This is a genomic window from Mycobacterium simiae, assembly GCF_010727605.1.
In the GTDB taxonomy this organism is placed as follows: Bacteria; Actinomycetota; Actinomycetes; order Mycobacteriales; family Mycobacteriaceae; genus Mycobacterium; species Mycobacterium simiae.
Genome location: NZ_AP022568.1, coordinates 1,088,109 through 1,316,558, shown reverse-complemented (window position 1 = coordinate 1,316,558; position 228,450 = coordinate 1,088,109). Strand labels below are relative to the sequence as shown.

216 protein-coding genes, 1 tRNA gene, 1 other RNA gene and 9 pseudogenes (2 of these 227 running past the window's edge) are annotated in these 228,450 nt (G+C 65.2%); 123 read left to right on the top strand and 104 right to left on the bottom strand.

Annotation, left to right across the window (positions count from 1 at the left end; translation table 11 throughout):
• On the top strand, positions 1-587 hold the 3' portion of the coding sequence (locus tag G6N33_RS05990) for a TIGR02569 family protein (protein WP_044510127.1). It extends 268 nt beyond the left edge of the window; only the last 587 of its 855 coding nucleotides appear in the window; its start codon lies off the left edge, out of view; it ends in the stop codon at positions 585-587.
• On the opposite strand, the gene G6N33_RS05985 is transcribed toward G6N33_RS05990, so the two are convergent.
• Both G6N33_RS05985 and G6N33_RS05980 read right to left on the bottom strand, forming a co-directional pair.
• Complete coding sequence (locus G6N33_RS05985) at positions 584-889, bottom strand: MGMT family protein (RefSeq protein WP_044510128.1); 306 nt, start codon at positions 887-889, stop codon at positions 584-586. The two genes, G6N33_RS05990 and G6N33_RS05985, sit on opposite strands and share 4 nt — an antisense overlap.
• 2 nt (positions 890-891) lie before the next feature.
• A complete protein-coding gene (locus tag G6N33_RS05980; RefSeq protein ID WP_044510129.1) occupies positions 892-1,677 on the bottom strand; it encodes an alpha/beta hydrolase in 786 nt (261 codons plus the stop codon).
• An 80-nt stretch (positions 1,678-1,757) separates the two neighbouring features.
• On the opposite strand from G6N33_RS05980, the gene G6N33_RS05975 reads away from it, so the two are divergent.
• The 4 genes from G6N33_RS05975 to nudC all read left to right on the top strand — a co-directional run bounded on the left by G6N33_RS05975 (position 1,758) and on the right by nudC (position 10,265).
• Positions 1,758-4,880, top strand: a complete 3,123-nt coding sequence (locus G6N33_RS05975; RefSeq protein ID WP_101528665.1) for an ATP-dependent DNA helicase — start codon at positions 1,758-1,760, stop codon at positions 4,878-4,880.
• Positions 4,880-8,182 carry an ATP-dependent helicase gene (locus tag G6N33_RS05970; protein WP_163771477.1) on the top strand — a complete coding sequence of 1,101 codons (3,303 nt, stop codon included), beginning with the start codon at positions 4,880-4,882 and terminating at the stop codon, positions 8,180-8,182. The genes G6N33_RS05975 and G6N33_RS05970 overlap by 1 nt, the downstream gene beginning before the upstream one ends.
• 89 nt (positions 8,183-8,271) lie before the next feature.
• Positions 8,272-9,342, top strand: a complete 1,071-nt coding sequence (locus G6N33_RS05965; RefSeq protein ID WP_044510130.1) for a potassium channel family protein — start codon at positions 8,272-8,274, stop codon at positions 9,340-9,342.
• A complete protein-coding gene (nudC, locus tag G6N33_RS05960) occupies positions 9,342-10,265 on the top strand; it encodes an NAD(+) diphosphatase (RefSeq protein ID WP_044510131.1) in 924 nt (307 codons plus the stop codon). The genes G6N33_RS05965 and nudC overlap by 1 nt, the downstream gene beginning before the upstream one ends.
• A 36-nt stretch (positions 10,266-10,301) precedes the next feature.
• Here nudC and mrx1 read toward each other — a convergent pair whose 3' ends face one another.
• Positions 10,302-10,556 (bottom strand): mycoredoxin Mrx1, encoded by a 255-nt coding sequence (gene mrx1 / locus G6N33_RS05955; RefSeq protein WP_044510132.1) that lies wholly within the window; start codon positions 10,554-10,556, stop codon positions 10,302-10,304.
• Positions 10,557-10,722: 166 nt separating this feature from the next.
• Between mrx1 and G6N33_RS05950 the strand changes: the two genes are divergently transcribed.
• Together G6N33_RS05950 and G6N33_RS05945 are read left to right on the top strand one after the other, a co-directional pair.
• Complete coding sequence (locus G6N33_RS05950; RefSeq protein ID WP_163771760.1) at positions 10,723-12,831, top strand: ATP-dependent DNA helicase UvrD2; 2,109 nt, start codon at positions 10,723-10,725, stop codon at positions 12,829-12,831.
• A 395-nt stretch (positions 12,832-13,226) separates the two neighbouring features.
• The gene (locus G6N33_RS05945) at positions 13,227-13,496 is read left to right on the top strand and encodes a WhiB family transcriptional regulator (protein ID WP_044510133.1); all 270 of its coding nucleotides are present in this window, start codon (positions 13,227-13,229) and stop codon (positions 13,494-13,496) included.
• Here the strand turns inward: G6N33_RS05945 and G6N33_RS05940 are convergent.
• From G6N33_RS05940 to G6N33_RS05925, 4 genes and pseudogenes are all read right to left on the bottom strand, one after another.
• Positions 13,493-14,837, bottom strand: a pseudogene (locus G6N33_RS05940) (macrolide-binding ATPase MABP-1). The gene G6N33_RS05945 and the pseudogene G6N33_RS05940 overlap by 4 nt on opposite strands.
• Before the next feature lie 81 nt (positions 14,838-14,918).
• Complete coding sequence (locus G6N33_RS05935) at positions 14,919-15,773, bottom strand: cyclodehydratase (RefSeq protein WP_044510134.1); 855 nt, start codon at positions 15,771-15,773, stop codon at positions 14,919-14,921.
• Positions 15,774-15,838: 65 nt separating this feature from the next.
• Positions 15,839-16,576, bottom strand: a complete 738-nt coding sequence (locus G6N33_RS05930) for a C39 family peptidase (RefSeq protein ID WP_231382568.1) — start codon at positions 16,574-16,576, stop codon at positions 15,839-15,841.
• Positions 16,577-16,682: 106 nt separating this feature from the next.
• Positions 16,683-18,065, bottom strand: a complete 1,383-nt coding sequence (locus G6N33_RS05925) for a zinc-dependent metalloprotease (protein ID WP_101528666.1) — start codon at positions 18,063-18,065, stop codon at positions 16,683-16,685.
• A gap of 78 nt (positions 18,066-18,143) precedes the next feature.
• On the opposite strand from G6N33_RS05925, the gene G6N33_RS05920 reads away from it, so the two are divergent.
• Complete coding sequence (locus tag G6N33_RS05920) at positions 18,144-19,166, top strand: YlbL family protein (RefSeq protein ID WP_044510136.1); 1,023 nt, start codon at positions 18,144-18,146, stop codon at positions 19,164-19,166.
• Between the two features lie 71 nt (positions 19,167-19,237).
• Entirely contained in the window at positions 19,238-22,219 is a 2,982-nt protein-coding gene (locus G6N33_RS05915) for a UPF0182 family protein (RefSeq protein ID WP_044510137.1), read from the top strand.
• Positions 22,220-22,259: 40 nt separating this feature from the next.
• Here G6N33_RS05915 and G6N33_RS05910 read toward each other — a convergent pair whose 3' ends face one another.
• Entirely contained in the window at positions 22,260-23,231 is a 972-nt protein-coding gene (locus G6N33_RS05910) for a GlxA family transcriptional regulator (RefSeq protein WP_231382569.1), read from the bottom strand.
• Positions 23,232-23,336: 105 nt separating this feature from the next.
• Here G6N33_RS05910 and G6N33_RS05905 point away from each other — a divergent pair, with 105 nt between their 5' ends.
• From G6N33_RS05905 to G6N33_RS05880, 6 genes are all read left to right on the top strand, one after another.
• A complete protein-coding gene (locus G6N33_RS05905) occupies positions 23,337-23,987 on the top strand; it encodes an HD domain-containing protein (RefSeq protein WP_044510139.1) in 651 nt (216 codons plus the stop codon).
• A gap of 21 nt (positions 23,988-24,008) precedes the next feature.
• The gene (locus tag G6N33_RS05900) at positions 24,009-24,659 is read left to right on the top strand and encodes an HD domain-containing protein (RefSeq protein WP_044510140.1); all 651 of its coding nucleotides are present in this window, start codon (positions 24,009-24,011) and stop codon (positions 24,657-24,659) included.
• A gap of 32 nt (positions 24,660-24,691) precedes the next feature.
• Positions 24,692-25,375, top strand: coding sequence for a nitroreductase family protein (locus G6N33_RS05895; protein WP_044510141.1), 684 nt, complete (start codon positions 24,692-24,694; stop codon positions 25,373-25,375).
• Positions 25,376-25,383: 8 nt separating this feature from the next.
• On the top strand, positions 25,384-25,920 hold the full coding sequence (locus tag G6N33_RS05890; protein ID WP_044512943.1) for a cupin domain-containing protein: 537 nt from the start codon (positions 25,384-25,386) through the stop codon (positions 25,918-25,920).
• 72 nt (positions 25,921-25,992) lie between these two features.
• Positions 25,993-26,069, top strand: a tRNA-Met gene (locus G6N33_RS05885).
• A gap of 207 nt (positions 26,070-26,276) precedes the next feature.
• On the top strand, positions 26,277-26,738 hold the full coding sequence (locus tag G6N33_RS05880) for a DUF2834 domain-containing protein (protein ID WP_044510142.1): 462 nt from the start codon (positions 26,277-26,279) through the stop codon (positions 26,736-26,738).
• A 22-nt stretch (positions 26,739-26,760) separates the two neighbouring features.
• On the opposite strand, the pseudogene G6N33_RS27230 reads toward G6N33_RS05880, so the two are convergent.
• Positions 26,761-26,895, bottom strand: a pseudogene (locus G6N33_RS27230) (transcriptional regulator); the annotation flags it as partial.
• Between the two features lie 340 nt (positions 26,896-27,235).
• On the opposite strand from G6N33_RS27230, the gene G6N33_RS05875 reads away from it, so the two are divergent.
• The 3 genes from G6N33_RS05875 (at position 27,236) to G6N33_RS05865 (ending at position 29,674) form a co-directional block, all read left to right on the top strand.
• A complete protein-coding gene (locus G6N33_RS05875; protein WP_044510143.1) occupies positions 27,236-27,529 on the top strand; it encodes a hypothetical protein in 294 nt (97 codons plus the stop codon).
• A gap of 53 nt (positions 27,530-27,582) precedes the next feature.
• On the top strand, positions 27,583-27,801 hold the full coding sequence (locus G6N33_RS05870) for a hypothetical protein (protein WP_155945940.1): 219 nt from the start codon (positions 27,583-27,585) through the stop codon (positions 27,799-27,801).
• Between the two features lie 277 nt (positions 27,802-28,078).
• Positions 28,079-29,674 (top strand): PPE family protein, encoded by a 1,596-nt coding sequence (locus G6N33_RS05865; protein ID WP_101528662.1) that lies wholly within the window; start codon positions 28,079-28,081, stop codon positions 29,672-29,674.
• Between the two features lie 52 nt (positions 29,675-29,726).
• Here the strand turns inward: G6N33_RS05865 and G6N33_RS05860 are convergent, their stop codons facing one another.
• The 3 genes from G6N33_RS05860 to G6N33_RS05850 form a co-directional block, all read right to left on the bottom strand.
• Positions 29,727-29,966 carry a hypothetical protein gene (locus tag G6N33_RS05860; protein WP_044510146.1) on the bottom strand — a complete coding sequence of 80 codons (240 nt, stop codon included), beginning with the start codon at positions 29,964-29,966 and terminating at the stop codon, positions 29,727-29,729.
• Between the two features lie 9 nt (positions 29,967-29,975).
• Entirely contained in the window at positions 29,976-30,260 is a 285-nt protein-coding gene (locus G6N33_RS05855; RefSeq protein WP_044510147.1) for a hypothetical protein, read from the bottom strand.
• A 140-nt stretch (positions 30,261-30,400) separates the two neighbouring features.
• Positions 30,401-30,889 (bottom strand): glutathione peroxidase, encoded by a 489-nt coding sequence (locus G6N33_RS05850; RefSeq protein WP_044510148.1) that lies wholly within the window; start codon positions 30,887-30,889, stop codon positions 30,401-30,403.
• A gap of 119 nt (positions 30,890-31,008) precedes the next feature.
• Here G6N33_RS05850 and G6N33_RS05845 point away from each other — a divergent pair, with 119 nt between their 5' ends.
• The 11 genes from G6N33_RS05845 to G6N33_RS05800 all read left to right on the top strand — a co-directional run bounded on the left by G6N33_RS05845 (position 31,009) and on the right by G6N33_RS05800 (position 47,690).
• On the top strand, positions 31,009-31,287 hold the full coding sequence (locus tag G6N33_RS05845; protein WP_044510150.1) for a hypothetical protein: 279 nt from the start codon (positions 31,009-31,011) through the stop codon (positions 31,285-31,287).
• Positions 31,288-31,403: 116 nt separating this feature from the next.
• A complete protein-coding gene (locus tag G6N33_RS05840; RefSeq protein WP_044510151.1) occupies positions 31,404-32,891 on the top strand; it encodes a DHA2 family efflux MFS transporter permease subunit in 1,488 nt (495 codons plus the stop codon).
• Between the two features lie 113 nt (positions 32,892-33,004).
• Positions 33,005-33,943 (top strand): methionyl-tRNA formyltransferase, encoded by a 939-nt coding sequence (locus tag G6N33_RS05835; RefSeq protein WP_044510153.1) that lies wholly within the window; start codon positions 33,005-33,007, stop codon positions 33,941-33,943.
• A gap of 68 nt (positions 33,944-34,011) precedes the next feature.
• Positions 34,012-42,927 carry an amino acid adenylation domain-containing protein gene (locus G6N33_RS05830; protein WP_163771475.1) on the top strand — a complete coding sequence of 2,972 codons (8,916 nt, stop codon included), beginning with the start codon at positions 34,012-34,014 and terminating at the stop codon, positions 42,925-42,927.
• Between the two features lie 10 nt (positions 42,928-42,937).
• Positions 42,938-43,339 carry a DUF3060 domain-containing protein gene (locus G6N33_RS05825; protein ID WP_049919194.1) on the top strand — a complete coding sequence of 134 codons (402 nt, stop codon included), beginning with the start codon at positions 42,938-42,940 and terminating at the stop codon, positions 43,337-43,339.
• A gap of 67 nt (positions 43,340-43,406) precedes the next feature.
• Positions 43,407-44,450 (top strand): alpha/beta fold hydrolase, encoded by a 1,044-nt coding sequence (locus G6N33_RS05820; RefSeq protein WP_044510157.1) that lies wholly within the window; start codon positions 43,407-43,409, stop codon positions 44,448-44,450.
• 80 nt (positions 44,451-44,530) lie between these two features.
• On the top strand, positions 44,531-45,196 hold the full coding sequence (locus G6N33_RS05815; RefSeq protein ID WP_044510159.1) for a class I SAM-dependent methyltransferase: 666 nt from the start codon (positions 44,531-44,533) through the stop codon (positions 45,194-45,196).
• Between the two features lie 185 nt (positions 45,197-45,381).
• On the top strand, positions 45,382-46,764 hold the full coding sequence (locus G6N33_RS05810; protein WP_044510161.1) for an OFA family MFS transporter: 1,383 nt from the start codon (positions 45,382-45,384) through the stop codon (positions 46,762-46,764).
• Complete coding sequence (locus tag G6N33_RS28100) at positions 46,761-46,862, top strand: MFS transporter small subunit (RefSeq protein WP_414538519.1); 102 nt, start codon at positions 46,761-46,763, stop codon at positions 46,860-46,862. The genes G6N33_RS05810 and G6N33_RS28100 overlap by 4 nt, the downstream gene beginning before the upstream one ends.
• A 59-nt stretch (positions 46,863-46,921) precedes the next feature.
• Complete coding sequence (locus G6N33_RS05805) at positions 46,922-47,350, top strand: pyridoxamine 5'-phosphate oxidase family protein (RefSeq protein WP_044510162.1); 429 nt, start codon at positions 46,922-46,924, stop codon at positions 47,348-47,350.
• 115 nt (positions 47,351-47,465) lie between these two features.
• Positions 47,466-47,690 carry a hypothetical protein gene (locus G6N33_RS05800; RefSeq protein WP_044510164.1) on the top strand — a complete coding sequence of 75 codons (225 nt, stop codon included), beginning with the start codon at positions 47,466-47,468 and terminating at the stop codon, positions 47,688-47,690.
• Between the two features lie 64 nt (positions 47,691-47,754).
• On the opposite strand, the gene G6N33_RS05795 is transcribed toward G6N33_RS05800, so the two are convergent.
• Both G6N33_RS05795 and G6N33_RS05790 read right to left on the bottom strand, forming a co-directional pair.
• Positions 47,755-48,450: a PAS and ANTAR domain-containing protein gene (locus G6N33_RS05795; protein WP_044510165.1), complete on the bottom strand. Its 696-nt coding sequence runs from the start codon at positions 48,448-48,450 to the stop codon at positions 47,755-47,757.
• Positions 48,451-48,690: 240 nt separating this feature from the next.
• Positions 48,691-49,152 (bottom strand): Hsp20/alpha crystallin family protein, encoded by a 462-nt coding sequence (locus G6N33_RS05790; protein WP_044510166.1) that lies wholly within the window; start codon positions 49,150-49,152, stop codon positions 48,691-48,693.
• Positions 49,153-49,294: 142 nt separating this feature from the next.
• Here G6N33_RS05790 and G6N33_RS05785 point away from each other — a divergent pair, with 142 nt between their 5' ends.
• On the top strand, positions 49,295-49,651 hold the full coding sequence (locus G6N33_RS05785) for a MerR family transcriptional regulator (RefSeq protein ID WP_044510167.1): 357 nt from the start codon (positions 49,295-49,297) through the stop codon (positions 49,649-49,651).
• A gap of 12 nt (positions 49,652-49,663) precedes the next feature.
• On the opposite strand, the gene G6N33_RS05780 is transcribed toward G6N33_RS05785, so the two are convergent.
• Complete coding sequence (locus G6N33_RS05780) at positions 49,664-51,124, bottom strand: aminotransferase class I/II-fold pyridoxal phosphate-dependent enzyme (protein WP_044510169.1); 1,461 nt, start codon at positions 51,122-51,124, stop codon at positions 49,664-49,666.
• A 118-nt stretch (positions 51,125-51,242) separates the two neighbouring features.
• On the opposite strand from G6N33_RS05780, the gene G6N33_RS05775 reads away from it, so the two are divergent.
• Positions 51,243-51,779 (top strand): DUF1360 domain-containing protein, encoded by a 537-nt coding sequence (locus G6N33_RS05775; RefSeq protein ID WP_044512948.1) that lies wholly within the window; start codon positions 51,243-51,245, stop codon positions 51,777-51,779.
• A gap of 21 nt (positions 51,780-51,800) precedes the next feature.
• Here the strand turns inward: G6N33_RS05775 and G6N33_RS05770 are convergent, their stop codons facing one another.
• Positions 51,801-52,157, bottom strand: coding sequence for a hypothetical protein (locus tag G6N33_RS05770; RefSeq protein WP_044510171.1), 357 nt, complete (start codon positions 52,155-52,157; stop codon positions 51,801-51,803).
• 41 nt (positions 52,158-52,198) lie between these two features.
• Positions 52,199-53,510: pseudogene (locus tag G6N33_RS05765) on the bottom strand (NAD(P)/FAD-dependent oxidoreductase).
• Between the two features lie 250 nt (positions 53,511-53,760).
• On the opposite strand from G6N33_RS05765, the gene G6N33_RS05760 reads away from it, so the two are divergent.
• From G6N33_RS05760 to G6N33_RS05740, 5 genes are all read left to right on the top strand, one after another.
• Positions 53,761-54,465, top strand: coding sequence for a GAF and ANTAR domain-containing protein (locus G6N33_RS05760; protein WP_044512950.1), 705 nt, complete (start codon positions 53,761-53,763; stop codon positions 54,463-54,465).
• A 129-nt stretch (positions 54,466-54,594) separates the two neighbouring features.
• Positions 54,595-55,776 carry a zinc-dependent alcohol dehydrogenase gene (locus tag G6N33_RS05755; protein WP_044510173.1) on the top strand — a complete coding sequence of 394 codons (1,182 nt, stop codon included), beginning with the start codon at positions 54,595-54,597 and terminating at the stop codon, positions 55,774-55,776.
• A 73-nt stretch (positions 55,777-55,849) separates the two neighbouring features.
• On the top strand, positions 55,850-58,009 hold the full coding sequence (glgX, locus tag G6N33_RS05750) for a glycogen debranching protein GlgX (RefSeq protein ID WP_044510176.1): 2,160 nt from the start codon (positions 55,850-55,852) through the stop codon (positions 58,007-58,009).
• Between the two features lie 108 nt (positions 58,010-58,117).
• Positions 58,118-59,911, top strand: coding sequence for a diguanylate cyclase domain-containing protein (locus G6N33_RS05745; protein WP_044510178.1), 1,794 nt, complete (start codon positions 58,118-58,120; stop codon positions 59,909-59,911).
• Between the two features lie 77 nt (positions 59,912-59,988).
• Complete coding sequence (locus G6N33_RS05740) at positions 59,989-60,762, top strand: SDR family oxidoreductase (protein ID WP_044510179.1); 774 nt, start codon at positions 59,989-59,991, stop codon at positions 60,760-60,762.
• Here the strand turns inward: G6N33_RS05740 and G6N33_RS05735 are convergent.
• A complete protein-coding gene (locus G6N33_RS05735) occupies positions 60,756-61,727 on the bottom strand; it encodes an aldo/keto reductase (protein WP_044510181.1) in 972 nt (323 codons plus the stop codon). The two genes, G6N33_RS05740 and G6N33_RS05735, sit on opposite strands and share 7 nt — an antisense overlap.
• A 36-nt stretch (positions 61,728-61,763) precedes the next feature.
• The gene (locus G6N33_RS05730) at positions 61,764-62,684 is read right to left on the bottom strand and encodes a sensor domain-containing protein (protein WP_231382570.1); all 921 of its coding nucleotides are present in this window, start codon (positions 62,682-62,684) and stop codon (positions 61,764-61,766) included.
• Between the two features lie 497 nt (positions 62,685-63,181).
• Between G6N33_RS05730 and G6N33_RS05725 the strand changes: the two genes are divergently transcribed.
• From G6N33_RS05725 to G6N33_RS05710, 4 genes are all read left to right on the top strand, one after another.
• Entirely contained in the window at positions 63,182-64,015 is an 834-nt protein-coding gene (locus G6N33_RS05725; RefSeq protein WP_081662201.1) for an enoyl-CoA hydratase/isomerase family protein, read from the top strand.
• Between the two features lie 2 nt (positions 64,016-64,017).
• The gene (locus G6N33_RS05720; protein WP_044510185.1) at positions 64,018-65,241 is read left to right on the top strand and encodes a CaiB/BaiF CoA transferase family protein; all 1,224 of its coding nucleotides are present in this window, start codon (positions 64,018-64,020) and stop codon (positions 65,239-65,241) included.
• Positions 65,242-65,347: 106 nt separating this feature from the next.
• Complete coding sequence (locus G6N33_RS05715) at positions 65,348-65,908, top strand: hemerythrin domain-containing protein (RefSeq protein ID WP_044510187.1); 561 nt, start codon at positions 65,348-65,350, stop codon at positions 65,906-65,908.
• A 73-nt stretch (positions 65,909-65,981) separates the two neighbouring features.
• Entirely contained in the window at positions 65,982-66,635 is a 654-nt protein-coding gene (locus tag G6N33_RS05710; RefSeq protein WP_044510188.1) for a UdgX family uracil-DNA binding protein, read from the top strand.
• 9 nt (positions 66,636-66,644) lie between these two features.
• Here G6N33_RS05710 and G6N33_RS05705 read toward each other — a convergent pair whose 3' ends face one another.
• Positions 66,645-68,438 (bottom strand): thiamine pyrophosphate-requiring protein, encoded by a 1,794-nt coding sequence (locus G6N33_RS05705; protein WP_044510190.1) that lies wholly within the window; start codon positions 68,436-68,438, stop codon positions 66,645-66,647.
• A 216-nt stretch (positions 68,439-68,654) separates the two neighbouring features.
• Here G6N33_RS05705 and G6N33_RS05700 point away from each other — a divergent pair, with 216 nt between their 5' ends.
• Together G6N33_RS05700 and G6N33_RS05695 are read left to right on the top strand one after the other, a co-directional pair.
• Positions 68,655-69,290 (top strand): flavodoxin family protein, encoded by a 636-nt coding sequence (locus G6N33_RS05700; RefSeq protein ID WP_044510192.1) that lies wholly within the window; start codon positions 68,655-68,657, stop codon positions 69,288-69,290.
• Between the two features lie 13 nt (positions 69,291-69,303).
• Positions 69,304-69,486, top strand: coding sequence for a hypothetical protein (locus tag G6N33_RS05695; RefSeq protein WP_044510193.1), 183 nt, complete (start codon positions 69,304-69,306; stop codon positions 69,484-69,486).
• Positions 69,487-69,493: 7 nt separating this feature from the next.
• Here the strand turns inward: G6N33_RS05695 and G6N33_RS05690 are convergent, their stop codons facing one another.
• The 9 genes from G6N33_RS05690 to G6N33_RS05650 are packed head-to-tail and all read right to left on the bottom strand — an operon-like array spanning position 69,494 to position 79,684.
• Positions 69,494-70,798, bottom strand: a complete 1,305-nt coding sequence (locus G6N33_RS05690) for a UDP-glucose dehydrogenase family protein (RefSeq protein WP_044510195.1) — start codon at positions 70,796-70,798, stop codon at positions 69,494-69,496.
• Positions 70,795-71,751: a glycosyltransferase family 9 protein gene (locus tag G6N33_RS05685; RefSeq protein WP_231382571.1), complete on the bottom strand. Its 957-nt coding sequence runs from the start codon at positions 71,749-71,751 to the stop codon at positions 70,795-70,797. Before G6N33_RS05685 ends, G6N33_RS05690 begins: the two co-directional genes overlap by 4 nt.
• On the bottom strand, positions 71,742-72,461 hold the full coding sequence (locus G6N33_RS05680; RefSeq protein ID WP_044510197.1) for an SDR family oxidoreductase: 720 nt from the start codon (positions 72,459-72,461) through the stop codon (positions 71,742-71,744). The genes G6N33_RS05685 and G6N33_RS05680 overlap by 10 nt, the downstream gene beginning before the upstream one ends.
• 1 nt (position 72,462) lies before the next feature.
• Positions 72,463-73,875 carry a PfkB family carbohydrate kinase gene (locus G6N33_RS05675; protein WP_044510198.1) on the bottom strand — a complete coding sequence of 471 codons (1,413 nt, stop codon included), beginning with the start codon at positions 73,873-73,875 and terminating at the stop codon, positions 72,463-72,465.
• Complete coding sequence (locus tag G6N33_RS05670; protein ID WP_044510200.1) at positions 73,872-74,441, bottom strand: D-sedoheptulose-7-phosphate isomerase; 570 nt, start codon at positions 74,439-74,441, stop codon at positions 73,872-73,874. Before G6N33_RS05670 ends, G6N33_RS05675 begins: the two co-directional genes overlap by 4 nt.
• Positions 74,438-75,457: a glycosyltransferase family 9 protein gene (locus tag G6N33_RS05665; RefSeq protein ID WP_044512957.1), complete on the bottom strand. Its 1,020-nt coding sequence runs from the start codon at positions 75,455-75,457 to the stop codon at positions 74,438-74,440. The genes G6N33_RS05670 and G6N33_RS05665 overlap by 4 nt, the downstream gene beginning before the upstream one ends.
• Entirely contained in the window at positions 75,454-76,947 is a 1,494-nt protein-coding gene (locus G6N33_RS05660; protein WP_044510201.1) for an HAD-IIIA family hydrolase, read from the bottom strand. The genes G6N33_RS05665 and G6N33_RS05660 overlap by 4 nt, the downstream gene beginning before the upstream one ends.
• Positions 76,944-78,584, bottom strand: coding sequence for a carbamoyltransferase family protein (locus G6N33_RS05655; protein WP_044510202.1), 1,641 nt, complete (start codon positions 78,582-78,584; stop codon positions 76,944-76,946). Before G6N33_RS05655 ends, G6N33_RS05660 begins: the two co-directional genes overlap by 4 nt.
• Positions 78,585-78,592: 8 nt before the next feature.
• The gene (locus tag G6N33_RS05650; protein ID WP_044510204.1) at positions 78,593-79,684 is read right to left on the bottom strand and encodes an NAD-dependent epimerase/dehydratase family protein; all 1,092 of its coding nucleotides are present in this window, start codon (positions 79,682-79,684) and stop codon (positions 78,593-78,595) included.
• Here G6N33_RS05650 and G6N33_RS05645 point away from each other — a divergent pair.
• Positions 79,653-80,531 (top strand): glycosyltransferase family 2 protein, encoded by an 879-nt coding sequence (locus G6N33_RS05645; protein WP_044510206.1) that lies wholly within the window; start codon positions 79,653-79,655, stop codon positions 80,529-80,531. The two genes, G6N33_RS05650 and G6N33_RS05645, sit on opposite strands and share 32 nt — an antisense overlap.
• A 42-nt stretch (positions 80,532-80,573) precedes the next feature.
• On the opposite strand, the gene G6N33_RS05640 is transcribed toward G6N33_RS05645, so the two are convergent.
• The 3 genes from G6N33_RS05640 to G6N33_RS05630 form a co-directional block, all read right to left on the bottom strand.
• On the bottom strand, positions 80,574-81,794 hold the full coding sequence (locus G6N33_RS05640) for a glycosyltransferase (protein ID WP_044510208.1): 1,221 nt from the start codon (positions 81,792-81,794) through the stop codon (positions 80,574-80,576).
• A gap of 15 nt (positions 81,795-81,809) precedes the next feature.
• On the bottom strand, positions 81,810-82,793 hold the full coding sequence (locus G6N33_RS05635; RefSeq protein ID WP_044510209.1) for a glycosyltransferase: 984 nt from the start codon (positions 82,791-82,793) through the stop codon (positions 81,810-81,812).
• 246 nt (positions 82,794-83,039) lie between these two features.
• On the bottom strand, positions 83,040-83,819 hold the full coding sequence (locus G6N33_RS05630) for an SDR family oxidoreductase (protein ID WP_231382573.1): 780 nt from the start codon (positions 83,817-83,819) through the stop codon (positions 83,040-83,042).
• Positions 83,820-84,050: 231 nt separating this feature from the next.
• On the opposite strand from G6N33_RS05630, the gene mbp1 reads away from it, so the two are divergent.
• Together mbp1 and G6N33_RS05620 are read left to right on the top strand one after the other, a co-directional pair.
• Positions 84,051-84,287, top strand: coding sequence for a microaggregate-binding protein 1 (mbp1, locus tag G6N33_RS05625; protein WP_044510212.1), 237 nt, complete (start codon positions 84,051-84,053; stop codon positions 84,285-84,287).
• Positions 84,288-84,447: 160 nt separating this feature from the next.
• Positions 84,448-84,723, top strand: coding sequence for a DUF3349 domain-containing protein (locus tag G6N33_RS05620; RefSeq protein ID WP_101528824.1), 276 nt, complete (start codon positions 84,448-84,450; stop codon positions 84,721-84,723).
• 20 nt (positions 84,724-84,743) lie between these two features.
• Here G6N33_RS05620 and G6N33_RS05615 read toward each other — a convergent pair whose 3' ends face one another.
• Genes G6N33_RS05615 through G6N33_RS05600 form a run of 4 tightly spaced genes read right to left on the bottom strand, consistent with a single transcriptional unit; the run spans position 84,744 to position 87,911 of the window.
• Positions 84,744-85,508 (bottom strand): endonuclease/exonuclease/phosphatase family protein, encoded by a 765-nt coding sequence (locus G6N33_RS05615; RefSeq protein WP_044510215.1) that lies wholly within the window; start codon positions 85,506-85,508, stop codon positions 84,744-84,746.
• Between the two features lie 50 nt (positions 85,509-85,558).
• Positions 85,559-86,329 (bottom strand): PIG-L deacetylase family protein, encoded by a 771-nt coding sequence (locus G6N33_RS05610; protein ID WP_044510217.1) that lies wholly within the window; start codon positions 86,327-86,329, stop codon positions 85,559-85,561.
• A gap of 8 nt (positions 86,330-86,337) precedes the next feature.
• Positions 86,338-87,279 carry an acyl-CoA dehydrogenase family protein gene (locus G6N33_RS05605; protein WP_044510219.1) on the bottom strand — a complete coding sequence of 314 codons (942 nt, stop codon included), beginning with the start codon at positions 87,277-87,279 and terminating at the stop codon, positions 86,338-86,340.
• On the bottom strand, positions 87,276-87,911 hold the full coding sequence (locus G6N33_RS05600) for a glycosyltransferase (RefSeq protein ID WP_044510220.1): 636 nt from the start codon (positions 87,909-87,911) through the stop codon (positions 87,276-87,278). The genes G6N33_RS05605 and G6N33_RS05600 overlap by 4 nt, the downstream gene beginning before the upstream one ends.
• 145 nt (positions 87,912-88,056) lie before the next feature.
• Between G6N33_RS05600 and G6N33_RS05595 the strand changes: the two genes are divergently transcribed.
• A complete protein-coding gene (locus tag G6N33_RS05595; protein WP_044510223.1) occupies positions 88,057-88,635 on the top strand; it encodes a nucleotidyltransferase in 579 nt (192 codons plus the stop codon).
• On the opposite strand, the gene G6N33_RS05590 is transcribed toward G6N33_RS05595, so the two are convergent.
• Positions 88,629-88,886: a DUF7218 family protein gene (locus tag G6N33_RS05590; RefSeq protein WP_044510224.1), complete on the bottom strand. Its 258-nt coding sequence runs from the start codon at positions 88,884-88,886 to the stop codon at positions 88,629-88,631. The genes G6N33_RS05595 and G6N33_RS05590 overlap by 7 nt on opposite strands.
• A gap of 153 nt (positions 88,887-89,039) precedes the next feature.
• Between G6N33_RS05590 and G6N33_RS05585 the strand changes: the two genes are divergently transcribed.
• From G6N33_RS05585 to G6N33_RS05575, 3 genes are read left to right on the top strand one after another with little or no spacing between them, the layout of a single operon-like run.
• The gene (locus tag G6N33_RS05585; protein ID WP_101528825.1) at positions 89,040-90,071 is read left to right on the top strand and encodes a chemotaxis protein CheB; all 1,032 of its coding nucleotides are present in this window, start codon (positions 89,040-89,042) and stop codon (positions 90,069-90,071) included.
• On the top strand, positions 90,064-90,813 hold the full coding sequence (locus G6N33_RS05580) for an STAS domain-containing protein (RefSeq protein WP_101528826.1): 750 nt from the start codon (positions 90,064-90,066) through the stop codon (positions 90,811-90,813). Before G6N33_RS05585 ends, G6N33_RS05580 begins: the two co-directional genes overlap by 8 nt.
• Positions 90,814-90,873: 60 nt before the next feature.
• Positions 90,874-92,715 (top strand): CheR family methyltransferase, encoded by a 1,842-nt coding sequence (locus G6N33_RS05575; RefSeq protein ID WP_044510226.1) that lies wholly within the window; start codon positions 90,874-90,876, stop codon positions 92,713-92,715.
• Here G6N33_RS05575 and G6N33_RS05570 read toward each other — a convergent pair.
• Complete coding sequence (locus tag G6N33_RS05570; RefSeq protein ID WP_044510227.1) at positions 92,712-93,599, bottom strand: chemotaxis protein CheB; 888 nt, start codon at positions 93,597-93,599, stop codon at positions 92,712-92,714. The genes G6N33_RS05575 and G6N33_RS05570 overlap by 4 nt on opposite strands.
• Positions 93,600-93,802: 203 nt before the next feature.
• On the opposite strand from G6N33_RS05570, the gene G6N33_RS05565 reads away from it, so the two are divergent.
• The 3 genes from G6N33_RS05565 to G6N33_RS05555 all read left to right on the top strand — a co-directional run bounded on the left by G6N33_RS05565 (position 93,803) and on the right by G6N33_RS05555 (position 96,852).
• On the top strand, positions 93,803-94,978 hold the full coding sequence (locus G6N33_RS05565; RefSeq protein WP_101528827.1) for a glycosyltransferase: 1,176 nt from the start codon (positions 93,803-93,805) through the stop codon (positions 94,976-94,978).
• A gap of 13 nt (positions 94,979-94,991) precedes the next feature.
• Entirely contained in the window at positions 94,992-96,050 is a 1,059-nt protein-coding gene (locus G6N33_RS05560) for a helix-turn-helix domain-containing protein (RefSeq protein ID WP_044510230.1), read from the top strand.
• A 382-nt stretch (positions 96,051-96,432) separates the two neighbouring features.
• A complete protein-coding gene (locus tag G6N33_RS05555; protein ID WP_049919196.1) occupies positions 96,433-96,852 on the top strand; it encodes an STAS domain-containing protein in 420 nt (139 codons plus the stop codon).
• 4 nt (positions 96,853-96,856) lie between these two features.
• On the opposite strand, the gene G6N33_RS05550 is transcribed toward G6N33_RS05555, so the two are convergent.
• Positions 96,857-97,912: a DNA topoisomerase IB gene (locus G6N33_RS05550; RefSeq protein WP_044510232.1), complete on the bottom strand. Its 1,056-nt coding sequence runs from the start codon at positions 97,910-97,912 to the stop codon at positions 96,857-96,859.
• A gap of 132 nt (positions 97,913-98,044) precedes the next feature.
• Positions 98,045-98,443 carry a heme-binding protein gene (locus tag G6N33_RS05545; RefSeq protein WP_044510234.1) on the bottom strand — a complete coding sequence of 133 codons (399 nt, stop codon included), beginning with the start codon at positions 98,441-98,443 and terminating at the stop codon, positions 98,045-98,047.
• Positions 98,444-98,814: 371 nt separating this feature from the next.
• On the opposite strand from G6N33_RS05545, the gene G6N33_RS05540 reads away from it, so the two are divergent.
• Positions 98,815-99,249: an SRPBCC family protein gene (locus G6N33_RS05540; protein WP_044510235.1), complete on the top strand. Its 435-nt coding sequence runs from the start codon at positions 98,815-98,817 to the stop codon at positions 99,247-99,249.
• A 37-nt stretch (positions 99,250-99,286) separates the two neighbouring features.
• On the opposite strand, the gene G6N33_RS05535 is transcribed toward G6N33_RS05540, so the two are convergent.
• Positions 99,287-99,646 (bottom strand): hypothetical protein, encoded by a 360-nt coding sequence (locus tag G6N33_RS05535; protein ID WP_044510237.1) that lies wholly within the window; start codon positions 99,644-99,646, stop codon positions 99,287-99,289.
• Positions 99,647-99,718: 72 nt separating this feature from the next.
• Here G6N33_RS05535 and G6N33_RS05530 point away from each other — a divergent pair, with 72 nt between their 5' ends.
• Positions 99,719-100,603: a helix-turn-helix domain-containing protein gene (locus G6N33_RS05530; protein ID WP_044512962.1), complete on the top strand. Its 885-nt coding sequence runs from the start codon at positions 99,719-99,721 to the stop codon at positions 100,601-100,603.
• A gap of 41 nt (positions 100,604-100,644) precedes the next feature.
• Here the strand turns inward: G6N33_RS05530 and G6N33_RS05525 are convergent, their stop codons facing one another.
• Entirely contained in the window at positions 100,645-102,027 is a 1,383-nt protein-coding gene (locus G6N33_RS05525; RefSeq protein WP_101528828.1) for a flavin monoamine oxidase family protein, read from the bottom strand.
• Positions 102,028-102,207: 180 nt separating this feature from the next.
• On the opposite strand from G6N33_RS05525, the gene G6N33_RS05520 reads away from it, so the two are divergent.
• Complete coding sequence (locus G6N33_RS05520) at positions 102,208-103,167, top strand: alpha/beta fold hydrolase (RefSeq protein WP_044510240.1); 960 nt, start codon at positions 102,208-102,210, stop codon at positions 103,165-103,167.
• On the opposite strand, the gene G6N33_RS05515 is transcribed toward G6N33_RS05520, so the two are convergent.
• Positions 103,162-104,508 carry a flavin monoamine oxidase family protein gene (locus tag G6N33_RS05515; RefSeq protein ID WP_101528829.1) on the bottom strand — a complete coding sequence of 449 codons (1,347 nt, stop codon included), beginning with the start codon at positions 104,506-104,508 and terminating at the stop codon, positions 103,162-103,164. The two genes, G6N33_RS05520 and G6N33_RS05515, sit on opposite strands and share 6 nt — an antisense overlap.
• A gap of 62 nt (positions 104,509-104,570) precedes the next feature.
• On the opposite strand from G6N33_RS05515, the pseudogene G6N33_RS05510 reads away from it, so the two are divergent.
• Together G6N33_RS05510 and G6N33_RS05505 are read left to right on the top strand one after the other, a co-directional pair.
• Positions 104,571-104,759, top strand: a pseudogene (locus tag G6N33_RS05510) (MFS transporter); the annotation flags it as partial.
• A 53-nt stretch (positions 104,760-104,812) separates the two neighbouring features.
• Positions 104,813-106,165 (top strand): LLM class flavin-dependent oxidoreductase, encoded by a 1,353-nt coding sequence (locus G6N33_RS05505; RefSeq protein WP_101528830.1) that lies wholly within the window; start codon positions 104,813-104,815, stop codon positions 106,163-106,165.
• A 28-nt stretch (positions 106,166-106,193) separates the two neighbouring features.
• Here the strand turns inward: G6N33_RS05505 and G6N33_RS05500 are convergent, their stop codons facing one another.
• Entirely contained in the window at positions 106,194-107,309 is a 1,116-nt protein-coding gene (locus G6N33_RS05500; RefSeq protein ID WP_044510246.1) for a hypothetical protein, read from the bottom strand.
• On the bottom strand, positions 107,309-108,442 hold the full coding sequence (locus G6N33_RS05495) for a phosphotransferase family protein (protein ID WP_044510247.1): 1,134 nt from the start codon (positions 108,440-108,442) through the stop codon (positions 107,309-107,311). The genes G6N33_RS05500 and G6N33_RS05495 overlap by 1 nt, the downstream gene beginning before the upstream one ends.
• 57 nt (positions 108,443-108,499) lie before the next feature.
• Here G6N33_RS05495 and G6N33_RS05490 point away from each other — a divergent pair, with 57 nt between their 5' ends.
• From G6N33_RS05490 to G6N33_RS05460, 7 genes are all read left to right on the top strand, one after another.
• Positions 108,500-109,102: a TetR/AcrR family transcriptional regulator gene (locus G6N33_RS05490; RefSeq protein WP_044510249.1), complete on the top strand. Its 603-nt coding sequence runs from the start codon at positions 108,500-108,502 to the stop codon at positions 109,100-109,102.
• Positions 109,099-109,968, top strand: coding sequence for an SDR family NAD(P)-dependent oxidoreductase (locus G6N33_RS05485; RefSeq protein WP_044510250.1), 870 nt, complete (start codon positions 109,099-109,101; stop codon positions 109,966-109,968). The genes G6N33_RS05490 and G6N33_RS05485 overlap by 4 nt, the downstream gene beginning before the upstream one ends.
• Positions 109,969-110,078: 110 nt before the next feature.
• A complete protein-coding gene (locus tag G6N33_RS05480) occupies positions 110,079-111,017 on the top strand; it encodes a DUF4129 domain-containing protein (RefSeq protein ID WP_044510252.1) in 939 nt (312 codons plus the stop codon).
• Positions 111,014-111,496 (top strand): hypothetical protein, encoded by a 483-nt coding sequence (locus G6N33_RS05475; protein WP_044510253.1) that lies wholly within the window; start codon positions 111,014-111,016, stop codon positions 111,494-111,496. The genes G6N33_RS05480 and G6N33_RS05475 overlap by 4 nt, the downstream gene beginning before the upstream one ends.
• 14 nt (positions 111,497-111,510) lie before the next feature.
• Entirely contained in the window at positions 111,511-112,485 is a 975-nt protein-coding gene (locus G6N33_RS05470; RefSeq protein ID WP_101528842.1) for an AAA family ATPase, read from the top strand.
• Positions 112,482-113,747, top strand: coding sequence for a DUF58 domain-containing protein (locus tag G6N33_RS05465; RefSeq protein ID WP_044510257.1), 1,266 nt, complete (start codon positions 112,482-112,484; stop codon positions 113,745-113,747). Before G6N33_RS05470 ends, G6N33_RS05465 begins: the two co-directional genes overlap by 4 nt.
• A gap of 2 nt (positions 113,748-113,749) precedes the next feature.
• Positions 113,750-114,199, top strand: coding sequence for a hypothetical protein (locus G6N33_RS05460; protein WP_044510259.1), 450 nt, complete (start codon positions 113,750-113,752; stop codon positions 114,197-114,199).
• Positions 114,200-114,212: 13 nt separating this feature from the next.
• On the opposite strand, the gene nuoN is transcribed toward G6N33_RS05460, so the two are convergent.
• The 25 genes and pseudogenes from nuoN to G6N33_RS05340 all read right to left on the bottom strand — a co-directional run bounded on the left by nuoN (position 114,213) and on the right by G6N33_RS05340 (position 140,726).
• Entirely contained in the window at positions 114,213-115,808 is a 1,596-nt protein-coding gene (gene nuoN / locus G6N33_RS05455; protein ID WP_044510261.1) for an NADH-quinone oxidoreductase subunit NuoN, read from the bottom strand.
• The gene (locus tag G6N33_RS05450; protein ID WP_044510263.1) at positions 115,808-117,388 is read right to left on the bottom strand and encodes an NADH-quinone oxidoreductase subunit M; all 1,581 of its coding nucleotides are present in this window, start codon (positions 117,386-117,388) and stop codon (positions 115,808-115,810) included. Before G6N33_RS05450 ends, nuoN begins: the two co-directional genes overlap by 1 nt.
• Positions 117,382-119,289: an NADH-quinone oxidoreductase subunit L gene (gene nuoL, locus G6N33_RS05445; RefSeq protein WP_044510265.1), complete on the bottom strand. Its 1,908-nt coding sequence runs from the start codon at positions 119,287-119,289 to the stop codon at positions 117,382-117,384. Before nuoL ends, G6N33_RS05450 begins: the two co-directional genes overlap by 7 nt.
• Positions 119,290-119,299: 10 nt before the next feature.
• Positions 119,300-119,599 carry an NADH-quinone oxidoreductase subunit NuoK gene (nuoK, locus tag G6N33_RS05440; protein ID WP_044510267.1) on the bottom strand — a complete coding sequence of 100 codons (300 nt, stop codon included), beginning with the start codon at positions 119,597-119,599 and terminating at the stop codon, positions 119,300-119,302.
• Positions 119,596-120,381, bottom strand: coding sequence for an NADH-quinone oxidoreductase subunit J (locus tag G6N33_RS05435; RefSeq protein WP_044512963.1), 786 nt, complete (start codon positions 120,379-120,381; stop codon positions 119,596-119,598). The genes nuoK and G6N33_RS05435 overlap by 4 nt, the downstream gene beginning before the upstream one ends.
• Before the next feature lie 5 nt (positions 120,382-120,386).
• Positions 120,387-120,953, bottom strand: a pseudogene (nuoI, locus tag G6N33_RS05430) (NADH-quinone oxidoreductase subunit NuoI); the annotation flags it as partial.
• The gene (gene nuoH / locus G6N33_RS05425) at positions 120,937-122,196 is read right to left on the bottom strand and encodes an NADH-quinone oxidoreductase subunit NuoH (RefSeq protein WP_163771758.1); all 1,260 of its coding nucleotides are present in this window, start codon (positions 122,194-122,196) and stop codon (positions 120,937-120,939) included. The pseudogene nuoI and the gene nuoH, both read right to left, overlap by 17 nt.
• A gap of 8 nt (positions 122,197-122,204) precedes the next feature.
• Complete coding sequence (locus tag G6N33_RS05420) at positions 122,205-124,625, bottom strand: NADH-quinone oxidoreductase subunit G (protein WP_101528831.1); 2,421 nt, start codon at positions 124,623-124,625, stop codon at positions 122,205-122,207.
• Between the two features lie 114 nt (positions 124,626-124,739).
• Positions 124,740-126,083 (bottom strand): NADH-quinone oxidoreductase subunit NuoF, encoded by a 1,344-nt coding sequence (gene nuoF, locus G6N33_RS05415; protein WP_101528832.1) that lies wholly within the window; start codon positions 126,081-126,083, stop codon positions 124,740-124,742.
• The gene (gene nuoE / locus G6N33_RS05410; protein WP_101528833.1) at positions 126,083-126,865 is read right to left on the bottom strand and encodes an NADH-quinone oxidoreductase subunit NuoE; all 783 of its coding nucleotides are present in this window, start codon (positions 126,863-126,865) and stop codon (positions 126,083-126,085) included. Before nuoE ends, nuoF begins: the two co-directional genes overlap by 1 nt.
• Complete coding sequence (gene nuoD, locus G6N33_RS05405; RefSeq protein ID WP_044510278.1) at positions 126,862-128,199, bottom strand: NADH dehydrogenase (quinone) subunit D; 1,338 nt, start codon at positions 128,197-128,199, stop codon at positions 126,862-126,864. The genes nuoE and nuoD overlap by 4 nt, the downstream gene beginning before the upstream one ends.
• Positions 128,199-128,927, bottom strand: a complete 729-nt coding sequence (locus G6N33_RS05400; protein WP_044510280.1) for an NADH-quinone oxidoreductase subunit C — start codon at positions 128,925-128,927, stop codon at positions 128,199-128,201. The genes nuoD and G6N33_RS05400 overlap by 1 nt, the downstream gene beginning before the upstream one ends.
• Positions 128,924-129,478 carry a NuoB/complex I 20 kDa subunit family protein gene (locus tag G6N33_RS05395; protein WP_044510282.1) on the bottom strand — a complete coding sequence of 185 codons (555 nt, stop codon included), beginning with the start codon at positions 129,476-129,478 and terminating at the stop codon, positions 128,924-128,926. The genes G6N33_RS05400 and G6N33_RS05395 overlap by 4 nt, the downstream gene beginning before the upstream one ends.
• A 7-nt stretch (positions 129,479-129,485) precedes the next feature.
• The gene (locus tag G6N33_RS05390) at positions 129,486-129,863 is read right to left on the bottom strand and encodes an NADH-quinone oxidoreductase subunit A (protein WP_044510284.1); all 378 of its coding nucleotides are present in this window, start codon (positions 129,861-129,863) and stop codon (positions 129,486-129,488) included.
• 232 nt (positions 129,864-130,095) lie between these two features.
• Positions 130,096-130,497, bottom strand: coding sequence for an Rv3143 family two-component system response regulator (locus G6N33_RS05385; RefSeq protein ID WP_044510286.1), 402 nt, complete (start codon positions 130,495-130,497; stop codon positions 130,096-130,098).
• 30 nt (positions 130,498-130,527) lie between these two features.
• Positions 130,528-130,869: pseudogene (locus tag G6N33_RS27380) on the bottom strand (hypothetical protein); the annotation flags it as partial.
• Positions 130,863-132,245, bottom strand: a complete 1,383-nt coding sequence (locus G6N33_RS05380; protein ID WP_044510287.1) for a phosphotransferase family protein — start codon at positions 132,243-132,245, stop codon at positions 130,863-130,865. The pseudogene G6N33_RS27380 and the gene G6N33_RS05380, both read right to left, overlap by 7 nt.
• Positions 132,242-133,480, bottom strand: a complete 1,239-nt coding sequence (locus G6N33_RS05375) for an acyl-CoA dehydrogenase family protein (protein WP_044510290.1) — start codon at positions 133,478-133,480, stop codon at positions 132,242-132,244. Before G6N33_RS05375 ends, G6N33_RS05380 begins: the two co-directional genes overlap by 4 nt.
• 24 nt (positions 133,481-133,504) lie before the next feature.
• A complete protein-coding gene (locus tag G6N33_RS05370) occupies positions 133,505-134,134 on the bottom strand; it encodes a TetR/AcrR family transcriptional regulator (RefSeq protein ID WP_044510291.1) in 630 nt (209 codons plus the stop codon).
• Positions 134,134-135,051 (bottom strand): hydroxymethylglutaryl-CoA lyase, encoded by a 918-nt coding sequence (locus G6N33_RS05365; RefSeq protein ID WP_044510293.1) that lies wholly within the window; start codon positions 135,049-135,051, stop codon positions 134,134-134,136. The genes G6N33_RS05370 and G6N33_RS05365 overlap by 1 nt, the downstream gene beginning before the upstream one ends.
• Positions 135,048-136,301, bottom strand: coding sequence for a CaiB/BaiF CoA transferase family protein (locus G6N33_RS05360; RefSeq protein ID WP_044510294.1), 1,254 nt, complete (start codon positions 136,299-136,301; stop codon positions 135,048-135,050). The genes G6N33_RS05365 and G6N33_RS05360 overlap by 4 nt, the downstream gene beginning before the upstream one ends.
• Positions 136,298-137,485: an alpha/beta hydrolase gene (locus G6N33_RS05355; protein WP_044510296.1), complete on the bottom strand. Its 1,188-nt coding sequence runs from the start codon at positions 137,483-137,485 to the stop codon at positions 136,298-136,300. Before G6N33_RS05355 ends, G6N33_RS05360 begins: the two co-directional genes overlap by 4 nt.
• Entirely contained in the window at positions 137,482-138,576 is a 1,095-nt protein-coding gene (locus tag G6N33_RS05350) for a homogentisate 1,2-dioxygenase (RefSeq protein ID WP_044510298.1), read from the bottom strand. The genes G6N33_RS05355 and G6N33_RS05350 overlap by 4 nt, the downstream gene beginning before the upstream one ends.
• 160 nt (positions 138,577-138,736) lie before the next feature.
• Positions 138,737-139,705: an NADPH:quinone oxidoreductase family protein gene (locus tag G6N33_RS05345; protein WP_044510299.1), complete on the bottom strand. Its 969-nt coding sequence runs from the start codon at positions 139,703-139,705 to the stop codon at positions 138,737-138,739.
• A gap of 22 nt (positions 139,706-139,727) precedes the next feature.
• Entirely contained in the window at positions 139,728-140,726 is a 999-nt protein-coding gene (locus G6N33_RS05340; protein ID WP_044510301.1) for an acrylyl-CoA reductase family protein, read from the bottom strand.
• 22 nt (positions 140,727-140,748) lie between these two features.
• Between G6N33_RS05340 and G6N33_RS05335 the strand changes: the two genes are divergently transcribed.
• On the top strand, positions 140,749-141,606 hold the full coding sequence (locus G6N33_RS05335) for an oxidoreductase (RefSeq protein WP_044510303.1): 858 nt from the start codon (positions 140,749-140,751) through the stop codon (positions 141,604-141,606).
• Between the two features lie 44 nt (positions 141,607-141,650).
• On the opposite strand, the gene G6N33_RS05330 is transcribed toward G6N33_RS05335, so the two are convergent.
• From G6N33_RS05330 to G6N33_RS05315, 4 genes are all read right to left on the bottom strand, one after another.
• A complete protein-coding gene (locus G6N33_RS05330; protein WP_044510305.1) occupies positions 141,651-142,859 on the bottom strand; it encodes an acyl-CoA dehydrogenase family protein in 1,209 nt (402 codons plus the stop codon).
• 24 nt (positions 142,860-142,883) lie between these two features.
• On the bottom strand, positions 142,884-144,281 hold the full coding sequence (locus G6N33_RS05325; protein WP_044510306.1) for an acyl-CoA dehydrogenase family protein: 1,398 nt from the start codon (positions 144,279-144,281) through the stop codon (positions 142,884-142,886).
• Between the two features lie 77 nt (positions 144,282-144,358).
• Complete coding sequence (gene hisN / locus G6N33_RS05320) at positions 144,359-145,141, bottom strand: histidinol-phosphatase (protein ID WP_044510308.1); 783 nt, start codon at positions 145,139-145,141, stop codon at positions 144,359-144,361.
• A gap of 178 nt (positions 145,142-145,319) precedes the next feature.
• The gene (locus G6N33_RS05315; protein WP_044510309.1) at positions 145,320-145,748 is read right to left on the bottom strand and encodes a pyridoxamine 5'-phosphate oxidase family protein; all 429 of its coding nucleotides are present in this window, start codon (positions 145,746-145,748) and stop codon (positions 145,320-145,322) included.
• A 117-nt stretch (positions 145,749-145,865) separates the two neighbouring features.
• On the opposite strand from G6N33_RS05315, the gene G6N33_RS05310 reads away from it, so the two are divergent.
• On the top strand, positions 145,866-146,204 hold the full coding sequence (locus G6N33_RS05310) for a hypothetical protein (RefSeq protein WP_044510311.1): 339 nt from the start codon (positions 145,866-145,868) through the stop codon (positions 146,202-146,204).
• A 50-nt stretch (positions 146,205-146,254) separates the two neighbouring features.
• Positions 146,255-146,458 (top strand): hypothetical protein, encoded by a 204-nt coding sequence (locus tag G6N33_RS05305; RefSeq protein ID WP_044510313.1) that lies wholly within the window; start codon positions 146,255-146,257, stop codon positions 146,456-146,458.
• 28 nt (positions 146,459-146,486) lie between these two features.
• Here the strand turns inward: G6N33_RS05305 and G6N33_RS05300 are convergent, their stop codons facing one another.
• Positions 146,487-147,848: an FAD-dependent oxidoreductase gene (locus G6N33_RS05300; RefSeq protein WP_044510315.1), complete on the bottom strand. Its 1,362-nt coding sequence runs from the start codon at positions 147,846-147,848 to the stop codon at positions 146,487-146,489.
• A gap of 185 nt (positions 147,849-148,033) precedes the next feature.
• Between G6N33_RS05300 and prfB the strand changes: the two genes are divergently transcribed.
• The 16 genes from prfB to G6N33_RS05225 all read left to right on the top strand — a co-directional run bounded on the left by prfB (position 148,034) and on the right by G6N33_RS05225 (position 162,949).
• On the top strand, positions 148,034-149,152 hold the full coding sequence (gene prfB / locus G6N33_RS05295; RefSeq protein WP_044510317.1) for a peptide chain release factor 2: 1,119 nt from the start codon (positions 148,034-148,036) through the stop codon (positions 149,150-149,152).
• Positions 149,142-150,128, top strand: coding sequence for a mechanosensitive ion channel family protein (locus G6N33_RS05290; RefSeq protein WP_044510319.1), 987 nt, complete (start codon positions 149,142-149,144; stop codon positions 150,126-150,128). Before prfB ends, G6N33_RS05290 begins: the two co-directional genes overlap by 11 nt.
• The gene (locus tag G6N33_RS05285) at positions 150,125-150,601 is read left to right on the top strand and encodes a hypothetical protein (RefSeq protein WP_101528834.1); all 477 of its coding nucleotides are present in this window, start codon (positions 150,125-150,127) and stop codon (positions 150,599-150,601) included. Before G6N33_RS05290 ends, G6N33_RS05285 begins: the two co-directional genes overlap by 4 nt.
• 44 nt (positions 150,602-150,645) lie before the next feature.
• A complete protein-coding gene (gene ftsE, locus G6N33_RS05280) occupies positions 150,646-151,335 on the top strand; it encodes a cell division ATP-binding protein FtsE (RefSeq protein WP_044512967.1) in 690 nt (229 codons plus the stop codon).
• The gene (ftsX, locus tag G6N33_RS05275) at positions 151,335-152,228 is read left to right on the top strand and encodes a permease-like cell division protein FtsX (protein WP_061558688.1); all 894 of its coding nucleotides are present in this window, start codon (positions 151,335-151,337) and stop codon (positions 152,226-152,228) included. The genes ftsE and ftsX overlap by 1 nt, the downstream gene beginning before the upstream one ends.
• Positions 152,229-152,287: 59 nt before the next feature.
• A complete protein-coding gene (gene smpB / locus G6N33_RS05270) occupies positions 152,288-152,740 on the top strand; it encodes an SsrA-binding protein SmpB (RefSeq protein WP_456299195.1) in 453 nt (150 codons plus the stop codon).
• A 92-nt stretch (positions 152,741-152,832) separates the two neighbouring features.
• A complete protein-coding gene (locus G6N33_RS05265; RefSeq protein WP_231382574.1) occupies positions 152,833-153,582 on the top strand; it encodes an EamA family transporter in 750 nt (249 codons plus the stop codon).
• Between the two features lie 69 nt (positions 153,583-153,651).
• Positions 153,652-154,497, top strand: a complete 846-nt coding sequence (locus G6N33_RS05260) for a maleylpyruvate isomerase family mycothiol-dependent enzyme (RefSeq protein ID WP_044510323.1) — start codon at positions 153,652-153,654, stop codon at positions 154,495-154,497.
• A 141-nt stretch (positions 154,498-154,638) separates the two neighbouring features.
• Complete coding sequence (locus tag G6N33_RS05255) at positions 154,639-155,601, top strand: hypothetical protein (RefSeq protein WP_044510324.1); 963 nt, start codon at positions 154,639-154,641, stop codon at positions 155,599-155,601.
• A 218-nt stretch (positions 155,602-155,819) separates the two neighbouring features.
• Positions 155,820-156,187: a transfer-messenger RNA gene (gene ssrA, locus G6N33_RS05250) on the top strand.
• An 87-nt stretch (positions 156,188-156,274) separates the two neighbouring features.
• Positions 156,275-157,387: a tyrosine-type recombinase/integrase gene (locus tag G6N33_RS05245; RefSeq protein ID WP_044510326.1), complete on the top strand. Its 1,113-nt coding sequence runs from the start codon at positions 156,275-156,277 to the stop codon at positions 157,385-157,387.
• 263 nt (positions 157,388-157,650) lie between these two features.
• Complete coding sequence (locus G6N33_RS27975) at positions 157,651-157,899, top strand: helix-turn-helix domain-containing protein (RefSeq protein WP_044510328.1); 249 nt, start codon at positions 157,651-157,653, stop codon at positions 157,897-157,899.
• Positions 157,803-158,120 carry a hypothetical protein gene (locus G6N33_RS05240; protein ID WP_049919200.1) on the top strand — a complete coding sequence of 106 codons (318 nt, stop codon included), beginning with the start codon at positions 157,803-157,805 and terminating at the stop codon, positions 158,118-158,120. Before G6N33_RS27975 ends, G6N33_RS05240 begins: the two co-directional genes overlap by 97 nt.
• 44 nt (positions 158,121-158,164) lie before the next feature.
• Positions 158,165-160,531, top strand: a complete 2,367-nt coding sequence (locus tag G6N33_RS27375) for a helix-turn-helix domain-containing protein (RefSeq protein WP_231382575.1) — start codon at positions 158,165-158,167, stop codon at positions 160,529-160,531.
• Positions 160,531-161,109, top strand: coding sequence for a hypothetical protein (locus G6N33_RS05230; RefSeq protein ID WP_155945941.1), 579 nt, complete (start codon positions 160,531-160,533; stop codon positions 161,107-161,109). Before G6N33_RS27375 ends, G6N33_RS05230 begins: the two co-directional genes overlap by 1 nt.
• Before the next feature lie 1,168 nt (positions 161,110-162,277).
• Entirely contained in the window at positions 162,278-162,949 is a 672-nt protein-coding gene (locus G6N33_RS05225) for a hypothetical protein (protein ID WP_155945942.1), read from the top strand.
• 56 nt (positions 162,950-163,005) lie between these two features.
• Here G6N33_RS05225 and G6N33_RS05220 read toward each other — a convergent pair whose 3' ends face one another.
• From G6N33_RS05220 to G6N33_RS05210, 3 genes are read right to left on the bottom strand one after another with little or no spacing between them, the layout of a single operon-like run.
• Positions 163,006-163,485 carry a hypothetical protein gene (locus G6N33_RS05220; protein WP_155945943.1) on the bottom strand — a complete coding sequence of 160 codons (480 nt, stop codon included), beginning with the start codon at positions 163,483-163,485 and terminating at the stop codon, positions 163,006-163,008.
• Between the two features lie 9 nt (positions 163,486-163,494).
• Positions 163,495-164,559 (bottom strand): hypothetical protein, encoded by a 1,065-nt coding sequence (locus G6N33_RS05215; protein WP_155945944.1) that lies wholly within the window; start codon positions 164,557-164,559, stop codon positions 163,495-163,497.
• 15 nt (positions 164,560-164,574) lie between these two features.
• The gene (locus tag G6N33_RS05210; RefSeq protein ID WP_155945945.1) at positions 164,575-164,913 is read right to left on the bottom strand and encodes a WXG100 family type VII secretion target; all 339 of its coding nucleotides are present in this window, start codon (positions 164,911-164,913) and stop codon (positions 164,575-164,577) included.
• 170 nt (positions 164,914-165,083) lie between these two features.
• On the opposite strand from G6N33_RS05210, the gene G6N33_RS05205 reads away from it, so the two are divergent.
• Positions 165,084-165,266, top strand: coding sequence for a hypothetical protein (locus G6N33_RS05205; protein ID WP_044510338.1), 183 nt, complete (start codon positions 165,084-165,086; stop codon positions 165,264-165,266).
• Positions 165,267-165,453: 187 nt separating this feature from the next.
• Here the strand turns inward: G6N33_RS05205 and G6N33_RS05200 are convergent, their stop codons facing one another.
• Positions 165,454-165,714, bottom strand: a complete 261-nt coding sequence (locus G6N33_RS05200) for a helix-turn-helix domain-containing protein (RefSeq protein ID WP_044510340.1) — start codon at positions 165,712-165,714, stop codon at positions 165,454-165,456.
• 285 nt (positions 165,715-165,999) lie between these two features.
• On the opposite strand from G6N33_RS05200, the gene G6N33_RS05195 reads away from it, so the two are divergent.
• From G6N33_RS05195 to G6N33_RS05170, 7 genes and pseudogenes are all read left to right on the top strand, one after another.
• Positions 166,000-166,287 (top strand): DUF732 domain-containing protein, encoded by a 288-nt coding sequence (locus G6N33_RS05195; protein WP_231382704.1) that lies wholly within the window; start codon positions 166,000-166,002, stop codon positions 166,285-166,287.
• Between the two features lie 38 nt (positions 166,288-166,325).
• Positions 166,326-166,697, top strand: coding sequence for a DUF732 domain-containing protein (locus G6N33_RS05190; protein WP_044510344.1), 372 nt, complete (start codon positions 166,326-166,328; stop codon positions 166,695-166,697).
• A gap of 991 nt (positions 166,698-167,688) precedes the next feature.
• Positions 167,689-168,753, top strand: a pseudogene (locus G6N33_RS27840) (serine/threonine-protein kinase); the annotation flags it as partial.
• Between the two features lie 21 nt (positions 168,754-168,774).
• The gene (locus tag G6N33_RS27835) at positions 168,775-169,788 is read left to right on the top strand and encodes a sensor domain-containing protein (protein ID WP_081662400.1); all 1,014 of its coding nucleotides are present in this window, start codon (positions 168,775-168,777) and stop codon (positions 169,786-169,788) included.
• 278 nt (positions 169,789-170,066) lie between these two features.
• A complete protein-coding gene (locus G6N33_RS05180) occupies positions 170,067-170,582 on the top strand; it encodes a hypothetical protein (protein ID WP_044510345.1) in 516 nt (171 codons plus the stop codon).
• A gap of 5 nt (positions 170,583-170,587) precedes the next feature.
• On the top strand, positions 170,588-171,430 hold the full coding sequence (locus G6N33_RS05175) for a zeta toxin family protein (RefSeq protein WP_049919205.1): 843 nt from the start codon (positions 170,588-170,590) through the stop codon (positions 171,428-171,430).
• Positions 171,431-171,578: 148 nt separating this feature from the next.
• Positions 171,579-172,181: a recombinase family protein gene (locus G6N33_RS05170; protein WP_044510346.1), complete on the top strand. Its 603-nt coding sequence runs from the start codon at positions 171,579-171,581 to the stop codon at positions 172,179-172,181.
• A gap of 26 nt (positions 172,182-172,207) precedes the next feature.
• Here G6N33_RS05170 and G6N33_RS05165 read toward each other — a convergent pair whose 3' ends face one another.
• Positions 172,208-174,586 carry an SIR2 family protein gene (locus G6N33_RS05165; RefSeq protein WP_081662206.1) on the bottom strand — a complete coding sequence of 793 codons (2,379 nt, stop codon included), beginning with the start codon at positions 174,584-174,586 and terminating at the stop codon, positions 172,208-172,210.
• A 1,192-nt stretch (positions 174,587-175,778) separates the two neighbouring features.
• Here G6N33_RS05165 and G6N33_RS05160 point away from each other — a divergent pair.
• Together G6N33_RS05160 and G6N33_RS05155 are read left to right on the top strand one after the other, a co-directional pair.
• A pseudogene (locus G6N33_RS05160) lies at positions 175,779-175,898 on the top strand (excalibur calcium-binding domain-containing protein); the annotation flags it as partial.
• Positions 175,899-175,930: 32 nt separating this feature from the next.
• Positions 175,931-176,221, top strand: coding sequence for a DUF732 domain-containing protein (locus G6N33_RS05155; RefSeq protein ID WP_155945947.1), 291 nt, complete (start codon positions 175,931-175,933; stop codon positions 176,219-176,221).
• A 750-nt stretch (positions 176,222-176,971) separates the two neighbouring features.
• On the opposite strand, the gene G6N33_RS05150 is transcribed toward G6N33_RS05155, so the two are convergent.
• The gene (locus G6N33_RS05150) at positions 176,972-177,655 is read right to left on the bottom strand and encodes a TetR/AcrR family transcriptional regulator (RefSeq protein ID WP_044510351.1); all 684 of its coding nucleotides are present in this window, start codon (positions 177,653-177,655) and stop codon (positions 176,972-176,974) included.
• Positions 177,656-177,790: 135 nt separating this feature from the next.
• Here G6N33_RS05150 and G6N33_RS05145 point away from each other — a divergent pair, with 135 nt between their 5' ends.
• Positions 177,791-178,912, top strand: coding sequence for an NDMA-dependent alcohol dehydrogenase (locus tag G6N33_RS05145; protein ID WP_044510353.1), 1,122 nt, complete (start codon positions 177,791-177,793; stop codon positions 178,910-178,912).
• An 18-nt stretch (positions 178,913-178,930) separates the two neighbouring features.
• On the opposite strand, the gene G6N33_RS05140 is transcribed toward G6N33_RS05145, so the two are convergent.
• Positions 178,931-180,202 carry a cytochrome P450 gene (locus tag G6N33_RS05140; protein ID WP_044512983.1) on the bottom strand — a complete coding sequence of 424 codons (1,272 nt, stop codon included), beginning with the start codon at positions 180,200-180,202 and terminating at the stop codon, positions 178,931-178,933.
• A 264-nt stretch (positions 180,203-180,466) separates the two neighbouring features.
• Between G6N33_RS05140 and G6N33_RS05135 the strand changes: the two genes are divergently transcribed.
• The 5 genes from G6N33_RS05135 to G6N33_RS05115 all read left to right on the top strand — a co-directional run bounded on the left by G6N33_RS05135 (position 180,467) and on the right by G6N33_RS05115 (position 187,038).
• On the top strand, positions 180,467-181,669 hold the full coding sequence (locus G6N33_RS05135; protein WP_044510355.1) for an amidohydrolase family protein: 1,203 nt from the start codon (positions 180,467-180,469) through the stop codon (positions 181,667-181,669).
• Between the two features lie 18 nt (positions 181,670-181,687).
• On the top strand, positions 181,688-183,220 hold the full coding sequence (locus tag G6N33_RS05130; protein ID WP_044510357.1) for an aldehyde dehydrogenase family protein: 1,533 nt from the start codon (positions 181,688-181,690) through the stop codon (positions 183,218-183,220).
• 62 nt (positions 183,221-183,282) lie between these two features.
• Complete coding sequence (locus G6N33_RS05125; protein WP_231382579.1) at positions 183,283-184,431, top strand: CaiB/BaiF CoA transferase family protein; 1,149 nt, start codon at positions 183,283-183,285, stop codon at positions 184,429-184,431.
• Positions 184,432-186,795: a CaiB/BaiF CoA transferase family protein gene (locus G6N33_RS05120; protein WP_044510360.1), complete on the top strand. Its 2,364-nt coding sequence runs from the start codon at positions 184,432-184,434 to the stop codon at positions 186,793-186,795. It abuts the gene before it with no gap.
• Between the two features lie 102 nt (positions 186,796-186,897).
• Complete coding sequence (locus tag G6N33_RS05115) at positions 186,898-187,038, top strand: ferredoxin (RefSeq protein ID WP_231382580.1); 141 nt, start codon at positions 186,898-186,900, stop codon at positions 187,036-187,038.
• Between the two features lie 124 nt (positions 187,039-187,162).
• Here the strand turns inward: G6N33_RS05115 and G6N33_RS05110 are convergent, their stop codons facing one another.
• On the bottom strand, positions 187,163-187,915 hold the full coding sequence (locus G6N33_RS05110; protein WP_044510362.1) for a membrane protein: 753 nt from the start codon (positions 187,913-187,915) through the stop codon (positions 187,163-187,165).
• A gap of 127 nt (positions 187,916-188,042) precedes the next feature.
• On the opposite strand from G6N33_RS05110, the pseudogene G6N33_RS27365 reads away from it, so the two are divergent.
• Positions 188,043-188,201 (top strand): annotated as a pseudogene (locus G6N33_RS27365) (TetR/AcrR family transcriptional regulator); the annotation flags it as partial.
• A gap of 48 nt (positions 188,202-188,249) precedes the next feature.
• A complete protein-coding gene (locus tag G6N33_RS05105) occupies positions 188,250-188,645 on the top strand; it encodes a hypothetical protein (protein ID WP_231382732.1) in 396 nt (131 codons plus the stop codon).
• A gap of 126 nt (positions 188,646-188,771) precedes the next feature.
• Here the strand turns inward: G6N33_RS05105 and G6N33_RS05100 are convergent, their stop codons facing one another.
• A complete protein-coding gene (locus tag G6N33_RS05100; protein ID WP_044512986.1) occupies positions 188,772-189,122 on the bottom strand; it encodes a metal-sensitive transcriptional regulator in 351 nt (116 codons plus the stop codon).
• Between the two features lie 128 nt (positions 189,123-189,250).
• On the opposite strand from G6N33_RS05100, the gene G6N33_RS27225 reads away from it, so the two are divergent.
• From G6N33_RS27225 to G6N33_RS05080, 4 genes are all read left to right on the top strand, one after another.
• Positions 189,251-189,598 (top strand): hypothetical protein, encoded by a 348-nt coding sequence (locus G6N33_RS27225; protein WP_197912994.1) that lies wholly within the window; start codon positions 189,251-189,253, stop codon positions 189,596-189,598.
• Between the two features lie 662 nt (positions 189,599-190,260).
• On the top strand, positions 190,261-190,512 hold the full coding sequence (locus G6N33_RS05090) for a hypothetical protein (RefSeq protein ID WP_044510368.1): 252 nt from the start codon (positions 190,261-190,263) through the stop codon (positions 190,510-190,512).
• A gap of 53 nt (positions 190,513-190,565) precedes the next feature.
• Positions 190,566-190,907: a hypothetical protein gene (locus tag G6N33_RS05085; RefSeq protein WP_044510369.1), complete on the top strand. Its 342-nt coding sequence runs from the start codon at positions 190,566-190,568 to the stop codon at positions 190,905-190,907.
• A 906-nt stretch (positions 190,908-191,813) separates the two neighbouring features.
• Complete coding sequence (locus G6N33_RS05080) at positions 191,814-192,449, top strand: hypothetical protein (protein WP_142278763.1); 636 nt, start codon at positions 191,814-191,816, stop codon at positions 192,447-192,449.
• A gap of 85 nt (positions 192,450-192,534) precedes the next feature.
• On the opposite strand, the gene G6N33_RS05075 is transcribed toward G6N33_RS05080, so the two are convergent.
• Positions 192,535-193,977, bottom strand: coding sequence for an MFS transporter (locus G6N33_RS05075; protein WP_044510372.1), 1,443 nt, complete (start codon positions 193,975-193,977; stop codon positions 192,535-192,537).
• 249 nt (positions 193,978-194,226) lie between these two features.
• Between G6N33_RS05075 and G6N33_RS05070 the strand changes: the two genes are divergently transcribed.
• Complete coding sequence (locus G6N33_RS05070; protein ID WP_049919208.1) at positions 194,227-195,090, top strand: YmdB family metallophosphoesterase; 864 nt, start codon at positions 194,227-194,229, stop codon at positions 195,088-195,090.
• 9 nt (positions 195,091-195,099) lie between these two features.
• Here the strand turns inward: G6N33_RS05070 and G6N33_RS05065 are convergent, their stop codons facing one another.
• Positions 195,100-195,831, bottom strand: coding sequence for an N-acetylmuramoyl-L-alanine amidase (locus G6N33_RS05065; protein ID WP_232069464.1), 732 nt, complete (start codon positions 195,829-195,831; stop codon positions 195,100-195,102).
• Positions 195,828-196,205 carry a DUF4345 domain-containing protein gene (locus G6N33_RS05060; RefSeq protein ID WP_179962664.1) on the bottom strand — a complete coding sequence of 126 codons (378 nt, stop codon included), beginning with the start codon at positions 196,203-196,205 and terminating at the stop codon, positions 195,828-195,830. The genes G6N33_RS05065 and G6N33_RS05060 overlap by 4 nt, the downstream gene beginning before the upstream one ends.
• A gap of 178 nt (positions 196,206-196,383) precedes the next feature.
• Between G6N33_RS05060 and G6N33_RS05055 the strand changes: the two genes are divergently transcribed.
• Positions 196,384-197,040: a TetR/AcrR family transcriptional regulator gene (locus tag G6N33_RS05055; RefSeq protein ID WP_049919411.1), complete on the top strand. Its 657-nt coding sequence runs from the start codon at positions 196,384-196,386 to the stop codon at positions 197,038-197,040.
• 31 nt (positions 197,041-197,071) lie between these two features.
• On the opposite strand, the gene G6N33_RS05050 is transcribed toward G6N33_RS05055, so the two are convergent.
• Positions 197,072-197,818: an SDR family NAD(P)-dependent oxidoreductase gene (locus tag G6N33_RS05050; protein WP_081662209.1), complete on the bottom strand. Its 747-nt coding sequence runs from the start codon at positions 197,816-197,818 to the stop codon at positions 197,072-197,074.
• A 43-nt stretch (positions 197,819-197,861) separates the two neighbouring features.
• Complete coding sequence (locus G6N33_RS05045) at positions 197,862-198,539, bottom strand: peroxiredoxin-like family protein (RefSeq protein ID WP_044510375.1); 678 nt, start codon at positions 198,537-198,539, stop codon at positions 197,862-197,864.
• 161 nt (positions 198,540-198,700) lie between these two features.
• Here G6N33_RS05045 and G6N33_RS05040 point away from each other — a divergent pair, with 161 nt between their 5' ends.
• Positions 198,701-199,318, top strand: a complete 618-nt coding sequence (locus G6N33_RS05040; protein WP_101528836.1) for a TetR/AcrR family transcriptional regulator — start codon at positions 198,701-198,703, stop codon at positions 199,316-199,318.
• A 10-nt stretch (positions 199,319-199,328) separates the two neighbouring features.
• On the opposite strand, the gene G6N33_RS05035 is transcribed toward G6N33_RS05040, so the two are convergent.
• Together G6N33_RS05035 and G6N33_RS05030 are read right to left on the bottom strand one after the other, a co-directional pair.
• Entirely contained in the window at positions 199,329-199,862 is a 534-nt protein-coding gene (locus tag G6N33_RS05035) for a restriction endonuclease (protein ID WP_081662402.1), read from the bottom strand.
• 87 nt (positions 199,863-199,949) lie between these two features.
• The gene (locus G6N33_RS05030; RefSeq protein WP_049919210.1) at positions 199,950-200,765 is read right to left on the bottom strand and encodes an SDR family NAD(P)-dependent oxidoreductase; all 816 of its coding nucleotides are present in this window, start codon (positions 200,763-200,765) and stop codon (positions 199,950-199,952) included.
• 104 nt (positions 200,766-200,869) lie between these two features.
• Here G6N33_RS05030 and G6N33_RS05025 point away from each other — a divergent pair, with 104 nt between their 5' ends.
• The 7 genes from G6N33_RS05025 (at position 200,870) to mtf2 (ending at position 206,497) form a co-directional block, all read left to right on the top strand.
• Positions 200,870-201,178, top strand: a complete 309-nt coding sequence (locus G6N33_RS05025) for an RNA 2'-phosphotransferase (RefSeq protein WP_231382581.1) — start codon at positions 200,870-200,872, stop codon at positions 201,176-201,178.
• Positions 201,179-201,280: 102 nt separating this feature from the next.
• A complete protein-coding gene (locus tag G6N33_RS05020; RefSeq protein WP_155945949.1) occupies positions 201,281-203,110 on the top strand; it encodes a hypothetical protein in 1,830 nt (609 codons plus the stop codon).
• Positions 203,110-203,550: a hypothetical protein gene (locus G6N33_RS05015; RefSeq protein ID WP_049919214.1), complete on the top strand. Its 441-nt coding sequence runs from the start codon at positions 203,110-203,112 to the stop codon at positions 203,548-203,550. Before G6N33_RS05020 ends, G6N33_RS05015 begins: the two co-directional genes overlap by 1 nt.
• Before the next feature lie 49 nt (positions 203,551-203,599).
• Positions 203,600-204,028 (top strand): hypothetical protein, encoded by a 429-nt coding sequence (locus G6N33_RS05010; RefSeq protein WP_155945950.1) that lies wholly within the window; start codon positions 203,600-203,602, stop codon positions 204,026-204,028.
• 74 nt (positions 204,029-204,102) lie between these two features.
• On the top strand, positions 204,103-204,441 hold the full coding sequence (locus tag G6N33_RS05005; RefSeq protein ID WP_044513007.1) for a hypothetical protein: 339 nt from the start codon (positions 204,103-204,105) through the stop codon (positions 204,439-204,441).
• 303 nt (positions 204,442-204,744) lie between these two features.
• Entirely contained in the window at positions 204,745-205,575 is an 831-nt protein-coding gene (locus G6N33_RS05000) for an LLM class F420-dependent oxidoreductase (protein WP_044510379.1), read from the top strand.
• Positions 205,576-205,711: 136 nt separating this feature from the next.
• Positions 205,712-206,497, top strand: coding sequence for a fatty-acid O-methyltransferase Mtf2 (gene mtf2 / locus G6N33_RS04995; RefSeq protein WP_408632787.1), 786 nt, complete (start codon positions 205,712-205,714; stop codon positions 206,495-206,497).
• Positions 206,498-206,528: 31 nt separating this feature from the next.
• On the opposite strand, the gene G6N33_RS04990 is transcribed toward mtf2, so the two are convergent.
• Genes G6N33_RS04990 through G6N33_RS04975 form a run of 4 tightly spaced genes read right to left on the bottom strand, consistent with a single transcriptional unit; the run spans position 206,529 to position 210,570 of the window.
• On the bottom strand, positions 206,529-208,238 hold the full coding sequence (locus G6N33_RS04990; RefSeq protein ID WP_231382582.1) for an ABC transporter ATP-binding protein/permease: 1,710 nt from the start codon (positions 208,236-208,238) through the stop codon (positions 206,529-206,531).
• Between the two features lie 8 nt (positions 208,239-208,246).
• On the bottom strand, positions 208,247-209,155 hold the full coding sequence (locus G6N33_RS04985; protein WP_044510382.1) for a phosphatidate cytidylyltransferase: 909 nt from the start codon (positions 209,153-209,155) through the stop codon (positions 208,247-208,249).
• Positions 209,156-209,170: 15 nt separating this feature from the next.
• A complete protein-coding gene (locus G6N33_RS04980) occupies positions 209,171-209,806 on the bottom strand; it encodes a lysophospholipid acyltransferase family protein (RefSeq protein WP_044510383.1) in 636 nt (211 codons plus the stop codon).
• A complete protein-coding gene (locus G6N33_RS04975; RefSeq protein WP_231382583.1) occupies positions 209,803-210,570 on the bottom strand; it encodes a CDP-alcohol phosphatidyltransferase family protein in 768 nt (255 codons plus the stop codon). Before G6N33_RS04975 ends, G6N33_RS04980 begins: the two co-directional genes overlap by 4 nt.
• Positions 210,571-210,769: 199 nt before the next feature.
• On the opposite strand from G6N33_RS04975, the gene G6N33_RS04970 reads away from it, so the two are divergent.
• Positions 210,770-211,108, top strand: coding sequence for a DUF732 domain-containing protein (locus G6N33_RS04970; RefSeq protein ID WP_044513013.1), 339 nt, complete (start codon positions 210,770-210,772; stop codon positions 211,106-211,108).
• 12 nt (positions 211,109-211,120) lie between these two features.
• Here G6N33_RS04970 and G6N33_RS04965 read toward each other — a convergent pair whose 3' ends face one another.
• A complete protein-coding gene (locus G6N33_RS04965) occupies positions 211,121-212,416 on the bottom strand; it encodes a cytochrome P450 (protein WP_179962663.1) in 1,296 nt (431 codons plus the stop codon).
• 327 nt (positions 212,417-212,743) lie between these two features.
• Positions 212,744-212,905 carry a hypothetical protein gene (locus tag G6N33_RS04960; protein ID WP_155945951.1) on the bottom strand — a complete coding sequence of 54 codons (162 nt, stop codon included), beginning with the start codon at positions 212,903-212,905 and terminating at the stop codon, positions 212,744-212,746.
• A 12-nt stretch (positions 212,906-212,917) separates the two neighbouring features.
• Between G6N33_RS04960 and G6N33_RS04955 the strand changes: the two genes are divergently transcribed.
• Complete coding sequence (locus G6N33_RS04955) at positions 212,918-213,811, top strand: DUF808 domain-containing protein (RefSeq protein WP_044510386.1); 894 nt, start codon at positions 212,918-212,920, stop codon at positions 213,809-213,811.
• On the opposite strand, the gene G6N33_RS04950 is transcribed toward G6N33_RS04955, so the two are convergent.
• Entirely contained in the window at positions 213,808-214,437 is a 630-nt protein-coding gene (locus G6N33_RS04950) for a DUF732 domain-containing protein (RefSeq protein WP_231382584.1), read from the bottom strand. The genes G6N33_RS04955 and G6N33_RS04950 overlap by 4 nt on opposite strands.
• A 31-nt stretch (positions 214,438-214,468) precedes the next feature.
• Positions 214,469-217,354, bottom strand: coding sequence for an MMPL/RND family transporter (locus G6N33_RS04945; protein ID WP_101528845.1), 2,886 nt, complete (start codon positions 217,352-217,354; stop codon positions 214,469-214,471).
• 374 nt (positions 217,355-217,728) lie between these two features.
• Between G6N33_RS04945 and G6N33_RS04940 the strand changes: the two genes are divergently transcribed.
• On the top strand, positions 217,729-220,023 hold the full coding sequence (locus G6N33_RS04940; RefSeq protein ID WP_049919220.1) for an SDR family oxidoreductase: 2,295 nt from the start codon (positions 217,729-217,731) through the stop codon (positions 220,021-220,023).
• Between the two features lie 21 nt (positions 220,024-220,044).
• Positions 220,045-220,440, top strand: a complete 396-nt coding sequence (locus G6N33_RS04935) for a DUF4267 domain-containing protein (protein WP_044510390.1) — start codon at positions 220,045-220,047, stop codon at positions 220,438-220,440.
• A gap of 75 nt (positions 220,441-220,515) precedes the next feature.
• Here the strand turns inward: G6N33_RS04935 and G6N33_RS04930 are convergent, their stop codons facing one another.
• On the bottom strand, positions 220,516-222,003 hold the full coding sequence (locus G6N33_RS04930) for a protein adenylyltransferase SelO (protein ID WP_196806417.1): 1,488 nt from the start codon (positions 222,001-222,003) through the stop codon (positions 220,516-220,518).
• A gap of 5 nt (positions 222,004-222,008) precedes the next feature.
• Positions 222,009-222,581 carry a hemerythrin domain-containing protein gene (locus G6N33_RS04925; protein WP_408632786.1) on the bottom strand — a complete coding sequence of 191 codons (573 nt, stop codon included), beginning with the start codon at positions 222,579-222,581 and terminating at the stop codon, positions 222,009-222,011.
• Between the two features lie 136 nt (positions 222,582-222,717).
• Between G6N33_RS04925 and G6N33_RS04920 the strand changes: the two genes are divergently transcribed.
• The 3 genes from G6N33_RS04920 (at position 222,718) to G6N33_RS04910 (ending at position 224,889) form a co-directional block, all read left to right on the top strand.
• Complete coding sequence (locus G6N33_RS04920) at positions 222,718-223,074, top strand: DUF488 domain-containing protein (protein ID WP_044513027.1); 357 nt, start codon at positions 222,718-222,720, stop codon at positions 223,072-223,074.
• A 107-nt stretch (positions 223,075-223,181) separates the two neighbouring features.
• A complete protein-coding gene (locus tag G6N33_RS04915) occupies positions 223,182-223,808 on the top strand; it encodes a GNAT family N-acetyltransferase (RefSeq protein WP_044510392.1) in 627 nt (208 codons plus the stop codon).
• Between the two features lie 22 nt (positions 223,809-223,830).
• Complete coding sequence (locus G6N33_RS04910) at positions 223,831-224,889, top strand: hypothetical protein (protein WP_049919222.1); 1,059 nt, start codon at positions 223,831-223,833, stop codon at positions 224,887-224,889.
• 35 nt (positions 224,890-224,924) lie between these two features.
• Here the strand turns inward: G6N33_RS04910 and G6N33_RS04905 are convergent, their stop codons facing one another.
• The 3 genes from G6N33_RS04905 to crcB (G6N33_RS04895) are packed head-to-tail and all read right to left on the bottom strand — an operon-like array spanning position 224,925 to position 226,788.
• Positions 224,925-226,022 (bottom strand): DUF190 domain-containing protein, encoded by a 1,098-nt coding sequence (locus G6N33_RS04905; protein ID WP_044510394.1) that lies wholly within the window; start codon positions 226,020-226,022, stop codon positions 224,925-224,927.
• Positions 226,019-226,393 carry a fluoride efflux transporter CrcB gene (gene crcB, locus G6N33_RS04900; RefSeq protein ID WP_044510395.1) on the bottom strand — a complete coding sequence of 125 codons (375 nt, stop codon included), beginning with the start codon at positions 226,391-226,393 and terminating at the stop codon, positions 226,019-226,021. The genes G6N33_RS04905 and crcB (G6N33_RS04900) overlap by 4 nt, the downstream gene beginning before the upstream one ends.
• A complete protein-coding gene (gene crcB / locus G6N33_RS04895) occupies positions 226,390-226,788 on the bottom strand; it encodes a fluoride efflux transporter CrcB (protein WP_044510397.1) in 399 nt (132 codons plus the stop codon). The genes crcB (G6N33_RS04900) and crcB (G6N33_RS04895) overlap by 4 nt, the downstream gene beginning before the upstream one ends.
• A gap of 81 nt (positions 226,789-226,869) precedes the next feature.
• Here crcB (G6N33_RS04895) and pgm point away from each other — a divergent pair, with 81 nt between their 5' ends.
• Positions 226,870-228,450: the 5' portion of a phosphoglucomutase (alpha-D-glucose-1,6-bisphosphate-dependent) gene (gene pgm / locus G6N33_RS04890; protein WP_101528839.1), read on the top strand. It continues 51 nt past the right edge of the window; 1,581 of the gene's 1,632 nt are visible here — the first part of the coding sequence; it begins with the start codon at positions 226,870-226,872; the stop codon falls past the right edge of the window.

Below are 228,450 nucleotides of genomic sequence, written 5' to 3'. Positions count from 1 at the left end.
CGCCCGAGCCCCGGCACGACGAGGTCGTCTCCGCCGCGGTGCGACTGCACGAGGCCACCGGCAAACTGGAACGCCCCCGATTCCTGACGCAGGGGCCGACCGCTCCGTGGTCAGACGTCGACGTGTTCATCGCCGCTGACCGTGCCGCATGGGAAGAGCGTCCGCTGCAGTCGATTCCACCGGGTGCGCGCACCGCCCCGCCGACCGCGGACGGGCAGCGCTCGGTCGAGCTGATCAACCAGCTCGCGACGCTGCGTAAGCCGACCAAAAGCCCCAACCAGCTGGTGCACGGAGACCTTTACGGGACAGTACTTTTCATCGGCACCGCAGCACCCGGCATCACCGACATCACTCCGTACTGGCGGCCGGCCTCGTGGGCGGCCGGCGTCGTCGTCGTCGACGCGCTGTCCTGGGGTGAGGCCGACGACGGGCTCATCGAACGCTGGAACGCGCTGCCGGAGTGGCCGCAGATGTTGTTGCGCGCGTTGATGTTTCGCCTTGCAGTGCATGCGCTGCATCCTCGTTCGACGGCGGAGGCCTTCCCCGGTCTGGCGCGCACGGCCGCCCTAATTCGGTTGGTGCTCTAGTCCGAGGGAAACTCGTAGCGAACTTCGCCGAGCGCAATTCTGCCGTCAACGGCGAGAACCCCCTCGGCGCGCAGCATTTCGAGTTGCCGGGTAGTCAGGTGCCGGGCCGGGCGCCCCGACGCCGTGATCACTCGGTGCCAGGGCAGATCCGACGAGTCGGTGCGCATGATCCAGCCGACGATCCGCGGGCTGGAAAGGCCCGCGACAGCGGCGATGTCGCCGTAGGTGGAGACCCGACCCGAAGGGATGGCCGCCACTAGGGCGCGCACCCGCTCGACTTGCTGGTCGGTCACCGGCGGCACGGTCAGCGCGCCTGCAACAGCTTGCGGATCAGCGCGGCTACTTCGGTCGGCTTCGCGCCAGCCACCATGTGGTTGCACTCGAAGGTCAGCGCCTCGAAGTCAGAGCCTAAGCGGTCCTGCAGCCCCGCAACAAGCTGGTCGCTGACGTAGGGCGGGGTCGTCCACGCAGCGCGCACCAGCACGGTCGGCGTTCCCGCCGGCGGATACACCACCGGACGGGCCATCTGGCTCCAGTACGACAGCACCGCCGGCACGCTGATCCGCCAGCGGTAGCGCCCACTCGGCAGCTGGATCAGGTGCTCGTCGAGTTCGGCGTCGAGCGCGGCGGGGTCCACGTCCGCCCAAGAACCCGTGGCCTTTTCCGCGCGCGCCTCGGCGGGATCGGGATAGTCGGGCGAGGCAAACATGCGCTCGGCGATGTCACGCATCCAGGCGCCGTCCAAACCAACCGCCGGGTCGAGCAGCAACAGCGCCGACACCAGGTCCGGCCGGGCGGCCGCCAGGTGCATGGCCAAACCCCCGCCGAAGGAGTGCCCGACGACCAGCACCGGGGCCTCGGCCACGTCGTCGAGCAACGTGCTCAGTGCGGCGACGTTGGCGTCGATGGTCCACGGCGCGTCCCAGGACGATCTGCCGTGGCCGATCAAATCCGGCGCGGCGAAGGAGATCTCGGGCAGGTATTCACTCAAGTGCTTCCAGCGCTCGCCGTGGCCGGTCAGCCCGTGGAGGGCGAGAAACTGAATCGGGGCGGCGGGTCCGAATTGGTGCACGTGCAGATCGGTGGTCACGCCTCGATGATGCCAGGGTCGGCCGACACCCCTGGTCGTAACCGGGCCGGCTTGTCAGACCCTCGTGATGTTATGCCGGTATGTCGTTGACCTGGGGTGCCGAGGCGGGCGCGGTGCTGGTGCCGCGCACCCGCGGCTTGATCCGCATTCTCGGCGGTCCGGGCACCGGGAAGAGCAGCCTGCTCGTCGATGCCGCGATTGCTCAGGTTGCCGCGGGTGTAGACCCGGAATCGGTTCTGCTGCTTACCGGCTCGGGCCGGATTGGGACGCGGGAGCGCAGCGCGTTGACGCTGGCGGTGCTGCGCGCCACCGGCGTGAGCCGATCGGCGGTCCGCGAGCCGCTGGTCCGCAGCGTGCACAGCTACGCCTACGCGGTCTTGCGTCGCGCCGCGGAGCGGGCCGGTGACCCGCCGCCGCGGCTGGTCACCAGCGCCGAACAGGATGCGATCATCCGGGAGTTGCTGGCCGGGGACCTCGAAGACGGTGCCACCGGGTGGCCGCCACAGCTGCGGCCCGCGTTGAGCACCGCGGCGTTCGCCAGCGAACTGCGAAACATGTTGGCGCGCTGTGCCGAACGCGGGGTAGACCCGCAGGAGTTGCAACGCCTCGGCCGGTTCGCCCGCCGGCCGGAATGGACCGCGGCGGGTCGATTCGCGCAACAGTACGAGCAGGTGATGCTGCTGCGCTCGGCGGTCGGAACCGCGGCGCCGCAGGCGACGACGCCGGCGATGGGTGCCGCCGAACTCGTCGGTGCTGCCCTGGAGGCCTTCGCGGTCGACACCGAGTTGCTGACCGCCGAGCGCGCCCGGATCCGGGTCCTGTTGGTCGACGACGCGCAGCAACTCGACCCGCAGGCGGCCCGCCTGGTCCGGGCGCTGGCCGCCGGAAGCGAATTGGCGCTGCTGGCCGGGGATCCCAATCAAGCGGTGTTCGGCTTCCGGGGTGGCGAGCCGGCCGGCCTGCTCGATGGCGACACGCCCGCGGTGACACTGACCGAATCGCATCGGTGTGCGCCCGCGGTGGCGCGTGCCGTCAGCGGCGTGGCGCAACGGCTGCCGGGCAGCAGTGCGGGCAGACAGATCACCGGCACCGGCGCCGAGGAGGGATCGCTCACCGTGCGCGTAGCGGCGTCGGCGCATGCGGAGGCCGCGTTGATCGCCGACACGCTGCGGCGCGCCCACCTCGTCGACGACGTGCCTTGGTCGCAGATGGCGGTGATCGTGCGGTCGGTGCCACGTGCCGGCGCCCGGCTGCCAAGGGCGCTGGCCGCGGCCGGGGTACCGGTGGCCGCGCCGGCGGTCAGCGGGTCGTTGGCCGAAGAGCCCGCCGTACGGGCGATGCTCACCGTGCTGGCCGCGACCGCCGATGGACTCGACGGCGACCAGGCGCTGGAACTGCTGAGCGGGCCCATCGGTCGTGTCGACCCGGTTTCGCTGCGGCAACTGCGCCGGGCGTTGCTGCGTGACCAATCCGCGGGCGCGTCAGCAACTCTCGGCGACATGGTGGTGGCCGTGCTGCGCGCCGAGACGCTCCCCACCGCGGGCTCCCGCGCCCTCAAGCGGGTGCGTGCGGTCCTGCAGGCGGCCGCGCGCTGCCACGCCGACGGTCAAGATCCGCGCTACACACTGTGGGCGGCGTGGCAGCAGTCCGGTCTGCAGCGTCGTTGGTTGGCGGCTAGCGACCGTGGCGGCGCCGCGGGCACCCAAGCCACCAGGGACCTCGATGCGGTGACCGCGTTGTTCGATGTCACCGACCAATACGTGTCCCGGACGCCCGGCGCGTCGTTGCGGGGTCTGATCGAGCACGTCGCGGCGCTGCAGGTCCCGGGCGGCACGACCGAGCCCGCGGCGACGCCGGAGCAGGTTCGAGTACTCAGCGCACACGCCGCGCTGGGGCACGAATGGGACCTGGTCGTGATCGCCGGATTGCAGGATGGCTTGTGGCCCAACACTATTCCGCGCGGTGGTGTGTTGGGCACCCAGCGACTGCTCGACGTCGTGGACGGGGTGTCGGCGGACGCCTCGGTCCGGGCGCCGCTGCTGGCCGAGGAACGCAGGTTGCTGCTCGCTGCGATGGGGCGGGCTCGGCGCCGATTGCTGATCACCGCCGTCGACAGTGATGCCGGCGGTGCCGACAACGGGGCCGCGCTGCCATCGCCGTTCTTCTTCGAGGTCGCCCAGTGGGCCGATGATGACGCAGCTGCGCGTTCTTGTCAGCCTGTTTCGGCACCGCGAGTGCTGTCGTCGCCGGCGCTTGTCGGTAGGTTGCGCGGTGTCGTCTGCGCCCCGCCCGATGCCGTGGACGACGACGCTCGACGTTGTGCGGCTACGCAATTGGCCCGGCTGGCGCAGGCCGGCGTGCCCGGCGCCGACCCGTCCGGCTGGCACGGGCTGACCGCGGTCAGCACCAGCGATCCGCTCGCCGATGCCGGCGCTGCCGTCACCTTGACACCGTCGACGCTGCAGACGCTCGGCGACTGCCCGCTGCGCTGGCTGGTCGAACGACACGGCGGAACCAACCCGCGCGAGCTGCGATCCACGCTCGGGTCGCTGTTGCACGCCGTGATCGCCGAACCGGGCCGAACCGAGGCCGAGATGGTCGCGGAGTTGGAACGGGCCTGGCAGCACCTGCCGTTCCAGGCCCGTTGGCACTCGCAGAACGAGCTGACCCGACACCGTGCCATGATCGCGGCGTTCGTCGAGTGGCGTGCCCGGACGCGAGGCGAGCTGACGGAGGTCGGCGTCGAGGTCGATGTCGACGGCGCCCTGAAGACGCCGCGCCAGGGCGGTGGCGAAGTCCGGTTGCGCGGGCGGGTCGACCGGCTGGAACGCGACGGGGCCGGGCGGTTGGTCATCGTCGACGTCAAGACCGGCAAATCGCCCGTCAGCAAGGACGACGCGCAACAACACGCGCAGCTGGCGATGTACCAGTTGGCCGTGGCTGAAGGCTTGATGCCGGAAAGCTCACTCGACGCCGAGCCCGGCGGCGCACGGCTGGTCTACATCGGCAAGACGGGTCCGGCCGGTGCGACCGTCCGCGAGCAGGACCCGTTGACGCCGGCCGCCCACGACGAATGGCGTGAGTTGGTCAAGCAGGCGGCCGACGCCACCACTGGCCCGCAGTTCGTCGCCCGGCGCAACGACGGCTGCTCACACTGCCCGCTGCGGCCATGCTGCCCCGCCCATCTCGAAGGGAGTCCCTGATGACCCCGCAGCCGCGCTACAGTCCGCACGAATTGGCTTCTGCGCTAGGTCTTTTCCCGCCTACCGAAGAGCAGGCCGCCGTGATCGCCGCGCCGCCGGGTCCGGTGGTCGTGATAGCGGGGGCGGGTGCCGGAAAAACCGAGACGATGGCCGCGCGGGTGGTATGGCTGATCGCCAACGGTTACGCCGATCCCGGCCAGGTGCTGGGGTTGACGTTCACCCGCAAGGCCGCCGGTCAACTGTTGCGCCGGGTCCGGTCCCGGCTGGCCAGGCTGTCCGGCATCGGCCTGGGCATTATCGGATCCCCCGACACCTGCGCACCCACCGTCAGCACCTATCACGCGTTCGCCGGGTCGCTACTGCGTGAGTACGGCCTCTTGCTGCCGGTCGAGCCAGACACCCGGCTGCTCAGCGAAACCGAGCTCTGGCAGCTGGCCTTCGACGTGGTCAACGGGTACGACGGGCAGCTGAGCACCGACAAGACACCGGCCGCGGTCACCGCGATGGTGCTGCGGCTGTGGGGACAGCTCACCGAGCACCTGGTGGACACCGATCAGCTTCGCGACACGCACCTGGAGTTGGAGCGGTTGGTGCACGCCCTACCCGCCGGCCCCTACCAGCGTGACCGCGGGCCCAGCCAATGGCTGCTTCGGCTGCTGGCCGCCCAGACCGAACGCACCGAACTGGTGCCGCTGCTCGACGCATTGCAGGAACGAATGCGCGAGGCGAAGGCGATGGACTTCGGTGGACAAATGGCGGCGGCTGCCCGGCTTGCGGTGAACTGCCCGCAGGTCGGAGCGGACCTGCGCAGCCGCTACCGGGTGGTGCTGCTGGACGAATACCAGGACACCGGCCACGCCCAGCGGATCGCGCTGTCGGCGCTATTCGGCGGCGGTGTCGACGACGGACTCGCGCTCACCGCTGTCGGCGATCCCATTCAGTCGATCTACGGCTGGCGCGGTGCCTCGGCGACCAACTTGCCGCGGTTCACCACCGACTTCCCCCGCTCCGACGGGACGCCGGCGCCGGTCCTGGAACTGCGCACCAGCTGGCGTAACCCGCCTAGCGCCCTGCACATCGCCAACGCCATCTCGGCGGATGCGCGTCGCCGATCCGTCGCAGTGCACGCGCTGCGACCGCGGCCCGATGCCGCACCCGGCACGGTCCGCGTCGCGTTGCTGGCCGACGCGCAGGCCGAACGCGACTGGATCGCCGATCACCTGCACGAGCGTTACCAGCGGGTAGCGGCCGACGGCGTCAGCCCACCGACCGCGGCGGTGCTGGTGCGCCGCAACGCCGATGCCGCGCCGATCGCCAAGGCACTGCGCGCGCGGGGCATCCCGGTCGAGGTGGTCGGTTTGGCCGGACTGCTGTCGGTTCCCGAGGTCGCCGACCTGGTGGCCATGCTGCGGCTGGTCGCGGATCCCACTGCCGGCGCCGCGGCCATGCGGGTGCTGACCGGTCCGCGCTGGCGACTGGGCGGGCGAGACGTCGCCGCGTTGTGGCGGCGGGCGCGGGCGTTGTACGCGGCACACCCGGCCGCCGAGTCCTCCGCCCAGGCAATCGCGCTGGCGGCCAGCCCGTCCCGCATCGACGACACTGCATGTTTGGCCGACGCGATCGACGATCCCGGACCCGCCAGCGCGTATTCAGTCGCGGGATATCAACGCATTTCGGCATTGGCCGGCGAGCTGACCGCCTTGCGTGGCCATTTGGGGCATTCGCTGCCCGACCTGGTCGCCGAGGTGCGACGCACGCTGGGGCTGGATTGCGAAGTCCGCGCCGCCGCGGGTCACCGCGCTTGGGCCGGGGCCGAACATCTCGACGCCTTCGCCGACGTGGTCGCCGGTTATGCCGAGCGCAACAGCACGCCGGAGCGCCACAGCGCGGCGGCCGCTTCGGTGATGGGTTTGCTTGCCTACCTGGACGTGGCCGAGACCGTCGAAAACGGTTTGGCGCCTGCGCCGTTGGCGGCGGCCCGGGACCGGGTTCAGGTGCTCACCGTGCATTCGGCGAAGGGCCTGGAGTGGGAGGTGGTCGCGGTGGCCCACTTGTCCGGCGGAACGTTTCCGTCGACCGCGTCGCGCAGTAGTTGGCTCACCGATGCGGCCGAGCTGCCGCCGCTGTTGCGCGGTGATCGCGCCTCGGCCGGCTCGTTGGGCATCCCGGTGCTCGACCTGTCGGACGTCACCAACCGTAAGCAGCTGTCGGACAAGATCTCCGAGCATCGCCGCAGTTTGGAGCAGCGGCGCATCGACGAAGAGCGCCGGCTGTTGTACGTCGGCATCACCCGGTCCGAGGACACGCTGCTGGTCTCCGGCCATCACTGGGGTCCCACCGGGATCAAACCCCGCGGGCCGTCGGAATTCCTCTGTGAGCTCAAAGACATCATCGACCGGTCGGCTGGGGTCGGCGATCAATGCCCAGTGGTCGAGCAGTGGGCGCCGGCGCCCTCCGATGGAGAACGAAACCCGTTGCGCAACAACGTTATCGAAGCGGTATGGCCCGTCGATCCGCTGGCCGACTGCCGCGCTGACGTCGAGCACGGGGCGGCGCTGGTGGCGGCGGCGATGGCTGTGGGCGCGCCGCAACACTGCGTCGACATCGAAGGCTGGGCCACTGATGTCGACGCGTTGCTGGCCGAGCGTGCGCGTTCCGAGCGGCGGACCGCCCGCGTGCTGCCCAGCCAGCTGTCGGTCAGCGGCCTGGTGGATTTGGCCCGCGACCCCGACGGCGCGGTGCAGCGGCTGGTGCATCGGCTGCCGACCCGGCCCGATCCGCATGCATTGTTGGGCAATGCCTTTCATTCCTGGGTGCAGCAGTTCTACGGGACGGAGGCGCTGTTCGATTTGGGCGATCTGCCCGGCGCGGCGGACTCGGAGTTCGGCCACACCGACGAGCTGGCCGCACTCCAGGCGGCGTTCACCCGATCGCCGTGGGCAGCGCGCACACCGATTGCCGTCGAGGTGCCCTTCGAGATGGCCATCGGGGACACGGTGGTGCGCGGGCGTATCGACGCCGTCTTCGCCGAACCCGACGGCGGGGCCACCGTGGTGGACTGGAAGACGGGGGAACCTCCGCGGGGACCGGAAGCAATGCGGCAGGCCGCCGTCCAGCTCGCGGTCTACCGCTTGGCGTGGGCCGCGCTGTCCGGATGTGCGGAGTCCTCGGTGCGGACCGCGTTCCACTACGTGCGTACCGGCGTCACGATCAGCCCGGCCGAACTTCCCGACGCGAGCGAGCTCGCCGGGCTCGCCCCGGCTGGCAGGGTGACGACGCAGGTGAGCGATGGCGGGGTCTGAGCCGATCGAGTGTCTGCCGACCGCGGATCGTGGTTACATTTGATTCGTGGGTGTTCCATGCGGTGCGATCAAACCGATGACGGACCAGCGTGGCCAAAGGTAGCTGGCGGCGGCTGCGGCGCCTCGATGAGAGGTTGACCGTCCAGCCCAGTTACGCCCTCGTCGGCGTGCTGCGCATTCCGCAGGGGCATGCCAGTCCCGCCCGCATCATTTCGCGCCGGGTGGCGATCGCTATCGCCGCATTGTTCCTCGGCGCCATTACCGTCTACCTGGATCGCGACGGCTACCACGACGCGCAGGGCGACCGCCTGACGTTTCTGGATTGCTTGTACTACTCCGCGGTGACGCTGTCGACGACCGGCTACGGCGACATCACGCCGATCTCGGAATTCGCGCGCGCAACCAACGTCTTGATCGTCACGCCGCTGCGTATCGCGTTCCTGATCTTGTTGGTCGGTACCACGCTCGAAGTCGTCACCGAAACATCGCGCCAGGCGTGGAAGATTCAGCGTTGGAGGAGCAGAGTGCGTAACCACACGATCGTGATCGGCTACGGCACCAAGGGCAAGACCGCCGTCGCGGCAATGCTTGCGGACGACGTGCCTCCGGGAGAAATCGTCGTCGTTGACACCGACCAGCCGGCACTGGACCGCGCCGCGTCCGCCGGCCTGGTCACCGTCCACGGCGATGCGACGAAATCCGATGTGCTGCGGTTGGCCGGCGCCCAGCATGCGGCCTCGATCATCGTCGCGTCCAGCCGCGACGACACCGCGGTGCTGGTCACGCTGACCGCCCGCGAGATCGCGCCCAAGGCCAAGATCGTGGCCTCCATCCGCGAGTCCGAAAATCAGCACCTGCTCGAGCAATCGGGGGCGGACTCGGTGGTGGTCTCTTCCGAGACGGCGGGCCGATTGCTGGGGCTGGCCACCACGACCCCGAGCGTCGTGGCGATGATCGAGGATCTGCTCACTCCGCAGGAGGGTTTGGCCATCGCCGAGCGGGAGGTGGAAAAGAACGAGATCGGCGGATCGCCGCGCCATTTGCGGGACATCGTCCTCGGTGTGGTGCGAGACGGGCGTCTGCTGCGCATCGGCGCGCCCGAGGTGGACGCCATCGAGGCGAGCGACCGGCTGCTCTACGTCCGAAACGCGGAAAGCTAGTGGATTTTCAGCTGCGGAGTGTTCCGCTGCTCTCGCGCGTCGGCGCGGACCGGGCTGATCAACTGCGCACCGACGTCGACGCGGCCACCGCCGGATGGGCAACCGCCGCGCTGCTGCGGGTGGATTCGCGCAACCAGGTGCTGGTGGCCGACGGCCGGGTGGTGCTCGGCGCGGCGGCTGAACTGGGCGACAAGCCACCCACGGACGCGGTTTTCCTGGGCCGCATCGACGACGGTCGGCATGTGTGGGCGATCCGGGGAGCCCTGCAGGCGCCCGAAGACCCCAATGTGAAAGCGGAGGTAGTGAACCTGCGCAGTCTCGGCCCGATCTTCGACGACACCAGCAGCCAACTGGTGTCGTCGGCCGTTGCGTTGCTGAATTGGCATGAAAGAGCACGCTTCAGCTCGATCGACGGCTCGCCCACCAAGCCGGCTAGGGCGGGCTGGTCCCGCGTCAACCCGGTTACTGGGCATGAGGAATTTCCGCGCATCGACCCGGCCATCATCTGCCTGGTGCATGACGGGCGTGACCGCGCGGTGCTGGCCCGCCAGGCGGTGTGGCCGGAGCGGATGTTTTCGCTGCTCGCCGGATTCGTCGAAGCCGGCGAGTCTTTCGAGGTCTGCGTGGCCCGCGAGATCCGTGAAGAGATCGGTCTGAATGTGCGTGACGTCCACTACTTAGGTAGCCAGCCGTGGCCGTTTCCGCGGTCGCTGATGGTCGGGTTTCATGCGCTGGCTGACCCCGACGAGGGGTTCTCGTTCAATGACGGCGAAATCGCCGAGGCGGCGTGGTTCACCCGCGACGAGGTGCGCGCCGCCCTGGCAGCCGGTGACTGGGGTAGTTCGTCGGAGTCGAATCTGCTTTTGCCCGGGTCGATTTCGATCGCACGAGTGATCATCGAATCTTGGGCGGCACTGGACTAGGTGGCCAAGCGCCTCAGCATCAGGTCGGGAAGCGCCTCAGCCGGACACGGCGGCCAGCTTTGCCTTGACCTCGGCAGCGCTGGGATTGGTCAGGGTCGACCCGTCGGCGAACTTCACTGTTGGCACCGTCCGGTTGCCGCCGTTGACCGAACTGACAAATTCCGCGGCCGCTGGGTCGTGTTCGATGTCGACTGCCTCATAGGCGATGTTGTTGGACTTGAGCACGGTCATGAGCCGGTGGCAGTAGCCACACCATGACGTCGTGTAAACGGTGATCGGAGCGCTGCTCATAAGTCGATAACGTAGCCGGGCGGCCATGCGTTCCATACCCAGGGCTCCGAGACTGAGTACACCTGCAGCGGTTTTGGGGCCGGCCGTGGCCAGTCCGAGGACACCCGCGGCGGGTCGGCGTGGCGACACGCCCGATTTGTCGGCCACCGCTGCCAAGATGGACGGCATGCCGGCGGTGGCCGACCCGTTGATCGCGGGACTGGATGACGAGCAGCGTGAGGCCGTGCTCGCGCCGCGCGGGCCGGTGTGTGTCCTGGCGGGGGCCGGAACGGGCAAGACCCGCACGATCACCCACCGCATCGCCCAGCTGGTGGCCAACGGACACGTTGCGGCCGCGCAAGTACTTGCGGTCACGTTCACCCAGCGCGCGGCGGGGGAGATGCGGTCCCGGCTGCGGTCGCTGGACGCAGCCACACACAACGGGGCGGGCGTCGGTGGGGTGCAGGCGTTGACCTTTCACTCGGCCGCCCACCGCCAGCTCCGTTACTTCTGGCCTCGGGTGGTCGGTGACACCGGCTGGCAACTGCTGGATACCAAATTCGCCGTCGTGGCCAGGGCGGCCAGCCGCAGCAGGCTGAATGTCAGCACCGACGACGTGCGTGATTTGGCCGGCGAGATCGAGTGGGCCAAAGCGTCGCTGATCACGCCCGAGGCGTATCCGGCCGCGGTGGCCGCTGCCGCCCGGGACATTCCACTCGACGCCAACAAGATCGCCGAGATCTACGCCGCCTACGAGGCACTCAAGACGCGCGACGAATCGGTGACGCTGCTCGACTTCGACGACCTGTTGTTGCACACCGCGGCGGCGATCGAGAACGACGTCGCGGTCGCCGAGGAGTTCCGCGACCGTTACCGCTGCTTCGTCGTCGACGAGTACCAGGACGTCACGCCGCTGCAGCAGCGAGTGCTGTCGGCCTGGCTGGGCGATCGGGACGACCTGACGGTGGTCGGCGACGCCAATCAGACCATCTATTCGTTCACCGGTGCCTCGCCGCGATTCCTGCTCGACTTCTCGCGGCAGTTTCCCGATGCCACGGTGGTGCGCCTGGAACGTGACTATCGCTCCACCCCGCAGGTCGTCTCGCTGGCCAACCAGGTGATCGCCGCCGCACGAGGGCGCGTCGCGGGCAGCAAACTACAACTGTCCGGTCAGCGTCCGCCGGGCCCGGTGCCGTCGTTTCACGAGCACCCCGACGAAGCCGCCGAAGCTGCCGCGGTGGCCAAGACGATCGGCGGGCTGATCGAATCCGGCACTCCGCCATCAGAGATCGCGGTGCTCTACCGTGTCAACGCCCAATCCGAGATCTACGAGGAAGCGCTGACCGAGGCCAATATCGCCTACCAGGTTCGCGGCGGCGAAGGGTTTTTCACCCGCCAGGAAATCAAGCAGGCGCTGGCGGCTCTGCACCGCGCCGCCGAGCGCGCGGACGGCAGCCCCGCGACGACGCCGCTGCCCGACGTCGTCCGCGCGATTCTCGAACCGCTCGGGCTCACCGTCAAGGAACCGGTCGGCACCCGGGCCCGCGAGCGCTGGGAGGCGCTCAGCGCGCTGGCGGAACTGGTCGACGACGAGGTGGTGCAACGGCCCGAGCTGGATTTGCGCGGCCTGGTGGCCGAGCTGCGGATCCGGGCCGACGCGCGGCACCCACCGGTGGTACAGGGGGTCACTCTGGCGTCGCTGCACGCCGCCAAGGGGCTGGAGTGGGACGCGGTATTTCTGGTCGGATTGGCCGACGGCACCGTGCCCATCTCGCACGCTTTGGCGCACGGGCCGGAGAGCGAACCGGTCGAGGAGGAGCGCCGTCTCCTCTACGTCGGAATCACTAGGGCCCGAGTGCATTTGGCGCTCAGTTGGGCGTTGTCGCGCAGTCCGGGCGGAAGGCAGAGCCGAAAGCCGTCGAGGTTCCTCAACGGCATCGCGCCGCAAGCCAGCGTGGCGGCGGGAGCAGGCAAACCCCGGCGCAAACCGGGCGCTTCGCGATGCCGGATCTGCAACAGCAACCTGACCACCCCGGCGGCCGTCATGCTGCGGCGTTGCGAGACATGCAGCGCCGACATCGACGAAAAGCTGTTGTTGCGGCTCAAGGAGTGGCGGCTGGACGTCGCCAAGGAACAGAAGGTGCCCGCGTACGTCGTGTTCACCGACAACACCCTGATCGCGATCGCTGAACTGCTGCCCGACGACGAGACCGCCCTGATCGCGATTCCGGGCATCGGCGCGCGCAAGCTCGAGCAGTACGGGGCCGATGTGCTGCAATTGGTACGCGACCGATAGGCCCGAACGCGCAGGTCAGAAAATCGGTTGTCAGTTTCGGCTGCTAACATCTACCCTCGGAATCGCGTTTACGCTGTCGAGTGCTCAAGAGGAGGTGACCGCGATGATCAACGACACGTTCGGACTCGCCGTGGCTGACGCCGCGCTGACTGCGGGCACCCTCCACACCGCCAACGCCGCCGCCGTACCGGCGGCCGGTGCTAAGCATCGCGCCGCCGCGACTGACGCGTCCGTGGATCGGAGACATACGTAGCCGCTACGTAACCGCCCACTAATGGCCACGGACCCGAAGTCAAGGATCCGTGGCCGTCGTTTTTGGGACTGAGTAATCGAGCCCGCAACCTGGTCCGGATCACCGAAGAGGACACCCCAACCAGGAAGCAGGTGAGCAGGACATGTCGACACTGACAGTCCCTAGACAACCGCAGCCGGTGTTGCCATGTCACGCCGGCGATCCCGATCTCTGGTTTGCCGAGACCCCGGCCGACCTGGAGCGCGCCAAGACGCTGTGCGCGGATTGCCCGGTGCGGCGGCAATGCCTGACGGCGGCGCTGGACCGCGCCGAGCCGTGGGGGGTGTGGGGCGGCGAGATTTTCGACCGCGGCGCGGTCGTGAGCTATAAGCGCCCACGCGGGCGTCCGCGCAAGGCCACCGTCGCGGCCTAGAGGGCGGCGGCGTCGGGCTCGGCGAAGCCAGGAACCAGCTCTTCGGACAGCTTCTTGATCGGCACGCGAGCGTCCAGCTGGCACAGAATGGCCGCCACCGACATGATCACCCGCATCGGGATCACCAGCTTGGGGGGTAGGTCCATCTGGCGGGCCGTCTTGATCTGCGACACCGACCGATCGATCTCGATGGTGGACATCTTCTGCAGCCACTTGCGGTTGTAGTGGAACACCTCCACCTCGACCGGCTCGACGTACTGGCGGAGCATGTCGTCGATGTCGCGCACCGAAACCTGCTGGCCCTTTTGGATGAAGCCGGCCTTTTCCATTGTCGGCAGGAGCAGGTCGTAGTTCTTTTCGCGGGCCAGCCGAATGGTCATCCCGAGCTCGACCGGAAAACCGCCCGGCATGGGCGCGACGGCACCGAAGTCGATGACCGCCATCCGGCCGTCGGGTAGCAGCATGAAGTTGCCCGGGTGCGCGTCGCCGTGCAGCATTTCCAGCCGGCGCGGCGCGTCGAAGGTGAGCTCGAGTAGCCGCGTGCCGATCAGGTCCCGTTGCTCGCGGGTTCCGTCGCGGATGATCTCGGCCATCGGCACGCCCTGGATCCACTCTTGGACGACGACTTTGGGCGCACTGGCCACTACCCGGGGCACCGCGAAGTGCGGGTGGTCGCGGTAGGCCTTGGCGAACGCGCGCTGGTTGTCGGCTTCCAGTCGGTAGTCGAGTTCCATTTCGGTGCGTTCGATCAGTTCGTCGACCACGCCTTGCACGTCGGCGCCCGGGGCCAGCTGCTTGGCCACCCCGACCAACCGCTGCATCGTCTTGAGGTCAGCCCGCAGCGCCTCGTCCGCGCCCGGGTACTGAATCTTGACGGCCACCTCGCGACCGTCCGACCACACCGCCTTGTGCACCTGTCCGATGCTGGCCGAGGCCACCGGGGTGTCGTCGAACTCGCTGAATCGGTCCCGCCACTTGGTGCCCAGCTGCGCGTCGAGCACTCGGTGCACGCGGTCGGCCGGCAGCGGTGGGGCGTCCTTTTGCAGCTTGGTCAACGCTTCGCGATACGGCTCCCCGTATTCCTCGGGGATCGCGGCTTCCAATACAGATAGGGCCTGGCCGACCTTCATTGCCCCGCCCTTGAGCTCACCGAGCACGGTGAACAATTGATGGGCGGCCTTTTCCAGCAACTCGGCCTGGACTTCGTCTTTCGACTTGCCGGTCAGCCGCTTGCCGAAGCCGAGCGCGGACCGCGCCGCAAAGCCGACCGGAATGCTGGCCAACTTGGCGTTCCGCGCCGCCCTGCCCCGTTTGATGTCTGCCACAACCTCCATCATCCACGACCGCCCAGCCCTCTCGAGGTTGATCTAGACAACAGTGCGACGCCGGTGCGACCGGTGGTCACCCGCGTCCGGCCCCCAATCAGCAGGAACACAACGGGTGGCGGGTCCACTGCCGCGCGACGATCGCCCCGGCGTTGAGGTCGAACTCCAGGGTCGCGTTGAGCACCTGCGGCGGGTCGGCGTCCGGTCCGGCATCGTCCCCGCGCACCGCGGCGATCACCCGATTCACCTGGCTGAGCGCCAGCGCGGCGGTGGCCAGCAACGTGGCCCGATCGGCCACGCCGACGGTCTCGCGGAGCTGTGCCGCGACGGCGGGCCAGGCGGCGTCGCGGTCGCTGCGGTGCAAGTCGGCGCACCCCAGGCAGCTGGTCACGCCGGGGATGACCAGCGGCCCTACCAGACCGGTGCCGTCGCGGACTCGCACCGCCAAGTGCGGTACGCCCTGGCTGTGCAGGTCGCGCACTAGGTGCGGGTCAGCGACCAGATAGTCGGCCAGCACCACCAGATCTACGGCGGCGCGAGTGACCGCGGCGTGCGGCTGGCTGCTGTGCGCGATCCGGGCGCCGGAACACCGCAGCGCCTCCATCAGCAAGTCCGACAGCGGGCCGCGACCGTGGACCCGGATTGAGGCCGCCCGCCCGCCGGTCTGCCGGAACCCCCGCGTCACCACCCCGGCGCGCACCAACTGGGCCACCAGGTCGGTCAGGCCGTCACCGTCGGACAGTCCGTGCTCGACGGCTTGGCGGTGCAGCTCGGTGATCGGCAGGGGAGAACGCATCGCGCGCAGCAGCGCGGCAAGCGTCGCGGCGGCCAGGCCGCGGGGTGGGCGGACCAGGACCGCCCGGCGAGGATCCCAGCCGACCTGAACCGCGCCGTCGGGGCGCAATAGCACGGGCATGGCCGGGTCGAGCGCATACAGCGCGGCACGCGGCATGAGTCGGACTGTGCCATGGATCGGGCTACTGTCCGTTCAGCTATCCACAGGGCCGTCGGTGGTGCTCAGCCGGGCGGCGCGGTGACGATGATCGTGTGCTGACCGGCTTGCCACGCGGTCATGAAACTGGCGATGCTCACCGTCGTGTTGCCGTGGTCGGCATAGGGGTCGTTGAGATGCACGGCGTCACGGTTGGTGTCGATCCCGGTGACGACGAGCAAGTGATCGGCAGTCTTACGCTGGTCGTTGCTATTGAGGATGGTTCCACCGTTGACCCAGGCGATGACTTTGCGGTTGGCGCCGAGGTCCTGCTCGAGGGCGGCGAGCGTTACCTCGTCGGGGTACTTGTCCCAGGTCATTCGCGATTTGATGCCGTAGTGCTCGAGCAGCACGACGGTGTCGGCCGCATCGATGCCACCTTTTTCGGTGTCGTGGCCCGGGTCGCCGGTGGGCAGGTAAACCGGGCCGTCGCGAATCGACGACGGCGTGTTCTGCGCCAGCGCGATGACCTCTTCCTCGGTCACGGCCATGCCGGTGACCTCACCGACCACGTCGGCCACGGAAGCCAGCCCGCACGTGTCCTCGGTCGACTGCTGCACCCAGTACTTGGCGGCCGCGTCCGGGTCGCCGTATACGCCGCTTGTCGCCGTGACCGCTGCCGTTGACGCCGCTGCCGTCGAGGACGGGGCCGCATGGCATCCCGATGCCAGCGACACGGTGGCCCCTGCGAGACCGGCGCAGATGAGCACGGTCGCGCGTCGGGCGTGGAAAATTCGGGCGCCGAACATTCGGGCGTTGAACATGTGCCGCCAAGGCCGTCGGGGAGTCGATGCGCCGACAACGTAACACCCTCAGCAAACGGTTACGTCCTTATTGAACGCAATTCAGTAGGCCTGCGCACCGCCCCGGTCAGCGGTCGGCAGAACCGCCGTCCGCCCCGGGGTCTTGTTCTTCCAGGCGAGCGATCGCCTCGTCGATTCCGGTGGTGTCCCCGCCGATGACCCGGTCGATGAAGCCGGCCGGATCATCGAGATCGTCGGCGCCGGGCAGCAGATCGGGGTGTTGCCAGACGGCGTCGCGGGCGTCGGCGCCGACGGCCTCGGTCAGGCGCTGCCACAGCGCCGCGGCCTCGCGCAGCTTTCGCGGCCGCAGCTCCAGGCCGACCAGGGTGGCGAACGTCTGCTCGGCGGGGCCGCCGCTGGCCCTGCGCCGGCGCAGGGTCTCGCTCAGCGCGGCGGTACCGGGGATCCGATCGCCCAGCGCCGCGGTAACGACGAGCTGGACCCAGCCCTCGATAAGGGCGAGCAGGGTCTCGAGTCGTTCCAACGCCTGGGTCTGCGCCGGGGTGGCCTTGGGCTCGAATACACCCTGGCCGAGCAGGTTCTCGATGGCCGCCGGATCCGCCAGTGAGGCGGGGTTGAAGTCGCGGGCCAGCTCTTCGATCCCGCTCATGTCGATCTGCATGCCCTTGGCGTAGGCCTCGACGGCGCCCAGCAGCTGGCTGGCCAACCAGGGCACGTGACTGAATAGCCGGTGATGAGCGGCCTCCCGCGCGGCCAGAAACGTCATGATTTCACTGCGCGGCTGCTCGAGCCCGGCGGCGAATTCTTCCACGGCGTCGGGCATGATCGCCGCCACGCCTTTGGGACCAAGTGGCAGGCCGATGTCGGTCGATGTCAGCACTTCGCGGGACAACCGGCCCAAGGCCTGGCCCAGCTGCGAGCCGAACGCCATGCCGCCCATCTGCGACATCATCGCCATCAGCGGGCCGGCCATGCTTTTAGCTTCTTCCGGCAGCGACTGCGCCCACACCGACGAAATCTGTTGGGCCATCGGGTCGCACAGTCGCTTCCAGATCGGCAGGGTGTTGTCCACCCAATCGCTGGGGCTCCAGCCAACCGCCTTGGTCGCGCCGGAGGGCAGCGGGGTGACACCGTCGAGCCAGGTGTCGGCCAGGCGTACCGCGTCGCCGATCGCCGAGGTTGTCGAGGCCGGAATCGGAGCCACGAAGCCGATCGAGCTGGACGCGACCTGGCGGGCGAGCTCGTAGTTGACGGGTCCCGACTGCCCGCCGGCCGTCGCCGTGCCGGCGTTGCTGAACATCTGACCCAGTTGGGTGAAGATTTGCCCCAGATCGCCCATGCTGAAGTCCCCGCTCATACCGAAAGCGCCGAGCGGGTTTGACGCACCCGAGCCGGACTCGGGATCGTTCTTCCCGTGCTTGTCGCGCTCGGGGTCTTCTCCTGAGGAGAAGCCGAAAGGCAGGTCAGCCATAACCCCAACGGTACTCACCGCCGGATTGGCTGGCGCCATCAGTTGTCACGCTTGTAGCTGAACCGGCGACCAACGGGCCCGGTTAGGGTTAGCGGCGTGAACAGGCGGATTCTGACCTTGATGGTCGCGCTGGTGCCGATCCTGGTCTTCGGCGTGTTGCTCGCGGTGGTGACGGTGCCGTTTGTCTCCCTGGGTCCCGGCCCCACCTTCGACACCCTGGGCGAGGTCGACGGCAAGCAGGTGGTCGCCATCGAGGGCACCCAAACCCATCCGACGACCGGCCACCTCAACATGACCACGGTGTCCCAGCGTGACGAGCTGAGCCTGGGCGAGGCGCTGACCCTGTGGTTCTCCGGACAGGAGCAGCTGGTGCCGCGCGACCTGATCTACCCGCCCGGAAAGTCGCGCGAAGAGGTCGACAAGGCCAACAACGCCGATTTCAAGGACTCCGAGGACAGCGCAGAGTACGCCGCTTTGGGCTACCTGAAATACGCGCCCGCGATCACCGTCGCGACCGTCACCGACCCCGGACCGTCGGTGGGCAAGCTGAAGGTCGGTGATGCCATCGACGCGGTCAACGGCACGCCGGTCGCCAACGTCGAGCAGTTCACCGGCATGCTGAAGAGCACCAAGCCCGGGCAGGCGGTGACGATCGACTACCGGCGCAAGAACGAGCCGGCCGGCGTCGCGCAGGTCACGTTGGGCACCAACAAAGACCGCGACTACGGCTTCCTGGGTGTCGCGGTCCTCGACGCGCCGTGGGCACCGTTCTCGGTGGACTTCAACCTCGCCAACGTGGGTGGACCGTCGGCGGGTCTGATGTTCAGCCTTGCGCTGGTCGACAAGCTCACCACCGGCGATCTGGCCGGTTCGACGTTCATCGCCGGGACGGGCACCATCTCCTCCGACGGCAAGGTCGGCCAGATCGGCGGCATCACGCACAAAATGGTCGCCGCGCAGGAGGCCGGCGCCACGGTGTTCCTGGTGCCCGCCAAGAACTGTTACGAGGCGGCTTCGGACAATCCGCACGGCTTGCGCTTGGTCAAGGTCGAGACCCTTTCCCAGGCGGTGGATGCGTTACACGCGATCCAGCAGGGCGGCCAGGCGCCGAGTTGCTAGTCCGTCGTTACGCGCGCAGCGGTGCGTACAGTTGTGACCGTCCCGGCCACATTGATCAGGGAGCGTAGCCAGTGGGGATGCGGCCCACCGCAAGAATGCCGAAGCTGACACGACGCAGCCGGATTCTCATCATGATCGCGCTCGGCGTGATCGCGCTGTTGCTCGCCGGGCCGCGGCTGATCGACGCGTACGTCGACTGGTTGTGGTTCGGCGAACTCGGGTACCGCTCGGTGTTCACCACCGTCCTGTGGACCCGCATTGTGGTGTTTTTGATCGCTGGCCTGGTCGTCGGCGGCATCGTATTCGCTGGGCTGGCGCTGGCCTACCGCTCGCGACCGGTCTTCGTCCCGAGCAACGACAACGACCCGGTGGCGCGGTATCGCGCCGTGGTGATGACCCGGCTGCGGGTGGTGGCCATCGGTGTCCCCACGGCGATAGGCCTGTTGGCCGGCGTGGTCGCGCAGAGCTACTGGGTACGCATTCAGTTGTTCTTGCACGGCGGGGACTTTGGCATCAAAGATCCGCAGTTCGGTAAGGACCTCGGCTTTTATGCGTTCGAGCTGCCGTTCTATCGGCTGGTGCTCAGTTATTTGTTCGTGTCGGTTTTCCTGGCTTTCTTAGCGAACCTGTTGGCGCACTACATCTTCGGCGGCATCCGGTTGTCTGGTCGCACCGGTGCGCTGAGTCGCTCAGCGCGAATTCAGTTGATCAGCCTGGTCGGTACGCTGGTCCTGCTCAAGGCCGTCGCCTACTGGCTGGACCGTTACGAGTTGCTGTCGCACACGCGCGGCGGTAAGCCGTTCACCGGCGCCGGCTACACCGACATCAACGCGGTGTTGCCGGCGAAGCTGATCCTGATGGCGATCGCGATCATCTGCGCGGCCGCGGTGTTCTCCGCGATTACGCTGAAGGATTTGCGGATCCCGGCGATCGGACTGGTGCTGTTGTTGCTGTCGTCGCTGATCGTCGGCGCCGGGTGGCCCCTGATCGTCGAGCAGATCAGCGTGAGACCCAATGCCGCGCAAAAGGAAAGCGAATACATCAGCCGAAGCATCACCGCGACGCGCCAAGCGTATGGGCTCACCTCCGATGTGGTGACCTACCGCAACTACAGCGGGGATAGCCAGGCCACCGCCCAGCAGGTCGCCGCCGACCGGGCGACGACCTCCAATATCCGATTGCTCGACCCGACGATCATCAGCCCGGCGTTCACCCAGTTCCAGCAGGGCAAGAACTTCTACTATTTCCCCGATCAGCTGTCGATCGACCGCTACCTCGACCGCAACGGCGCGCTGCGCGACTATGTGGTCGCGGCCCGAGAACTCAACCCGGACAGGCTGATCGACAACCAGCGTGACTGGATCAACCGGCACACCGTCTTCACCCACGGCAATGGATTCATCGCCTCGCCGGCCAACACGGTCCGCGGGATCGCCAACGATCCGACCCAGAACGGTGGCTATCCGGAATTCTTGGTCAACGTCGTCGGCGCCAACGGTGGTGTGGTCTCCGAGGGGCCGGCCGCGTTGGATCAGCCTCGCATCTACTTCGGTCCGGTCATCTCCAGCGCGTCCGCCGACTACGCGATCGTCGGCAAGAACGGCGCCGACCGGGAATACGACTACGAGACCAACACCGAAACCAAGAATTACACCTATACCGGGGCCGGTGGGGTTCCGATCGGCGATTGGCTGTCCCGCAGCGTGTTCGCCGCCAAGTTCGCCGAGCGGAACTTCTTGTTCTCCAACGTGATTGGTAACAACAGCAAGATTCTGTTCAATCGGGACCCGGCGGCCCGGGTGGAGGCGGTGGCGCCGTGGCTGACCACCGACAGCGCCGTGTACCCGGCCATCGTCAACAAGCGCCTGGTGTGGATCATCGACGGCTACACCACGCTGGACAATTACCCATACTCGGAGCTGACGTCCTTGGAGTCCGCGACCGCGGACTCCACCGAGGTGGCGTTCAACAAGCTGGGGCCGGACAAGCAGGTCTCCTATATCCGTAACTCGGTGAAGGCCACCGTCGACGCGTACGACGGCACCGTGACGCTGTACCAGCAGGACGAGCAGGATCCGGTACTCAAGGCCTGGATGAAAGTTTTCCCCGGCACGGTCAAACCCAAGAGCGACATCACCCCCGAACTCGCCGAGCACCTGCGCTATCCCGAGGACCTGTTCAAGGTGCAACGGATGCTGCTGGCGAAATATCACGTCAACGACCCGGTGACGTTCTTCTCCACGTCGGACTTTTGGGACGTCCCGCTCGATCCGAACCCCACCGCCAGCAGCTACCAGCCGCCGTATTACATCGTCGCGAAAAACATTGCGAAGAACGACAATACGTCGTCATACCAATTGACGAGCGCGATGAACCGGTTCAAGCGCGATTATCTGGCCGCCTACATCAGTGCGAGCTCCGATCCCGCGACGTACGGCAAGATCACCGTGCTGACCATTCCCGGTCAGGTCAACGGCCCGAAGCTGGCCAATAATGCGATCACCACCGACCCAGCGGTCTCCCAGGATCTCGGTGTGATCGGGCGCGACAACCAGAACCGAATACGGTGGGGCAACTTGCTGACCTTGCCGGTGGCTCAGGGTGGGCTGCTCTATGTCGAACCCGTCTACGCCTCGCCGGGGGCCAGCGACGCCGCGTCGTCGTACCCGCGGTTGATCCGAGTGGCCATGATGTACAACGACAAGATCGGTTACGGCCCCACGGTCGGAGATGCACTCACCGGGTTGTTCGGGCCCGGCGCCGGTGCGGCGGCCACGGGAATCGTGCCCACCGACGGCGGCGCGCCCGCGAGCCCGCCCGCGGGTCCGCCTCCGCCTGCCGTGTCGCCGGGTACTGCACCACCCCCAGCGGCGGCACCCCCGGCGGCTGACGGGACTACTACCTTGTCCCCGGCGAAAGCTGCTGCGCTGCAAGATATTCAGACGGCGATCAACGCCGCGCGGGACGCGCAGAAGAAGGGTGATTTCGCGGGCTACGGGGCGGCGCTGCAGCGGCTCGATGACGCGATCAACAAGTACAACAACACGAAGTAGCCGCTCCTCTTGCTCCGCATAGCTACTGCGGTCACGAATTTCAGGCGCAGGCCGTGCGGAACCGGTCTCGGTACGCCTTCGGACTGATGCCCAGGTGTTGGACGAACACCCGGCGCAACGTTTCGATGCTGCCGAACCCCGCGAGGTGCGCGGCCTCGGTGACGGTCCGTCCGGATTCCAGTCCGGCCCGCGCGAAATCGACCCGCACCAACTCGACGTAGCGGGCCGGGGTCATGCCGAGCTCGGACTGAAACAGTCGGGTCAATTGGCGGGTGCTCAGCGATGCCCGGGCCGCGAGCTTCTTCACGCTGTGGTCGCGAGCGGGATCGGCCGCGATGGCGTCGGTAACGGTCCGCAGCGGCGAGCCCGGCGGTGGGTCGGCCTCGACGAGCACCGAGAACTGCGACTGGCCACCCGCGCGTTTGAGGTAGACGACCAACCAGCGGGCCACCTCGCGAACCAGCTCGGTGCCGTAGTCCATTTCGACTAATGCCAGCGCCAGGTCGATGCCGGCGGAAATGCCGGCCGAGGTGTACACGTCGCCGTCACGGATGAAGATGGCGTCCGGCTCCACAGTCGTGTCCGGGAAGGCCCGGGCCAGCAAGCGCGTGTCGTGCCAATGCGTGGTCGCCCGGCGGCCGTGCAGCAGGCCGGCTTGGGCGAGCAGGAAGGAGCCCGTGCATACGGAAGCCACCCGCCGGGACCGCTGCGCCAGGCCTCTGATCGCGTCGACCAGCGCGGGGTCGAGCGGACGCGCCGGTAGGGCGTCGCTTCCGGCAACCAGCACGGTGTCGGCCACCTCGATGGACGAGATGCTGTCCGTGACACCCAATGGGGTCCCCAGCGAGGTCCGCACGTCGCACCCATCCAGGGATGCGACTTTGAGCTGATAGTCCGCGCCGAATCGGTTGGCTTCGACGAAGACTTCACCCACTCCCGCGACGTCTAACAATGTCACCTCGTCGAAGACGACGATAACCACCACTCGCGACCGCGTTCCGGCTTCAACCACGAAGCCATTGTGTCGCTTTCTGTGGAAAAGACGGCCCGAACGACTGGGGTCGAATGGTATGAGCGGTCGCACACTAGCTACCAGGCCCGACAAGGAGGCGCACTCATGACCACTCAATCCGCTGACACCATCGCCGGCATCGCCATACCCGAGACGCCGCTGGTACGCGAGATCACCGCGTACATCCGGGATGCCGAGAATGACTTGCTGTTCGACCACTCCCGTCGGGTGTTCCTGTTCGGCGCGCTGCAGGGCCAGCGACGCGGGCTCGAGCCGAATCTGGAGTTGCTGTACGCCGGGGCGATGTTCCACGATCTGGGCATCACCGAGCCATACCGAAACTCAATGCTGCGCTTCGAGGTGGACAGCGCCAACGCGGCGCGACAGTTCTTGTTGGAGCACGATGTCGACCAGGCCGACGCCGACAAGGTGTGGTTGAGTATCGCCTTGCACACCACCCCCGGCATTCCCGAGTTCCTGGCTCCGGAAGTGGCGTTGGTTACCGCCGGTGTGGAAACCGACGTGCTGGGCATCGAGCGCGACGAGCTGTCGCCCGAAACGCTGGCCGCGGTCACGGCCGCTCACCCGCGCCCGAACTTCAAGCGGCGCATCCTGGGCGCGTTCAACGACGGCATGAAGCATCGCCCGCACAGCACCTTCGGCACCGTCAACGACGACGTGCTCGCACACTTCGATCCGTCGTTCGTCCGGGACAACTTCGTCGACATCATTCTCAACAACACCTGGCCCGAGTAGCGGCCTCGTCGAGACACGATCATGACCACCGGATCGATGGAAACCGTAGCCGGCGTGGCCGTCCCCGACACCGCATTGGTGCGCGCGGCGACCGAACTCATCCGCGGCGCGGAACAAGACGTGCTGTTTCACCATTCGCGCCGAGTGTTTTTCTTCGCCGCGCTGCACGGCCGCCGTCTGGGCCTGCAACCGGACCCAGAGCTGCTTTATGTCGCGGCGATGTTCCACGACCTCGGACTCAGCTCCCGCTACGGCACCTCGATGCAGCGCTTCGAAATCGACGGCGCCGACGCGGCGCGCGGCTTCCTATTGGAACATGGTGTGGCACAAGCGGATGCGGACAAGGTTTGGCTCGGCATCGCGTTGCACACCACGCCCGAGGTTCCCGCCCGCCTCGATGCTCAAACCGCCGTGCTGGCAGCCGGTGTCGCGACCGATGTGGTCGGTGTCGGCCATGAGCAGCTCGGCGTGGATGCGGTCGCCGCGGTGATCGCTGCCCATCCGCGGCCGGACTTCAAAAACCGGATCCTGGCCGCGTTCAACGACGGGATGAAGCATCGGCCGGACACCACGTTCGGGACGATGAACGATGACGTGCTGGCGTACTTTGACCCCAGTTTCGAGCGGATCAGCATGGTGGACCTCGTCCTCAACAGCACTTTGCCCGGATAGCGGGCACCCGAGTAGATGGGAGGAATGGCGAAATGGATATCTATGAAGGGCTTTACACCACCAGGATGATGCGGCGGTTGCGGCCGGATCCCATTCCGCTGGAGACTCAGGCTCGCATCCTCGACGCGGCGGTGCGCGCCCCGAACGGGGGCAATACTCAGCGTTGGCACTTCGTCGCCGTTGACGATCGGGATCTCATCCGCCGGTTTGCCGGGCTGTTCCGCCAGGCCCGCGCCCTGGAATACGCGAAGTTCGCGTCCGGCGCCGGGCCCATGGCCGCGCCGGCGCCCGGCGCGGACACGGCCGCTCATGCCGAGACGATGCGCCGCATGAAGGGCTCCGGTGACTACCTGGCCGACCATTTTGAAGAAATTCCCTTGCTGCTCTTCGTCTTTGCCATCGACGATCTCGGCGGGGCCAACATTTATCCGGCGATCTGGAGTGCGTTGCTTGCCGCCCGGGCCGAGGGTGTTGGCGGCGTGATGACGATGGTGCTTCGTAACTTCGAGGACGAGGTGAATGAGCTGCTGGGTGTTCCGGTCGAGCAGGGCTGGAAGATGTCGGCGATGCTGACCCTCGGCTATCCGCTGGGCAGGTGGGGGGTTGCGGCCAATCGCCGTCCCGTGCATGAAGTTTCATCACGCAACGGGTGGGGCAAGCCGTTCGGTGTCGAGGTGCCGGAGCCGTTGTGGCCGTCTGGCGGGAGCTCGAAATGATCCGCGAAATGTCGGATCTGCACCGGATCGGGATTTCGGTGGTGCGGCCCGGCGAGGGTGACTACGTGGCCATCCCGGGTTTCGGGGCGGCCTTCAAGCTCTCCGGTAAGAACAACAATGGCGAGGTGTCCATCGTCGAGCACCCGTTTGAGGTCGGCTTCATTTCTGCGGCGCATCGACACAGCCGCGAGGACGAGCATTCGTTCGTGTTGGCGGGGGAGATTGGTTTTCGGTCCGACGACAGTGAGGTGGTGCTCGGGCCCGGCGGTTACATCACCAAGCCGCGCGGCCAGATGCACGCGATGTGGAATGCCGGGAACGTGCCGGGTCGCATCGTCGAGATCATCACGCCCGGCGGGTTCGAGAATTACTTCCGGGAGCTCGGTGAGCTGCTCTCCGAGCACACCGGCAACCCGTCTGCGAAGCCGCTGCACGAGCTGCCCGAGTTCGGCCAACTCGCCGACAAGTACGGCCTGACCTACGGCTCGCCGGCCTGGATGGACGACATCGCGCGCCGGTACGGGCTGCGGCCGCAGACCCACTGACCCGGCGGAAACCCCCGCTGAGCGTGCGATTTGGTCGGCTTGACCCAGGTTCGGTAACCTGACATTTACCGACGCGGGGTGGAGCAGCTCGGTAGCTCGCTGGGCTCATAACCCAGAGGTCGCAGGTTCGAATCCTGTCCCCGCTACCATGTGGTGTCGCAAGACATCGGAATAGCCCTGAACCTACGTTAGGTTCGGGGTTTTTTCCGTGTGGGGCCTTTGGGGGCGCGCCGGTTGGGTGGCAGTCCCTAGCGGGGTCGAGGGTGAAGTCGCGCAGGAGTTTCTCCGGTGGCGGCGTTGATGATTTTGATGCCATTTCCCACAGCTTCGGGTGCGCGTTCGCCTAGCGTTTCTCCATGACATCAACCGAGCAGGTTCAGCCGGCAGCATCGATGCCCACGTCCCGCAAGGTGCTGTGCGCCGTTTACGCGCTCATCGCGCTGATTGCGCTGGGGGCGACGTGGAGTCAAACCGCCGCGTACACGCACAGTGGTGCCGCGTTCTTCTTTTCTTTCTGGCAGGACACGAGGGTCAATGCCGCGTCGCGCAATATCACTGCGGACGCGCTGATGCTTAGTCTGTCCGTCGTCATCCTGATGGTGTTAGAAGCAAGGAAGCGCGGCGTGCGGTTCGTGTGGCTCTACGTACTCGGGGGCGTCTTCGTCGCCATCAGTGTGACGGTGCCCCTGTTCTTGATCGCTCGCGAGATTCGGATGGGCTCGGCGGAGCAGCCGCGCCTCCGTCCACTCGATGTGATCTTGTTGGTCGTCACTGGAGCCGGCGCCATAGCGCTGACTTTCTGGGTCGACATCGGCTGAACGTCGCGGCGGGATCCTGGGCTTAAGCGGTCAATTCGACGGTGTTGTCGCCGAACTCGGCGACGATGCGCAGCTGTCCGCCTAGCGCGGCCATGTACGCCTGCAGGGCGCCCAGCTCGGTATGCGACAGGTCACCGCTTTCCAGCTTGGAAACGCGGACCTAGCCACGAGACACTGCAGTCACTCCGTTGACCTCGATCCGGTCGATTATTCGACAGGAAGCGTGGGAATCGTTGCGACAGCGTCTATTTGGGGCGCAGTTGCGTCCGCCTTTGCCGCCGGCGAATCGCGTGGTGAAGACGATGCCGTGGTCGTCAGGGTTGAGTGTGGGATGTCGTGTTTGCCAACGGTTGCCTCGGTCGCCACGACGCAGCGCTACACCGCCGTGGCGAGCGCGACGTGTGCGCGACCGACGCGGCAGCCGCGACCGCGGCCCCCAGAATCAGAATGCGGGCAATAGTGCTGCCCAGGTCGGTGCTGGCGGTTACATTGATCGCGTGGTTGAGGACGATTCCATGCAGGCTCGGGCGTACGCTGCCGAGCCAGTATGGGAGTACGCGCCGACGACGGCGGCGCAATCCCAGGACGACACCCTTTCGGGGGCGCGTCTGCGTGGCTGGGCGTTCCCGACCGCCGCGCTGCTCGATGAACGGGTCTGGTCGCGGACCGATGCAGCCGCGTTGATTGAACGCTGGCGGACGGGACCGATCGAGGTTGCGGTGGGGGCTCCGGCGGAGCGGTTCGTGCAGATCGCCCACGCGCATTACTGCCTGAACACATCCATCACCTAGATCGCCGCATTCGGCATTTTCCGGGGGAAATTTCTAGTGAAAGGCAAACCCCCGTGGTGCAACACCTAGCTAATAACGAGAAGCCACCTTTTCTTGCCCGGCTCGTCGGCGCGCTGAGATCGCTGTGGCGGCCGCGGCGTTACCGCGAATTCGAGGAGCAAACCGCAATCATCGATCGCCATGACTTGAACACTGAACAGGGGCGTGCGGCGTGCGCACGGGAACTCTGGGAGGCGCAACGGGATTCGGAGGGCACCGACCCGCAGTCCTGACTTCAGGGTATCGGGACTTCCAGCAGGATTCGCGGTTGGAAGCGTCTCTTCCACGCCTCTTGTCGCAGCTCGAGGTTCAGTTCCGGTGGCGGCGGCGGATAGTGCTCGCCCGGTTTCTATGCCTTTGCTATGAGCCTGGCGACCGGCTTTGATAACGACAATCGTTTTCAACTAGGGTTCGGTGGTCTGCAAGCCGATCAGCCCAGGAGGTGCCGGTCATGAGGATGCCTGCCGTAGTGGCCTTCTCGAGGGCCCAATGCACTGGGGATTGTCGACGATGACCGCACCCATCTGGATGGCTTCCCCGCCGGAGGTGCACTCGGCCTTGTTGAGCAGCGGACCGGGTCCGGGGTCGCTGTTCGCCGCAGCCGCGGCGTGGAATTCGATGAGCGCCGAATACCTCTCGGCCGCAGAGGAACTCGCCGCGCTGGTTGCGGCGACGCAGGCCGAGACGTGGCAGGGCAACGCTGCAGAGTCATATGCGTCCGCGCACGCTCCGTTTGTGGCATGGCTGGCCCAGGCCGGCACGCACAGTGCCGCGGTGGCCGCGCAGCACGAAGCGGCGGGGGCGGCCTACACCGCCGCGTTGGCGGCGATGCCGACGCTGCCCGAGCTGGCGGCCAATCACACCACCCACGGCGTCTTGACCGCGACCAATTTCTTTGGCATCAATACCATTCCGATCGCGGTGAACGAGGCCGACTATGCCCGGATGTGGGTGCAGGCCGCCGCCACGATGGCGACGTATGATGCCGTCGCCACGACGGCCCTGGTGGCCGCTCCGCAGACCGAGCCGGCGCCGCAGATTCTGAGATCCGACGCGGCCGCGCGCGACCACGAGCACGAGGAAGACGACGACCACCACGACCACGAGCACGGCTTCGACAGCCCGCTCAATCGGTTCGTCGCACAGCTGCTGCGGTTGGTCGGCATCGAATGGGATCCGGTCGAGGGGACACTCAACGGTCTGCCGTACGAGGCCTACTCCAACCCCGGGGACCTGCTCTGGTGGGTGGCTCGGGCGCTGGAACTGTTTTCGGACTTCCAACGGTTCGGGTCCCTACTGCAGGAAAACCCGGCGGCCGCGTTTCAGTTCATCACCAATCTCATGCTGTTCGACTGGCCGACGCATCTTGCTCAGCTCGGCAGCTGGCTGCCTCTGCAGCCGCAACTGTTTCTGGTTCCCGCGCTACTCGCCGCGGCCCCCTTTGCGGCGCTGGGTGGCTTCGCGGGTCTGGCCGCGCTGGCACCCGCCCCGGCGCCCGCCGCCGCGGCGCCTCCATCCGCTGCGGCGGCGCCGAGCCTGCCGGCGGCGTTGGGAACCGCCCCGATCGCCGCGCCTGCCGCGGCTCCCGCGTCGGCGCCCGCGCCCGCGCCGAGTGCCCCGGCAAGCACGGTGGCCAGTGCGGCACCGTCGGCACCACCTGCTGCGGCCGGCCCCGGCTTCGCGCCGCCCTATGCCATCGCGCCACCGGGCATTGGCTTTGGCTCGGGCCTGAGCGCCAGCGCCGGGGCGGGTGCGAAAAAGAAAGCAGCCGAACCGGATTCGGCGCCGGTGCCAACCGATGCGACGGCACGACAGGCGGCGCGCGCCCGGCGCCGGCGAGGAGCGCGGCGGCGCGGGCATGGCGACGAGTATCTGGATATGAATGTCGACGTCGACCCGGACTGGCAGGAGCCGGCGACGACGGCGTCCGGTAGCGGCGCGGGGTCCCTCGGGTTTGTCGGCACGGCCCGGAAAGGATTTGCCGCCGCGGCGGGCCTGACCACCCTGGCCGGTGACGAATTCGGCGACGGACCCAGCATGCCGATGGTGCCGGGCACCTGGGATCCGGACAACGGCGAGGACGACCGGACGAGCCGGCGCGACTAGCGGAACGGCCCCCGGAGATTCGTCCGGGGGCCGTCCCATGTCGGCCGACGAGTCAGGTGGCTGCTGCCGCCACCAACCTGGCCTTGTTCCCCTCCGCCCGGACGAGATGCGTCGTGTGTAGTTCGACGACGTGCTCGATCGTCTTGACGTGGTCGGGCAACTCGATTTCGTGGATCTGTTGTCCGTCGAGGGGGTTGAAGCCGTACATCACGTGGCTGTCCGGCTTTTCCTCCGGATGCGGGCCGGTCGCGATGATGCGTCCATTCTTGTCGCTCACAACGAGTCGTTTCATGGCTCTTCCTCAGTTCAATTGACCAATTTGCACTCGGAAAGCGGCCGGGCTGCCCGTGCCGTTGCCCTCGGCGTGCAGGTTCACCGTGTACACAATTCCGCTGGGCCCGGCGCTTCGAGACCAGTCCATCGAGTGACTGTCGGCGACGACGCGGCTGGATTGAGTCCACACCGCTGACGGGAACGGAAACCCGATGTTGTAGGCGTCAACCCCGGTCCACCACACTTGAACACCCGCGCCGGGATTCAGCGTGAAGTTCACCAAAGGGTTATGGTCACCGATGATTTGAGACATCTGTCCTCCTTGAAAGCCGATTGCCGAATCGACGTGGTGCCGAATGAGAAGTTATGCCGGTACCCATTGCCGAGCATGCGTAGTCGACTACTCGAAATGGCCCCCGGAGATTCCTGGGGGCCATTCGCATCACTTGTCGACTAGCGGGGGAGGACGGTCTCGATGGCGTCGATGACCTCGGGCGCGTCGGGCTCGGTGCGCGGACGGAACCGGTTGACCACCGCACCGTCCGGGGCGAGCAGGAATTTTTCGAAGTTCCACTGAATGTCGCCGGCGGCGCCCGCGGCGTCGGATGCCTTGGTCAGCTCGGCGTAGAGGGGGTGGCGGTCGGCGCCGTTGACGTCGGTCTTGGCCAGCAAAGGGAACGTGACCCCGTAGGTCGTCGAGCAGAACTCCTGAATCTCCTCCGCGGTGCCCGGCTCCTGGCCCATGAACTGGTTGCACGGAACACCGACGACCGTCAGACCACGGTCGCGGTAGTCCTTGGCCAGTTTCTCCAGCGCCGTGTACTGCGGTGTCAGCCCGCACTTGGAGGCGACGTTCACGACCAGCGTTGCACCGTCGGACAATTCGGCCAGTGTGGTCGGTCGGCCGTCGAGGGTGGTCAGGGGAATGTTTTTCAGCGTCACGCCGACGACGCTAACGCACACCCAATCGGCGCGGCCAGGCCGGCCAAAGTGGGTAAACCAACCGGTAGCGCGCGGGGCGTCAACTCGAAACACATGGCGAGGCGGAAGGCGGGATCGGAATGGTTCGTCACGAGGGCGGCCGGTGGGACGTCAGTATCAAAGACAATGCGATCTACCTGGAGCGCATTTCGGACAGCGACGAGCAGTTGTTCGACGACTTGTTGGCCGTCGATGAGGCCCGCGGACTGGCCGGGTTGCTGACGAAATTCGCTGACAAGCTCGAAGAGTCCGGGGGATCGCGCGAGTCCGCGGAGCCCGACGAGTCGGAGGAGCCCGACGAGTCCGAGGAGTCGAATGACTCCGGGGAGTCTGAAAAGTCTTCGGAGTCGGGCACTTAGCCTGCCGACGAGTGGGTCGGGAAGGCGGTCTGAGGCCCGCCGATTCACGCTATCGTTCGGCGGTGACGAGGTGAGCGTCTTCGGCTCCGGACATTAGCCGATAAGCTCGCAACGCCATGAACGAAACGCCGCCCACTACCGTCGGGGCGCCGCCCGTCGCCGAGGCCGACTACCCGGAAAAGCTCCCCGACAAGCTTGATGCCAGGCTGCTGCGCATCGGCGCGGTGTGCGGCCTGGCCGCGCTGATGGGGTTTTTGGACTCCACGGCGGTCGCCGTCGCGCAGCGCGCCTTCGCAGCGGAATTCAATTCCACCCCGGCCGTCGTCTCGTGGACGATTGCGGGCTACCTGCTCGCGTTCGCGGCCGTCGTCCCGGTAACCGGGTGGGCCGCAGACCGGTTCGGCACCAAACGCCTGTTCATCGGCGCGGTCGCCCTGTTCACCGCGGCCTCGCTGTTGTGCGCGATCGCACCAAACATCTTGTCGCTGATCGTATTTCGGGCGTTGCAGGGCGTTGGTGCCGGCATCTTGTCGCCTCTGAGCTTCGTGATCGCGACCAAAGAGGCCGGCCCCAAGCGGCTTGGCCGTTTGGTTGCGGTGGGCGCCATTCCCTTCCTGCTGGGCCCCGTCGGGGGGCCGATCCTGGGTGGCTGGTTGATCGGCAGCTACGGATGGCAGTGGATCTTCTTGATCAACCTGCCGATCGGGCTGATCACGTTGGTGCTCGCGGCGGCCATGTTTCCCAGAGACCGCCCGGCGCCGTCGGAGGCCCTCGATGTCCTCGGCTTGCTCCTGCTCTCGCCCGGCTTCGCCGTCCTGCTGGCCGGAGTGTCCGCCATTCCAGAGCATCACGGGGTCGCCAATGCCCACGTTGTGCTGCCACTGACCCTCGGTCTGGCCCTGATCACCGCCTTCATCGTGCATGCGTGGCGTCGCGGCGACCACCCCCTGGTGGATCTGCGGCTGCTGCGGAACCGGGTGGTCACCTTGTCCAACCTGACCCTGTTACTGTTCGCCGCCACCTATGTCGGCGTCTTGCTACTGGTGCCCAGCTATTTCCAGGCGGGGTTGCACCAGACGCCCATGGAGTCGGGACTGCACCTGATCGCGATGGGCGTCGGCGTCGTGGTGACCACGCCCATTGCCGGAGCGGTCATGGATAAATTCGGGCCGGGCCGGATGGTGCTGGTCGGATTTCCGCTGATGGCGGTCGGCCTGGGGGTCTTCACCCTCGGCGTTGCCCGGCACGCGCACTACACACCCACGCTGTTGGTCGGGCTGCTGATCGCGGGCTTGGGCATCGGTTGCGCCGCGACACCCCTGTCCGCGGGGTGCATGCAGTCGTTGGCGGCGCATCAGGTCGCCCGGGGCACGACGCTGCTGGGCATCAACGATCAGTTGGGTGGGGCCATCGGCGCAGCGTTGCTGGCGACGTTGTTGACCAAGCAGCTGACTGGGCACGGCGACCTGGCCGCGCCGCCCGTGCTCGCGCACGCCTATGCGACGGTGTTTGCGGTCGCCACCGCCATGGCCGTGTGCACAATGATCCCGGCAGCCTTCCTGCCGCGACGGCCGGTCCTAGACCCGCCCGAGCAGAGGAATTGACGCCGCCTTTGCCCGGCGCGCGAACTTAGGCCAGCCTAAGGTAAGCTTCGGCTTCTGTGGGCGGCGCACAGTGGGGTGCGTCGAGCCGGCCAACAGTTAGCGGGTTCTGCGTAATGCGCATTGTGTTTTTTGGGTTCCAGGTGTGGGGCTACAAGACTCTGCAAGCGTTGATCGACCTCGAGCATCAAATCGCGCTCGCCGTGACGCACCCCGCCAGCGGCGAGTCTTACAAGGCGATCTGGTCGGCGCCCGTCGACGAACTCGCTCGTCAACACGGCATCCCGGTACATGTCGCCGAGCACGCCGACCCCGAGACGATTGACCTGGTCGCCGGCTGCAGGCCCGACGTCATCGTCGTCAACAGCTGGTATCACCGGATGCCGCCCGAGCTCTACGACCTGCCGCGGTACTGCACCCTGAATCTGCACGATTCGCTGCTGCCCAAATTCACCGGCTTCTCGCCGGTGCTGTGGGCGTTGATCAGTGGCGAGTCCGAGTTCGGGCTGACGGTGCATCGCATGGACGACGGCCTGGACACCGGGGACATCCTGGTGCAGCGAGCATTGCCTATCGGGCCCACCGACACCGGCACCGAGTTGGTGCTCCGGGGTACGGATCTCATCCCGGGTGCGCTGGACGAAGCGCTACGGGCGCTGGAGTCCGGCAGCGCCGCCTTTCGGCCGCAGAACAAGGCGGAGCGGACGTATTTCCACAAGCGTTCGCAACGCGACAGTCTGATCGACTGGAGCTGGCCGGCCGACGACCTCGAGCGGTTCGTGCGCGCCTTATCCGACCCTTACCCCCGCGCGTTCAGCTTTTATCGGGGCGAGCGGATCGAGGTGCTGGAGGCCCGCGTTTCCGACGCCCGGTACGGCGGCACGCCGGGTCGGGTGATGGTGCAGGAGGAGGGCGGCGTTGTGGTGTGTGGAGCTGCGCCACACCGGGGCCACAATCGCGGTTTGGTGATCACGCGCATCCGTTCCTCGGAAGGTGTCGAGTGTAGCGGGGAGAAGTACTTTCGCCGCGGGGGCTACCTGGACAGTAACGCATAGTGCGATCGCCGACCGAAAACGCTTGCGGGACCGGACAAACGCCGCTGCGAACAGGAAGCTCGTTCTAAATGCTCGACTACGGTACGCAGCCGGAAACGTTGGGACCGTTGACTCCCGCGCAACGATCGATGTGGGTTGCACAAGAACTGCAGCCCGACGTCCCGTACAACTTCGCCGGCTATGTCGAGATTGATCATGGTGTCGACGCCGAACGACTCATGGCCGCATGCGAATCGGCCGCGACGCGGTTTGGCACACCGTGCGCGCGGCTCGCCTCCGACCGGGGCGAACCGGTGTTCATGCTCGACCACTCGGTCCCGCGCGGTTTGCACTGTGTCGATCTGCGTGCCGAGCCCGACCCGGCCGTCGCGGCCCTGGCGTGGATGCACAACGACTACCGTCAGCGGGTCGATCTATTCCACGACCGGCTCACCCACTTCGTGCTGCTGCGGGTCACCGACGAGTTGTGCTACTTCTACGTGCGGGCCCACCACATCGTGTTGGACGGTTACGGCGCCTACAACTTCCTGCGGCACGTCGCGGACGCCTACTCCGAGGGGCGCAGTGCCGCAGGTGTTGTCGATTTCTCGGAGTTCGACGCGATCCGTGCCGCCGACGCGAAATATCGACAGTCGTCGCGCAGCGACACCGACGCTGAGTACTGGAAAACCATCGTGCGCGGGTCTCCCGGCAGCACCGATCTGTCGGGCAGGCAACGACCGGTGGCCCCGCGCCACCCCCTGGTTCGCGAACTCGCCTGCCCACCCACCCACGACGGCCGCGGGCAATTCGACGTCGCACGGGTCATCGCGACAATGGCTGTATTTCTCTCGAAAACGACCGGCCAGCAGACTATCTCGCTGTCGCTTCCGGTATCGGCCCGCACCACAGCGGCGCTGAAGAAGTGCGCGGGCATGGTGTCCAACATGGTGCCGCTGATCATCGACGTCTTCGAGCAAGACTCCATCGGCGCGCTGACCGATCGGGTCGGCAAGGCGATCGTCGGCGCACTGCGCCATCAGCAGTTCCGGGGATTCCCGGAAATCATCGGCGACGGAGGCCACCCCGACATGAACCTCGAGTTCGGTCCGGTGGTCAACGTGCTCGACTTCGCGGCGCCCTTACATTTCGGTCCGTCGCAATCTGCCTGTCACGTCCTGAGCAACTTTCCCATCCAAGACATCGCGGTCAACATCTATCCGCAGTTGGGCGACGGATCCCCGCGCGTGCACTTCTCCTGGAATCCGGACCGGTACGCCGCCGACGAGATCGCCGGACACACACGGCGTTTGGGGGCGCTGTTCGAACGTCTGTTGGTGGCGGACTCGTCGGTGGTGGTGGGCACGGTGCCGTTGCTCGACGACACCGAGCGAGCCCAGTTGGATATTCTGGGTAATCTCGCGGTACTGGCGAAACCGCTGGCGGGCGCGTCGATCCCGGAGTTGTTCGCCGCGCAGGTAGCCCGTACTCCCGCTGCCGTGGCGATCACCTGCGCGGAGCGGTCGCTGACCTATGCGGAGCTCGACGAGCAGGCAAACCGGTTGGCGCACCACCTGGTCGGGCTGGGTGCGGGTGCGGGTGCGTGTGTGGCGGTGCTGTTTGCTCGTTCGGCCGAGGCGATCGTGGCGATTCTGGCGGTGCTGAAGGCGGGTGCTGCCTATCTGCCGATCGACCCGGCGGTGCCTGATTCGCGCATCGAGTTCATGCTCGGTGACGCGGAGCCGATCGCGGCGGTGACTACCGCCGACCTTGCCGACCGGTTCGCCGGATACCGGCTGCCGGTCGTCGATGTCGATGATCCCGCGGTAAAAGCCCAGCCGCGCATGGAGTTACCGTCACCGCGAGCTGATGACGTCGCCCACATCGTGTACACGTCGGGCACCACGGGTGTGCCGAAGGGGGTGGTGACCACCCATCGCAACGTGACGCAGCTGCTGGAGTCGTTGCATGTGGGTCTGCCGTCGGGACCGGGTCAGGTGTGGTCGCAGTGGTATTCCTATGCGTTCGACGCCTCGGTCGAAGAGATTTGGGGTGCGCTGCTGCACGGCAGCCGGCTGGTGATCGTGCCCGAGTCGGTGGCCGCAATGCCAGATGCCTTTCAGTCTTTGCTGATTGATGAAGGCGTCACCGTCTTGCATCAAACCCCGTCGGCATTGTCGGCGCTGATGCCCGACGGGCTGCCGGCGGCGGCACTGGTGGTGGCCGCCGAGGCGTGCTCGGCCGAACTGGTGGACCGGTGGGCGCCGGGCCGACTGATGACCAACGCCTACGGGCCGACCGAGACCACCCTGTGCGTGACGGTCAGTGCACCGTTGGCTTCCGGCTCCGGCACACCGCCGATCGGGGTTCCGATCCCGGGAGCGGCGCTGTTCGTACTGGATGCGCGGTTGCGGCCGGTGCCGCCGGGCGTGGTCGGCGAGCTGTACGTGGCCGGGCTCGGGGTGGGACTCGGGTACCTGCGCCGCGCGGGGCTGACGGCGTCGCGGTTCGTGGCCTGCCCGTTCGGCGATGCGGGATCGCCGGGACAGCGCATGTACCGCACCGGCGACCTGGTGTTGTGGGGTCCCGACGGAGCGCTGCGTTACATCGGCCGTGCCGACGAACAGGTCAAGATCCGCGGGTACCGCATCGAAATCGGTGAAATCCGTTCCGCGCTAGCAGGATTGGACGGCGTAGATCAGGCCGTGGTCATCGTCCGTGAGGATCGCCCCGGTGATAAGAAGCTGATCGGCTATGTTACCGAGTCGACTGCCGGGGGCGTCGACATCGGTGCCGCGCGCGCACGGTTGGCCAAGCGCCTGCCGGCCTACATGGTCCCCGCCGCCATCGTGACCCTGGACGCGCTGCCGCTGACGGTCAACGGCAAACTGAATACCCGCGCCTTGCCGGCGCCCGAATACCGGGAGACCGAATACCGCGCGCCGTCCACCCCCGTCGAGAAAATCCTGGCCACCGTCTACGCCGAAGTACTCGGCCTGGATCTTGTCGGCGTCGACGACTCCTTCTTCGACCTGGGTGGCGACAGCATCCTGTCGATGCGGATCGTGGCACGGGCCCGGGCCGCCGGAGTACTGTGCCGCCCCCGCGACATCTTCGTCGAACAGACCGTGGCCGGCCTGGCGCGGGTGGCCACAATCAGCACGGGAAACGACGGCCCAGCTGACGACGGCGTCGGCCCGGTGATCGCCACGCCGATCATGCGCTGGCTGCACGGTGTGGACGGCCCGGTCGACGAGTTCAACCAGACGCTGATCATCCAAGCCCCGTCGGGCGTTACCGATACCGACGTTGGCGTCGTCGTGCAGGCCGTGTTGGACCGGCACCCCATGTTGCGCCTCTGCGTCGAGGACGACGGCGCCGGGCAATGGTCGCTGCACATCCCCGACCCGGGCTCGGTGCGCGCTGCAGATCACCTGCAGATCGTCGAGGAGCTGTCCAACGACGCGCTCGCCCGGGCGCGGTCCTGGCTGAACCCCGGCGCGGGGGTCATGGTCAGCGCGCTGTGGGCGACCTCGACCGGTCAGTTGGCGCTGATCATTCACCATCTGGCCGTCGACGGTGTCTCGTGGCGAATCCTGTTGGAAGACCTCAACGTTGCCTGGGCACAGCGCCGAGGTGGACAGCCGGTGGCACTGACCCCGGACGGCACCTCCTTCGTGCGCTGGTCGAAGTTGCTCGCTGAGCACGCGCGGCGTCCCGACATCGTGAAACATGGTGAGGCGTGGCGAAAAGTCGCGGCCACGGCGACGGAAATGCCGGCGCTGGGACCCGACATCGATGCCCACACCGACACCTATGCCGACGCCGGACGATTGTCGCTGACGATGGATATCGAGACCACCCGCACGCTGCTCAGCGACGTACCATCGGCGTTTCACGCCGGCGTGCAAGACATTCTGCTGATCGCGTTCGGCTTGGCGCTCGCGGAGTTCCTGGGCGGCGACACGCCGGTCGCCATTGACGTGGAAGGCCACGGGCGCCACGAGCTGGCCGACGTCCAGGTGGACCTGTCGCGCACGGTGGGCTGGTTCACCGCCAAGCACCCGGTGGCGTTGACCCTCGACGAGCTGGACTGGACTGAGGTCACCGCGGGCGGCGCCGGCCTCGCGTCGGCGCTGAAAGCCGCGAAGGAACAGTTGCGCGCGCTGCCTGACGGACTGACCTACGGCCTGTTGCGGTACCTCGACGCCGACGCGGGCCTGGACGGGCCGGACCCGGCCGTTGCCTTCAATTACCTGGGGCGGCTGGCCGCCGCGGCAGACCTGGCCGCCGACCTATGGCAGCCCAGCCCGGACACGTTAACAGTCAGTGCCGCAACGGCTTCGGTGCCGACGCCGCTGAGCCACGCCGTGATACTCGACGCCGGTACCCTGGACGGCGAGGGCGGCCCGCGCCTGCACGCCAACTGGACCTGGGCGCCTTCGGTTCTGGACCGTACCCAGGTAAACCGGTTAGGCCAGTTGTGGTTTGACGCCCTGACCGGGATCTGCACCCATGTGCGAGGCGGTGGGGGCGGATTCACTCCGTCGGATCTGCTGCCCGCTCGCCTCACCCAGCGCCAGATCGACGACCTCGCGAATCGCCACCGTATCGCCGACGTGTTGCCGTTGACGCCGCTGCAGCAGGGCTTGCTGTTCCACGCCACCATCGCCGAGCACAGCGGTGTCGACCCGTATGCGCCCCAACTGGTCATCGGCCTTACCGGCCCGCTCGATGAAATTCGACTCCGCGAGGCGGTACACGCCGTCGTCGTGCGCCATCCCAACCTGGCGGCGCGGTTCTGTCCGCAGTTCGACCCGCCGGTGCAGATCATCCCCGTCGATCCGGCGCCGGCGTGGCGATCGGTCGACCTCGATGGCGCCGCCGACGCCGACGATCGGGTACGACGGGTGTGCGCCGAGGAACGCACCGCGGTGTGCGACCTGGCCAACCCACCGTTCTTTCGGGCGGCATTGCTGCGCACCGCAGCCGGGCACCACCGCCTCGTGCTCACCAACCACCACATCGTGCTTGATGGCTGGTCGCTGCCCATCCTGCTGCGCGAGATCTTCGCGACCTACGATGGTCAGCAGCTGCCCGCCGCGGTGCCGTATCGCAGATTCGTTGCCTGGCTGGCCAATCGAGACCTCGACGCTGCCCGGGCCGCATGGCGGGATGTGCTCGCCGGCTTCGATACCCCCACGCTGGTCGGATCGCATCGGGCCGGTGAACTGGGGCGGCGCGGTCTGACGGCGTTCCGGTTACCCGAGCCGACCACGCGGGCGCTGACCCAACTGGCCCGCGCACAGCACACCACGCTGAACACCGTGCTGCAGGCCGGCTGGGCCCAGGTACTGATGTGTCTGACGGGCCGGCACGACGTCGTTTTCGGTGCCACCGTATCCGGGCGCCCCACCGATGTCGCGGGGGCGGAGTCGCTGGTCGGCCTCGCGATCAATACGGTTCCGGTGCGCGCCAGCGCCTGCGCGCTGACCACCACGGCCGGCCTGCTCAACCAGCTGCACGACAATCATCAGCACACCCTGGACCACCAACACCTGGCACTGAGCGAGATTCACCGCATCGCCGGCCACGACCAACTTTTCGACACCCTGTTTGTCTACGAGAATTACCCGATCGACGCCGCGGTCTCGGCGGGACTGGGCGCACTGGCCATCACCGAGTTCACCAGTCACGAATCCACCCACTATCCGCTGACCCTGCAAGCCACCCCGGGACCGCAGTTGGGGCTGGGCGTCGAATACGACGCCGAGCTGTTCGATGCGGAAGCTGTTGTGCGCCTTACTGATCGGCTGCAGCGAGTATTGCAGGCCATGGCGCAAGCCCCGTCGGGACGGCTGGCGGCGGTGGACATGCTCGACGCCGACGAGCGTGCCAGGCTGGACGTCCTGGGTAATCTCGCGGTGCTAAGCCGCCCGGCTGTGGGCGCGTCGATCCCGGAGTTGTTCGCCGCGCAGGTAGCCCGTACTCCCGCTGCCGTGGCGATCACCTGCGCGGAGCGGTCGCTGACCTATGCGGAGCTCGACGAGCAGGCAAACCGGTTGGCGCACCACCTGGTCGGGCTGGGTGCGGGTGCGGGTGCGTGTGTGGCGGTGCTGTTTGCTCGTTCGGCCGAGGCGATCGTGGCGATTCTGGCGGTGCTGAAGGCGGGTGCTGCCTATCTGCCGATCGACCCGGCGGTGCCTGGCTCGCGCATCGAGTTCATGCTCGGTGACGCGGAGCCGATCGCGGCGGTGACTACCGCCGACCTTGCCGACCGGTTCGCCGGATACCGGCTGCCGGTCGTCGATGTCGATGATCCCGCGGTAAAAGCCCAGCCGCGCATGGAGTTACCGTCACCGCGAGCTGATGACGTCGCCCACATCGTGTACACGTCGGGCACCACGGGTGTGCCGAAGGGGGTGGTGACCACCCATCGCAACGTGACGCAGCTGCTGGAGTCGTTGCATGTGGGTCTGCCGTCGGGACCGGGTCAGGTGTGGTCGCAGTGGTATTCCTATGCGTTCGACGCCTCGGTCGAAGAGATTTGGGGTGCGCTGCTGCACGGCAGCCGGCTGGTGATCGTGCCCGAGTCGGTGGCCGCAATGCCAGATGCCTTTCAGTCTTTGCTGATTGATGAAGGCGTCACCGTCTTGCATCAAACCCCGTCGGCATTGTCGGCGCTGATGCCCGACGGGCTGCCGGCGGCGGCACTGGTGGTGGCCGCCGAGGCGTGCTCGGCCGAACTGGTGGACCGGTGGGCGCCGGGCCGACTGATGACCAACGCCTACGGGCCGACCGAGACCACCCTGTGCGTGACGGTCAGTGCACCGTTGGCTTCCGGCTCCGGCACACCGCCGATCGGGGTTCCGATCCCGGGAGCGGCGCTGTTCGTCCTCGATGGCTGGTTGCGGCCGGTGCCGCCGGGCATGGTGGGTGAGTTGTACGTGGCCGGGCGGGGACTAGCCGCCGGGTATCTGCGCCGCGCCGGCTTGACGGCGTCGCGGTTCGTGGCGTGCCCGTTCGGTGGGGCCGGCTCGGCGGGGCAACGCATGTATCGTACCGGCGATCTCGTGCGCTGGGGCGCCGATGGTCAGCTGCAGTACCTGGGACGCGCCGACGAGCAGGTCAAGATTCGCGGGTACCGCATCGAGCTGGGTGAAATCCAGTCGGCACTAAGCGATTTGGGCGGTGTCGAACAGGCGGTCGTGATCGTCCGGGAAGACCGCCCGGGCGACAAGCGATTGGTGGGTTACGTCACCGAAACGCGGGCGAATGCGGTGGACGTCGCCAATGCGCGCGCCGCACTGGGGCGGCAGCTGGCTGCCTACATGGTCCCGGCCGCGGTGATGGTTCTCGACGCGTTGCCGCTGACCGTGAACGGCAAGCTCGACATCCGCGCTTTGCCCGCACCGCTTTACCACAGCACCGAGTACCGTGCCCCGAGTAGCACCGTCGAGAAAATCGTGGCCGACGGGTACGCCCAGATCCTTGGCTTGGACCGAGTCGGCGTCGACGATTCCTTCTTCGACCTTGGCGGCGACAGCATCTCGGCGATGCGTCTGATCGCCACCCTCAACACCGCCCTCGACACCCGCCTCACCGTCCGCACCCTGTTCGACGCGCCATCGGTCGGTGCCTTGAGTCGGCAGGTGGATCGCCACACCCTCGATCCGCGTTTCGTGTCCGTGCACGGTGGCCAGCCCGAGCGGCTACGCGCCGCCGATCTCACACTCGACAAATTCCTTGACCGGCAAACACTTTCGGTGGCGGCCGCGCTGCCGATGCCGGGTTCCCGGCTGCGCACGGTACTGCTGACTGGGGCGACCGGCTTCCTCGGTCGTTATCTGGTGCTGCAATTGCTCGAGCAGCTGGAGTTGGTCGACGGGACGCTGATCTGTCTGGTACGGGACAGCTGCGACGCGGACGCGCTGCGTCGCCTGGAAAAAATCTTCGACAGCGGAGATCCGCGGCTACTGGCACACTTTCGTGACCTGGCCGCCGGTCGGCTGCGAGTCATCGCGGGGGACAAGGCCCAGGCGCGGCTGGGCCTCGACGAGCAGACCTGGCAGCAGCTGGTGGAATCCGTTGATCTGATCGTCGATTCGGCGGCACTGGTCAACGGCGTGCTGCCTTACGAGGAACTGTTCGGGCCCAATGTCGGCGGGACCGCCGAACTGATCCGGTTGGCGCTGACCGCCAGGCTCAAGCCCTACGTGTACGTGTCGACGGCGAACGTGGGCGATCAGGTTGACCCATCGGCATTCGCCGAGGATGCCGACATCCGGGTCGTCAGCCCGACGCGCGTCAACGACGGTGGCCCGGTTACCGGCTACGCCAACAGTAAGTGGGCCGGAGAGGTGCTGCTGCGGGAGGCCCACGACCTGTGCGCCCTGCCCGTTGTGGTGTTTCGCAGCAGCATGATTTTGGCCGACACCAGTTACCTCGGCCAGCTCAACGTCGCGGACCTGGTCACCCGGATGGTGCTGAGCGTGGTGGCCACCGGCATCGCACCCGGGTCTTTCTATCAGCGTGACGCGAACGGCAACCGGCAACGCGCGCACTACGACGGGCTGCCCGTCGAATTCGTCGCCGAGGCGATCGCCACCCTCGGCGCCCAAGCCGTCGACGGGTTCCAGACCTATCACGTGATGAACCCGCACGACGACGGCATCGGACTCGACACCTATGTCGACTGGCTGATTGAGGCCGGTTACCCGATCGAGCGCATCGACGATTTCGACCTGTGGTTGCAGCGGTTCGAGGCCGGCCTGCGTCGCCTCCCGCAGCGGCGACGACAACACACCGTGCTGGCGCTGCTGCAGTCGGCCGGCCCGCGGTATCTGCGGCCGGCGACGCCGGCACCCCCGACGTCGGCGTCGACCGCCAGGTTCCGCGCCGCGGTGCAAGAAGCCAAGATCGGATCCGATAACGACATCCCGCACGTCTCGGCACCGATCCTGGTCAAATACGTCACCGATTTACAGCTACTCGGACTGCTCTAACCTGACCACCATGATTCGTCGCGCACTCACCGTGGGGATGTCCCTCTTCGCGGTGTCGAGCCTCGGTGCGCCGGCGGCGACGGCGGTACCGGGAGGCGGGCCGGTTTCCTTAGACGTGGCACCCGCCAAGATCGACGCCAGCGTCGCGACAGTGACCTATGACTGCGGCAACCAATCGCCGATCAAGATCGTGGGGCAGGACGCGACGGTAACCCTGAACGGATCGTGCGGCGAGGTCGACGTCGCCGGCATCGCCAACACCGTGAACCTGCAAACCGTGGCGATCATCAAAGCCACCGGCACCGGCAACCACATCACCTGGATGAGCGGCCCGGCTGCCGGGCTCCCGCAGATCAGTAACACCGGCGGCAGCAACTCGATCGTCGGCCCCGGCGGCATCCAGGCCCGGTAACCATCCGCTAGTCCGGACACCCGAGCGCACCTTTCCTAGGGCAGCACGGCGTCGTACGCTCGTTGCGATGCTGGCAAACTCCGAGATCCGGTTCCTGCGCGCCGACTCCAGGCGGGTCGCTTACGAGGTACGCGGTGACGGTCCACCTCTGGTCGCTCCGGCGTGGTGGGTCAGCCATCTCGAACTCGACTGGGAGAGCGCGGGATTCCGGCGTTTCTGGGAAAGCGTCGCCGGCGGCTATACGCTGATCCGCTACGACAGGCTCGGTGTTGGCATGTCGGATCGCGCGGTGCGCGAGTCGGACCTGACGCTGGCCGGCGAGGTCGCGATGTTGGGTGCCCTTCTCGACGAGCTCGGGCTGCAACGTGCATCGCTGCTGGGCGGCTCCTGCGGGAGTTGCAGCGCAATAGCTTTCGCGGCAACGTATCCCGAACGCGTCGACCGACTGGTGCTGTACGGGTCCTATGCCGACGGCTCGGCGATCACGGAGCCGGAGGTGAGCGACGCGATCGTCGCGGCGGTGCGCGCGCATTGGGGACTGGGCTCACGCCTGCTCAGCCATCTCTTCTTGGGTTCCGCCGAATCCGCGGAGCACGAACGCTTTGCGCGGCTGCAGCGAGAAGCGGCCACCGCCGAAACCGCGGCGTCGTTGCTGCGACTCGTCTACCGCCTCGACGTCCGCGCGCACCTGCCTCGGGTCGGCTGTCCGACATTGGTCGTGCATCGCCGCGACGACCGCGCGGTGCCCTACCGGCTGGGGCGAGACGTCGCTGCCGGCATTGCGGGTGCCGCATTGCTTTCCCTACCCGGCAACGCCCACTTCCCCTGGCATGGCGACGTGGATTCCGTTGCGCGCGCCTGCCGCGAGGTGCTGGGGTCGGGCCAGCCGCGGCCGGCGCATTTGGGCCACGGCGAGCACATCGTGCTGTCCGCTCGTGAACGGGAGATTCTCGCTTGCGTCGCGCGTGGCCTGCACGATCGCGAAATCGCCGAACATTTGGTGCTGAGTCCGCACACCGTGCATCGGCATGTAGCAAACATCCGCCGCAAGCTCGGTCGCACCTCGCGCGGCGCCGCCGTCGCCGAAGCCGCCCGCCTCGGATTGCTGTGAGATGGCCGAAACGGGCCAGCTGCCAAAGATGGCCTCGCTGAGCGACGCGGGTAGGCACCGGAGGCCATTACGTTCACGCCATGACAGACACCAGCACCCGTCGCGAACTGCGTCCGCCCTCCGGCGCTTGGCTGCGGATCATGGCCTCGGTGTATGACCCGTTCGTCTGGATGGGCGAACTAGCGGGCATGCGGCAGCGGCGGCGCACCCTGGTCAGTGGCGCCCGGGGCAGTGTGCTCGAAATCGGCGCCGGGACGGGACTCAACGTCGGGCACTATCCCGACGGCGTCGACGAGCTCGTGCTTGCCGAGCCCGAGCCGGCCATGCGCCGTAGGCTCGCCCGCAGACTGCGGCGCCATGATCGTGCGGCGCGCATCGTCGATGCGTCCGCGGAGCGGCTGCCGCTTGCAGACCAGTCCGTCGACACCGTCGTCTCGACGCTGGTCTTGTGCACCGTCACGGATCCCGAATGCGCCTTGCGTGAGATTGCACGGGTATTGCGGCCCGGGGGTCAGTTCCTGTTCATCGAACACGTACGCGCGAAATCCAGTCGTCTGGCCCGGTGGCAGGATCACCTGTTCGTTGCCTGGCGCGGATTCGCCGGCGGCTGCTGTTGCAACCGCCCAATCGGTGATATGGTCCGCGGCTGCGGGTTCGACCTGGTGGCCGACGACGCCGTATGGCGCGGTATGCCCCGTATCGTGCATCCGCTGATCGTGGGCCGTGCGACGCCGGATCTCCTTTGACTACAGTCGTTTTCATCACTGTCCCCGGACCTCGGCGACTGGATCACCTCGCTAGCATCAGGTGACCTTGCCGAAAGGCATCGCGACCTCGCGGCCGTATGTCAGTGCCTTGCTTAACAATTGGTTACCGGCAGGCAACGGGCGGGCGTTCCGATGCATGATGAGCCTGCTGCGAAAAGAGGACGATGTCGTCTGTTGGGGTGTTGTCTCGTAGTCGAACCATTGCCGGACCCAGGTGGAATAGGTGGCTTGTACCGCCCGCCGCCCTTTCCATCCATCTCGCGATCGGCAGCGTCTACTCGTGGAGCGTCTTCAAGCTCCCCTTGCATGACACTTTGCATGCGTCAGGCCTTTTGAGCGCCATTCCATTCACCCTGGGCATCGTTATGCTCGGCGTGTCGGCGGCGGTCTTCGGCACCGCGGTGGATCGGAAGGGTCCCCGTTGGGCGATGGTGGTAGCCCTGTCGTGTTTTTGCGGCGGCTTGTTGATTTCGGCCGCGGCCGCCGAGCTTGGCCAGATGTGGCTGATCATCGTGGGCTATGGAATCGTCGGCGGCGTCGGGCTCGGGATCGGCTACATTTCACCGGTCTCCACGTTGATGAAGTGGTTCCCCGACCGGCCGGGCATGGCGACAGGGTTCGCCATCATGGGCTTCGGCGGCGGGGCGTTGATCGCCTCACCCTGGTCGTCGCAGCTGATGAAGTGGTTCGGCACCGACCGGCACGGCCTGGCCACGACGTTCTTGGTCATGGGGCTGGTGTATGCCGTGTTCATGTCGCTGGGCATCGTCCTCATTCGGGTACCGGCGCCGGGATGGGAGCCGCCCGTCGTTCGAACCGTTGCCGCGAAGACGCCGCACGCCGCCGGCCCGGATCACACTGCCAACGAGGCGATCAAGACGCCCCAATTCTGGTTGCTCTGGGTGGTGCTGTGCTTCAACGTCACCGCGGGAATCGGTATCTTGGAGCGAGCCGCACCCATCTATCGGGACTACTTCCCGCACGCGGCATCTCCCGGCGCGCTGACGGCGGCCGCCGCCGGATTCGTCGCCATGCTGTCGTTGGCGAATTCGTTGGGACGGATCCTGTGGAGCTCGGCATCCGATACGGTTGGGCGCAAGAACATGTACCGGCTGTATCTGGGTCTGGGCGCGGCGCTTTATCTCGTCTTGATCGTCGCCCAAAACAGCAGCAAGCCTTTGTTCCTGGTGGTCTGCATCCTGCTGCTGTCCTTTTACGGCGCCGGATTCTCCACCGCCCCAGCGTATCTGCGTGACCTATTCGGCTACCTCGAAGTCGGTGCGATCCACGGCAGGTTGCTGACGGCGTGGTCGACCGCCGGTGTGCTTGGGCCGGTCATCGTCAATGCGATCGCCGACAACCGCATCGCCGCGCACGTGACCGGTCCCGAGCGGTACCGATGGTCGTTCATGATCATGCTGGCTCTGTTGGTCATCGGCGTGATCTGCAACGAGCTGATTCGGGTACCACAGCCGCCGAACTTCCTTGGCGCGACGGCCGACACGCGGCAACCCGCTGGCGTGACCTCCGGAGAGGGCGTGGAATGACAGCACTACGAGTCGTTAGCTGGCTATGGGTGGGAGTGCCGTTCAGCTACGGCCTCTATCAACTCGTTGTGAAGATCCCCGCGCTGTTCTTGAGCTGAGTCGACTCGGTCGTCCGCGGTAGGGAATAGCCCGCCGACGTGCCCGCGTTGGCCGGGGTATGAGATCTTTCACGGAGAGCGAAAGCCAGCAATTCCTCGCGGACCGGCATGTCGGGGTGCTGTCCGTTGCCGCCGAGAGCGGCCGTCCGCCGGCGAGTGTGCCGATTTGGTACGACTACGTCCCGGGCGCCAACATCCGGATCACCACCGGTCCCGCAACGCGCAAGGCCAAGCTGATCACGCGGGCCGGGGTGGTGACTTTGGTTGCGCAGCGCGAAGAGCCGCCTTATCAATACGTGGTCGTGGAGGGCACGGTGGTGGAAACGACCGCGCCGACTCCAGTGGATGTGCTCGAATCGATCGCCATTCGTTACCTGGGCGAGGAAGCCGGACGGGCCTTCGTTAAAAGCATGGAGGGGCACGAGAACGTGTTGTTCACCATTCGTCCGGATCGTTGGCTCAGCGCCGATTTCTCAGACGATCTCTGAGCTGGTACCGGCAAATCCGGCAACACCGCTCGTAGTGGTCGCGCGGCCGCAACGGGGTTCGGAGCGAGGGGCCGCGGGTATTCCCTAGCGGTTCTTCGTGAAGAAAGGACCGAACATGTTGCACTCGGTGGTTTTGGCTAGTGCGGATCCGCTTGCGGCGGGATTCATCCTGCGCGGGATCAAGGGCATCTTCGTTGCGATAGGCAGTGTCATCGCCGCGATTGTCTGCGGTCTGATTGCCGCGACGAAAGGTCGTAACCCGCTGGGCTGGGGAATATTGGGATTGTTCTTCTCCATCCTCACGCTGATTGTCGTCATCGTCATTCCCAGCAAGAAATAAGCGGCGCGGGCGGTGTGTTCCGTTGGCTGCCCCGCAATCGGCGGCTGGCAAATTGGGGCGCTGCTTACGCGTCTCGACCAGACGAGGAATCGGCGGTTTGGCCGATGCGCTGTTGTGCGGTCAACAGCAAATGGTCGAAATCGGACTTCGACGTCAGGCGCGGGCCAGCGCCGCGAAAGTCTTCGCAGATTTGCTCGGCCAGCAGACGCAGTTTGATGTTCGCTTCTTGGGACAGCCATTTCAGTAAGTCGAAGGCCGCCACGTCGCCGATGCCGTAGATCAGCATCAGCATTCCCTTGACCTGCTCGATGACGGCGCGCTGCTCGGCGATCTCGGCGAGCTTGGCGGTGACGATGTCCTCGCCTTCCTGCTGCAACGGGGACACGTCGACATAGAAACCGTGCGTCCCGATCACCGCACCCGTGTCGTCGCACAGCTGATCGCCGACCACCACGACGTGGTGCACCTGCCCGCCGGTGTCGATGATGCGGTGGCGGGTGCTGAATGCCTGGTGGGTTGCCAGGATTTCATCGATGGTGGCCGCGACCTGTTTGCGATCATCCGGGTGCTTATGCGATAACACCAGTTCGGTGGTGGGCGTAACCGTGCCGGGCTGGTACCCGTGCATCCGCTGGACCTGTTCGGACCATTCCCAGCGCTGGTCGGCAAAGTAGAACCGAAACCAGCCGGCCCGCTGGGGCGCGCCACCGGTGAGGGCTTGTTCGACATCGGCCGATTGGCCGTTGAGGTCCCAGTTCATCGCGGAGTTCGTCTCCTCGGATTCGGATCGCCAACACGACCGCCCACCACGCGCGTGCACCGGCCGGCCGCAGAAGATGGGCAGGGGCGCGAGGACTCGCGCAGTGGGGGCTATGAGTGGCGCTGCATGTTGAACGCCGAGGTCGTGTCAGATCATGTCATAACCGTCGGCGCAGGCCGGTACCGGCGACGGGCGGCGCATTCCCGAGATCGCGGCCGCCCGTCCCGATCGGCCACTGCGTCAGGCGTTGATCACCTCCCGCTTTTGGGCCTGGTTTCCGCCATGGTCGTCGATGACGTGGTGCGTGGCGCCGCGATCGATGGCGATCTTGCGCGGCTTGGCCTTTTCGGCCACCGGGATACGTAGGCGCAGAACGCCTTCGGTGTAGGACGCCTCGATCCGGTCGGTGTCGAGGTTCTCACCGAGCACCAGTTGTCGGCTGAACACACCACGCGCGCGCTCGGTGGCCAGCATCTCCCGGTTGGGGTCGAGGGCCGGACGTTCGGCCCGCACGGTCACCACATTGCGCTCGATGTCGATGTCCAGCGAGTCGGCGTCGATTCCCGGTAGGTCGAACTCGACGACAAACTCTTCGCCCTGGCGCCAGGCGTCCATGGGCATCGCGGCGGGACGAGCGGCCGTCCCGAACACCTGCTGAGCGAAACGGTCCAGTTCCCGGAAGGGGTCGGTACGCATCAGCATTGCAGTCATCTTTCCACTCCAATCTGTTGCTGCGAGTCTGCCATTTCTATGCCCTAAGGCATAGGTTTTATATAGCACTATCGCAAGATGACTGCAAGTGTGATAAACAGGTTTTCTACACGACCGAGTGAGGAGGTGCTCGATGGCCGATCTCTCCGGCGACGCCGCCGCGCCGCCACCCGATCGTGGTGTCTACGGTATTTCGGTGGCCGCCGAACTGTCCGGTGTGCCCGTGCAGTCGCTCCGGCTCTACGAGCGTCATGGCCTGCTCGCTCCTGCCCGCAGTCAAGGGGGGACGCGTCGCTACAGTGCCGACGACTTGGCTCGGCTGCGGCGCATCAGCACGCTCGTGGAGGCCGGGGTCAATCTGGCCGGCATCGCGCGGATACTCAACCTCGAAGATGACAACGCCGAACTGTCCGCGGCGAACACCGATCTACGATCCAGTAACCGTGCGCTGCGTAAGGCAGTGAAGTCCAATGGTCGAGACCCGGCCTAGCGCACTGCGGGCTCAGGCCACAACCCGGAACCGGCGAGCGGTGGAGTCCGCCGGATCCGGCAGCGTCATGCCCGCTTCGACGCCGGAACGCAGATAGTCAATGACCGCGTCATTGAGACGTTCACCCGGCACCACCGCCGGAATACCCGGTGGATACGGCGTGATCTGCTCGGCCGAGATACGCCCGGCGGCCCGCTCGGCGGGCACCATCTCGGTCGGGCCGAAGAACGCGTCACGCGGCAGGCAGACGGTCTCGAGCTGTAGTTCGTCCGGGGCCGGCAGGTCAATCGGCGGCGGCGGTTCGAAATCTCTTACCGCTTGTCGCCATTGGCCCATCGCCGTCAGTAGTCGGTCCGCCGTCTGCTTGTCGTCGGCGAACGACATCGTGGCGAGAATCCGGCGGTGGTCGCTCATGCCGAGGTCGAGGCGGCAATGTTCACGCAACCAGTCGGCGGCCTGATATCCCGATGTGCCGGTGCCTGCGATGTCCATCAACACCTGTGTCGTGTCCAGGTCACACGACGCCTCGGTACCGAGCAACTCGTCCTCGAGGACCCTGACGTCGGGGATCTCGGCCAAGCGGCCCCGCAGGTAGCTCGCGAGATCGAGTTCGGCGGTAAGCAATTCGTGACCATGTTCGACCATCTGTCGGCGCCACCCGTCCAGTGCCGCATAGACCATCACGTTCGGGCTCGTCGTCATTAGCAGATCGGCACACGCAGACAACCGGGTCGGGTCGACGAGGTCGCCCTGCAAATGAAAGACCGAGCCCTGTTCGAAACCGGCTCCCATCTTGTGCACACTGACCACGCAGACGTCTGCACCCGCGTCCATCGCCCACGTCGGCAGGTCTTCGTGAAACGGCAGATGCGCGCCCCACGCCTCATCGACGATCAGCGGCTTGTTGCGCCGATGACAGACCTCTGCGATGCCGGCGATATCCGCACACGTGCCATACGGGCTCGGGCTGACGATCAGCGCGCCGGCCGCGTCCGGATGCGCCTCCCAGGCGGCCTGCACCTGCTCGGGCGACGGGGGGTGGGAGAAATGATGCTCTCGGTCCCATCGGGGGCTGATCCAGCGGGGACGGACTCCGGAGAAGATCAATCCCGCCACGATCGACTTGTGGCTGTCCCGCGCGACCAGCAGCCCGCCCGCCGCGTCGCCGGCGACGGCCATCATCGCTGCCTTCACCGACAGCGAGCTGCCGCAGGTGGAGAAGAACGCAGTGTCGGCCCCGACGGCGTCGGCCATCAGCTCCTCCGCCCGCTCCAGAAACTTTCCACGGCTCTTCCGATCGTCAAGGCCATTGGTGGCGAGCACGTCGTCGCGGAAAGGTTCCGTGCCCAGCACCGCGACTACCCGCGGGTCGGCTCCTCTGCCCTGGCGGTGCCCCGGCGGGGTGAAGCCGTAACGGTTGCAGCGGTGGTAGTCGGCCAGCGCGTCCAGCAGGGGTGCTTGCGACTGATCCATGTCCAAATGGATACCCCTGGCTCGTGACTCCAATCCCGTGCGGAACACGGATTGGGCCGCCCGGCACTGGGTACCCGTGCTGCCGGACACGCCTGTGGCCACCGTGAAGGAGTGCGAGATGAGTGAACCGTCGGCGGCTCCCCGCCGGGTGATTGGCGAGGCGCGTCACGAAGCCGACGTCTACCGCGGCGACGAGCCACAACCGCTGGGTGGTTACCTGGTCATCCTCGGCGTCTACGGTCTGCTCGTCGCGGCCGCGACAATGGTCGCCGCGGTCACCGGACGCAGCGTGGCATCCCAGTGGCGATTGCAAGACCTCGCAACCATAACTCTTGGCACCCACAAGCTTTCGCGAACCTTGACCAAGGATGCGGTGACGAGTCCGCTGCGAGCGCCGTTCACCCACTTCGCGGGCGCGGGCGGCCCGGCCGAGCTCAATGAAGAGGTACGCCAGGACGGTCCGCTGCGGCACAGTCTGGGCGAGCTGCTGACCTGCCCGTTCTGTCTAGACATGTGGGTCGCGACGGCGTTCACGATCGGTTTGGTGTTCGCGCCGCGGTTCACCCGCCTGGTGGCGGGCGTCTTCACGGTCTTGGCCGGGGCCGATTTTTTGCAGCTCGCTTACGCTAAGGCGCAGCAGGCGGCCGAAGGTTAGGCCGGACAACCGCTTTCGCTGTCAGGGCTCGACATTGTAGAAAGAATCGCCGTCTTCCGGCGCCCCATCGATCTGACCAAGCTCCCGCCCATGGTTGGCCGGGTCGATGCGGTCCAATTCGTCGTCGCTGAGGGTGACCAGCGCACCGTCCTCGTCGGAGTCGCCGGCCGCCTCGCCCACGTCGGAGTCGTCGGAGTCGCCGGCCGTCGCATCCGCATCGGGGACTTCTGCCGCGAGGCGCTCGTCGAGGGACTCGTCTTCCTCAGCCTTGATCCACCGATCGGGAGGATCGACCACTTCGTCGCCGTCGTCGTTGCGGACCTCGTCGGAGTCGAGGCTCTCGGCCTGATCCAGCATGTCGTCGTTGTCGCTATCCACGTTGGCCGGTTGCCCGACGCGGGACGGAATTAAACGGGTTATCAGCTGATCTTCGGCATCGGGATGCCTTCGGCGGCCGTGAACTGCGCATCCTCCTGCGACGACAGCCCGATCGACACCACCGATCGGGTGAACAGCAGATCGGTGAGGTAAGCCAACGACACGGCCCAGCGATTCAGTGGCCGCGGAATCGCATACAGGTGGTAGGCGCGGGTGACCAGTTTCGCGGGTAAGCCCGACAAGTGGACGTTCAGGGGGTTGGCGACCGCATACCCCCGGACCGAGGTCGACGACAAGACCGAGGTTGCGGTGCTTGTATTGCTTGCTTGTGCCATAGCCGAGGCTGGCGGCGACGTTGCGGGCCAACACTTTTCCCTGCCTTATCGCGTGTTGCGCGGTCGGTGGCGTGATCTTCCCGGGCTGCGTCAGGTCGGGTACGGCGGCCGCATCACCCGCGGCGAACACCCCCAGATGTCCCGGCACTTGAAGATCGGGCTGAACCTTCAGCCGGCCCTTCTCGGTCGGCAGGCCCAGCTTTTGGATCAGTGGGGCGCCTGTCACACCGGTCACCCAGGCGATCGTGTGCGTGTCGATGCGCGAATCATCGCTGAGCACAACGTGATCAGCGTGGGCCTCCTTGAGCGTGGTGCCGAGACGGACATCGATGCCGCGGCCGCGCAATACTGCCATCGCGGCGTTCCCGAGCTTCTCGCCTACCTCGGGCATGACCTGCTCGGCGGTGTCGAGCAGCAAGAAGCTGACATCGGCCGGATCGAAACCCATTTGTCTTGCCGCGGCGTCGGCCAGCGCCCGCAGCTGGGCGACCAGTTCGGTACCGGAATATGACGCCCCGACCACCACGACGGTGCGTCGTGCCGCGGCGACCGCAGGGTCGTCCTCGATGCCCGCCAACTCCAGCTGTTCGATGAAATGGTCCCGCAGATACAGGGCCTCCGCTGTGGTCTTCAGGCCGCGCGCGTGCGTCGCGAGCCCGGGAACATCGAACAACCGGGTCACCGACCCCGGGGTGAGCACCAGCCGATCCCAGGACATCGAGTGTTGGCGCTCCTCGGGGTCGCAATAGGTCACGGTTCGCGCGGCGAAGTCCACGTCGTCAACCCGGCCCCGCACCGCGCGAACGCCTTTCAGCGCGTCCGCCAACGGTATGGCCACAAAGCGGGCGTCGACGACGCCGCCGGCAACGTCGGGCAGCAGCGGCGTGTACAGCATGTAATCGACCGGCGAGATGATGGTGATGTCGGCGGTCGCATGCTTTCGGCGCAGCATCCGAGCCAACTGGTGGGCGCAGGTGTATCCGGTGAAGCCGCTTCCGACGATCACGATCGAGCTCATCCGTACGAGTCTAAGTCGATCCGGCGTCGCACGGGGGCGGGGCACTGCAATAGTGAAATGCGTTGACTGCCAACATGTCCCAGAGGGCCTTCGTTGGCTGGCCATCGGTTTCGTTCATTGTCCTGATTGGCCGCCGGCCCTCGTTGGCGCCGCCGCCCTTCGTCGCGCGGATATGATGGACGTTGCTCCACATCAACTCGGAGGCACGTCGAGCGCCCGGGGCGATCAAGCGTCCTGAATGGGTGATCTCATGCCAGAAGACAACACCACCGTTGTTGCTCAGCTCGCCGAGCTGGTTGCCAGTTTGGATCGCGATGGCACGGACACGGGGGTGGGTCTGCGGGAACTGATCGAGAACGGCACGCGACACGTTACCGGCAGTCGGTGCGCGGGTATCACGTTGGCCGACGGAAAAGCGGTCAGCACGGTGGCGGCCACGCACGAGTACGCGACCGAGCTCGACCGCGTCCAGGACCGGTATCGGGAAGGCCCATGCGTCGCGGCCGCGTGGGAACACCACATGATGCACGTCGCGGACCTCAGCGCCGATCACCGGTGGCCGCGCTACCGAAAGTACGCCCTCGACCACACGCCGATCCGCTCGGTCCTGTCCTACGAGTTGTTCGTCGAGGGCAGCTCGACCGGGGCGCTGAATTTCTATGCCGAAAAACCGCACGCTTTCACCGCGGACTCAGTGGAGCTGGGCGGCGTCTTCGCCACCCATGTCGCATTGGCATGGTCGATGCTGCGCCGCCACGACCAGTTTCGTAGCGCTCTGGCCTCGCGCGACCTGATCGGCCAGGCCAAAGGGATCGTCATGGAGCGCTTCAATCTCGACGCCGTCGAGGCGTTCGAGTTACTCACCCGATTATCCCAACAATCCAACATCAAGGTCACCGACCTGGCGCGGTCGCTGATCAACAGCGAACATCCGCTCAAACGGCGGCATCGCTAAAAGTCCAAAATCACTGCGCCTTAAAACCTTTGGCTGGCCCTCCAGCCCGCGTTCGGGTGCGGCCGCAAGACGCGGTTTCGACATGCGGCAACCGGGTACCAGCCAGGTGTCTCGAACCTAGGAGGGCGCATGAAAGCTGTCACCTGGCACGGCAAACGCGACGTCCGCGTGGAGTCGGTGCCCGACCCGAAGATCGAACAGCCCACCGACGCGATCATCGAGGTCACCTCGACGAACATCTGCGGGTCCGACCTCCATCTGTACGAGATCCTCGGGGCCTTCATGAAACCGGGCGACATCCTTGGACACGAGCCGATGGGAATCGTCCGCGAGACCGGACCGGAGACCGGCGACTTACGGGTCGGCGACCGGGTGGTGATCCCGTTCCAGATCTCCTGCGGTCGCTGCCACATGTGCGATCAGCAGCTGTTCACCCAGTGCGAAACCACCCAAGTGCACGACCAGGGCATGGGCGCGGCTCTGTTCGGCTACTCGGAGCTTTACGGCGCGGTCCCCGGTGGCCAGGCCGAACTGCTGCGCGTGCCGCAAGCCCAGTTCACCCATATCAAAGTCCCTGTGGGACCACCTGATTCGCGGTTCGTATACCTCTCCGATGTGTTGCCGACCGCGTGGCAGGCGGTAGCCTACGCCGACATCCCCGATGGCGGTACGGTAGCCGTGCTCGGGTTGGGCCCGATCGGTGACATGGCCGCGCGGATCGCCGATCATCTCGGCTACCGCGTCATCGCCGTCGACCTGGTAGCCGAGCGCCTGGCCCGCGCCGCCAAGCGCGGTATCCACACCATCGATCTTGGGCATCTCGACTCCTCGCTGGGCGATGCGATCAGAGACCTGACCGACGGCCGTGGCGCCGACTCGGTGATCGACGCGGTGGGCATGGAGGCGCACGGTTCCCCGGCTGCCAAGTTCGCGCAGCAGGCCACCGCGGTGCTACCCGACGCGATCGCCAAGCGGTTCATGCAGACCGCCGGCGTGGACCGGCTCAATGCGCTGTACTCCGCGATCGATATCGTGCGACGCGGCGGAACGATCTCGCTGATCGGAGTTTACGGCGGCATGGCAGATCCGCTGCCGATGCTCACCCTCTTCGACAAGCAGCTGACCCTGCGCATGGGGCAGGCCAACGTGAAGCGGTGGATCGACGACATCATGCCGTTGCTGACCGACGACGACCCCCTCGGCGTCGATGACTTCGCCACGCATGTGCTGCCGCTCGAGAAGGCCCCGCACGGCTACGAGATATTCCAGAAGAAGCAAGACGGGGCCGTCAAGGTCATGCTCAAGCCGTAGCTGAATCCCCCACTGGGACTGCGTATTTCGAACAGTTGTTTGGCCGTGGTTTGGCTCGGGTATCAAGTGCGCCATGACTACAGCCGACGGCCCTGCTCCCACGCCCACCGGTGAATTGTGGCCGGGCAAGGCGTACCCCCTCGGCGCCACCTACGATGGCGCCGGCACCAACTTCACCCTCTTCAGCGAAATCGCCGAGCGGGTCGAGCTGTGCCTGTTCGACGCCAGCGGGACCGAAACACGAATCACCCTGCCCGAGATCGACTACTTCGTCTGGCATGGCTACATACCGGCCATCGAACCCGGACAGCGGTACGGCTACCGGGTGCATGGCCCGTACCAACCCACCGAGGGGCTGCGCTGCAACCCGAACAAGTTGCTGCTGGACCCGTACTCGAAGGCCATCGACGGTACCTTCGACTGGAACCAATCGCTGTTCAGCTACAACTTCGGCGATCCCGACAGCCGCAACGACGATGACTCGGCGGCGAGCATGCCCAAGTCGGTGGTGATCAACCCGTACTTCGACTGGGGCAACGACCGCCCACCGGGCCACGAGTACGCCGACACGGTCATCTACGAGGCGCACGTCAAGGGTCTGACACAGACCCATCCCGACATTCCCGAACAGATGCGCGGCACCTATGGCGCGGTGGCCCACCCGGCGATCATCGACCACCTCAAGAGCCTGGGTGTCACCGCGATCGAGCTGATGCCGGTGCACCACTTCGCCAACGACTCCACTTTGGTCGAACGAGGCCTGTCAAATTACTGGGGCTACAACACAATTGGCTTCTTCGCCCCCGACTTCAAGTACTCCACCGGCAGTTCGCCGGGCGGGCAGGTGCAGGAGTTCAAGGCGATGGTGCGCACGCTGCACGAGGCGGGCATCGAGGTGATCCTCGACGTCGTCTACAACCACACCGCCGAGGGCAACCACATGGGGCCCACCTTGTCGATGCGTGGCATCGACAACCCGGCGTATTACCGGCTCGTCGACGACGACAAGCAGTACTACATGGACTACACCGGAACCGGAAACAGCCTCAACGTCGGCCATCCGCATGCGCTGCAACTGATCATGGATTCGCTGCGGTACTGGGTCACCGAAATGCACGTCGACGGCTTCCGGTTCGACCTGGCCTCGACCCTGGCCCGGGAGTTCTACGACGTCGACCGGCTGGCGGCGTTCTTCGAGCTCGTCCAACAGGATCCGACCGTCAGCCAGGTCAAGCTCATCGCCGAACCCTGGGACGTCGGACCCGGTGGTTATCAAGTGGGTGGTTTCCCACCGCAGTGGACGGAATGGAATGGGAAATACCGCGACACCGTCCGCGATTTCTGGCGCGGCGAACCCGCGACACTCGACGAATTCGCCTATCGACTATCCGGATCAGCCGACCTCTACGAGCACACCGGCCGCCGGCCGGTGGCCTCCATCAACTTCGTCATCGCCCACGACGGATTCACGCTGCGTGATCTGGTCTCCTACAACGAGAAACACAACGAGGCCAACGGCGAGGACAACAACGACGGCGAGAGCCACAACCGCTCCTGGAACTGCGGGGTCGAGGGACCCACTGACGACCCCGGGATCAACGAGCTGCGTGCGCGTCAGCAGCGCAACTTCCTGACCACATTGCTGCTGTCCCAAGGCGTTCCGATGATCTGCCACGGCGACGAGCTCGGTCGCACGCAGCAGGGCAACAACAACGGGTATTGCCAGGACAGCGAGCTCACCTGGATCGACTGGGCCGCCGCCGACACCGGCCTGTTGGAGTTCACCCGCACGGTTTCGGCGTTGCGTGCGAGTCACCCGGTGTTTCGCAGGCGGCGGTTCTTCTCGGGTAAGCCGGTGGGGCGCCGCGGGCAGGACGGCCTGCCCGACATCGCCTGGTTCACCCCCGACGGAGACGAGATGACCGACGAGGATTGGGGCACCAGCTACGCGAAATCCGTCACGGTTTTTCTCAACGGCCACGGCATAACCGACCGCGACACCCGGGGGCAGCGAGTCCTCGACGACTCCTTCCTGCTGTGTTTCAATGCCCACTACGAGCCACTCGAATTCACGCTTCCACCAAAAGAATTCGGCGCTTCCTGGCAAGTTGTGGTCTTCACCGGCCCCGACGACGCGACACCGGCCGACGAAGTGCCCGGGGGAGGCCCCCTGACGGTGGATGCGCACAGCGCGGTGGTCCTGCAAGCCTTGGGCACCGAGCACGCCGGCTGAGCGGTCCGGTCGATCAGATGACATTGATCGGCCTCTCGGCGCAAAATAGTCTTTCCGCGTAGGTGACGGACGACGTGGTCCGACGCCGAGCGCCAGGGAGGACGGTTGATGGACGAACCCGGCCGGGACGGGCGGCTGCGGTCGGTGCTGATGTGGTTCACCCGGGCGGAGGCGACCATCGTCGTCGTCGTCGCGACGGCCACCTGGCTGGGTTGGCTGGCCGACGTCGATCTGTTGATGCGGGTCTATCCGACCTGGCCGGTGATGACCCCGTGGACGGCGTTGTGCCTTGCTGGGCTCGGCGTGGCGACGCTACTGCAGCAGGGGTCGCCGTCGTGGTGGCGAGTATGGGCGGGTCGGCTTCTGGCCGTGGCGGTGATCGGGTTTAGTGTCATCGTGCTCGCCGAGTACGCCACCGCCAGCTCGTTCGGCCTGGACCAACTGTGGTTTCCCGACGCGGTGCGGCTGCGGCAAGCGTCCTCGCCCGGGCGGCCGAGCCCGCAGACGGCGATGCCGCTGCTGTTCATGGCCATCGCGGTGGCGTTGATGCGAGTCGAGCGCGGGACGCGGTGGATCTTCCCGATAAGTCTCCTGGTGGGGGCGGCCGGTCCGCTGGTCACCGCCGCCGCCTACCTGTTCGACGCGATCGCTCTGGTCGGCGTGTCCGCTTCCACCGGCCAGGCCCTCTCGACCGCCGTGGCCCTGCTGCTGCTCGCCGGGGCGGTGTCGCTGGCTCGCCCGGACCGGTTTCCGCTCGCCTGGCTCTTCAGCCGGCCCGATTGGCGCTCGCTGGTCCGATTGGTGGTCATCCTGGCTGCGTTCCCCATCGTCGTGGCGCTGTCCCGGCTGACCTTCCTCGGCATCGGCCTGCGCGGCGACCACGCGGAATGGAGCCTGTCGATCGTGGTCGGGACGCTCGTCGTCGGGGCGATCTCGTTCTACTTCAGTCAGCGTGAGCAACGTCTGCTGATTGACAAGGAGCAGGTCAGCAAGTTGCGCGCGAATGCCGAGATGCGGTACCGGATCCTGGCCGACAACGCCGTCGACGTCATCGTGCATCTGCACGGTCGTAACGCCGCGTGGGTGTCGCCGTCGGTCGCGGCCGCGCTGGGTGGCCCACCGCAGCGCTGGCTCAACTCGGGTTTCAGCGACCGCGTCCATCCCGACGATCGCAACACCCTGCAAGCGGCACTGCGGCGCGTCGCTGACGGCGAGGCGGTCATCCAGCGATTCCGCATCCTGTCCGTCGACTCCGGATACCGCTGGGTCGATGGGCACGCGAAGCCGTATGTCGACGCCGACGGCAAGACCGACGGCGTGATCGCCGCGCTGCGCCTCGCCGATGATCAGGTCGAAGCCGAGCAGCGTCTGGAACGATTGGCCCGCTTCGACACGCTGACCGGCCTGGCCAACCGGGCCGAGACCATCGGGCGGCTCGAAGTCGCGCTGCAAGAGCCACGGCCGGCCGGGACCTACGTTGGCATCCTGTTCTGCGATGTCGACCACTTCAAGGACATCAACGACACCTGGGGACACGGCGTCGGCGACGTGGTGCTGGCCACACTTGCTTCGCGGATCCGCGAAAGCGTCCGCCGAGAAGACACCGTCGGGCGGACCGGCGGCGACGAAATCCTGGTCTTGCTGCCCGGTGTCCGCGGCAGCGACGAGGTCGCCAACACCGCCGAGAAGATCCGCGGCCGCGCCGCCGAACCCGTCGACGTCGGGGGACACGCAATCCGTGCCACCCTGAGCGTCGGCGCGACCATCGCCCTGCCCGGAGAACCGGTCTCTTCGGTCACTGCGCGCGCCGATGCGGCGATGTACCAACAGAAAATGGGCGGGCGTGATGCCGTGGCCCGATTCTCGGTCGAGCGATCCCTGCGCCGGACACGCCGGGCGTGAACTGCCCGGCAGTGACATGCCGAACCCCTGCTCGATACGCTGTGGCTGCAGCGGGCTCGTTACAGGAGAGGGCAAATATGTCAAGGACAGTAGTTGTCGGCGCATCGAGCGGGCTCGGGCGTTGCATCGGCGTGGGACTTGGGCAGCGCGGGGAAAGCGTCGCCTTGGTCGCTCGGCGCCTGGAGCGCCTCGAAACGGCCGCTAAGGAGGCGGGGCCGGATGCGATCGCCCTTGCCTGCGACATCACCGACGAGGCATCGATTCGATCGTCTCTCGACAGGGCCGCCGGGGCCCTGGGTGGGATCGACAACGTGGTGTACACGCCCGCGATCAGCCCGCTGGTGCGCATGGTCGACACCGGTGCCGACACGTGGCGCCGAATCTTCGACACCAACGTGATCGGGGCGTCGTTGGTGACGGCGGCGGCGTTGCCGCACCTGATGGCGTCGACCGGCAAGGTGATCTACCTGTCCAGCGACGCCGGCCCGTACGGGCCGGCGTGGCCCGGCCTGGGCGCCTACGGGGTCAGCAAGGCGGCCTTGGAACGACTCGTCGAGGCGTGGCGCGCCGAGCACCCCGACATCGGCTTCACCAACCTGATCGTCGGGGAGTGCCCGGGCGGCGAGGGGGATGGGGCGACCGGAATGAACGTCGGCTGGGATACGGACCTGGCGATGCAGGCCTACCCACTGTGGGTGCAGCGCGGCTGCATGCCGGGCAAGTTGATGCCGGTCGAAGACCTCATCGAGGTGGTGCACATGATCTTGCGTACCAGTGCCTCCACATCGATGCCGCTGGTGGTGGCGCGAGGTGGCCCCGCGAGCGCCGCCGTTCTCAGCCCGGCTCAGTGACGACTGAGCCGTTCTCGCGCCAGGTCGGTCACAAAGCGCAGGGGTGGCACCGGACGGAACGCCAGCGCCGTTTCAGTCAGCGCGTCCCTCGACTCCGTGGGCAATTCGATGTCGGCGGCGGCCACGTTGAATTCGAGCTGCTCGACGCTGGACGCGCCGGGAATGGCGACGACGCCCGGATAACTGATCAGCCAGGCCAGCGCCACCTGCGCCGGCTGCGCGTCAACGTCCTTGGCCACGTCGCGCAGCAGCTGCAGCAGCGGCTCCAGGCGTCGCAAGTTCTCGGTGCCGAACAGTGAATTGATCGCGCGGATGCCGCCGGGACGGTTGTCAACGCCGTACTTGCCGCCCAGCAGCCCCTGCTCGAGTGGACTGTAGGCGATCACGATCCGGTTTTCCCGCTCGGCGAACGGCACCAGATTCTTCAGCGCCTTGGGGAAGGCGAGCGAGAAGTGGACCTGGTTGCTGATGACGGGCCGGCCCAGCGCGGCGTCGGCTTTCTGCCAGCGTTCCAGCGAATAGTTCGAGACCCCGGCCGCACCGATATCACCGCTGTCGAGCAGGTCGCGCATCCCCGGCATGATCACCGAATCGGGCACCAGCGGGTTGGCCTGGTGGATCTGGTAGAGCGGAATGCGGTCCAACTGCAGCCGCCGCGCGCTAGCGCGCTCACGCTGCTTGATCACGGCGGGAAACGGCGCGATGGGCATGATCTTGCTGGCCACCGCGACCTCGGCGCGCTCGTCGCCGAGGGCCTCGCCGAGGATCCGTTCGCTCTTGCCCAGCCCGTATATCTCAGCGGTGTCGAACAGCGTCACACCCCTTGCGCGAGCGCGCTGCACGATGTCGCGGGCGGCGCCGGCGGCGTAGTCGTCCCCGTAGCCCCACTCGCGCGAGCCGAACTGCCAGGTTCCCAGCCCGATCCGGCTGACCCGGCCCACTCCGTCGACGTCGACATATTTCATGTCGCTCACCGTACTGGGGCAGACGCGACCGGATGGTCAGTCGGGAATCTTGTTGAGGATGTAGTTGGCGATGCTGACGGCGATTTGCCGGGGCGCGCTGGCATCGGTCGTGCCGAGGCTGACGACCTGCAGGTCGACGACCACGTTGGCCTTGGCCGCCGCCGCCCGCACAAAACGCACCTTCAGACCCTTGGGTGCCAGATCCATCGTGGTGATGCCGTTGCCGGCGTCGGCCGGAGGGCTCAGCGACACCGTGTAGGTAGGCCCGCCGCGGGCGGTCAATGTCACCGAGGCGCCACCGCACTCCCGCCAGCCGTCGACCAGCGTCGCGACTTGTGATCGGGCGGTGGGGGAATCGCGAAAGGCGATGACCACCTGAGTGATCTGGATCGATTTCAGCAGGCTCTGCGTGTCGGAGAAGGCTTCGCCGCGATACCGCAGAATCGCGTCGAGGGTGTAGGCCTCGGGTGCGCCGGGAATCATGCTTCCCCAACACTGCGGGCGGTCGATTGTCGCGTCTTGATCGCTCTTGGCCGGCCGGTCCCAAGTCTGCCCTGGCTGCAGATTCTGGTCGGAGGCAAGGCTTTTCAGGGTTTCGAGGTGGGGCAGTAGCTTGATCACCTCATCGGGTGCCATTTTCGGTGCCGGCGGGGCCTCGGTGGTGGTGATCGGGGCGGCGGTCGTCGCGGGCGGCGCGGCCCGGCGCGTCGTCGAGGCGTGCAGAGTGTTCAAGGTGACCCATCCGGTCAGCGCGACGACGGTAAGCACGATCACCGCGTATGACACCGACAAGCCGATCAGCGCGCGGTCGCGCCCGAGCTCGCCGGTGCGGCGGATCTGCGCGAGACCCAGATGACCGAAAACCGCACCGGCGGGCGCGAATACGAACGCAAACACCAGCGACAGGGTTGCGAAGGTGTTGGTCGGCGGGCTTGGCGGCGGGAGGGGCCGACCCACCGGTTGTCCCGGCGGCGGCGCGGTAGGGTGAACGCGGCCGAGCGGATCGTAGCTAAGGGCCTCGTAGCTGAACGGACTGTGACCGAACGGATCCTGAGGGTTCGTCGCGACCTCCTTGTATGCCGATCCTGCCGCGACTGTAGTACTACGCGTGGCACCAAACCAGCGTCGCGCGCCACGGGCGGCGAGCTCGAAACGACTGCCCCCTTTGTACGACGCCAGCGCGCCGACGCGCTCGTCCGGGAGGCCTTTTTCGACCAGTCGGGTGGTCGGTGCCGCGACGAGTTCGGCGAAGCCGGGCCATGTTGCGGCGGACAGGGGCCGAAATGGCCGAGCTCGCCGAACAGCCGTCGCGCCGCGGCGAGTATCCGGTCCCGCTGTCGCTACGGCTCGCCATGTCAGCCAACCTACATAGTGATTGACGGTACAGACGGGAACAAAATACCGTGCCGAGAGTAATAAGTATTACGGACGACATAGCAATGAAAGGGATCGTCATGACCGAACAGACCGTGGAGCAGCCCACTGGCGCGATACCGCCGGTGCACGCGCCCGACCGGGATTCACCGCCGGTGGCCCGCGTGATGGACGGCCGGGTAGCGGTGCTGACCATGCAGCACGCTCCGCACAATTTCCTAGGAACCGCGCTGTTCGCCGCCTTGATCGAGGGTGTCCGCTGGGCCGCCGAGCAGCGAGCACGCGCCGTACTGCTGCGCAGCAGCCTGCGCAATTTCTGTGCGGGCGCTGATGTCGCGCTGTTCGACAGTGCGCGCCGCGGACAGGCACCGAACCTGCCCGTCCTCGACCTGCTGCGCGAATTCGACGCATTGCCGATTCCGATGGTCGCCGCCGTGCATGGAGCATGCCTCGGTGGTGGCCTGGAGCTGGCACTGGCGTGCGATCTGGTCGTCGCCAGCGAGTCAGCGAAGATCGGCAACATTGAGGCCTCGCTCGGGTTGAACCCGTTGATGGGCGCCATTCAACGTGTCACCCAGCGCGCCGGCGCGGCGCGGGCCAAGGAGATGGCGCTGTTGGGACGCCGTTACGATGCGCGCACGCTGGAGCGGTGGAACATCATCAACCGTGTGGTGCCCGACGCGCAACTCGACGCGGTTAGCAGCGCGCTTGCCCATGAGCTCGCCGCCGGGCCCACCGTCGCCCACGCCTCCACCAAAGCGATCGTCTCCCATGCCATTTCGCATGGCGTGACCGCTACCGACGAGGCGATGCATGACCTGCAAGAAAGTATCTGGGCGTCTCACGACCTGCAGATCGGACTGGACTCGCTGGCCGCCGAGGGACCGGGCGCAGCACGTTTCGAGGGGCGCTGACCATGGCGCTGCCGCTCGAGGGAATCCGGGTCATCGATTTCACCCGGGTGTTGGCCGGCCCGCACTGCACCAAGCATCTCCTCGACCTCGGTGCCGAGGTCATCAAAATCGAACCACCACGGGGAGATATCAGTCGGGCGGCCTTTCCGCGCCTCGACGAAATTAGCGGCTACTACGCACAGCAGAACGCGGGTAAACGCAATCTGAGCATCGATCTCAACGTGCCCGCGGCCCGCGAGGCGGTCCTGCGGTTGTGCGACGGCGCCGACGTCGTCGTCGAGAATTTTCGTCCCGGTGCGCTGGCGTCGTTCGGCCTGGGCTACGACTCGGTCGCCGCGCGCAATCCCGCCGTGGTCTACGCCTCGATCAGCGGCTACGGCCAAACCGGACCGTGGCGGACCCGGATGGCGTATGCGCCGACCGTACAAGCCGAAGTCGGGTTCACCCGGAACACGTTGCAGCAGTTTGGGGTTGAGGGGGCAGATCGACGCTCGGACGCACTCTCGCACGGCGACGTCTACGCCGGGCTGCATGCCGCGATCGCGGTCCTGGCGGCGTTGCACCATCGCCGCGTCACCGGCGAGGGCCAATACATCGACGTGGCAATGGCCGCGGTGCTCACCTCACTCAACGAGCGCGTGCATTACGATCTTTCCGGCGCCGACGAGCTAGGCGCCGAGACACCGATCCTGGGGGCCACCGACTGCGCGTTCTTCACCAGTCCCGAAGGCCAGCAGTTTGTTTCGCCGATGAGTCTGGTGGGCAGCATGAGCTTCCCATTCTATCTGCGCGCCATGCGGCGCCCGGACCTGGCCGACGACCCACGGTTCCGCACGCCCGAACTGCGCCGCCAGCACCTGGCGGAGCTGCACGCGATCGTGCAGACCTGGATTTACAGCTTCGACTCCATGGACTCGCTCGATGCGCAATTCGACGAGGCGAAAATCGCCACCGGTCAACTCCGTGACATCGCCGAGTTCAGTGCAACCGAGTGGGCCAAAGACTGGGGGATCACCCGCGAAGTCCCCGACCGACATGGCGGCAGCATCACCATCCCCGCGCCGCCCTGGCATTTCAGCGGCCACGACGGCACCCTGGCGGTGCAGGTGCCGGCGCGTCAAGGCGAGCACAACGACGAGATCCTCAAAGAGGTCGGCCTCACCGGCGATCAGATCGACGCACTGCGGGAAACCGGAGCGCTGATCGAACCCGCCAGGACACACTGACCGCCCTGACCTGGCGGATGTTTCGCGATCCGGGTGGTGGGTAGCCGATTGCAGGCGCGCGAAACAGTCCGGCGCGCTATCAGAAAGATCTCTTTGGGAGGACTTTATGGCTCACGCCGCCGTCATGTCGCCCACCGATGTGGTCGACTTTCTCTCTAGTCAGCACGAGCAGATCAAATCGCTGTTCGCTAAGGTACTTTCGGCCTCCGGGGACGCTCGGGAAAAGGCATTCGTCGACCTACGCCGGTTGCTTGCCGTGCATGAAACCGTCGAGGAGGAAATCGTCCACCCGCGGGCGAAGCGGAAGATCGCCGACGGAGCGGCCGTGGTCGAGCAACGGCTCGAAGAGGAGCACGAGGCCAAGACGACGCTGCAGCAGCTGGAGAAGCTCGACGTCGACAGCCCCGAGTTCACCCGGATGCTGACCGAGCTGCGCGACGCCGTGCTCGACCACGCCGAGCACGAGGAGAAAGACGAGTTCACCCGGCTGGGACAGGAATTGAGCAGCGAAGAGTTGCAGAGCATGGGCCGTGCCGCCAAGCTGGCCGAAGCAATCGCACCCACCCGACCACACGCCGGGGTCGAGTCGCAACTGGCGAATCTCGTCGCCGGGCCGTTCGCGGCCATGCTGGACCGGGCGCGCGACGCCATCGTCGGCAAGGGCTGATTCGTTTCGCGAACCGTGGCAAGGGTATGCCCGGGAACATGACGTTCCCGGGCTACTTGCGATTCGGCCGCCGATGACCGCGGCCAAGCCGACCGCCGAACCGTTTCTGCCCACAACGCGTTCGCTTCGCGCGCTGCAGACGGCGGCCGAAAAATGTGAAGGCTGTTCCCTTTTCGAGAATGCTACGCAAACGGTTTTCGGCCATGGCAAGGCCAAATCGCCCATCATGCTGATCGGTGAGCAGCCGGGGGATCAGGAAGATAGGGCGGGGCTGCCATTCGTGGGTCCCGCGGGCAGATTGCTGGCGCGCGCGCTCAACGACGCCGACATCGATCCGGGCATCACGTATCAGACCAATGCGGTCAAGCATTTCAAATTCACCCGCAAGGGCGGCAAACGGCGGATCCACCAGAAGCCCAACCGCACCGAGGTGGTTGCGTGCCGCCCCTGGCTATTGGCCGAGATCGAAGTGATCCGTCCGCAGGTGATCGTGTGTCTGGGCGCCACGGCCGCGCAGTCCTTGCTGGGAGCGACATTTCGAGTGTCGACTCACCGAGGTGAGGTCTTGACGTTACCGGCAGCGATCGCCGCGGGGCCGGCCGTAGTCGCGACCGTGCACCCCTCGGCGGTGCTGCGCGACCGCAGCGGTCGCCGCGACGAGGCGTACCAGGCGTTCGTGGACGATCTGCGCAGCGCCCGTTCGGCTCAGCTGCGTTCGGCGAGCTGAGCCGGCTCGTCAGCTGTTCTTGTGCGGCAGGAACTCCTGCACCTTCGTTTTCAGGCCCTGCTTGACGAATCCCGCACGGTCCTCGTCCCCGGACAACACGGCGGTGGCGGCTGCCTTGAATTGATCCCAGGTGGCGTGCGGCGGGATCGGCGGCATGTCGGGATCGGTGTAGACATCGAGCACCGTGGGGCGATCGGCCGATAAGGCCTCGCGCCAAGCGCCTGCCAGCTCCTCGGGGTCCTTGATGACCATCGCGTTCAGGCCCAGTCCGGACGCGAAAGCGGCGAAGTCAACATCGGGAAGGACTTGCGACTCGGCGAATTTCGGGGCGCCCGCCATAGCCCGCATTTCCCAGGTGACCTGGTTGAGGTCATTGTTGTGCAGGATAGCCACGATCAGACGCGGATCGTCCCACTCCTGCCAGTACCGCTTGATCGTGATCAGTTCGGCCATGCCGTTCATCTGCATGGCGCCATCGCCGGCGAATGCGATGACGGGTCGTCGCGGGTGAGCAAATTTGGCTCCGATGGCGTAGGGGACGCCGGGGCCCATCGTCGCGAGGGTTCCCGACAGTGACCCGCGAATGTTCCCGCGAAACTTTAGGTTACGTGCATACCAGTTTGCCGCCGAGCCGGAGTCGGCTGTCACAATCGCGTCATCCGGCAGTTGCGGCGAAAGCTCCGAGAACAGTCGCAGCGGGTTGATCGGGTGAGCGCTGACTTTGGCTTCCTTGTCCATCGTCTCCCACCAGCGGGCAACATTTTTCTCGATGCCCTCCCGCCACGATCGGTCTTCCTTGCGGCGCAAGTGGGGGATCAGCGCCTGCAGCGCGGTCTTGGCGTCGGCAACCACATTGACCTCGTAGGGGAAGCGCATGCCGATGAATCGGCCGTCGACATCGATCTGCACCGCCCGGCATTGGTCGAACTCGGGCAAAAATTGGGTATAGGGGAAGCTGGATCCCACTGTCAGCAGGGTGTCGCAATCACGCATCATCTCGTAGCTGGGCCGGGTGCCCAGCAGCCCGATAGAGCCTGTCACCCAAGGCCATTCGTCGGAAAGCACATCCTTGCCAAGTAGCGCCTTGGCCGCGCCGGCACCGAGCAGCTCCGCGACCTCGGCGATCTCGGCGTTGGCATCACGTGCGCCGTTGCCTACCAGGATGGCGACCTTTTTTCCGTCATTGAGCAACTTGGCGGCCCGGCCGATCGCGGCATCGCCGGGGGAGATCGCTGGGTACTCGATACCCAGGCTGGACGGAACCATCTTGAAGGCGTGGGTGGGCGGCGAATACGGCAATTCCTGGACATCGGCGGGGATGATCAGCGCGGTCGGGGCTCGCTGCGTCATCGCGACCCGGATGGCGCGATCCAGCACATTGGGCAGTTGCTCTGGGACCGTGATCATTTGGAGGTAATCGCTGGCAACGTCCTTGAACAGACTCATCAGGTCGACCTCCTGCTGATAGGAGCCGCCCATGGCGCTGCGGTTGGTCTGCCCGACGATTGCCACCACCGGGACGTGGTCGAGTTTGGCGTCGTAAAGTCCGTTGAGCAGATGGATCGCGCCCGGGCCCGAGGTGCCCACACATACCCCGACCCGCCCGGTGAACTTGGCGTAGCCGACCGCCTCGAATGCGCTCATCTCTTCGTGGCGTGCCTGGATGAACTTCGGTTGATTGTCCGCGCGTCCCCACGCGGCGAGAAGTCCGTTGATGCCGTCGCCCGGATAGCCGAAAACGTGTTCAACGCCCCACGCCCGCAGCCGCTCCAATAGGTAGTCACTGACCTCTTGCTTAGACACTCGTCATCCTCTCTTGAGCTGTCGGTGGGAAGGCGGAAGCCACCGTGCCGGCCACTTCCCACGCGTGACGAAGTACCCCCAAAGGTGGCCATTAAGCGTGTTCGAAACCTGTGACTGTGCGTAGAGACTGGGTCGGACCCGAGCGCTGGATTCGGTCAGGTGCGTCCGCTCCATCGGGCGCGGTTTGCTCGGTAGGTCAACGGGTACGCCGCGCAGATGTCTATCGAAGGTTCAGCGCGGGACGGTACACCGACAGTGGTGGCTTTGGTCTGCAGTCTCAAACCCAGTCCGGCGCCGTCGAGCAGTGAGCTGATCGCCGAGCACGTGCTCGAGCAGATGCGCGGTGCCGGCGCGCACTGTGAGTCGATCCGCTGCGTCGACTACGCGATAAAGCCCGGGGTGGAAGCCGATATGGGGCCGGGTGACCAGTGGCCACAACTGCGCGAGAAGGTGCTCGGCGCCGACATTTTGGTGCTGGCGACACCGGTGTGGCTGGGCCACATGTCCAGCGTGGCGCAGCGCATCCTGGAGCGGTTGGACGCCGAGCTTTCCAACACCGATGACGCCGGCCGCCCGGCGATGGTCGGTAAGGTTGCGATGGTGGCGGTCGTCGGGAACGAGGATGGCGCCCACAAGGTCACCGCGGATGCGTTCCAGGCGCTCAATGACATCGGGTACACGATCTCGGCACAGGCCAGTACCTATTGGAACGGTGAAGCGATGCAAACCACCGACTACCGAGATCTGGATAAGGTCCCCGACGCGGTCGCCTCGGCGACCGCCGCTGCCGCGCGCAATGCCGTGCACCTTGCCGGCGTGTTGCACGGCGGCACATATCCACCGTACGAGTGAGGAAGGGCCCACGATGACCGGGAAACACCGTGCCAAGGCCGAGAAATCCGAGGAAGACATCGACCCCGATCCCAATGTTGCCGGGTCGCGCGCGAGTCGCAACGACAGTGACGGCAGTTATGTTGGCCGAGCCTCGGCCGACGATGACTTCGGCAGCGGCGAGACGGGTGCCGAAGCGCGCAGCCAGGACGGCTGACCGCCGATCAATAGCCTTGCGGCAGACCGTTTCCCAGGTAGGTGAGCCCGCTGGCTTGCACGGCCTCGCGCTGCAGCATGTTCCTGGTGTCCAGGACGACTGCCAGGGGCGCTTCGCGTGCGACGGCGCACCAGTCGAGGTTGCGGAACAGCGGCCACTCGGTCAACACCACGATGGCCTCGGCCGCCTTCGCGGCCCGATACGGCTCGTCCACCGCGGTCACTCCCACTCGTTGCAGGATCGCCGGGTCGATGCTTTGCAGTCGCGGGTCATAACCCATTACTTGTGCCCCACCGCGGCTCAGTTCCGCGCATGCGGCAAGCGCGGGCGACTCACGGGTATCGCTGGTGGCGGCCTTGAAGGTCAAGCCCAGCGCGGTGATCCGGCAACCCGTCAATGGTCGGCCCATCGCACGTCGCAGTGCCGCGGAAATCCGTTGAGCCTGCGCGCTATTGGTGCCGCGCGCCGCCTCGACCTCGGCGAAGCACATGTCGTGTCCGCGTGCGATGTGGGCCAGCGCCGCAGTGTCCTTGGGGAGACAGGAGCCGCCCCATCCCGGACCGGGCCGCAGAAATTCCGACCCGATTCGGCTGTCCGCGCCCATACACGCCGTGACGTCGCCGATGTCGGCGCCGACTCGAGTGCACAGGGTCGCCAGCGAATTCGTGTACGAGAGTTTGACAGCAAGAAATGCGTTGCTGGCGTACTTCGCCAGTTCGGCGCTCTCGGGACTCATCCTGAGCACGGTTGCGGCGCCCAGGCCGTAGGCGTGTTGCACGACCTGGGCCGCGGCCTCGTCCCGCGTGCCGATGACCAACCGGTCGGGGTGGCGAAAGTCCTGGATGGCGCGCCCTTCACGCAGGAATTCGGGTGTGGACACCACGCGAATACCCCTGTCCACCAGTCGCTCTGCCATGGCGGACGTGGTGCCCACCGGCACAGTGGATTTCAGTGCGACGATGGCGCCGCGCCGCAGGACGGCGCCGAGTTGGTCGACCGCTGACACCACCGCGGTCAGTTCGGCTTGGCCGTCTTCGGCGCTGGGGGTGGGAACACACACGAAGACGATGTCGCAGTCGGACAGGGTCGCGTAGTCGACACTGAACGTCAGCAGCCCGCGGGTTAGGCCGTTGTTCAGCAGCCGCGGCAAGTCGGGTTCGTCGATCACCGAGACTCCCGCCGAGAACTTCCGTACCCGGTCGGGATCTACGTCGACCGCAACGATTTGCAGGCCGCGCTCGGCGATGCAGACGGCGGTGGTCAGTCCAACGTAGCCGGCGCCGACCACCCCGACGCGTGGTGCGGTAATCATGCGGTCTCCCCCAAAACTCGGTGGCTGGCCTCCAGCACACTGTCGACCGTGATGCGCAGCAGGCCCTCGTGCGGTGTGCTGGCGTGCGGATCACCAAAGTGTTTCGCCCACAGCGCAATATGTGGCGCCGTCCCGCGCGGGCCCCAGCGGTCGGGTGCGGTCGGGCCGAACAACACCACCGATGGGGTGCCGGTCGCCGCGGCGAGGTGGCCGATTCCGGTGTCACCACAGATCACCAGGCGACTGTCGCTGACCAGGGCGGTCAGGGCGGGGATGTCAAGCAGCCCCGACATCACGGACGTCCGCGGCAGTCCCGCAGCGAGGGCGACGTCGTGCGCCAGCGCGAATTCGTCGGAGGAGCCGGTGATCACGATCTCATAGCCCTCGTCGCTGAGCGCCGCTGCCACCGCGGCGAAGCGTTCCACCGGCCATCGCCTCGCCGGTGCCGACGCGCCGGGGTGGATCACCACGGCTCCGACCGGCTCAAACGGCAGCATGGGGCGTGGCAGGCTGCTATCGGCGGCGTCGCACGGGATTCCGGCCCACTCGAGCAGCGCGCACCAGCGATCGACCTCGTGTTGGTCGGTGCGCCAGGGCGGACCGGGAAGCGTGGGATGCAGTCGATGACTGTGCGTCAGCACCTGCCTCGGCTGCCAACCCAGCACGTGGTCAATGCTTTCCGGCCCGCAGCCGTGCAAGTTGATCGCCATGGCCGGTGGCCGCGGCAACATCCGCCGATCCCGGAGGCACGCGGTCGGCAGCAGCTCGTCCACCGCACCGGTGAGCAGGGCGAGCTCGCGATAGCGGGACGGGGCCGCGAGCACGATGTGGGCGTCAGGGCAGTGGCGGCGCAGTCCGCGCAGCGCGGGCACCGCGGTCAGTAAGTCGCCGAGCCCCAGAGCACGTAACACCACCACGCTGTCGGCAGCACCGGCGCGCAGCGTCAGGGCCACGACGACTCGGTGGAGGTGCAGACGACCATCTCGCGGACCTCGCAGCCGGCCGGCTGGGAGAGGGCGAATACCACCGTCTCGGCAACGTCGTCGGGCTGGTTGAGCTTGGCGTCTGCCGGCGGCTTGTACTGTTCGGTCCGCCCGTCGAAGAACGGCGTGTGCATGCCGCCGGGGATGAGCAGGGTGACGCCGACCTGCCCGGCGAGCTCCGCCGCCAGCGCTCGAGTGAAGCCCACGACACCGAATTTGGATGCGCAATACGCGGTGGCATCACCGACCGCCTTGATGCCCAAGGTCGACGCACAAGTCACGATGCGTCCGCGGGTGGCCTTCAGGTAAGGCAGCGCGGCGCGGACGACGGCCGCGGTACCGACGAGATTGACCGCAATGACCTGCTCCCAATCTTTGGCGGGTACCTGATCGAGGGCGCCGCAGGAGTCGATGCCCGCCGCGGTGAACACGCCGGTGATCTGGCCGTCTACCTGTTCGGCCAGCGACTCGACGGCGGCGGCGACCGCGCTGGTGTCGGCCAGATCGCAGTTGGCGAAGGGTACATCGGCGGCCGGTGGCTTCTTGTCGATCACCAGCGGTGTGCCGCCGCGCCGGTGGATCGCCGCGACGGTGCTGGCACCCAGGCCGGACGCGCCACCGGTGATGAGCACGCCACCCGTCCGGATGGTGCCGGCGGGGTGTGTTGAAGAATCAGTCATATCAATACCTTTCGCTAAGTGAGCCGCCGGCGCTTGCCGCCGCGATCAGGCGTGACGACGAATAGCCGGCGACGGTGGGCAGAATGACGACCTCGCCGCCGTGCCGACGCACCAGCTCGGATTCGGGCAATTCGGAAGCGACGTAGTCGCCGCCCTTCACCCAGACGTCGGGGCGCAGCACGTCCAGGAGGTTCTCGGGAGTGGGGGAATCGAAGATCGCTACCGCGTCGACGCAAGCCAGTGCGCCCAGGACGCGAGCACGGTCGGCGTCGTGCATCACCGGCCGGCCCGGGCCCTTCAGGGCCCGCACCGAATCGTCGGAATTGACCAGCACGATCAGTGCGTCGCCCAATTCGCGTGCTTGCCGCAGCAACCGGATGTGCCCGGTGTGCAGAAGATCGAAGCAACCACCGGTGGCCACCACGGTCCGGCCGTCGCGGCGCAACCGCTCCGCCAGGGCGATCGCATCGACGCGGCTGCGGTCCTCCAGTTGTGTTGGGGCAGAAAGGCCTTGCGCCGCCTCGCCGGGAACGGGGCTTGAGACGGCCCCGGCACCACCGGTGGCCACGAACCGTGCCGCGTCGGCGACGGCCGCACGCACCGCCGCAACCCCGTCGGCACCTGCGCCCAGGGCCACGGCGGCCGCAACTGCGAACCGGTCGCCGGCCCCACAGGCATCGGCGGCCGCCGTTCCCAGGCCACTGGGGACACCGATATTCGTGACCTCCCGGTGGGCCCCATACACCCGCGCGCCGCGCGATCCGCGGGTGATGCAGACCAGTCGGGCATGCCATGTGTCCAGCAGGGTCTGCCCGGCATCACCCGACCAGGTGCTGCCGCAAAATCGTTGTGCTTCTTCATCGTTGGGGGTCACCAGGGCACAGCCGGGTACCGGTGCGCTGCCGCGGGGGTGTGGGTCCCACACCAGCGGAACCCGAGGCGCGAGCCGTGTCAGCGCCTCGCGGATTCGCGGCAGGGCGGTGACACCTGCCCCGTAGTCAGCGACACAGATGGCGCGAGCATCGGCGAGCGCGGTGGTCGCCTCTTCGCTCAGCGGCAGATCGACAGGCGTGGCATCGCCCCGGTCGAGTCGTAACACCGATTGGCCGCGTGCCCGGATCCGGGTTTTGATGACGGTCGATCCGGTCATCGGCAGCGCCAGTACCCTGACCCCGGCGGTGCTCAGGAGGCTGTACAGCCCTCGACCCGCCGCGTCGTCGGCGAGGCCGGTGATCAACGTCACCCCGGTCTCGGTTCGGGCCGCAAGCAACGCGGCCAGCCCAGCCCCACCCGGCCGTTGAACTAGCCGCTCGGCGTCGACCACCGGCACCGGCGCTTCCGGACTCAGCCGGGTAGCCGACCCCTCGATGTCGACGTCAAGGAGTGAATCACCCACGATTACAAGCGGTTTCATGACGGCTCCGAGCGCAGTAGTATGGCGTCGACGGCGATACACAGTCCGTGCACAAGCATCAGGTGAATTTCCTGCACTGTCGCGGTGGTCGGTGCCTCCACGCAGATGGCCTCATCGCACATCGCCGCGAGTTCGTTGGGTGCCGGCCCGGTCAGTGCCCAGGTGATCATGCCGATGTCGTCGGCCGCTTTGACCGCGGCGAGCACGTTGCGACTGGAACCGCTGGTAGACAACGACACCAGGACATCGCCGGGCCGACCGTGCGCGCGTACCCCGCGGGCGAACATCTCTTCCGGGCCGTAGTCATTGGTCAGCGCGGTCAGCGCCGACGTATCGGCGTGTAATGCGATCGCCGACAACGGCATCCGTTCTTCGTGAAAGCGACCGACCAGTTCGGCGGTGAGATGCTGGGCCTCGGCTGCGCTTCCTCCGTTGCCACAAGCCAGCAGGCGACCCCCGCTCATCAGCACACCCGCGAGTTGTTGACCCCATTCGCGTAGCCGCGTCGTCTGGGATCGGTTGCGCTCCACCGCCTGTCGCAGTGCCTCGAAATGCATCTCGATCACGGCTGTCCTCCTTCGCGCCGGACGGCGGCAAGCAGTTCGGCGTCAGTGATTCCGTCCAAACACGGATGCCCCAGTAGTGGACATGTTCGGGCGCGGCTGTCTCGGCATGCGGCGTGCTGGTCACCGAGCACGGTCACCCGTTGGCCGTATGGGCTCCACTGTGCGGCGGGTACGACCGGTGCGAACAGCGATACCACCGCGGCTCCCACGGCGGCAGCCAAATGCGCCGGTCCGGTATTGGGCGCGACCACCACCCGTGCGGACGCGAACACCGCCGCGAGTTCGCCGAGGCTGGTGAGGCCGCCGAGGTCGACGGCCGAGTCCGCGGCCACTGCGGAAGTCAACGCGGTTTCGTCGGGGCCACCCGTGACGACGACGCGGTATCCGGCTTCGGTCAGCGCTGCCACCATGGACTTGCTGCGATCCGGACTGGGACGGCGGGCAGGCGCTGCCGCACCGGGATGGAACACCACGAAGGGGTCGCGTCCGATCCGGATTGCCAACCGCCGCGGAACCGGGCCGGGGTAGCGGATCCGCAACCAACCGTCGTCACCGGCGGGCAGTGCGCAGCCGGCAGCGCCGACAAGTGACAATGCCCGCCGGGGCTCCGGAATTCCGTCCGGCACCTGATGGCGTAGCTCCAGCAAGCTGCCGGGGTAATCGGTACAGATGGCACCCACCCACGGCACCGACGCCATTCGGCACAGCATTGCCAACGGCAGCGGCGATTGATGAAACGACGTGAAGATGTACACCCGCTCGGGCGCGATGTCGCGAAGCTGCTTGATCAGATCATCGGCATGTGCGGCAGTCAATTCCGGCGAATCGAAATCCACCCACGGTGCCTGCCATTCGACGACTTCATCGACACCCACCAGCAACCGGGCCGCCTCTTGACCGCGGGGTCCGGCCAACATCACCACGCGGGCGTGCCGGTCGGCCACCGCCCGCACCGCCGGGCCGGTGATGAGCACGTCACCGGCGCTGTCCAGGCGTGCGACGACCGCGGTACTCATCGCCACTCCCGCAGCACCAGGGAAACGGCTTCCTGTAGTGAGCCCGCAACACGCGCGTGCTCACGCGCGTGTTGGATTTCTACGGGCAGCGTCCGTGCCGTCGGTACCAGCACCGCTTCGGCCTCGGCCGCGAGTGCGGCCCGTACATCGCCACCGGTGTCGCCGATCAGCACGCACCGCGCCGGCGGAACGGACAGCGCTTCGGCGGCGGCCAGCACCATGCCCGGTTGCGGTTTGCGGCAACCACATTCGTCGTCCTCGTCGTGCACACACACCTGCCAGGCGTCGAAGGGGCCGAGGACCTCGTCCACCCGGGCATTGACTGCACCGAGCTGCTCTGCGCTGATAAGCCCGCGTGCCACGCCCGACTGATTCGTCACCACCGCGAGCAAGAGACCGCGGCGGCGTAGTCGCTGCAAGGCCTTGACCGCGCCGGCGGTGGGGCGCACTCGGGCGGGGTCATTGAGATAGGGCTGGTCGACGATGATGGTGTCGTCGCGGTCCAGTAACACCGCCAGCGGCGGATCTCGACGGGCCCGCCGGAACTCCCATTCACCGGCCAATCGATGGCCGACGGCGACCGGTGGGATGAGCGCGCTGCTGAACCACAGCCGTGCCGCCTCGTAGCCGCCGCGCGGCCCAGCTATCCAGCGCCGCGCCGCGAATTCCGTTGTCAAACCAAGCCATAACACGCCGGCCATTTTGGCCAGCGGGCCCCGCCGCCCGAGCCCCGCGACGACGGCTGCGACGCCGGCTAGGGTGGTCGCGACGTGTGCGGGCATCCGGCCCGGTCCCTCGCCGATCATGGTGCGCCACGAGCGCCCATGCTTGCGGCGCATCAACGCGTTGTCGCGGTTTCCCACCTGTGCCCGCACACTGGACATCCAGGTGGCCGCGGCCACCGGATGGATGCACCGCCGCAGACCGCGGGCAATCACCCCGCCCGCACCTACCACGCGCACTGCCAAGTCGGAGTCCTCACGGTAGGCCCGGGGAAACCGCTCATCGAAACCTCCGACGGCGACCAGCAGGTCGCGACGGTAGGCCATGTCGGCCGTGATCCAGCGCGCCGACGCGAGCCGCAAGGTGCGGCGTTCGTCGTCGCTGGGTCGGCGCGCCGATACCTCAGGCACCTCAATCTTGCCCTGGGAACCGGCGGCCCCGGCCGCGTCAGCGGCCCGAAGGTCGGCTGCCAGAGACGATTTCCACTCCGGCGCCGGCACCACATCGTCGTCGAGGAAACAAACCCACCGGGTGGTGGCCGCACGCCAGCCCGCATTGCGCGCAGCGGCGGGTCCGCGACCTCCACTTCTCACCACGCGGGTCGGCAGCGAACCGGAAATCGCGAGGGGCGTGTTCGGCGCTGGCCGGTCGTCGACCAGGACGATCTCCACCGGATCGGGACCCCGATCGCGGTCCAGTTCAGACAGCAACCGGTGCAACGAGTCCCGGCCGATAGTCGGCACCACGATCGTGTATTCGACTGTCACCGCGGCCGCCTGAGCAGGTAGGGGCCGATAGCCAGCACGTCGATGGGGGAGCTGCCGAAGACCTCGAGTGCGTCGCGCGGCGTGTCCACCATCGGCCGGCCGGCGGTGTTGAAGCTGGTGTTGACCACCACCGGAACCCCGGTGTGCTCGGCGAACCGGCGGATTGTCGCGTGCAGCCGGGGGTCGGCCGACTGCTCAACCGTCTGGATTCGGGCGGTGCCGTCGACGTGGGTGACCGCCGGGATGCGGTCTCGCCAGTGCGGGGCGACATCGTGCACGAATAGCATGTACGGGCTGGGAAGTGGACCGCGGGAAAATATCTCGGCGGCCCGCTCGGCGAGCACCATCGGCGCGACGGGCCGGAACTGTTCACGCCCTTTGACCGCGTTGAGGCGCTCGAGGTTTGCCGCATTGCGGGGATCGGCCAGCAGCGATCGGCCGCCGAGCGCTCGGGGCCCGAATTCGGCCCGGCCCTGAAACCAGCCGACTAGCTGGTTGTCGGCGAGCGCGTCACCGACGGCGGCGGCAAGGTTGTGCGGCCGCTCGTAGCGGACGGCGGCGGCGTCGAGCGCAATCCGAATCTGGTCGTCGGACCAGCCCCGGCCCAGCTGCGCGGTGGTCATTGGCAGGATCGGTTCCCCGTAGGCCGCGGCGAGGTTGAGCGCCGCGCCCAGTGCGGTGCCGGAATCTCCTGAGGCCGGCTGCACCCACACCCGATCGAATCCCGATTCGGAGTAAATGCGGCTGTTAGCAACACAATTCAGCGCTACTCCGCCCGCCAGGCAAAGTGCGTCGGCGTCGGTCTTCTCGCGCAGCCAGCCCGTCAGGTCAAGCAACACGTCCTCGATAACACGCTGCACACTGCAGGCGAGGTCGGCGTGCACCGGGTCCAGCGCATCGGCATGAGGTTCCCGCCGTGGCGCCAATTCCTCCCACGCAATCGGCTCGGTGCGGAATCCCCCGTTGCCACAGGCGTACACCTGCCGGCGCAGTTCATCGGTGAAGGTGGGTCGCCCGTAGGACGCCATCGCCATCACCTTGTACTCGTCGCTCGATCGCGCGAAACCCAGATGTTGGGTGAGGCTTTCGTAGAGCAACCCCAATGAGTGGGGCAGCCGCTGGGAAGCCAGTGCGTCCAGCTTGTGCTCGCGGTACACCCCGGCGAGCATCGACGTCCGTTCGCCGCGGCCATCGACCACCAACACCGCCGCATCAGGATGTGGTGAAGCGAGCGCCGTGGAGGCGGCATGGGCGACATGATGACGGACGTGTTGAAGCGCGGCGGGATTGATACCGGGGATGGCGGCCGATAGAAATAGGTGGGCACGTTGCGCATACAACGTGCGCAGGTCCTCCCACTCCCCATCCAGCCCGGCCGGGTCGAGCGGCTCCTCGTACATCAGCGCCGGGTCGTAGGAGTAGCCGATGGCATCGATGTCGGCCGGATCCAACCCGGCGTGGTCGAGGCACCATCGCGTGGCCGCGACGGGCAGCTCCCAGGTAGCGAATGGGACGGCCTGCTTGCCGTGCTTGCGGCGCGAGAACCGCTCTTCCTCTGCGGCCGCCACCACCTCGCCGTCGACTACCAGGGCTGCCGCCGAGTCGTGAAACACCGCATTTATGCCGAGAATTCGCATTTCTTCTCCTACCGCGCCGTCGGAGCGGACGTCGGTACGCGGTCCGCACCCGCGGTGCGAAACCATTGCAAGGTGTTGTTGAGCCCGGTGTGCTGATCCACCTGGGGGTGCCAACCCAACTGGGCCCGGGCGACGCTGATGTCGGGGCACCTGCGCCACGGGTCGTCGACAACCCCGGGGATGAATTCGATCGGAGAATCGCTTCCAGCGAGGTCGCGAATGAGTTCGGCCACCGAGAGCACGGTGAGTTCGGTGGGGTTGCCAATGTTGACCGGGCCGCTGAACGTGCTGTGAGCCAGCGCGAGCAGTGCGGAAATCGTGTCGTCGACGTAGCACAGCGAGCGGGTCTGCAGCCCGGAGCCCGACACGGTCAGTGGCTTGCCGCTCAACGCTTGACAGCAGAAGGTCGGAATCATGCGGCCATCGTCTGGCCGCATGCCGGGCCCGTAGGTGTTGAAGATCCGGGCGATGCCGACGTTGGCCAGTCCGGCGCGCCGGTAGGCCGACGCCAGCGCCTCCGCATAGCGCTTGGCCTCGTCGTACATGCTGCGCGGGCCAATGGGATTGACGTTGCCCCAGTAACTTTCGGACTGCGGGTGTTCGCTGGGATCGCCGTATACCTCACTGGTCGACGCCAATACGAATCGGGCGCCGGCGCGACGAGCCACTTCCAACGCCATCGCGGTGCCGGCTGACCCGGTACGCAGCGTCGCGATCGGCCGGCGTTGGTAGTCGGGTGGTGACGCGGGTGAGGCCAGATGGAACACGGCGTCGAAGTCGGCCCCGACCTCTCGGAGTGCAACCGGGTCGCAAATGTCCTGTTGCACAAAATGATATCCCCGCCGTGTGGCAAGCTCGGCGGCAGTGGTAGCCAGGCTGCTGGACAAGTCGTCGATGCTGACCACCTCGATGCCGGCGTTCAACAGTCGATCGCACAGGTGGGCGCCCAGAAAACCAGCACCCCCGGTGACGAGAACACGCGATAGGGATAGCACGGTGGCCTGGTACCCGGGATGTCCGGCACGAAACGGGGTTTCGCGCGGTGATTCGCGGGTAGCAGCACCGGGCATGGGCTTGGGATGTCGAACGTCGTTTGTCATTGCGACACGGAACCGCTCCGGCGAGCTCTGCGCCGTGTTGCAGCGGCTGCTCGACCTTGATTCGTGCGAGATCCTGGTGGTGGACAATGGATCCAGCGACGATACCGCCGCGGCGGCGGGCCGCATCGCGGCGCGCTCCGGCGGGCGGCTGACCATAATTCCGTTGGACCGCAACGAAGGTGCCGTGGCCCGCAACATCGGTGTGGCGCAGTGCCGGACGCCGTATGTCGCGTTTTGCGACGACGACTCGTGGTGGGCATCCGGCGCCACCGAACTCGCCGAATCGATCTTCGACAGGTATCCGACCGTCGCCCTGTTGGCGGCCCGCACGGTGATCTGGCCGGAGCACCGCGACGATCCACTGGTCACCGCTCTCGCCGAGAGCCCGCTGGGCCGCAACCCAACTCTGCCGGGCCCGTCCATCCTGGGCTTCCAAGCCTGCTCGGCGATGGTGCGCAAGGTGGCGTTCGACGGCGTCGGTGGATTCAGTCCCATTCTGCACTTCCGCGGTGAAGAGGACTTGCTGGCTTGGGATCTCGCCTCGCACGGGTGGGATCTGTGCTTCTGCCGGGCACTGGTGGCGTACCACCAACCCTCGCAGGCCAGGCCGACAAGCCAGGCCCAGCATGCTCGTGTCCTGCGCAACCAATTCTTGACCGCTTGCCTACGCAGGCCGGCGGGCCGGTACATTCGGGCCGCCGCCGCGCTGGTGTGGTGGGCCGCCCGCGACACCGCGCACGCCCTAGCCCTGGGGGAGGCTGTGGCGTCGTTGCCGGCCGTGGTTCGTGAGCGTAGTCGACTGCCCGAGGCCGTGGAGCGGTCGGTTCGCCTGCTCGAAGGACACTGAGCCACAAGGCTATCCGGAGGCTATCCGGAGGCTATCCGGAGGCTATCCGGAGCGACTGCTGGCGGTACTGGCCTGAAATCCGGCTGGCGTCACTTTTTCGTAGATGCGTTCGGTGTCGGCGGCCACCCGGTCCCAGGTGTAGCGGGCTCGGGCGCGCTGGCGGCCCGCGTCTCCCAGCACTGCGCGCCGCGAGCCGTCGCGCAGCAGAGCGTTGGCCGCTTCGGCCACGGCGTTCGGATCTCGCGGTGGCACCAAGAGTCCGGTCACGTCATCGACCACGGTGTCGCGGATTCCGCCTACCGCAGCAGCGATCACCGGTGCACCACATGCCATCGCTTCCAGCGGCACGATGCCGAACGGTTCGTACCAGGGAGTGCAGGCCACCACATCGGCCGAACGCAGGACCGCAGGCATCTCGGTGCGGCTGATCCCGCCGAGCAGCCGGACACGGTCACCGACGCCCAGGTCCGCGGCCAGTCGCTGCAGGTGTTGTGCGTGCGAATCATCGGCCAGTGCGGCGCTTTCCGGGCCACCGACGATCACCAGCTCCGCACCGGGTATCTGCGGCAGTGCGCGGATGAGCGTCTCGAAACCTTTGCGGGGCACCAGGCGTCCGACGGACACGATGCGCCCACAGTCTGACCGGGGCGCGGCCGGCCCTTTTGGTTGGAAGGCATCGACGTCGACCCCGCACGGCACGACCGACGTCCGGGACCGGGCGCGGCCCATCCGAGCCAGCTCGAAGACTTCGTCGGTGCTGGTGGCCGCGACCCAGTCGGCGGCGCGCGCGACGACGGTCTCCAGTTCGATGCGACAGTCCGGGCTGGTGTCATCGATGCCCTGGTGCAACCGCTTGGTGAGGCCCAGTGCGTGGAAAGTTTGAACGGTTGGGATCCGATGCGTTCGGGTCGCGCGCAATGTGGCCAGACCAGACATCCAGAAATGCGCATGCGCCACTGCGGGCGGGTCGGTCGACCAGTGCTCGGCGAGGAAGTCTCCGAACGCCGGCATGTACTGCAGCAGAGCGTCTTTGGGTAGCCGCGAAGGTGGTCCGGCGGGAACATGCACGACCGAATATCCGTGCCCGGTATCGACACAATCGGGCGACGTCGAGTCGTCGCGGCGGGTGTAGACCACCACGTCGTGGCCGCGCCGCGCCAGCGCGGCCGACAACTCGGCGACGTGGACGTTCTGGCCGCCCGCGTCCACGCCACCTAGGTGTGCCAGCGGGCTGGCGTGCTCCGAGATCATGGCGATCCTCATGCGGCCTCCTTTTCGTTACTTGCAGTGACCTTCGGTCACCCGAGGGAATACGTGGTCCCAGTCAGCGAGAAATCGCTCGAGACCGAAGCGTGCCAAAGCGGATTCGCGCGCTGCCTTGCCTGCGGTCATCGCGGCGGCGCGATCGTTGAGGAAGTCCCGGAGGGCTTGTCCGAGAGTGACGACGTTGGCACTGACCACGCCGGCCGCACTGGAAAGGATCAGCGGGGCCATGGTGCTGCCCACCGAGACCACCGGCATCCCGAGAAACATGGCCTCGATGAGCGAAAGTCCCAGCGATGTCCACCGGGCGGTGTGCAGATACACCCGTCGCCGGGCGATCTCGTGCCACAGCTGCGGAGCAGCAACATCGCCCCGGCCGACAACCCCGGTGCAGCCATACCGCACATCGCTACCGATGCCCCACACATCGATCTGTCCGTATGTGGACAGCGGCTCCAGCAAGTCGGTGCCCACGGTGCGGCCGCGGCGCACCGGCTCGTTGATCATCGTGGCGACGCGAAGAACATCGCCGGTGTACATCGCACCGGGATCGGCCATCCCATGATCGATCACAGTGGTTGGCGCGCGACCGTTGTCCCACATCAGCTCGTTGAACTCGGTGACGTGGACCAGCAAGATGTCGTCGCGGTCCGCGATGGGGTGGCGGCTGTGTTCGGCGTACGGGCGCGGCGTGTTGTGCTCCACGTAGACCGCCGGCAGATCGCTGCCCGGCCGGCGGCCCGTGCACCGAGTGACCAGGGAGACCTCGTGTGGGCGCTGCAGCACCACCAGATCGATGTCGTGGTCTCGCAACCGTTCGAGCGGGACCTCCCGGGCGTTCGGCCACGACCGCCCCGCGAGCCCGCGTCCGTCGGCGCCGCGGTCGGCGGTGGTCGGGATGAGGTACCGGTGCCGCCCCGCGACGAAGGCTTGCGTCCAGGACCCGTGAACATGCCATAGCAGGATGTTTTTGATGAGTCGTGGCTCGAGCCCCAGCATGGCGGGCGAAATACCCTATAGGTCATTCATCAAACCGCTACTTCTGCGCTTCTTCGGTTTGCCGCGGCACCGGCCGAAGCAGCCAGTCCGATCAATTCCGTTGTAACGCAATAAGTATGGTGTCCGCACCGGCACTGTCCGATTGACGAAGTGTGGTATCCACAGTGCGAATCAGGTGTACACAAGACGAACGATCAGGGAGCAGCAGCCGCGTACCTGGACTACTTGAAATACGAAGACCGGCAGTTATTTTGAGCGTTCGCCAAAAGCCAAGCCGGATGGCGGGTCCAGGGCAGGTGAGGCCGTTGGATCAGCGGCGGTCTGATGGTTCAGCCAGGTCTCGACGTCGGGGCCGAGAACCATCGCGTTCTGCCGCCCCAGCAAGGCGCCCTCGGCCAGCCCGGCCGTCACCGGCTGCACTGGACGCACTCGGCGTTGGTCGTCATGAGCGGCGAGGAGTTTCGAGGCCGGCTCCGGTAGCCGAATGGGCTGCGGCCCAGTCACTATCCGCGGTGCCCGTGTTTGAGCCAGCCCCGCCTCAACAACCACATCCGCGACGACGTCCGCCGCAATCGGCTGAATGAGCCAGTCCTCGACCACCACCTCGTCGTCCCCGCAAGTCACGGCGCTGGGACTGGTAGCGAATTCGTGCCACTGAGTGGACTTCACGATCGTCGCGGGGACCGGGCCGGCGAGCACGATCTCTTTCGCCACGCGTTTGCCGACATAGTAAGGAACGTCGCCGAAGATCGACTCCTCGATTCCCGCCATTGTCAACACCACGAGCCGGCGCACACCGTGCCGAGCGCAACCGGTGACGAGGTTGTACGAGGCGCTCGCCAACACATCCGTGATGTCTGTGGACTCCTCGGGACTGATTGGCTCGGACACGTCGATCACGACATCAACCGCGTGCAGCGCTGCAGCCCAATAGCTTCCGGAATCGAGGTCGATGCCGGATGCCGGGCCGAGTTCGACCGCCATCACGCCGCGGGCTTTCAGCCTGGCGACGACCCGGGATCCCACAGTGCCGGTTACCCCGATGACGGCGACGGTGGTCGTGGTGTCCTCCTCGGATTGGTAATCGCCGCGGTCGCCTACCCGAAAAGGCGGCGGTCAAACGATGCCCCGGAGCAAAGCGAGGGGATCAGGGTGATGAAACCCACCGATTGTTTGACCCGCCGTACCGGGGGAAGCCCTTGAAGAGCATCGGCCCGGTTCCGGGCGCAGCAGCAATACCGAAAGAGAGGTGTTCCCATGGGGGATGACAAGAGCGGACCGCAGGAAGCAGTGAAGGGCGCCGTCGAGGGTATTAAGGGCAAGGCCAAGGAGTTCGGCGGGACCATCGCCGGTCGTGACGATCTCGTCGAAGAGGGCCAGGCGCAGCAGGACAAGGCCGACGCCCAGCGTGACGCCGGCAAGAAGGAAGCCGAGGCTGAATCCGCGCGCGCCGGCGCGAAGGCCGCCGAGGAACGGCAGAAGGAAAATCAGTAGCTCACTCGACCCTCAGTAGGCCCGGTCCGGCGGCGGACCGGGCCTACTTGGTTGCTGTTGCACAAAAGTTCTGCGCCTGAGGTTTCAAGCCCGCGCACCTGGTTATTCCTGGCGGGGATCCGCGTGGGTACCGGGTCGCGGACGGGCGTGGAGGGCCACGATGAGTTTCAGCAATCGCGTATCGAGCCTGGTGGCTTTCCTGCGGTTCCGTTACCCGGCGGTCGCCCCGCCGGTCGGTTACGCGCCGGTGCTGGCGCTCTTGCCGCGGCGAATGTCGGATGAAGAGATCTCCGTGATCGCCACCCAACTTCGGATGGTGGGACTCCGGGCGATGGGCCGCGTGGACGTCGGCGTCGAAATCACCCGGACCACCGGCGAACTGCCGCTACCCGATGACATCGACCGGGTGCGCCACCGACTCGTTCCGCTTGAGTGATGCTCGAGTGATGTGAGCGCTCAGCCACGCTCGATGTCGACCACCAGCGGGCGGTGATCGGAGACCGGCATCGCTTCGGCCTCGGTGGCTGAGCCCCAGAGCGTGGGGTTATCGGTGAGAATGTGATCGAGTTGGCGATCGGGGGTGTCGGCGGGAAAGGTTTTGGCCACTGCCAGCGGCCACATGCCCGACCAGCGGCGGACCGCCGGCGGCGTCATGTTGAGATCGCCGGTGAGCAGCCGCGGGCCCGGAAAACCTTGCAAATCATGAACGAGTCGGCGCAGTTGACGCCGATTCCACCCCGGCACGAACGACAGGTGTGTGTTGGCGACGGTCAGCGCGCCCAGCGGCGTATTCAGTTGCGCAATGACGGCCGTCCGTGGTTCCTCGTCGACCATCATTACTCTGTTCGGTCCGGGCAGATACATGGGGAACCGCATCGGAATTCGGGGCAGCCGCACCACTTGCCAGCTGGCCGCCGGAAAGCGGGACAGCAATGCTATTCCATACGTCGCGGTTCCAGGTTGCTCGTCGCCGGTGGCGGCCATCCAGGTGGCACCCGGAGTGCCGGAGATGGCCGCAACGAATCGTTGTTCGATGGCTCCCATGGCCTCGGCCGCCACCGTGGTGAAGTCGGCAAGATTGGATCGCGGCTGGTCGCAATCGACCTCTTGCAGGGCCAGCACGTCAGGATCCATCCGGCGCACGCAATCGGCTAGCCGCGCTGGATGAACACCGTCGCCGACGGTGCGGCCGTGCAGAATATTGAAGGTCGCTAGGCGCATCGGTCTTTATGCTCCGGTTGATCCGTCCGCCGCGTCGGCCAGACGGGCGTTCAGCGGAACACCACCTCTCCGACCGCCATCAGTCGTGGTAGCACGTAGGGCGGCAGCGCCGGTCGAGCGCCGGAGTGGGATTCGAATTGGCTGCGGAAGCATTGCGCCGCACGGCGTTTGCGGGCTACCGCGCAGTCCGACGTTCGCACCGAATAGCCACGGCCCCACGGCACCGCCGGATCGAACGGGGTGGCCCAGTGCCACATCCAGATCGGATACTCCAAGAGCACCGCATCAGTGCGGGCGCAGGCCGCCGCCGCGGCGCGTCCGACTGCCTCGTGATCGGGATGCCCGTCCCCCCGCCAGGTGGCGGCACACCAGGGTGCGGCGGCCTTGTTTTCCAGAATTTCGCTCAGCGAATCGGTCAGCCGGTCCTCGTAGTCGGTCAGCTGGCCGTCGGGCAGGCCCAGCGAAATCGGCGGCGGAACACCCAAAAGACTCGTCGCCCTTCGGAGTTCGTGCCGACGGATGGCCTCCCTGCGAACCCGGTCTAGCGGAGCCGTCCCGGGGCGTGCCGCCCCGCCATCGCTGACTGAGACGACCTGTACATCGACGCTGGCTGCCGCCAGCTGCGCGATCGTGGCCCCTAAGCCGAGTGTCTCGTCGTCGGGATGGGGAGCGACGACAACCAGGCCCGGGCACTCCGTTAACTCGAGCGGCGGCAAGGGTTCCCGGTCGAGGGCGGCCAGCCATACCGGTGTCGGAGTACCGCTGTGGGTCAGCGGCTTCGCCGCGAACCTGGTGCAGTTGCCGGTCGATAGTGTCTTCATGTCGTGCCCTAGTGCCGGTAGCCCGCCAACCGCCCGAGCGCGGCCAGATCCCGCTCGGCGTGGCTTTGCCTTATGTAGATGCTCAAGTCGGCAACCCGCTGGGCGTGCCGCCCGTCTTGGCAGAGGGGGCCCGGTCCCAGCGCACGGCCGGTACGGGTGATCGCTTCGTCGGCCGCGTGCTCGACGATGGCACGGATGCGACGAGCGAGCAGCTCAGCGCTCCTGGACCGGTCGAACGGGTCGGCGTCGACCCGACTTGCGGCGTCGATCAACATTGCCTCGCCCGCGGCCAATGCGGCATCGACCGCGCCCAGATGCGCCAAGGAGTAGGCGTCGGCGGATTCGCTTGCTGCGCAACGGTACAACGGCTCAGCGACCTTGCGTGCCCCACCGAGCCAGCAGGCGGCAACGCCAATTGCGCCATGCCAGAAGCCGGGCCGATCGAGGTAATCACCCGGGTCGCCCACCGCGACCGCCTGGGCGTTGGTGAACTGTACCGGACGGGTGTCGCTGCCGGCCATCCCGGTGTTCCACCACGTGGTCGGCAGCGCCTTGACCGCGGGATCCACCAGCGCGACCGCGAATAGTCCCCGGCTGCCGTCCTCGAGCCGGGCGGTCACCAGGGCGTGGGTGCAGAAACCTGCCCCGGCACACCACACTTTGGTGCCGTTGAGCGTATACGCGCCGTTGACCTCGGTGGCGTGCAGCACCGCCTCCGGCGATTCGGCGGCCCACACGCCCCATAACTGGCCCAATTCGGGTGGCTTGCCGCCCAGTTCATGCAGAATTGCCACCGCGTCCACGTGGGCCTCGGCGATCCGCGCCGCCACAATGTCTTCCTCGGCCAGCAGGGCCAGCCGTTGCCATCGTTCCAGCGTGCGCCCCGACGCCGGCAGCGGCAGTTCGAGTCGTCCCGAGTCGAGCCAATGCTGTACCAGGCCGGCGGTCACGCGCAATCACCCGCTGCCGATCTGCCCAACGCCGCAAGGTACTGCGCGGTCCGCGTCCTGGTGCGCGCCGACCTGATCACCGACAAGTCGGTGTCCCGGTGGCTGGTGTAACCGGCCGCCTCGAAGCGCTCGGCGAGGTCGACGTCCTCGCCCGACGCCAGGGTGCGGAATCCACCGACCCGCCAGTAAGCGCGGGCGCTAAAGCCCATGTCGACGCGCTGAGCCTGGCCCTGTCGGCTGCCGCTGGGCAGCGCACCGAGCACCATCTCGGCACCCACCTCGAGTTGATGGATCAGCCAACCGGGATCTACCCGATTGTTGGCATCGGTGGTCGCATACCAGCAGCGATGGTTTCCGGCCAGGGATCGCCCGTAGCCGAAGCCGACTGCCCGCGCGGTGCCCCGGCACCGTGCGTCGACGCTGATGAGGTGCACGTCCGGGCCGTACTCTCCGGCCAGGCGGGCGCTGTCGTCGCCGCAGGCGTCCAAGACCACCACGACCGTCACCGGTATCGGTGTACACAGCGCCGCGGTCAGCACGGCTCGCAGACATGCTGACAGATCAGCGTTGTCATCGTGAACTGGAACCACCACGACTACCCGGTCGTAGGCGCGGAACGCAGGTGCTGACATGTCTCGTTCGATTGCCCAATTGTGTGCCCTTTAAACAGTTGACAACGTCAGTTCCGGGTCAGTTCCGGGTCAGTTCCGGGTCAGTTCCCGTCCTGTCCGGCCGTTCCGGTTGCTCACCCGGTCCGCCGGGTATGTCTGATCCACCATGGCACCCATCGAGACGTCCACGCCGCCGCGCGAGTGTTCGGCGCAGTTGCGGGCGGCGCTGCGTGCGGCGGCATCGGCGCTCAAGGAGAATGGGCCGCGTTTTGCGTTGGCTGGCAGTTATGCGTTATGGGCTTATGGCGCACCCGAACCCAGCCACGACGTCGACCTCATCGTCACCGAATCGGACGTGACGCAAGCTGCCGATACGCTGCGACACGCCGGATTTGCCATCGAACATCCGCCCGAGGATTGGCTGTTCAAGGCCCGAAGCGACGACGCACTCGTCGATGTGCTGCATCGGCTCAACGGCGAACGGGTGGAACCGGCCACCTTGGACTGTGCCGAGCCACGCGACGTGCTTGCCATCGAGATGCCGGTGCTGCCGCCCACGATGGTTGTGGTGCAGAAATTGCGCTCACTCAACGAACATCACTGCGATTTCGCCAAACTGCTGCCCGCCGTGCGGGCGATTCGCGAGCATTTGGACTGGGACCGCATCAGGCGGCAGACCGCCGACAACGATTACGCATTCGCCTTTTTGGTGCTCGCCGAACGCCTGAGCCTCACGGATCAGTGATTGCGCAATTTGGCGACGAGCTTGTCCTTGGACAGACCCGAATAGCCGGACATGCCAAGCTCTTTGGCGCGCTTTTTCAATTCCGGTACGGTCCAGTCGCTGTAAGAACGGGACTTGCCGCCTTTGCGTGATACCGATGACTTGCCCCGGCCCGCGGCGGCGTTAGAGATCCGCGCAGCCTTCTCCTTCGAGTCGCCCTGCTTGCGCAGATCCTTATACAGTCTTTCGTTCTTGATCGATGAATTCGGCATCAGTCATCCTCCTAGCGTGATGAGATCGCTGCCATCGAATTGCCCGGGCTGCTCATGGATAAACGCCAGCCGACCGGGAATCCGCGGCGACCGGGCCTGCCGCAAACCCATGCCGGCCGCAGGGTTACCCATCCGTGCTGCGGGTAGCCGAATATGGTGACTCAGGCAGCAGGCGACGACCTTGGCGGCGTGGTGGCAATCGGCGCATCGGCGGGGGGCGTCGAAGCGCTGTCGAAGCTGGCCGGTGGCTTGTCCTCCGACCTACCGTTTGCATTTCTGATGGCGTTGCACGTGCCCGCGGGAGCGCCCAGTGTCTTGGCGCGCATCATCGACCGCAGCGGACCGTTGCCGGCCGTCGCCGCCGAAAATGGCGGGGCGCTTAAGCCCGCGCACATCTACGTCGCGCCGCCCGATCACCACCTGCTGGTGGCCGATCACCGCATCGTGTTGTCCCAGGGCCCGACCGAGAACGGGCACCGGCCGGCAATCAACGCGTTGTTCCGTTCCGCTGCAGTGGCCTTCGGACCCCGCGCCGTGGGCGTGCTCCTCTCCGGTGTGCTCGACGACGGTGTTCTGGGACTCAACGCGATCCGGTCGCGCGGCGGCACCACGATTGGTCAGTCCCTCGACGACGCGCTTTTTGCCGCATTGCCGGGGAAGGCGTTCGATGCCGGTCTGCTGGATCAGCAGGCCGCGGCGGCCGACATCGGCCGAGTATTGAAAGAGCTCTCGGCCCGCGAAATCAAGGAGCCGATAATGGAGCCTGACAACCGAATGGAACTCGAGAACCGCATCGCCATGACGCCGCGATTCTCGGCGAGGTTTGACTCCCAGGAACTCGGTCCGGCCTCGGGCTACACCTGCCCGGACTGCAATGGATCGCTGGCAACAATCAGCGACGGCCACTTCCGCTGCCACGTCGGTCACGCGTGGACAGCCGATGCCCTGCTGTCCGCGCGCGATAGGGAAGTGGAGGGCGCGCTGTGGATCGCCCTGCGCAGTCTGCAGGAAAAAGCCAAGATGGCCCGGCAACTGGCCAACAAGGTGGGCCGCGGTCCGCTTTTTCGACGCTACAGCGCGCAGGCCGACGAGTCCGAACGCGCGGTACAGGTGCTGGGCGAGCGGCTGATGGCCATGACCGACCCGGCAGAAGGTGTACCCGAGGTGGGGGGCCCGGGTGGCTGAATCGATTGTGCTGATCGACGTAGACCGTCAGCAGGACGTCGCGGTCCTGACGATCACCGGTGTCCTGGACGGGACAAGCTATCGGACACTGCGCGATGCCGTGATCAAGGCAGCGCTCGACGAACCGCGAGCGGTGATCGTCGATGTCAACAACTTGGCGGTACCCTTCCCCTCGGCGTATGTGGTGTTCACCAGTGCGCGCTGGAACGTCAGCACGTGGCCGGATGTGCCGATCCTGTTGGTGTGCGAAGACCGGCGGTCGCGGCGCGAGATCACCGCAGGCGGCGTCGCACGGTACGTACCGGTGTACCCCGCGCTCGAGTCGGCGCTGGCCGCCGCACTGCACCAAACGCTGGACACCCGCCGACGGGCCAAGAGACCGCTGCCCGCCCGCGCGACCAGTGTCGGAGTGGCTCGCGCCCTGATCAACGAGTGGCTGACCGCGTGGCGGCAGAACGACCTGATCCCCGTCGCCGGCACCGTCGCGACGGTTTTCGTCGAAAACGTTTTGGACCATACCGACAGCGCGCCGGTGCTGATCGTCGAGACCTACCGGGACACCGTCACCGTCGCCGTGGAGGATGGCAACCCGGTGCCGGCGGAACGACTGGAAACCGCGCACGGTGTCGCGATGTTGTCGGGTTTGTCCATCGTGTCCGCCCTGTGTCGGGCCTGGGGCAGCACTCCGACGCCGTCCGGCAAGACGGTCTGGGCATTGGTCGGTCGTGAGAATCGGCTGTAACCCCACGAGTACTGTGCAAGTACTCCGCACTTGACCGGGCCGACCTGCGACGGGACCTGCATGGACGACACCACCGACGAGTCCTTCGAAGCGTTGTTGCGGTACATGCGCGACTCGCGCGGGTTTGACTTCACCGGCTACAAGCGGACGTCGTTGATGCGCCGGGTCCGGCATCGGATGGACCACGCGGGATACCGTTCGTACGAGGAATATCTCGACGTGCTGCAAGCGAGTTCGGACGAATTCGCGTCGTTGTTCAACACCATCCTGATCAACGTCACGGCGTTCTTCCGCGATGAAGAAGCCTGGGACTTCGTCCGGGACGAGGTCATTCCGCGGATGCTGGCCGAGCGCGGCCCCAGCGACCCGATCCGGGTCTGGAGCGCGGGCTGTGCCTCCGGGCAGGAGGCGTACACGCTGGCCATGCTGCTTGCCGAGGCGCTCGGGCCCGACGCGTTTCGGCAGCGGGTCAAGATCTACGCGACCGATATCGACGAGGAGGCGCTCGCCGAGGCGCGCGCCGCCACCTATGACGCCAGGGCCGTCGAATCGGTGCCACCGGATCTGCTGGCCCGCTACTTCGAACAGGTCAACGGCCGCTACATCTTTCACAAGGATCTGCGTCGCGCGGTGATCTTCGGCCGCAACGATTTGGTCAAGGATGCACCGATCTCGCGGGTGGACTTGCTCGTCTGCCGCAACACCCTGATGTACCTCAATGCCGAGACGCAACGAAATGTGCTGGGCCGCTTGCACTTCGCGCTCGGTCCGCAGGGCACGCTGTTTCTCGGCCATGCCGAGATGCTGCTGAGTCATAGTGATCGATTCACTCCGCTGAACCTGAAGAACCGCATCTTCCGCAAGGCGGCCGGGACCCACAGCGGTGTAGAGCGCTACGACCCGGCCGCGGCCTTCTATGACCGCAACGATGAGTCGTCCGGGCTTACCACGGTGCGCGAGTTGGCTTTTCGTGCCAGCCCAGTGGCGCAGATCGTGGTCACCGGCGAAGACACCGTGGCGATGATCAACCAGCAGGCGGAAAGCGTTTTCGGCCTGTCGGCCCGTGACATCGGTAGGCTACTCAGGGATTTGGAGGTGTCCTACCGGCCAGTCGAGCTCCGCGCCTACCTCGAGCAAGCGAAGGTGGAACGGCGCTCGGCCCGGATTCCCGACGTCAAATGGCAACGGCCGGGCGCCGAAACGGTGTGGTTCGAAATCCACGTCAACCCGCTGGTCGACGCCGAAAATGGATTGCTCGGGGTGTCGATCGTCTTCTTCGACGTCAGCGCCACGCGCGCTCTGCTCGACAAGGTCGTCCAGACCAACCGTCAGCTCGAAGCCGCCTACGAGGAGCTGCAGTCCACCAACGAAGAGCTCGAGACCACCAACGAGGAGCTGCAATCCACGGTCGAGGAACTCGAGACCACCAACGAGGAGCTGCAGTCCACCAACGAAGAACTCGAGACAATGAACGAGGAGCTGCAGTCCACCAACGACGAATTACACACCATCAACGACACGCTGCGCGAGCGCAGTCTGGAGCTCGACGGCGCGACGACGTTCCTGGATTCGCTGATCAATTCGGTGCGAATGGGCATGGTTGTTGTCGACCGGGAAATGAAGGTGGTGGTCTGGAACCGGGGTTCCGAGGACCTGTGGGGGCTACGGGCCGACGAGATCACGGGCACCAAACTGACGTCACTGGATATCGGGTTGCCGTTGGACACGGTGCTGCCTTTGCTCGGTAACGCCTTCGTCGATCCGGAGAGCTCGGGCGAAACGCTGGTGGACGCGGTCAACCGAAGGGGCCGCCCGGCTCGGGTGCGGGTCACCTGCACGTCGTTTCGCTGCAGTGACGGTGCAGCCGGCGGGGCGCTACTCCTGATGGAAGTTCTGGGTTAGTCGCCCAGTTGCGCGGCCGAGCGCTTGGCAGCCTGCTGCGCTTGCTCGGCACGCCGCACCGACTCCTCGGCCCGGCGCCGTGCCACCGCCACCGTGCGCGCCGTGGCGCCGATCCCCGCGGCCAGATCCTGGCGTCGGCGCCGGAGCTCATCCGCGCGTAGCCGGGCGACTTCAGCGCGGGCGCCAGCGTCGTCGAGCCTTCGAGTCGCAGGCTGCAAGCCCTGATCGTCGGACTGAGCGTCCGCTGATGTGCCGCCGTGCGTCGACTGCGCGCGCGCCGTGGCGCACGGCGGCACGGGCGGCAGCGGCGCCCCGTCGGCGATGCTGGCCAGAACGCCACCCATGTCGTGCACCGGCAAGACGAGGTCTGCGCCGGCTTCGGCAGCGGCGATCGGCATCGAGGGATAGCGCGCGGTGCCCGGGCTTTGGGCGATGACAAGGCCGCCGACCCGCTTCATCGCCCCGACCCCCACGGCCCCGTCCCGGCCCGACCCGGACAACACCACGGCCAGCGCCCGAGGTCCGTACGAGCTGGCGACGGACGCCAGCAGCACGTCGAAGCGACGCTCGGTGAGTGAGGCCATTCTGCGCAGTCGACAGGTTCGGTCTCTCATGACCTCCATGTGCATATCCGGCGGACAGACGATCACCGGGCCCGGCTCGATGGTTTGCCGGTCCCGGGCCCAGCGCACCGGGTGTGCCGTCGACCGTTGCAGAATCATCGGCAGCACACTCGATTGCCCGCCGAGGTGCTGTTGCACGACGATGGCGGCACCGAGCTCCGCCGGCAGATCGCCTAGGACCGCTAACAACGCCTCTAATCCACCGGCCGAGGCCGTCAGGACCACGAGCTCGACCCCGGGTCGATGGGTGTCGGTTGTCACGTGTTCAGTGTCCTCCCATCGCCGTCATACGGCTTGGAGAATCCTCGCACTATCCAGCAGGCGAAGCGCACCGACTGCAAGCGAAGCGGGCACCTCGCCGGGTTTGGTCGCACACCACGCCGGGTAGTGCCCCAGGTTGCGAGCAGCCGCGCTCGTGCAAAGACCTCGACGGCAGTGCGGACCGGCTACGGAGGGATTTCGTCGTGAAGATCGCGGTTGTGACCGGAGACGACGTCGCCGATGACGGGCCAGCGCAGCTATGTTCCGCGCTCACCACCCGCGGGCACGACGTGACATGTCATGTGAGGCAACAACGGCGGACCCGTGCCGAACGATCAGCCACGGCGGACTTTCGGGTTGTCGCGACGCGCGTCGGACCCCCGCCCGGAGGAACCGCCGCAGACGTCCTGCCCTTCGTTGGTGATTGGGCGGCCACCCTGCAACGCCGGTGGACCCTCGACCGGCCCGACATCGTCCACGCGTATGGCTGGCTGGGGGGGCTGGCAGCACAGCTGGCCGCGCGCCGGCAAAACTGGCCAACCGTACAGACATTCCCCAGCCTGGCCGCACTATCGAAGTCATCCGCCGACCGGTCGGACGACCCCGCGCGCGAGCGCATCGAGCCGCTGTTGGCTCGGCACGCCAACTGGGTCACCGTCGAGAGCACAGGCGAACTGGAGGCGCTCAGCCGGTTGCTGCACACCCGAGCGCGGATGTCGGTGATCAGCGGCGGCGTCGATGGTGATCGGTACACGCCGGTGGGTCGGGCCGACGATCGGGACGGACTGCTCCGCGCCCTCTGTTTAGCACCAAAGCTCGTGTCGACCAACGGGTTTGACATGGCAATCGCGGCACTGCCGCGCGCAGCGGCAACCGAGCTGGTCATCGCGGAGACCGGGCCCAACAGCGGTCGTGACGACCGCGCGAGGGCCAAGTTGGAGCGGCTCGCCGCAAAGTCCGCTGTGAACCAGCGAGTCCGGTTCCTCGGCACCGTCTCCGAGGACGACATGCCCGGCTTGATGCGATCCACCGACGTCCTCCTTTGCCTGCCGCAACAGCCCGCCAGGGCTACCCGGGTCTTGCAGGCGATGGCCAGCGGGCTCGCCGTCGTCGGCCCGTCTACCGGCGTGCTGAACGATCTCGTGGTCAACGACGTGACCGGGCTTCTATTGTCTGCGGACGATGCCAGAGAGCTGGCCTCAGTGCTCAGACACCTTGCGGTGGAACGCTTTCGCTGCAACGGCATGGGCGCGGCCGGCCGCAACCGGGCGCTGTCGCGCTACACCTGGGACCGCATCGCGCTGGACTCGCTGGCGATCTATGAGAAACTCAACGCAGAACGCTTAGCGGGTGAAGCGATGGAAGAGGTCACACGGTGACCGGTGCGCAGTCATGACTAGCATCACCGAAAAAAGGCCGCGCGGCGCGCCCGGCGACGCGGCCCAGGTTGCGCGTGATTCCCTCGACGTCAGCCTCAAATCCACCGGTGCGATCGGCCGCCCGCCCCGGCCGGCCGCGGTGCGATACGAGCAGTTCCGCACCTTCGATCCCGACGATGCAAGGCGGTTCTTCGCCGCCGCCTACACGCCGGGCTGGCGAATCACCGGTGTCGGCAGGGGATCGGCCGTCAAGCATCGGCGCTACACCGCACCCGCGATGACACTCGACGACGTGCTAATGCAAGGCCGAGTGAATTGCGAGATCCCGGGAGCCGATGACGTATTGGTGATCCAACCGCGCGCGGGCTCATTGACGGCGAGCGTAAACCCATTCCCCGAAGTCGACCACCCGGTGCTCGTCGCCCACGACATGCCCTGCGCGCTGCAGGTGAACTCGGCGCGATTCGACGTCGTAGGCATCGGGTCGGATGTACTGCGCAAGGCCGCCGCCGCACACTATGCGCCGTTGCCGCAGAAGATCCGGTTCCTCGATTGGCGCCCGCGCTCGGGTGCCGCCGCGCGCGCCTGGCATCGAGCGCTAGAATACGCCAAAGCCACGCTCTGCTCGGCCGACACCGTCCACCAACCGTTGATCGCAGCGTCGGTGGCGACCGTGCTGGCGACCGCGGTGCTCGAGTGCTACCCCTCCAACCTCACGGCCGACAACGACGTGCTGAGCGACCCCGCAGTGCCCGAAGCGCTCAAGGATGCAGTGTCGTTCATCCACTGCCATGCCGGCGGCGACGTCGGGATCCACGATGTCGCGGCCGCGGTGCATCTCACCCCGCGGGCAGTGCAATACCTGTTCAGGCATCAATTGGACACCACGCCGACGAGGTATCTGCGCCGTGTCCGGCTCCACCGCGCACACCTGGACCTGTTATCCAGCGACCGCTCGGTGACCACTGTTGCCGAAATCGCCCAGCGGTGGGGCTTTTTGCATACCGGCCGGTTTGCCGTGCAATACCGTCAGACTTACGGCCAAAGTCCGCACACCACGTTGCGACAGTGAAGTTCCGGCCAGCCCAGCCAACGATTGCCTTCGGCTGAAGTCCAGGTGACCGCTCCGCGACGGATCGCAACGCCTAATATTTGGCGATTCCATCATTCGGGTCAAAAGCACCTGCGCAGCTTGCGTTTTTGAACTCAAACGTGGCGTCATGCACAAATTGAGATCTGCAAGTTCCCGTCGATGCCGCTAGGCTCTTGGCAGGTTGAGTCCACAGCTGCCGACATTTCGGGGCCATTGGGACACAGATGTCGCTTCGCCCTCCTTGATCCCTCATCCGATTGGGCGTACCCGCATGACTTCATTAGCTTTTCGACCGACCACCGACCTACGCGGCCAACCGCGCTGTCGCTTCTCGATTGACTGCGCCGGGGCACGATTGGATGTGCACACGCGCAGATCGGCCACCGTTTTACGGGTCACTGGCGAAATCGACGCGTTCAACACGGGCCTGGTGCGCGACGGGATTCGGCGCTACGCACAGCTGAACGCGCCGTTGATCCTGGATCTCGGTCAGCTGGAATTCCTGAGCCTGGCGGGCTTTCGTGCCTTGCTCACCCTGAACGAAGAGCACCAGCGGGCCGGACTGCACTGGGGCGTGGTCAGTGGCGCGCGATTGCTCCTCCTCGGCCGCGTCTTCCCGAAACATGGCCTACCGCTTGTCGATTCGGTTGCCGAGGCGCTGCAGATCGTCGACGAACTGGTCCAGGCGCGACGCCGTTGGCTCGCCGTCCCGGCCCGTCAACACGAGCCGCAGCGCGCTGCCGACACCGGGCGTGCCGCGCTGCGTCGGGCAATTGCCTGAGCAATCACGCGGTTTTCGCCAGGGCGGCAGTGTGAGACATGCTGCCGCCCTTGGCCACTCGCCGGATCAGCGCACGAGTCGCCTTTTCCAGAATCTCCTGGGCGTCGTCCGGCTGGCGAGCCCGCTCGGCGCGCGTGGTTGCCGCGGCGATGGTGAGCTCCTGTTCGTAGCCGGTGACGACACGGGGATCCACATACGAACCGCGTGCCACCGCGGGCGTGTTGCCCAACCCTTCGGCCACCTCCTTCATCACCGCCGATTCGACTCGCTTGATCACCCGTTGTGACACCGGGGGATCTGCGTCGGCGAACGCCACGGCCGCCAGCACCGTTCCATGCCAGGTCCGCAGATCCTTGACGGTGAAATCGTCGCCAACGATTTCCTTGAACCGGGCATTGAGGTCGTCGGCTCGCAGCTCGGTCCATCCGGACGTGTTGCGGTACACCAGCAATCGTTCACTGCGTTCGGCACTGCGCATCAGCGCGCGCACCGCGCGGACCACGGCAGCATCCTGCACCTCCACGGTGCGCTGCACCCCGCTCTTGGCGGGGTAATCGAAAGCGACCGCATCGCGGCGCACCGTCACGTGCTCACGCAGCAGGGTCGCGATTCCGTAGGATTCGTGTTCCTCGGCGTATTGCTCTCCGCCGGAGCGGAAGTAACCACGGTCCAGCAATCGCAACCCCAGCGCCAGTACGCGCTCGCGCGACATTCCGCGCCGGGACAGGTCGGCGACAATGTGCTGGCGAAAACTCGGCAACCGGGTGGACAGTTCCAGGACACGGTCGAATTTTTCCTCGGCGCGCTCCTGCTGCCATGCGGAGTGGTAAAGGTACTGACGGCGCCCGGCCGCGTCGGTGCCGACCGCCTGAATGTGGCCGTTCGGATGAGGGCAGATCCACACCTTCTTCCAGGCAGGTGGAATCACCAGATCCTTGATCCGCTGCAGGGTCGCATGGTCGGCCACCGGCTCGCCATCACTGTTGTAGTAGGCGAACCCCTTGCCCCGACGCTTACGGGCGATTCCGGGCCCGTCGAGCACGCTTCGTCGCAGCCGCATGTTCGTTGTCTCCAGTCTTGTTGGCTGATCGGGGAATTACCCGTCCGGGAAGGGATTCACACGGTCGGATTGGCCGCCGCAACGCAAAACGACCCGCCACGACGATGTGGCGGGTCGTTAGCTGAGCAGAATCTAGCCGGCCATGAACTCGTGGTAGGCCGATTCCAGATTCGACGGCAGGGCCGACACGTTGCACTGACGCTCGGTCTCGCCAATCGGCGCCAAAATGCCGCGCAGGTCGTAGTACTCCTGCGGGTGCGCTGTGAAGTAGCCGCGGAGGTTGGATGCGGCTTCTGCCCGCGGCTGTCCGTAGGCAGCCATCACGACCTGGTTGGCGCCCGGGTGAGCCGCGAGGTACTGCTCCGCGGCCCCCTGCGCAGAAGACACCGTGGCGTTCACGCCCGCAGGGCTGCAGTCGGGTGCCGCGGCCGCCGTCGGCGCACCGGCGATACCCAACGCCAGACCCCCGAGCAGACAACCGGCACTGACGCCGGCGACTCGCCGACGCGCGACGCTGTTGCTGAATTTCATGCTGTTGTCCTTCGATGATCGACATCAATTGACCGGGGTGCCCGATACCCAAAACCAAGGTAGCTGGCAGGGAACGCGAGAGTCCCTTAAATTTGCGGACAGCTAATGCGCGCAGCCGGGGGTTGTCCTCGCCGCGGACCACGTTCATCAGTATCCGACGGCCGGTCGTGATCAAACCGTTACTAGCTAAGAGAGGTATCAGCAAACTCCCTTTAAGATCTCTAGCTGGTATCTACCACGGGTGTCGATGTCACCGCAAAGATATCCGGAGTTGCCCGATTAATCCGTTGTGCGGGGCCGATACGTGCTCAACCGGTGCCGGGCTAGCATGTGCGTGAGCCAATGCTGTCACCGCCAGCGGGGGAGTTCTGATGGTCGAGATTCGCTTGGAACGCACGATCGCGGCACCTGTCGAGCAGGTTTTCGATTGGCTGGCCGACCCGGCCAACCTCGCTACCGCTCCGCTAGTCCTTCAGGGAAAGTGGGCGAAGGGAACGGCGGGGGCCGGCCAGGGTGCGGTTCGTGAGGTGATCGGGATCGGCACCTGGTTCCGTGAGGAGCTCACGGCTTACGACCGGCCGCACAGCTACACCTATCTGATCGTGCGGTCGTTCCCGCCGTTCAATCACGAGGGCGGCACCCTCACGTTCACCACAGTCGGCGACGGTACCCGGGTGAACTGGCTGACGAATTACACCCACTCGGCCGCAGCCGGGGGCAAGGCGCTGGAGGCGGTGACTCGCCGCCTGTTGCGTCCGAACTTTCTCGCCATTCTCAACGCGTGCGCCAAGGCACTGGAAAAGTAACACCAATGACGCTGGCCTACAGCGTCTTCGGGCCCGCTCAGCGGTGCGGAACGACGGAGTCGGCTAGCAGTGCTCCGGTGACGACGGCGACAACGATGAGCACCAGCGCGGCAGCTGGCCACACCCACATCACCCGCTTGCGCGACGCCGCCACGATGACGCCCCCGACGGCGAGGACAGCCGCGAGTCCCACACCGCCCCACGTCACCACATAGGCCCAATCAAGTGCCGAAGTGTCGCAGGTGTTGGGCGCACACGAATCGGTGGCCATCGCGAAGAAGAAAGAGAAGGACACCGATAGCGTGCCGGCAATCGCGGCGAGCACGAACAGGATGACCGTGGCGATCGTATCGGCCGAAGAGCGCTGCGTGGTCTCGGGATGTTGGGCAGCAGTCATACGACAACTCTATGCGCGCATCGTTTCCTGGCAATGCCGCATGTCGGTGCGCCGTTGGGGTACTCGAAGCAGATGGACGTTGCCAAGGACATCAGGGACTTCTTGATGACGCGGCGGGCCCGGATCACTCCCGAGCAGGTGGGCATGCCGCCGGGGCGGCGCCGTCGGGTGCCCGGATTGCGACGGGAGGAGGTTGCTCAATTGGCCGGCGTCAGCATCGAGTACTACACCCAAGTGGAGCGCGGGAATGTCGCCGGTGTCTCCGAGGACGTGCTGCGAGCCATCGCGCGGGCGTTGCGCCTCACCGAGGCCGAAGAGCTGCACCTTTTCGACCTGGTCCGTGCGGTTAAGGGCGATCGGGGCCGAGCGGCGCGGTCACCTGACCGCGGCCTTCCCGAAGGGGTGCAGGCGCTGCTGGACTGCATGGTCACCGCGCCGGCAATCGTGGTCAACGGCCACCTCGATGTCGTGGCCGCCAACGCGCTCGGACGTGCGCTCTACGCACCGGTTTTCGCCGCAGCGAAAGCGACACCGAACCTGGCCCGATTCATCTTCCTCGACGCCGCGGCCGGCCGGTTCTTTCCTGAGTGGGCCCGCGAAGCCGACGACGTGGTAGCGCTGCTGCGGGCCGAAGCGGCCCGCTCACCCGACTCGCCGGAGATCGGCCGACTCATCGGTGAGCTCGCCGCCCGCAGTGAACAATTCCGCGACAGCTGGGCTGCGCACAATGTCAAGGCCCATCACCACGGCGTCAAGCGACTTCACCATGCGGAGGTCGGTGAATTATCGTTGACCTACAACGTCTTTGACATCACCAGCGTGGGCGGCTTGTCATTGATCGGCCACACCGCCGGACCGGGGTCACGATCCGACGAGGCGCTGCGGCTGCTCGCCAGCTGGGCCGTGACCGAGCACGAGTCCGACGCCGATCCTCGAAATGACAACGCTTCGGCCTGACCACCATCCCGAAATACCTGTGGCGGTGCCGCTTTCGTGCGCTAAGCCCTCAGACGGTGCATGAGCTGGCGTGCGGCGTTGCGGCCGCTGAGTACCGCCCCGATGACGGTCGACGGATTGTCGACTCCGACCGCTTCGCCCGCGAAGTAAAGCCGGTCGCTGATCGGCTCCTGCAGGCGACGTCGATCGTCGAGCCCGGAACCGGGCGCGTGAAACGAGTAGCTACCCCGGGCATATGGGTCAGCGGCCCAACCGGAGGTCCGGACCGCGATCGGCGTGACGTCGTCGCCGAAAAGCTGACGGGCGACCGGCAGCGCCCGGGCCGAGACGTCCGCCGGCGACGACGACTCCACTGCCCGGCCGCGTTCACCTGCGTTGAACGCCACCACGATCGGCCCGGCGACATTCGACAAGGTGAACCATTGCGCCCAGGCGCCGGGCTCGGACCCCATGAAGAGGTAAAAAGCGTTGTCCGTCTTCCACGTTCGCCGGTCGAACCGGAAGAAGGTCTTGGACAGTACACCGAATCCCAGCGCGCTGACCGCCCGCGCATGTCCTTCGGGCAGCGGCGGGTCGAAGGCGATCGAACCGGCCTTGAGCACTCCGAGGGGAACCGTGACGATCGCGGCGGGTCCTTCGAACGATTGGTTCCCGGCGTGCACGACCACGCGGTCGTCGCGGCGGTTGATCGCGGTGACCGGCGTATTGAAGGCAACTTGCAGCCCATCGGCGAGCACGGTGGGCAGCGCGTCGTACCCGTTGGTGATCACGGCCTGGTCGCCGCCGACGTACTCACCGGCATCAAAGGTGTTGGCGGAGAGCTGGTCTGCCCCCGCCGCGAATTCGTCCTCAATCTCCGTGGCGACATAGAAGGCCAACTCGGCCCGCTCCGGCGCGGACAGCTCCGCGCGGGCGGCCGCCGCGTCGATCGCCGCGGCCAGGCTCCCACCCTCGACCCGACCACAAGCCCGCTCGACGAACGCGCGCCAAGCGTCGGGGTCATAGTCCACGGGCGGCAGCGACCGATCGACCGCGAGCTTGGCCCACCCGTAGTAGTCGGTGGGAATGACCTGCGCCCGTGCCTTACGCGCCAACTCCAGCAGGGGATCGCTGGCCGTGCCGTGGATCCATGAGGCCCCCATCTCGATCGGCGCACCCCAATCGCGAACGGTGTACACCCGGCCACCGATGCGATCGCGGGCTTCGAGCACCCGCACCGGCCATCCGGCGTCCACGAGGAGCCGGGCGGCGGCAAGACCGGCCATGCCGGCGCCGACCACGAGGATCGACTTGGTGTCGGGCTTGATCTCCGGCGGTGCGGGCGCAGATGCCCGATGTCCGCCCGGGGTGCAGGCGGCGACCAGCCCCTCGGTGGCCACGCTCATCGTTGCTGTGAGCACCGCCCGACGGGTGATCGGGGACATGACAGTCACCCTCTCACACCGCAACCGGCGCCGTGCCGGGGTTTGCGTGCATGCCGGAACCAGTGTGCTGAGATTCGCCCCGCGCGGTTTGGCGAAGTTGCATAGTTGGACGCCCGTGCCGATATAAGATCCCGGTATCCGGGGTGCGGCGACGGGGCCGTGTTCGAGGGGGGAGCGGCGATGAGTGCTCGGCGATCGACACGCGTGGCCGACCCGCTGCCCCGCGTGTTACCGCCAGGCCGCTCCCTGACCGTCCGCGCGGTTGACGGCACCCCGTTGCACACCGAGGTTTTCGGGCCGCCCGACGGACTTCCGATCGTGCTGACGCACGGCATCACCTGTTCGATCAGAGCGTGGACGTATCAGATCGCGGAACTGGCCACCGAGTACCGGGTGATCGCGTTCGACCACCGCGGACACGGCCGCAGCGGCGTTCCGCGGCGCTGCGCGTATAGCCTCAAACATCTTGCGTCCGACCTGGATTGCGTGTTGGAGGCGACGGTGGCGCCGCATGAGCGGGCGGTGCTGGCCGGGCACTCGATGGGCGGCATCACCATCGCCGCGTGGTCGGCCCGCTACCGCCACAAGGTCCATCGTCGGGTCAATGCCGTCGCGCTGATCAACACCACCACCGGTGAGGTCGCCCGCCGGGTACAGCTGCTCTCGGTGCCGGGCCCGATCTCGCCGGCGCGCGTACTGGCAGCCCGCGGTCTGGTCAGCGCGTTCGCCGGACTGCCGATTCCGGCGGCGGCGCTGCTGGCCACTCGCTCCTTGGTGGCGATGCTGGCGGTCGGGAAAGAGGCCGACCCCAGTACGGCGAAGCTGATCTATGAGTTGTTCGCCCAGACGTCACCCGCCGGGCGCGGCGGCTGCGCCAGAATGCTGGTCGAGTCGCTGGGCGCCCGCTACCTCGATCTGTCCGGGCTGACGGTGCCAACCCTGGTCATCGGCAGCATGAACGACCGGCTGACACCGCTGCGCCAGGCTCGCGAGATCGCCCGGACCGCACCCAACGTCGTCGCTCTGGTCGAGTTGCCCGGCGGCCATTGCTCGATGCTCGAATATCCGCACGAGGTCAACCGGCAGCTACGCCTGCTGGCCGAATCCGTCACCCTGCACGTGGAGCCGATCAGCTCATAGCAAGGCAACCACCTCGGCGGCGGCGCGGTAACCCGACCGGACGGCACCGTCGAAGAACCCGGTCCATTCGTCCGCAGTCTCGGTGCCGGCCCAGTGGATCGGGCCAACTGGTTTGCGTAGCCACGGCCCGAGCCGGGTCCACGAGCCCGGCGGCACGGCCGCCGTCGGTCCGCCGGGCGCGAAATCGTCGGTGCCCCAACGATGATCCGTATAGTCCAGGGGCTTGAGGGCCTCATCCCCGAACAGCGACGCGAAGCAGCGCAACGTGTCCCGACGGCGTTGATCGGTGGGCAACGAGTCGAATGCCCGGGCGTCGACGAAGCCCATCAGGATGCCGGGCCCGTCACCGTTCGGACTAACGTCGAACGTAATGAACACCGGCCCCTTGTCGGAGAGCGCCTGCCCGGAGAATCCGCCGGTCCGCCAGAACGGTGTCTCATAGGCCGCGAACGCCTTGCTGAGCCGGCCCTGCGGCCACCGGTCGCACAGGTCGTGGTACTCCGCGGGCAGCGGGGGAGCGAACTCGATGGCCGCCCGGTGCGCCGGCGGGATCGCGACAATGACGAACCCGGCCTCGGCGGCGCCGCGTTCGGAGGTGACCGTGACGCCCGCGCCGTGTCGCTCGACGCGGCGAACCGGGGCGTTGAGCACCACGCGTGCGCCCAGCTCGTCCGCCGCCGCCTGAGCGATCTGCTGCGTGCCACCGGGAAAATGCTCCTGCTGGGCGCCATCCTCGACGTCGAGCAATCGATCCAGCCCCCCGGCGGCACGGACGTAGCGCACCGCGTGCAGCATCGACACGTCGTCCAGTTCGCAACCCCAGGTCACCCTGGTCATGATCGTCATCAGATCCCGAGACGAGGCGGTGGCCCGTACCGACCGCAGCCAGTCGGCGAACGACAGCTTGTCCAACTCGCGTGCCCGGCGGGCTTGCCAGGGGGCGTCGACCGGGATGCTGCGGGCGATTCTCTCGAATTGCCAACGTAGGCGGCCGATATCGATCAGTCCGGTCAGCGAGAGCTTGGGGATGGTGCCCTGATACGAGCGCGTCCAACCGCGCCAGTGGATGACATTCTTGCCGTCGTGGTGGGTGGGGGTAGTCGGGATGGACAGTTCGGCGGCCAGCGCCAGCACGGCGTCTTGGGTGGGCCCGACGAATGCGCCGCCCATGTCCACGGGCAATCCGGCCACGCTGCCGGTGAAGGAGCGCCCGCCCACCCGGTCCCGGCCCTCGAAGACGACCACGTCGTGGCCCTGGCGTGACAGCGCTCGCGCCGCGCTAAGGCCGGCAAAGCCTGCGCCGACCACCACAACGTCGACAGTCCAGGACGGCTTCGTCACGCCTTCTAGTCAACCGCATTGCGGTGTGCCGGCGGTAGCGCGGTGCCGTTCGAGGTTCTCCGTATCTGTTCGGCGCCGTCGCCGGGGTGGTGGCACTAGCACTGTTCTTCGTGGCCCCCGCAACGCGGTCGCCGCTTGCGGTTTTGCTGGCGATTCTGTTCGGCGTCAACGTCGTTGACGACGCGATGTATGGCCCGCAGGCCGCCTGGTTCGCGGAGCTCCTCGATACGCGGGTGCGTTACAGTGAGGCGATCTCAGCCCTGGCAGCGCGGGAAACGTCCGCGGATCAGATCGAGTGAGTGCGGTGAGCAGGATTTATCTCAATGCCTTCGACATGGCATGTGTCGGGCACCAGTCGGCGGGACTATGGCGTCACCCCGAGGATCAGGGCTACCGGTATCGCGAACTCGGATATTGGACCAACCTGGCCCGCATCCTGGAGGCGGGCGGTTTCGACGCGCTCTTCCTCGCCGACGTGCTGGGTGTCTACGACGTGTACGGGGGCTCGCGGGACGCGGCGGTCCTCGACGCCGCTCAGTTCCCAGTCAATGACCCGACCGCCGCGGTGTCGGCAATGGCGGCCGTCACCGAAACCCTGGGCTTCGGGATCACGCTGTCGCTGACCTACGAGCAGCCGTACGCGCTGGCGCGCCGATTGTCGACGCTGGATCACCTCACCGATGGGCGGGTGGCGTGGAACATCGTGACTTCCTATCTGGACAGTGCGGCACGCAATCTTGGCCTGGACGCTCAGATTCCGCACGATCAGCGCTACGACATCGCCGACGAGTATCTCGAGGTCTGCTACAAGCTCTGGGAAGCGTCGTGGGAACCCGGCGCGGTGGTACGCGATCCGGTGCGCGGGGTGTTCACCGACCCGGCCAAGGTGCACGACATCGAACACAAGGGTCGCTATTTCTCGGTGCCGGGACCATTTCTGTGCGAGCCGTCGCCGCAACGTACCCCGGTGCTGTTTCAGGCCGGGGCCTCGCCGCGGGGCGTCAAATTCGCCGCCGCCAACGCCGAGGCCGCTTTCATCTCCGGTCCGACCCCGCAGATTGTGCGCGGTCCGGTCCGGGCGCTGCGGGAAGCCGCCGCCGCGTTGGGCCGAGACCCGCGCTCTATCAAGGTGTTCACCATGGTGACCCCGGTGGTCGCCGCGACCCGTGAGCAAGCGCTGGAGAAGTTGGCCGAATATCGCGAATATGTCAGCACCACAGGTGCTTTGGCGTTGTTCGGCGGGTGGACGGGAGTCGACTTGGCCGAGCTTGGCGACGATGATCCACTGCGCTACAGCGAAACCGACGCCAACCGGTCCGCGCTGGCCTCCTTCACCACGGGCGAGCGAACCTGGACCGCACGCGAACTCGCCGAGGAGATCGGCATCGGCGGTCGCGGCCCGGTGCTGGTGGGCTCGCCCACCGATGTCGCCGATGAGCTGGAACGGTGGTGCGACGAGGCCGACGTCGATGGTTTCAACCTGGCCTACGTGACGACGCCGGGCACCTTCGTGGACTTCGCGAGGTTCGTCGTGCCCGAACTGCGACGCCGCGGTCGAGTGCCCGAAAGGGTTCCACGCGGCACTTTACGGGAACGGCTGGGGGGCAAGGGGCCGTTGTTGCCCGACGATCATCCCGGCGCCGGCTACCGCCGCTGAGCCATCGCCCCGCCGACAGAAGAGAAGGCTACGGCGCGACGGTCAGCCAGTCCGCGAAACCGGACGGGTCGTGGCGTCCCAGCGCGCCGTGCTCGTAGAGCCCCCAACCCTCGACCGGATCCTTGTCGCCTTCGTGGCACACGGCACGTCCGACGTGGTCGATAACCCCGAAGCCGGCTCGCCCGATGATGGCCGGGTCGGTCATGTTGTACGTCAGGCGTTCGGTGAACTTCTCGCCCTTCCACATGCCGTGCGTCCAGTCCGAGTCACCTCCGTAGCCGCCGCCAACGTGAATGGGGACCGGAAGTTTCGACTCGACGTCGAAGTGCACGGGTGTGCCGTCGGGTGTGGTCGCGTTGATCGTGGCGCCGGTCGGGATCCGGGTACCGGAGCGATACTGAATCTTCACCCGTGGCCAGCCCAGCTGCTCGACCCGGCCGTCCCGCCAGATACGGGTGCAGTCGTTGAGCGAACGGAACCCGTTGGGCTCCTCTTGGATGATCAGCACGATGGCGAAGTCGTCGAAAGCCATTGGTACATATAGCCACCACATGCCTTCGAATGGTGGATCGGCGGGCCGTCCCGCCGGCTCGGCCTCACCGATCGGCCGGATACCCCACGATCGGTCGCGGCTGCCCAGCCAGGTGGCGGGATCCACCGTGATCTCCTCGCCGTCGATCACCAGGTGTCCGCTCCAGCTGCCGAGTTGGGCGAACCGCTGCGCGTCCAGGGTGACCCGGTTGCCGGAGCGAAGGATATGGGGTTGTTCCTGAACGACGTCGAACAGCCCGGTCCAGGTGAGATCGACTGCGATGCCTTCGGTTTCGTCGAGCACGACGCGCAACTTGTGCAGCGGCTCGATGACCTCGACCCGGTAGCCGTTGACGTGCTGGTTGAGCCGGTCGGCATCGATGGCATCGGAAACATGCACTGCGGTCTGCGTGTCCCCACGCCGGACGAGCACGAACGCGTCCTTGACGCCGAGGTTGGGGTAGTAGCCGATTCCGCTGATCACAAAGATGTTGCCGGTGCGATCGTGTGCGTTGAAGTAGGACCGGTCGTAGAAGTTGCGGTCCGAGGCACCAGGCCATGCGATCGGCTGCGGAATCTGGTGTACCGGGTATTCGTCGAGCGGTCCGAGCATCACTGGTCCTCTCCGATAAGCCGTCTCATCAATCCGGCGTGGTAGAACAACGACTCGACATCGTCGGGCTTTTCGGTTTCGCCGAAATGCACCCGCCGTGCGCCGGTGCGCATGAAGACGCATGCCCACATCACGCCCGAGTAGACGTAGAACCAGCGCAAGTCACCCACTTCGACGCCAGCGAGTCGTCGGTAGCTGGCGCGTACGTCCTCCTCGCGCATCACGTCGGGTAACCCGGGTAGTCCGGCAAGACCGGTGAGTTCTTGGAAAACCATGTGCGCGTAAATCATCCACGCGACGTCGAGCTCGCGGGGACCCAACGTCACCATCTCCCAGTCCAGCACCGCGACCGGTCTGAAGTCGCGGTACAAGACGTTGCCCACCCGCGCGTCGCCCCATAGCAGCACCGGTTCGCGCGCGTCGACCTCCGTCGGCCAGTTGGCTTCCAGCCACGTGAAAGTCCGCTCCAGCAGCGGCGAGCGGCCGATGTCGGGCACCGCGAACTCATACCAGCTCTGCACCCAGTTGAAGTGCCGGCGCAAGGCCTTGTCGCCGGGCCCCTCGGAAAGAAATCCGAATGTCTGCTCGGCGTTGGGAATTGAGTGTAGTTTCGCCAGCACGCCGACCGTCGCGTCCTGCAGTTCGCGTTGCTTTTCGGCGGGCGCGTCGGCAAACCAGTTGTTACCGAAGGTGTAGGGCATGACGTCCGGCGGCACCACACCGTCGACGTAGTCCATCACGAAGAACGGCGTCCCCAGGACATCGCCGGTGGGTTCGAGCCAGCGCACCGGGGGAACCGGGACATCGGTGAGTTCGCCGACCTTGCGGATCACGTCGAATTGGTGATCGAGCCGGTAGCTGGGGAAGACCTGTACGTCCGACGCGCTCGGGGCGACCCGGGTCACCAGCTTCTGTTGCACCGGCTCCCCGTCTTGCTGCCATCGGGCGGAGAGGATGATGGTCTCCGAGGACATGCCCGTCGAGTCGATGCCGCTTTCGACGGTCACCTCCGGTGCGGCGCCTTCGGGGAGGACGGTGGACAGCCATTTCGACATCACCGCGGGCAACGTCGTGACGTCGCGGCTGGAACGTTGAAGTCGGTCGACGTTGTCGAGCACTGGTTCAGTGGCCACCCGGTGCCTCCATTCGTTGAGACCTTTCGCGGCAATTACGATACGGTAGGTAGCGATATGAAAGCAGACCCGTCCACCCTTGACAAGGCCCCCGGCGCCGGCCGCCCCAGGGATCCGCGTATCGACTCTGCCATCCTTACGGCCACCGCGGAACTGCTTGTCGAAATCGGTTATTCGAACCTCACCCTGGCCGCTGTCGCCGAGCGGGCCGGCACCACGAAATCGGCGCTATATCGCAGGTGGTCAAGCAAGGCCGAGCTGGTGCACGAAACGGCGTTTCCCAACGCGCCCAGCGCGCTCGAGGCCCCGGCCGGCGACTTTGCCGCCGATCTTCGGATGATGCTCGAGGCGACGCGGGACGTCTTCACCACGCCGGTGGTGCGGGCAGCGTTACCGGGCCTGGTGGCGGACATGACTGCCGACGCCGAGCTCAACGGGCGGGTGATGGCACGCTTTACCGACCTGTTCACCGCGGTGCGGGCCCGGCTGAGCGAGGCCGTCGACAGGGGCGAAGCGCATCCCGACGTCGACCCCGACCGCTTGATCGAGTTGATCGGCGGCGCCACGATGCTGCGGATGTTGCTGCGGCCGGACCAGAAGCTCGACGATGCTTGGGTCGCCCAAACCACCGCCATCCTCGTGCACGGCGTGACACGTTGACTCGGCGACTCGAGGGGCGGGCCGCCATCGTCACCGGAGGCAGCCGCGGCCTGGGCCGGGCGATCGCGCTGGCGTTGGCCACCGAGGGGGCCGCAGTGGCGGTGGTCGGGCGGACCCAGCAGGTGTGGGATGACCGGCTGCCGGGGACCATCGGTGAGACCGCTGCCGCTATCGAGGAGGCCGGCGGACGGGCGGTACCGATTCGGGCCGACCTAACCGACCGGGACGATCTGGCCCGGTTGGTGGGGGAGGCGCGAGCGGCGTTGGGGCCCATCACCGTTCTCGTCAACAATGCGGCCTTCACCGCGCCCGGCCGGCCGCCGGCGCCGGGTACCCAGCAGCGTCCGAAGCCCGCCCGGCCCTCCGGTGCGACCAAACCGGGCTGGCCGGGATTCGTAAGCACACCTTTATCCGCCTTTCGCCGGCACTTCGACATCGCGGTGTTCGCCGTCTACGAGCTGATGCAGCTGGTGTGTCCGGACATGATCGAGACCGGCGGCGGTTCGATCATCAACATCACCTCGCTGGCGTCGCGGTTGCCCGGCGACGGGCCGTACGCCGACCGAAGCGGCGGTGTCTTGCCTGGCTACGGTGGCTCCAAGGCGGCACTCGAGCATCTCACCCAGTGTGCGGCGTTCGACTTGACCGAATACAACATCGCCGTTAACGCGCTGGCGCCGTCCAAGCCGATCATGACGCCCGGACTGTCCTACTACGCAACGGCATTCGATGAAACTGCAACCGAAGATGAATTCGCACGGGCGGCAGTGCAATTGGCGCTCGTGACGCCCAAAACTGTCACGGGGCGCACGATCGGTCATGATCAGGTCCTCGATGGCAGCTTTCGTGCCTTTGCCCCGGACTAGCACCGGTCCTCGCCGAGGCGCATCAGCCCTGGCTACATGATGGCGTGACGTGCAAGGATGAACGAAGCCGTGCCGCGACGGCATGGGAAATCCGGCGAGTGGTGTGTCGTATGGCCGATAGGCCGACAGGGCGCGTCGTTGCGCTCATCGTGCTGGTGATCGTCGCTGCCGCGGCCCTGCGCGGGTATCTTCCGGTGCGCGATGGCGCGCCGCACCCGGAGGCCGGCGGTGGCCGGGCGGCGATGGTATTCGTGGTCGTCGCCCTCACCGCCACCCTCACGTTGCTGACGGTCGCCGTCGTCGCGCGACTGCGCGATCCGCGCGCGATGGCGCCGAAGTCGGGCGACCTGTCGGAGATGCTCGGCACCGGCAGGGGCCGGCCGAGCTGGCGCGTAGTGCTGATCGGGCTCGCGGTGATCGTCGGTTGGCTGACGATCGTCATGCTGCTGTCTCGGCTGCCGCTACCCCACGCGGATGCGCCGCTGCAGCAGGCATCCGATGCCGCCCGGTCACCGGATGGTGCCCCACCGCCGCCAGGGCCGAGACCCGCTCCCGCCAAGGACACCGGGACCATGCTGGGAATCCTTTTCGCCGCGGCGATTCCCATGCTGCTGGTCACCGTTGCGGGCACGGTCCTGATGTCGAGACGCAAGGCGCGCATCGCAACCGGGCATGCGCCGCTCGACGACGGCATCGGCGAGGTGCCAGTGCCGCAGCGATCCGAATCCCTGGTGCGCGCAGCCGAACTGGGGCTGGCAGAGATGGCGGACCTGACCCGCGAACCACGCGAGGCGATCATCGCGTGCTATGCCGCAATGGAACGCGAATTGGCGAACTTTCCCGGCGCCGCACCCCAAGAATTCGACACCCCGACCGAGGTGCTGGCCCGTGCCGTCGAACTCCGTGCGCTGCACCAAGATAACGCCGTCGAGCTGGTCAACCTGTTCGAGGAAGCACGGTTCAGTCCCCATGTCATGCGCGAGACGCATCGGGACGCCGCCAGCCACGTGCTTCGGTTGGTCCTTGCCGAACTACGGAGCCCGGTATGAAAAAGATGATCGCCCTTGGCGTTTGCCTGATCGTCGGAGTTGAGCTTTTGACGTTGATCGTGCACGACCGCCGCTTCGTGCTGGTGGCTTCCGGTATTGCCTTGGCGCTGGTTCTGCTCGACGTTCGTCGGCTCCTGGGACGGGGGATCGAGCTCGACGCGAGCCTGTACCCCGACGACGTCGGCGATTCCTTGCGCCGCTGGCTGGCCAACACCGAGACCACGATCCGCTGGTCGGAATCCACCCGAGCGGACTGGGATCGGCATCTTCGGCCAATGCTCGCGCGCCGCTACGAGATTGCGACGGGCCAGCGACAGGCCAAGGATCCCGCGGCCTTCCAATCGACCGGCCGGATGCTGTTCGGCTCGGAGCTCTGGGAGTGGGTCAATCCCAACAACGTCACGCGCACTGGCGATCGTCAGCCCGGACCCGGCCGGGCCAGGTTCGAAGAGATCCTTTCGAGGTTGGAGCAGGTATGACCGAGGGCGCTACGATGCCGGCCGGGAAAGCAACCACGCACTGCGAGGCAGTCCTCGACGAGATCGAGCGCGTGGTGGTGGGAAAGCGCAGCGCGTTAACCCTCATCCTCACCGCGGTTCTCGCGCGCGGACACGTGCTTATCGAAGATCTGCCGGGGCTCGGCAAGACCCTGATCGCAAGATCCTTTGCCGCCGCACTGGGATTGCGATTCACCCGAGTACAGTTCACGCCGGATTTGCTGCCCGCCGACCTGCTCGGCTCGACGATCTACGACATGCAGTCCGGGCGGTTCGCGTTCCGGGCCGGGCCCGTCTTCACCAACCTGCTGCTGGCCGACGAGATCAACCGCACGCCGCCCAAAACCCAGGCGGCGCTGCTCGAGGCGATGGCTGAGGGTCAGGTCAGCATCGACGGCGAAACCCATAAGCTACCCATGCCATTCATCGTGCTGGCCACCGACAATCCGATCGAGTACGAGGGCACTTACCCACTGCCCGAGGCGCAGCTGGACCGCTTCGCGATGCGGTTGGAATTGCGATATCTCTCCGAACACGACGAGACGTCGATGTTGCGCCGGCGACTCGAGCGCGGTTCGGCCGAGCCGACGGTCAATCAGGTGGTGGACGCGCACGATCTGCTGGCGATGCGTGAATCGGTGGAGCAGGTGACGGTGCATGACGATGTGTTGCATTATGTGGTGTCGCTGGCCACCGCCACCCGCCGGCACCCCCAGGTTGCCGTGGGCGCCAGCCCACGCGCCGAACTCGACCTGGTCCAGCTTGCCCGCGCCCGCGCGCTGCTGTTGGGCCGGGACTACGTGATCCCCGAGGATGTGAAGGCGCTCGCGATTCCCGCGGTCGCGCATCGCATCACGCTACGACCGGAGATGTGGGTCCGCAAAATTCAGGGCGCCGACGTCGTCGGAGAACTGTTGCGGCGGGTGCCGGTACCTCGTACCAACATGCAGACGCCGATGAGCTCACCATGAACAGTAGGCAGATCGACTTCCGTTGGACTGCATCGCCTTTGACGCGAGCGATCGCCACCTGCGCCGGACTTGCGCTCGCAGTCGCGGTGATCGGCGCGCGCTGGGAGCTCATCGCGTTCGCGGCGCCGCTGCTCGGCGTGCTGTGCTCGATCAGCTGGCAACCTCCGGTGCCCCGTGTTCGCATCCAGGCGGCGCCGGAGTCGCAGCGATGCTTCGAGGGCGAGCAGGCCCGCGTCACGCTCTCGGTGGCCGGCGACGATGGGTTGGGCAGTACCGCGACGGTCCGACTCACGGTCCCCGACGTCGACGGCATGCAGATCGAAGACCTCGAGACGCCTGCTCGATGGTCGAAAAGTGTTGCAGCAGTGGCGCAGCGCTGGGGGCGATACGTCATCGCGGCGCGAGTCGACGTGGTCGCGCGCGGCGGGCTGCTGGCCGGGACGGCGGTCGTTGACGCCGCCGACGTCATCGTGTTTCCGCTTACGCCTCCGCAGTCGACACCGATACCGCGGACCCCGTTGCTCGACCGGTTGGGCGCCCACCTCACCGCACATGTCGGTCCAGGCGTCGAGTACGCCGACATCCGCCCGTACGTTCCCGGTGACCAACTGCGCGCCGTCAACTGGCCGGTGAGCGCGCGTCGCCGCCAGCTGCACGTGACAGAGCGATTGACCGACCGCGCCGCCGACGTGGTGGTGCTCATCGACTCGTACCGACAGCCAGCGGGCCCGGCGACCGAAGCGACCGAGCGAACCGTGCGTGGCGCAGCTCAGGTCGTGCAGACGGCGCTGCGCTATAGCGACCGTGCGGGCATCGTCGCGCTCGGCGGTAACCGGCCGCGCTGGCTCGGCGCCGACATCGGACAGCGCCAGTTCTATCGCGTGCTCGACACCGTACTCGGGGCGGGGGACCGATTCGAAAACACCACCGGCACACTGGCACCCCGCGCGGCGGTGCCGGCCGGGGCGATCGTCATCGCCTTTTCCACCCTGCTCGACACCGAATTCGCCCTTGCCCTAATCGATTTGCGCAAGCGCGGCCATGTCGTGGTCGCCGTCGACATCCTGGATCGTTCGCCATTCGCAGACCAACAGGACCCGCTGGTGGATCGGCTATGGGCGTTGCAGCGCTCAGCCATGTATCGCGACATGGCGTCCATCGGCGTCGACATCGTCTCGTGGCAGGACGGTCACACGCTGGAGCAGTCGATGGGCGTGTTGCCGGATCGTCGCCGCCGAGTGCGGGAACGGTTGCGGCGGTAGCGATGTCCACCGCCACGCGCTCTGGACTGCACATCCTCTCGATCGTATTCGGTGTGCTGATGGTCGGGCTGGTCGCAGCAGATGCGAGCGGCCCGGCGCGCGGCATGGCGATCGCCGCCGTGGCCGCGGTGGGCGTCGCAATGGCCTTTCGACCGGCGGCGACGGCCGCCGTGCTGGGGTCGGTGCTGACGATTTTGTTGGCCGAGCCCCCGTATGAGTTGGTCGCGCTGTCGGGGCTATGCGCGGCCGCATATCTGGTCTGCCGTCATGCAGCCGGAACGCCGGGCGCGGTCGTCATGGTCAGCTGGCCGACGGTCGTCGGTGCCGTGGGGTTTGCCGGCGCGGGTGTGGTCGCGATGCTATTCCCGCTGCAGCTGCCCTGGGTGCCGCTGGCGGCCCCGCTGGTAGTCCTGGCGATCTACGTGCTGGCCGCCCGGCCGTTCCTGAGCTGAGCGGCCATTGCGGTCACTGCAATAGCTGGGCGGCGCGGTCGGCGAGGTCGAGCAGCGGCTGCGGGAAGATACCCAAAACCACGGTGATCGCGGCGCACAACGCAATAGCGATCTTGCTCAGGATTCCCGGGGCGACGACGTGGGGCGTGTCCTCGTTCGGTTCGGTGAAGAACATCAGCACGATCACCCGGACGTAGAAGTAGGCAGCGACCCCGCTGGCGATCACACCGATGATCACCAGCGGCACGGCGCCACCCTGGGCGGCGGCCTTGAACACGGTCAACTTGCTGATGAATCCACTGGTCAGCGGGATACCGGCGAACGCAAGCAGGAACATCGAAAGCATCACGCCCACAATGGGAGAACGCTGCCCCAAGCCTGCCCAATGCGAGAGTCTGGCATCTTCGACGCCGTCGGAGTTGCGAACCAGACCGACGATGGCGAACGCGCCTACGGTGCTGAAGCTGTAGGCGACCAGATAGAACAGGGTCGCCGCGAGGCCGGCCTGATTGTCGGCGATCACACCGGTGAGGATGAAGCCGACATGGGCGACCGACGAGTAAGCGAGCATCCGCTTGACGTCGACCTGGTTCACTGCGGTGACCGTGCCGACCGCCATGGTCAGGATCGAAATCGCCCATAGCACTGGTCGCCACTGCTCGTGCAGCGGTGGCAACGCGACATAGACCACCCGCAGCAGCGCGCCGAATGCCGCGACCTTGGTGGCCGCCGCCATGAAACCGGTGATCGGCGTGGGCGCGCCCTGATAGACGTCGGGAATCCACGAGTGGAACGGCACCGCACCGACTTTGAACAACAGGCCGACCGACAGCAGGGCCACACCGACCAAGGCCATTGAGGTGTCCCCATGAGCCGAAAAGGCATCACGGATACCGGACAGCAGCAGCGTGCCCGTTGCGCCGTAGATCAATGCCACCCCGTAGAGGAAGAACGCCGACGAGAAGGCGCCCAGCAGGAAGTACTTCATCGCGGCTTCTTGCGACAGCAACCGGCGATGCCGCGCCAGCCCGCACATCAGGTACAGCGGTAGCGACAGCACCTCCAGCGCCACGAACATCGTCAACAGGTCATTGGCCGCGGGGAAGACCATCATGCCGCCGACCGACAGCATCAACAGCGGGAAGAGCTCTGTTTGGGCGGCTCCAGCTCGCTCGGCTTCGCGTTCGGCGTCGCTGCCGGGGATCGCGGATGCCTGTGGGGTGAACGAATCCAACCCCGACGCATGCCCGGAAACCCCGGTCGCGACCGCGACCTTGTTGGCGGTCTGGGCGATATTGCTGCGCTCGGCGATGAGGATGACGGCCAGCACCGACACGAGCACCACGGTGCCTTGCAGGTACAGCGTCGGCCGGTCGATGGCCACCGCACCCAGGACCGCGCTACGACCGGAGGCCGGCAGGGAACGGCTGACCACGATGTCGGCAACCAGCGCCGCGATCAAACCGCCGAGGGCCAGCGTGACCTGGGCGACATATCGAGAGTTCCTGGGTAGGAAAGCTTCAGCCAGCACACCGATCACGGCGACGCCGAAGACGATGAGCATCGGGCACAGCAGGAAATACTCGACGCTCGGGGTGGGCAGGGTCATCATCGCGGTCCTTCGCCTGTACCAGGGGTCGCCCCCAAAACCGGACGGGGCACGCTCGGCGCGGGGTCATGCTGGCCGATGGTGATCATGGTGTGGTCCACGGCGGGATTGATGATGTCCAGCACCGGCTTGGGATAGACACCGAGGATGAACAGCAGCGCCATCAACGGGACGACTACGATCAGCTCGCGCGGCCGCAGATCGCTGATCCGGTCGTTACCCGCGGCCACCGGTCCGGTCATGACGCGCTGGTAAAGCCACAGCATGTAGATGGCCGCCAATACCAGCGCAGTGGCGCCGAACGCCCCGGCCAGCCAGTACCGGTTGAAAGTGCCCAGCAGCACTAGGAATTCGCTGATGAACGGGGCGAGCCCGGGCAGCGACAGCGTCGCCATGGCCGAAACCAGGAAGGTGCCGGCCAGGATCGGGGCCACCTTCTGCACGCCGCCGTAGTCGGCAATCACCCGGCTGCCGCGCCGGCTCACCAAGAAGCCGGCGATCAGGAACACCGCCGCCGTGGACAGGCCGTGGTTGAGCATGTACAGCGTCGAGCCGCTCTGCCCCTGGCTGGTCATCACGAAGATGCCGGCGATGATGAAGCCGAAGTGGGAGATCGAGGTGTAGGCGATCAGCCGCATCATGTCTTTCTGCCCGATCGCCACGATCGCGCCGTAGATCACGCCGATGATGGCCAGCGTGACGATCAGCGGACGGAAATACGTTGAGGCATCGGGGAACAGCTGTAGGCAGTAGCGCAGCATGCCGAAGGTGCCGACCTTGTCCATGACCGCGGTGATCAACACCGCGGTGGCCGGTGTGGCCTCGACGCAGGCATCAGGCAGCCAGCGGTGGAACGGCCACAGCGGCGCCTTAACGGCGAACGCGAACATGAAGCCCAGGAACAGCGCCTTGAACACCGCGGGGTCCACGCCGGCGAAGCGGCCCGAGGAAACGCCGGTCACGATTTCGCGGAAGTCGAAGGTGCCGCCGCCGTGCTGCTCGGTCACCACATACAGGCCGATTACCGCGGCCAACATAATCAGGCCACCGAACAGGTTGTAGAGCAAGAACTTCACCGCGGCTCTTGAGCGGCCGGCGCCCTTCCCGAAGCCGCCGATCAGGAAGTACATCGGAATCAGCATGGCCTCGAAGAAGACGTAGAACAGCAGCACATCGAGTGCGATCACCGAGATCAGCACCATCGATTCGATGGCGAGTGTCAGCGCGACGTAGGCGTGCACACCCCGGGTGCGCTCTCCTCCGTCATTCCAACCCGCCACCAGCAACAGCGGAATCAGAATGGCGGTCAGCAGCACCAGCACCACCGCGATGCCGTCCACACCGAGGTTGTAACCGGCGCCGAAAGACGGTATCCAGGCATGCTTTTCGAGGAACTGGTACGGTGCGCCCCCGGTCCTGAACCCGACTGCGACGACGATTGCCACCCCCAACGTCGCCAAGCTGACCACCACGCCGGTCCATTTCGCCAGCTGCCGCATCCCCGGCGGCATCAAGATGATCAGCACCGAACCGGCCAGCGGGACCAGCCACAGCACGCTCAGCCACGGAACGTTCACCACAGTTGCACCGCCAGGATCAGCGCGACCAACAGGGTGGCGCCCGCCAACATCGAGAGCGCGTAGGACCGGGCGAACCCGGTTTGCAAGGCGCGCAGGCGGTTCGAGGTCCGGCTGACTAGTGTGGCCAAGGCGCTGACCGAGCCGTCCACGCCGGCGTTGTCGACCTCGACCAGCGCCTCGGTCAGCTGCGCGCCAGGGCGCATGAACACCTCCTCGTTGAAGGCATCGCCGTAGAGGTCTCTCCGTGCGGCGGCGGTGAGTGCCGACACCTGGACGGGTGCGACTCTGGGGATGTCGGCTCTGCCGTACTTCTGATACGCGACCAGGATTCCGACCGCGACGACCCCCAACGCCAGCGTGGTGCTGATCCAGGCGGGCAGCGCGTGCGTACTTTCCTCGTGCGCTCCGACGACCGGCTCCAGCCAGTGCGGCAGGGTGCCGCCAATGGCGAACAGGCCACCGGAGAACACCGAGCCGAAGGCGAGCAGGATCATCGGTCCGCTCATCAGCGCCGGGGCCTCGTGCGGGTGACTGCCCGGTGCCCAACGTTTTTCGCCGAAGAAGGTCATCAGCATCACTCGCGTCATGTAGAACGCGGTGACGCCGGCGCCGAGCAGTGCGGCGCCGCCCAGTGTGTAACCGCGGGCACCACCGTCGGCTAGCGCCGCTTCGATGATGGCGTCCTTGGAGTAAAAGCCGGCGAACGGCGGCACGCCGATGATCGCGAGGTAACCCAGCCCGAACGTGACGAAGGTGATCGGCAGAGCTGCGCGCAGGCCGCCGTAGCGGCGCATGTCCTGTTCTTCGTGCATCGCGTGGATGATCGAGCCCGAGCCCAGGAACAGGCCGGCCTTGAAGAAGCCGTGGGTGAGCAGGTGCATGATCGCGAAGGCGTAACCCGCCGGACCGAGGCCGGCGGCCAACACCATGTAGCCGATCTGGCTCATCGTCGAGGCGGCCAGCGCGCGTTTGATGTCGTCCTTGGCGCAGCCGATGAACGCCCCGAACAGCAGCGTGATGACACCGATCAGCACCACGCCCAGTTGCGCGCCGGGTGCCAGGTTGTACAGCGGGTTGGACCGCACGATCAGGTACACACCCGCGGTCACCATGGTGGCGGCGTGGATCAGCGCGGACACCGGCGTCGGGCCTTCCATCGCGTCACCCAGCCAGGCCTGCAGCGGGACCTGCGCGGACTTGGCGCAGGCGCCGAGCAGCAGGAGCAAGCCCATGGCGGTCAGGACGCCGGTTTTGCCGGGGCCCGCCGCGGTCGCTCCGGCGAATACACCCGCGTACGAGAGCGTTCCGAAGGTGCTGAACATCAGGAACATTCCGACGGCCAGACCGGCGTCGCCGACCCGGTTCATCACGAACGCCTTCTTGGCGGCGGTGGCCGCCGACGGCTTGTGGTACCAGAAACCGATCAGCAAATATGACGCCAGGCCGACGCCTTCCCAGCCGACGTAGAGCACCAGGTAGTTGTCGGCGACGACCAGCAGCAGCATCGAGGCCAAGAACAGGTTGAGGTAGCCGAAAAACCTTCTGCGGTCCGGGTCTTCGGCCATGTAGGCAACCGAGTAGATGTGGATCAGCGATCCCACACCGGAAATCAGCAACACGAAACACACCGACAGCTGGTCGATCTGCAGCCCGAGGTCCACCTGGAAATCGTTGACCGGGATCCAGGTGAACAGTCGCTGATGGATGACGCGATTGGCACTGTCGCGACTGAGTAACTCCGACAACAGCGTTGCGCCGACTCCGAACGATCCCAACGCGGCAAGGACGCCCAGCCAATGTCCCCACGCGTCGGTGCGTCTGCCGCCGAACAGCAGGATTGCGGCGCCCGCCAGCGGTAATGCGACCAACAGCCAGGTGTAGTGATTCTCGAAACTAGTCACTGTGGCGTTCTCAGCCTTTGAGGAGGTTGGCGTCGTCGACCGACGCGGATTTGCGGGCACGGAAAATCGTCATGATGATGGCCAGGCCGATGACGACCTCGCACGCGGCCACCACCATCGTGAAGAACGCGATCATCTGCCCGTCCAGGTGGCCGTGCAGGCGGGCGAACGTGACGAACGCCAGGTTGACGGCGTTGAGCATCAGCTCGACGCACATGAACATCACGATGGCATTGCGCCGCAACAGCACACCCGCGGCTCCGATCGTGAACAGCAGCGCCGAGAGGTACAGGTAGTTGGCCGGGTTCATGAAGTACCGCCTTTGAGGGCTTGCGGGGTTGTCGTGCCGTCCGCGGCGCGGGCGCGCAGCAAGCTCGACACCGACTCCTGTGAGTACGAGCCGTCCGGCAACAACGCGGCCACGTCGACCGCGTTGCGGCGTGCATAGACGCCCGGGTTGGGCAACGGTGTGGGGCGTCCACCGGAGCGGAACCGCTCTTCGGACAGTTCGCGCTGTGTCTTGCGGCGTTCGAAACGTTCGCGGTGCGCGAGCACCATGGCCCCGACCGCGGCGGTGATCAGCAGCGCGCTGGTCAACTCGAATGCCCACAGGTAGCGCGAAAAGATCAGTGCCGCCAGGCCTTCCACGTTGCCGTTGGCGTTGGCCGTGGTCAGGCCGACGAAGCCGCCGGTGGCAACGCTCCCAATAGCGGCGATCAGCAGGACGCCGAAACCGACTCCGGTGATCACTGCGGCGATGCGCTGCCCGCGCAGTGTCTCCTTCAGTGATTCCGCGGAGTCCACGCCGATCAGCATGAGCACGAACAGGAACAGCATCATCACCGCGCCGGTGTAGACCACGACTTGCACCACACCGAGAAACAGGGCGTCCTGAATCATGTAGAAGACGGCGAGGACGATCATGGTCATCGCCAGGAACATCGCCGAGTACACGGCGTTGACGGACATCACCACCCCGATCGCGCCGATCAGCGCCAAGGCACCCAGCAGCCAGAACGCAACTGCTTCGCCGGTCGAGGTGCGCACGATGGTGTCACTCGCCAGCGTGGTGGCGAGCAGGTGCCCAGTCATCGCGGTCACTTCGGCTCTCCTGCCGCATCTTTGGCGTGGCTGCCCGACTTCAAGCCATGGGCGGTGACGTTGCCGAGGTAGTAGTCCTTGTCGGTGGCGCCCTCGGTTCTCGGATGCGGCGGCGCGAGCATGTCTTGCAGCAGCGGCGCCAGTAATCGGTCCTTCTCGTAGATCAGGTCGGCGCGATTGTCGTCGGCCATCTCATAGTCGTTGGTCATCGTCAGGGCGCGGGTCGGGCAGGCTTCGATGCACAGGCCGCATCCGATGCACCGCAAATAGTTGATTTGATAGACCCGGCCGTAGCGCTCGCCCGGCGAATACCTCGCCTCTTCGGTGTTGTCGGCGCCCTCGACGTAGATGGCGTCGGCCGGGCAGGCCCATGCGCATAGTTCGCAGCCGATGCACTTCTCCAGGCCGTCGGGGTAGCGGTTGAGTTGATGGCGTCCGTGGTAGCGCGGTGCGACCGGCCCGGGCTTCTCCGGATACTCCTCGGTCACAGTCTTTTTGAACATCGCCGCGAATGTCACGCCGAATCCGGCCACGGCGTCCAAGAACTTAGCCATGCGCGTTCTCCTTGCTGGCACTGACCGATGACGTCAAGACCTTGCCCGGCAGGGGAGGTGTCGGAAACGCCGCGGGCGGCGGCAGCGCGTCGCGCTGCTTGCGCAGCTCACGCTTCAAGGCGCGGTCGGCGGGTGCCTTGAAAGGCTTGCTGAGCAACGAGATCAGGACGACGGAGACGACGATGCTGCAGACCACCAGCAGCGGCGTCCAGTGCGCGTAACCCTGGTTGCGCAGCGACCGGATGATGCCGGCGATCAACACCCAGACCAGCGAGACCGGGATCAGCAACTTCCAGCCCAGGCCCATGAACTGGTCGTACCGCAGCCGTGGCAGCGAGGCCCGCAGCCACATGTAAATGAACAGGAAGGTCCACATCTTGGCGGTGAACCAGATCAGCGGCCACCAACCGGTATTGGCGCCCTCCCACAGGTTGAGCGGCCAGGGCGCATGCCAACCGCCGAAGAACAGGACGGTCGCAAGCGAGGAGACCGTCATCATGTTGACGTATTCGGCGAGCATGAACATCGCGAACTTCAGCGACGAGTATTCGGTGTGGAATCCGGCGACCAGTTCGCCTTCGGCCTCGGGCAAGTCGAAAGGGGCGCGGTTGGTTTCGCCGACCATCGAAATCAGATAGATGATGAACGACGGCAGCAGCAGGAACACGTACCAGAGGCCGTCCTGCGCCTTGATGATGCCCGACGTCGACATGGTGCCGGCGAACAGGAAGACCGCCGCGAACGACAACCCCATCGCGACCTCGTACGAGATTACCTGGGCGGTGGAGCGCACCCCGCCCAAAAGCGGGTACGTCGATCCCGATGCCCAACCGCCCAGCACGATGCCGTACACCCCGATCGCGGACAGCCCCAGAATGAACAGCACCGCGACCGGCAGGTCGGTCAACTGCAGCGGGGTGCGGTGACCGAACACCGATACTTCAGGACCGAACGGGATGAACGCGAAGGCGGTAAACGCCGGGATGACCGAAAAAACCGGCGCGGCAAAGTAAACGAACTTGTCGACGCCGCCCGGGGTGATGCTTTCCTTTAAGGCCAGCTTGATCCCGTCGGCCAGGCTTTGCAGAACCCCCCACGGTCCGGCCCGATTGGGGCCGGGCCGCCGTTGCATCCAACCGAGGATCTTGCGCTCGAGCAAAATCGCGACCAGCACGTTGAGCATCAGGAACACGAATATGGCGAGTGATTTACCGAGCACCAGCCACCAGGTGTCGTGGCCGAAGCCGGTCAAGGTGGATGTCATTGGTCCACTCCGATCCGCACGATGCTGCCGGCGGTGACGTCCAGGTCCCGCTGGACCGCCGAACCGGGCGAGTTCAGCGGCAACCACACCACCCGGTCGGGCATGTCAGTGATGTCCAGCGGCAAGCGGATCGAGCCGCGAGGTGTGCTCACCGTGACCGTGTCCCCCGCGGCGGCACCGATCTCGGCGGCCGTAGCGGCCGAGAGTCGAGTCACGGGCTTGCGCGCCGTCCCGGCCAGATGCGGCTCGCCGTCCTGCAGCCGGCCGTTGTCCAGCATCAGCCGCCAGCCGGTCAGCACGGCTTCTCCTGCGCCCGGCTGCGGCGGCTGGGGTGCCTGCACCGACGGGCTGGTTCCGCGTTTACCGTCCCAGTTACCCAGCGCGGCGATCTCCTCGCGGGCGGTGGCGACGGTGGTCATACCCAGGTAAACACCCATCTCGTCGGCCAGCGTGTCGAGAATCTGATGGTCGGATTGGGCGGCTTGTCGGGTGATGCCGCGCAGCGCGGCCTCGAAGGGCCGGAACCGGCCCTCCCAGTTGACGAATGCGCCGGCCTTCTGCGTCGTCGGCGCGACCGGGAACACCACGTCGGCGCGGTCGGTGACCTCACTGCGCCGCAGTTCTAGGCTGACGACGAAGCGGGCGGCGTCCAGCGCGGCCAGTACCGAGTCGGGAGCGGCGAAGTCGCCGGGCTCGATGCCGCCGACCAGCAGAGCGCCCAAACTTCCGTCCGTCGCGGCGGCCAGGATTCCGTCGACGTCACGCCCTGGCGCAGAAGGCAATTCGTCGACGTTCCACGCCGCAGCGACCTGTGCGCGGGCGGCCTCGTCGGTGACGAGGCGACCACCGGGCAGCAACCCGGGCAGGGCTCCGGCCTCCAGCGCGCCACGTTCCCCGGCGCGTCGCGGCACCCACGCCAGACGCGCCCCGGTTGCATCGGCCAGCCGGGCGACCGCGGACAGTCCGCCGGGCACCGTGGCCATTCGCTCGCCGACCATGATGACCGCCCCGGCCGTCGACAACAGGTCGCCGACCTCGCCGGTGGCCAGCCCGTCCAACGTCGACGGCTCGGCACCCGGAGCGGTTTGCAGCAATCGGCCCGACATTTTCTGCAACGCGCGGGTGGCGAAGGGGGCGACCGCGTAGATCGGCACGCCCCGCTTGCGGGCGGCTTTGCGCAGCCGCAGGAACACGATCGGAGCTTCGTCCTCGGGCTCGAATCCGACCAGCAGCACCACCGGCGCCGATTCCAGGTCGGAGTAGGTGACCGTGAGCGGTCGGCCCGCGATCCGCGCCGACAGGAACTCCGTCTCTTCGGCCGAGTAGGGGCGAGCGCGGAAGTCGATGTCGTTGGTGTCCAACGCGATTCGCGCAAATTTGGCGTAGGCGTAGGCGTCTTCCCAGGTGGCCCGACCGCCGACGAGCACGCCGGTGCGCCCGCGGGCGGCCTCGAGCCCGCGGGTGGCGACCACGATCGCGTGTGCCCACGACGCCGGCTGCAGCGTGCCGTCGGGGTCCCGAACCAGGGGAGTGGTGAGCACGTCGGGCTGGGTGGCGTATCGGAACGCCCACCGGCCCTTGTCGCAGTTCCATTCCTCGTTGACCTCGGGGTCGTCCCCGGCCAGGCGGCGCAGCACTTTGCCGCGGCGGTGATCGGTGCGCTCGGCGCACCCGCCGGCGCAGTGCTCGCACACACTGGGGCTGGAGACGAGGTCGAACGGGCGCGCCCGGAAGCGGTAGGCGGCGCCGGTCAGTGCGCCGACGGGGCAGATCTGCACCGTGTTGCCCGAGAAGTACGAGTCGAACGGCTCGTTCGCGTAGATGCCCACCTGCTGGAGCGCGCCGCGTTCCTGCATGTCGATGAATGGGTCACCGGCGATCTGCTCGGAAAATCTCGTGCAGCGTGCGCACAGGATGCAGCGTTCTCGGTCCAACAGGACCTGCGAGGAGATATTGATCGGCTTGGCGAAGGTGCGCTTGACATCTTCGAAGCGAGAATCGGTGCGGCCGTTGGACATCGCCTGGTTTTGCAGTGGGCATTCACCGCCCTTGTCGCACATCGGGCAGTCCAGCGGATGATTGATCAGCAGTAGTTCCATCACGCCGTGTTGGGCCTTGTCGGCGGCTTCGGAGGTCAGCTGGGTACGCACCACCATGTCGTCGGTGCAGACGGTGGTGCACGACGCCAGTGGCTTGCGCTGGCCCTCGACCTCGACCAGGCACTGCCGGCAGGCCCCGACCGGGTCGAGCAGCGGGTGGTCGCAGAACCGCGGAATCTGGATGCCCATCAACTCGGCCGCGCGAATCACCAGAGTTCCCTTCGGGACACTGACTTCGACGCCGTCGATGGTCAGGTTGACCATGTCCGGCGGCGTCGCCTCGTCACCACCGGTCTGCGTTTTGGCCGCTGAAGTCATGGGCGCCGCTCCTCCTCATCGCTTCGCTTTGCATCGTCGTCGGCGCGGGTCATGGGCGCCGCTCCTCCTCATCGCTTCGCTCTGCATCGTCGTCGGCGCGGGTCATGGGCGCTTTCAGGCCTTTCCGTTCGCGGTAAGCATGGCGTCTCGTGGGTCGAACGGACAGCCGCCGCCCTCGACGTGGGCGATGTACTCATCGCGGAAATGCTTGATCGATGACATCACCGGGCTGGCCGCGCCGTCGCCCAACGCGCAGAACGACTTTCCGAGAATCGCGTCCGAAATATCCAGCAGTTTGTCGAGATCCTCGTGGGTCCCACGACCGGTTTCCAGCCGTGTGTAAATCTGATCCAGCCAGAAGGTGCCCTCACGACACGGTGTGCATTTTCCGCAGGACTCGTGTTTGTAGAAGTAGGTCCAGCGCCGCACCGCCCGCACCACGCAAGTGGTCTCGTCGAAGATCTCCAGTGCCTTGGTGCCCAACATCGATCCGACGCCACCCACGCCCTCGTAATCCAGTGGTACGTCCAGATGTTCGTCGGTGAGCAGCGGGGTGGACGAGCCACCAGGCGTCCAAAACTTCAGCCGATGCCCCGCGCGGACCCCGCCGGCGTAGGCGAGCAGCTCCCGCAATGTGATTCCCAGCGGGGCCTCGTACTGGCCGGGGCGGGTGACGTGCCCGGACAGCGAATACAGGGTGAAACCAGGCGATTTCTCGCTGCCCATGGACCGGAACCATTCGACTCCATTGAGGATGATCGACGGGACGCTGGCGATGGTCTCCACGTTGTTGATCACCGTGGGGCAGCCGTATAGGCCAGCCACCGCGGGAAACGGTGGGCGCAGCCGGGGCTGACCGCGCCGGCCTTCCAGGGAGTCCAGCAGCGCCGTTTCCTCACCGCAGATGTACGCTCCGGCGCCGGCGTGCACCACCAGCTCGAGATCGAAACCGGACCCGTCGATGTCACGGCCCAGGTAGCCGGCGGCGTAGGCCTCGGCCACCGCGTTCTGCAGGCGGCGCAGCACCGGCACGACTTCACCGCGCACGTAAATGAAGGCGTGGCTGGCCCGAATGGCGTACGCGGCGATGATGACGCCTTCGACGAGTACGTGCGGGGTCGCCAGCATCAGCGGAATGTCTTTGCAGGTGCCGGGTTCCGACTCGTCGGCGTTGACCACCAGGTAGTGAGGTTTGGCTGCCGCGCCGGTGTCGCCCTGCGGGATGAACGACCATTTGGTGCCGGTCGAGAAGCCGGCGCCGCCGCGGCCACGCAGGCCGGAGTCTTTGACCGTGGCGATCACGTCGTCGGGCGGCATGGCGAGCGCTTTTTTCAGCGCCTGGTAACCGTCGTGGCGCAAATAGGTCTGCAACGTCCACGACTCGGGGTCGTCCCAGTACCGGCTGATCACCGGGGTCAGCGGTGTCGCCTGGTCGCTGGGCGCGGTGGGGGCGGCCATCAGTCTCCTTCCCCGGTCGGCGTCGTTGGGGCGTCCGGCGCCTTCATGCCGTGCTCCTTGGCCACCTGCAGTCCGGCCAACGTGGCCGGCCCGGCGCCCCCCTGGCCTTGGTCGGGCCGTTCGTCGGGCAGGCCGGCCAGGATGCGCGACGTCTCCCGGAACACGCACAGCGGTGCGCCGCGAGTCGGCGTCGCGGGCTTGCCGGCCCGCAACGAGTCAACGAGATCACGCGCCGATTCGGGTGTCTGGTTGTCGAAGAATTCCCAGTTCACCATCACCACCGGCGCGAAATCGCAGGCGGCGTTGCATTCGATGTGCTGCAGCGTGACCGACCCGTCCTGGGTCGTCTCGTCGTTACCGATACCGAGATGCTCTTTGAGACTGTCGAATATCGCGTCGCCGCCCATCACCGCGCACAGCGTGTTGGTGCAGACACCGACCAGGTAATCCCCGGTGGGTCCGCGCCGGTACATGGTGTAGAAACTCGCGACCGCCGAAACCTCGGCGCCGGTCAGGCCGAGTTGTCGGCCGCAGAACTCGAGGCCGGCCGGCGTCAGGTAGGAGTCTTGCGCCTGGACCAGGTGCAGCAACGGCAGCAGGGCGGATCGCTTGTTGGGGTAGCGCCCGATGATTTCCTTGGCGTCGACCTCCAGCCGGGCTTGGACCTCCGGCGAATATGACTGCGGGGCACCCTCAACCACGAATTGGTTGGGTTCTTCCGGCGGCGGGCCCAGCCGCAGGAAGACCCGTTCGCCGCTGCCACTTACGTTCGGTTCGCTCACCGGTCCACCCCGCCCATCACGGGGTCGATGCTGGCGACGGCGGTGATCAGGTCGGCGACCAAACCGCCCTCGCACATCGCGGCGACCGACTGCAGATTGGTAAACGACGGATCCCGATAGTGCACCCGGTAGGGCCGGGTGCCGCCGTCACTGACCATGTGCACACCCAGCTCGCCGCGCGGCGATTCCACCGCGCTGTAGACCTGGCCGGCGGGGACCCGAATGCCCTCGGTGACCAGCTTGAAGTGATGAATCAATGCTTCCATCGAACCGCCCATGATCTTGGCGATGTGCTCGGGCGAGTTACCCATTCCGTCGGGGCCGACCTTCAAGTCGGCGGGCCAGGCGATCTTGCGATCCTCGACCATCGTTGGCCCCGGCTTCAACTTGTCCAGGCACTGCTCGACGATCTTGACGGATTCCCACATCTCCTTCACGCGAATGATGTAGCGCCCGTAGGCATCACACGTGTCGGCGGTGATCACGTCGAATTCGTAATTCTGGTATCCGCAGTACGGCTCGCTCTTGCGCAGGTCGTGCGGCAATCCGGTGGCGCGCAGGATCGGTCCGGTGATGCCCAACGCAATGCACCCGGTCAGGTCGAGGTAACCGACGTCTTCGGTGCGGGCTTTCCAGATGGCGTTCTCGTTGAGCAGATCGCCCATTTCCTTCAACACTTGCTTGAGACCCTTGAGCGCTTCGGCGATCTCGGCTTCGGCGTTGGGGGGCAGGTCTTGCGCCACACCGCCGGGGCGGATATAGGCGCTGTTCATCCGCAGACCGCTGATCTTCTCGAACAGGGTCAGCACAATCTCGCGTCCGCGAAACCCGACGAACATCGGCGTCATGGCGCCCAATTCCATGCCGCCGGTGGCCAACGCCACCAGATGCGAGGAAATCCGGTTGAGCTCCATCATCATCACGCGGATGACGTTGACCCGCTCGGGAATCTCATCGGTGATGCCGAGCAGCTTTTCCACGCCCAGGCAGTAGGCGGTCTCGTTGAAAAACGGTGACAGGTAATCCATCCGGGTCACGAAGGTGACGCCCTGCGCCCAGTAGCGGTACTCGAGGTTCTTCTCGATTCCGGTGTGCAGATAACCGATTCCGCAGCGCACCTCGGTGACGGTCTCGCCCTCGATCTCTAGGATCAGCCGCAGCACCCCGTGGGTCGAGGGATGCTGCGGTCCCATGTTGACGACGATGCGTTCACCGGGATCCGCGGCGCGTGCGGCTTCGACGACTTGGCCCCAGTCCTGTCCGCCGGCGACCACGACCCGCTCAGGGATCTCCGCGGCGCCACCATCGGGCGTCGAATCAGTGATTGTGCTCATTAGTTGTACGCTCTCCGCTCGTCGGGCGGGGGTATCTGTGCACCCTTGTACTCGACGGGAATGCCACCGAGCGGGTAGTCCTTGCGCTGCGGGTGGCCGTGCCAGTCGTCGGGCATTTCAATGCGGGTCAGCGACGGATGCCCGTCGAAGATGATGCCGAAGAAGTCGTAGGTCTCGCGCTCGTGCCAGTCGTTGGTCGGGTAGATGCCGTATAGCGACGGGATGTGCGGATCATCGTCCGGCGCAGACACTTCCAGCCGGACACGACGGTTGTGGGTGATCGACTGGAGCGGGTAGACGGCGTGCAGCTCGCGGCCCGGCTCGTGCGGGTAGTGCACGCCGCTGACTCCCAGACACATCTCGAACCGCAGTTCGGGCTGGTCGCGAAGATGCTGCGCCACCTTGGGCAGCGCCGCGCGGCCGACGTGCAGGGTCAGCTCGTTGCGGTCGACGACGACTTTCTCGATGGCGTTCTCGAACTCGATGCCGTCGGCCTGGAGCGCGTCGGCAAGCAGGTCGACCACCTCGTCGAAGTAACCGCCGTAGGGTCGGGGGCTGCTGCCGGGCAGCGTGATCGCGCGCACCAACCGTCCATATCCGGAGGTGTCACCCGACCCCGAGACGCCGAACATGCCGCGGCGCACGTTGATCACTTCGTCGCCTGCCGCCGGCACCGCGCCGCCCACCTCACTGGCGGCTACCCTCGGGTCCTGCTCCGGGGAGCTCATCGCAGCAGTCCCCGCATCTCGATCGTGGGCCGCGCGCTTAGCGCCGCCTGTTCGGCTTCGGCGATCGCCGCCTCGCGGTTGACTCCCAGCGGCATTTCCTGAATCTTCTCGTGCAGCTTGAGGATTGCGTACAACAGCATCTCCGGACGGGGCGGGCAGCCGGGCAGGTAAATGTCCACCGGGACGACGTGGTCGACGCCCTGAACGATCGCATAGTTGTTGAACATCCCACCGGACGACGCGCACACGCCCATCGCCAGAACCCATTTCGGTTCCGCCATCTGGTCGTAGATCTGACGCAGCACCGGGGCCATCTTCTGGCTCACCCGTCCGGCCACGATCATCAGATCCGCCTGCCGCGGTGTCGCCGAGAACCGCTCCATCCCGAACCGCGCGATGTCGAATCGTGGTCCGGCGGTTGCCATCATCTCGATGGCGCAGCAGGCCAGCCCGAAGGTGGCCGGCCACAGCGAATTCTTGCGAACGTAGCCGGCGATCTTCTCGACAGTCCCCAGCAAGATCCCGGCGGGTAACTGTTCTTCCAGGCCCACGTCTACCTCAATCCCACGTCAGGCCGCCGCGACGCCACACATACGCGTAGGCCACGAAGACCGTGAGCATGAACACCACCATCTCCACAAGGGCAAACACCCCTAACGCGTCAAAGCTGACGGCCCACGGGTAGAGGAAAACGATTTCAATGTCGAAGACGATGAAGAGCATCGCGGTCAGGTAGTACTTCACCGGAAACCGCTGCCCGGGCGTGGCATGCGGGCCGCTGACCGAGGTCTCCGTCGGCTCGATGCCACACTCGTAGGCGGCCAGCTTCGACTTGTTGTACCGCGACGGGCCGGCGATGCTCGCGATTCCGACCGAGCCCACAGCGAAGGCGGTGGCGATTCCGCCTAGCACCAGGATGGGTATGTAGACGTTCAACTCGCTCCAAGATCCGTCGTTTGGGCCGCCTCTAAGCGACCAGGCGGCGACTGGGCTGCTGTGACGAACCGGGTCTATTGCCCGTCACAGTGATCTTCAACATAGCGTGAGCCAGCAATGCTGTGTGGCCGGGGTGGCGCTAAAGCGCGGTTCTTGGTGTGAGATCGGGCACGTTTTTCGGGCACGCCGAAAACGGCGTCCCGATGGCGCCCGGAACGAGCAGGTCGTCGGCTTAGGCGGCGGGTGCGCGAAGTAACCCGAGCACGGTACGACCCAGCACGATCGGGTCGATGGGATGTGGCACCGAGGCCTCGGCCCGCGACCATCGCGCCAGCCAGGCATCGTCGGGTCGCCCGGTGAGCACCAGGATCGGCGGGCAGGTCTCGAGTTCGTCTTTGAGCTGTTTGGCGATGCCCATGCCGCCGACCGGCGTGGCTTCCCCGTCCAGGATGGCCAGGTCGATGCCGCCCTCGTCCATGGTGCTGATCACCATCGGTCCGGTGGCCACCTCGACGTAGTTCAACTCCGGTAGGTCGGGGTGCAGTTGTTTGCCGAGGGCGCGCTTCACTTCTTCGCGGGTGTTGGGGTTGTCGCTGTAGACCAGGATCCGCAGAGCGATGGTGGCGTCGGACACGGTGCAGATGCTACTGCTGCCGGGCCACCCTCATCGGGCAGACCGCGGGATTGTGCCCCGGTCATCGTCCGTCAGTCGGTCAGCGGCGGGATCGGGGCGGGGTCTGGGCGGAGTCGAGTACTCGTCGGTCCGCCCGTTTGCGCCCACTCTGATCACGATGCGTACCCGCCTCGAGATCGTTTGGCGGCCATGGCCCGTGGCGTGCAGCATGTGTTGCTGGACAAAGCCGTTGATCGCTCCGTCGTCGAAGAAGCGGTGGTCGAGGGTCTCGTAGCGGCGGGCGACAGTGCCGGTGATGAACCAGTCGATGACCCGCAGCGCGCGGGCCTTGTCGTCCGTCCGGACGGGTTCCGGGCTGGCGCTGCCTATTCGCTGTCATATCCGGGATGGGCAACCGCCAGCCGATTGCGGACCAGGGTCCGCAGGCCGGCCAAGACGTCACCGGCCCGCTCGCCGAGGTCACCGGCCCGGATCGCGGCGGCGAGTTGCTGCTCATCGGCGAAGCCCAGCGCGGTCAGCGCGGCACCCGTCTCGGCCGCGCTCTCGTCGAGCAGTTCCCGCTCGACGATGCGCAGGGCATTGCCGGCCACCCGGGCGTGGAAATTGACCTGTCCGGTGGTCGCCGCCCGGATCTCGGTTTCCAGGAATTCCGCCACGGCGGCCACCAGTTCGGCTGCCACCGGGCGTCCGTAGGTACCCGTCACGGGCCGGGCCTTTCCCGAGTGCCCGCCTCCTCCTCGCGCCGCTGCGCGGCGCGCATCGTCACCGGGCGCGTCGAGAAGGTTGAGCAAATCCCATTCCGTCTCGCACACCCGCCGACCGATCGTGGCGAGTTCGACGGAGCGCGACTGCCCGCTCAGATGCCGATCCGCCTGGAAGCGGCAGATCACACCCCAGCGCAGCGTGGCCAGCACCAGCCACCAGTGAAACGCCACCCGGTCGACGGTAATGCCGCCGGCTTGTTCGTATTCGCGGAGGAATTGCTCGGTGCTGCCCAGGCCGCCAGCGGCCAGGCCGGCCGGAGCGCCGAATCGCCACGCGCGGATGCAGAACCACGCCAGGTCCTCGTAGGCCTCGCCCAGGTGCACCAGCTCCCAGTCGAGCACCGCGGCCAGGTCAAATCCGTCGACGATCAGATTCCCCATCCGGTAGTCCCCGTGCACCAGCACCGGTGCCGACGGTGCTGGCCGATGAGCCGCCAGCCAGCGAAACGCCCACTCGAGCGTGGCCGTGGTGTCGTTCATCGCGTCGAGTCGCTCGCGCCACTGGACCAATTGGTCCTCGTGGGTCAGGCCCGCGATGTCGGTGTCGGCCCGGTGGATGGCGGCCAGCGCCTGCGCACATTGGCGCAGCAGCTCGGTTCGGCGGGTGTGCCCGTCAGTGGTGTCGAGCCGGCGCTGGATGCGCCGGACGATGGTTTCTCCCTTGATCTCGTCGCAGACCAGGAACGGATTGCCCAGCGCGGCAAGCGAATCGTCGGCGACCAGGACGTGGGGCACCGGTGCCCCAGCGGCCGCGGCGGCGGCCTGCGAGCGCGCTTCGAGCTCCATGCCCGCGTGCACGTCGTCGGGCGGCCCGGTGCGCAGGATCAGCGCGCGCCGCTGCGCGCCGGTGACCGCCTCGAACGCCCAGGTGCTGCGGCTCGCGCCCCCGCTGAGCGCGCGCAACTGCTCGACTGAGGTGCCGGCACCGAGCACCGGCGCCAGCACCGCGGTCAGTTTGGCCGTCAGCTCCTCGTTGCCGGTCATTGCGCGCCAAAGTTGAACAGCCGCTGCGCCACTCGGCGGATCTGAATTTCCTCGGCTCCCTCGGTGATCCGGTAGCGGCGGTGATGACGGTAAATGTGTTCGAACTGTTCGTGGCGGCTGTAGCCGAGGCCGCCGCAGACCTGCATCGCCCGGTCGGCGGCGTCGCAGACCAGTCGGTTGGCGCGATAGTTCGCCATGGACACCTTGTCCGACACCTCCATGTGGTGGTTGCGATCCAAATGCCAGGCCGCGTATTGCACCAGCAGTCGCACCATCTGGGCTTCGGTCTGCAATTCGGCCAGCGGCCACTGTACGGCCTGGTTGACCGACAGCGGCTTGCCGAAGACCGTTCGCGTAGACGCATATTCGGCGGCCCGGTCGATGCAGTACTGCGCCGCCCCCAGGCTGCTGGCGGCCTGACGAATCCGGTTCTCGTGCAAGAAAGTTTGCGCGACGTCTAGGCCGCGGTCGACCTCGCCGAGCACCGCGTCGGTGGGCACGCGTACGTCGGTCAACTCGACTTCGCCGTGGTCGGTGGGCATGTTGAAGGTCCACCAGTAGTAGGGGACCTTGAATCCGGGGGTGTCTGTCGGGACCAGAAACGCGGAGATGCCCCGGGCCTGTCCCGGCTCGCCGGAGGTGCGGGCGAAGATCAGGTCGTGGGTGGCGCGGTGCACCCCGGTGTTGAACCGCTTGGCGCCGTTGATCACCCAGCTGTCGCCATCGAGCCGTGCGGTGGTCTCCAGCCAGGTTGCGTCCGATCCGTGCTGCGGCTCGGTGAGTCCGAACGCCATCGACCGCTCGCCGGTGATCAGCGCTTCTGACCACTGGCGCCGCTGTTCGTCGGTGCCGAACCGTTCCATCATGATCACCTGTGGGAAGTTGCCCACAATGGAGGACTCGTTTTGCAGGTCGTTGTGCAGGCCGAGTCCCTTGTGCGCGAGATATTCCCGGATCACCGCCATATCGACATTGGTGCCGTCGCGGCCGCCGAGCGCGGCCGGCAGACCGTAGCGCAACCAGCCCGCCTTGTCCGCGCGCCGGCGCATCTCGGCGAGCAGCTCCTCCCACGCTGCAGTCGGGATGCCGTCGCGTTCCCAATCCGTGCGTGCGTACTCGCGTCGCTGGTCAAAGTATTGGATGTGCTCGCGTTCCAGCGGCTTGATCTCGGCCTCGATGAATGCGTCCATTTCGGCCAATACGCCCGGAAGATGTTCTGGGAGCGTGAAATCCACTGCTATCTCCTTGCGATCTCGCGGTTATGCGCCATAGAGCGTCTTCTTCCACACCGTCGACAAGGTAGCGATGGCGTCCTCATCGCTGATTTGAATTCCGAGTCCGGACTGGCCGACGAAGACGGTGGTGAAGTTCTCGAACAGCAGCGCGATGGCCGCGGCCGTGTGCTGCGGGTTGAGTTCAGCGCCGTAGCCTTGCTCCTGGGCGCGCCGCACGGACGCGGCGACGATGTCCATCCCGAACCGCCGAAACTCGTTTTGCACGCCCGCGAACCGCTGCTGGGTGGTGGCCAGTTGGGCGACCGCAATCATGATGCCGATGTTCTGCTTGAAGATGTTCCAGTAGCCGCTGACCACCGAGCGGAAGAAGGCGTCGTCCTGCGGCGACTCCGGCAGCGGCACACTCAAGCCCGATGGCGTCACTACATCGCGCAGGAACGACTCCGCCAGTGCGGCCAGCAAATCTTCCTTGTCGACGAAGTACCGGTAGAACACCGCGGGTGACTTGCCCGCCGCCGAGGTGATGTCGGCAAGCGTCGTGCCGTGAAAACCGCGTTCGGCAAACAACTTTCGCGCCGCTTGTTCGATGGCCTGGCGGGTCTGCCGGCCCTTGGAGGTCAGCGCCCGCGAAGAGCCGGGCGCGGGCGCGCTCATCAATTTCTGATCCGGTCGCCGGCGCGCAGCAGTGCACCCGGCAAGTCATGGCCGACAGCCAATTTCGCGACTTCGGCGGCCGCGATCGCGGCCTGCAGGTCGACGTCGACGGTGAACCCGCTGTCAGTGAGCAGGTAGACCAGATCCTCGGTGGCAATGTTGCCGGTGGCGCCCGGTGCGAACGGACAACCACCCAGTCCGCCCACGGAGGCGTCCAGTCGGGTCACCCCGGCGGTGACCGCCGCATACGCGCTGGCCAATCCCGCGCCGCGGGTGTTGTGAAGGTGTGCCCCCAAGGGCAGGTTGCCGATCACCGGAAGGAGTTGGGCGATAAGCGAGTTCACCCGGCCGGGGGTGGTGGTGCCGATGGTGTCGGCGATCGAGAGGCGATCAACGCCGCGGTCACGGGCGGCCGCGGCGATCTCTACGACCCGCTGCGGCGGGGTGGGGCCTTCGAACGGCGAGTCCCACGCGGTGGCGACGATGACCTCGACGGTGACAGGAAAGCCTGGGCTGCCGTGCGCGATGGCGACGATCTCGTCGATCTGCGCAGTCGCCTCCGCGGTGGTGCGCCCGACGTTGGCCGTGCTGAATGCGTCGTCGGCGGCTACGACGTATTCGATCGAGCGCAATCCCGCGGCAACGGCGCGCTTGGCGCCGTTGGGACTGGCGACTAGCGCGGAGAATTCGATGGCGGGGTAGTTATGCAGGTGTGCGGCGAGCTCGGCGGCGTCGGCCATCGACGGCACCTTGGTGGGAGAGACGAAGGCGGTTGCCTCCACCTCCCGCACGCCGGTGGCGGCCACGGCCGCAAGCAGTTCCAGCTTGGCCGACAAGGGAATCGGCTTTTCGATCTGCAACCCGTCGCGCAGCCCGACCTCGCGGATGACGACGTGGGTGTTCGCGGTTTGGGTCATAGCACCCCCTCGGCGTGCAACTGCTCGAGCTGTACGGTCGTCTTGCCCAGCAAGCCGATGTAGACGTCGTCGTTGTGCTGTCCGGGGCGGGCCGGACCGGCATGGCGGACGGTTCCCGGTGACTCCGAAAGCAACGGAACGACGCCGGGGCCAAGGACATTGCGTTCCAGGCGTTGGTCGTAGTGTTCGACCAGCATGCCGCGCGCGCGCAGCTGCGGATCGTTGACGACCTCCGCGACGGTGTTGATCGGGCCCGCGATAACGCCTGCGGCGCTGAGGGTTTCGACGATGTCAGCCGGTTGCCGCTCGGCCGCCCAGGCGCCGATGATCTTGTCGAGCTCGTCTTGGTTGCGGCCGCGGGCGACGTGAGTGGCGAACCGGTCGTCGGTGGACAGCTCCGGGCGATCCATCGCCGCGCACAGCCGGGTGAATACGGTGTCCTGGTTGGCCGCGATCACCACCCAGGAACCGTCGGCGCTGCGGTAGATGTTGGACGGCGCGATACCATCCAGTCGGGTGCCCGACGGTCCGCGTATCACGCCGCCGACGTCGTAGTCGGGAATGGTGGATTCCTGGATGGCCAAACATGCTTCGGTCAGCGCGACGTCGACGACCTGTCCCCGGCCGGTGACGCTGCGGCGGTACAGCGCGGCCATCGCGCCCTGGGCGCCGAACATGCCGGCCAGGGTGTCGCCCAGGGACAGAGCCAGTCGCGGCGGGGGGCCGCCGGGAAAACCGTTGAGGTGCCGCAGCCCACTGGCGGCCTCGGCCACCGAGGCGTAACCGGCCTTGTGCGCGTCGGGCCCGGTCTGCCCGTAGCCGGATACCCGGACCAGGATGATGGCTGGGTTGCGGGCGCTGAGCAGGTCGTAGCCCAGGCCCCACTTTTCCAGCGTGCCGGGGCGGAAGTTCTCCACCACGATGTCGGATTTCTCGATGAGCTCAAGGAATAGCTCGCGGCCGTGGGGACGGCGCAAGTCGAGCGTGATCGCCTTTTTGTTGCGTGCGGCCACAGTCCAGAACACGTGGTGCCCGTTGTGTTCGGCTTGCCCCCAGTGGCGCAACGGATCCGGCGCGTCCGGGGGTTCGATCTTGATGACCTCGGCGCCCATATCGGCAAGCTGACGGCCGGCGAAGGGGCCGGCGATCAGGGTGCCGAGCTCGAGCACCCGGATACCGTCTAGCGGCCCGGCCACGTCGGTGCGCCGCCCGTTGGCCGCGTCGTCGCCGGCGGAGGTCGCGGAGGTCATTGCGCGCTCGCGAAATCGTGCCGCACCAGCCAGTCGGTGACGATGTCGACGGCTCGGCGCAGCTTGTCGCGCTGGTCTGGCCCGGCGTAATAGTGTGTGGCACCGGGGATCTCGTACATCTCCTTATCGGGGTGCCCGATCGCTTCGAACAGTCGGCGGGTATGGCTGGGAGTGCAGGCGTCGTCGGCCAGGTTACCGATCACCAGCGCGGGAATAGCCATGTCGCGCCCGCACTGGATGCCGTCGCCGCGTGCCTCGTCGTAGCTCCACTGCGACAGCCAGCCGCGCAGTGTCGAGAACCGGGCCAGGCCGACGGGGCCCATGTTCACCACCCGGGGGTCGCCGAGGTAGCACGTTCCGGGGGTGCGTTCGTTGGGGTCGACGGTGGGATCCAGCCACCGCGGGTCGGCCATCGTGCCGTGCACGACGAATCCGAACTCGTCATCGGGACGGCCCTGCGCGCTCAATTCAGCCAGTTTCTCTTTGACCCATGCGGTGATCCGGCGGTTGCGATCGATCTGCGCTTGACGGTACCGGTCCAAAAATTCCAGGGTGTACGGCGGCTGGTTCGGGTTGCCGGGGTTGTACAGATCCAGCTCGGGATCGCGCTTGGTGGGATCGGACTCGTCGAGGATGGACGCGTCAAGCCATTCGGTCAGCGTGCCGTGCCGGCTGATGTGGGCGGCCAGCAGCATGATGCCGTCGGCGGCGGGCAGCTCCAGCTTGGTGAGGTCCGGGCCGTCGCCGGTCGGGCTCGATGTGATCGTCGCGTGCTGCGCCTGCTGCTGGTAGAACAGCGACAGCGAACCGCCGCCACTCCACCCGGCCAGCACGACCTTGCGGTAGCCCAGCCGGTTCTTGGCGTCCTTGATGCACTCGCCGAGATCCTCGACCACCTTCTCCATCAGCAGTGCGGCGTCCGTACCGCGGAATCGGCTGTTGCAATAGATGACGTGGTGCCCGGCGCGCGCGAGCGCGTTGATCATCGGCAGGTAGGCGCCGCCGCCGATCGGGTGCATGAACACCAGCACGGTGTCCGACGGCTTGTCTTGGGGCTTGAGCAGATAGCTTTCCAGAACCGTGATTTCGGCCAGCCCGCCGTACACGTCGCGGGCCGTGGAATTGTTTTGGAAGGCAACCAGATACGGGATCCGGTCGTAGTCGTGTTTGACTGCCTGCGTCACGCGTGTTGTCCTAAATCGTGGGCCAGTACTTCCGGTGACGGGGCCAGCCGCCGGCGGGTGTCGATCGCGATGACCTGCCAGTCGACGCGCGAATGTTCGTCGAATTTGCGGCGTGCCCGCTCCCGCGCCCTCTCCGGAGCTCCATGGTGAACGCCTTGCGGCGCATGGGTTACCAGTCCTGGAGGCATCGGGATGCCGTAGAGCGAGCCGCCGTGGAAGAAGGCGATCTCGTCGTAGTCGACGTTGCGGTGATACCACGGTGTGCGTTCGGTGCCCGGGACGCCCTCGGCCGGCTTAGGCAGAAAGTTCATCACGTAGACGCCGGTGGCCTGCATGAACAGGTGCACGGTAGGCGGCAGGTGCACGCTGTCGGAGGTGACGACGTTGTAATCGTCGATATTGAAGGTGAAGGCGAAGTTGTCGCCGCGCCACCCTTCGACGTCGAGCGGATTGTGTTGGTAATACAGCGTTGTGGGCCCACCGACATGGACAAGCCGAACCTCGTACTCGTCGCGCCCATCGTCGTCGATCGGCGCTGGGTCGGGGATGGTCGCCTGCGACGGGTCGAAGGGGAAATGGCGGCCCAGGGCGCCCGGCGGGGGCACCCGGAATTCGTCGGTGGCCTCGACCATCAGCAGTGTGGTTTCGGTATGGGGCAGCTGCCGCCAGGTGCACGCCTTCGGCAGGTACACCCAGTCGCCGGTGCGGTAAGGCAGCGGGCCGAACTCTGTCTCCAGGATGCCGCCGCCTCGGTGTACGAAGCACAGCAGGTCGCCGTCGACATGACGGGCGAAGTACGGCATCGGCTCGGCGCGGCGGCTCAGCAGAATGCGGCAGTCGTCGTTGCTGAACATCTGCAGCGGCCCGCCGTCGGCGTCGGTGCTGTCGCTGGGTTTGAGCTCGCTGGACAGCACGTCGACCGGCCGCAGCGGGCCCACCGCACGGTAGGCGGTCGGGTCGTGGCGCCGATAGATGTTGGCCGTCCGTCCGGTGAAGCCGCCGCGCCCCAGCTCGTCGTCCTTCAGCCCGTCGAGGTCGGCGTGCAAACGGCGCGGGGTCTTACCTTTGCGCAGGTGGACGAAGGATTCCATGGTGACTCCCGAGTGCTGGAGCGGGCGCGCCGAAGCGAAAACTGAAAGTGACGTTACTTTCCCTTTTGTGGTGACACAAGGGTGGGCGGTCCGTACGGTTTTGGTCGAGGCTTAAGCCAGTGCGCTGGTTCTTGCAGACGTCTAAAGCGTCGCGGCGTGATCAGCGGATGCGCAGGACGACTTTGCCCTTGGCGGTGCGGTTTTCCATGGACGCCACCGCGGCGGCGGCTTCCGCCAACGGGTAGACCTCCGGTTGCGGAGCAGCCAACCGCCCGGAGCTGAGCAGACGCTCGAGACCGGTCCACTGCTCTTCCAGCGCGCCGGGGTGCGTCCCCGTCCAGGCGCCCCAGCCCACACCGACGACGTCGATGTTGTTTAGCAGCAACCGATTTACCTTAACGGTCGGAATCTCACCGCCGGTGAAGCCGACGACCAGCAGGCGCCCGCCGGCAGCGAGGGACCGCAGCGAATCAGTGAATCGATCACCGCCGACCGGGTCGACGACCATGTCGACGCCCCGCCCGCCGGTCAATTCCTTCACCGCGTCCTTGAAGCCGTCGGTTTGCACCACGTCCGTCGCACCCGCCGCCAGGGCGACCTGCGCCTTCGCCTCGGAGCTGACGACGGCGATGGTGCGCGCCGCGCCGAGTGCCGGCGCCAGGCGCAGCGTCGAGGTCCCGATGCCGCCGGCCGCGCCATGCACCAGCACGGTCTCGCCCTGTTGCAGGCGTCCTCGCACGGTCAACGCAAAGTAGACCGTCAGATCGTTGAACAGCAGGCCGGCGCCCGCCTCGAAGCTGACGTTGTCGGGCAGCTTGAACGCCCGCTCGGGGGACAGCACGGCCACCTCGGCCATACCGCCGGTCAGCATCGTCAGGCCGACGACCCGATCGCCGGGACCCACATGGCAGCCCTGCGGGGCCGACCGAACGACCCCGGCGATTTCCGCGCCGAGGACGAACGGCGGATCGGGCCGGTACTGGTACAGGCCCCGGGTGAGCAACGCGTCCGGGAAGGCCGCCCCAGCGGCGTGCACGTCGACAACGATTCCGTCGCCGGCGGGTTCGTCGATCTCGGCGATCTCGATCGCGTCCGGACCGTCTAGCCGTGTTACCCGTGCTGCGCGCATGGTCGATGAGCCTACTGCCAGCTCAGAATCCACCGGCGACGCGGACCACCGCGCGACCCGAGAAGGTGCCGGCGCGAAGCTGCTCCAGCACATCGACGACATCCTTGACGTCGACGTCTTTGGTCACTGCGTCCAGATGCCGCGGCTTCAGGGACTCCCCGAGCAGCGCCCACAGCTTGCGTCGCCGCGCGATCGGCATCAGCACCGAGTCCATCCCGAGCAGGGCGACCCCGCGCAGGATGAACGGCATCACCGTGGTGTGCAGGGCGGGCCCGCCGGTAAGTCCACTGGCCGCCACCGCGCCGCCGTAGTCGATGGTGCTGAGCACGTCGGCCAGCGTCGCCCCGCCGACACAGTCGACCGCACCGGCCCAGCGCGCCTTGGCCAGCGGCCGGGGCTTGGCATCGGGGTCGGCGGGCAGCCGCCCGATAACCTCCGCTGCGCCAAGCTCTTTCAGCAAGTCGACGGCCCCCTTTTTGCCGCTGGATGCGACCACGCGATAGCCGGCCGCCGCCAGCAAGTCCACGCTGATCGTGCCGACGCCGCCGGACGCGCCGGTGACGACGATCGGCCCGGCGTCGGGCGTGATGCCCCACTCGATCAGTGCTTGCACACTCATCGCGGCGGTGAAGCCAGCGGTTCCGATCGCTGCCCCGTCACGTGGACTAAGCGAGCCCAGCGCGACCACCTGGTCTGCGGGTAACCGCGCGTACTCGGCGTAGCCGCCATGGTGGCCGGTGCCGATCTGGTAGCCGTGGGCCAGCACCAAGTCGCCGACGCCGAAATCCGGTGACTGCGATTCGACGACTTCGCCGGTCAGGTCGATTCCCGGCACGACCGGATAGTCGCGCACCACGCCGCCGCCCGGCGTCAGTGCCAGTGCGTCCTTGAAGTTCGCACTGGAAAACAGAACCCGGATCGTCACATCACCGGGGGGCAGATCGGTGGGGCCGAGTGTTTCGACCGACGCGGTGATCTGATCGCCATTTTGACGGGCCACCAGTGCGTGAAATGTGTCCATATGACGAAGCTAACCTCCTCGCATGGAACGCTTTCCACTCGGTCGCTTTTCGGTCGCCCGGATTGGCTTCGGGGCCATGCAATTGCCTGGTCCCGGTGTGATGGGGCCGCCGCGCGACCATGATGAAGCGATTGCGGTGCTGCGCCGAGCCGTCGAACGCGACGTCGACCACATCGACACCGCCCAGTTCTACGGTCCCGATGTCGCCAACGAACTCATCCGCGAGGCGCTGTATCCGTACCCGCAGCACTTGGCGTTAGTGAGCAAGGTCGGTGGGCGGCGCGATGAGTCGGGTGCCTGGCTGCCCGTCCGCGAGCCCGCCGAGTTACGCCGCGATATCGAGGCGAATCTGCGGACGCTCGGGGTCGACCAACTCGCCGCCGTCAATCTGCGCCTTTTGGAGAGTGAGGGCCCCGACGAGTTGTTCGACGCACAGCTGTCGATCATGATCGAGGCCCGAGACGAGGGGTTGATCGGCGGGATCGGGTTGAGTGGCATCAACCGCGAACACCTGCTGCATGCGTTAGAGCACACCGAAATCGTATGTGTGCAAAACGCTTTCAATGTCCTCGAGCGAGAGTCGGCCGCGGTCCTGCAGGAGTGCACACGCCGCGAGATCGCCTTCGTTCCGTTCTTCCCGCTGGGGGCGGCGTTCGTGCAGCCGAACCCAGTTCTCGGTCACCAGGTGGTGCGGCGCGTCGCGCAGCGAGTCGGGCACACGCCCGCGCAGGTCGTATTGGCCTGGATGCTGGGCGTGGCGGCCAACGTGCTGCTGATCCCGGGCACCTCGTCGTTGCGCCATCTCGAAGAGAACCTCGACGTCGCGTCGATCGAGCTGGACGACGACTCCCGGCAGCAGCTGAACGCGCTCGCCGGCTAGCGCTGCCGGTCTAGCGAGGGTTATACCTTCGGCGCATCGGGGCGCTATTTGAGTTCGGCGGACGATAGGCCCAGCAGCCGCCGGGCGACCACGAGCTGCTGGATCTGCTGGGTGCCCTCGAAGATGTCCATGATCTTCGAATCACGGGCCCACTTCTCGAACAGCGTTTGCTCGGAATAGCCTGTGGTGCCGGCCAACTCGACGGCCTTGAGCGTGATGTCGGTGCCCACTCGGCCGGCCTTGGCCTTGGCCATCGATGCTTCTTTGGAATTGGGGATCTTGTTGTCGGCTTGCCAGGCCGCGCGCAGGGTCAGCTGGTAGCTGGCCTCCCAGTCGGCCTCCATCCGCAAAAACTCCGCCGCAGGGGCGCTTTGCGCGTGCGCGGGTTTGTCATAGGAAATCTCCACCCCCGCCTCGGTGAGCAGCTTGCGCAGCTCTTCCAGTGCGGCCCGGGCGATCCCGATGGCCATGCCCGCCACCACCGGGCGGGTGTTGTCGAAGGTCTCCATGACACCGGAAAAGCCTTTGCCCGGTTCGATCTCGGGATTGCCTAACAAGTTGTCCTTTGGTATCCGCACATTGTCGAAGCGGATCACCGCCGTGTCAGAGCCCTTGATGCCGAGCTTTTTCTCCAGCCGCTCGACGCTGACACCCGGATATTCGCGAGGCACGATGAATGACTTGATCGCGGGGCGGCCCAGCGATTTGTCCAGCGTCGCCCACACCACGATGTGGGTGGCCCGCGAACCCGCTGTGACAAAGATCTTTTCGCCGTTGATCACGTACTCGTCGCCGTCGAGCTTGGCGGTGGTGGAGACGGCGGCCGAGTCGGATCCGAAGCTCGGTTCGGTAATGGCCATCGCCGCCCACACCCGGCCGAGCCGCTTGAGTTGCTCGTCGGTGGCCACGCCGCTGATTGCCGCGTTGCCCAGGCCCTGATAGGGCATCGACAGCATCATCGCCGCGTCACCCCAGCTGGCCTCCATGGTCTGCAGCACGGCCGCCATGTTGGAGCCGTTGCGGTTTTCTTCTTTGCTTTCGCTGCTGCGGAACGCCTCGGCCCCGGCCAGCCCCACCGCGTTGGACGCGGCGGCCCCTTCGAACAAGCTGGCCAGGGTGTCCAGTTCGACCGGATAGGCGTGCTCGTGCTCGTCGTACTTGCGTGCGATCGGGCGCATCATTTCCGCGGCGCCCTGATGCGCCTTGTCGATAACTGCTTGCATCTTGCGGGGAAGTTCCAAATTGATTGCCATGACAGGTCTTTCGCTAGTGAGTAGCTAAATGACGACAACACCCTCGGCGACACCGATGGCCCGCAGGTCGCGGTACCAGCGTTCGACGGGATGTTCTTTCGTGTAGCCGTGACCGCCGAGCAGTTGCACGCCGTCCAGTCCGATCTGCATGGCCTTGTCGGCACCCAGGCGCTTGGCCAGCGCCGCTTCGCGGACGAACGGCAGCCCTTGCTCGGCCCGGGCAGCGCCGCGCCAGGTGATCAACCGCAGCCCGTCCAGCTCGATGGCGATGTTGGCGCACATGAACGCCACCGCTTGCCGCCGGGCAATGGGTTCGCCGAACGCCTCGCGTTCCTTGACGTACGGGACGGCGTAGTCGAGGACCGCGTGCGAGGTGCCGACGGCCAGGGCGGCCCAGCCCAGCCGGGACAGCGCAATGGCTTCGGAGTAGTCCTCATCGGTGGCCTCGTCCTCGCCGAGCCGGGCATGCAGTGGCACCGAGACGCCGGACAGCTCCAGCTGGCCGAGGGCGGCGGCGCGGATGCCCATGCTCGGATCCGGTTTGACGGTAAGGCCTTTGGCGGACGATTCGACGATGAACAACGCCGGCTTGCCGTTGAGTTGTGCGCCGACGATGAACAGCTCGGCCTCGGCAGCGGCCGGGACCAACGACTTCACACCGTCTAGGCGGTAGCCGCTCGGCGTGCGCACCGCGGTGGTCTTCAATTGGGTGGGGTCGAATAACGGTTGCGGCTCAGCGATGGCCACGCAGGCCTGCGGCACGTTGTCCCCGGCGAACTCGGGCAGATAGGTGGCCTGTTGATCGGCGCTGCCCCAGTGGGTCAATGCCGACGCGACGCCGCCCGGCGCCAGGATCGGCAGTGCTAATCCCATGTCGCCGTAGGCCAGTGCCTCGGCGACCAGGACATTGGTCACGCTCGACCGGTGCGCGGCGATGCCTTCGAAGTCCTCGGGGATGTTGATCGCGGTGATGCCCAGTTCCGCGGCCTTGGCGATCAGGTCGCGAGGGTAGCTCGCCGCCTCGTCCGCCTCGGGCGCCGCGGGGCGAAGCACCTCCTCGGCGAATTCGTCGAGGGTTTCGACGATCATCTTCTGTTCGTCGTCGGGCCTCAGGTCGTAGTAGTCCTTGCCGCTCGACTTGAGCCGGGTGGGCTTGCTGCGGATGCTCTTCACCGCCTTGAACTGCCGGGATGCGGCACCGGCGGTCGAGAAGAGGGTCTTGGTGCCGTAGCGCAGGCTCTCATTGAGCGGATCGCGCAGGTGGTATCTGTCCAGGAATTCTTGGCCGACGAGCGGGGTGAGCAAGGCCAAGGCGATGTCGATGCCGGTGCGTTTGTGCGGTTGCATCCCGACGCCGGTTTTGCGGCCGCGCCGTTTGCCGCGCGGGCGGGAGGTACGGGGACCGGAGAGAATTTCCGTCATTTGAGCAGCCTCGGTAGTTGGGGCATTGCCGACAGAAGGCTATCTTACTCCGGAGTAAGATAATGTGTAGTTGTTAGCTAATTCACACCCAGGCTGTCTAGGACACGGTCGTGGAGCAGGCCGTTTGTCGCCACGGCGCTGCCTTGGTGCGGGCCCGCGACGCCGTCCAGGCCGGTGAACTTGCCGCCGGCCTCGCGCACCAGGACGTCGAGTGCCGCGAGGTCCCACGCCGATACCTCCGGCTCGGCCGCGATGTCGACGGCGCCCTCGGCGAGCAGACAGTAGGAGAAAAAATCGCCGTAGGCGCGTACCCGCCAGACCGCGTCGGTCAGTCCGATGAAGCGTTCCCGCAGACCGCGTTCGGCCCACCCGGACAGACTGGAGAAAGACAAGCTCGCCGAATTCAGTTCTGCCACTGAGGAAACCGACAACGATCGAGGCGGCGCACCGTCAACGGAGACGAAGGCGCCCTGGTCGCGCGCCGCCCACCAGCGGCGCTGCAGCCCCGGCGCACTCACCACCCCGACGGTGGGAACCCCGTCTTCGAGCAGGGCGATCAAGCTGGCCCAAACCGGTACCCCGCGCACGAAGTTCTTGGTGCCATCGATGGGGTCGATAATCCATTGCCGCCCGGTGAATGTCGCGGTTCCGCCGAATTCCTCGCCGACGACGCTGTCATCGGCGCGCTCCCGCCCGAGCACCTGGCGCAGCTCGGTCTCCACCGCCCGATCGGCGTCGGTGACCGGCGTCAGATCCGGCTTGGTGTCGATGCGCAAATCCAGCGCACCGAATCGGTCGCGGGTCACGGTGTCCGCACGGTCGGCAAGCGCGATCGCTAGCGCGAGGTCGTCCTGGGCCATGCCAGCAGTCCTATCACGGCGCGCTCAGCCGCTGTGGTTCACGTTGTCGAGCACGTTTCGCAATGCCTCCGCGTTGCGCAGGGCGGGGTGATGATGTCGACTGCAAGCGCAAACTTCGCGGTGACCCGGATTCCCGATCTTGCTGGCCGAGCGAAACGTCGGGCGGACCCGATCAAAGTCAGGCGAAGGTTGCGTGCGGGTCCGGCTCCGGGCCAAAGGTGAAGTGGCGTCCGGTGATGTCGGAGGGGGTCACCCGCACGTAATGCTTCTTGGCGGTCGCGGTCCAGGGCATCAGTTCGGCGCGTTCGGCTTCGTCGATTTCCGCCGCGGTGCGCAGCAGTCGTGCGCGGCCCCGCACGATCACACTCCAGCCCTCGGCGACGTCGTGGTCGTCGGCCTCGAACAACACCACATTGCTTGCCACAGCGGAAAACAATTTGGTGCCCTCGGCGGTGCGGAACAGCACGGTTCGGTCCTGCACCGCATAGTTCACCGGGAAAATCTCGGGCTCACCAGCGAAGCTTGTCACGAGCCGGCCCAGGCCGACACCGCCCAACCGGCGCCAGCTCTCGTCCTCGGACAAAACGACTGCAGGTTCGTCAGTCATCGACCGCACCCTTCTCGCGCACCGTTTTCCGCCGACCTCGACGCTACGGCGAAACGCGCTCTGGCAGTAGGGTCCTAGGTCAACTCGGCCGGACCACCGGCGGCCTACCATGGCGGCGTGTGGGAATTCGGTTTGCTGATCCTCCTCGTTGCAGTCCTGGGCATGCTGCTTGCTCAACGCTTCATCCCGCGCGGCCCCCGCGGTGAGCAGCTCAGCGGCACCCTGCTGGTGACCGGGGTGAGCCCGCGACCTGATGCCACCGGCGAGCAATACGTCACAATCACCGGCGTCATCAACGGACCCACCGTCAACGAGCACCCCGTGTACTGGCGGATGGCGGTCGACGTCGACGACTGGCCGACGATGGGCCAATTGCATGCGGTCGTGTATTCGCCGAAGAACCCGGACAACTGGAGGTTCGCCCCGCCTGAACCGCCCGAACCGGCGGCGGGGTAGCCGACGAAACGTTTGCTTGCATTATCGATCCCGACTGGCATTCTTTAGCCATGGCAGGCAAAGACATCGACCCGATCCGGGCGAAGAGCGCACTCGAAGTGATCAGGCAGCACCCGGTGCTGGTGCTGTTCGCGGTTTCGCCCGCCCTCGCAGTGTTGGGCGTGATCTGGTGGCTGGCCGGCGCGGGATGGGCGGTGGCCGCGGCGATCCTGATGCTCCTGGCCGGTGCCGGCCTCGTCGTCGTCAGGCGCTAAATGAGGCTGGGCCGCAACGGAATTAGGGTCAGCCGCGGCCGATGCGCAACAAGTCCGCAAGGTTTGGCAATTTGACGCGCGGACGCCCGTGCGGCTCGCCGGCGGCGCGCTCGTGTGCGTCGATGACGTCCCAATGGGCCGAGGTAATCAGCTGCGGCTGCCGTGAAGCCAGCCATTCGGCGAGCTTATCGGCGTGGTCGTCGGGGAATTCGGACAGCTCGGTTGTGCCGGTCAAATCGGCGATGAGGGAGTCGACGGTGTCCTGAGAATCCTTTTTGTTGGTGCCGATCACGCCGGTCGGTCCCCGCTTGATCCAGCCGACGACGTATTCGTTGCGGCTGCCCGCCACCCGGCCGTCGGTGTTCGGGATGGTCGCGCTGTTGTCGTCGAACGGCAGCCCCGGCGTAGGCACGCCGCGATACCCGACCGAGCGCACCACGAGCTGAACGGGTAGTTCCTCGCGCTCCCCGGTGTCCTTGGCCAAGACGCGTCCGCTCGAGTCGGTGACCAATTCGTTGCGGCCCAGCACGATTGCCTCGACGCGGTCCTTGCCTTTGATCTCGATGGGGGAGGTCAAGAATCGGAATACCATCCGACGATGCCCGGGGCGTGGTGGGCGGGCCGCGTAGTCACGCAGCACCTTGATGTTCTGCTTGGTGGTCTTTCCGGCGGCCTCGGCGTCTTCGTCGCTAATGCCTTCCAACGCGGCCGGATCGACGATGACATCCACGCCTTCCAGGTCGGCCAGCTCACGCAACTCCAGCGTGGTGAACGCGGTCTGCAGCGGCCCGCGCCGGCCAACGATGACGACTTCTTCTACACCACGCGGGCGCAACGATTTCAGAGCGTGGTCGGCGATGTCGGTGACGGCGAGCGCGTCGGGATCGGTGACCAGGATGCGCGCGACGTCCAGCGCGACGTTGCCGTTGCCGATCACCACGGCCCGGGCGCCCGACAGATCGGGGGAAATTTCCGCGAAGTTGGGGTGCGCGTTGTACCAGCCCACGAAGTCGACGGCGGCGACGCTGCCGGGCAGGTCCTCACCGGGGATGTTGAGGGGCCGGTCGGACTGCGCCCCGACCGCGTAGATCACCGCGTCGTAGTGCTCGGCCAGTTCCGCGGCCTCGACATGCTCGCCGACGACCACGTTGCCGAAGAAACGAAAGCGAGGATCACCGGCGATCTTCTCGAACTGCTTGCTGATCGACTTGATCTTGGGGTGGTCGGGCGCGACGCCGGAACGCACCAGCCCCCACGGCGTCGGCAACATTTCGAGCATGTCGACGGCAACGTCGAACTCGTCGGACGAGTCGGCCGCTTTCAGCAAAGACGCTGCGGCGAAGAATCCCGACGGGCCAGACCCGACGATCGCGACATGAAATGGACGCATAACCAACCCTTCTGTTCATGCCCGGCTGCGACGCAAGGGCTGAAATCGGGCTGGGCGTCGCAGTTGCGGGCGCACATGGATGGTGGACTCGATGCTAGACGCTGAACCCCGGCAGATGGTTGAAGTGCCGCAGGTCGCCACCTGAACAATCGCCGCAAACCGGGGCGCCGGTAACGTGGTCGGCTGTGGAACCCGACCGTCAAGCCGATCTCGCCGCCCTCGACTCTGCCCTTACCACGGTGGAGAGGGTGCTCGATGTCGACGGTCTGCGCAGCCGCATCGAGAAGCTCGAGCAGGAGGCGTCCGATCCGAAACTGTGGGACGACCAGGCCAACGCGCAGCGGGTGACCAGCGAATTGTCCCATGCCCAGGGAGAGCTGCGACGCATCGAGCAGCTGCGACAAAGGGTCGACGACCTGCCGGTGCTCTACGAGCTGGCGGCAGAGGAGGGTTCGGACGAAGAGGGGGCCGACGCGCTGGCGGAGGCCGACGCTGAGCTCAAGGCGCTGCGCGCCGACATCGAAGCCGCCGAGGTGCGCACCTTGCTGTCCGGAGAGTACGACGAGCGCGAGGCCCTGGTGACCATCCGATCCGGCGCGGGTGGGGTGGACGCCGCGGACTGGGCCGAGATGCTGATGCGGATGTATATCCGCTGGGCCGAGCAACACAATTACAATGTCGAGGTCTTCGACACGTCGTATGCCGAGGAAGCCGGTATCAAGAGTGCCACGTTTGCCGTGCACGCCCCGTTCGCCTACGGCACCTTGTCGGTGGAGCAGGGCACGCATCGGCTGGTCCGGATCAGCCCGTTCGACAACCAAAGTCGGCGTCAGACCTCGTTCGCCGAAGTCGAGGTGTTGCCGGTGGTGGACACCACCGATCACATCGACATTCCCGAAGGTGACGTGCGGGTCGACGTCTATCGGTCCAGCGGTCCGGGCGGCCAGTCGGTGAACACCACCGACTCCGCGGTACGTTTGACCCACATCCCAACGGGTATCGTCGTGACTTGCCAGAACGAGAAGTCGCAATTGCAGAACAAGGTTTCGGCGATGCGGGTGTTGCAGGCAAAGCTGTTGGAGCGCAAGCGTTTAGAAGAGCGTGCGGAGCTGGACGCGCTGAAAGGGGAGGGCGGCAGCTCCTGGGGTAACCAGATGCGCTCCTATGTATTGCACCCGTATCAGATGGTCAAGGATCTGCGGACCGAGTACGAGGTCGGCAATCCGGCGGCCGTTCTTGACGGAGACATCGACGGATTCCTCGAAGCAGGCATCCGGTGGCGCAATCGAAAAGATGACAACTAACACCACCTTTATCGCCTCAACCACGGCGCTGGGCTGGCACGACTTCTGGCGCGGTGACATAGGGCAATGGATCATCACCCGCGGTTTGCGGATCGGAATGGTGCTAATCGGCGCGGTGCTGGCCGCCCGCTTCGTCAACTGGGTGGCCCAGCAGGTGACCCGGCAGCTCGACGTGGGCTTCGCCGAGAGCGACGCGCTGGTGCGCTCGGAGGCCACCAAGCACCGTCAGGCGGTCGCATCGGTCATCTCTTGGGTGTCGGTCGTCATCATCGGCATCTGGGTGATGCTCCAGATCGCCGACATCCTGAGGTTTTCGGTGGGCGGGCTGGTCGCGCCCGCCACGGTAGTGGGCGCGGCGCTGGGTTTCGGCGCCCAGCAGTTGGTGAGGGACTTGCTGTCCGGTTTCTTCATTCTGGTGGAGAAGCAGTACGGGTTCGGTGACCTGGTCACCCTCACCGTCGTTTCGTCGACGGAGGCCAGCGGCACGGTCGAGAACGTGACGTTGCGGGTGACCCGATTGCGCTCGGCGGATGGCGAGGTGTTGACGATTCCCAACGGGCAGATCGTCAAGGTGGTCAACCTGTCCAAGGATTGGGCACGCGCGGTCGTGGACATTCCGGTGTCGACCAACGCCGACCTGAATCAGGTCAACGACGTCCTGCACCAGGAATGCGACCGTGCGATGGACAACCCGGTGCTGGGCGAGTTGTTGCTTGATCCGCCGACCGTGATGGGCGTGGAAAGCATTGGGGTCGATACCGTCACCCTGCGGGTGGTGGCCCGTACGTTGCCGGGCAAGCAGTTCGAGGTCGGCCGGCAGCTGCGTGTGTTGGTGATCCGGGCACTGGCCCGCGTCGGGATCGTCACCGCCGCCGACGCGAAGATCGGCCTGGTTGACGGCCCGGGTGTTGAGGTCGCCGCAGCTCAAGCCCAAGCGCAAGGCGAGGCGGACAGCACGGCGGTGCAGCGCGGGTGAAGTTCACCGTGAGCCTCTTCGAGAAGCGCAACGAGGATAAGCAGCGGCGCTGGAGTCACCTCTTCGGCGGACGGGTGCGCACGTCGACGCTGGTGTTGATTGTGGCGTTCCTGGCCATGTGGTGGGTCTACGACGCCTACCGCCCGGAGCCGGCCAAACCGCCGCCGCCTCCGCAGGTGGTGCCACCCGGCTTTTTGCCCGACCCCAACTACACCTGGGTGCCCCGCACCCGGGTCGACGCGCCCCGCCCGGCGACGCCGACGTTCGTGCCGACGCCGACGACGACGGTCCCGCCCAGTCCCACCACCACCGTGCCGCCGCCACCAACAACGACGGCACCGCCGCCGTTCCAGCTGCCGTGCTTGCTGCCGCCGCCGTTCTGTCCGCCCAGCTCAAGTACCACGCCGCCGCCGCCACAGCAACCGGTACCGGGTCCGGGCCCGGCGCCGAGCACGCCGCCACCGGCGAGCTGATCTTCGCGTCGCAGCGAAATTCACCGCTACACTGGCGTGCCGTGATGATCACCCTTGACCATGTCAGCAAGAAGTACAAAGCGTCGGCGCGTCCGGCGCTGGAGGACGTGAACGTCAAAATCGACAAGGGTGAATTCGTCTTCCTGATCGGCCCGTCGGGATCGGGCAAGTCGACGTTCATGCGGTTGTTGCTGGCGGCGGAGACACCGACCAGCGGCGACGTGCGGGTGTCGAAGTTCCACGTCAACAAGCTGCCTGGGCGGCACGTGCCGAAGCTGCGTCAGGTGATCGGCTGTGTCTTCCAAGACTTTCGTCTGCTGCAGCAAAAGACGGTGTATGAGAACGTCGCCTTCGCCCTCGAGGTCATCGGTAAACGCTCCGATCAGATCAACCGGGTGGTGCCCGAGGTGCTCGAGACGGTCGGCCTGTCGGGCAAAGCCAACCGGCTGCCCAACGAGCTGTCCGGTGGTGAGCAGCAGCGGGTGGCGATTGCCCGCGCGTTCGTCAACCGGCCGCTGGTCCTGCTGGCCGACGAGCCGACCGGAAACCTTGACCCGGACACCAGCAACGACATCATGGATCTGCTTGAGCGGATCAATCGGACCGGGACGACCGTGCTGATGGCGACCCATGACCACCACATCGTCGACTCGATGCGCCAGCGCGTCGTCGAGCTGTCGCTGGGCCGGCTGGTTCGTGACGAACAGCGCGGCGTCTACGGGATGGATCGCTAGTGCGCTTCGGCTTCCTGCTCAATGAGGTTCTGACCGGGCTTCGCCGCAACGTCACCATGACGGTGGCCATGATCCTGACGACCGCGATCTCGGTCGGCCTGTTCGGCGGCGGTCTGCTGGTCGTCCGGTTGGCCGAGCACTCGCGCGCCATCTACCTCGACCGGGTCGAGACGCAGGTGTTCCTCACCGAGGACGTCTCCGCGAATGATCCATCCTGCGGCACCAATCCGTGCAAGGCGCTGCGGGAAGCGATCGAAAAGCGACAGGACGTCAAATCGGTTCGTTTCCTCAATCGCCAAGACGCCTACGACGACGCGATCCGAAAGTTCCCGCAGTACAAGGACGTTGCCGGAAAGGATTCTTTCCCAGCCTCGTTCATCGTCAAGTTGAACAATCCCGAACAACACAAGGACTTCGACTCCGCGATGCAGGGCCAACCCGGAGTACTTTCGGTGCTCAACCAGAAGGACCTGATCGACCGGCTGTTCGCGGTGCTGGACGGCCTGAGCAGCGTAGCGTTCGCCGTGGCGTTGGTGCAGGCCGTCGGCGCAATTCTGTTGATTGCCAACATGGTCCAAGTTGCCGCCTACACACGGCGTACCGAGATCGGGATTATGCGGCTGGTGGGAGCCAGTCGCTGGTACACCCAGTTGCCATTTTTGGTGGAAGCGATGCTGGCCGCGGGTGTTGGTGTGGCGATTGCGGTCGCCGGCCTGCTCGTGGTGCGGGCGCTGTTCCTGGACAACGCGCTAAATCAGTTCTACCAAGCCAATTTGATCGCACGCGTTGACTACGCCGACATTCTTTACATCTCACCGATTTTGTTCCTGCTCGGCGTGTCGATGGCAGGGTTGACCGCATATGCGACGCTGCGCCTCTACGTACGGCGTTAGCTGTGGCCAATAAGTCCAATGCCGGCGCGACGGGTCGTGGCCAGCGTGACAGCAAAAAGATCATCGCCACCAATCGCAAAGCTAGGCACAACTATTCAATTGTGGAGTCATTCGAGGCCGGGGTGGCTTTAGTCGGCACCGAGGTGAAGAGCTTGCGGCAGGGGCAGGCCTCGCTGGCCGATGCTTTCGCAACCGTCGACGACGGTGAAGTGTGGTTGCGTAACTTGCACATTCCGGAGTACGAGCACGGTAGCTGGACCAACCATGACCCGCGCCGCAATCGAAAGTTGTTGTTACACAGGCGCCAGATCGACACCCTGATCGGAAAGATTCGTGATGGTAACCTCACCCTGGTGCCGCTTTCGCTGTACTTCTCCGAGGGCAAGGTCAAGGTTGAGCTCGCGCTAGCGCGAGGCAAGCAGGCACACGACAAACGCCAAGACCTCGCCCGCCGTGATGCCCAGCGCGAAGTACTACGTGAACTGGGCCGCCGAGCAAAGGGTATGAACTGATCGGAGCCGCTTACGCGCAGCTGTCCGCCGTCTCGTACGGGGTCAGCGATTTTGTAGGCGGCGTAGCAGCGCGGCGGGTCGCCGCACTGCGCGTGATGCTGGCGGCCTACCCGGTCGAGGCGCTGCTGCTCGGGCTGCTCGCCTTCACCGTCGGTGGCCCGATCCATTCCGGTGCCATCTTCTGGGGATGTCTGTACGGCGTCGGTCAGGCGTTCGGCATGTGGGCGTTCTATGCGGCCTTGGGGTCCGGCCCGATCTCCGTGGTCGCCCCGCTCGCCGGCGTGCTCAATGCCGCGGTGCCGGTCGCCGTGGGCGTCGCGCTGGGGGAGCGCCCCGGCCCGGCGGCCTCGGCTGGCGTCGGCCTGGCCATCGTCGCGGTAATGCTGGTCAGCCGGGAGGCGACCGGCGACGGCGCCAGCCGGTTCCGGTTCACCGCCAAGGTGGCCGGGCTCACGACCCTGGCCGGGTGCGCGTTCGGTCTGGATCTGGTGTTCCTGCACCAATCGCCGCACGACTCCAAGCTCTGGCCGCTGATGTTCGCGCGACTGTCTGCGACCGTGGTGATCACCATCCTGGCCGCGTCGAGACGGAACTTGCGGCTGCCCCGGGGGCAGTCGCTGAAGCTGGCGTTGGCGATCGCCCTGCTGGACATCTGTGCTTTGGTCACCCAATTGATCGCGCTGCAGTCCTGGCTGCTCTCGCTGGCCAGCATCATGATTTCGCTCTATCCCGCCGCCACGGTCGTGCTGGCGATGATCGTGCTGCGCGAACGAGTGACGCGCTGGCAGGGGATCGGCATGGTGATGGCCATGGGGTCGGTGGCCATGATCGCCGCAAGCTGACGGCTCCGGGACGGGACGGGGCTCGGCATGGGGGTAACGCCGGGCCGGTAATCGGCCTAGCATCCGACCATGGCCACGCGCGCAGTCACCACACTGGACAAAGCTGAGGTGCTGGACGGGCTCTTCACGGTGTGGGATTCCATCGACGCGTTGCTGGCCGGGTTGGCCGAGAGCCAATGGCAGGCGGCGACCCCACTGCCGGGCTGGGATGTGCGGGCGGTGGTGTCACACGTCATCGGCACCGAGTCGTTCCTGCAGGGCATCGCGCCACCCGAGCCGGACATCGACGTCAAGGGGCTCGACCATGTCCGCAACGGCGTGGGCGCGATGAATGAGTGCTGGGTGCGCCATTTCGCCGGGCAGCCCATCGGCAGTGTCCTGCAGCGCTACCGCGCGGTGATCGAGGATCGGCGCCAGGTGTTGGGCGCGATGTCCGAAGAGGAGTGGAACGCCGAGACGAGGACGCCGGCCGGCCCGGACAGTTATGGACGGTTCATGAGGATCCGGGTCTTCGATTGCTGGATGCACGAACAGGACATCCGGGTGGCGATCGAGCAGCCGTCGTCCGACGACGAGCTGAGCGGGGTCGCCGCGCGGCTGTCGCTCGACGAGATCGCCGCCACGCTGGGCTTCGTCGTGGGCAAACTTGCGCAAGCCCCCGACGGGGCACGCGTCGAGTTCGACCTGACCGGCCGGTTGGCGCGCTCTGTCCGCGTCAGCGTCGACGGGCGCGCCCAGGTAGTCGAGGACTTCGGCGGTCGCGAGCCGACGGCGACGATCCGCGTGAACGCGCTGCAGTTCACCCGGCTTGCCGGGGGCCGGCCGATGTGCCCGATCCGACCGCAGGACATCGACCTCGGCGGAGATAAAGATCTTGCTGCTCAAATTCTTGAGAAGCTGAATTTCGTTATCTGACAACATTTTTGGCGCAGCCGACGGGTGAATGCGACATATGTCACACCTGTGCATGTTGGCTCTGGCGCCGCGACGGGTAGCCAAATGCAAGGGCGCGCTTCGCGCCGACAAGCAAAAGCCAACGTAGGAGGCCTTGTAAGTATGACCGCACCCGACACGAGCAGATTGCTCGCCCAACTTCGCACACTGCTGGATCTGACCAACACCGAAATTCAGATCGCGGAGACCCGCGTCGCGCAGGCGCGCACCGAGGCCGTTCGCCGCGAGCTCACCCAGAACGCGGCAAATGGCCGCGAACGCGCCGAGGCCATCGAGGCCGCAATCCGCGACCTCGGCGGTTTCCCCGACGTGATCGGTCCGTTCCTGGGCCGCGCCGCGGCCGCGGTGAAGGCGCTGACCGAGCAGGCCGAGCCGTTCGACGAGGCGTTGCTGGGGGACCTGGCGCTCGAAGACCAGCTGCTCGACCGCGCCCGCTACACCAAGGCGCTGGCCGTCGCCGCGGAAAAGCAGGACATTGTGGGCCTGGCCGACCGGCTGATCGCCGCGCACGCGGCGACGGTGGATTGGCTGACCACCGTGCTGGCCGAAGATGCCCTCGGTGGCCCGGCCGCGCTGCGCCGCACCCCGCTGCAGGCCGCCGCCGGCGCCGCGGTGAAGCTGGTCAACCTGCCCGCTGCGTGGTCGGCTCGTGGGCTGGACCGTGCCGTCGACGCTCTGCGATCAACCGGTCCTGCCATCAACGACCTGGTCAAGCGCGGAAACAATGCCGGGGAGATCGCGACCAAGGCGTTGTCGGCGTCGCAGAACGCCGCCCTGCGTGCCGCCGAGCGGGTCACCCGCTCCGAAGGTGCGGATCGTGCCGCCGACGCGCTGCACTCCGGGCGCGAATCGGTTGGTGTGCTGGAACCACACGAGTTGCCGATCAAGGGCTACGACGACCTCAACATCAACGACGCCGTCGCCGCGATCAAGGACCTGACCTCGCCGAAGGATGTCCGGGTGATCATCGCCTACGAGGAGGCCCACAAGAATCGGCAGCGCCTCGTCTCTGCCGCGCAGACGCGCGTCGCTGCCATCGCGCAAGACGTCGTCGGCATCAAGTAGCGAGCTAAACAGGCGTCTATCGGCAAACGTCGCCAGGCGCCCCGGGCACCCCCGCTGTCGCGAGACCGGGGGTGCCCGGCTTCGCGCCCGGACCTGGAGCAACTTGATTGCGGCGCGCGTGGCGGCGCGGAACATAAATTAGTTGCTGCTCGTTAGTGCACCCGTAGAATGGAGTGTCCGGCCGAAAATCGGTCGGGATGTGCGAAAACACAAGACAAGGGGCTGAACGGTTTCGACTTCGCGCATCGAATCAAGGGAAGCGTGCCGGTGCAGGCAAGAGACCACCGTAAGCGTCGTTGCAACTATATAAGCGCCGATTCACATCAGCGCGACTACGCTCTCGCTGCCTAAGCGAAGCTAGTCTGTCAGACCGGGAGCGCCCTCGGCCCGGACCCTGGCATCAGCTAGAGGGACCCACCCACGGGTTCGGTCGCGGGACCCGTGGGGACATCAAACAGCGACTGGGATCGTCATCCTGGCTAGTTCGCGAGACCAGGAGATCCGAGTAGAGGCACAGCGAACTGCGCACGGAGAAGCCTTGAGGGAATGCCGTAGGACCCGGGTTCGATTCCCGGCAGCTCCACTGAGAAAATGCTGGTCAGAGGCCTAGAAGCGTCTGTTAGCGATGCTGCGTCAAGATGTACGTCAAGATCCGGGTATAGGCTCCTCGTCTATGGCGTCCATTCGCGTCCGAACCCGCAAGGACGGCACCGCCTACTTCTCGGTGCTTTACACCCTTGACGGAAAGCAGACTTCCTCTAGCTTCAACGACCACGCCGAAGCGCTGAAGTTTCAAGACGTCTGTAACCGGTTAGGCCCGGCCGAGGCCCGCAAGATTTGGAAGGTCTCCTTTCCCGGGTGCGGGCATACCCTCGCGAGCTACGTCACCGAGCACCTAGACACCCTGACTGGTGTGGAGAAGAAGACCATCGCTGAGTACCGGCGCTACCTTGCGCGTGACATCGAGCCGGTGCTCGGTCATATTCCGCTGTCGACACTCAGCCGCCCCGACGTCTCCAAATGGGTCAACAGGATGTCGGCTGGCGGTGCCAGCGGCAAGACGATCAGCAACAAACTGGGCTTCTTGTCGGGCGTCCTGAACCTGGCCGTCAAGGCGGGCGAGATCCCCGCTAACCCGGCAGCGGGAATTCGGGTCCCGCGCACCCTCCGGCGCGACATGACCCTGCTGACCAAAGACGAGTATCGTTTGCTGAGGGCATCTTTCACCGAGTGCTGGCACCCGTTCCTTGACTTTCTGGTGGCCAGTGGATGCCGATTTTCGGAAGCCACGGCATTGAAACCTGGTGACGTCGACCGCGCCAACAGCACCGTCAGGATTACCAGGGCTTGGAAGAGGACGCCGAGTAACGGCGCGGCCAAATATGAGATCGGGCAGCCCAAAACCCGACGGTCGACGCGCACTATCAACGTCCCCGCTGCGGTGCTCGACCAGCTTGACTATGGCCACGAGTGGTTATTCGTCAACACCGAGGGCGGACCCATCCGGTTGTACAGCTGGCGCAGCAACGTATGGGCTCCGAGCGTAACCAAGGCCATGACCAACGACCAGGACAACCCAGACAAGTTGTTGTTGACCGCCAGGCCGCGCATCCACGATCTCCGCCATGTTTGTGCCAGCTGGCTGCTGCGTGAGGGGGTGCCGCTGATTACCGTATCGGCTCACCTTGGTCACGAGGATGCCGCCACCACGGCCCGCATATATGCGCACCTGGACCGTTCGGCTGGCCAGGTCGCGGCGGCGGCAATGGCAACTCTGCTGGCTTGAAACGCTCCATTCCCGGCCCATTCCCTCTTTTCTGTGTGATATGCATCATAGAGCAAATTCCGAGTGCTAATTCGACCAAGCTGGGATTTTGTGTCGCCATTGTCAATGCCATTTCCATGCGGCGTCAAGCCCGTGCCAAACCCGTGTCAAATCCTCTCAGCCTTTTTTCAGATTAGATCTGTTTGTGTGTTTGCACGCAGCTCGGCAGGCACATAGGGTCTGCAGCGATCTCCAAGGTAGTTCTTAGTAATCAGGAGGCGCGAATGGCGCTAATGGGCTTGGCAGAGGCCGCGAAAGAAATCGGCACCACCGAACGGTGGCTCGCTACTCAGCTGCGTTCTGGGAAATTCCCGGCTCGAAAAATGGGGCGCTATTGGCGCTTCACTGACGCAGATCTTGCCGAAATAATCCGGCTTTGCGCGGTACCGGCCGGATTGGCGACGGACGCCACCCTTTCTACGCCAGCATCGTCGATGACGCCCACTACCGCGCGGCGGATGGGGGTCCAGTGACGACCATGCTCGAACATCTCGGTCAGGACTACGACGATGTCTTGCTCAGCTGCGAATGCGACGAGTACTTGATCGCGGCGATGATGGCGTTGCCGGCGGGAGCGCGGTGGTGGGACTTGACCTTCAAGGCGTGGCATATCCATCTCGGCTACGTCGCCTGGTTTGCGGCCGACCTGCGGATTCTCGACTGCAAACTCCTCGACGGTGGTGACCGACGATGATATCGAGCGCGGCCGTTGAGGGATCGGGCTCAGAATCTGCGGGCTTGCCAGATCGGGGCGCGGACGAGCGCACCGACCCATTGTGGGTGGCGCGGGTCCTGATTGAGGCAGGTGTACCCGTTTTCATCGCGAAGCCGGCCAAGCATTTCGACGGCGGTTGGGATTCCAGCGGCGGCCACCACGGGTGCGGCTATTGGTTGCCGAAAAAGTGGCAGTCAACAGAACCGGATCTTCGTGTGCTTGAGAAGTACCAGCCCGGTGACGCTCTCGGCATGGTCTGCGGGCGCAAGGTCGACGGAGTGGACACCGATCCTCGAAACGGAGGCGATAAGTCCCGCGCCGATCTTGCAGCCAGCGGCACCATGCCTCGGGTTTACGGCGTGGCCCAAACCCCGTCGGGCGGAACCCACGAACTGGTGTCGACTATCGGTGTCCGCTCCCTCGATAACGTCTGCCCTGGAATCGATCTCAAGGCTGGCACGCCTGAGGGCACTGGACGCGGGTTCCTGTTCATTCCTCCGACCAAGAAGCTCTCCAAGCTGGACGGCGCCGTCCGCCAATACCGATGGGTGGAACCTCCGGATCTGCAAGCCCTGGCCGCAGATGGCCCACAAGACCGGACCGGTGAAGCGCTAGGTCGCCTGGTCGATGCGAATCGGAGGACGCTCAACTCCCGCACCGCCACCGCGCATTCGGAGGCTGCTTCCTCGACCACAGAAGTCTCGGCGTTCATCGCCGAATATCACCGTGCTCAACGGCCAGAAATCTTGCAGGGCTGGGTAAAGGCGATGAAGGTGGGCTTCAGAGAAAAGCGGAGTCGGCATAGCTCGACGGTCTCTGTGGTCACCGGCGCATTGAAAGAAGCTCGGGCGGGCTACTTTTCAGCGGCATCGGCGATCGACACCTTGAGGCCGCTGTTCTTTGATGCAGTGACCAGACAGCCGAATGGTCAAGAACGCCAGCGCAGCGATGGGCAAGCACTCGACGAATGGAACGAGATCGTCGCCTGGGCAGTCCGAGAAGCGCGGGTCGCTGACCTTGATGAGGTACACCAGCGGGTCGCGGAGAAGATGCCCAATATACCAACCCCGGGGGCCAGGCGGGTCCGTGTGGAGCGGACCGACGCTGAGCGGGCGTCGGCACTTGATACGGCGCATAGAGTCTTTCGGGATTGGCTGGGCGACGGTTATGACTTAGATGCAATCAATGCGGGCATGGCTGCCGCAGCAGTCGAGGGCCTCGACGGCGACCCACTCTGGCTGCTGCTGGTCTCCGGGTCGGGTAATGCAAAGACCGAGACAGTGCAAGCTTTGCACGGCCCGGGCGCCCATGTCGTGTCGACGATCGCGTCGCAAGGTGCGCTGTTGTCAGCGACTTCCAAGAAGGAGCGCAGCGTCGACGCCAGCGGGGGACTGCTCCGTCAGATCGGTGAAACGGGTCTGTTGGTCATCAAGGATGTGACGTCGATCTTGTCGATGGGCCGTGAAATGCGCGCTGAAGTCCTTGCTGCGTTGCGGGAGATCTACGACGGTCATTGGGTCCGGACGGTCGGGACCGATGGTGGTCGGACGCTGGAGTGGGAAGGACGAATTGCGTTGGTGGGTGCGGTGACAACTGCTTGGGATACCGCTCATGCCGTCATCGCTGCCATGGGTGATCGCTTCGTATTGCTCCGGATGGATTCCACCAAAGACCGTGTCTGCGCGGGCCGCCAGGCTATCGCCAATACCGGCAACGAAGACAAAATGCGTGCCGAATTGTCAACGGCAGTCGCCGATGTCCTGGCTGGGTCCAGCCCCACGGGTATCGAAGTGAGCCCCGAGGAAACCGACAAACTACTGGCTGCGGCAAACCTAGTTACCCTGGCACGCACGGGCGTCGAGTTCGATGGCAGGGGCAACGTGGTCGATGCCCACGCACCAGAGATGCCGACGAGGTTCGCCAAACAGCTCGCCCAGGTGATGCGGGGCGGAGCCGCAATCGGTATGAGCCGAAGCGCCGCAATGCGGCTGGCGATCCGTTGCGCGCGAGACTCGATGCCGCCGCTACGACTGGCGATCATCGACTTCCTTGCCGCGCATCCGGACAGCACCACCACTGAAGTCCGGAAAGGAGTTGGAAAGCCGCGCAGCACCGTCGACCGGCAATTGCAAGCGCTGCAGATGCTCGGCGCGGTGGTGTGTGGGGAGGAGGAAGGGATGAACAACAAGACAATCTGGCGCTACTCCCTCAACGATGATATTGATCCCGCCGCCCTCATCGTCCCCAGAAATGTCAGTAGGCCCCTAGCCCTCGATAAGAGTCCGGGTGAGTCCGATGCTGAGCTGGGCCACTTACTGACAAATCTGGGACATCCCCAGATCGAAGTTGACCACGGACACCAGTCCAAATCCAGTGAAAGGAACCACTAATGTCCAAAGCTGCAACTACACCTTGCGAGAGTCTTTATCTTGGAGGCCTATACGAAGATGAGAATGGAGATTACCAGTTCGACGGCCAAATGGACGCGGAGACATTTGATTTAGCCTGCGCCCGCCTGGGGCGCAACAATGCGCCTGCGTTGCTTTCCGGCCTTTACTACAGCGGATCGCTCGACCTTGCTGCGCACCCCAGCGTCGTCGCCGTCGCTTGGTCGATATCCGAACACCCTGAGAGCGCGCTTGAACAAGACGTGTGGGACGAGCTTTTCCGAACGGCTGGATACACCGAGGATGGCCGGCCGGCGGCACCGCCAACCGGACCCGTGACCGTCTACCGGGGCTGCACGCCGAGCGGGCGGGAGGGCATGTCGTGGACCTCAGATCTGACAGTGGCTCGGCGGTTCGCCCACGGCCAATTACGCGGACGTGGTGTCGGGCATGTCTACGCACTGGACGCAAAGCCGGACAGAGTGTTGGCATACATTCACGAAATCGGACGCTTGGAAAGCGAATACGTCATCGACATCAGTTGTGTGCTGCCGGAGGCGGTGCGGCTTGTTGAGGACTGAGCAAACTGCGCGGAGCGTCTTCGAAGTTCGGGAGCCACGCTGTCGGGTCTGTCGCGACGAGGCTATCCGTGTTCTGGTCAACCAACTACTCGACTGGCGCGGTGCCCCAATCTTCCTAGGCCCAGGGAAAATCCATGTCGTCACCTACACCGACATCCTGCGTGACCTCGAACCCCTCAACGCTCGCCTCGACAAGAGGGAAAAGATCACCTACCACGGCCTCAGAACCCATGCCGAGAGACATCACAGCGCGGCCGGAAGAGCGGCGTACTGGGAATCCCGGATCGAAAAGAAGTTGGCACAACTCTACGGGCTACCGGTTGAGGAATATCGATCGCTCGCGTCGAGAAGCGATTAAATACAAATATCCCCCCAGCCCAATCGCCTTCAGCTTGAGCCGAATTGGACTTCAACTTGAATAGATTTGAACGCGAAGGCGACCAAGTCCACCGCCTGGGGGCGCTGCGGGTACCGGTGTCCTAGTCAGTGATCTCCGCTAATCCCTGGGTGTTCCGACTTGAGATCCTCGACACCCACCTGCATGTGGGGCACACCTTGACGGTTAACGACCGCACCGGCGACGCGTGTAGGTGATCACGACGGGTACGTGGGATTGTGTGCGTCCGCACCGTGGGCCGGTACGGATCCACTCGTGTCGAGCCTGCTGCTTTTCGCGAGGTAGCCCGATGCACATCTCGGCCGTCTTCCACTTGGCATACAGTGCGCCGTCGAAATGGGCTCGGCGTATTCGGAGAACGACACACGCCAGTACTCCCCGGTATTGCGGTTCGGACATTTCGATGCTCCCGTCTTGGCGTGTAGCGGCATCCGCAACAAGCCCAGGCCTTCTCCGAAGGGCACCGTGCCGGTAACGCGCTTGCCGATCGGCCACGTTCGGAGGCGTACGAGCGAATCGCTTGGCCGTGATCGACGGTACGGAGCAGGTCGACGAGACCGGCAGGTCGAGCGGAGTCACCGGTGCTTGAAGTTGGTCTTGATCAGTGGCGGGCCAGGTGGGGCAGAAAGCCGCCCAGTCGCTCATACCGCTCAGGCTCCGGTATCGGCACGTCGCTCTAGACGCGCGAAGCCCCTGGAGTTGCCGACGAATTGTGGATGCGTTGCAGCGAATTCGGCTGTATGAGGCGTCGGATTCGGCCACCATAAAGCGATGGCCGATGAGAAGGATGGGACCGTCGCGTGGGAGCATGATGGGGCTGGTGGCGATGAGACCGAGATCGTCAACTCCGCGTCCGACTTTGACCAGCACCGCGACACCCAGTCGACACCTACTGCCTGGTCTGACTATTCAGCAGAAGAGCCCAAGGATCTTCGGTGGAGACGGACATGGCTGATTGCCGCAGCTATCTTCGTTCCACTCATTGTGTTGGCCGTCGTGATCGGGGCCTGGGTGAACCAGTTGAGCAGGCCCTCAGGGGGGAGTGAGGTTCTAAGGCCCATCACGGTGGGGGTACCTCCCACATCTGGTGTGCCGCCGACGATCACGGTTACGGCACCACCTCCGGTGACTGTGACACAAACTGCTCAGGCTTTACCGCCGCCGGTCACGGTGACGGCACCTCCGCCTAACTTCACGTTTCTTGTTTGCCCTGACGGTCGCACGGGGGTTGCCACCAACGTGACTTCGTGCGAGTTCGCGTTGAATGTCCACAAGAGCTACCTCAGCCAGGGCGGCACCACCGTGGTGGCCTACAGTCCGGTAACCGGAGACTCGTATGTAATGGAATGCCATGGTGGCATCACTTCGCACCTCAACAACGGCCTGACCGTCGACTCTGTCCGATGCGTGGGTGGCAACAACGCCGTCGTCATCTTGTGGTGACGCACCACCTATAGGTGATGACATTGTGCGCGAAGGTCTCCGCTAGGGGTTCCAGATCAGCTTCCGCATCTTTGTTCGAGCACGGTATGGATGCCCTTGAGCTTTTCTGCATCTTTCGCAAAATCGTCGACGAATTGCTTGTCGGAGGGCGTTGGGCCGGTCGGGGTTGACGGTTCCTGCTGACTGTCGGCAACCCACCTCTTCCAGTGCTCGAACATGTCTCGGTTGATGGCCACGATCGCTTCCGCCTCCGACCGTATGTCTGGTGTGCTGGTGCGGTCCGCGTACGCCTGCAATTGGTTGAGCATGTGTTGGTAGGCGGCTTCGGTTTTGCCGTTGTCGGCGTCGGGATCCTGGGTAGCCGCTCGCGCTGATGCGAGCTGCGATTCGTAATAGGTCCACATGGCGCGGGCTGTCGCGCAGTCGGAAGCTCTGCCTCCATCCGGACCAATCAACAGCCAGGCCGAGACGGCAATCGTGACGGCGAAAGTAGCCGCTGCGGCCGATCGCAGCGCAACACGAAGAGATTTAGTCATCGGGTTCGCTCAATGCGGAGCGGTCATGACCGGAACAGTGGGTGTCGGCAATTTGCCGTTGACGATCGGTATGGAGCCACCGCACCCGTCTGGAAGGTAGAAGGTCTTACCGGGGTACATCGCGGAAGTATTCATGATTTCGCCCAGCGATACCGGCTTCCACGGCATGACGAGTGGGTAGCCCGTGATACCGCCCAAGCTGCCAGTTCCTTGAAGCACCTTCGTGGTCTGCATTTCGTAGGTGTTTTCGACCCACCGGGCTTGGTACCACTTCCCGTCGGCACCCTGGACCATCTTGGTGATCCCGGTGGCCTGGCCGCCGGTAAGTCGGATTTTGTATCCCTGCTGTAAATCGAATCCATTGGCGGTGTTGCTCAGACCGGTTTTATCGGTCGAGAGCAGTCCTGTGGTCGGTCCGGTCGCAAGCTTTTCCGGGATGGTGGTAGGCCGCCATGGGATGTAGGGACCTTGGGGGGACGAGAAGGGTTCGTCGTAGGCGCGCGACGTGTCGAGCTGCCATTGTCCGGTCGTGGTGTTCTCGCCCGGGGGCGGGGCATCCAACTGCCCGCCTGGAATTCGCACACCCGCCCCCGGTGGTACTGGGATGTCTCCGTCGGCCATATTGATAGCGGTCGCCAGCTCTTGGTCGACCGCATTGGCTTCGGCGAGGATCGCATTCAATTGGGGCTGCAGCTGGTTTTCGGCGATCAAGGCTTCGGTCGGGAGCGCGGCCGAAGTCGGGACAATTTTGTTGCTCAGCGGGTCGATCTGCATGTGCAGCTCGGCGGCATCATGGCGCAACGTGCGTAGCTTGGACTGAACGTGCTCGATGTCGTCGGCGGCCTTGGCTGCGGCCTGGGCCACCGCGAGGGACTCGTTGCCGTGTGCGTCGAGGTCTTGGCGGATGGACGCGTTGGTGTGTTTGCGAGCTTCGGCCGTCGCTCCCTCCCAGCTGTCAAAAACGGCCAATGAACTCAGTTGTCGTGAGGCGTCGAGTGTGGCCTGCCCTCGTGCGGTTGCAGCATGGAAAACCGTTCGCACCGCATCGGCGCTCCATCGATCAATATCGGCCACGGTCAACATCGTTGGTCACGCCCTGGCTGAAGGAGGCATCCCGTCGGCACCCGGCACTACCGCGCCCATGCCCTCAGCGTTCTCGTTCTCCATCGCTGAAAAGGTGATCCTGTCATTGCTCAGCGCTGTCGCATGACTACCGACCCGGCCCAGAAGCCTGCGGGAGGTCTCCAACCACACGTCGGTCTTGATGGCCAGCGCTGCTGCGGAGCTGCCCACCCAACCCGATTGTGCAGCCGTAATCTGATCGTCCGACGACAAGTGGGCGCTCGCTAAATCCTCAGCCTGCCCACCGACATGCGCTGCCGAACACGCTAACGCGTCGAGATCGACGTCCAGCTTCCTGCCGACCACCACTGCCCCCCTCGACCGGCCCAACCTACCTCGTTCTATGGGACTAAAGCCGACACCGCTGCGCAAGTCAGTGGCGATCCCGGCCGGAATGGCAGTTGACATTCCGGCGCTCTCCGAGAGACTGGGGATCACGGAGCACTCAGATCTAGTGCGTTCCATGGAGGCAGTCCATGCAGATCCTCGCTATTGCAGGCATCGTTGCGGCCTTCACGCTCATATGCCTTGGCATCTACACGGCGGGCCGGTATTTGCAACGCCGGGGTCATGACCTCACATACGTTGACCCGCGCTACCCCGACTCCATGCAGGCAGTGCAATCGAAGCTCGATTTCCGCCCGCCCAACCAGCCGTAGACCGGCCTGGTTACACGAGGACAATCAGGGCGGGGCTCGCACAATCGCCGCAGCGGAAGCCATGCTCGCCCTAGCCGGGGCAGGACGTTTTGCCGGGCCAGGGTTTGCCGATGATGGATCCGGGCGGCGGGCGTGTGAAATAGATGCTGGTTGCCGCGCCGGGACGAATTGGCATTGGCTTGGCGGACTACGGCTTTGCCCCGAAAAGCAGGGCCGCAGGAACATGCAGCGCCTCGGCGATGTCAAATAGCCGCTCGTAAAGCAAGCCCCGTCGGCCGAGTTCAACGTCGATCAGCACGTTTCGCGTCACGCCTGATCGCAACGCCAGGGCTTCTTGCGTGAGACCTCGCTCAATGCGAAGAGCCCGGATTCGTTCTCCAACTTCACGGCGGCGCAGTTCCCAGAGGGCGACACGGTCCGGATCGTTCTGGCTCGGTCGCGTCGGCACGCGTCCTAGTAGTCAGCCAAAAGCGAGAACTGTCTGCCCTACTAGTAGTACTCTAAGAAGGCGCGTGTTTGCCGCGCATGGGGCGCCTCGGAATTGCCGACGGCATTCGAAGGGAAACGGGATGAAGGCAATCACGGGACTGATTGCGGGCATGGCCTCGATGCTGATGTTCGGCACCGGCGTTGCCAAAGCTGATTGTCAGACACAGTGCTACGACAGTGGTAACACCGGCTATCACTGCGTGACGACATGCAACTAAGGTCCCTTACCGCGTCTCTGGTGGCGATGCCGCTTGCATTGCTTTCGATAGGTCTCGCTCACGCCGACAGCAACGATGACGAGTTTGTCCAGGCGGCTAATAACAATGGGGTCGTCGGTGCTCCCGTTGATCTGCTGCGGATCGCACATCAGGTTTGCGGAGGTCTTGATAGCGGAACTAGTCCGGATGCCATCGCCGACGCTCTTGTTTCCCAGTTGGGCATGAGGTCGGACCGCGCGGCGATCTTCGAGTCCTTATCGGTGGCCCACTACTGCCCGAAATACGGCAATCTGCAATTTAAAAAGCCTCACTAGCGGAAAATAAGGCGGACTTTTTCGACAAGGTAGGCAAAATGAAGGTCCCCACCATCATCACCGGGATCGCCTGGGCATTGCCATTGGCGGCAGCCATGGTGCCGTCGATCACGCTTCCCGCTCACGCTGAGATCACCTGCCCCAACCGGTTCGTCCCACCGACCGTAAACGCGGACTGTTACTTCCTATACATGATGGCCCGCGACAACATCCATGCGAACAGCCAAGAGGATTTGATTCGCCTCGCCCATATCGCCTGCGCAGACATGGCCGCAGATAGGGGTGCTGACCCTGTTATGGACGAGGTCCCGATTCTGCAACGTGCGAATCCGGCGGTCACTGTCCAGAAAGCAGCTTTGTTCGCGGGCATCGCCGCTGCGGCTTACTGCCCACAAGTCGTCAGAAGGTAGGGCTTGTAAGAGTCGGTAGGTCGTTGGACCGAAAGGAGTGGCGATGAAACGAAGCAGGTGGTCATGCCGTGCCTTAGGTGCCATCCTTTTGGTCGGGGCGTTGCTGAGTTTTTGCCCCGATAACCCGCGCCAATGCTGATGACGACTACCCGTGGCATCGCCGCCAACGTGCAGCACGAACCTCTTCGACTGACACGGCAAGCCTTGCAGCTGTGGAAGACTCCCGCGTCGATCAACTACACCCCGGTCATATTCGTCCAACATCTTTCCCGCGTGGTCGCCACATTCATGACCACAACATGCTGAGGCGCTGGGTGATGAGCAAGACCGCGAGAATTTCGGTCTTGATCGCGGTGACGACTGTCGCAGGGTGTTCGACCAGACCGCAACCGGACGCACGGTCGTACCAGGCTGGCTATCACCAAGGTGCGGATCGCGCGATGAACATGGTACGAAGCGGCGTATCGCCCGTAACGGCGTGCAAGGAGATGGCGGAGGCGGCGAATGGATGGAACCCGAGCCCCTACAACCCGCTCGACTACGAGGCGGGATGTGAGCGACGCCTCCGTGATCTTGGGCTGTGGAGTGGCCGCTCTATAGACAGATGAGCCAGCCGACTCACTCAATAGAACAAAAAGTTCGACTCCCACTGCGTATCAATCAAACAGCCAGCCGACGCACGCGGTCAACGCCGCGCGGCCGGACCATTCAGGCGGCGGACACGGGTGGCCACTGCTGCTGTTCTATTCGCGACCAAGGCTGCCGTCGTCGAGACCCTCGTGCGGCGGCTGACGTCCCTCCTCGGGAAGCGATCGGTCATTCGCTTGCGCGGTGGAGCTTAACCGGCGTCGATTAACCAGGTGCGCCTGACAGCAATTGGTCCCCGCACGTGGGGTTGCGCTGAGCCGGGGTCTAATCCCTCGTCTGGAAAAGAAAAAAGAGTGCCGTCAGAACAGGACCACTGCTTTGCTGCAACCCCTAATATTCGTCCATGCCCTTGGCAAACGGTGAGATTTTCGCCGGGTACACCGTCATTCGCCTATTGGGCTCTGGCGGCATGGGTGAGGTGTATCTAACGCAGCATCCGCGACTGCCCCGGCGTGACGCACTGAAATTGCTGCCTCGCGAGTGGTCGGCCGACGAAGAGTTCCGGGCCCGGTTTAACCGGGAAGCTGATCTTGCTTCGACCCTGTGGCATCCCCACATCGTCGGTGTGCATGATCGCGGCGAGGAAGACGGCCAGCTTTGGATCTCGATGGATTTGGTCGACGGTCTCGATGCGTCGCGGCTTCTAGCCGATCGTTACCCGGCTGGCATGCCGGTCGAAGAAGTGGTCCGGATTGTCACTGCGGTCGCCAGCGCGCTGGACTATGCCCACAAACGACATCTCCTGCATCGAGATGTAAAGCCAGGCAACATCATGATGACCCACGTCAGCGACGAGGGCGAGCAGCGAGTTCTGCTGACGGATTTTGGCATAGCCCGCAAGGTCGACGACATCAGCGGCCTTACCAAGACGAACATGACCGTGGGCACGGTGGCTTACAGCGCGCCCGAACAGCTCCTCGGCGAAGACGTTGATGGGCGCGCGGATCAGTATGCATTGGCGGCCACGGCTTACCATCTATTCACTGGATCGCGGCTGTTCGAGAACTCTAATCCGGCAGTTGTCATCAGTCGCCATCTCAACGTTCCTCCACCCGCTTTGGCTGACCGACGACCGGCTCTGGCGAAACTTGACCCCGTGCTCGCCATCGGCCTGGCCAAACGCCCCGACGACCGGTTCGAACGCTGCTCGGATTTCGCACGCGCTCTGGCCGAGAGAATCGACCCGGCCAATAGAACAACAAGTTCAGCTCCCACTGCGTCGGCGACGCCCAGGGCCGAGCCTGCAGTCGTCCCTCGGGCCGAAGCAACTAAGCGACGGGCTGGATACCTAATGGCCATAGTTGTTGTTCTATTGGTCGTCTCGATCGGTGCGGCCGCGCTCTTACTTCGGCGACCAGCAGATGCCCCACACGGGAATAGCAGCACCGGTAGTGGTGCACCAGCTGCGCCACCGATCACTTTCGAGAGCATGCGTGACTTCGTCATAGGCTATTACGCCGACCTCCCAGCACATCCCGACGATGCATGGGCCAAGCTCGATGTTCGCTACCAAAACCAGACAAGGCAAAGCGAATTCAGAAATTTCTGGGCAACGATCGATTCGGTGACGGTTCTCTCGGTTAGTCCGCGCGACACCGGCAGCGTCGTTGCCGAACTCACTTATCTCCGACGCGACGGAACGTCCAATACTGAAAGCCGTTGGTTCAAGGTGTCGTCGGTGAATGGCGTCCTGCTCCTCGATGAATCTGATCGCGTCGGGTCGGCAAGTGAGCCACCAACGTCACCGCCAGCACGGCCGACGTTCTCGCCGGAGGCGATTGATCACGTGTTGCTAACGGGAGACGAGTTAAGCAAGCTGCTGGGAGCAAACGTCAGTGACAATCCGGCCACTGCTGGCGGGGGTATTGCGCTCGGTATCACTTCCTCGTCGTATGGGATGTCAGATCATTCGAGTCAGGTCAAACCCCGGTCGTGTGTTGGGGTGGTCTTCACTGGTGAGCACGACGTATACGCTGCCTCCCAGCCCACGGAAATCAAGACTCAGATGTATGGCAACCTCTACCGTGGTGGGCCGGACAAAGGGCCACATCTTGTTGAGCAGACCGTCGCCGTGTACCCGTCCGCCGGTCAAGCGCAAGACTTTCTGACCTCTTCGCAGGCTCAATGGAGCACGTGCGCCAAGGGAGAGGTTGCTGCGACCCTCGGCTACGAAAACGGCGCCAGTTATGTACTGGGCGCGGTGCAGCGACAAGGAGACTTCATCACGGTTTCCATGGCGACTAATAGTGGCCTGAACGGACCGGATGCCTGTCAGCAGGCATTAGGTGCGCACGAGAACGTCATCGTCGAAACGCGCACCTGCCAAGTCCCAAACGCAGCCAGCAGCTACGACCCGACTAACGGCTGGCCAAGAGACCCTGGGTGGGCGATACCCGACGCCGCTGCGATAGCGAAGGCGATGCTGGAAAACGTCAAGCCATGAGCGAACGTCGCTAGCCAGATGCTAGTCGGCATCGCAGTCAGCGGGCTCGCGGGTGTAGGACTCCGCGACATTGTCGACACGTGAATCGCGTTCAGATTTTAACCAACGTAGCGCAAGTGCGCTGGTGAACGATCCACGGTCATTAGTCATGCTCACCGGTGAACTCGGGGGCAATCGCTCGACACGACGTGGTTATCGCGCCTTCTGGGACCGCGTAGACGCACTTCCCGCATACGCGTACAGTAGAGTATGATTCATAATGAATCAGGAGGTTGGAGATGCCTGGACAACTTGATCGAAGCGATGACTCCCTACAGCGCCTGACCGCAGGGGCGGCGCATCTACGCGTCGCGGAGAAAGATCTCCACAGGGAGATCTACCACGCCGCTCACGATGTCGGTGTACCGCAGCGACTGATTAGTGAAGTCGTGGGAAGCATCTCGCAAGCGACCGTCCAGCGGATTATTCGCCGGATTGACGAGGACCCGTCGCGCCTAGAAGAAACACCTGCAGAGGTGATAGATCGTCGCGCTGCCGGGTTGATCGACGACGAGACGATGATGGAGATGCTTCTAAACCGGACGTATTCCTTCGGGCACGTTCCCAGCATTGAGGGCATCGCCACCGACGCGTACATCCGTGGGGACTGGGATCAGATCGAGACGGCCTACTACCGAGACCTTCTGTCCGAAGGGGAGTTCAGCCAATTGATGGAGCGGCAGCGGGACCAGCTCGAGGAGGCGGCCCGTACCGAGCAGGCAGCTGAGGCAGAGCAAGCAGTTCAAAGCTACTGACGGGAATGACAGGATCCCGCGCCGACGTCGCCGCCGAACTCAACTTCCTCTCGGGCAGGGGTCACGCGCTGAACACCGACGCTGACCATTGCACCAACAAGATGTACGCCTCAGATATCGGCCGTCGGCGCTTTCGGAAAAGCATCATCCAGAAATATCTCGATTCTGGTCCTCGCCCCCAGGTGAGCCGCTTGGCGATCGTGACTGCGGGTCCACCGGGTGCCGGGAAAACCACCCTTCTCCGTGCCCAGGTGCCCCGGCTCACGAATTACCGAATTCTCGACGCCGACATCGTTAAGGACTACCTCATCGCACAGGCCTTAAGTGATGGCATCTATGACGACTTGGTCCATCGACGACTCGCCGACGGGCATTGCATAGCCCCCCGTGAGCTAGCGCCCCTTGTTCATCGGGAGTCCACCGCCCTAATTGATCAGATGCGGCAGATCTGTGTGAGCCGGGGAGAGAACGTCGTCATCGAGGGAACTTTGACCTGGTCAGGCCAGGGGCCACAACTATTCCGCGAACTAGCTGCAGCGAGATATACCTCGATTCAAGTCTTCGATGTCGAAATCGGCCGGGCAACCGCGCACGAACAGGCCTTGTCCCGGTGGTGGGACGGGAGGCAACGCTGGGCTAACAGTATGGAACCGCTCGGCGGTCGCTTCATGCCACCCGGGTTCATCGACCTGTGCTATTCAGGCACAGCAAAGTCAGTATGCTGCACGAACGCGCTCGGCATGATTAATCTTGCACAATCCGGTGCAATCCCAAGCTTGCGGGTCATGGTCTTCAGTCGCGACCCAAGCGGAAGTGTGAAACAGCTCAGCAGCACGACCTACCCTTAGCCCAGCGCAGAGCTTGGAGCGCTGTCTCAAAAAAGATCAGATACAAGACAGCGACCGGCAGGTCGGACCCGGTCACGTTCTGCGAGGTCGGACTGTCTCAAAACTTCGTCTCGGAAATAACCTGCGCAAAACTGCGATTCCAATACATATGAGTCACGAAGTTGGCGTTGACCGACGCTCACTCGGCCAACGGGTCGGCTATACCCGAGTCTCCACCGTCGCCCAAACCCTCGACCAGCAGAACGAGGCCCTTGAAGCGGCAGGGGCCACGAAGACGTTCTCCGACACAATGTCCGGCGCAAGGGATGACCGTCCCGGGCTGGCCGCGCTGATGCAGTACGTCCGCGAGGGCGACGTTGTCGTGGTATGGAAGCTGGACCGGCTGGGCCGCAACATGCTGCACGTCTTGGCGACGGTCAAAGAATTGAGTGACCGTGGCGTCAAGTTGATCTCCATCAGCGACGGCATCGACTCGTCCACTCCGGCCGGGCGCCTGATGATAGGGGTGCTGGGGTCGCTAGCGGAGTATGAGCGGGAGCTGATCAAGGAACGAACGGCATTGAAGCGAAAAGCTTCTCGCGCTAGCGGCACAAAATTTGGCCGGCCTCGGAAGGTGGGTGACGTCGAGCACATCGCTACAGCCAAGCGGATGCAATCCGACGGTCATACAGGTAAAGCGATTGCCAGGTACCTCGGGGTAAGCCGGGCGACGATGTACCGATATTTCGCGAAATTTGACGTCGTAACTTAAATGCTCAAGGTAGCTCGAAAAGCTAGCTAGTCGGCTATTGCGCGCTCCGCCAGACGTTTGTACCTGAGAATATCGTTGTCGAGGAGATCTGTGTATGCCCGATCTAGAAGTGGGACACAGTCCTCCAGAATTCTTGTCGACCGGGTTGCTTCATGGAGAGCTTTGCCGACATCCACAAGAGAGAGGTATGAGTATTTGTTGTCCGGCCACTTCTCAAGGCCCTCTCGCGCAACGTCTTCAGCTTCAAGTATCAATGCGATATAGTCATCAGTGCCTAATCTGCGGTATTGTGCAGATCTGACTAAATTCAATCTGACCTTATAGCGTTGGATCGGCGAATCGATTCCAATCGTATTCTCTGCCCGACGTATCGCGAGGGATGCTTTGTCTAAGTCGAGGTCCATCCAATTGGAAATTAATTTATGCCAAGGAGCCCCGAGCGAAGTCTTCTCGCATAGAAGTTCATACAGCTCTATCCTTTTATAAGCATCCTTGATGCGACCGATCCCGTAGTCATTATTGCATATACTGGGAATGATGTTGCGATCCAGAAGCATTGCAGAATTAAGCGTTGCCACGATCCGCCGATAGGCATAATAGAGCTCGTCTTGATCGGTATACTTGAAGCGGACCAATACTTGCGAAATTATAGGGTGGCGCGTGCTCCACGTGTATATGCCTTCCTTTGCATTGACCAATCGTTCCGTAAGCACACCGCGAGACTGTTTGAGTATTACAGGTATCTCTTCCCAGCTGTATCCGACTACGTCCAGAATTAGCTGACGGGACGGCATCGCGTACGTGGCGCCCAATAGGGCAGCTACCTTATATACCTCTTGAACATCCTCGGACAGATCGCGGTATTCCTTTAAAATAATTTCATCGATTCCGTCGCCGGGAAAGCAGTACTTCAGTGCCACAAACATATCCGCCTCACATTGTGTGTGCACGGCATTAATTTGATTCGATCTACTCATACCAGCAAACTGCGGGTCAACCAGCTTCCCAATGTCGCTTTGAGTCCGGATCAAGTCGACCAGGTTTCTGACATCCTGCTTCTGCAGAATCTTCAGAGTCTCTTCGCGTCCACTTTTTCGTAGCAATCCAGACACGGCACGTTGGGTCCACGCGCTCAAGTGCGCTGTACAGACGATTCGCAGGTAGCTGTTTGACTCGCGATCCAATTCGGCGACTAGTCGGTTGAGCCCAGATAGATGCTTGGAGGCCTCGTCAACCAGAAGAAAAACTGGTCGATTCCCTGCTTTTGCGGAGCTCGCAACTTCGAGCCATGGTTCGTGAGTAAAGGGAAATTCGGTAACATGCTCGTAAACATCAAATCCGGCTTTGTGCAACCGATAAAGTATGCGCCTCGCGGCGGTAGTCTTTCCTACGCCTCCCGCACCAAGGATTGTCAGGTAAGTGTAATCGCCTTTCTCAAGTGCATCCGCATGCAAATTTTCGATGGTACGGGCGAACGTATAACCGCTCTCTATATCTGCCCAGGATGCGGAGGACCCATTGAACATGCGCGGCGCATCAGCTGGCTTATTAATCGAGTTTGCGATTTTTTCTGTTCGCGGTAGCAATAGGTTTGGAAGGGTACCCCTAGCACTTCTCGGCTTGGAAGCTTCGGAAGATTTTCCTGAACGCATTACTGCGTCTATAAATGCCGCAATGCTGCCGGATGCAGCCTCTAATCCACGCTCAGAGATTAGGCGTAGTCTGGCAGGGTCAGAACTATAAATCAATGTTCGAATCCGATTAGATGTGTTCTGGCGTTTAGCGCGCTTTGCAACTTCGTCTATGAGGTCTCGAAGATGTCGGTCCTTTAAAGATTGGCCAATAATCAAAACGTCTTTTGTGTGGAGCTCAAACAGCAATTTGGCGAACAGTGCTTCGCGCTGATTATCGAATTCCTGATAATCACTCTCAGTGAGGACCATGCTGTCGCGATGGCCCAAGGCGCGGTCGCGGGTAATACAACCATGGATTTTGAGGACCTCTAGGCGTCCGCTGTCGAGCTTTGTAAAGTCACGATTCGAGCGAATAACTTCAAAGGATCTTTCTGCTTCTTGACATGCGCGCTCAATCACCTGGTCAAAGTTTGTTGTATATATCCGTTGCCAAGGCAGCGATACCAGACTTATAGTCGGTCCATCGGGGCGGAGTGGTTCCAACTTGACTGACAGGGCCTCAACGAGAGCTTGGCGTCCGTAGCGTTCCTCCAGCAGACTGGCCGCTTCAGCCAACTCATCTGATTCGATTTGTCCTGAGGAAAGCGTGTCACACAAGTCCCTGGCTAGTTCGACACCTGTTTGTCCGCCGCACGGAACACTGGCACCGGCCCCTAGCAGCAAAACCGATTGCTCGACGTCTGTCCGCCTCACGAACTCGGCAAGGTCCATGACAGCCGATGATTGCACAACCACTCATGTGAAGAGAGCATTCCGGCCTTATAGGGATCACTGGCCGGGCGTAAATTGCCGACCTCCAAGTGCACCGTCATCGAACTTGATTAAGACAACATGCGCGCATCACTCGCAAGTCGAGGTTGCTGTTAACCGTAGCGAAGCCCCGGGAGCCGTAGTCGCGTCGGCCGTCCCCCAAAGCGGTGGTGGTTGACGATGGGGTGGTCCGAGTCTGTGGTGCCCTGTTGGCAGTGCCGAGCCCACAGTCAATCCGTGGAACTCCGGCTTGGGTAACGATCACTCAGGCAGCTCAGCACTATGGCGTTGACCAAAACGAGGTCAACAAGATGCTGACCATTTGGATATGCGACGCATCGGCGTACGTGGACGAACGTGTCCTTCGTCGCCTGATTGAATTGAAGAGGATCGTTGTGAAGGCACATGCGAGAACGAGATGCGGCACCGGCGAATCTTCCTCGCTGGGCGACGCTGAAGCAGGCCGAGTATTACTAAGTCAGCCCGGCCCTAATCTGCAGGATCACACCACGAAGAATAGCCGCGACCACGACGGAGGATGCCATGGAGGGTTGGAGGTGGAAAAATGGGCGTGAGCGTGAGGGGCAATGTTGATCCCCACCTTCGCTCGCCCTGCCCACAGTGCGGGTATGCGACTCGATACAAACAGTGGCCCGTCACGTGCGCCTGTTTCGATTACAAACAGCAACTCGTCCGTGGAAGCTGCTCACCTTGTCCGCACGTCGCTGAAATCTGGGCTGAGCAAGGGCAGCGTAATGCCACCTTGCATTTGATCGATCACGGCCGTCTTCCGCCCTTGAAGATCGCCGCCGAGTACGCAATGGGGAGACGTCGGCGGATTGCGAAAGGAGGTTCGACGGGCAAATGACCATTGAACCTCTGGTGGAAGAGTAGTTAACGTTCAGATAGTTGATGTTCTATTGCCAACTTTGCCCCGTTGGCACAGAGCATCGTCGTAAGCTCCCGTCCACAGGAAGGGGCGCAGAGTATGGCGATTCGTCGAGAGGCGGCAACTCGGTTTCTCGTGGCTGCAACCGTCGTCATTGTTGCCGTTCTTTTGGTGGTGTTTGGCGATGATGAATCGCGGCATATGCCTCAGGACGGACCGGGGGAACGGCCGACAACGTTCGCTGAAACGTCCGCTTCTAGAGGCCCGCCGTACGCCAATTGCGACGAAGCCCATGCGGACGGCCGGTCCAACATCCTGCAAGGCGACCTCGCCTACAACCCCGCGCTCGACCGCGATGGCGACGGAATCGCTTGCGACCGTTAGCCAATGCCGTGTCTGGCCGGTGAGGGGAAATTATGAGAACGCTGCTAGCAATAGCTGCATCAGTTGCAGCCGGTGTCGCGCTCGGCATGCCACCGGAGGCGCGCGCCGACGACCAGAGTTACCTGGACTACCTCGCCCAGCGCCATAACGAGGTGACCGGAAGCATCTCACCCCTGGTTCTGCTGCTCGGCGGACACCGGATGTGCACGTTCATCCAGGGCGGCATGACGCCCACGCAAGCAGCTGCCACGGCGGGATCACCGCTGGGACCTGCCGTTACGGATGCGGCACAGCACGAGTTATGCCCGGACACTCTGCGCTGAGACACCGTCTACGTAGCCTTCATCGCGGGCCAAGCGCGCGCGGCCCTGCCAGGTGTTCGCCGCCATGACTTGTACGCGGGTTTCGCCCACGCATGCTGCGCAGCTTCGCGGGGTCGCCCGTCCGCTGCCCCCGTTCTCGGAAACGTTATGCGTCACTGCATCAACCCCGAGTAGAGGTGATGGCGAGGTCACTGACGGATATGCCATTACTTGCCAGCTCCCCTCCGGGGCGATTTCGCCCTACAAGGCAACGTTGCAGCACTTTAGAAGCATGCTTGAATATTTTTCTCTAGAGCCAAACCCGACGCCAACGTTGGCGATATGGGCGCGGCGCGATCGAGGGAGTCGTCGCGGCCTACATAGGGCGTGCCTGAGACGACACCACAGCTTTGACCGCCGTGGCGGCAGGGGCCTGGGTAGCTCCGCTGGTCTTGACGCCGTCAAGACTTGAATGCGAAACCGCAGGTAACCGGCGGGACCGAACGGGAACGAGAAGTAGCGAATTTGCAGCTCAGTCCGCAAAAGCCCAGGTGGGGCATCGGTTTCGATTCCCGGCAGCTCCACCAAACAAGATGCGATGTGTGCCGTGCAGGCTCAGTCCATCCTCCGCGGACGAAGGTGGATGAGTAGTGGAGGTCGGTCGCCGACTGGGCCCAATTTGCGGCAGACCCGTAGAAGACCAGGCCAAGGCTTATGCCGGGCCCTTAGGCGATGAAACAGCTTGAGAGGCCGGCGATTGCCATTCAAATGTCAGGGCGCCGTGATGTGAGGGCGGCGCCGCGAGCGGCCAGCGCGACGGGAGGGCCCGCTTGCTGCGGAGCCGCGGACTCCCTCGGCGAAGATTCGAGCCCCAAGGTCGATCTGAGCACGAATCTCAGCCTCGGTTGTACCGAACCAGCGCGGGCCGACGGTCGTGGTGAAGATGGTGAAATTGGCGAGCAGCTCGGCCACCGTAACGGGATCTACGTGGGGCGTGACTTGGCCGAGGTCTTGATAATGCGCGATGCCGTCGGCGATCACCTGCACACGTCGCTGGTGATTCGGACGCATGATCCGCAGGGAGAAGGCGGGGTCGGACAGCGCGCGCCCGGCTATGTCCCAACCTGGCACGGTGTCACCGCGCGGTTTGACTAACAGCCGCGCAAGGAAGAGTTGCCTCACGAAATCGACGAACCTGTCGGGCAAAGACTCCATGACTTTGTCCTCGGCTTCGGTAACTCCCTGGGCTATCTGACGTGATACGACCTGCTCGAAGATGCCCTGCTTGTCACCGAAATAGTGAAAAAGCATCGCTTCTGAACAGCCAGCGCGCCGGGCTATCTCTTTCGTCACCGCCGCATCAAATCCTTGTTCGGCGAACACTTCAGTGGCCGCCTCCAGTAGGGCGCGCTGCTTGCCGTCCTTGTCTCGGACTCGCTTCGCACTACCGGTCATGGGGACACCGTAGCGCGCCGGCGCACTTCATCATTGCCCCATCATTGCCCCATTAGTCTTCCCAGGGCGGTTGGCGCGTGGGCTATCAAGTGACACTTGACAATAGTGCGCGCAACGCCGTTAAATGCGTCCACGATGAAGATGAATGCCGCGGTCTTATGGGATGTTCACCAGGAGTGGAGTGTCGAAGAGGTGGAGCTCGACGGCCCCAAAGAGGGCGAAGTGCTCATCTCCTTCGAAGCGACGGGGCTGTGTCACTCCGATCATCACGTTCGCGAGGGCGACCTTCCTCTCGCACTGCCACTGGTCGGCGGGCATGAGGGCGCCGGCATCGTCCAAGAGGTCGGACCAGGTGTGCGCAACCTGAAGCCCGGCGATCATGTGGTGGGCTTGTTTTTGCCGGCGTGTGGGCGATGCCGTTGGTGTTCAACCGGCCGCCAGAATCTGTGCGATCTCGGGGCCCAGATGGCGACCGGTGAGCAACTGGACGGCGGCTTCCGGCGTCACGCCAAGGGCCGCGATATCGGCGCGCTGGCCTGGCTCGGCGCCTTTGCGCAATACGGCACAGTGCCGGAGGCGTCCTTGGTCAAGATCGACGAGGACCTCCCGCTGAGTCGAGCCTGCCTTGTCGGCTGTGGCGTGACGACCGGCTGGGGCTCGGCCGTGAACACCGCCCGAGTCAAACCGGGCGACACCGTTGTGGTGGTCGGATGCGGTGGTATCGGCAGTGGCGCGATCCAAGGCGCGCGATTGGCCGGAGCCGAGAAGATCATCGCCGTGGACATCGCGGAGGCCAAGCGCGACATGGTTTCTCAGTTCGGCGCTTCTCACTTCGTGACATCGATGCCCGAGGCAACCGCCTTAGTCGCAGAGCTGACCCGCGGCGTGATGGCCGACGCCGCCATCGTGACGGTGGGGCTCGTGGAAGCTCCGATGATCGTCGACGCACTGAACATCGTCAGCAAGAACGGCGCCGTCGTGGTCACCGCGCTGGGGTCGATGCTCGACATGACGACGACCCTGCCCATGTCAATGGTCGCGATGGTCACGTTGTTTCAAAAGCGATTGCTGGGAAGCCTTTACGGTGAAGCCAACCCGCGCTCCGACATTCCCCGACTGCTCAGCCTCTACCGTGAGGGCAAGCTTCTATTGGATGAAACGGTGACCACCGAATACAAGCTCGCCGACATCAACGACGCCTACGACGACATGCTCGCCGGTCGAAACATTCGCGGCGTAATTATTCACGAACACTGACTCCGCAAACTGAACGCGTCAGCCCAGCCCTACTCGTGGCCCGGGGGTAAACACCACTGGAATCTTGCGGAAGCCTCGCGTCACTGAATTCCCATGGAAGATCGACTCAGCATCGGTCGCTACGGTGTAGTCGGGCATACGGGCCAGCGTCTGCTCGACGCCGATGCGAAACTCCAGCCGTGCGAGGTTCGATCCGAGGCAACGGTGAACACCTGCGCCAAATCCGAGATGACGGTTCGTTTCTCGGTCGAGGATGCATCTGTGCGCATCGGGAAACTCACGGTCGTCGCGATTGGCGGATGCGTAGTTGACGATGACCTGTTGACCTGGGCACAGGCTCTGCCCTCCGATTTCGACCTCCTTGGTAACCGTTCGCGGAATGCCATGAATCGATCCGGCGAAGCGGATTAGTTCCTCGACGGCAGTCGACATGAGCTCAGGTTCGCGGATCAGCCGGTCCCGTTCGTCGGGGCGACTGCCCAAGTAGTGGAATGCGCACGACATCGCGCTTGCCGTCGTCTCTAGGCCCGCCTGCACCAAAAGCATTGCGTTCGAGACAACGTCGTCGAATTGTAGTTTGACGCCGTCGATCTCAGCCGATAGCAGGACGTCAATCATGTCGTCTCGGGGTTCGCCTTGCATCCGGGTCGTGACGGCGTTGGTGATGTGTTGGTAGAGGCCGCCCCAAGCCGTCAGGCGAATCTCTTCGTTTTCTCCGTTCAGCGCTCTATCCGTGAGTTCAATGCACAGCGGAACGTCGTCGACCGGCATGCCAAGGAGGTACTTGAAGAACACGATGCCAGGCTGCTGCCAGGCGACCACTGCCAAATCCCCATGACCGTCCTCGATGAACTCATCGATCAATGCGTCGGTTTCGGCGCGGATCTGGGGCTGCAACTGCTTCATGCGGCCTGGGGAGAAGTATGGATTGAGCACTTTGCGGAGTGCTTGCTGGCGCGGCGGGTCCAAGAGGATGACGACGTCACCCGATAGCTGCATAGCGTCGCCGGGCGGAGGCGTGCTGGAAAAGGTCTCCCAGTCCCTGAGGATTTCGTAGCACTCGTCGTACGTCATCGCCATCCAGGCACCGTCTTCCCGCGTGCTCAGAAACGGGAAGTCGGTGTGCGCGATGGCTGCCTTGTCGCGCATGTGTGAATAGAGCTCGTACAAGTAGTCCGGATCTTTGAAATCCTCGTGGCGAAGATCGAAGTTCTCGGCATGGTTCTCGAGCGACTTGGGCACTGGGGCGTAGTCCTTCTCTTGTTGACCACAACGTCGATGTCGTGGCATCGATACGCGGGCTTCTTGCAGCGGTTGGGCGTCGGCCCAGTGATGCGTCGAGAGCCGTGTTTTCGCACGATAGATGGCATGAAAAGGGTAGTCAAGTGGCACTCGATAAGCTCGGCCGTGCAGTTATCAAGTGTTACTTGACAAGGCTGGGGGTCGCTCTTAGTGTCCGAAGAGGTTGGTACTAACAGCGGATTTGCACGCGGTGGCCCGTTACCCCGACGCGCGGCCTGTCGACCGACCGCACAACGGCCCTAGGGAGTATCCGTGGAACAAGATCTGCAGTGGCTCATCTCCGTTGACGACCACATCATCGAGCCGCCGAACGTCTGGGTTGACCGCGCATCTGCTGCCGACCGAGATCGCGTGCCGCACGTGGAACGCATCGACGGTGTCGATACCTGGGTCTACGAGAAACACCGCGCCACCGTCATGGGCATCCTGGTGGCCGCCCATCAGCAGCCCGACGACTACTCCCCGCTGCCCGTCAATTACGACGAACTCCCGAAGGTTTACTACGACCCCAAGGCCCGAATCCCAGACATGGACCAGGATCACGTCATCGCCGGGTTGAACTTCCCGTTCTTTCCCCGCTTTTGCGGACAGGTATTTTCGCAGGTTCAGGACCGCGAACTTGGTCTGAAGTGCCTCACGGCATACAACGACTACATCATCGACGAGTGGTGCGGGGCGGCGCCGGGTCGCTACATTCCGATGATCATCGTGCCGCTGTGGGACGCCGCACTGGCAGTCGCCGAAGTGCTTCGGTGCGCAGGCAAGGGTGCGAAGGCGATCGCTTTTTCGGAAAATGTTCACGCGCTTGGCTTCCCGTCGATCCACTCGGGGGAGTGGGACGGATTCTTCGCGGCGGCGAACGAAACGAAGATGCCGCTGTGCACGCACATCGGGTCGTCGTCGGTCAGCCCGAACACATCACCGGACGCGCCATTCGGAGTGCAGTCGGTCAACATCGGCCTCAACCTCGCCCACTCGACAACAGACTGGCTGTTCTCGGGAAAGCTACAGAAGTTCCCCGACCTCAAGATCGTTCTCGCCGAGGGTGGCATTGGGTGGATTCCATACCTGCTCGAGCGCGCTGAGCACGTCGCCGCCGAATATCGCTACCTACGAGCCAATAACTGGACAGTGGATCCGGCAACCATGCGCATGAGCGCAATCGCGACGGACCCGGCGATCTTCCCGGAGTCGCCTCGGCAGTTGTTCCGCGATCACATCTACGGCTGCTTCATTGAGGACGAATTCGGTGCTGCCAACCTCGATTACATCGGCGTCGAAAACGTGATGATCGAAACAGATTACCCGCATACCGACAGCCTGTGGCCGCGCTCGCTGGAGGCCGTGCTCAAAAGCCTCGAGGGTCGATCGGACGCGGACAAGTACAAGGTGCTGCAAGGCAATGCCCGCCGCGTCTTCAACTTCGAGCCCGCTCCGTACCCGATCGCGAACTAGCGACCGAAGGGCAACAGCGTGGCAATCCGGCAGTACGAGAATTTCATCGATGGTCGATGGACCAGTGACAACGCCGGGGCACCGATCGATGTAATCGACCCCGCCACTGAGGAAGTGGTCGGCCGCGTGCTTGACGGCGGCGCCAAGCAAGCGGTTATGGCTATCGAAGCTGCGCGCCGGGCCTTCGACGAAGGCCCTTGGCCGTGGATGTCGGTGCGTGAGCGCGCGAGGATACTGAAGCGCTTCAGCGAAATCATGGAGTCGCGCCATGACGAGCTTCGCGAGCTCGTTGTCGCCGAGATCGGTTCCGTCGCCTTCCTTACCGACTTTCTGCAGGTGGGCGGAGCGATCGAAGCATCGCACTACTACAGCGATTTCGTGGAGCACGACGTCACTTGGGTCGAGACTCCGGGAGGGCCGAAAGTCTCACCGACCGGGCTCGGCGGCACCGTCGTCGTGCGAGAACCCGTCGGAGTGGTCGGCGTGATCACACCGTTCAACTTCCCGTTCTCGATCAACCTGCAAAAGTGCTTGCCGGCGCTTGCCGTCGGTTGCACCGTCGTCTTGAAACCACATCCGTGGACGCCGATGAATGCACTCGAACTCGCCCGCATCGGCGAGGAAGCCGGCATACCGGCGGGTGTCTTCAACGTCGTCGTGGGTGGCGGTGAAGTCGGGGAGGAGTTTTCGACGAATCCCCTTGTGGACATGATCGCCTTCACCGGCTCGACGGAAACCGGCAAGCGCATCAGGGAGGTATCGGCGCGGACGATGAAGCGGGCCCAGCTGGAACTGGGCGGCAAGAGCGCTCACATCGTCCTTGACGACGTGACCGAATCCGACGTAGCCGGTATCGGTTTCGGACAAGTGCTCATGCATTCGGGACAAGCGTGCGTCGCGGCGTCGCGCCTGCTGGTGCCGGAGCACCTACTCGATAGCTATATCGACGGCGTTAAGGCCATGGCCCCGAGCCTCACCATCGGTGATCCGCGCGACCCGGCCACCGTGGTGGGTCCCCTGATCCGTGAACAGCAGCGGCAGCGAGTCGAGAGCTACGTGCAGTCGGCACTCGACGAAGGGGCCACGCTGGTGGCCGGCGGCCGGCGGCCCGCACATCTGAGCAGAGGATTCTTTTACGAGCCGACAGCTTTCGTCAACTGTCACAACGACATGCGGATCTGCCGAGAAGAAGTCTTCGGCCCGGTTCTCACAGTGCAGACTTACCAGAATCAAGAGGAGGCGGTGCGCATCGCCAACGACTCCGACTTCGGACTCGCAGGGCTCGTCATGACCCGCAACGCCGCACGCGGCTTCAACGTGGCACGCCAAATCCGTACCGGCACAATCATCGTTCAATGCTGCGGCGGTGGGCCGCTAGACGACGCTCCCAACCCGGGCAACGGCGAGGGCCCGGGCTGGTCGGTGCCCGCGCGTGGAATGTTCAACGGCGGAGGCCCATTCGGCGGTTTCAAGCACAGCGGTCTTGGGCGCGAGCAGGGCCGCTGGGGCTTTGAGGAATTCACCGAGATCAAGTCGATCTCGTGGATGTGAGGGTTCAGTTCACACGGGCATCGGGAATCTGAGGGGTGACTGCCGTGCTTCACGATGTTCGAGTGCTCGAGCTATCCCTGTTCTCCCCCGACGCGCTCGGCGGACACCTCGCCGATCTGGGCGCCGAGGTAATCAAGATCGAACAACCGGGGGGCGGCGGATTCCGCGGCGAACTCTTTCCGCCCGATAACGTACAAAACCTCCAATGGAACCGCGGAAAGAAGAGCGTCACGCTGAACCTGAAATCAGACAAGGGGGCTGCAATCTTTCGCCGCCTTGCGGCGCAAGCCAACGTAATGATCGACGGCCTGCGGGCAGGCGCTGCTGAGCGACTCGGGCTTGGCTATGACGACGTCGTCGAACTCAACCCGACGATCGTCTATTGCAGTCTCAACGGGATGGGCGGTTATGGCCCGTACGCCAAGCTCCCCACGCATGGGCTCTCGTTTGACTGCTTCGCAGGCTTGAACCCGCCAGTAATTCAACCCGACGGAACACCGCGCCTGGCCGCCGGAGCGACCGGCACCACGGGTGTACTGGCCGGCCCCCTCTATGCCGCGATGGCAGTTCTCGCTGCCCTACACAGCGCGCGCCGCGACGGGCAATCGCAGTACGTCGAGGTCTCTCAAGTCGACGCCGCCATCGCGTGGAACTTCCAGAAGCTGACGGCGCTGGCCAACGGCCTGTTCGGCTATTCAGACGGCATGCAGGCTTCCCTGCGGTATCAGTACTACGAGACCAGCGACGGCAACTACGTGGTGTTCAACGCGTTGGAAGACAAGTTCTGGCGCAGATTCTGCGAAGCCGTGAACCGAGCGGATCTCTATGAGCCCGGACAGGCCCGGCTCGGCGATGATCCGCAAGCCGACGAACGCCTGCGCCGTGAACTCACCGCGATCTTCAAGGGCCGCACTCGTAGTGAGTGGATTGATTTCTTCATGGCCACCGACATCGCCGGTGCGCCAGCCTTCGAGGGCGCCGACCTACTTGACGACGAGCACGTCAAAGCACGCGGCATGGTGTATGAACCCTGCGGCCACGACCGCCCGCCATTGCGGCTCATCGCAACGCCTGTCAAGACGAGACCCCGCCGTCCGTTCGCCGCGCCCCTTCCGCCAGACGTTGGGACACACACTTATGAAGTGCTAACCACACTGGCCGGCTGCGATGAGGCGGAACTCCTACAATTGCGCCGCGACGGAGTGATCTGAATGAACATTCTCGAAGGTGTGCGGATCATCGAGATCGCCGACGAGATCGCCGGGCCTTATTGCGGCAAACTCTTCGCGGATGTAGGCGCGGAAGTGATCAAGGTCGAGTCGCCGGCCGGTGATCGGTTTCGTCGCCGGGGGTCGCGGAGGCGCGCGGGGGAGGACGGGGCTTTGTTCACCTTTCTGAACGCCGGTAAGCGCTCAGTCGTGGGGGCTTACGGTGAACCGCATGTTGCCGATCTGATCGCAACCGCCGACATTGTGATCGATGGCGGGGTCGGCGGCAAGATCGACCACGACGAATTACTCAATAAATTAAGCGATTTGGTGATTGTGACGTTGTCCCCGTTCGGCCTGACCGGTCCATATCGAAGCAGACCCGCAACAGAGTTCACGCTGCAGGCCGAAAGCGGAACCCTGGGTCTGCGCGCCCGGCCGGACCAGCCTCCTTTGCAGGCTGGCGGTCGCATCTTCGAATGGGTCCTGGGTAGTTATGCGGCTGTCGGAGCGCTGGCAGCGTCTCTGAGAGCGCGTGACGGAGGCGGCGGCGAGATCGTCGACTGTTCGTTGATGGAAGCGTGTCATCTCAGCGCCAGCGGATTCATCGACTTGTACTACGCCCTCGCGGGAAGTCCACCGACATCGGCACCACCGAGACTGACTGAACTGCCGTCAATCGAGCCGACGGCCGACGGCTGGGTTGGATTCAACACCAACACCCACCAGCAGTTCGAGTCCTTCCTGCTGATGATCGGCCGTGCCGACCTCCTCGAGCAGGATGCGACCTGGGCCCTGGCTCCGACGCGGTACGAACGCATGGAGCAGTGGAACAAGATTGTGCGGGACTGGACTACCCAGCGCACTACTGAAGAGATCGTTGAAGTGGCTTCCGCGCTTCGGATTCCCGTTGCGCAGGTCAACAATGGGCGGACCGTCCTGGACCATCCCCACTTCCGCGCGCGGGGCGTATGGGCCGCGAGCGCCAACGGAACATTCACTCATCCGCTTCCGCCCTACCGGATCGATGGCATGCGGCCGGGCAGCGAGCCGAAGGTTGCGCCGCGGCTCGGTGAGCTCGATGCGATGGCACCTCTCTCTAAGCCGGGGACGCCAAGAAATTCCGTGTCGGCAGTGAATCTGCCGCTGACAGGCACACGCATCATCGACGCTACGGCTTGGTGGGCCGGGCCTTCATCCACCCACATCTTGGCGGCGTTAGGCGCCGAGGTCATTCACTTGGAGTCAGTTCAGCATCCAGACGGTGCGCGGATGACCGCCGGAGCATTCATGGACCAGCCCAGCTGGTGGGAGCGCTCGGCCATGTTCTTGGCCACCAATGCCAACAAGAAGGGCCTGACGCTCGATCTGTCGTCACCAAGAGGCCGAGAGTTATTCTTCCGGCTTGTCGAACATGCCGATGTTGTCGTGGAAAACTTTTCACCGCGAGTCTTTGAGAATTTCGGCATTACCTGGGAAGCGTTGAGTTCTGCGAACCCGCGGCTGATCCTGACCCGCATGCCCGCTTTCGGTCTGGACGGACCGTGGCGGGACAACGTCGGGTTCGCGCAAACGATGGAGCAGATGACAGGCATGGCCTGGATAACCGGTCACGAATACGATCAACCGCGCATACCTCGCGGCCCGTGTGATCCGTTGGCAGGCATGCATTCCGCTTTTGCAATGCTTGTCGGACTGAGTCGGCGAGAGCAGACCGGCCGGGGCTCTTTCGTCGAGGTATCCATGGTCGAGGCGGCACTGAATGCCGCCGCGGAGCAAGTCATCGAGTACACCGCTTACGGCACCATCCTGTCGCGACTGGGCAATCGCAGTAGGGACGCGGCGCCTCAGGGCTTGTACTCATGTCGCGGGCACGAACAGTGGCTCGCCCTCTCCATCGCATCCGACGAGCAATGGTCTGCATTGAAATCAGTGCTCGGCCAGCCAGGCTGGGCGGACGATCCCTCGCTCGACACGCACGAAGGGCGCTGGCGTGCACACGATTTGATCGACAAACATCTTGAGCAGTGGGCCTCTGGGCAAGACAGCGCCGACGCGGCGGCCATGTTGTCGGCTTCCGGGGTTCCTGCTTCCACGCTTTACGACGCGCGGTTCAGCCCTCAACACCCGCAGCTGGTCGCGCGTGGCTATTTCGAACGCGTAAATCACTCGATCGTCGGTCAGCACCAGGTCCCGACCATTCCATTTCGGTTCCGCAGCGTCGATCGATGGTGCCGAACCCCGGCACCCACGGTCGGAGAGCACAACGAGACCATCTTGAAGGAATTGCTCGGATTGGACGAAACCGCGATCGAGACGCTCGCCACCGAATCTGTAATCGGCACTCGGCTCAACGGCATCGGTTGAGTGAATGCTTTCAACGCTTCGAATCGAGATCGGCTGCAGGGGGAGGAAACGATGCGTGTACGCATAGAGCGTGACACTTGCCAAGGTCACAGTCGATGTGCAATGACGTGCCCCGAAATCTTCGATGTTGATGACGACGCCAAGGCATTCGTCCACGTCGACCACATCCCTCCGGAATGGGAAGATAAGGCGCGGATGGCGGTCGTGAACTGCCCTGAGCGTGCCATCGGCATCGACGAATGACCACGCTCAGCCTCCGGACGTCAAGTGCACCACATTGCCGCGCAGGCGGGGAGAAAGAGACGACTGCTGACCCGCACAGGTTTCGGCTTCTCGTAGTCGCGTTCAGTGGTCTGGCGCTGGGACGCTAAAACTTCACTGCAAGGTCTTGGCGGGCTATACGTCGAACGCCCCAGAAGTAGGTCACGAAGGGCATGGTGCACCACAAGAGGTTCAGCACCACAAACTTGATCCACATCTCGACGGGACTGCTCATGCTTTGCAGATTGTTCGCAATCTCGACTCCGAAGTAGACCGCGGGCAGCGTGACCTCGACGATCATCCCGCCCATGATGAATGAGAGTTGAGTGCTGGTGAACCGCTTGCCATTCCGGAAGAACTGCACCATCGCGTAAGCCTCGAAGAGGCCGATGAAGAAGGCAATCCACTCAAGAACGACGATGAGCGGGTCCCCGTTTAAGTAGCGTGCGTCGCCTCCAAGCAGGATGGGCGCCCACATGTACGTCCACAGCGCACCTTTCTGCACCCCAGCCCTGATTTGGTCGAACAGCAATAGCCAAGGCAGCTCCCAGATGAAGCGTGGGATTAGCGCGATGAAGACCCACACGATCACCATCGCGCTCAGTCGCTCCGACTTCGTCCAGTCGCGACGGCCCGCCACCGGTAGCCACGGCAGCGCAAGCGCCGTCAGAAAACACCCAACGACGACAACGACCAATCCGGTGGAAGCGACGACATGGGAAACCCCGCCGTGAAATTCGAGAAACCAGAACACGATATGGATTGCGAAGAAGAATGCCAGAACTCCGAACAACGACTTTTGCAGTGACGAGAGCCCGCGCCTCTGCTGGTATTCGTCGGCGTTGATCGTCGCTGTCATGGCCCTACCATCCGCTGGGCCGGTAGCTGCATGCGCAAAGCATGGCATATGCAATGTTTTCCTGACAAGGGCCTTGACCTAAGGTGCTGTGCATGAGGCAACGCGCTGAGCGGGGCGGATTGCGGAGATGACGGAACGGGCACGTACTGCACCGCGTCGTCCAAGTACCGGGCGGCAGGAGCGCGGGGACCGGACCCGCGAATTACTCATCGACGAGACGGTCCGGTGCATTCGCGAGGAAGGCTTCTCTGCGGCCAGCGCCCGGCACATCATTGAACGAGCCGGGCTGAGTTGGGGTGTCATCCAACATCACTTCGGCGATCGGGATGGCCTGTTGACCGCGGTAATCGAAGATGCAGTTGACCGCCTCAGCGCAGCACTTGATCTGTTAGCCGATCCTTCGCAAGTTACGGACACCGAAGAATGGGTGCGGGCGACGTGGGAAGCGTTCGCCAATCCAAAAGCAATGGCGGGGTTGGAGATTCTGATCGCCAGCAAGCAATTGCGTGGCGCGCTTGAGGGGCGGCTCATGCAACGTCTCGGCACGGCGTTGGCCAACATGATGGCGCGGTTAGACGCCGCGACCGATGGCGAACACGCCGCCGCGTTGGGGATGCTGCTGTGGACCACACCGGTAGCGATGATGATCGCGGAGATGTTCGCAGCGCACCCGCTGTCCACCAAGGATGCACAGCAGGCGGTTGCCGCGCTCCTTGACGCGCATCGCTGACTAAGGCGATGGCGCCGGCCGCCTCGCCGCTCGCATGCATCCGTTGTGCCAGAGCGACTTCGGCTGATTCAGCGCCCTCGGGCGGCCGATGGACTGTTCCCGCGCACGACGCGGAGGGGGACCCAACTACTGCGAAGCTGCATTGCCGGGTTGCATCGCCTCGTCGCGAGTCGTTCCGTTCAAGTGCGTGTCGGGGCCAGTCAAGGCCGAGCTGAACTTGAGGGCATCGACTAATTCGGCTATCGCTTTCTGGCCCTTTCCGCCCACCACGGCATCGGAGAAACAAGTCTCCAAGTGGTTGTGCAGCATTACGCGGTTGGTTCGCTCTAATGCAGACTGCACCGCCGAGATCTGCTTCATGACATCCACGCAGTAGGCGTCGGTCTCCAGCATTCGGATGATCCCGTCGAGGTGGCCACGCACCGTTTTGAGCCGATTCAGCGCGGATCGCTTTTTAACCGTCAACTCATCAGACATCGCGGTTCCCTTCCGCCAGTAGCACCGCATCGCTGTTCATTAGATGAACGTCGCCAGTCTACTCGACTCCCACCCCACCCAGGGTGGGGTAGCATGGCGGCGTTTGGTCCCGTATTGGAGGTACAGCTATGGCAGATACAACCGACGCTTCACACCCGTCACATGATCCCGGCACAGTGCGCCACCGCCCGTCTCGCCTCAACCAAGCCCTCGCCTGGGTGGGCATCGTGGCCGGCGGGTTATTTGTCGTCGGCGCGATTTTCTTCTCCGGTTACTTCTTGGGCTGGAGCGAGCACGCGCCCCTGCAGATGGCCCACGCGGCGACGGCGCACGAAGCGAAGGATTGCTGTGCCGACATGAAGCCCGGGGACATGAAGCCCGGGGACATGAAGCCCGGGGACATGAAGCCCGGGGACATGAAACCGGGGGACATGAAACCGGGGGACATGAAGCCCGGAGCGACGGGCCAGCGATGATCGGTCCGCGGTCAAGGGGTTAAGCCACTGGGGTGCAACGGCTGCTGCGATGCATCCCGCGCACCAGATCGATTGAGCGGGGCCCGGACTCGTTCGCCCGGGCCTGGCGCTCTCTTGCGAAATGCCAAGTGCCGGCGCAACAGTGGTGGTCGCCTCGGCCGCATGCCGATCCGCCGCGCCAGTGCCGTTGAGCCGTCGAGCGACGTAACCGACCGACACGCTCGTCGCGTGCCCGGCGGCTTTGCGCGTGGCTGCCCGCCCCTCACCACTCGGTTGCAATTCGAGTCCAGGTTCGATAGGACGGCCCGCCGTGCTCGACGTGTCGATGCCCTCGCGAACGAACGCAAGACAGCGCTCGGTTGGATGCAAGGCAGAATGTGTTTGCTCAGCCGTCACTATGTGAACTCAGTGATGACTTTCGCGGCAGAACGAGGAGCTCTCATGACCTATCGCGGCCTTGCGTTGGGGCTCGGCGCGGTGGCGGCGGCGGCCGTCATTCCCGTCACGGCCCACGGCGCGCCGCCGACGAAGTGCCTGACCAACACCCCTATGGGCAAGCAGGTCTACGTCCCATGCGATCTCCTCAACGCCGGCGCCAATTTCCCGCCGGGGCAGCGTTGTCCTCCGCCGCTCGAGCAGTACCCGAAAGATGTGGCCGACTGGTGTGGCGAGGGACCAGGCCTTGCCAGTACCACGCCCACCAGCCCGGCGAGCCCGACGGCTGCCACGACCCCGACGACTCCTACCAGTCCGGCGCGGTCGACAAGCTCCACGACCCCCACGAGTCCCGTGACGTCTACCAGTCCGACGACCTCAACCACCTCGACGGCTCCCACGACCTCAACCACCTCGACGACTCCCACGAGCCCGTCGGTTCCAGGCAACGCGGGCTGACCACGAAAAGCGGAGCGTAAATCCGTCGACGTTGAGTGTGACGCGCAGCGATCACTCCTATTAATGTTGATTCATGGGTGGCGAATTCATCGAGATCCGCATAACCCATCCCTGGGAGTCGACGCATCCGACCCGCGAGGCCCTGCAACCGCGGCTGCTGGACTGGCAGGTTGATGACAACGGTAGGCACGTCGCCTCGCGCTACCGGATAACCCGTTACGAGCAGGACGGCCAACCCCGGTGGTGGTTGGACGGCACCGGCCAGCACCCCTGGACCAGCGATGACGTCGAGTACCTCAAGGACGTCGCCGAGCACCACGCCGCCCGGCTGTCGCGTCGACAACGATGGCATCCCAAGAGCATGTACAACGGCCAGGAACCGCCGCTGTGGCTCGGTGGTCGAGGGTGGTCCTGAGTAGAACGTGTGCAGGGCGCTGCACAAGAGCGCGCTTGTCGTCGGCCGCGTGATTGGCCTGTGCATCCCAAATACGTTGTGCCTCATCGTCAATAGACCTGCGGCGAATTTTTGAAAGTTCCGGCCACCCCGATCGAAGGTCGCGATGACCGCGGGCGGCATCCTGTTCGAGGACCGACATGGACAGAAACTCGCAGGGGCGCACACCAACGGTCTTCGTAGACCTCGGCGAATAAAACCACCCGGCGGGCGAGCCGCTCGCAGTAGCCCGGCCGTCTCAGGAATTGTCCCAAGTGCAGAGGCCTTGCCGCAGAGCGTGATCGACAGTTACCTCCGGTCCGACGGCGTCGTTGCGAGCTCGTAGCGGCGCTCGCGACACGGCAACCATGACAACATCTTCGTCGCGATACCCGCGAGTAAAAAATAGACGCCCGGCAGCCGGGTCATCGTGCGCAGCTCCATCCGCTGAACACCAATGGAATGGCGAGGGCGCCAATTTCGATCCTGGGCCGCTTCCCCGCGAACGCGGTTTGAGCGACTAGCCCAATCAAACCGTCGAAGTTTATGGGGATCGTGAACATTGGCGATGCAATTGCCCAAATTCACCCTGCCGATATCTTTTGCAGGTAGTCTGACGGTTCTCCGAACACCAAACCGGTCGTCAGTTCTGACAGGCACCAACGGGCCCTAATGACAGAAGACTCTACGCCCACAACACACACCGATCCACCGCAGCGGCAACACCAAGCGGATCGTGTAACGGTTTGGCGACCCTTCGCGTCCACCGCCCAACTCGGGCGCCAGATGATTAGCGTTTCAGGCCGGCAGTCCGGAACGCCCCTAGACTGGACATTCTCGATCTGGCTTCTAGGTCTACTTCCAGCCGTTTTCGCTTGCTTGCGGCTGATGACACTCGCACGCGGAAACACTGAGACCCTCAAATCGCTAATGCAAAATCTGAACGTTACGGCGTTGGTGCTGGCAACGATCATTCCACTTGGAAGCTCTCTCCTAACGTGGTGGCTCTTTTTCAGCATCATCGTCAAGGTAGGGTCCGCACGAAAGCCTGGTCGATGGCCATCTCTTGTGTTGCTTCTCCTTCTCGTCGGATTCATCGACTTTTTTGCGATGCCGTTGCGATACATCCTTATCAATCTCGGATGCTTCGTCGTGCTGGTCTCGTGCATGGTTGGCGTGGTGTTGATGCGTCACTTCTCCCATCCGGCCGCCGAAAAAGTAAACACTGGAATGGCGCAGGCGTGGGCAGTCATGTTCGTGGCTGCGCCACTACTTTTTTGGCTCAGTTCGGGTGTTTGGCTTCCGAAGGAGAGGTTGACTGTCGCTGCGAAAGTGAAAGAACCGGTCTATGTGCTGTCCTACGACGAGCGTTGGGTCAAATACATGGATGAAGATCGCGTTGTGCATATTGTGCGGACGCCGGAGGTCACGAGCCGGGACGCCGTAGGTGCATCGAAGTCGGTCTGGTACCAGACCCCGTCCCTGTTGTGGCAGGAATGGCGGTCGCGGCACCAAGCCAAATAGCAGGAACGGTTGACACAGAGGTCGATTCCAGAAAACGCGGCGAGCGAATGACGCGTGTCGTCGTGAACTCCGGCTATGCCACCACTTAGGGCTCTGCACCCAGACCTTCCGTGGGCGCTGCTCGCACCCCCCAGCGCATACCAGCGCTCGCGTCGTCCAGTGGGACCCCGGATGGGTCGCGCAACACCAGCGTTGCGGCACCCGCGAGCAGGAAGCACACACCGGCTAGCAGCGTGGTGATACGCAGCCCCATTCCGCTCAGCACCAAGGGCGTGAGCAGAGCGCCGATGAAACCGCCCACCTTGCCCAGGCACGACGACAACCCGTGCCCGGTGCTGCGCACGGTGGTGGGATAGCACTCCGCACCGAGCAAGATCAGCGCATAGTTCGGGCCGAAGGTGGTGCCGAATAACGACAGTCCAAACACCGCCGCGAACGCGATGACGGTATGGGTCAATCCCGGAATCACGGTGATCAGCAACATCGACCCCGCGCACAACGCCAATCCCGAGATCTGCAGGGTGGTGCGGCGCAATCGATCCACCACCGCCAAGCCGACGAGCGCACCACTCAGGCCAAAGCAGATCATCAGCACGGCATTGATCGCCACATTGGTGATGGTCGCCGTCGACGGCGAGATGCTTTTGATCAGCAGCGGTTGGCTCACCGCGTTGCCGTAGGTGGCGATGTTGAAGAAGAACCAACTGCCGCCGGTGCCGATCAGCGTGATCAGGAAGTGCCGGTTGGTCAGCACCTCGGAGAGCCGGACCTTGACCCGTGCCTTGCCGGTGGCGGCGGCGAGCGGTGTGGTCGCCGAGAACGCCGACAGGTCACTTTCGGCGCGTTCGCGGTCCCGGGCGACTCGCAGTGTCCAGCGCGGCGACTCGGGCATGTGTCGGCGATTCCACAACACCAACAGCGCCGGCAGCGCACCGAGGCCCAGAATGAGCCGCCAGGCCAGCTCATGCGGCGTTCCCGTCGCCAGAATCAGCAGCGCCGCAAGGTATGCCGCGACCTGACCCAACGCGAAAAACAGGAACGCGAAGCCGACAACCCGACCGCGGTTGAAGCGATTGGCGTACTCCGTCGTGATCACACTGGACGCGGGGTAGTCGCCGCCGATGCCGACGCCGAGGATGAACCGGGCGACCAGCAACCAGGTGAAGTTCGGAGCGAACGCCGACAGCAATGCACCGACCACCATGATCGCGGCCTCCAGCCCGTACACGGTGCGCCGGCCGAGCAGATCGCCGAGCCGGCCGAAGACGAACGCGCCGACGGCCACCGCCAGCAGGGCCGAGCTGGTCAGCAGCGCCACCTGTCCGGAGTTCAGCCCAAATTCCGGCTTGACCAGCAGGATGACGGTGCCGATGACGTTGAGGTCGTAGGCATCAGTGAAAAAGCCGGCGCCCGCGGTCGCGGCGGCCTTGAGGTGAAACAGGCTCAGCGGCGCGTTGTCGAGGGCTTCCTCGATCGGATCCACTGGTGTCCGGGCGGACGTCGTGCTGGCATCCAGGGTCCGTGTCATGGACTTCTCCCTGATGATGAGGAACCGTCAAATACCTCCTCAGTTTCAGGATCTATGCGACCGCGATACCGAACGTCGTTGACGTGGGCGTTAACACCAGGGGAATGTGCGTGGCCGTCATGCGGATAAGTGAGGCAGGTCTCAAAAACTTAGCATGTCAACAGTTTTCGGTGAACAAGTAGCCGGGTACACCTCGTCGTGTAACCGCCCCGTTGCCAGCTGGCCACCCGTGGTGCGTACACCGGGGCCGTGCCCGGGATCACCGGGCCCGCTGACGAATGGGGGAACATGGCCCGCGTGCTTTTTCTCGGCGATGTCGTCGGTCCGGCTGCACTCGATTATGTCTGCGAACGCATGCCCGGGCTGCGTTCGCAATGCGAGGTCGACCTTGCCGTGGTCAACGCGGAGAACGCGCAGCGCAGCGGCCCCCGTATCCGAACCGGCTTTGGGCTCAATGCTGAAGCGGCAGAGCGCCTGTTGGAGTCCGGCGTCGACGTCATCACCGGGGGCAATCATTCCTGGGACGGAGATATGCCGGACGTGGAGAAGGTGCTCGCCCACCCGAGGGTGCTGCGCCCGTTCAACATGCCCGACGGTCTGCCCGGCTCCGGGGTGCTCCAAATGAATGTCTCGGGAATGGATTTCACCGTGGTCAACCTGATGAGCAGGACCGCCGTGGTGGAGCCGGAGCCGTTGTTCGGCCGATGGTTGACCGGACGACAACACCTGACGTCCCCGTGGCAGGCGTGGCAGTCGATTGACCGGAGCGGCGCGGTCATCGTGGATTTCCACGGGTTGAGCATCAACGAAAAGCAGGCATTCGCCCACGCTGTTGCCGGCACTGCCGCCGCGGTGTTAGGTACCCACACCCACGAGGCGACGCTGCCGCTGCATCTGCTGCCCGGGGGCACCGCGCTGGTCACCGACGTCGGAATGACCGGCGCGACAGGCGGTGTCATCGGCATCGACCCGGAGCATTGGGTGGCCGAGATCCGCGGTGAGGACTATGGCGCGTTACCCCCGTACCGGTTGGCGTCGGGGCCGATGACGATGGGGGCGGTGCTGTTGACCATCGACGGCACGCGCTGCACCGCCATAGAACGGGTGCACTGAGTACGGCTGCTAGTGGCCGGCCTCGATTGCTGCGACTCGCTCGGCCGCTTCGGGTCCACAGAACGACCGCAGGTTGACCGGTCCGGCGGCCAGCAGGTTGGTGATGCGCCGCTTCAAGTCACCGGAGCTCAGATGGGCATAGAGGTTCGCCCCCGGGCACGACGTGTTGGCGAGGTCCCGATGGCCCGCAAGGGTGTCGGGCGCGATGACGAAGCGTTGTGCGGCCCAGGCGAATGCCAACGCGGCACCATGCAGCTGGGCCTCCGACACCTCCTCGCGATCGAAGTCGCCCTCACACAAAACGAGGAAATGGCCCATGGTGTTGTAGTCCGTCGCGGTGTCACCCGCATACTCGGTGCCGCGCAGTGCGTAGATGTTGCCGTTGCGGTCCACCCCAACGTGATAGGCGATGTCGATCCAGCCCAGCTGATCCTGGTGATAGCGCTGGTCCTGGCGCAGCCGGCTGGGACTATTGCGGTTGTCGCCGAGCACCACAGCTTCGTGGTGCAGCGTCATCCGGGTGATCGTATGGACTCGTCCACCAGGCCGCGCCGGGCGGGCACCCCAGGCGTCACGGCAGAGTAGCGGTGCGGCAACAGGATTCGGCGCGGCGGGATCCGCCACGCTCGGCGGTGCGCAGGCGGCAATGGTGGCGGCCAATCCGACGTTGCCGACCAGTCGCAGCATGTGACGACGGCTGACGGCATTCGGATCCCGCGGTGGCCGTTCGACCGTAGTCATCCCCGTGCGGTAAGCAGCAGCGCGGTGGCGCCCACCACCTCTACGAGAAAGTAAAACCAGTTGGGATAGAAGGGAGTCCGGCCGTCGATGACTGCGGAAACCAGCCGGCCGAATGCCATACCCGCCAGGGCCAGGCCGACGGCGATCATGATTCCCGTTCGAGGCGACCCGGTGTCCGATTGCTGGGCCGCGAATGCCAATGCCCCGGCGATCGCGAGGCCGAAGCCGCCGTAGACGGCACGTACCTCGGCGCGGGACTCCGGCTTGGACAGCGTGATGCCGAATACCCGAATCAACGCCGCCGGAGCCGCCAATGCATAGATGCCCATGCCCAAGAAAAACACGGCGGTCACTACCAGCACCAAGATCGTCACCGCAGCCTCCTGTTTTGATCACGCCAGGAGTCAGTATGGCCGCTGGCGCCGGTATCGTTCGCAACTTCAGCCAACAGATCGTCGAGGCGTCGGCCCAGGTTCCACCCCCCAACGCTCTGGGCTCGCCTGCCCCAAGCCCTCGACCACTCGGCGGCGGCCGATGCGCAATGATCTGGTGGTGAGCACACCGCGAGGACCCGCGCCGGCCACCGCGTTGCAACTGGTGCTGGCCGCCGAGCGGCTTTTCGCCGAGCACGGACTCGCGGGCGTCTCGTTGCGCCAGATCTCTATGGAGGCGGGGTCCTCGAACAACTCGGCCATCCGCTACCACTTCGGATCCAAAGACGGCCTGCTGCGGGCGATCTTCGCCTACCGAATAAGCGACCTGACGCAACGACGCGCGCTACTACGGGCCCGAGCGGATCCCAACGATCTGCGCGCGCAACTGGAGGCGCACGTCCTGCCGCTGCTCGAGTTCGCGGAGTCGCCGGACAGCTCGTATGTGTCGTTTGTCGAGCAGCTGCAGCGCAGTGGGCAGGTCGACGTCGTCCTGTTCCAATCGGATGCGATGCGGTCGCAGGAAGAGTTCACCTCCGGGATGCAGCGCCTGCTATCACACCTGCCGGACCCGGTGCGTGTCATGCGAATTCAGCACGCCCAAGATCTCGCGGTGCACATCGCCGCCGAACGCGAGCGGGCGATCCGCCGCGATGACGCAATCGTCCCCTTCGCCCTGTTCGTCAGCGGCGTGGTCGATGGGCTCACGGGATTTCTCGAGGCGCCCGTATCCGCGGAAACCACTGCGCTAATCACACGGAACAATTCGAATTCGTAACCCGTGCGAGCGGCGACGCGGTACGACGGTTTCAGACCGCGATACGGCCCCCGTCGACGGGCAGAACGGCGCCGTGGATTTGGTTCGCGGCCGGCGAGGCCAAGAAGACGATCGCGTTCGCGATGTCGGCGGGAGTGCCGACCTTCCGCGAGGGCAGCGCCGCGGCCATCTCATTGAGCATGTCTTGCATCCCTGCGGTGCCCTCAGTGTCGGTAGGGCCGGGGCTTACTGCGTTGACGCGCACTCCGGACGGGCCGAACTCGGCCGCCCACGCCTTGGTGAGTAATTGCACGGCAGCCTTGCTCGACCCGTAGAGCGACATTCCGGAAGCGCCAAAGTTGGCAACCATCGTGCTGACGTTGACAATCGCGCCGCGGCCGCGCTCGGCCATCCGCGGCGCAAGCTCCGCGACAAGGAAATAGGGGGCGCGGACGTTGACGTCGAACACCGCATCGAAGTCGTCGACGGTCACTTGTGTGGTCGGGCCCATCGGGAAGAGCCCGGCGTTGTTCACCAAGACATCGACGTGGCCGACCAGCCGGGTCGTTTCGGCGGCTAGTGCGCGGACGCCGCCGATCTGGCCGAGCTCGGCGGCGACAAAGTCTGCCTGGCCACCGCTCTCACGGATCTTGGTGACCACGGCATCACCGCGTGTCTTGTCGCGACCGCTGACGATCACGTGTGCGCCGCGCGACGCGAACTGCTGGGCAGCCGCATGGCCAATGCCGCTTGTGCTTCCGGTAATGAGCACCGATTGACCGATGAAATCGTGAGACACGAAGGGCTCCTTAGGTTTCGGAGGTTGTGCGTTTGTCGGCCGGTCAGTGGAGGGCGTTGAGGGCGGCGAGGATGTCGCCGACTTCGGTGCGTGTCGTGTAGTTGGGGTGCACGTCAATCCAGCGGATCACCCCCGCGGCGTCCACGATGACGACAGTCGGCATGGGCACGTCGTGGCTGCCATCGGCATTTACGTCGGTCAACGAGATGCCTATGGCGCGCTGGGCGGCCCGGGCCTTGTCTGTTGGCGCGGTCAGCACGCCCAACCGCTTGGCGATCGTGTTGCCCGGATCCGACAGCACCGTGAACGTGAGCTCGTTCTTCTCTTTCATGGACAGCGATCCGTCCGGCTTCTGCGGGCTGATCGCGACGAGCTCGACGCCCCTGTCGGCCAGCGCCGGAACCAGGTCTTCCTGATAGGCGTGCAGCGCCAAATTGCAGTACGGGCACCACGCACCGCGATAGAGCACGACGACGGCGACGCGGCCGGCCCGAGCGGTCGACAGCGTCGTAGACGCCCCATGCACGTCGAGAAGGGTGAAATCGCCGAGTAAGTCTCCGGGTTCGGCAATGCCCGCGGGAATTCCCCGTTCGCCTAGCTCCGTCTGCTCGGCGCTGAACACGCCAACTATCTCGTCGGGGACCTTCCCCGCCATTGCCTCCTGAAGCTTGGCCACGCGATCGGCGATGGTGGTGATGTTGGCGTCGGCAGCGGTGGTCATTGCAGTCCTTTCACACATACGCCGGCGTCGCAGCAAGCCCGGCATGGTCGACATCCGATACCTTGCGAGCAGAAAAATGGAGTGTCAACTCCAAAATCGCCTAGACTGGAGTTGACACTCCATTGCCGTCCGAGTCGAATGGCGGCCGAGAGGGGTTGCGAATGCCGACAGCCGCACGGGAAAAACTGACGCCGAAGGGGCGCGCTACCCGCGAACGGATCGTGGCAGCCGCCGCCGAGCTTATGTCCCGCCAAGGGGTGGCCCGCACCACGATCGAAGACATTCAGCATGCCGCGGGGATCAGCACCTCACAGATGTATCACTATTTCGCCGACAAGGGCGCCCTCGTCGCCGCAGTCATCGACTTCCAGACCGACCAGGTTCTCGCGGTGCAGCAGCTAGGACTGGATCGCCTGGAGAGCCTCGAAGACCTGCGCCGGTGGCGCGACATCATGGTCGACACAGTGCGCGGCCTGGGTTGCGTCGGAGGCTGTCCGATCGGATCACTGGCCGGCGAACTCGCCGAAACCGATCCGCTCGTGCGTGCCCAACTCGAGCGGTCGTTTACCCAGTGGGAGAACATGATTCGCGACGGACTCCACGCCATCGCTGCACGGGGCGAAATACCAGACGGCACCGACATCGATAATCTGGCACTGGCGCTGTTGGCCGCAGTGCAGGGTGGCCTGTTACTCGCCCAAATCCGCCGCGACACCGCCCCGCTGGCAGCCGCTGTCGACACCATGATCGAATACCTTCGCGCCCTGGGGGTCCGGTAACCGCAGGCCTTCAGTTACCCAGCACGTTGATGGGCGCGGGTACCCAATTTTGCAGCGCCTTGCGCCCGATCAACTGGCAGCCATGCGTATATGCCAATTGCTTTGCCGCAGCAGTGAACTCCTGATTGCTGACTACGATGCTCCGGGTGCACCCGTGGTGCCGAGCGCCCGCGACCACCTGCTGAACGGCGGCGACGCCAACTGTTTTCGCGTGCCGCTTGCATTGGACCGCCACGTATTCGCCGTCTTTGTGGATGATCAGATCGACGCCGTAATCGCCCACGGTCGGAGTGAAGTCGACCTGCCAGCCGGCCCGCTGGATCCGGGCGGCAATGTAGTCTTCGAATTCCACGCCGTTCATCGCGTCAATTTCCGTGATGCCCGCGTCGGCCCGCAGCCGCCGCGAGCGGCGGTAGGCCGGTTGGATCAACCCCGCGAAAAGAAGTCCGCAGCATGCTCCTACCAGGCCGAGCGAGACGCGATGCCCGATGAAACCAACGAGGAGTCCGAAGTACAGCGGCAGGAACAGAAACGCCGTCTTCATGCCGCGTCAGCGATGCAGGACACCCGATGCATGAGTCGATCTTAGGGACGAGCACTGACAGACAACGGGTTTCACCGCCTGTTGCGGCTAGCTGGAACCCTTGCCCAGTCCGCGTTCCATGAAGTTGCCCATGAACGTCACGGCACGACGGCGCGGCATGACCCTGGTGTTCAACAGAGTGACCAATCGGTTTGGGTATCCGGGCATGACGAGATGTTTGCGGCCTATGGCTTTGAGCGTTTCCGCCGCGGCGGCACGGGGGTCGGCGATCTGCCACCGCGGATACTGTGCGAATGCATCACCTTGTGTGTCCATCAGACCCGCGGACATGACCAGGACGTCGATGCCGGTCCCGCGGGTCTCGTACCACAGCACCTCACCGAAGACGAGTTGAAATGCCTTGTTGGCGGCGTATGCGCCGGTGTACGGCGCGGGAATCAGGCCGGACCCCGACGAAACGATGACGATGGCCCCTCGTCCGCGCGGTTTCATCAGATGGGCGAAGCGGTAGATCAGGTTGACGTACGCTCGCGCATTGATGTCGATCATCGCGTTGTGCACATCCAGCGGCATATCGAGGATCTTCGGTGTGTCCTTGGGCGTGTACATGTGGTTGCAGACCAGAACGTCGATGTCGACGTCGGCCACCTCGTCCAGGATCCGCGGATAGACCGCCAAGTCGCCGAGATCGGCAGCGATGGTTCGGACTTGGATGCCGTACTCGGTTCGAAGCGTCGCCGCACGGGCGGTCAATTCCTCGGCGAGGATGTCCACGAGGACAACATTGATGCGACGGCCGGCGATCTCCCGCGCATAAGCAAAACCCAGCCCTTCCTGCCGGGCGCTGCCGGTGACCAGTGCCCAGGAACCGGCATATCGGTCAAGAGGATGTCGACGAGTCACCTGCGAAATCGTAGGGCGTGGCCGTCCCAGACAGGTGAAGGGCGTGGCCCGACGAAACGAGCTAAGCTTCACGACACCGTGCTGGGGACCGGAGGGGGGTCGTCGTGGCTGATGAGCTGGATGTAGAGCTTGTCGCGCTGCAGGTGGGCAGCAACCATGTACTCAATGGGATCGGCGAGGCCGCTGTGGACTTCGTCGGCCACGAGAACGGGCTGGCCGGTGCCGCGCCGGGCTGGGTCGGGTCCTCCCAGCTGGCCCTGTCTCAGCTCGCGGCGCGGTGGGAGACGCAGAACAGCCGGCACCGGCTTCGCGTGGGGCAGTTGGGGACCCACGTCGCCGAGGCGATGGTCGGCTATTCCAAAAACGAGGACGAGTCGGCCGGCGCGCTCAGGTCGGTGCAGGAGCAGGGGTAGCGAGTGGGGTCGCTGACTCCTGCTGACGTCAAGCGCTGGGATCTCAGTGCAATCCGCGCGGTGTTCCAGACAGCCAGTGGGCGCGTCGCAACATTGCAGCGGTTGGGCGACAACCTGCAGCAGGCGCACGACGTTCTCGCCGAGTGGCAAGGCGAGGCGGGGGACGCGTTTCGCGCCGACGTGGGCAAGGTTCGTCGCGATATCGAGGCCGACGGCGCCGAGGCCAAGCAGGTGGCAGCCGCGGTGGAGCGTGCCGAGGCCGACGTGAGTGCGTGCAAGAGTGAGCTGGACGGTATCGAACGGGCCGCTCAGGCGAACGGTTGGTCAATCACATCGGACTGGCGAATTGATCCGGGGCCCAAAGGGATTCCGGCAAATAGAATCGATCTGGCCCATCAGCTGGAGATCTTGCAGAGCGAGCTCAACGCCTGCAAGGTGCATGCCCACACGGCCGATCATGAGCTAGCCGCCGCGATCGCCGCAGCCGTTGGTGCAGCGCCGCTGAACGCCGGCGGATCCGCGCCGGGCGGTGCTCCTACCGCGCAAGGCGCCACGAACCGCGCGCCCGGGGGCAAGCCGAAGACCTGGCAAGACCTGGTGATGCCGCCTGGTGCCGCGGATGCCACGCCGGCCGGTGCCGGGCCGGGGGACCCGGCAGCTTCCCGCGGTACCACGAAGACGTGGCAGGACCTGGTGATGCCCCCTACTGCGGCCGGGACTCCGCCGGGCCATGCGCCATCTGATGCCCCACCGAAGGCTCCGCCTGCAGCAGCCGTCGCTCCGGGCGGTGTCCCGCCAAAAGGTGCGCCGATCGCCGCCGGCGCCGTTGGCAAGCCCAAAACCTGGCAGGACATGCTGCTGCCCGCCGGCAGATTGCCACCCCAGCCGCTGAATCCCGCGGACGTGGAGACCGCCAAGGGGTTGTTACGCAATGTGATGCTTGGTGACGGCGTACCGCCGGATCAGGTCGAAGCACGCCTGAACGAGGTTGTTGCCGCGGCCCAGCGATACGTCGACAACGGCATGCCCAACTACATCCCGCCCGAGCCGAAGGCCCCGCCGCCACCGGGCTTTGGTGAAGGATTCGGCGATCGCTGGCGGGCCACCGAGCAAGGCATCCACAACCTTCTCGGGGTGGGCGGACCCGGCGCGCCGGGCGTGCTCGAGTCATGGACGCAGATGGTCAAGGGAACCTTGGAGACCGTTCAAAACCCCGTGGGCGCCGCGGTCGAGGAGGTCAGGGGCGCTTTGGACTCGCCGAGCCCCGCCTACTATCTCGGCGGCAAAGGGGCAGATGCGGCCTTCGCGGTGCCCGGGATGATATTTGGCCCGGAGGGCCTAGGCGTCGGGAAGCTAGCCGACTTCGACGCGGCGGCCGCGATCGATTACGGCCCGACGCACCTACCGCACACGCCGGTCGGCTTCGACAATCCCATCCGACTCCACTCGTTCGCCGACCAAGCCGGGCAAGATCTTTACGCCGCCTTTGTGCATGGCGAACCAACCACGACCCTCACTCGGCAACTCGCTGAGATGTCGACTCACTACGTCGGGGACGCCCCTGATCGCGTTGTTCTGGGCAAGTATGGAGGATTGGAGGGAGGTTACATCGGCGAAGCCAGAGGCCAGGGTGGAATTTACTTTGATACCGGCAACCCAGTTTGGGACGCTATGACCTACGGCCTTGGTAAGGCTGACGAGCAGCGCCTCGTGTGGCCGGTCAACGAACAGTTTCTCCGAGGTCAAATGGAGAGTGGAGTTCCCCGCATCGAGTATCACTTGCCGCGGCAGTTTGGCAGCGTTGAAGAACTGATGATGTTGGATCCGGAATCTTACTCGGGTAAAGAAATAGCGTTTTTGAAGAGGAATGCGGAGGTATACGGTTATCGGCAAGTTGGAAACGTCTGGGTACATGTAACAGGCGAGCGGTGATGACACAAGACTTCCTGGCCGGAGTGCGCGCTATTGTCGAGCCTCTATTAATTAATCTTGGCTTTCAACTGGACGGCTATGATGACGCCGTTGACGAATGGGGCCGGAGGGGTGCGGTCGTGTACTTCCGATCCGCGGATTGCAAAATACAAATTTATGACTCTAGTCGAGACGGTTCGATCAATTGCATGATCGCTCCGTTGGGTGCTCTCAACGTATTCGGACCGCACGATCAGTCCGGTATGTGGCAATACCTTCCTAGATTCGCACTGCGGCAGGGCGTTCCGCTCGATGAGGTTCGGGAGACTGCCTTGCCTGACTTCCCCACGACCGACCAGTTTTTGGAGTCCGTGCGTGGCCGGATTGAAAGGTATTTCCCCATCGCACACGCGGGTGTTTTGGAAATGCGCGGTCCGGAGTATTGGGATCCGCATCCGTAGCGAAACACATAAATTTTGTTTTGCTCGACGAAAATAAGGAAGGCGACTGATGGCGGAAGTCAGTTTCCCGGATGACGTCCAATCGATCGTTGGGCCAGCCTTGTCGGGCATGGGGTTCACCCTGGATACCGTCGACGAAAGTGTTGACGAGGGAGGGCGAATGGGCTCGGTTGCGATCTACCGAGGGGCCGACTGCAAAATCCAGATCTATTACTCGTCCCGGGAGGGTGAAGTGAACGCCATGATCGGCCCACTCGACGCACCGAACAAGCATGGCGCCTACGATGACTCGGGAAAGTGGAGATATTTCAGCGATTTTGAAACATGGCCTACCGTATCGTTGGAAGAGTTGCTGAAAGATCTTGGTGCTGAACGCGCAAATTTTGAAACCACGTCGAACTGGCTCGAATGGATTACGAAGGAGCGCATCCTTCGTTACTTCGACTCGGCGCATGCCGTGGTGGTCGGGGGGCAGTAGTGCACCGCTGTCGGTCCGCCTCGGAAGTCCAAGCCGAGATCAATCGGCTGTCGGAGAGCCTTGGGGTTCGGTCTATGCCAATCGGGCTTCGAACGCGCGACGGTCTGAATATTTATGTCGCCGACGACGGCTGTTATCATTTCACCTTCTTCGAGCGGGGCCAATTGGGATTTGACCGGGTGGGGAGCCTTGACGACATTCTGTACTGGTACACCGAGGGCGTGGTGGCGGACCAAGCTGCAAAATTGGTTGGCGATCGTTCCGAGCGCTTCCGGTATGAGTTTCAGGTCTTGAGCCGATTCAGCGTCGACTGGGCGAAAAGGCGGGTGCGCGAGCTCGCCGCAATTTTCCGCGGCGGCCAACCGGAAGACATCGCCTTACTTCCGGACATTCGTGAACCTCTAAACGATTGAATGATATGCATCGACTTTCTGACCAAAGTGCGCCGGATTGTCGAGCCGCTATTGAGCGAATGCGACGTCCAACTGACGAAGTCGATAGCGACGTCGACGGCCGCGCCAGCTGGACCCGAGGTCATAGCGGCCACGTCGCAGAGTCGCTCGGAGGCGGGCACCGGCGAACGTTCAGCTCGCAGGGTTTGAGCGGGGTTGCCCTGACAACAGCCGAGGCCGCCGGCGGCGTGGGGGATTAGCGTCGGGTCTGCGGGCGTTGGTCCGCGTTAAGTGACACTTCACCCGGCGAAGATAGGGAACAGCATGAAGTTCGGAATCTCGACGTTCGTCAACGACGACACCATCGACACGGTCTCGCTGGCCCGGGCAATCGAAGAGCGCGGCTTCGCCTCGCTGGTCATCGCCGAACACACCCATATTCCGGCGAGCAGAGAATCGCCCTACCCCCGTGGCGGGGAGCTGCCCTCCATCTACTATCGGACGCTCGATCCGTTCGTCACGTTGGCCGCCGCGGCGGCGGTGACCACTTCCATCGAGTTGTTCACCGGCATCGCCCTGCTGATCGAGCGCGATCCGATCATCACGGCGAAGGAAGCGGCCAGCATCGATCTGATCTCCGGCGGCCGATTCGTCTTCGGCGTCGGCGCCGGCTGGAACATCGAAGAGTTACGAAATCACGGCACCGACCCGAAGACACGCGGCAAACTGCTCGACGAGCGCATCGAGGCGATCAAGGCGCTCTGGACCACCGAACCCGCCGAGTACCACGGCAAATTCGTCGATTTCGATCCCGCCTATAGCCGGCCCAAGCCGGTACAGAAACCGCATCCGCCGATCTTCATCGGCGGCGACTCGGATGCCACGGTCAAGCGGGTGATTCGCCACGAGGCCGGCTGGATCTCCAACCCCCTGCCGCTCGAGCATCTGGCGCGACGTATCGAGCAGTTGCGCGAAGGCAGCGCGGGACGCGATGTACCGCTGGCAATGTTCGGCACACCGGCCGATCCCGAATATTGGGATAGCGCAAAGGAATTGGGTTTCCATCAATTGGCGCTGTTGTTGCCGACCAAGCCGCTAGACGAATCGCTGCGGTTGCTCGATGAATACGCCGCGAAGGTGGATAAGTACCGCTGAAATGTGCCGCCGGGTTCGGTGAACCCGTACGACTTGTCAGCGTATTCGCTAATTTTGCGAATTCTGTCCCCCTGGCGAACATGCGCATTACACTCCGCGCATGGGAGTCGGAGCCCGCGAATTTCACCCGTCGCTGCTGACCACACTGCAAGCGAAATTCCTGCAGTTCATCTACCAAAACTTCTATCCGTACCTGACCCGTCGGCTCCGTAAGGACGATGTGCTCTTCCTCAATTACGGGTATGAGGAGGATCCGCCGATGGCGGTGCCGCTATCCGCCGACGACGAGCGGGACCGCTATTTCATCCAGCTCTATCACCGCACGGCGACCCAGGTCGATCTGGCCGGCAAGAGTGTGCTGGAGGTTGGTTGCGGCCACGGCGGCGGCGCGTCCTACCTCGCGCGCACGGTGCGCCCGGCGTCGTACACGGGACTGGACCTGAACGCGACCGGCATCGCCTTCTGCCAGAAGAGGCACCACATATCCGGGCTGGAATTCGTCAAAGGCGATGCAGAGGATTTGCCCTTCCCCGACCACTCCTTCGACGCGGTGATCAATATTGAGTCGTCTCACCTTTACCACGACTTTCCGCGTTTTTTTGATGAGGTGGCGCGCGTATTGCGTCCGGGAGGCCACTTCCTGTACGCCGATTTCCGGTTCTCCGACACCGTTGCCGGGTGGGAGAAACAATTGACCGAGGCCGCGATGACAATGCTGGCCCATCGGAACATCAACGATGACGTTATGCGCGGGATGGAGAAGAACTCGCAATGGTGGGTCCGCGTAATCGACCGTTTGGTCCCGGCTTTCCTGCGCAAGTGGCTGTTGGTCCGCGGTTATGTGCTCATCTGGAAGGTCTTCCAGGACATGCGGCCCGGCGGCTCGACCGACTACCGCATGTACTGCTTCGTGAAGGCATGACGCGCCACGCTCGGACTGCGTGCGGCTGCGCCTATGACCGCATCCGCCACCACGTGAAACCGGCGAACACGACGCCCAGCACTCCCAGCATCGTCATATCGAACGACCACGCCGAGGCGGCGTGCACCCAATGCGGGTCGTTGGCGATTCCAGCGACCAGATGAGGCAGGTCTGCCGTCGACGCGGTGGCGGCGAAACCCCATCGCCCGACGGTGAACCAAGCCAGAGTCTCGAACAGCGGCCGGTTGGTCACCGGGATGAATCCGCCGGCGAGCACCAGCTGTGCCATCAGCGTCATCGCCAGCAACACGATGACCTGATCACTGGTCCGCGCCACTGCTGAGATCGCAAGTCCCAGAACGGCCGCCGCCACAGATGTCGCCGCCACGCCGACAAACAGCTCCGCCATCGGCCAGCCCAGCAATGCGGCGCCCGACGGAGCCGGTTTGCCGATTCCGGGTGCGGTGACGACCAGTACCAGGATCGTTGACTGGATCACCGCGACGCCGCCGAACACCACGATCTTGGCCAACACATACGACAAGGCCGACAATCCCGCCGCTTGCTCCCGGCGGAAGATCGCACGTTCGCCGACGAGATCGCGCGCGGTGAGCGTAACGCCCATGAGAATTGCGGCGAAGCTCGTCAACGCGATGACGTGCTTGGCCTCGAACGGTGCGGAACCGTCCGGCGACGGATGACCGAGACCGGCATGACCCGCCACCGTCAGCGGAAGCAGACCGACGATGAACGGCAACACCGCCAGAAAAACAAAGTAACCGCGATTGGCCAGCAGCAGCCGGACCTGTCGACGCGCGATCGTCGACCATTGGCTGGCCAACCGGACCGGGGCCGGGTCACTGGGCCCCGAAGGCAGATCGCCGGTGAGCTGAGCCACCGTATCTTCGCCTGGCGCCCAGGCCCTTTCGCCGCACCGTCGCGCGACGCCGTCGGGATCGGCGCAGACGATGTTAAAGATGTCGGCCCAGTCGTCGGCACCGATTGCCGACGGCAGCCGGTCCGGCCGGCCACAGAATGCGGTCTTGCCGCCGGGCGCGAGCAGCAATACCTGGTCGCACACATCGAGAAATGTCAGCGAATGCGTCACGACCACGATCACCCGACCCGCATCGGCGAGCCGGCGCAACATCGTCATCACCGCCCGGTCCAGCGCGGGATCCAGCCCCGTGGTCGGCTCGTCCAGAACAAGCAGCGACGGGCTGGTCAACAACTCCAGGGCAACCGACACCCGTTTACGTTGGCCGCCCGACAACTTCTCGATCCGGGTCGTCGCGTGCGCCGTCAACTCGAGCTCCTCAAGCACCGCCCCGATCATTTGGCGGCGGTTGTCAGCGGAGGTGCCGCCCGGCATCCGCAGCTCGGCGGCGAAACCCAGCGCCTGGTGGACGGTCAGTTGACCGTGCACGACATCGTCCTGGGGCACCAGCCCGATCCGATCGCGCAACGACGCATCCTCCGCGTAAAGATCGCGCCCGTCCAGGCTCACCCCACCGCCGGTCGGGCGCGTAACACCGGCGATCACCGCTGCGAGCGTGGACTTCCCCGCACCCGACGGTCCGATGATCGCCGTCAAGGTGCCGGGGCGCGCGGCGAATGAAATGTGTTCCAGCGCAACGGTACCGCGCTCGCGGGTCAGGGTGACGTCATTGACTTCCAGACCGGCGGCAGTGGCGGTCGCGGGGATCCGCGCCACGATCGTGGGCGCTGTCGAAAAATCCATCTGAGTCTTCATCCGAGTAGATAGGCGAGTGGGAGGGCGAGCAGCAACGAGTCGATCCGGTCGAGCAAGCCGCCGAAGCCCGGTAGCCAACAACCGGCGTCCTTGACCTGAGCCTGCCGTTTCACCATCGACTCCAGCAGGTCTCCGAAGACACCGCCGAAGGAGATGGCCACCAGCAGTCCGATCGACAAGGTGCCCAGCAGGCTGAGCACGATGAACGCCCCGATGATCGCCCCGACCATCCCGCCGACGGTCTTGTTCGGGCTCAACGGCGACAACGGCCGGCGGGCCCACGCCATGCGACGCAAACCTTTTCCGCCACACCAGGCCGCGACGTCGGTGGCCGCGATGGCAAAGCACAGCAGATAGCTGTCCGGCCACAGCATGACCAGGTGGGACAGAGACCAACAGATCCACACAGATCCGAAGCCGGTGAATACGGTGCGTTTGGCGCCGTGCGCGACGTCGCCGCTCAGCACCGACGGCACCGCGCACAGCAGCACGACGGCGGGCGCCAGCTGCAGCAACGACGGCCGCAACCAGGCTGCTGCCGGGTACAGCACGGCCAGTGCCCCGAGCAGGTAGGTGTCCCGGCGTCCCAGCCCGACCAGTCGCGCGTATTCGGTGGCCGCGACGACGGCGAGTGCCGCCGCCAGCACGGCGGTCGTGCCAGGGCCGATCCAGACCGGGATGCCGACCGTGGGGGCGATGAGCGCCCACGTACGCCACTTTTCGATCAGCTCCTGCCTGCGCGCGGCGAGGACGACGAGACCGGCGAGGGCCAGGATTGCCAGCGTGACCCACATGAGGAACACGGCCCGGGAGTGCAGGTGGAGGTGCAGCGGACCGAGGTCGATGTTGAGCGCCATCCGCCGATCGCGGTGCAGAAAGGCCAGATAGCCGTCGACGATCGTCATGTCAGCCGACCCGATTCACGACGCCAGCGCATAGCGGTCGGCGGGGTCGGTGCCGAGGTCTTCGCGCAAGGCCAGCACGTGTGCCCGCAACTGGGCTGCGGATACGGCGTGCGGGTCGAGCGAGGCACCGATGCGCACACGCATTGGACCGGGGGAGTAGCCGCCGTCCTTGGGCAGTACGGCGGAGGTACCCGAAATCGCGACGGGCAGGATCGGCACGCCGCAGTCGCGGGCCAGTCTTAGCGCACCGGATCGGAACTCGCCGACACGGCCGTCGGTCGACCGGGTGCCCTCGGGGTATATGACGACGATGCGGCCGGCCTTGAGGGCGGGTCCGGCCGCCGCGAGCAGTGCGGCGTAGTTGCCATCACCGGACCGCCGGATCGGCAGGATCCCGGCGAGCGACGTCGCGATCAACCGCCGCACGGGTACGTCGAACCAGTAGTCGGCCGCCGCCCCGAACACCGGCCTGGCCTTCGGTGGCAGCGCGGCGAGTAGCACCGCGGTGTCGGCATGCGAGCTGTGGTTGGCCACGACCACGCAACCGCCCGGGGTCTGCGAGGGTCGGTCCACAGTCAATCCGCCGGAGGCGGCGCACACGATTCGCCAGAGCCAGTGCCGAAGCAGGCTGGGCAGCCGGTTCTCGGTCATGCCGCTGCCGCCGCGAGGGGACGGGTGGCGATGTTGAGCGGCTGCGTGACGATGTCGAGCGGGCGCGTGGCGATGTTCAGCGGCTGGGTGACGGTGTTGAACGGCTGCGTCGCCGCGTCGAGTTGCTCCATGAGCACGACGCGCTGGGACTGCGCGGCGCGTTCCTTCACCTCGCGGTGTGCTGCCCGCAGCCGCAACACCGTGGTGAGGATCGAACCGTTCACCAGCTGCGCTAGCAGCACGGGCATGAGCACCGGAACCGCCGTCGCTAGCACGACGAAGAGGCAGCGTTCGGTCTTGCCGAGGGGGCCGCCGTTGCGGCGCGTGGCACCGGCCGCCGCCGCCGCCAGCGACGCGAAGGTCGGAAGTGTCGCGGCAAGAGCCGCGACGAGCACCTGAAACACTGGCCAGGACAGCCAGTGCAGCCCGGCACCGGATTGCCGTGCCGCCCACACCGCTAACCCGGCGAAAGCGAGCAGATCCGCGGTGCGGTCGCCGATTTCGTTGACGACGAATCCCCACGGCCGGCTCACCCCGCGGGCGCGGGCCACCGCGCCATCGAGGTTGGCTCCGGCCAGCCGTAGCACCATGAACACCGCGGCCAGCGGCCACCAGCCGAACGCGACGGTGACCGCGGCTGCCGCCGCGGCCATGACGCCGGCGGCAGTGAAGACGTCCGGGGAGATCCGCCGAGCCACCGCCGCGTCAACGATCGGCGTCAACCGCGCGCTGAACCACGGCTTGAGCCCGTAGAGGCCCGTCATCCGTGCTGCCCGGCGGTTTTCCGACGGGGAAGGGATCGGGGTAGCACTGTTCGTACTGATGGCTGGCTCCTTTCATGTCCTGCCGCCGGTTGCGATAGCGCCCAGTACATCGAGCCGGAGCGACTACCGATCCCAAGAACCCTCGGCGAATGCGTTTGCTCGACAGGACAGCACTGCAGCCGCGTAGGACGATGGGGTGATGCGGGGAATCCTTGTAATGCTTGTCAACCTTGCTGCCGTAATCGCCGTGGCCGTGCCGGCCCAGGCGGACCCGGGTCCGGATTCGAAGTTTCTGACCGCGCTGAACAAAGCCGGCATCACGTATCCGACCCCGAGCGCCGCGATCAGCGTCGGCAAGAGGGAATGCGCACTCATGGACCAGGGGATGTCCGAGAGTGAGGTGATCAAGACCGTGTCGGAGAGCAATCCGGCGTTCAAGGCGGACGCGGCAGCCCAGTTCACCGCGATCGCGGAGGACGCCTACTGCCCGCAGCATGAAGGGGAACCAGGCGCCCCGTCGGCGCCGGGAGCTGTTTAGGCCGAGGCCGCCCTACCGGGTCTGGCCGGCCCGCAATTCGACGGGCAGACGTTTGAACCCGCGCAGGGTGACGAGGCCCAGTCGCTCCGGCTGCCCGCGCAGCGTCATGTCGGGGAACCGCTCGAACAGCGTTTGCAGGGCGATGGCGCCCTCGATTCGGGCCAGCGGCGCGCCCAGGCAGCCGTGCATGCCGGAACCGAACGCCAGGTGCTCGCGCGCGCTGGGTCTGGTGATGTCGAAGCACCCAGGATCGGTGAAGACGCGTGGGTCGCGGTTGGCGCCGCAGATCAACAACACCAACATCGATCCGGCTCGGATCTGCGTGGCCGCGATTTCGACGTCACGGCGCGCGGTACGTACCAGCATTTGCACGGGACTTTCGAACCGCAGGATCTCCTCGATCGCCGCGGGCCACAACCCCGGGTCGTTGCGCAGCAATTCCAACTGGTCGGGATGGTTCAACAGCAAGACAATGCCGTTGCCGATCAGGTTCACCGTCGTCTCAAACCCGGCGCCGACCAAAAGTGCTGCGTTGGCTGCGAATTCGCGGTGGGTTAGCTCATCGCCGGCGGCCACGCGGCCAAACGGATCGTCGCCCGCGTCGCCGGTGCGTGCTCGTTCGATGAATTCGGCCGCGTAGCGGTCGACCTCGCGGAGGCACTCGACGGCGTGACGAAACGTCTTCCAACCAGTCCCGAAATCCAGCAGCGGCGCCAGGCTGTACCCCCAGTCGCGCACCTGTGGACGCGCATCGGTTGGCAGCCCGAGGATCTCGGCGATGACTGCGACGGGGAGCTCGGTCGCGAAGTCGGCCACCAGATCGGGCCGGGGGTTGGTCGCCAAACGGTCGAGCAACTCGGCCGTGATCTCCGAAACGCGGGCACTGAGCCTGTCGATGGCGCGCGGCGTGAAACTTTGCGCGAACAACCGCCGATACCGGGTGTGATCGGGCGGATCGCTCATCACCATGGCGGGGTGTTCCACCGGATTCGGCAAGCCCGGATCGGTGCGATCCATCAAAGCCGGAAATGGTTGTGGGAGTGGCGCATTCACCAGGTTAGTGACCCCGAACGCGTCATCGCGTAACACCGAGCGGCAGACCTGATGATCAGCGGTCACCCACACGAACGGCCGCCGCACCATGCGGCCTTGGGCTCGAATGTCTTCGACCAGGCGATACATCTCGTCGTCGGTGGCTCGGCCCAGCAGGAACCGGGCCAGGGGCTGCCCGCGACGAGCCTGCACGGCCAAGAACGCCCGCGGCGCACCGTACCTCACCATCCACCGAGCCCAGATGCTCGTCCGCACAGCGATCCCCTTCGCACCCGCCGGTGAGTCGTCTGCCGGAACATATCACCGGCGCGCGTTGTATGTGGCGGCGCACCGCGGGCCCCTACCGGATGCGTTCTAGCCCAGGACTTTTGATGCTGGTGTGGTCGGTGATGTTGAGGTGAATCAAATCTTGGCTGGTACGCGGCCTCGCAGTCCGCCGTCGACGACGAACTCAGCTCCGGTGGGGTATGCTGGCTCGTCGCCGGCCAGCTCCCCTCAACGGCGTATAAATCAGTCCGGGATCGATGGACTTGACCCAAACAAACGGCTTCGCTTGGCTTTTCGGCGACCGCGTAATCCTCGTCATCGACTTCGTCGGCGATCAATACGCGCCGCATCCTCGGCCACCAGGGCCTGCGCCTGGGACGTGCCCATACCGCGGGTGCCGGTGACCAGCACCACTTTGCTGTCAACTTGTCCCATGGCGGGGTTACCGCACACCGAACGGGTACCCTGCAACGCCATGGCGGGGACACGATGAGCGCGGGCCTATTTGGACTCCTCGACGACGTCGCCGTTCTGGCCAAACTGGCCGCCGCCAGCGGCCGCGCGACCGCTAAGGCGGCGGGTGTGGTCATCGACGACACCGCCGTCACGCCGCAATACGTTCACGGCATCGCCGCCGAGCGCGAGTTGCCGATCATCAGGCGCATCGCGCTGGGGTCCTTTCGCAACAAGCTCGTGGTGATCCTGCCCGTCGCAATGCTGCTCAGTCAGTTCGCTCCGCGACTGGTCACACCGGTTCTGATGGTGGGCGCGGTTTACCTGTGCTACGAAGGCGCCGAAAAGGTCTGGGGGAGTTTGCGTGGCGGGACACCACACGCGGTGTCGGCCGCCGAGAGCGACGTAGTGGCCGGGGCGATCAGGACCGACCTGGTGCTGTCCGCCGAGATCATGGTGATCGCCCTCAACGAGGTGGCCGACCAGACCTTCGTGCCGCGGCTGATCATATTGCTCATCGTCGCCGTGGTCCTCACCATCGCGGTGTACGGCGTCGTGGCCGTCATCGTCAAAATGGACGACATCGGACTGCGTCTCACTGCGACTCGCTCTCGAATCGGCCGGGGAATCGGACAGGGCCTGGTCGCGGCCATGCCCAGGCTGCTTTCCGCGCTCTCACTCATCGGGATGGCGGCGATGCTCTGGGTCGGCGGGCACATCTTGCTCGACGGCAGCGCCCGGCTCGGCTGGCGGACCCCGGGCAGGGCGGTTCACGATGCCGAAACCCACCTGAGCCACGCCGTCGACATCGTCGGGGGGCTGCTGGGTTGGCTCGTCAACGCGGCGGCGTCCACCCTGATCGGATTGCTCGTCGGATTCGCCGCGTTCGGCCTCGGCCAGCTGTTGTCACTGGTCCGCAAGGACCGTTAGGGCCCGCTGCCCACCAGGTTCGAATACTGCGGGCAGTACGTGTGGACCGAGATCGTCACGTATACGTCGGCGTCGTTGCTCAGCGCCGGATTACTGGCCCGGAAGTCGGCGATGACCTGCTGAACCGTCATGCCCAGCCGGATGTTCTCGCACACCATCTTCCCGTTGTATATGGCGGCATCGGGGTTGGCGAACGAGATACCCCGATCGTTGAGGGATTGCACGTATCGGTTGTCCTGATCGGGGGTGGACACGATCGAGGAGGGAGCGGCCGTGGCCGGCGATCGCCCGGTCGACGCGGGTGCGGCAGTCGAGGTGGGTGCCGCACTGGGTGAGGGTGCGGACTTCGTTGAGTGGTCGGTCAACAGCGACCACCCCAGCACGATCGCTCCGGCAACGACGAGCCCGGCGGCGAACAGCGCAGCGGCGGTACGCCAGGTGGATCGCCAGGACCGGCGCTGGCTCGTCGGCTCGCGGGGTGCATCGCCTTCGTCGTCGCGGGACCAGGCCAGACCGGCGGAGTTTGGCGCCCCCACCGCCTCGGGCTCGGCAGCAGTGGGAGCGGCGGCAGTCTGGTCACCGTCGAACCCGACGGTTTTGTCGGCGGCCGGTCCCGGCTCGGACATGTCGGCCATGGTAGCTGCGGGTGGCCTGCCGTTAGTCGGGCGCGTGGGTGCCGAGCAGGGCGCGGACCATCGGGCGGGAGCCCTCGGACCGAAGCAGGAAGCTCGCCGGGCGCGGCCGCACCCGCAGCGGCCACCAGAACCAGCGCCCCAGCAGCGTCGCGATGGACGGCGTCATGAACGCCCGCACGATCAAGGTGTCGAACAGCAGGCCCAGACCGATCGTGGTGCCAATCTGTCCGATCACACGCAGATCGCTCACCACCATCGAGGCCATCGTGACGGCGAACACCAGACCCGCGGCCGTGACAACTTTTCCGGTGCCGCCCATCGCGCGAATGATGCCGGTGTTGATACCGGCGCCCAGTTCTTCCTTCATTCGCGAGACGAGCAGCAGGTTGTAGTCGGATCCCACGGCCAACAGGATGATGACGGACATCGGCAAGACGAGCCATTCCAACCCAAGTCCGATGATGTGTTGCCAAAGCAGCACGGACAATCCGATGGATGCGCCCAGCGACGTCACGACCGTTCCCACGATCACCATGGCGGCCACGAAACTGCGGGTGATCATCAGCATGATCGCGAAGATGAGGCACAGCGCGGCGATGGCGGCGATCATCAGGTCGTAACGCGAGCCGTCATGCAGGTCTTTGTAGGTCGCCGAAACCCCGCCCACATAGATGTTGGTGTTTTCCAAGGGCGTCGACTTCAGCGATTCCTCGGCCGCAGTCTTGATCGCCGCGACCCGCGCGATCCCTTCGGGCGTGGCGGGGTCGCCGCGATCCGAAATGATCATTCGGGCCGCTTTGCCATCCGGCGACAGGAACAGTCCCATCACCTTCTGGAACGACGGGTTCTGGAAGACCTCCGGCGGCAGGTAGAAGGAGTCGTCGTTCTTGGAAGCATCGAAGGCCGCACCCATGTCGGTGGTGATATTTCCTTGCGAATCGGCCTGGCCGATGATGCCGCTCATCGTGGAGTGCATCGTCAACATCATGGTGCGCATCTGCTTCATGGTGTCGATCTGAATCGGGAGTTCGGCGGCCAGCTTCGGCATCAGCACATCAACTTTGTCGATGTCCACCACTAGTTCGGCGAGTTTGTCGTCCAGCTCGTCGATGCCGTCGAAGGAATCGAACAGCGACCGGAACGACCAACAGATGGGAATGTCGTAACAGTGTTTTTCCCAATAGAAGTAGCTGCGGATCGGCCGTAAGAAGTCTTCGAAATTCGAGATGTCGTCCCGGAGTTCGGTGGTGATCGCCTGCACGTCATGTGTGTTCATCGCCAGGTCATGGGTCACGGCGTTCAATTGCAGGATCAGGTGATACAGCGTCGTGGTGATCTCGATCGTCTTGGCGAGCTCGTCGGCCTGCTTGAGCATGTCGTTCATGCGGGCCTTTTGGTATTCGATGTTCTCCATCTGGCTCGCGTTCATAATTCCCAGCCGGAACGGAATCGTTGTGTGCGCCATCGGGGAACCAGCGGGGCGGGTGGGGGACTGCACCCGGGAAACGCCCGGGACCGCGAGAATGCCCTTGGCTAGTCGCTCCAAGATCAGGAAATCCGACGGATTGCGCATGTCGTGATCGGCCTCGATCAAGACGAACTCCGGCAGCATGCGGCCCAGTGGAAAGTGCCGATTCGCGGCCGCATAGCCCTGGTTCGTCGGGAGGTCGTTGGGCAGATACACCCGGTCGTGGTAGTTGGTCGTATAGCCCGGCAGCGCCAGCAGACCGACCAGCGTGACGGCGCACGCGGCGGCGAAAATTGGGCCAGGCCATCGGACGACCGCCGTGCCGATCCGTCGCCAGCGGCGAACGGTGAGCCGTCGCCGGGGTTCGAACAGACCTAGACTGCCGCCCACCGCGAGCACCGCGGGCACCAACGTCAGCGCGATGGCCACCGCCACGAGCATGCCGACCGCGCAGGGGACCCCGATGGTCTGGAAGTACGGCATCCGGGTGAAGCTGAGGCAGAACACGGATCCGGCGATGGTCAAACCGGAAGCCAGCACCACCTTCGCCGTACTGCGGTACGTGGTGAAGTAGGCCGTCTGGCGGTCCTCACCGGCTTGGCGGGCCTCCTGGTAGCGCCCGAAGAAAAAGATTCCGTAGTCGGTGCCCGCCGCGATGCCGAGAGTTATCAGCAGGTTGACCGCGAAGGTGGAAAGACTCAGTGCACCGTTGCTGCCCAAGAACGCCACAATTTGGCGGGCCACCTGCAGCTCGATTCCGACCATCAGCAGCAGCACGATGACGGTGAGAAGCGAGCGGTACACCAACAGCAGCATCACGAAGATGACGACGAGGCTCACCACGGTGACCTTGAGAATGGTCCTCTGACCGCTGTGGTTGAGATCCGCGATCAACGGCGCCGGTCCGGTGAGGTAAGCCTTGACGCCGGGCGGCGCAGGCGTGCGCTCCACGATTTTGCGGACGGCATCGGCCGATTCGTTGGACAGGCTCGTGCCCTGGTTGCCGGCAAGCTTCAGCTGCACATACGCGGCCTTGCCGTCCTCGCTTTGCGCCCCACCGGCCGTGACCGGATTGCCCCACAGGTCCTGGATGTGCTGTACGTGTTTCGGATCGTTGCGCAACTCACGGAGCAGGTCGTTGTAGTAATGGTGCGCGTCGTCGCGTAAGGGTTGCTGGCTCTCCAGGACAATCATCGCCAGGCTGTCGGAACTTGACTCCTGGAAGTCCTCGCCCAGACGCTGCATCGCCTTGATCGACGGAGCATCCCTGGGGCTCAACGAGACCGAGCGTTCCTTCTCCACCTGCTCGAGTGAGGGGATGGCGACCGTCACGATCACGGTGAGAATCAGCCACGCCAAGATGATCGGCACCGACAGCCGATGGATCAGCCGTGCGGCGAAGGGGGCGCGCTGCTCCCCGTCTACCCGTGGATCGCTCATGCGTTCCACAGCCAGCAGAAGTCGTCGGCGTTCACGTCGCGCGTGATCCCCGTCGACCACGCCGTCCACCCCGGTGCGCGAGCAGCTGCCGTCACTATCGCTAGTCTCCCTCTGGTATTACCGCCGCCCTGCCGCGAGCAGGCGACGCTTCCAAAGTCTCTCATTGGTTGATCGGCGGCGACAGGCAACGTATTACAGGAGAGGCTCATCTCGCGGCAAACTGCACCGCCGTCAGGGCGCTGACCTGCAACGTTGGCTAAACGAGTGAATTCAGATGGCGGGCTCTGTGATACCCCAGTAAGTTCGCGAGGGGGCCACCCGGGGCCACCTGGGGCCGTCGAGGCACGGGCTCGGGCGAGGGACGGAACTGTTTAATGCATTGGGCGATCACCGGCGCAACAGGATTTCTCGGAATTCACATCTTGGGCGAGATCCTTCGCGGTGACGATACGTTCACCCTGCTGACCCGGCCGGACGCCGACCCCATCACCCGCATCCACAAGGCCCTCCCGCTGGCTGACGTAAACACCGCGTCACACAGGCAGACGTGGACTGAAGGCGAGTTGCGCGAAAGACTCCGGATCGTCCCGGTAGACCTGGCGGCGCCCCGACTGGGGTTGACGCAGCGGCAGTTCCGAGAGCTTGCTGACAGTCTGGATGCCATCCTGCACTGCGCCGGCATCATCGAGCTGGATGCCGACCTCGACGACCTTCGCCGCACCAATGTCGGCGGCACCACGCGGATCCTCGAACTCGCCGAGGCCGGCGGCCGGGCGCCCGATCTGTTCCATGTGTCGACCGCGTTCGTCGCGGGCAAGCGCCGTACCGGCCTCATCTACGAGACCGAACTCGGCGACGACCAAGGTTTCGAAAATAACTACGAGCGTTCCAAATTCGAATCCGAGTCACTGGTCGGCGATTGGGCCCGGCGCACCGGGCGTCGGGTCGTGGTGCTGCGGCCGAGTGCCCTGATCGTGGACCGGCCGCCGCACCCGGACTTTCCCCTGCATCCGCTTTCCTTTCTGTCGACATCGGCAGACAACGGGATGCGTCTGTTCTCCGTGTCCGGACGGCCGATGCGTACCAACATGTCGATGCGACTCAGCGGAGATCCCAACGGCCACTTGAACTACATGCCCGCCGGCGAGGCGGCCGACGAGATGGTCCGTTTAATGCGGTCGGCGCCCGACGGCTTGAATACCTACCACGTCGTGCATCACCACGACGTGGCGGTGCAAACCCTGGTGGAGCTGTTCAACGCGTTGTCGCCGATCCCGCTGACGTTGGTCGAAGGCCCCATCGAGGACCCCAATCTGCTGGAGCGGCGACTGCGGTGGGCGAGCGGATTCATGCCCTACCTCGAGCACAGCCGGACGTACGACACGACCGGAGCACGGGCCGTTCTCGGTGAGCCGCACCGCAATACCGTTGTCGACCTCGATTACCTGTTGAACAGCGTGGGACGCTACAAGCGATACTTCACCGTCAATCCCGAGTCGCGTCAGGCGCGTGGCTCGGCGCCGCCGCCGCTGCCCTGCGTGCGCCGGCCGTTCGACGTCGCCGCCCGCGGCGCTGAGGCACATCATCGGAGCGCGGGCCCGATCAGAGGGCTGACGTTCATCGTCACGGTCGGTCGCAGCGGGTCGACGGCGCTGTCACGCGTCTTGGGTGCGCATCCGGATGTGCTCAGCCTCAACGAGTTCTACCTATCTGTGCGGGCTTCGTCGGTAGTCGACCACACGCTGTCGGGCGAACAATTCTGGCGGATGCTGGCCGACCCGCACCCCATCTTCGACTCGATGGTCCGGGGCGGCTCGGCCATGCCAGAGTTCGTCTATCCGCGACTGGACGGCACGCGGTTCGACGCGAGTACGACCGGCATCCCGGCGATCAGTATGATGACGCTGCCGCATCTGTCCTCCGATCCCGACGGCGTTTTCGATGCTCTCGCCGCCGAGGTCCGGGCCTGGCCCGAGCAACCGGCGCGACTGCACTACAAGAGGTTATTCGCCTGGCTCGCAAGACATTTCGGCGGAACAGTGGTGGTCGAGCGGTCCGCAATGTCGTTGAGCAGCGTGCCGTGGCTGCGTGCGACGTTCCCCGACGCGAAATTCGTGCACCTCTACCGCAACGGGCCGGACACGGCCGTCTCGATGAGTCGCCACACCGGATTCCGTTTGATGGCGCTCATCCAAGACGCGCTCGAGCTGCTCGATCTCGACCCCGAGCACCGGCATCCCGGGCTGCGGCTGGACCCGACAGCGATACCGATCGAACTGGCATCCCTGCTCGGTGACACCTGCGATGTCGATTATCTGATGGGGCAGAACTTGCCCGTTGTCCGATTTGCCCGGATGTGGAGCGAGTTGATCGTCACCGGCGAAGCCGAGCTGGCCGGCCTACCCACCGATCGCTACCTGCCGTTGTCGTATGCCGACCTCGTTGGCGACCCACGATCGTCCCTGACCCGATTGGCGAGTTTCCTTGACATCGAAGCGGATCCGCAGTGGCTGGACTTCGGCAATGACATCATCGACCCGACATTGAGCGGGGCATCGAATCGGTTGTCCCCCGAAGACCGGCGGGCCGTCACCGAATGCTGCGCCGCCGCGACAGCCCTGCTTGCCGACCACGCCACCGCCGCAGGGCAAATCAGCGCGGCCCGCTGAGCCGCGGCGTAGGCTGCGGCCATGCCGATCGACCGTGCCGCGCTCGTCGCGGGAAGTATCCGACTCGCCTCAGGCGTCCATTTTCTCGTCGACCCGCTTGGCGCGAACCGCCTGTGGGGCGACCCGGGGGAGCCGACGCCCACGGCGCGGCTGTTGCTGCGCTCGATGGGCTACCGCGACGCACTGATCGGCGGGCTGCTCACGGCGGCGGCGTTGCGCGGCAAGAACACCCGCGGCTGGTTTCTGGCCTCCGGCGGCGCCGACGCGGCGGACCTGCTGGGCGGGTTGAGCGTCCACCACGAACTCAAACGCTCGCAGCAGTTGATCGGCCTGGGCGGTGCGGTCGTGGGCATCGCTGTCGGGTTGTGGGGCGCGGCGCGGCCCGCGCCTAAAACGCAAGAGCGGCCGGCGGACTGAGGCTCGGCACCGAATTCGCCGGTGCCGCGCGACTTCGGCGCCGCGGGGATCCGATTCGCGATCGGGAGTGTAAGCCTAAGTGCCGCAGAATGTTTGGTACGTGCCGAATTCCTCCGGCGCCGGCTGGGCGTAGCGTTGCAAGCCCGGTCGCTCGTCGTAGGGAGCGGTCACCGCCTCGAGCAGCTGCACGACCGGAGCCAATTCGCCTTCCGTCGCCGCGGCCAGGGCCTCTTCGACCAGGTGGTTGCGCGGAATGTAGATCGGGTTAGCGCCATCCATCGCGTCGGCATCCGGACCCATGGCTTGCCAGCGTAAGAGCCAGTCGTCGAACCCGGCCAGGTCGACGAACAATCCGCGGACAGCTTCGGCATCGCCCCGCGCGGCGCGGGCGAGCTGGCGGAAGAACGAGGTGTAGTCGACGTGGCTCTCCTTCAGCAGCCGCAACAGCGCGTCGGCCAGGCCGGTCACCTCCGCCGCGTCGACGTCGGCAGAAAGACCGAGTTTGCCGCGCATACCTGACGACCACGTTGCGTCGTATTCGGTTTGAAAGACCCGGAAGGATTCCTCGGCCAGCGCTACGCCCTCGTCGACGTCGTCGGAGAACAAGGGAAGCAGTGCCTCGGCGAAGCGCGCGAGATTCCACCCGGCAACTGCGGGTTGATTGCCGTAGGCGTAACGGCCCCACATGTCGATCGAACTGAACACGGTGTCGGGGTCGTAGGCCTCCATGAACGCGCACGGCCCGTAGTCGATCGTTTCGCCCGAGATCGTCATGTTGTCGGTGTTCATCACGCCGTGGACGAATCCGATCAGCATCCACCGAGCGACCAACGACGCTTGCGCGCCTACCACCGCCTCGAACAGCGCGCGATACGGGTTTTTGGCGTGGGCCGCGCCGGGATGGTGCCGCGCGATTGCGTGGTCGGCGAGGCGCCGCAGCAGGTCGATGTCACCCGTCAGGGCCGCGTACTGAAAGCTGCCCACCCGCAAGTGGCTGCGGGCGATGCGGACGAGCACGGCGCCCGGCAACACCGTTTCGCGCTGCACGGGACGCCCGGTTGCGACCACAGCCAGCGAGCGCGTGGTGGGGACGCCCAGGGCGTCCATCGCCTCGCTGACGATGTATTCCCGCAGCATCGGGCCGACCGCCGCCAGGCCGTCACCGCCGCGGGCGAACGGGGTGGGCCCGGAACCCTTGAGGGCGATGTCGCGCAGGCCGCCGTGGTCGTCGACCAGTTCACCCAGCAGCAAGGCCCGCCCGTCGCCCAGCTGCGGCACCAGGCCGCCGAATTGGTGACCGGCGTAAGCCTGCGCTACCGGGGCCGCCCCGGCGGGAAGCAGATTGCCAGCCAGGAATCGCACACCGTCGGGGCCGCGTAGCCAGGCGGGGTCGAGCCCGAATTGCGTCGCCAGTGACTCGTTGAAAACCAGCAGTCGCGGGTCGGGAGGCGTCTCGGCGCGCCAGCGGACACCCAGCTCGGGCAGCTCACGTGCGAAGCGGTCCTGGATTGCAATGCTGACATCGGGTGCGACACTCACGTCATTCAGACTACGGAGAATCATTCAGACTACGGAGAATCGAGAAAGCTGACGGCTTGCCGGATCACATCGCGAGCCCGGTCGAGCATCGACGCGAACGGCCCGACGGCAAAGTTCATTTTCGCCGATTCGACACCCGGATGCGGATGCGTCGGGGCGATGGCCTGCGCCGCCCGCACCGCTGTGGTCATGCGTCTCAGATCGTCGGAGTCGAGTTCCCTTTCCAGGTAAGGGAATTCGTCCTGCTCTTCCTGCTCGGCATGGTCCAGAACCGCCTGGCGCAGTTTGGTGAGTTGGTCGACGAACTCCTGCGACGTCACATCCAGCTTTTCGATCCGGGACAGCAGCTCTTTGGCGCTGTGCTCGTCCTGCAACAGGGCATCGACGACCGCGTCGCCGGCATCGGACTCGCGTCGCATTCGGGGATGCACCACCATCTCCTCGGCCGTTTCGTGCACGGCCAGCAACTGGCGCAACGCGGTGAACGGCGCCTCCCGGGCTTCGGGGTCCGACGCATACAGCACCTCGTCAAACATGTCCTCGATCAAGTTGTGCTGCGCTTTGAGGAAGGCGACCACCTCGTCAGGGGTCTCGATGATCATCTCGGGCACGGGTGACCTCCAGGGTTGGGGTGTGGGGAAGCACGTCGCGGGGCTGTCGCGCACTTTCGGTGTCGGTTACCACGAGCAGGCGCAGATAAACGCCCGTTGTTTGCTCCGTCGCCGCTACCCTGGCGACGTGAGCACCAACAGCCGTGTTCGGGTCGAGCGCCTTTACCAGGACGTCGCCCCCGCTGACGGGCAGCGCGTCCTCGTCGATGGTCTCTGGCCGCGAGGGGTTCGCAAAGATGACCCGCGGGTGGGCGTCTGGTGCAAGGACGTAGCGCCGTCACGAGAACTGCGCGACTGGTACCACCACGACCCCGAGCGCTTCGACGAGTTCGCGTCGCGCTACGAAGCCGAATTGGCCGGAAACCCCGCGCTGCAGGAGCTACGGACACTGGCGCAGCAAGGAGTCGTGACCCTGGTCACCGCCACTCGCGACGTGGCCGAAAGCCATGCGGCGGTGCTGGCGAGACTGCTGGACCGTCACTGAGGTGGTGCGGCGGCCGGCGGCGCGGCGTTGCTGGGCGGCGCGGCGTTGTTGAGGACCGCCAAACTCGCAGCTAGGCCGCGGGCCGTGGGGGTAGGCTGCGCGACGATATGAGCGACCCTGAAGTGATCCTGCCTCGGCGATTGACCGAAGTCAGCGCCGAAGTGGGCAATGTTCCGCCACCGCCGCTACCGCAAGTGCCGCAGCCATACGGTTTGCGTCTCGCCGACCCGGATAACGACGCCGAGATGATCTCGGAATGGATGAACCGGCCGCACTTGGCTGAATCCTGGGAGTATCCGTGGCCGCCCGAGCGCTGGCGCCGTTACCTGCAGGCGCAGCTTGACAGCGACTTCTCGCTGCCCATCTTGATCAGCCTGGACGGCGTGGACCACGCGTATGTCGAACTCTACCGGGCGGCAAGGGATTCCATTGCTACTCGGTACGACTACGACCCCCACGATCTGGGCCTGCACGCCGCGGTCGCTGATCTGGAATACCTGCGGCGCGGCCACGTGAGCTACGTGCTGCCGCACGTCGTACTGAGCGTGTTCGCTCTCGATCCGCAGTGTCGGCGGGTGATGTTCGATCCGGATCATCGCAACGTGCAGGCGCGCAAATTCTGTGAGCGCGGCGGCTGCGTTTTCCTCGGTGAGCACGACATGTCCAACCGGCGGATGGCGCTGTACGTGCTGCCGCGAACTGCCGACGACGTGCCGCGGCCCCGCGACAGCTGATTCTTTGCCAAACTGAGCACCAATGTGGGCACGGCTGGTGGTGGCACCTTGGTGGGTGCATTGGCTGCTCAACGCGGCCATATTGGCCGTCACGCTATCCGTGCTGGGCGCATTGGGGTTTCCCGGCTTAATGGCCTTGGGCTGGGCGTGGCCGCTGCTGTCGCTGGTGGCATTCAGCCTGATCGTGACCGCGCTGCTGACCCATGCGCGGCGCCCGGTTCAGCAGAGTTATGCGCGGATCGTTGCCGGGTTGAATCTGGAACAGCGCTCGAACGTCGTCCGAGCGTTGCGCGCAGGCGAGGCGCCTTCGGACCCGGCAGTGTTGGCGGCGGCGATCCGGGTCGGAGACCTCAGCACGGCATACCTGCGCCGGGTGCCGCCGTGGCAGCGACGACTGGCCTGGCTTGTGCCCCTGCTGGCAGTGGCGGCGGCGGTGCTGGAATTCGTCGGCCACGATGCCCGCCTCGGTCTGGTCTGGGCTGCACTGGCGTTGCTGGTGGCGATCCGTTTGGGCCGCACGACGCGCGCGGCGCGGCGATTGCCGCAACGTCTCGAGCTGCTTCGTTCGGCGGCGAACTCGAGCCCGCAAGCGCTTTCGGCGCTACCGCACCCGCACGATTCGCCGGCCGCGCCGGCCGGATTGCGTTACCGCATAGCCGTCATGGTGGTGGTGGTCGCGGCCGGCGCGGCGGGAGGCATGGCAGGGTATCTGCAAGGCAGGCCCAGCCACGACTGCCGGACCGCCGATGCGGCGGTGAACTACATTCACGCGCACCCGGACATGCTCGATCCCTGGCTGATCACGCCCGGCGGCCCCGGTCTAGACGAATACCGGGACTGGTCAGATCAGCTTGTCGCCTACTCACACCAGGTGTCGGCACCCGAGCTCGCACCTCACCTGCGCCGCATCGCGGAGCTGTCCACGAACGCGGTATCGACAGTGACCGAGGCGCGCCGTGACTCGTTTACGACCCCACCCCCCGACCGGGTACTCGGGTGGCGCGACTCCTATCAGCATCTCATCGGCCAGCTCGTCGAAGAGGACAACGCGCTCATCCCGCCATGCCATCCGCGGCGTTAGGCTGCTGTGAGTGCGGTTTTGGCATCGTCTTGAAGTCAATAGTCGAGCTGCGCCAACGAGATGTCGCCCAGACGTCGGGTGTCGTCGAGGGACAGCACCGCCGGAACCATTTCGCTGGTGACCAACCCGTGGCGGACGGTCAGCTCGTCGACGATGTCGAAACTGCGCGCGATCGACTCCGGCGTGTCGACGATGATGGTGGTCACCGGGACCTGACGCGTGATCTGAAAGAACTTGTCCCCGTGCGGTTTGTGGTCACCGTGGAATCCCCACACGCCCCGTAGCACCGTCGCCCCTCGGGCCGTTCCCGAATGCAACAGGCGGTGCACCAATGCGCGGTGGATCGGCAGCTGGTCGTGTCGCGTGGCCTCGGCGGTGTACACCATCAGCTTCTGCCAGAGGGTACGCCCGTGCGCGTCCACGGTGGGGAGCTGCTGCGGACGCGCGAACGTCTCACCGTCGCGCTTGCACAACCGGACACGCTCGACGGTCAGCAGGGGGTTGGCCAGCAGAGCGGCTAACTCCGTTGTGGCAGAACCAATTTGATCGGTTGAGCCAATGCCGATGATCATCATCGGCACGTCGACATTGCGGCCGAAGAAGTGCGCCCGGACGCGCTGCCCATGTGCCGTCCCGTCGACGCCGAGAAGTGCTATGGCACCGGCGAATCCGTGCCGATGCAGCAGTTCGCAGACCGCATAGTAGGCGGCCTTTCCGGCAACGCGTTCTTGACGGCCCACGTATACGGTCAACTTCGCGGCATCACCGTTGTGGGCGTCGAAGCCACCGAGCGCGTTGGTGCCACGCTGCCGGGTGAACAGCCGCGCCCGCTCCACGGTCAGCAGCCCGCGGCCGGTGAGCGCGGCCGCCTCCCCGATCACGGAGCGGATCTTGGGCTCGACGTCGACCGCCACGACCGCCACCGCCGGATCCTCCGACAAGCTCAACGACAAGTCGCTGCGCAGTTGCTGACTCGGCCCGAAACTGGCGATACCGCGCAGCATCACGCTGGTTGCCACGTCATGAGTTCCGAACACATCGAACATCGCATCGGCCAGAAAGCGCCTGCTGTCACCGAGGACGCGCTGGCGCTCGCCGAAGTACACCGTCAACTTCAGACACGACTGGTTCATAGCTGCTCCGCAAACCATTGTCCGAGCAGGGCGGCAGCCAGGCCGAGCACCACGCTGACGACGATGTTGGCGGCTGCCGCCCATGCGCGGCGCTCCTCGCCGAGCCGCTGCGTCTCGAGCATCCAGGTAGAGAAGGTGGTGTACGCGCCGACGAATGCGGTGCCGGCCAGCAGGGCGGCGTTCCTGCTTAACGCCAGACCGCCGAGGAAACCGAGCAGCGCGGCGCCGCTGATGTTCACCGCCAGCGTGCCGACCGGGAACGGCCGCGCCAGCCGCCGCGCGACCGCACGGTCGACCAGGAAACGCAGCACCGACCCGATACCGCCGATGACCACCACCCCCGTCCAGGCCAGGATCGCCGACGCCGTCATGAACGGACGCGCGCCCGGCGCACCAACGCGGTGGCCACCTGCACGGCCACCAACCCCAGCACGATGCTGACGCTCGTGTAGGCCGTCGCGAGCACCCAGTGGCCGTGCTCGATCATTCTCAATGTCTCGACTTGCATCGTCGAGAACGTGGTCAAACCGCCGCACAAGCCGGTGCCCAGCACTGGGCGCCGATAACTCGACAGCGGGAGCCGCTCGAGCAGGCGGGTGGTGAAGTAGCCGATCAGAAACGCGCCGACGATGTTGACGGTGAACGTCGGCCAGGGCCAGGCCGCGGGGTCCGGCACCGTCAATGTGCTCAGGGCGGCGCGGGCCAGCGTGCCTAGTGCTCCGCCGGCGAAAACCGCGGCCAATTCGCGATAGTCGGGTTGTGCCACGTGTCGGTTCCCTCTCGTTTGCCCATGCGCTATGCAGCACGAAGCGACGTGCGCGCCGTGACACGGGCACAATCTGTAGACATGGCCAACCCGCGAGCCGGTCAGCCGGCCCAGCCCGAAGACCTCGTCGATCTGTCCCATCTAGTCACGGCGTACTACGCCATCCAACCCGACCCCGAGGACGTCGCGCAGCAAGTTGTCTTCGGCACATCCGGACACCGCGGTTCGTCCCTGAACGGCGCCTTCAACGAGGCCCACATCGTGGCGATCACGCAGGCGATCGTCGAGTATCGGGCGGCCCACGGTACGACCGGGCCGCTGTTCATCGGCCGTGACACGCACGGTCTCTCCGAGCCGGCGTGGGTGTCGGCACTCGAGGTGTTGGCGGCCAATGACGTAACCGCGGTGATCGACTCGGCTGACCGCTACACGCCGACTCCGGCGATCAGCCACGCCATCCTCACCTACAACCGCGGCCGCACCGAAGCGCTGGCCGACGGCATTGTTGTGACGCCGTCGCACAACCCGCCGCCGGACGGTGGCTTCAAATACAACCCGCCCAACGGTGGCCCGGCCGACACGGAGGCGACCAACGCAATCGCTAAGCGCGCCAACGAGATTCTGCGTGCCGGCGGCTCCGGGGTGAAACGGGTTGCGCTGGCGCGGGCGCTGCCGACCGCGCGGCGCCACGATTACCTGGACAGCTACGTCGACGACCTGCCGAACGTGGTGGACGTCGACGTGATCCGCAAGGCGGGCGTCCGGATCGGTGCCGATCCGCTCGGCGGGGCCAGCGTGGACTACTGGGCCGCGATCGCCGAGCGGCACCGGCTCGAGCTGACCGTCGTCAATCCGCTGGTCGACGCGACCTGGCGGTTCATGACGCTCGACCACGACGGCAAGATCCGGATGGATTGCAGTTCGCCGGATGCGATGGCCGGGCTGATCGCGAGCCGCGACCACTACCAGATCGCCACCGGCAACGACGCCGACTCCGACCGCCACGGCATCGTCACCCCGGACGCGGGGTTGATGAATCCCAATCACTACCTGGCCGCGGCCATCGACTACCTGTACACGCATCGGCCGTCCTGGCCGACCGGCATCGCCGTCGGCAAGACGGCCGTTAGTTCCTCGATCATCGATCGGGTGGTCGCCGGGCTCGACCGCAAACTCGTCGAAGTACCCGTGGGATTCAAGTGGTTCGTGGACGGCTTGGTTGGTGGCACCATCGGTTTCGGCGGCGAGGAGTCGGCCGGGGCGTCGTTCCTGCGGCGCGACGGATCGGTGTGGACCACCGACAAGGACGGCATCATCCTGGCTCTGCTGGCCTCGGAGATCCTGGCCGTCACCGGGTCCACACCGTCACAGCTCTACCGGGAACTCGCCGACGAATACGGCACACCGTGCTACGCCCGGGTCGACGAAGCCGCCACTCGGGAGCAGAAGTCCCGGCTGTCCCAGCTCTCCGCCGACGAGGTCACCGCCACGGAATTGGCAGGGGAGCCGATCACCGCCAAGCTCACCGCGGCGCCCGGCAACGGCGCCCCACTCGGCGGGCTGAAAGTAACCACCGCCAATGCGTGGTTTGCCGCCCGGCCTTCCGGCACCGAGGACGTGTACAAGATTTACGCGGAATCCTTCCACGGACCCGACCATTTG

Excerpts from the sequence above, each read along its gene's own strand:
- G6N33_RS05975 (WP_101528665.1), top strand. The coding sequence starts at position 1,758 with ATGTCGTTGACCTGGGGTGCCGAGGCGGGCGCGGTGCTGGTGCCGCGC.
- G6N33_RS05970 (WP_163771477.1), top strand. The coding sequence starts at position 4,880 with ATGACCCCGCAGCCGCGCTACAGTCCGCACGAATTGGCTTCTGCGCTA.
- mrx1 (WP_044510132.1), bottom strand. The coding sequence starts at position 10,556 with ATGAGCAGCGCTCCGATCACCGTTTACACGACGTCATGGTGTGGCTAC.
- G6N33_RS05950 (WP_163771760.1), top strand. The coding sequence starts at position 10,723 with ATGCCGGCGGTGGCCGACCCGTTGATCGCGGGACTGGATGACGAGCAG.
- G6N33_RS05945 (WP_044510133.1), top strand. The coding sequence starts at position 13,227 with ATGTCGACACTGACAGTCCCTAGACAACCGCAGCCGGTGTTGCCATGT.
- G6N33_RS05935 (WP_044510134.1), bottom strand. The coding sequence starts at position 15,773 with ATGCCGCGTGCCGCGCTGTATGCGCTCGACCCGGCCATGCCCGTGCTA.
- G6N33_RS05930 (WP_231382568.1), bottom strand. The coding sequence starts at position 16,576 with ATGTTCAACGCCCGAATGTTCGGCGCCCGAATTTTCCACGCCCGACGC.
- G6N33_RS05905 (WP_044510139.1), top strand. The coding sequence starts at position 23,337 with ATGACCACTCAATCCGCTGACACCATCGCCGGCATCGCCATACCCGAG.
- G6N33_RS05900 (WP_044510140.1), top strand. The coding sequence starts at position 24,009 with ATGACCACCGGATCGATGGAAACCGTAGCCGGCGTGGCCGTCCCCGAC.
- G6N33_RS05895 (WP_044510141.1), top strand. The coding sequence starts at position 24,692 with ATGGATATCTATGAAGGGCTTTACACCACCAGGATGATGCGGCGGTTG.
- G6N33_RS05890 (WP_044512943.1), top strand. The coding sequence starts at position 25,384 with ATGTCGGATCTGCACCGGATCGGGATTTCGGTGGTGCGGCCCGGCGAG.
- G6N33_RS05880 (WP_044510142.1), top strand. The coding sequence starts at position 26,277 with ATGACATCAACCGAGCAGGTTCAGCCGGCAGCATCGATGCCCACGTCC.
- G6N33_RS05865 (WP_101528662.1), top strand. The coding sequence starts at position 28,079 with ATGACCGCACCCATCTGGATGGCTTCCCCGCCGGAGGTGCACTCGGCC.
- G6N33_RS05860 (WP_044510146.1), bottom strand. The coding sequence starts at position 29,966 with ATGAAACGACTCGTTGTGAGCGACAAGAATGGACGCATCATCGCGACC.
- G6N33_RS05855 (WP_044510147.1), bottom strand. The coding sequence starts at position 30,260 with ATGTCTCAAATCATCGGTGACCATAACCCTTTGGTGAACTTCACGCTG.
- G6N33_RS05845 (WP_044510150.1), top strand. The coding sequence starts at position 31,009 with ATGGTTCGTCACGAGGGCGGCCGGTGGGACGTCAGTATCAAAGACAAT.
- G6N33_RS05840 (WP_044510151.1), top strand. The coding sequence starts at position 31,404 with ATGAACGAAACGCCGCCCACTACCGTCGGGGCGCCGCCCGTCGCCGAG.
- G6N33_RS05835 (WP_044510153.1), top strand. The coding sequence starts at position 33,005 with ATGCGCATTGTGTTTTTTGGGTTCCAGGTGTGGGGCTACAAGACTCTG.
- G6N33_RS05830 (WP_163771475.1), top strand. The coding sequence starts at position 34,012 with ATGCTCGACTACGGTACGCAGCCGGAAACGTTGGGACCGTTGACTCCC.
- G6N33_RS05825 (WP_049919194.1), top strand. The coding sequence starts at position 42,938 with ATGATTCGTCGCGCACTCACCGTGGGGATGTCCCTCTTCGCGGTGTCG.
- G6N33_RS05820 (WP_044510157.1), top strand. The coding sequence starts at position 43,407 with ATGCTGGCAAACTCCGAGATCCGGTTCCTGCGCGCCGACTCCAGGCGG.
- G6N33_RS05815 (WP_044510159.1), top strand. The coding sequence starts at position 44,531 with ATGACAGACACCAGCACCCGTCGCGAACTGCGTCCGCCCTCCGGCGCT.
- G6N33_RS05810 (WP_044510161.1), top strand. The coding sequence starts at position 45,382 with ATGTCGTCTGTTGGGGTGTTGTCTCGTAGTCGAACCATTGCCGGACCC.
- G6N33_RS28100 (WP_414538519.1), top strand. The coding sequence starts at position 46,761 with ATGACAGCACTACGAGTCGTTAGCTGGCTATGGGTGGGAGTGCCGTTC.
- G6N33_RS05805 (WP_044510162.1), top strand. The coding sequence starts at position 46,922 with ATGAGATCTTTCACGGAGAGCGAAAGCCAGCAATTCCTCGCGGACCGG.
- G6N33_RS05800 (WP_044510164.1), top strand. The coding sequence starts at position 47,466 with ATGTTGCACTCGGTGGTTTTGGCTAGTGCGGATCCGCTTGCGGCGGGA.
- G6N33_RS05795 (WP_044510165.1), bottom strand. The coding sequence starts at position 48,450 with ATGAACTGGGACCTCAACGGCCAATCGGCCGATGTCGAACAAGCCCTC.
- G6N33_RS05790 (WP_044510166.1), bottom strand. The coding sequence starts at position 49,152 with ATGCTGATGCGTACCGACCCCTTCCGGGAACTGGACCGTTTCGCTCAG.
- G6N33_RS05785 (WP_044510167.1), top strand. The coding sequence starts at position 49,295 with ATGGCCGATCTCTCCGGCGACGCCGCCGCGCCGCCACCCGATCGTGGT.
- G6N33_RS05780 (WP_044510169.1), bottom strand. The coding sequence starts at position 51,124 with ATGGATCAGTCGCAAGCACCCCTGCTGGACGCGCTGGCCGACTACCAC.
- G6N33_RS05775 (WP_044512948.1), top strand. The coding sequence starts at position 51,243 with ATGAGTGAACCGTCGGCGGCTCCCCGCCGGGTGATTGGCGAGGCGCGT.
- G6N33_RS05760 (WP_044512950.1), top strand. The coding sequence starts at position 53,761 with ATGCCAGAAGACAACACCACCGTTGTTGCTCAGCTCGCCGAGCTGGTT.
- G6N33_RS05755 (WP_044510173.1), top strand. The coding sequence starts at position 54,595 with ATGAAAGCTGTCACCTGGCACGGCAAACGCGACGTCCGCGTGGAGTCG.
- glgX (WP_044510176.1), top strand. The coding sequence starts at position 55,850 with ATGACTACAGCCGACGGCCCTGCTCCCACGCCCACCGGTGAATTGTGG.
- G6N33_RS05745 (WP_044510178.1), top strand. The coding sequence starts at position 58,118 with ATGGACGAACCCGGCCGGGACGGGCGGCTGCGGTCGGTGCTGATGTGG.
- G6N33_RS05740 (WP_044510179.1), top strand. The coding sequence starts at position 59,989 with ATGTCAAGGACAGTAGTTGTCGGCGCATCGAGCGGGCTCGGGCGTTGC.
- G6N33_RS05735 (WP_044510181.1), bottom strand. The coding sequence starts at position 61,727 with ATGAAATATGTCGACGTCGACGGAGTGGGCCGGGTCAGCCGGATCGGG.
- G6N33_RS05725 (WP_081662201.1), top strand. The coding sequence starts at position 63,182 with ATGACCGAACAGACCGTGGAGCAGCCCACTGGCGCGATACCGCCGGTG.
- G6N33_RS05720 (WP_044510185.1), top strand. The coding sequence starts at position 64,018 with ATGGCGCTGCCGCTCGAGGGAATCCGGGTCATCGATTTCACCCGGGTG.
- G6N33_RS05715 (WP_044510187.1), top strand. The coding sequence starts at position 65,348 with ATGGCTCACGCCGCCGTCATGTCGCCCACCGATGTGGTCGACTTTCTC.
- G6N33_RS05710 (WP_044510188.1), top strand. The coding sequence starts at position 65,982 with ATGACCGCGGCCAAGCCGACCGCCGAACCGTTTCTGCCCACAACGCGT.
- G6N33_RS05700 (WP_044510192.1), top strand. The coding sequence starts at position 68,655 with ATGTCTATCGAAGGTTCAGCGCGGGACGGTACACCGACAGTGGTGGCT.
- G6N33_RS05695 (WP_044510193.1), top strand. The coding sequence starts at position 69,304 with ATGACCGGGAAACACCGTGCCAAGGCCGAGAAATCCGAGGAAGACATC.
- G6N33_RS05690 (WP_044510195.1), bottom strand. The coding sequence starts at position 70,798 with ATGATTACCGCACCACGCGTCGGGGTGGTCGGCGCCGGCTACGTTGGA.
- G6N33_RS05680 (WP_044510197.1), bottom strand. The coding sequence starts at position 72,461 with ATGACTGATTCTTCAACACACCCCGCCGGCACCATCCGGACGGGTGGC.
- G6N33_RS05675 (WP_044510198.1), bottom strand. The coding sequence starts at position 73,875 with ATGAAACCGCTTGTAATCGTGGGTGATTCACTCCTTGACGTCGACATC.
- G6N33_RS05665 (WP_044512957.1), bottom strand. The coding sequence starts at position 75,457 with ATGAGTACCGCGGTCGTCGCACGCCTGGACAGCGCCGGTGACGTGCTC.
- G6N33_RS05655 (WP_044510202.1), bottom strand. The coding sequence starts at position 78,584 with ATGCGAATTCTCGGCATAAATGCGGTGTTTCACGACTCGGCGGCAGCC.
- G6N33_RS05645 (WP_044510206.1), top strand. The coding sequence starts at position 79,653 with ATGGGCTTGGGATGTCGAACGTCGTTTGTCATTGCGACACGGAACCGC.
- G6N33_RS05650 (WP_044510204.1), bottom strand. The coding sequence starts at position 79,684 with ATGACAAACGACGTTCGACATCCCAAGCCCATGCCCGGTGCTGCTACC.
- G6N33_RS05640 (WP_044510208.1), bottom strand. The coding sequence starts at position 81,794 with ATGAGGATCGCCATGATCTCGGAGCACGCCAGCCCGCTGGCACACCTA.
- G6N33_RS05635 (WP_044510209.1), bottom strand. The coding sequence starts at position 82,793 with ATGCTGGGGCTCGAGCCACGACTCATCAAAAACATCCTGCTATGGCAT.
- mbp1 (WP_044510212.1), top strand. The coding sequence starts at position 84,051 with ATGGGGGATGACAAGAGCGGACCGCAGGAAGCAGTGAAGGGCGCCGTC.
- G6N33_RS05620 (WP_101528824.1), top strand. The coding sequence starts at position 84,448 with ATGAGTTTCAGCAATCGCGTATCGAGCCTGGTGGCTTTCCTGCGGTTC.
- G6N33_RS05615 (WP_044510215.1), bottom strand. The coding sequence starts at position 85,508 with ATGCGCCTAGCGACCTTCAATATTCTGCACGGCCGCACCGTCGGCGAC.
- G6N33_RS05610 (WP_044510217.1), bottom strand. The coding sequence starts at position 86,329 with ATGAAGACACTATCGACCGGCAACTGCACCAGGTTCGCGGCGAAGCCG.
- G6N33_RS05600 (WP_044510220.1), bottom strand. The coding sequence starts at position 87,911 with ATGTCAGCACCTGCGTTCCGCGCCTACGACCGGGTAGTCGTGGTGGTT.
- G6N33_RS05595 (WP_044510223.1), top strand. The coding sequence starts at position 88,057 with ATGGCACCCATCGAGACGTCCACGCCGCCGCGCGAGTGTTCGGCGCAG.
- G6N33_RS05590 (WP_044510224.1), bottom strand. The coding sequence starts at position 88,886 with ATGCCGAATTCATCGATCAAGAACGAAAGACTGTATAAGGATCTGCGC.
- G6N33_RS05585 (WP_101528825.1), top strand. The coding sequence starts at position 89,040 with ATGGTGACTCAGGCAGCAGGCGACGACCTTGGCGGCGTGGTGGCAATC.
- G6N33_RS05575 (WP_044510226.1), top strand. The coding sequence starts at position 90,874 with ATGGACGACACCACCGACGAGTCCTTCGAAGCGTTGTTGCGGTACATG.
- G6N33_RS05560 (WP_044510230.1), top strand. The coding sequence starts at position 94,992 with ATGACTAGCATCACCGAAAAAAGGCCGCGCGGCGCGCCCGGCGACGCG.
- G6N33_RS05550 (WP_044510232.1), bottom strand. The coding sequence starts at position 97,912 with ATGCGGCTGCGACGAAGCGTGCTCGACGGGCCCGGAATCGCCCGTAAG.
- G6N33_RS05545 (WP_044510234.1), bottom strand. The coding sequence starts at position 98,443 with ATGAAATTCAGCAACAGCGTCGCGCGTCGGCGAGTCGCCGGCGTCAGT.
- G6N33_RS05540 (WP_044510235.1), top strand. The coding sequence starts at position 98,815 with ATGGTCGAGATTCGCTTGGAACGCACGATCGCGGCACCTGTCGAGCAG.
- G6N33_RS05535 (WP_044510237.1), bottom strand. The coding sequence starts at position 99,646 with ATGACTGCTGCCCAACATCCCGAGACCACGCAGCGCTCTTCGGCCGAT.
- G6N33_RS05530 (WP_044512962.1), top strand. The coding sequence starts at position 99,719 with ATGGACGTTGCCAAGGACATCAGGGACTTCTTGATGACGCGGCGGGCC.
- G6N33_RS05525 (WP_101528828.1), bottom strand. The coding sequence starts at position 102,027 with ATGTCCCCGATCACCCGTCGGGCGGTGCTCACAGCAACGATGAGCGTG.
- G6N33_RS05520 (WP_044510240.1), top strand. The coding sequence starts at position 102,208 with ATGAGTGCTCGGCGATCGACACGCGTGGCCGACCCGCTGCCCCGCGTG.
- G6N33_RS05500 (WP_044510246.1), bottom strand. The coding sequence starts at position 107,309 with ATGCTCGGACCGCTCGACGAATACCCGGTACACCAGATTCCGCAGCCG.
- G6N33_RS05490 (WP_044510249.1), top strand. The coding sequence starts at position 108,500 with ATGAAAGCAGACCCGTCCACCCTTGACAAGGCCCCCGGCGCCGGCCGC.
- G6N33_RS05480 (WP_044510252.1), top strand. The coding sequence starts at position 110,079 with ATGGCCGATAGGCCGACAGGGCGCGTCGTTGCGCTCATCGTGCTGGTG.
- G6N33_RS05475 (WP_044510253.1), top strand. The coding sequence starts at position 111,014 with ATGAAAAAGATGATCGCCCTTGGCGTTTGCCTGATCGTCGGAGTTGAG.
- G6N33_RS05470 (WP_101528842.1), top strand. The coding sequence starts at position 111,511 with ATGCCGGCCGGGAAAGCAACCACGCACTGCGAGGCAGTCCTCGACGAG.
- G6N33_RS05465 (WP_044510257.1), top strand. The coding sequence starts at position 112,482 with ATGAACAGTAGGCAGATCGACTTCCGTTGGACTGCATCGCCTTTGACG.
- G6N33_RS05460 (WP_044510259.1), top strand. The coding sequence starts at position 113,750 with ATGTCCACCGCCACGCGCTCTGGACTGCACATCCTCTCGATCGTATTC.
- nuoN (WP_044510261.1), bottom strand. The coding sequence starts at position 115,808 with ATGACCCTGCCCACCCCGAGCGTCGAGTATTTCCTGCTGTGCCCGATG.
- nuoK (WP_044510267.1), bottom strand. The coding sequence starts at position 119,599 with ATGAACCCGGCCAACTACCTGTACCTCTCGGCGCTGCTGTTCACGATC.
- G6N33_RS05435 (WP_044512963.1), bottom strand. The coding sequence starts at position 120,381 with ATGACTGGGCACCTGCTCGCCACCACGCTGGCGAGTGACACCATCGTG.
- G6N33_RS05420 (WP_101528831.1), bottom strand. The coding sequence starts at position 124,625 with ATGACTTCAGCGGCCAAAACGCAGACCGGTGGTGACGAGGCGACGCCG.
- nuoF (WP_101528832.1), bottom strand. The coding sequence starts at position 126,083 with ATGGCCGCCCCCACCGCGCCCAGCGACCAGGCGACACCGCTGACCCCG.
- nuoD (WP_044510278.1), bottom strand. The coding sequence starts at position 128,199 with ATGAGCACAATCACTGATTCGACGCCCGATGGTGGCGCCGCGGAGATC.
- G6N33_RS05400 (WP_044510280.1), bottom strand. The coding sequence starts at position 128,927 with ATGAGCTCCCCGGAGCAGGACCCGAGGGTAGCCGCCAGTGAGGTGGGC.
- G6N33_RS05380 (WP_044510287.1), bottom strand. The coding sequence starts at position 132,245 with ATGACCGGCAACGAGGAGCTGACGGCCAAACTGACCGCGGTGCTGGCG.
- G6N33_RS05370 (WP_044510291.1), bottom strand. The coding sequence starts at position 134,134 with ATGAGCGCGCCCGCGCCCGGCTCTTCGCGGGCGCTGACCTCCAAGGGC.
- G6N33_RS05365 (WP_044510293.1), bottom strand. The coding sequence starts at position 135,051 with ATGACCCAAACCGCGAACACCCACGTCGTCATCCGCGAGGTCGGGCTG.
- G6N33_RS05360 (WP_044510294.1), bottom strand. The coding sequence starts at position 136,301 with ATGACCTCCGCGACCTCCGCCGGCGACGACGCGGCCAACGGGCGGCGC.
- G6N33_RS05350 (WP_044510298.1), bottom strand. The coding sequence starts at position 138,576 with ATGGAATCCTTCGTCCACCTGCGCAAAGGTAAGACCCCGCGCCGTTTG.
- G6N33_RS05345 (WP_044510299.1), bottom strand. The coding sequence starts at position 139,705 with ATGCGCGCAGCACGGGTAACACGGCTAGACGGTCCGGACGCGATCGAG.
- G6N33_RS05340 (WP_044510301.1), bottom strand. The coding sequence starts at position 140,726 with ATGGACACATTTCACGCACTGGTGGCCCGTCAAAATGGCGATCAGATC.
- G6N33_RS05335 (WP_044510303.1), top strand. The coding sequence starts at position 140,749 with ATGGAACGCTTTCCACTCGGTCGCTTTTCGGTCGCCCGGATTGGCTTC.
- G6N33_RS05330 (WP_044510305.1), bottom strand. The coding sequence starts at position 142,859 with ATGGCAATCAATTTGGAACTTCCCCGCAAGATGCAAGCAGTTATCGAC.
- G6N33_RS05325 (WP_044510306.1), bottom strand. The coding sequence starts at position 144,281 with ATGACGGAAATTCTCTCCGGTCCCCGTACCTCCCGCCCGCGCGGCAAA.
- hisN (WP_044510308.1), bottom strand. The coding sequence starts at position 145,141 with ATGGCCCAGGACGACCTCGCGCTAGCGATCGCGCTTGCCGACCGTGCG.
- G6N33_RS05315 (WP_044510309.1), bottom strand. The coding sequence starts at position 145,748 with ATGACTGACGAACCTGCAGTCGTTTTGTCCGAGGACGAGAGCTGGCGC.
- G6N33_RS05305 (WP_044510313.1), top strand. The coding sequence starts at position 146,255 with ATGGCAGGCAAAGACATCGACCCGATCCGGGCGAAGAGCGCACTCGAA.
- G6N33_RS05300 (WP_044510315.1), bottom strand. The coding sequence starts at position 147,848 with ATGCGTCCATTTCATGTCGCGATCGTCGGGTCTGGCCCGTCGGGATTC.
- G6N33_RS05290 (WP_044510319.1), top strand. The coding sequence starts at position 149,142 with ATGACAACTAACACCACCTTTATCGCCTCAACCACGGCGCTGGGCTGG.
- ftsE (WP_044512967.1), top strand. The coding sequence starts at position 150,646 with ATGATCACCCTTGACCATGTCAGCAAGAAGTACAAAGCGTCGGCGCGT.
- G6N33_RS05260 (WP_044510323.1), top strand. The coding sequence starts at position 153,652 with ATGGCCACGCGCGCAGTCACCACACTGGACAAAGCTGAGGTGCTGGAC.
- G6N33_RS05255 (WP_044510324.1), top strand. The coding sequence starts at position 154,639 with ATGACCGCACCCGACACGAGCAGATTGCTCGCCCAACTTCGCACACTG.
- G6N33_RS05245 (WP_044510326.1), top strand. The coding sequence starts at position 156,275 with ATGGCGTCCATTCGCGTCCGAACCCGCAAGGACGGCACCGCCTACTTC.
- G6N33_RS27975 (WP_044510328.1), top strand. The coding sequence starts at position 157,651 with ATGGCGCTAATGGGCTTGGCAGAGGCCGCGAAAGAAATCGGCACCACC.
- G6N33_RS05230 (WP_155945941.1), top strand. The coding sequence starts at position 160,531 with ATGTCCAAAGCTGCAACTACACCTTGCGAGAGTCTTTATCTTGGAGGC.
- G6N33_RS05225 (WP_155945942.1), top strand. The coding sequence starts at position 162,278 with ATGGCCGATGAGAAGGATGGGACCGTCGCGTGGGAGCATGATGGGGCT.
- G6N33_RS05220 (WP_155945943.1), bottom strand. The coding sequence starts at position 163,485 with ATGACTAAATCTCTTCGTGTTGCGCTGCGATCGGCCGCAGCGGCTACT.
- G6N33_RS05205 (WP_044510338.1), top strand. The coding sequence starts at position 165,084 with ATGCAGATCCTCGCTATTGCAGGCATCGTTGCGGCCTTCACGCTCATA.
- G6N33_RS05195 (WP_231382704.1), top strand. The coding sequence starts at position 166,000 with ATGCCGCTTGCATTGCTTTCGATAGGTCTCGCTCACGCCGACAGCAAC.
- G6N33_RS05190 (WP_044510344.1), top strand. The coding sequence starts at position 166,326 with ATGAAGGTCCCCACCATCATCACCGGGATCGCCTGGGCATTGCCATTG.
- G6N33_RS27835 (WP_081662400.1), top strand. The coding sequence starts at position 168,775 with ATGCGTGACTTCGTCATAGGCTATTACGCCGACCTCCCAGCACATCCC.
- G6N33_RS05180 (WP_044510345.1), top strand. The coding sequence starts at position 170,067 with ATGCCTGGACAACTTGATCGAAGCGATGACTCCCTACAGCGCCTGACC.
- G6N33_RS05175 (WP_049919205.1), top strand. The coding sequence starts at position 170,588 with ATGACAGGATCCCGCGCCGACGTCGCCGCCGAACTCAACTTCCTCTCG.
- G6N33_RS05170 (WP_044510346.1), top strand. The coding sequence starts at position 171,579 with ATGAGTCACGAAGTTGGCGTTGACCGACGCTCACTCGGCCAACGGGTC.
- G6N33_RS05165 (WP_081662206.1), bottom strand. The coding sequence starts at position 174,586 with ATGGACCTTGCCGAGTTCGTGAGGCGGACAGACGTCGAGCAATCGGTT.
- G6N33_RS05155 (WP_155945947.1), top strand. The coding sequence starts at position 175,931 with ATGAGAACGCTGCTAGCAATAGCTGCATCAGTTGCAGCCGGTGTCGCG.
- G6N33_RS05150 (WP_044510351.1), bottom strand. The coding sequence starts at position 177,655 with ATGACCGGTAGTGCGAAGCGAGTCCGAGACAAGGACGGCAAGCAGCGC.
- G6N33_RS05145 (WP_044510353.1), top strand. The coding sequence starts at position 177,791 with ATGAAGATGAATGCCGCGGTCTTATGGGATGTTCACCAGGAGTGGAGT.
- G6N33_RS05140 (WP_044512983.1), bottom strand. The coding sequence starts at position 180,202 with ATGCCACGACATCGACGTTGTGGTCAACAAGAGAAGGACTACGCCCCA.
- G6N33_RS05120 (WP_044510360.1), top strand. The coding sequence starts at position 184,432 with ATGAACATTCTCGAAGGTGTGCGGATCATCGAGATCGCCGACGAGATC.
- G6N33_RS05115 (WP_231382580.1), top strand. The coding sequence starts at position 186,898 with ATGACGTGCCCCGAAATCTTCGATGTTGATGACGACGCCAAGGCATTC.
- G6N33_RS05110 (WP_044510362.1), bottom strand. The coding sequence starts at position 187,915 with ATGACAGCGACGATCAACGCCGACGAATACCAGCAGAGGCGCGGGCTC.
- G6N33_RS05100 (WP_044512986.1), bottom strand. The coding sequence starts at position 189,122 with ATGTCTGATGAGTTGACGGTTAAAAAGCGATCCGCGCTGAATCGGCTC.
- G6N33_RS27225 (WP_197912994.1), top strand. The coding sequence starts at position 189,251 with ATGGCAGATACAACCGACGCTTCACACCCGTCACATGATCCCGGCACA.
- G6N33_RS05085 (WP_044510369.1), top strand. The coding sequence starts at position 190,566 with ATGGGTGGCGAATTCATCGAGATCCGCATAACCCATCCCTGGGAGTCG.
- G6N33_RS05080 (WP_142278763.1), top strand. The coding sequence starts at position 191,814 with ATGACACTCGCACGCGGAAACACTGAGACCCTCAAATCGCTAATGCAA.
- G6N33_RS05075 (WP_044510372.1), bottom strand. The coding sequence starts at position 193,977 with ATGACACGGACCCTGGATGCCAGCACGACGTCCGCCCGGACACCAGTG.
- G6N33_RS05065 (WP_232069464.1), bottom strand. The coding sequence starts at position 195,831 with ATGACTACGGTCGAACGGCCACCGCGGGATCCGAATGCCGTCAGCCGT.
- G6N33_RS05045 (WP_044510375.1), bottom strand. The coding sequence starts at position 198,539 with ATGACCACCGCTGCCGACGCCAACATCACCACCATCGCCGATCGCGTG.
- G6N33_RS05040 (WP_101528836.1), top strand. The coding sequence starts at position 198,701 with ATGCCGACAGCCGCACGGGAAAAACTGACGCCGAAGGGGCGCGCTACC.
- G6N33_RS05035 (WP_081662402.1), bottom strand. The coding sequence starts at position 199,862 with ATGAAGACGGCGTTTCTGTTCCTGCCGCTGTACTTCGGACTCCTCGTT.
- G6N33_RS05015 (WP_049919214.1), top strand. The coding sequence starts at position 203,110 with ATGACACAAGACTTCCTGGCCGGAGTGCGCGCTATTGTCGAGCCTCTA.
- G6N33_RS05010 (WP_155945950.1), top strand. The coding sequence starts at position 203,600 with ATGGCGGAAGTCAGTTTCCCGGATGACGTCCAATCGATCGTTGGGCCA.
- G6N33_RS05005 (WP_044513007.1), top strand. The coding sequence starts at position 204,103 with ATGCCAATCGGGCTTCGAACGCGCGACGGTCTGAATATTTATGTCGCC.
- G6N33_RS05000 (WP_044510379.1), top strand. The coding sequence starts at position 204,745 with ATGAAGTTCGGAATCTCGACGTTCGTCAACGACGACACCATCGACACG.
- G6N33_RS04990 (WP_231382582.1), bottom strand. The coding sequence starts at position 208,238 with ATGGATTTTTCGACAGCGCCCACGATCGTGGCGCGGATCCCCGCGACC.
- G6N33_RS04985 (WP_044510382.1), bottom strand. The coding sequence starts at position 209,155 with ATGACGATCGTCGACGGCTATCTGGCCTTTCTGCACCGCGATCGGCGG.
- G6N33_RS04980 (WP_044510383.1), bottom strand. The coding sequence starts at position 209,806 with ATGACCGAGAACCGGCTGCCCAGCCTGCTTCGGCACTGGCTCTGGCGA.
- G6N33_RS04975 (WP_231382583.1), bottom strand. The coding sequence starts at position 210,570 with ATGACGGGCCTCTACGGGCTCAAGCCGTGGTTCAGCGCGCGGTTGACG.
- G6N33_RS04970 (WP_044513013.1), top strand. The coding sequence starts at position 210,770 with ATGCGGGGAATCCTTGTAATGCTTGTCAACCTTGCTGCCGTAATCGCC.
- G6N33_RS04960 (WP_155945951.1), bottom strand. The coding sequence starts at position 212,905 with ATGGCGTTGCAGGGTACCCGTTCGGTGTGCGGTAACCCCGCCATGGGA.
- G6N33_RS04955 (WP_044510386.1), top strand. The coding sequence starts at position 212,918 with ATGAGCGCGGGCCTATTTGGACTCCTCGACGACGTCGCCGTTCTGGCC.
- G6N33_RS04950 (WP_231382584.1), bottom strand. The coding sequence starts at position 214,437 with ATGTCCGAGCCGGGACCGGCCGCCGACAAAACCGTCGGGTTCGACGGT.
- G6N33_RS04945 (WP_101528845.1), bottom strand. The coding sequence starts at position 217,354 with ATGAGCGATCCACGGGTAGACGGGGAGCAGCGCGCCCCCTTCGCCGCA.
- G6N33_RS04940 (WP_049919220.1), top strand. The coding sequence starts at position 217,729 with ATGCATTGGGCGATCACCGGCGCAACAGGATTTCTCGGAATTCACATC.
- G6N33_RS04935 (WP_044510390.1), top strand. The coding sequence starts at position 220,045 with ATGCCGATCGACCGTGCCGCGCTCGTCGCGGGAAGTATCCGACTCGCC.
- G6N33_RS04930 (WP_196806417.1), bottom strand. The coding sequence starts at position 222,003 with ATGATTCTCCGTAGTCTGAATGACGTGAGTGTCGCACCCGATGTCAGC.
- G6N33_RS04925 (WP_408632786.1), bottom strand. The coding sequence starts at position 222,581 with ATGATCATCGAGACCCCTGACGAGGTGGTCGCCTTCCTCAAAGCGCAG.
- G6N33_RS04915 (WP_044510392.1), top strand. The coding sequence starts at position 223,182 with ATGAGCGACCCTGAAGTGATCCTGCCTCGGCGATTGACCGAAGTCAGC.
- G6N33_RS04910 (WP_049919222.1), top strand. The coding sequence starts at position 223,831 with ATGTGGGCACGGCTGGTGGTGGCACCTTGGTGGGTGCATTGGCTGCTC.
- G6N33_RS04905 (WP_044510394.1), bottom strand. The coding sequence starts at position 226,022 with ATGAACCAGTCGTGTCTGAAGTTGACGGTGTACTTCGGCGAGCGCCAG.
- crcB (WP_044510395.1), bottom strand. The coding sequence starts at position 226,393 with ATGACGGCGTCGGCGATCCTGGCCTGGACGGGGGTGGTGGTCATCGGC.